Annotated in this window: 197 protein-coding genes and 2 tRNA genes; 120 read left to right on the forward strand and 79 right to left on the reverse strand. The window is 39.7% G+C overall.

Annotation, left to right across the window (positions count from 1 at the left end):
- Positions 1-166: 166 nt before the first annotated feature.
- The 3 genes from rpmF to pdxA all read right to left on the reverse strand — a co-directional run bounded on the left by rpmF (position 167) and on the right by pdxA (position 2,037).
- Positions 167-370: a 50S ribosomal protein L32 gene (rpmF, locus tag ZA05_RS18010; RefSeq protein WP_076662774.1), complete on the reverse strand. Its 204-nt coding sequence runs from the start codon at positions 368-370 to the stop codon at positions 167-169.
- 8 nt (positions 371-378) lie between these two features.
- On the reverse strand, positions 379-918 hold the full coding sequence (locus tag ZA05_RS04780) for a DUF177 domain-containing protein (RefSeq protein ID WP_053990539.1): 540 nt from the start codon (positions 916-918) through the stop codon (positions 379-381).
- Positions 919-990: 72 nt separating this feature from the next.
- A complete protein-coding gene (pdxA, locus tag ZA05_RS04785) occupies positions 991-2,037 on the reverse strand; it encodes a 4-hydroxythreonine-4-phosphate dehydrogenase PdxA (RefSeq protein WP_053990540.1) in 1,047 nt (348 codons plus the stop codon).
- 144 nt (positions 2,038-2,181) lie between these two features.
- Between pdxA and ZA05_RS04790 the strand changes: the two genes are divergently transcribed.
- The gene (locus ZA05_RS04790) at positions 2,182-2,772 is read left to right on the forward strand and encodes a riboflavin synthase (protein WP_053990541.1); all 591 of its coding nucleotides are present in this window, start codon (positions 2,182-2,184) and stop codon (positions 2,770-2,772) included.
- 6 nt (positions 2,773-2,778) lie between these two features.
- Here the strand turns inward: ZA05_RS04790 and ZA05_RS04795 are convergent, their stop codons facing one another.
- The 11 genes from ZA05_RS04795 to ZA05_RS04845 all read right to left on the reverse strand — a co-directional run bounded on the left by ZA05_RS04795 (position 2,779) and on the right by ZA05_RS04845 (position 15,432).
- Complete coding sequence (locus tag ZA05_RS04795) at positions 2,779-2,976, reverse strand: hypothetical protein (RefSeq protein ID WP_053990542.1); 198 nt, start codon at positions 2,974-2,976, stop codon at positions 2,779-2,781.
- A gap of 520 nt (positions 2,977-3,496) precedes the next feature.
- Positions 3,497-4,414, reverse strand: a complete 918-nt coding sequence (locus tag ZA05_RS04800; RefSeq protein ID WP_053990543.1) for an alpha/beta hydrolase — start codon at positions 4,412-4,414, stop codon at positions 3,497-3,499.
- Positions 4,415-4,446: 32 nt separating this feature from the next.
- Positions 4,447-5,208 (reverse strand): rhamnogalacturonan acetylesterase, encoded by a 762-nt coding sequence (locus tag ZA05_RS04805; RefSeq protein WP_053990544.1) that lies wholly within the window; start codon positions 5,206-5,208, stop codon positions 4,447-4,449.
- On the reverse strand, positions 5,195-7,174 hold the full coding sequence (pelA, locus tag ZA05_RS04810; protein WP_157514521.1) for a pectate lyase: 1,980 nt from the start codon (positions 7,172-7,174) through the stop codon (positions 5,195-5,197). Before pelA ends, ZA05_RS04805 begins: the two co-directional genes overlap by 14 nt.
- Before the next feature lie 63 nt (positions 7,175-7,237).
- Complete coding sequence (locus ZA05_RS04815) at positions 7,238-8,422, reverse strand: sialidase family protein (RefSeq protein WP_082333676.1); 1,185 nt, start codon at positions 8,420-8,422, stop codon at positions 7,238-7,240.
- Entirely contained in the window at positions 8,422-10,032 is a 1,611-nt protein-coding gene (locus ZA05_RS04820) for a glycoside hydrolase 43 family protein (protein ID WP_053990547.1), read from the reverse strand. Before ZA05_RS04820 ends, ZA05_RS04815 begins: the two co-directional genes overlap by 1 nt.
- Positions 10,033-10,054: 22 nt before the next feature.
- On the reverse strand, positions 10,055-11,290 hold the full coding sequence (locus ZA05_RS04825; RefSeq protein WP_053990548.1) for a glycoside hydrolase family 105 protein: 1,236 nt from the start codon (positions 11,288-11,290) through the stop codon (positions 10,055-10,057).
- 3 nt (positions 11,291-11,293) lie between these two features.
- Positions 11,294-11,710, reverse strand: coding sequence for a cupin domain-containing protein (locus ZA05_RS04830; RefSeq protein ID WP_053990549.1), 417 nt, complete (start codon positions 11,708-11,710; stop codon positions 11,294-11,296).
- A complete protein-coding gene (locus ZA05_RS04835) occupies positions 11,710-12,732 on the reverse strand; it encodes a DUF4861 family protein (protein ID WP_053990550.1) in 1,023 nt (340 codons plus the stop codon). The genes ZA05_RS04830 and ZA05_RS04835 overlap by 1 nt, the downstream gene beginning before the upstream one ends.
- 12 nt (positions 12,733-12,744) lie before the next feature.
- Positions 12,745-13,692, reverse strand: coding sequence for an alpha/beta hydrolase (locus tag ZA05_RS04840; protein WP_053990729.1), 948 nt, complete (start codon positions 13,690-13,692; stop codon positions 12,745-12,747).
- A 279-nt stretch (positions 13,693-13,971) separates the two neighbouring features.
- Entirely contained in the window at positions 13,972-15,432 is a 1,461-nt protein-coding gene (locus ZA05_RS04845) for a glycoside hydrolase family 28 protein (RefSeq protein WP_053990730.1), read from the reverse strand.
- A 285-nt stretch (positions 15,433-15,717) separates the two neighbouring features.
- On the opposite strand from ZA05_RS04845, the gene ZA05_RS04850 reads away from it, so the two are divergent.
- From ZA05_RS04850 to ZA05_RS04870, 5 genes are all read left to right on the forward strand, one after another.
- Positions 15,718-16,743: a LacI family DNA-binding transcriptional regulator gene (locus ZA05_RS04850; RefSeq protein ID WP_053990551.1), complete on the forward strand. Its 1,026-nt coding sequence runs from the start codon at positions 15,718-15,720 to the stop codon at positions 16,741-16,743.
- Positions 16,744-17,267: 524 nt separating this feature from the next.
- Positions 17,268-20,534: a TonB-dependent receptor gene (locus ZA05_RS04855; protein ID WP_082333678.1), complete on the forward strand. Its 3,267-nt coding sequence runs from the start codon at positions 17,268-17,270 to the stop codon at positions 20,532-20,534.
- A gap of 18 nt (positions 20,535-20,552) precedes the next feature.
- Positions 20,553-22,343: a RagB/SusD family nutrient uptake outer membrane protein gene (locus tag ZA05_RS04860; RefSeq protein WP_053990732.1), complete on the forward strand. Its 1,791-nt coding sequence runs from the start codon at positions 20,553-20,555 to the stop codon at positions 22,341-22,343.
- A gap of 27 nt (positions 22,344-22,370) precedes the next feature.
- Entirely contained in the window at positions 22,371-23,924 is a 1,554-nt protein-coding gene (locus tag ZA05_RS04865) for a DUF5123 domain-containing protein (protein WP_082333679.1), read from the forward strand.
- Positions 23,925-24,075: 151 nt separating this feature from the next.
- Complete coding sequence (locus ZA05_RS04870; protein WP_157514523.1) at positions 24,076-25,323, forward strand: polysaccharide lyase family 1 protein; 1,248 nt, start codon at positions 24,076-24,078, stop codon at positions 25,321-25,323.
- A 9-nt stretch (positions 25,324-25,332) separates the two neighbouring features.
- Here ZA05_RS04870 and ZA05_RS04875 read toward each other — a convergent pair whose 3' ends face one another.
- The 11 genes from ZA05_RS04875 to kduI all read right to left on the reverse strand — a co-directional run bounded on the left by ZA05_RS04875 (position 25,333) and on the right by kduI (position 37,536).
- Positions 25,333-26,802, reverse strand: coding sequence for an Ig-like domain-containing protein (locus ZA05_RS04875; RefSeq protein WP_053990554.1), 1,470 nt, complete (start codon positions 26,800-26,802; stop codon positions 25,333-25,335).
- Positions 26,803-26,826: 24 nt separating this feature from the next.
- Entirely contained in the window at positions 26,827-28,443 is a 1,617-nt protein-coding gene (locus ZA05_RS04880) for a UxaA family hydrolase (protein ID WP_053990555.1), read from the reverse strand.
- A 5-nt stretch (positions 28,444-28,448) separates the two neighbouring features.
- Entirely contained in the window at positions 28,449-29,894 is a 1,446-nt protein-coding gene (locus ZA05_RS04885; RefSeq protein ID WP_053990556.1) for a tagaturonate reductase, read from the reverse strand.
- Positions 29,895-29,925: 31 nt separating this feature from the next.
- Positions 29,926-31,221 carry a TRAP transporter large permease gene (locus ZA05_RS04890; RefSeq protein WP_053990557.1) on the reverse strand — a complete coding sequence of 432 codons (1,296 nt, stop codon included), beginning with the start codon at positions 31,219-31,221 and terminating at the stop codon, positions 29,926-29,928.
- 1 nt (position 31,222) lies between these two features.
- On the reverse strand, positions 31,223-31,684 hold the full coding sequence (locus tag ZA05_RS04895) for a TRAP transporter small permease (RefSeq protein ID WP_053990558.1): 462 nt from the start codon (positions 31,682-31,684) through the stop codon (positions 31,223-31,225).
- 1 nt (position 31,685) lies between these two features.
- Complete coding sequence (locus ZA05_RS04900; RefSeq protein WP_053990559.1) at positions 31,686-32,663, reverse strand: TRAP transporter substrate-binding protein; 978 nt, start codon at positions 32,661-32,663, stop codon at positions 31,686-31,688.
- A gap of 1 nt (position 32,664) precedes the next feature.
- Positions 32,665-33,336, reverse strand: coding sequence for a bifunctional 4-hydroxy-2-oxoglutarate aldolase/2-dehydro-3-deoxy-phosphogluconate aldolase (locus tag ZA05_RS04905; RefSeq protein ID WP_053990560.1), 672 nt, complete (start codon positions 33,334-33,336; stop codon positions 32,665-32,667).
- Between the two features lie 85 nt (positions 33,337-33,421).
- Complete coding sequence (locus ZA05_RS04910) at positions 33,422-34,468, reverse strand: sugar kinase (protein WP_053990561.1); 1,047 nt, start codon at positions 34,466-34,468, stop codon at positions 33,422-33,424.
- A 27-nt stretch (positions 34,469-34,495) separates the two neighbouring features.
- Positions 34,496-35,890: a glucuronate isomerase gene (gene uxaC, locus ZA05_RS04915; protein ID WP_053990562.1), complete on the reverse strand. Its 1,395-nt coding sequence runs from the start codon at positions 35,888-35,890 to the stop codon at positions 34,496-34,498.
- 18 nt (positions 35,891-35,908) lie between these two features.
- Positions 35,909-36,694, reverse strand: coding sequence for a gluconate 5-dehydrogenase (locus tag ZA05_RS04920; RefSeq protein WP_053990563.1), 786 nt, complete (start codon positions 36,692-36,694; stop codon positions 35,909-35,911).
- A gap of 5 nt (positions 36,695-36,699) precedes the next feature.
- The gene (gene kduI / locus ZA05_RS04925) at positions 36,700-37,536 is read right to left on the reverse strand and encodes a 5-dehydro-4-deoxy-D-glucuronate isomerase (protein WP_053990564.1); all 837 of its coding nucleotides are present in this window, start codon (positions 37,534-37,536) and stop codon (positions 36,700-36,702) included.
- A 241-nt stretch (positions 37,537-37,777) separates the two neighbouring features.
- Between kduI and ZA05_RS04930 the strand changes: the two genes are divergently transcribed.
- The 33 genes from ZA05_RS04930 to ZA05_RS05085 all read left to right on the forward strand — a co-directional run bounded on the left by ZA05_RS04930 (position 37,778) and on the right by ZA05_RS05085 (position 76,508).
- Complete coding sequence (locus ZA05_RS04930; protein ID WP_053990565.1) at positions 37,778-40,078, forward strand: FdhF/YdeP family oxidoreductase; 2,301 nt, start codon at positions 37,778-37,780, stop codon at positions 40,076-40,078.
- 446 nt (positions 40,079-40,524) lie between these two features.
- Positions 40,525-41,091, forward strand: coding sequence for a hypothetical protein (locus ZA05_RS04935; RefSeq protein ID WP_157514525.1), 567 nt, complete (start codon positions 40,525-40,527; stop codon positions 41,089-41,091).
- A 602-nt stretch (positions 41,092-41,693) separates the two neighbouring features.
- Entirely contained in the window at positions 41,694-42,581 is an 888-nt protein-coding gene (locus tag ZA05_RS04940; RefSeq protein WP_053990567.1) for a dienelactone hydrolase family protein, read from the forward strand.
- A gap of 567 nt (positions 42,582-43,148) precedes the next feature.
- The gene (locus ZA05_RS04945) at positions 43,149-43,922 is read left to right on the forward strand and encodes a peroxiredoxin (protein WP_053990568.1); all 774 of its coding nucleotides are present in this window, start codon (positions 43,149-43,151) and stop codon (positions 43,920-43,922) included.
- 95 nt (positions 43,923-44,017) lie between these two features.
- A complete protein-coding gene (locus ZA05_RS04950; RefSeq protein ID WP_053990569.1) occupies positions 44,018-44,794 on the forward strand; it encodes a DUF6090 family protein in 777 nt (258 codons plus the stop codon).
- Positions 44,791-45,519: a hypothetical protein gene (locus ZA05_RS04955; RefSeq protein ID WP_053990570.1), complete on the forward strand. Its 729-nt coding sequence runs from the start codon at positions 44,791-44,793 to the stop codon at positions 45,517-45,519. The genes ZA05_RS04950 and ZA05_RS04955 overlap by 4 nt, the downstream gene beginning before the upstream one ends.
- 87 nt (positions 45,520-45,606) lie before the next feature.
- Positions 45,607-46,389 (forward strand): DUF6090 family protein, encoded by a 783-nt coding sequence (locus ZA05_RS04960; protein ID WP_053990571.1) that lies wholly within the window; start codon positions 45,607-45,609, stop codon positions 46,387-46,389.
- A gap of 89 nt (positions 46,390-46,478) precedes the next feature.
- Entirely contained in the window at positions 46,479-47,018 is a 540-nt protein-coding gene (locus tag ZA05_RS04965) for a YfiT family bacillithiol transferase (RefSeq protein WP_053990572.1), read from the forward strand.
- An 11-nt stretch (positions 47,019-47,029) separates the two neighbouring features.
- Complete coding sequence (locus ZA05_RS04970) at positions 47,030-47,485, forward strand: hypothetical protein (protein ID WP_053990573.1); 456 nt, start codon at positions 47,030-47,032, stop codon at positions 47,483-47,485.
- Positions 47,486-47,613: 128 nt separating this feature from the next.
- Positions 47,614-48,171 (forward strand): hypothetical protein, encoded by a 558-nt coding sequence (locus tag ZA05_RS04975; protein ID WP_053990574.1) that lies wholly within the window; start codon positions 47,614-47,616, stop codon positions 48,169-48,171.
- Between the two features lie 174 nt (positions 48,172-48,345).
- Entirely contained in the window at positions 48,346-49,104 is a 759-nt protein-coding gene (locus tag ZA05_RS04980) for a hypothetical protein (protein WP_053990575.1), read from the forward strand.
- A gap of 56 nt (positions 49,105-49,160) precedes the next feature.
- Positions 49,161-49,745: a hypothetical protein gene (locus ZA05_RS04985; protein WP_053990576.1), complete on the forward strand. Its 585-nt coding sequence runs from the start codon at positions 49,161-49,163 to the stop codon at positions 49,743-49,745.
- Positions 49,746-49,933: 188 nt separating this feature from the next.
- The gene (locus ZA05_RS04990; protein WP_053990577.1) at positions 49,934-51,694 is read left to right on the forward strand and encodes an amidohydrolase; all 1,761 of its coding nucleotides are present in this window, start codon (positions 49,934-49,936) and stop codon (positions 51,692-51,694) included.
- Positions 51,695-51,772: 78 nt separating this feature from the next.
- The gene (locus ZA05_RS04995) at positions 51,773-52,519 is read left to right on the forward strand and encodes a hypothetical protein (RefSeq protein WP_053990578.1); all 747 of its coding nucleotides are present in this window, start codon (positions 51,773-51,775) and stop codon (positions 52,517-52,519) included.
- 3 nt (positions 52,520-52,522) lie between these two features.
- On the forward strand, positions 52,523-52,975 hold the full coding sequence (locus ZA05_RS05000) for a hypothetical protein (protein ID WP_197276045.1): 453 nt from the start codon (positions 52,523-52,525) through the stop codon (positions 52,973-52,975).
- A gap of 120 nt (positions 52,976-53,095) precedes the next feature.
- Positions 53,096-53,695, forward strand: coding sequence for a hypothetical protein (locus ZA05_RS05005; protein ID WP_053990580.1), 600 nt, complete (start codon positions 53,096-53,098; stop codon positions 53,693-53,695).
- A 13-nt stretch (positions 53,696-53,708) separates the two neighbouring features.
- Positions 53,709-54,605: a hypothetical protein gene (locus tag ZA05_RS05010; protein ID WP_053990581.1), complete on the forward strand. Its 897-nt coding sequence runs from the start codon at positions 53,709-53,711 to the stop codon at positions 54,603-54,605.
- Between the two features lie 367 nt (positions 54,606-54,972).
- Positions 54,973-55,137 (forward strand): hypothetical protein, encoded by a 165-nt coding sequence (locus tag ZA05_RS18445; RefSeq protein WP_157514528.1) that lies wholly within the window; start codon positions 54,973-54,975, stop codon positions 55,135-55,137.
- 131 nt (positions 55,138-55,268) lie between these two features.
- Positions 55,269-57,161, forward strand: a complete 1,893-nt coding sequence (locus ZA05_RS05015) for a DUF3604 domain-containing protein (RefSeq protein WP_157514530.1) — start codon at positions 55,269-55,271, stop codon at positions 57,159-57,161.
- Between the two features lie 132 nt (positions 57,162-57,293).
- Positions 57,294-59,186: a DUF3604 domain-containing protein gene (locus ZA05_RS05020; protein ID WP_082333680.1), complete on the forward strand. Its 1,893-nt coding sequence runs from the start codon at positions 57,294-57,296 to the stop codon at positions 59,184-59,186.
- Between the two features lie 40 nt (positions 59,187-59,226).
- The gene (locus ZA05_RS05025) at positions 59,227-61,083 is read left to right on the forward strand and encodes a DUF3604 domain-containing protein (RefSeq protein WP_053990584.1); all 1,857 of its coding nucleotides are present in this window, start codon (positions 59,227-59,229) and stop codon (positions 61,081-61,083) included.
- Between the two features lie 6 nt (positions 61,084-61,089).
- Positions 61,090-61,962 (forward strand): peptidyl-prolyl cis-trans isomerase, encoded by an 873-nt coding sequence (locus ZA05_RS05030; protein WP_053990585.1) that lies wholly within the window; start codon positions 61,090-61,092, stop codon positions 61,960-61,962.
- The gene (locus ZA05_RS05035; RefSeq protein ID WP_053990586.1) at positions 61,959-62,951 is read left to right on the forward strand and encodes a HupE/UreJ family protein; all 993 of its coding nucleotides are present in this window, start codon (positions 61,959-61,961) and stop codon (positions 62,949-62,951) included. The genes ZA05_RS05030 and ZA05_RS05035 overlap by 4 nt, the downstream gene beginning before the upstream one ends.
- 119 nt (positions 62,952-63,070) lie before the next feature.
- Positions 63,071-63,559, forward strand: coding sequence for a hypothetical protein (locus ZA05_RS05040; RefSeq protein WP_053990587.1), 489 nt, complete (start codon positions 63,071-63,073; stop codon positions 63,557-63,559).
- 103 nt (positions 63,560-63,662) lie between these two features.
- Positions 63,663-65,888 (forward strand): TonB-dependent receptor, encoded by a 2,226-nt coding sequence (locus tag ZA05_RS05045; protein WP_053990588.1) that lies wholly within the window; start codon positions 63,663-63,665, stop codon positions 65,886-65,888.
- A gap of 185 nt (positions 65,889-66,073) precedes the next feature.
- The gene (locus ZA05_RS05050; protein ID WP_053990589.1) at positions 66,074-66,583 is read left to right on the forward strand and encodes a gliding motility-associated C-terminal domain-containing protein; all 510 of its coding nucleotides are present in this window, start codon (positions 66,074-66,076) and stop codon (positions 66,581-66,583) included.
- Between the two features lie 335 nt (positions 66,584-66,918).
- The gene (locus ZA05_RS05055; RefSeq protein ID WP_053990590.1) at positions 66,919-67,557 is read left to right on the forward strand and encodes a DUF6266 family protein; all 639 of its coding nucleotides are present in this window, start codon (positions 66,919-66,921) and stop codon (positions 67,555-67,557) included.
- A gap of 67 nt (positions 67,558-67,624) precedes the next feature.
- Complete coding sequence (locus ZA05_RS05060; RefSeq protein ID WP_053990591.1) at positions 67,625-68,455, forward strand: DUF6090 family protein; 831 nt, start codon at positions 67,625-67,627, stop codon at positions 68,453-68,455.
- 215 nt (positions 68,456-68,670) lie between these two features.
- Entirely contained in the window at positions 68,671-69,804 is a 1,134-nt protein-coding gene (locus ZA05_RS05065) for a serine hydrolase (RefSeq protein ID WP_082333681.1), read from the forward strand.
- A 122-nt stretch (positions 69,805-69,926) separates the two neighbouring features.
- A complete protein-coding gene (locus tag ZA05_RS05070) occupies positions 69,927-71,870 on the forward strand; it encodes an alpha/beta fold hydrolase (RefSeq protein WP_053990593.1) in 1,944 nt (647 codons plus the stop codon).
- A gap of 540 nt (positions 71,871-72,410) precedes the next feature.
- Entirely contained in the window at positions 72,411-73,478 is a 1,068-nt protein-coding gene (gene rsgA, locus ZA05_RS05075; protein ID WP_053990594.1) for a ribosome small subunit-dependent GTPase A, read from the forward strand.
- A gap of 118 nt (positions 73,479-73,596) precedes the next feature.
- Positions 73,597-75,387 carry a cation:proton antiporter gene (locus ZA05_RS05080; protein WP_053990595.1) on the forward strand — a complete coding sequence of 597 codons (1,791 nt, stop codon included), beginning with the start codon at positions 73,597-73,599 and terminating at the stop codon, positions 75,385-75,387.
- Positions 75,388-75,788: 401 nt separating this feature from the next.
- Positions 75,789-76,508, forward strand: a complete 720-nt coding sequence (locus ZA05_RS05085) for an outer membrane beta-barrel protein (RefSeq protein WP_053990596.1) — start codon at positions 75,789-75,791, stop codon at positions 76,506-76,508.
- Between the two features lie 204 nt (positions 76,509-76,712).
- On the opposite strand, the gene ZA05_RS05090 is transcribed toward ZA05_RS05085, so the two are convergent.
- Positions 76,713-78,602, reverse strand: coding sequence for a hypothetical protein (locus ZA05_RS05090; protein WP_053990597.1), 1,890 nt, complete (start codon positions 78,600-78,602; stop codon positions 76,713-76,715).
- Positions 78,603-78,767: 165 nt separating this feature from the next.
- Here ZA05_RS05090 and ZA05_RS05095 point away from each other — a divergent pair, with 165 nt between their 5' ends.
- The 12 genes from ZA05_RS05095 to ZA05_RS05150 all read left to right on the forward strand — a co-directional run bounded on the left by ZA05_RS05095 (position 78,768) and on the right by ZA05_RS05150 (position 91,729).
- Positions 78,768-81,011: a molybdopterin-dependent oxidoreductase gene (locus ZA05_RS05095; RefSeq protein ID WP_053990598.1), complete on the forward strand. Its 2,244-nt coding sequence runs from the start codon at positions 78,768-78,770 to the stop codon at positions 81,009-81,011.
- Positions 81,008-81,541 carry a 4Fe-4S dicluster domain-containing protein gene (locus tag ZA05_RS05100; protein WP_053976641.1) on the forward strand — a complete coding sequence of 178 codons (534 nt, stop codon included), beginning with the start codon at positions 81,008-81,010 and terminating at the stop codon, positions 81,539-81,541. The genes ZA05_RS05095 and ZA05_RS05100 overlap by 4 nt, the downstream gene beginning before the upstream one ends.
- Positions 81,542-81,553: 12 nt before the next feature.
- Positions 81,554-82,510, forward strand: coding sequence for an NrfD/PsrC family molybdoenzyme membrane anchor subunit (gene nrfD, locus ZA05_RS05105; RefSeq protein WP_053990599.1), 957 nt, complete (start codon positions 81,554-81,556; stop codon positions 82,508-82,510).
- Positions 82,511-82,520: 10 nt separating this feature from the next.
- Entirely contained in the window at positions 82,521-83,051 is a 531-nt protein-coding gene (locus ZA05_RS05110) for a YeeE/YedE thiosulfate transporter family protein (protein WP_053976639.1), read from the forward strand.
- Between the two features lie 18 nt (positions 83,052-83,069).
- Positions 83,070-83,660 (forward strand): YeeE/YedE thiosulfate transporter family protein, encoded by a 591-nt coding sequence (locus tag ZA05_RS05115; RefSeq protein WP_053990600.1) that lies wholly within the window; start codon positions 83,070-83,072, stop codon positions 83,658-83,660.
- A gap of 15 nt (positions 83,661-83,675) precedes the next feature.
- Positions 83,676-84,338 carry a rhodanese-like domain-containing protein gene (locus tag ZA05_RS05120; protein ID WP_053990601.1) on the forward strand — a complete coding sequence of 221 codons (663 nt, stop codon included), beginning with the start codon at positions 83,676-83,678 and terminating at the stop codon, positions 84,336-84,338.
- Positions 84,339-84,366: 28 nt separating this feature from the next.
- The gene (locus ZA05_RS05125) at positions 84,367-84,984 is read left to right on the forward strand and encodes a rhodanese-like domain-containing protein (RefSeq protein ID WP_053990602.1); all 618 of its coding nucleotides are present in this window, start codon (positions 84,367-84,369) and stop codon (positions 84,982-84,984) included.
- Positions 84,985-85,127: 143 nt separating this feature from the next.
- Positions 85,128-85,910 (forward strand): FkbM family methyltransferase, encoded by a 783-nt coding sequence (locus tag ZA05_RS05130; protein WP_053990603.1) that lies wholly within the window; start codon positions 85,128-85,130, stop codon positions 85,908-85,910.
- Between the two features lie 19 nt (positions 85,911-85,929).
- Positions 85,930-86,334: an 8-oxo-dGTP diphosphatase MutT gene (gene mutT, locus ZA05_RS05135; protein WP_053990604.1), complete on the forward strand. Its 405-nt coding sequence runs from the start codon at positions 85,930-85,932 to the stop codon at positions 86,332-86,334.
- Positions 86,335-86,486: 152 nt separating this feature from the next.
- Positions 86,487-87,572 carry an AraC family transcriptional regulator gene (locus ZA05_RS05140; protein ID WP_053990605.1) on the forward strand — a complete coding sequence of 362 codons (1,086 nt, stop codon included), beginning with the start codon at positions 86,487-86,489 and terminating at the stop codon, positions 87,570-87,572.
- 194 nt (positions 87,573-87,766) lie between these two features.
- Positions 87,767-90,637 (forward strand): TonB-dependent receptor, encoded by a 2,871-nt coding sequence (locus tag ZA05_RS05145; RefSeq protein WP_053990606.1) that lies wholly within the window; start codon positions 87,767-87,769, stop codon positions 90,635-90,637.
- A gap of 12 nt (positions 90,638-90,649) precedes the next feature.
- Positions 90,650-91,729: a tyrosine-protein phosphatase gene (locus tag ZA05_RS05150; RefSeq protein ID WP_053990607.1), complete on the forward strand. Its 1,080-nt coding sequence runs from the start codon at positions 90,650-90,652 to the stop codon at positions 91,727-91,729.
- Between the two features lie 125 nt (positions 91,730-91,854).
- Here the strand turns inward: ZA05_RS05150 and ZA05_RS05155 are convergent, their stop codons facing one another.
- Positions 91,855-93,240 carry a T9SS type A sorting domain-containing protein gene (locus ZA05_RS05155; protein WP_197276046.1) on the reverse strand — a complete coding sequence of 462 codons (1,386 nt, stop codon included), beginning with the start codon at positions 93,238-93,240 and terminating at the stop codon, positions 91,855-91,857.
- A gap of 252 nt (positions 93,241-93,492) precedes the next feature.
- Between ZA05_RS05155 and ZA05_RS05160 the strand changes: the two genes are divergently transcribed.
- From ZA05_RS05160 to ZA05_RS05180, 5 genes are all read left to right on the forward strand, one after another.
- Entirely contained in the window at positions 93,493-93,912 is a 420-nt protein-coding gene (locus ZA05_RS05160) for a hypothetical protein (RefSeq protein ID WP_053990609.1), read from the forward strand.
- A 52-nt stretch (positions 93,913-93,964) separates the two neighbouring features.
- Positions 93,965-94,555 (forward strand): YiiX/YebB-like N1pC/P60 family cysteine hydrolase, encoded by a 591-nt coding sequence (locus tag ZA05_RS05165; protein WP_053990733.1) that lies wholly within the window; start codon positions 93,965-93,967, stop codon positions 94,553-94,555.
- 127 nt (positions 94,556-94,682) lie between these two features.
- Positions 94,683-95,483, forward strand: coding sequence for a DUF2927 domain-containing protein (locus tag ZA05_RS05170; RefSeq protein WP_082333682.1), 801 nt, complete (start codon positions 94,683-94,685; stop codon positions 95,481-95,483).
- Positions 95,484-95,519: 36 nt separating this feature from the next.
- The gene (locus tag ZA05_RS05175; RefSeq protein ID WP_053990611.1) at positions 95,520-95,981 is read left to right on the forward strand and encodes a hypothetical protein; all 462 of its coding nucleotides are present in this window, start codon (positions 95,520-95,522) and stop codon (positions 95,979-95,981) included.
- 82 nt (positions 95,982-96,063) lie between these two features.
- The gene (locus ZA05_RS05180; protein ID WP_053990612.1) at positions 96,064-96,489 is read left to right on the forward strand and encodes a hypothetical protein; all 426 of its coding nucleotides are present in this window, start codon (positions 96,064-96,066) and stop codon (positions 96,487-96,489) included.
- A gap of 140 nt (positions 96,490-96,629) precedes the next feature.
- Here ZA05_RS05180 and ZA05_RS05185 read toward each other — a convergent pair whose 3' ends face one another.
- The 3 genes from ZA05_RS05185 to hutH all read right to left on the reverse strand — a co-directional run bounded on the left by ZA05_RS05185 (position 96,630) and on the right by hutH (position 101,095).
- Entirely contained in the window at positions 96,630-97,190 is a 561-nt protein-coding gene (locus ZA05_RS05185; protein ID WP_053990613.1) for an imm11 family protein, read from the reverse strand.
- A 309-nt stretch (positions 97,191-97,499) separates the two neighbouring features.
- Positions 97,500-99,497, reverse strand: coding sequence for a urocanate hydratase (locus ZA05_RS05190; protein WP_053990614.1), 1,998 nt, complete (start codon positions 99,495-99,497; stop codon positions 97,500-97,502).
- Positions 99,498-99,604: 107 nt separating this feature from the next.
- Positions 99,605-101,095, reverse strand: coding sequence for a histidine ammonia-lyase (hutH, locus tag ZA05_RS05195; RefSeq protein WP_197276052.1), 1,491 nt, complete (start codon positions 101,093-101,095; stop codon positions 99,605-99,607).
- A gap of 81 nt (positions 101,096-101,176) precedes the next feature.
- Between hutH and ZA05_RS05200 the strand changes: the two genes are divergently transcribed.
- Positions 101,177-102,064: a LysR family transcriptional regulator gene (locus tag ZA05_RS05200; RefSeq protein WP_053990616.1), complete on the forward strand. Its 888-nt coding sequence runs from the start codon at positions 101,177-101,179 to the stop codon at positions 102,062-102,064.
- A gap of 153 nt (positions 102,065-102,217) precedes the next feature.
- On the opposite strand, the gene ZA05_RS05205 is transcribed toward ZA05_RS05200, so the two are convergent.
- The 6 genes from ZA05_RS05205 to ZA05_RS05230 form a co-directional block, all read right to left on the reverse strand.
- Positions 102,218-105,580: a T9SS type B sorting domain-containing protein gene (locus ZA05_RS05205; protein ID WP_157514532.1), complete on the reverse strand. Its 3,363-nt coding sequence runs from the start codon at positions 105,578-105,580 to the stop codon at positions 102,218-102,220.
- Between the two features lie 121 nt (positions 105,581-105,701).
- Complete coding sequence (locus ZA05_RS05210; protein ID WP_053990618.1) at positions 105,702-107,570, reverse strand: OmpA family protein; 1,869 nt, start codon at positions 107,568-107,570, stop codon at positions 105,702-105,704.
- A 20-nt stretch (positions 107,571-107,590) separates the two neighbouring features.
- Positions 107,591-108,523, reverse strand: a complete 933-nt coding sequence (locus ZA05_RS05215) for a type IX secretion system membrane protein PorP/SprF (protein WP_053990619.1) — start codon at positions 108,521-108,523, stop codon at positions 107,591-107,593.
- A 70-nt stretch (positions 108,524-108,593) separates the two neighbouring features.
- Positions 108,594-115,388, reverse strand: coding sequence for a choice-of-anchor J domain-containing protein (locus ZA05_RS05220; protein WP_053990620.1), 6,795 nt, complete (start codon positions 115,386-115,388; stop codon positions 108,594-108,596).
- 164 nt (positions 115,389-115,552) lie between these two features.
- A complete protein-coding gene (locus ZA05_RS05225) occupies positions 115,553-116,704 on the reverse strand; it encodes a tetratricopeptide repeat protein (RefSeq protein WP_082333684.1) in 1,152 nt (383 codons plus the stop codon).
- Positions 116,705-118,294 carry an AraC family transcriptional regulator gene (locus ZA05_RS05230; RefSeq protein WP_053990622.1) on the reverse strand — a complete coding sequence of 530 codons (1,590 nt, stop codon included), beginning with the start codon at positions 118,292-118,294 and terminating at the stop codon, positions 116,705-116,707. It abuts the gene before it with no gap.
- Positions 118,295-118,587: 293 nt separating this feature from the next.
- Between ZA05_RS05230 and ZA05_RS05235 the strand changes: the two genes are divergently transcribed.
- From ZA05_RS05235 to ZA05_RS05280, 10 genes are all read left to right on the forward strand, one after another.
- Positions 118,588-118,923: an L-rhamnose mutarotase gene (locus ZA05_RS05235; RefSeq protein ID WP_053990623.1), complete on the forward strand. Its 336-nt coding sequence runs from the start codon at positions 118,588-118,590 to the stop codon at positions 118,921-118,923.
- Positions 118,924-118,929: 6 nt separating this feature from the next.
- On the forward strand, positions 118,930-120,189 hold the full coding sequence (gene fucP, locus ZA05_RS05240; protein ID WP_053990624.1) for an L-fucose:H+ symporter permease: 1,260 nt from the start codon (positions 118,930-118,932) through the stop codon (positions 120,187-120,189).
- An 86-nt stretch (positions 120,190-120,275) separates the two neighbouring features.
- Complete coding sequence (locus ZA05_RS05245) at positions 120,276-120,962, forward strand: hypothetical protein (RefSeq protein ID WP_157514534.1); 687 nt, start codon at positions 120,276-120,278, stop codon at positions 120,960-120,962.
- 122 nt (positions 120,963-121,084) lie between these two features.
- The gene (locus ZA05_RS05250) at positions 121,085-121,891 is read left to right on the forward strand and encodes an SH3 domain-containing protein (protein ID WP_053990626.1); all 807 of its coding nucleotides are present in this window, start codon (positions 121,085-121,087) and stop codon (positions 121,889-121,891) included.
- 15 nt (positions 121,892-121,906) lie between these two features.
- On the forward strand, positions 121,907-122,452 hold the full coding sequence (locus tag ZA05_RS05255) for a hypothetical protein (RefSeq protein ID WP_053990627.1): 546 nt from the start codon (positions 121,907-121,909) through the stop codon (positions 122,450-122,452).
- A gap of 117 nt (positions 122,453-122,569) precedes the next feature.
- On the forward strand, positions 122,570-123,130 hold the full coding sequence (locus ZA05_RS05260) for a hypothetical protein (protein WP_053990628.1): 561 nt from the start codon (positions 122,570-122,572) through the stop codon (positions 123,128-123,130).
- A 52-nt stretch (positions 123,131-123,182) separates the two neighbouring features.
- A complete protein-coding gene (locus tag ZA05_RS05265) occupies positions 123,183-123,788 on the forward strand; it encodes a hypothetical protein (protein WP_053990629.1) in 606 nt (201 codons plus the stop codon).
- A gap of 235 nt (positions 123,789-124,023) precedes the next feature.
- Positions 124,024-124,389: a hypothetical protein gene (locus tag ZA05_RS05270; RefSeq protein WP_053990630.1), complete on the forward strand. Its 366-nt coding sequence runs from the start codon at positions 124,024-124,026 to the stop codon at positions 124,387-124,389.
- 92 nt (positions 124,390-124,481) lie between these two features.
- Positions 124,482-125,018, forward strand: coding sequence for a hypothetical protein (locus ZA05_RS05275; RefSeq protein ID WP_231632450.1), 537 nt, complete (start codon positions 124,482-124,484; stop codon positions 125,016-125,018).
- A gap of 148 nt (positions 125,019-125,166) precedes the next feature.
- Positions 125,167-125,520, forward strand: coding sequence for a lipocalin family protein (locus tag ZA05_RS05280; protein WP_197276047.1), 354 nt, complete (start codon positions 125,167-125,169; stop codon positions 125,518-125,520).
- A gap of 40 nt (positions 125,521-125,560) precedes the next feature.
- Here ZA05_RS05280 and ZA05_RS05285 read toward each other — a convergent pair whose 3' ends face one another.
- The 3 genes from ZA05_RS05285 to ZA05_RS05295 form a co-directional block, all read right to left on the reverse strand.
- Positions 125,561-126,724 (reverse strand): adenylyltransferase/cytidyltransferase family protein, encoded by a 1,164-nt coding sequence (locus ZA05_RS05285; RefSeq protein ID WP_053990632.1) that lies wholly within the window; start codon positions 126,722-126,724, stop codon positions 125,561-125,563.
- Between the two features lie 178 nt (positions 126,725-126,902).
- The gene (locus ZA05_RS05290) at positions 126,903-127,868 is read right to left on the reverse strand and encodes a DUF4421 family protein (RefSeq protein ID WP_231632451.1); all 966 of its coding nucleotides are present in this window, start codon (positions 127,866-127,868) and stop codon (positions 126,903-126,905) included.
- A gap of 169 nt (positions 127,869-128,037) precedes the next feature.
- Positions 128,038-129,141: a histidine decarboxylase gene (locus tag ZA05_RS05295; RefSeq protein WP_082333686.1), complete on the reverse strand. Its 1,104-nt coding sequence runs from the start codon at positions 129,139-129,141 to the stop codon at positions 128,038-128,040.
- Between the two features lie 149 nt (positions 129,142-129,290).
- Between ZA05_RS05295 and ZA05_RS05300 the strand changes: the two genes are divergently transcribed.
- The gene (locus ZA05_RS05300) at positions 129,291-129,752 is read left to right on the forward strand and encodes an Lrp/AsnC family transcriptional regulator (protein WP_053990736.1); all 462 of its coding nucleotides are present in this window, start codon (positions 129,291-129,293) and stop codon (positions 129,750-129,752) included.
- A gap of 45 nt (positions 129,753-129,797) precedes the next feature.
- On the opposite strand, the gene ZA05_RS18310 is transcribed toward ZA05_RS05300, so the two are convergent.
- Positions 129,798-130,469 (reverse strand): hypothetical protein, encoded by a 672-nt coding sequence (locus ZA05_RS18310; RefSeq protein ID WP_197276048.1) that lies wholly within the window; start codon positions 130,467-130,469, stop codon positions 129,798-129,800.
- A 299-nt stretch (positions 130,470-130,768) separates the two neighbouring features.
- On the opposite strand from ZA05_RS18310, the gene ZA05_RS05310 reads away from it, so the two are divergent.
- Positions 130,769-132,817 carry a M13 family metallopeptidase gene (locus ZA05_RS05310; RefSeq protein ID WP_053990634.1) on the forward strand — a complete coding sequence of 683 codons (2,049 nt, stop codon included), beginning with the start codon at positions 130,769-130,771 and terminating at the stop codon, positions 132,815-132,817.
- 101 nt (positions 132,818-132,918) lie between these two features.
- Here the strand turns inward: ZA05_RS05310 and ZA05_RS05315 are convergent, their stop codons facing one another.
- From ZA05_RS05315 to ZA05_RS05390, 18 genes are all read right to left on the reverse strand, one after another.
- A complete protein-coding gene (locus tag ZA05_RS05315) occupies positions 132,919-134,577 on the reverse strand; it encodes a carboxylesterase/lipase family protein (RefSeq protein ID WP_053990635.1) in 1,659 nt (552 codons plus the stop codon).
- A gap of 19 nt (positions 134,578-134,596) precedes the next feature.
- Entirely contained in the window at positions 134,597-136,273 is a 1,677-nt protein-coding gene (locus ZA05_RS05320) for a carboxylesterase/lipase family protein (protein WP_053990636.1), read from the reverse strand.
- 22 nt (positions 136,274-136,295) lie between these two features.
- Positions 136,296-136,595, reverse strand: coding sequence for a hypothetical protein (locus tag ZA05_RS05325; protein ID WP_053990637.1), 300 nt, complete (start codon positions 136,593-136,595; stop codon positions 136,296-136,298).
- A gap of 4 nt (positions 136,596-136,599) precedes the next feature.
- Positions 136,600-137,931 carry an acyclic terpene utilization AtuA family protein gene (locus tag ZA05_RS05330; RefSeq protein WP_053990638.1) on the reverse strand — a complete coding sequence of 444 codons (1,332 nt, stop codon included), beginning with the start codon at positions 137,929-137,931 and terminating at the stop codon, positions 136,600-136,602.
- A gap of 2 nt (positions 137,932-137,933) precedes the next feature.
- Positions 137,934-139,211: a CitMHS family transporter gene (locus ZA05_RS05335; protein WP_053990639.1), complete on the reverse strand. Its 1,278-nt coding sequence runs from the start codon at positions 139,209-139,211 to the stop codon at positions 137,934-137,936.
- A gap of 3 nt (positions 139,212-139,214) precedes the next feature.
- Positions 139,215-140,252 carry an alpha/beta hydrolase family protein gene (locus tag ZA05_RS05340; protein WP_053990640.1) on the reverse strand — a complete coding sequence of 346 codons (1,038 nt, stop codon included), beginning with the start codon at positions 140,250-140,252 and terminating at the stop codon, positions 139,215-139,217.
- An 87-nt stretch (positions 140,253-140,339) separates the two neighbouring features.
- On the reverse strand, positions 140,340-142,760 hold the full coding sequence (locus ZA05_RS05345; protein ID WP_053990641.1) for a glycoside hydrolase family 3 protein: 2,421 nt from the start codon (positions 142,758-142,760) through the stop codon (positions 140,340-140,342).
- A 113-nt stretch (positions 142,761-142,873) separates the two neighbouring features.
- Complete coding sequence (locus ZA05_RS05350; RefSeq protein WP_082333687.1) at positions 142,874-143,728, reverse strand: esterase family protein; 855 nt, start codon at positions 143,726-143,728, stop codon at positions 142,874-142,876.
- An 11-nt stretch (positions 143,729-143,739) separates the two neighbouring features.
- Positions 143,740-144,906, reverse strand: a complete 1,167-nt coding sequence (locus ZA05_RS05355; protein WP_053990643.1) for an esterase — start codon at positions 144,904-144,906, stop codon at positions 143,740-143,742.
- Positions 144,907-144,936: 30 nt separating this feature from the next.
- Positions 144,937-146,523, reverse strand: a complete 1,587-nt coding sequence (locus tag ZA05_RS05360; protein ID WP_197276049.1) for a RagB/SusD family nutrient uptake outer membrane protein — start codon at positions 146,521-146,523, stop codon at positions 144,937-144,939.
- 10 nt (positions 146,524-146,533) lie between these two features.
- Positions 146,534-149,884: a TonB-dependent receptor gene (locus ZA05_RS05365; RefSeq protein WP_082333692.1), complete on the reverse strand. Its 3,351-nt coding sequence runs from the start codon at positions 149,882-149,884 to the stop codon at positions 146,534-146,536.
- A 165-nt stretch (positions 149,885-150,049) separates the two neighbouring features.
- Complete coding sequence (locus ZA05_RS05370) at positions 150,050-151,117, reverse strand: FecR family protein (RefSeq protein WP_053990645.1); 1,068 nt, start codon at positions 151,115-151,117, stop codon at positions 150,050-150,052.
- Positions 151,118-151,252: 135 nt separating this feature from the next.
- Positions 151,253-151,834: an RNA polymerase sigma factor gene (locus tag ZA05_RS05375; protein ID WP_053990646.1), complete on the reverse strand. Its 582-nt coding sequence runs from the start codon at positions 151,832-151,834 to the stop codon at positions 151,253-151,255.
- A gap of 330 nt (positions 151,835-152,164) precedes the next feature.
- On the reverse strand, positions 152,165-152,296 hold the full coding sequence (locus ZA05_RS18180) for a T9SS type A sorting domain-containing protein (RefSeq protein WP_197276050.1): 132 nt from the start codon (positions 152,294-152,296) through the stop codon (positions 152,165-152,167).
- A gap of 109 nt (positions 152,297-152,405) precedes the next feature.
- Positions 152,406-152,993, reverse strand: coding sequence for a FecR family protein (locus ZA05_RS05380; RefSeq protein ID WP_053990647.1), 588 nt, complete (start codon positions 152,991-152,993; stop codon positions 152,406-152,408).
- A gap of 119 nt (positions 152,994-153,112) precedes the next feature.
- Positions 153,113-154,447, reverse strand: coding sequence for a hypothetical protein (locus tag ZA05_RS05385; RefSeq protein WP_157514537.1), 1,335 nt, complete (start codon positions 154,445-154,447; stop codon positions 153,113-153,115).
- A gap of 9 nt (positions 154,448-154,456) precedes the next feature.
- On the reverse strand, positions 154,457-154,579 hold the full coding sequence (locus ZA05_RS18530) for a hypothetical protein (RefSeq protein WP_255350052.1): 123 nt from the start codon (positions 154,577-154,579) through the stop codon (positions 154,457-154,459).
- 45 nt (positions 154,580-154,624) lie between these two features.
- Positions 154,625-155,050, reverse strand: coding sequence for a MotA/TolQ/ExbB proton channel family protein (locus ZA05_RS05390; protein ID WP_053990649.1), 426 nt, complete (start codon positions 155,048-155,050; stop codon positions 154,625-154,627).
- 181 nt (positions 155,051-155,231) lie between these two features.
- On the opposite strand from ZA05_RS05390, the gene ZA05_RS05395 reads away from it, so the two are divergent.
- Together ZA05_RS05395 and ZA05_RS05400 are read left to right on the forward strand one after the other, a co-directional pair.
- Positions 155,232-156,296, forward strand: a complete 1,065-nt coding sequence (locus ZA05_RS05395; protein ID WP_053990650.1) for a sensor histidine kinase — start codon at positions 155,232-155,234, stop codon at positions 156,294-156,296.
- 3 nt (positions 156,297-156,299) lie between these two features.
- The gene (locus ZA05_RS05400; protein WP_053990651.1) at positions 156,300-157,016 is read left to right on the forward strand and encodes a LytTR family DNA-binding domain-containing protein; all 717 of its coding nucleotides are present in this window, start codon (positions 156,300-156,302) and stop codon (positions 157,014-157,016) included.
- 15 nt (positions 157,017-157,031) lie between these two features.
- Here the strand turns inward: ZA05_RS05400 and ZA05_RS05405 are convergent, their stop codons facing one another.
- From ZA05_RS05405 to ZA05_RS05425, 5 genes are all read right to left on the reverse strand, one after another.
- The gene (locus tag ZA05_RS05405; RefSeq protein WP_053990652.1) at positions 157,032-157,775 is read right to left on the reverse strand and encodes a hypothetical protein; all 744 of its coding nucleotides are present in this window, start codon (positions 157,773-157,775) and stop codon (positions 157,032-157,034) included.
- Between the two features lie 45 nt (positions 157,776-157,820).
- Positions 157,821-158,636, reverse strand: coding sequence for a hypothetical protein (locus ZA05_RS05410; RefSeq protein ID WP_053990653.1), 816 nt, complete (start codon positions 158,634-158,636; stop codon positions 157,821-157,823).
- Between the two features lie 175 nt (positions 158,637-158,811).
- Positions 158,812-159,180 carry a putative signal transducing protein gene (locus ZA05_RS05415; RefSeq protein ID WP_053990654.1) on the reverse strand — a complete coding sequence of 123 codons (369 nt, stop codon included), beginning with the start codon at positions 159,178-159,180 and terminating at the stop codon, positions 158,812-158,814.
- Between the two features lie 55 nt (positions 159,181-159,235).
- On the reverse strand, positions 159,236-159,475 hold the full coding sequence (locus ZA05_RS05420; protein ID WP_053990655.1) for a hypothetical protein: 240 nt from the start codon (positions 159,473-159,475) through the stop codon (positions 159,236-159,238).
- Between the two features lie 221 nt (positions 159,476-159,696).
- Positions 159,697-160,518, reverse strand: coding sequence for a hypothetical protein (locus ZA05_RS05425; protein ID WP_053990656.1), 822 nt, complete (start codon positions 160,516-160,518; stop codon positions 159,697-159,699).
- 409 nt (positions 160,519-160,927) lie between these two features.
- Between ZA05_RS05425 and ZA05_RS05430 the strand changes: the two genes are divergently transcribed.
- Positions 160,928-161,440: a hypothetical protein gene (locus ZA05_RS05430; protein ID WP_053990657.1), complete on the forward strand. Its 513-nt coding sequence runs from the start codon at positions 160,928-160,930 to the stop codon at positions 161,438-161,440.
- 169 nt (positions 161,441-161,609) lie between these two features.
- Here the strand turns inward: ZA05_RS05430 and ZA05_RS05435 are convergent.
- Both ZA05_RS05435 and mce read right to left on the reverse strand, forming a co-directional pair.
- Positions 161,610-161,683 (reverse strand) — tRNA-Ile (locus tag ZA05_RS05435).
- Positions 161,684-161,739: 56 nt separating this feature from the next.
- On the reverse strand, positions 161,740-162,141 hold the full coding sequence (gene mce, locus ZA05_RS05440; protein ID WP_053976571.1) for a methylmalonyl-CoA epimerase: 402 nt from the start codon (positions 162,139-162,141) through the stop codon (positions 161,740-161,742).
- 112 nt (positions 162,142-162,253) lie between these two features.
- On the opposite strand from mce, the gene rbfA reads away from it, so the two are divergent.
- Together rbfA and ZA05_RS05450 are read left to right on the forward strand one after the other, a co-directional pair.
- Positions 162,254-162,649, forward strand: a complete 396-nt coding sequence (gene rbfA / locus ZA05_RS05445; protein ID WP_053990658.1) for a 30S ribosome-binding factor RbfA — start codon at positions 162,254-162,256, stop codon at positions 162,647-162,649.
- A gap of 80 nt (positions 162,650-162,729) precedes the next feature.
- Positions 162,730-163,941, forward strand: coding sequence for an ABC transporter permease (locus ZA05_RS05450; protein WP_053990659.1), 1,212 nt, complete (start codon positions 162,730-162,732; stop codon positions 163,939-163,941).
- Here the strand turns inward: ZA05_RS05450 and dusB are convergent.
- Both dusB and ZA05_RS05460 read right to left on the reverse strand, forming a co-directional pair.
- Positions 163,922-164,914, reverse strand: coding sequence for a tRNA dihydrouridine synthase DusB (gene dusB / locus ZA05_RS05455; protein WP_053990660.1), 993 nt, complete (start codon positions 164,912-164,914; stop codon positions 163,922-163,924). The genes ZA05_RS05450 and dusB overlap by 20 nt on opposite strands.
- A 97-nt stretch (positions 164,915-165,011) precedes the next feature.
- Positions 165,012-167,429 carry a TonB-dependent receptor domain-containing protein gene (locus tag ZA05_RS05460; protein ID WP_157514539.1) on the reverse strand — a complete coding sequence of 806 codons (2,418 nt, stop codon included), beginning with the start codon at positions 167,427-167,429 and terminating at the stop codon, positions 165,012-165,014.
- Positions 167,430-167,586: 157 nt separating this feature from the next.
- On the opposite strand from ZA05_RS05460, the gene lepA reads away from it, so the two are divergent.
- Both lepA and ZA05_RS18450 read left to right on the forward strand, forming a co-directional pair.
- Positions 167,587-169,383 carry a translation elongation factor 4 gene (gene lepA / locus ZA05_RS05465; RefSeq protein WP_053990662.1) on the forward strand — a complete coding sequence of 599 codons (1,797 nt, stop codon included), beginning with the start codon at positions 167,587-167,589 and terminating at the stop codon, positions 169,381-169,383.
- 175 nt (positions 169,384-169,558) lie between these two features.
- On the forward strand, positions 169,559-169,789 hold the full coding sequence (locus tag ZA05_RS18450; protein WP_157514541.1) for a hypothetical protein: 231 nt from the start codon (positions 169,559-169,561) through the stop codon (positions 169,787-169,789).
- A 147-nt stretch (positions 169,790-169,936) separates the two neighbouring features.
- Here ZA05_RS18450 and ZA05_RS05470 read toward each other — a convergent pair whose 3' ends face one another.
- A complete protein-coding gene (locus ZA05_RS05470) occupies positions 169,937-170,296 on the reverse strand; it encodes a hypothetical protein (RefSeq protein WP_157514543.1) in 360 nt (119 codons plus the stop codon).
- Positions 170,297-170,469: 173 nt separating this feature from the next.
- On the opposite strand from ZA05_RS05470, the gene ZA05_RS05475 reads away from it, so the two are divergent.
- Positions 170,470-170,817 (forward strand): hypothetical protein, encoded by a 348-nt coding sequence (locus tag ZA05_RS05475; RefSeq protein ID WP_157514545.1) that lies wholly within the window; start codon positions 170,470-170,472, stop codon positions 170,815-170,817.
- Positions 170,818-170,956: 139 nt separating this feature from the next.
- Here the strand turns inward: ZA05_RS05475 and ZA05_RS05480 are convergent, their stop codons facing one another.
- Both ZA05_RS05480 and ZA05_RS05485 read right to left on the reverse strand, forming a co-directional pair.
- Positions 170,957-171,439, reverse strand: a complete 483-nt coding sequence (locus ZA05_RS05480) for a hypothetical protein (RefSeq protein ID WP_053990665.1) — start codon at positions 171,437-171,439, stop codon at positions 170,957-170,959.
- 143 nt (positions 171,440-171,582) lie between these two features.
- A complete protein-coding gene (locus tag ZA05_RS05485; RefSeq protein WP_053990666.1) occupies positions 171,583-173,403 on the reverse strand; it encodes a sodium:proton antiporter in 1,821 nt (606 codons plus the stop codon).
- 113 nt (positions 173,404-173,516) lie between these two features.
- On the opposite strand from ZA05_RS05485, the gene ZA05_RS05490 reads away from it, so the two are divergent.
- From ZA05_RS05490 to ZA05_RS05530, 9 genes are all read left to right on the forward strand, one after another.
- Positions 173,517-174,365, forward strand: a complete 849-nt coding sequence (locus ZA05_RS05490) for a universal stress protein (protein WP_053990667.1) — start codon at positions 173,517-173,519, stop codon at positions 174,363-174,365.
- Positions 174,362-176,581, forward strand: a complete 2,220-nt coding sequence (locus tag ZA05_RS05495; RefSeq protein ID WP_053990668.1) for a SulP family inorganic anion transporter — start codon at positions 174,362-174,364, stop codon at positions 176,579-176,581. Before ZA05_RS05490 ends, ZA05_RS05495 begins: the two co-directional genes overlap by 4 nt.
- Before the next feature lie 52 nt (positions 176,582-176,633).
- Positions 176,634-177,491, forward strand: a complete 858-nt coding sequence (locus ZA05_RS05500; protein ID WP_053990669.1) for an MBL fold metallo-hydrolase — start codon at positions 176,634-176,636, stop codon at positions 177,489-177,491.
- 3 nt (positions 177,492-177,494) lie between these two features.
- Positions 177,495-179,093 carry a S8 family peptidase gene (locus ZA05_RS05505; protein ID WP_053990670.1) on the forward strand — a complete coding sequence of 533 codons (1,599 nt, stop codon included), beginning with the start codon at positions 177,495-177,497 and terminating at the stop codon, positions 179,091-179,093.
- Positions 179,094-179,209: 116 nt separating this feature from the next.
- The gene (locus tag ZA05_RS05510; protein ID WP_053990671.1) at positions 179,210-180,616 is read left to right on the forward strand and encodes a nicotinate phosphoribosyltransferase; all 1,407 of its coding nucleotides are present in this window, start codon (positions 179,210-179,212) and stop codon (positions 180,614-180,616) included.
- Positions 180,617-180,619: 3 nt separating this feature from the next.
- Positions 180,620-181,225, forward strand: coding sequence for a bifunctional nicotinamidase/pyrazinamidase (pncA, locus tag ZA05_RS05515; protein WP_053990672.1), 606 nt, complete (start codon positions 180,620-180,622; stop codon positions 181,223-181,225).
- 1 nt (position 181,226) lies between these two features.
- Positions 181,227-181,604 carry a ribonuclease P protein component gene (gene rnpA, locus ZA05_RS05520; protein ID WP_053990673.1) on the forward strand — a complete coding sequence of 126 codons (378 nt, stop codon included), beginning with the start codon at positions 181,227-181,229 and terminating at the stop codon, positions 181,602-181,604.
- Between the two features lie 11 nt (positions 181,605-181,615).
- Positions 181,616-183,250, forward strand: coding sequence for a S41 family peptidase (locus ZA05_RS05525; protein ID WP_053990674.1), 1,635 nt, complete (start codon positions 181,616-181,618; stop codon positions 183,248-183,250).
- Between the two features lie 70 nt (positions 183,251-183,320).
- Positions 183,321-184,157 carry an OmpA family protein gene (locus ZA05_RS05530; protein WP_053990675.1) on the forward strand — a complete coding sequence of 279 codons (837 nt, stop codon included), beginning with the start codon at positions 183,321-183,323 and terminating at the stop codon, positions 184,155-184,157.
- 11 nt (positions 184,158-184,168) lie between these two features.
- On the opposite strand, the gene ZA05_RS05535 is transcribed toward ZA05_RS05530, so the two are convergent.
- Genes ZA05_RS05535 through rpiB form a run of 3 tightly spaced genes read right to left on the reverse strand, consistent with a single transcriptional unit; the run spans position 184,169 to position 185,964 of the window.
- The gene (locus ZA05_RS05535; protein WP_053990676.1) at positions 184,169-184,618 is read right to left on the reverse strand and encodes a GNAT family N-acetyltransferase; all 450 of its coding nucleotides are present in this window, start codon (positions 184,616-184,618) and stop codon (positions 184,169-184,171) included.
- Positions 184,618-185,529, reverse strand: a complete 912-nt coding sequence (locus ZA05_RS05540) for a cation diffusion facilitator family transporter (RefSeq protein WP_053990677.1) — start codon at positions 185,527-185,529, stop codon at positions 184,618-184,620. The genes ZA05_RS05535 and ZA05_RS05540 overlap by 1 nt, the downstream gene beginning before the upstream one ends.
- Positions 185,530-185,964 (reverse strand): ribose 5-phosphate isomerase B, encoded by a 435-nt coding sequence (gene rpiB / locus ZA05_RS05545; protein WP_053990678.1) that lies wholly within the window; start codon positions 185,962-185,964, stop codon positions 185,530-185,532.
- A 648-nt stretch (positions 185,965-186,612) separates the two neighbouring features.
- Between rpiB and rnr the strand changes: the two genes are divergently transcribed.
- The 3 genes from rnr (at position 186,613) to ZA05_RS05560 (ending at position 189,941) form a co-directional block, all read left to right on the forward strand.
- Positions 186,613-188,805 (forward strand): ribonuclease R, encoded by a 2,193-nt coding sequence (rnr, locus tag ZA05_RS05550; RefSeq protein WP_053990679.1) that lies wholly within the window; start codon positions 186,613-186,615, stop codon positions 188,803-188,805.
- Positions 188,806-188,869: 64 nt separating this feature from the next.
- On the forward strand, positions 188,870-189,172 hold the full coding sequence (locus tag ZA05_RS05555; RefSeq protein WP_053990738.1) for a heavy metal-binding domain-containing protein: 303 nt from the start codon (positions 188,870-188,872) through the stop codon (positions 189,170-189,172).
- A 94-nt stretch (positions 189,173-189,266) separates the two neighbouring features.
- Complete coding sequence (locus ZA05_RS05560; protein WP_053990680.1) at positions 189,267-189,941, forward strand: LysE family translocator; 675 nt, start codon at positions 189,267-189,269, stop codon at positions 189,939-189,941.
- Between the two features lie 47 nt (positions 189,942-189,988).
- Here the strand turns inward: ZA05_RS05560 and ZA05_RS05565 are convergent.
- Positions 189,989-190,059, reverse strand: a tRNA-Cys gene (locus ZA05_RS05565).
- 51 nt (positions 190,060-190,110) lie between these two features.
- On the reverse strand, positions 190,111-190,473 hold the full coding sequence (folB, locus tag ZA05_RS05570; RefSeq protein ID WP_053990681.1) for a dihydroneopterin aldolase: 363 nt from the start codon (positions 190,471-190,473) through the stop codon (positions 190,111-190,113).
- A gap of 225 nt (positions 190,474-190,698) precedes the next feature.
- Between folB and ZA05_RS05575 the strand changes: the two genes are divergently transcribed.
- From ZA05_RS05575 to ZA05_RS05590, 4 genes are all read left to right on the forward strand, one after another.
- Complete coding sequence (locus tag ZA05_RS05575; RefSeq protein WP_053990682.1) at positions 190,699-192,708, forward strand: glutamine--tRNA ligase/YqeY domain fusion protein; 2,010 nt, start codon at positions 190,699-190,701, stop codon at positions 192,706-192,708.
- A 135-nt stretch (positions 192,709-192,843) separates the two neighbouring features.
- A complete protein-coding gene (locus ZA05_RS05580) occupies positions 192,844-193,326 on the forward strand; it encodes a DUF1761 domain-containing protein (protein WP_053990683.1) in 483 nt (160 codons plus the stop codon).
- A gap of 62 nt (positions 193,327-193,388) precedes the next feature.
- Positions 193,389-194,540, forward strand: coding sequence for a GNAT family N-acetyltransferase (locus ZA05_RS05585; protein ID WP_053990684.1), 1,152 nt, complete (start codon positions 193,389-193,391; stop codon positions 194,538-194,540).
- A 53-nt stretch (positions 194,541-194,593) separates the two neighbouring features.
- A complete protein-coding gene (locus ZA05_RS05590; protein WP_053990685.1) occupies positions 194,594-194,797 on the forward strand; it encodes a hypothetical protein in 204 nt (67 codons plus the stop codon).
- Between the two features lie 51 nt (positions 194,798-194,848).
- On the opposite strand, the gene ZA05_RS05595 is transcribed toward ZA05_RS05590, so the two are convergent.
- Positions 194,849-195,778, reverse strand: coding sequence for an SPFH domain-containing protein (locus ZA05_RS05595; RefSeq protein ID WP_053990686.1), 930 nt, complete (start codon positions 195,776-195,778; stop codon positions 194,849-194,851).
- 147 nt (positions 195,779-195,925) lie between these two features.
- Here ZA05_RS05595 and ZA05_RS05600 point away from each other — a divergent pair, with 147 nt between their 5' ends.
- Entirely contained in the window at positions 195,926-196,612 is a 687-nt protein-coding gene (locus tag ZA05_RS05600) for a hypothetical protein (protein WP_053990687.1), read from the forward strand.
- 64 nt (positions 196,613-196,676) lie between these two features.
- Here ZA05_RS05600 and gltX read toward each other — a convergent pair whose 3' ends face one another.
- The gene (gltX, locus tag ZA05_RS05605) at positions 196,677-198,188 is read right to left on the reverse strand and encodes a glutamate--tRNA ligase (protein WP_053990688.1); all 1,512 of its coding nucleotides are present in this window, start codon (positions 198,186-198,188) and stop codon (positions 196,677-196,679) included.
- Between the two features lie 188 nt (positions 198,189-198,376).
- Here gltX and ZA05_RS05610 point away from each other — a divergent pair, with 188 nt between their 5' ends.
- The 7 genes from ZA05_RS05610 (at position 198,377) to ZA05_RS05640 (ending at position 209,105) form a co-directional block, all read left to right on the forward strand.
- Positions 198,377-201,748, forward strand: a complete 3,372-nt coding sequence (locus tag ZA05_RS05610; RefSeq protein WP_053990689.1) for a DUF4175 family protein — start codon at positions 198,377-198,379, stop codon at positions 201,746-201,748.
- Positions 201,741-202,151 carry an rRNA maturation RNase YbeY gene (gene ybeY, locus ZA05_RS05615; protein WP_053990690.1) on the forward strand — a complete coding sequence of 137 codons (411 nt, stop codon included), beginning with the start codon at positions 201,741-201,743 and terminating at the stop codon, positions 202,149-202,151. The genes ZA05_RS05610 and ybeY overlap by 8 nt, the downstream gene beginning before the upstream one ends.
- 80 nt (positions 202,152-202,231) lie before the next feature.
- Entirely contained in the window at positions 202,232-204,112 is a 1,881-nt protein-coding gene (gene mnmG / locus ZA05_RS05620; protein ID WP_304437596.1) for a tRNA uridine-5-carboxymethylaminomethyl(34) synthesis enzyme MnmG, read from the forward strand.
- A 68-nt stretch (positions 204,113-204,180) separates the two neighbouring features.
- Positions 204,181-205,032, forward strand: a complete 852-nt coding sequence (locus tag ZA05_RS05625) for a bifunctional 2-polyprenyl-6-hydroxyphenol methylase/3-demethylubiquinol 3-O-methyltransferase UbiG (protein ID WP_053990692.1) — start codon at positions 204,181-204,183, stop codon at positions 205,030-205,032.
- 219 nt (positions 205,033-205,251) lie between these two features.
- The gene (locus ZA05_RS05630) at positions 205,252-205,773 is read left to right on the forward strand and encodes an OmpH family outer membrane protein (RefSeq protein ID WP_053990693.1); all 522 of its coding nucleotides are present in this window, start codon (positions 205,252-205,254) and stop codon (positions 205,771-205,773) included.
- Positions 205,774-205,879: 106 nt separating this feature from the next.
- Positions 205,880-208,255, forward strand: coding sequence for a TonB-dependent receptor (locus tag ZA05_RS05635; RefSeq protein WP_053990694.1), 2,376 nt, complete (start codon positions 205,880-205,882; stop codon positions 208,253-208,255).
- A 4-nt stretch (positions 208,256-208,259) separates the two neighbouring features.
- Positions 208,260-209,105 carry a DUF4249 domain-containing protein gene (locus ZA05_RS05640; protein ID WP_053990695.1) on the forward strand — a complete coding sequence of 282 codons (846 nt, stop codon included), beginning with the start codon at positions 208,260-208,262 and terminating at the stop codon, positions 209,103-209,105.
- A 24-nt stretch (positions 209,106-209,129) separates the two neighbouring features.
- On the opposite strand, the gene ZA05_RS05645 is transcribed toward ZA05_RS05640, so the two are convergent.
- Positions 209,130-210,278, reverse strand: coding sequence for an ATP-binding protein (locus ZA05_RS05645; protein ID WP_053990696.1), 1,149 nt, complete (start codon positions 210,276-210,278; stop codon positions 209,130-209,132).
- A 158-nt stretch (positions 210,279-210,436) separates the two neighbouring features.
- Here ZA05_RS05645 and pgk point away from each other — a divergent pair, with 158 nt between their 5' ends.
- The 3 genes from pgk (at position 210,437) to ZA05_RS05660 (ending at position 214,329) form a co-directional block, all read left to right on the forward strand.
- Positions 210,437-211,624 carry a phosphoglycerate kinase gene (gene pgk, locus ZA05_RS05650; RefSeq protein WP_053990697.1) on the forward strand — a complete coding sequence of 396 codons (1,188 nt, stop codon included), beginning with the start codon at positions 210,437-210,439 and terminating at the stop codon, positions 211,622-211,624.
- 125 nt (positions 211,625-211,749) lie between these two features.
- Positions 211,750-213,333 carry a lytic transglycosylase domain-containing protein gene (locus ZA05_RS05655; RefSeq protein WP_053990698.1) on the forward strand — a complete coding sequence of 528 codons (1,584 nt, stop codon included), beginning with the start codon at positions 211,750-211,752 and terminating at the stop codon, positions 213,331-213,333.
- An 18-nt stretch (positions 213,334-213,351) separates the two neighbouring features.
- On the forward strand, positions 213,352-214,329 hold the full coding sequence (locus tag ZA05_RS05660) for a DUF4837 family protein (protein ID WP_053990699.1): 978 nt from the start codon (positions 213,352-213,354) through the stop codon (positions 214,327-214,329).
- A gap of 90 nt (positions 214,330-214,419) precedes the next feature.
- Here the strand turns inward: ZA05_RS05660 and ZA05_RS05665 are convergent, their stop codons facing one another.
- Positions 214,420-214,593, reverse strand: a complete 174-nt coding sequence (locus ZA05_RS05665; RefSeq protein ID WP_053976528.1) for a twin-arginine translocase TatA/TatE family subunit — start codon at positions 214,591-214,593, stop codon at positions 214,420-214,422.
- Between the two features lie 115 nt (positions 214,594-214,708).
- Between ZA05_RS05665 and ZA05_RS05670 the strand changes: the two genes are divergently transcribed.
- From ZA05_RS05670 to cysN, 16 genes are read left to right on the forward strand one after another with little or no spacing between them, the layout of a single operon-like run.
- Entirely contained in the window at positions 214,709-215,575 is an 867-nt protein-coding gene (locus tag ZA05_RS05670; protein ID WP_053990700.1) for a M23 family metallopeptidase, read from the forward strand.
- Complete coding sequence (locus tag ZA05_RS05675; RefSeq protein WP_053990701.1) at positions 215,575-217,077, forward strand: GH3 auxin-responsive promoter family protein; 1,503 nt, start codon at positions 215,575-215,577, stop codon at positions 217,075-217,077. The genes ZA05_RS05670 and ZA05_RS05675 overlap by 1 nt, the downstream gene beginning before the upstream one ends.
- 25 nt (positions 217,078-217,102) lie before the next feature.
- Complete coding sequence (locus ZA05_RS05680; protein WP_053990702.1) at positions 217,103-218,794, forward strand: hypothetical protein; 1,692 nt, start codon at positions 217,103-217,105, stop codon at positions 218,792-218,794.
- Positions 218,795-218,806: 12 nt separating this feature from the next.
- Complete coding sequence (locus ZA05_RS05685) at positions 218,807-219,877, forward strand: hypothetical protein (RefSeq protein ID WP_053990703.1); 1,071 nt, start codon at positions 218,807-218,809, stop codon at positions 219,875-219,877.
- A gap of 5 nt (positions 219,878-219,882) precedes the next feature.
- Positions 219,883-220,926 (forward strand): dTDP-glucose 4,6-dehydratase, encoded by a 1,044-nt coding sequence (gene rfbB, locus ZA05_RS05690; RefSeq protein ID WP_053990704.1) that lies wholly within the window; start codon positions 219,883-219,885, stop codon positions 220,924-220,926.
- Between the two features lie 2 nt (positions 220,927-220,928).
- The gene (gene rfbA, locus ZA05_RS05695; RefSeq protein ID WP_053990705.1) at positions 220,929-221,795 is read left to right on the forward strand and encodes a glucose-1-phosphate thymidylyltransferase RfbA; all 867 of its coding nucleotides are present in this window, start codon (positions 220,929-220,931) and stop codon (positions 221,793-221,795) included.
- Positions 221,795-222,340 carry a dTDP-4-dehydrorhamnose 3,5-epimerase gene (gene rfbC, locus ZA05_RS05700; protein WP_053990706.1) on the forward strand — a complete coding sequence of 182 codons (546 nt, stop codon included), beginning with the start codon at positions 221,795-221,797 and terminating at the stop codon, positions 222,338-222,340. The genes rfbA and rfbC overlap by 1 nt, the downstream gene beginning before the upstream one ends.
- Positions 222,337-223,209 (forward strand): dTDP-4-dehydrorhamnose reductase, encoded by an 873-nt coding sequence (rfbD, locus tag ZA05_RS05705; protein WP_053990707.1) that lies wholly within the window; start codon positions 222,337-222,339, stop codon positions 223,207-223,209. Before rfbC ends, rfbD begins: the two co-directional genes overlap by 4 nt.
- Positions 223,206-224,072 carry a sulfotransferase gene (locus ZA05_RS05710; protein ID WP_053990708.1) on the forward strand — a complete coding sequence of 289 codons (867 nt, stop codon included), beginning with the start codon at positions 223,206-223,208 and terminating at the stop codon, positions 224,070-224,072. Before rfbD ends, ZA05_RS05710 begins: the two co-directional genes overlap by 4 nt.
- The gene (locus ZA05_RS05715; protein WP_053990709.1) at positions 224,069-225,379 is read left to right on the forward strand and encodes a nucleotide sugar dehydrogenase; all 1,311 of its coding nucleotides are present in this window, start codon (positions 224,069-224,071) and stop codon (positions 225,377-225,379) included. Before ZA05_RS05710 ends, ZA05_RS05715 begins: the two co-directional genes overlap by 4 nt.
- Complete coding sequence (locus ZA05_RS05720) at positions 225,363-226,556, forward strand: glycosyltransferase family 4 protein (protein ID WP_053990710.1); 1,194 nt, start codon at positions 225,363-225,365, stop codon at positions 226,554-226,556. Before ZA05_RS05715 ends, ZA05_RS05720 begins: the two co-directional genes overlap by 17 nt.
- Complete coding sequence (gene cysQ / locus ZA05_RS05725) at positions 226,556-227,350, forward strand: 3'(2'),5'-bisphosphate nucleotidase CysQ (RefSeq protein ID WP_053990711.1); 795 nt, start codon at positions 226,556-226,558, stop codon at positions 227,348-227,350. Before ZA05_RS05720 ends, cysQ begins: the two co-directional genes overlap by 1 nt.
- A complete protein-coding gene (locus ZA05_RS05730) occupies positions 227,351-227,779 on the forward strand; it encodes a DUF2061 domain-containing protein (RefSeq protein WP_053990712.1) in 429 nt (142 codons plus the stop codon).
- 3 nt (positions 227,780-227,782) lie between these two features.
- A complete protein-coding gene (gene cysC, locus ZA05_RS05735; RefSeq protein WP_053990713.1) occupies positions 227,783-228,385 on the forward strand; it encodes an adenylyl-sulfate kinase in 603 nt (200 codons plus the stop codon).
- On the forward strand, positions 228,378-229,283 hold the full coding sequence (gene cysD / locus ZA05_RS05740) for a sulfate adenylyltransferase subunit CysD (protein ID WP_053990714.1): 906 nt from the start codon (positions 228,378-228,380) through the stop codon (positions 229,281-229,283). The genes cysC and cysD overlap by 8 nt, the downstream gene beginning before the upstream one ends.
- A 57-nt stretch (positions 229,284-229,340) precedes the next feature.
- Positions 229,341-230,597 (forward strand): sulfate adenylyltransferase subunit CysN, encoded by a 1,257-nt coding sequence (cysN, locus tag ZA05_RS05745; protein ID WP_053990715.1) that lies wholly within the window; start codon positions 229,341-229,343, stop codon positions 230,595-230,597.
- The last annotated feature ends 89 nt before the right edge of the window (positions 230,598-230,686 follow it).

A 230,686-nucleotide genomic window follows, 5' to 3' on the forward strand; every position in this document is an offset into this window, starting at 1 on the left:
GTTATCCAAAATTTTGGCAAAAAAGGCCAAAAACAAGTAAATTTTGACGAAATTACTACTTTTTTAGTCAATTAAGGCGCAAATTAACTTGTTTTTGAGACTTTAAAAAATTAATCATAAAAAAAACGCTCATTGCTGAGCGTTTTATTATATGCATGCATAATATTTATGCTAAATTCTCTTCTTTCTCAGAGTTGTCAATTAGGACTTGACCTCTATAGTACAACTTTCCTTCGTGCCAATGAGCTCTGTGGTATAAGTGAGCTTCTCCTGTAGTAGGACACGTCGCTATCTGAGGAACAGATGCCTTGTAATGTGTTCTTCTCTTATCTCTTCTTGTTTTAGAAATCTTTCTTTTAGGATGTGCCATTTTATATGTTATTTATCCGTTAATAGTTTTTTTAATGTATTCCAACGAGGGTCTATCTCCTCCGATGTTTTAGTTTCCTTTTCCCCTTTTGGGCTCAACTCTTCCAACTTTTTAAGTACGTCCGACTGCAATGTACCATCCATTACACCTGGGTGCACACGTTTGGCAGGTACCGACAATATGACCAATTCATAAATGTATTGCGCCACATTCAGTTCGTATTCTCCATGAGGCAAGATCAATATGTCTTCATATTCATCGTTGTATTCCTCTCCAAACTTAACAACCAAATCAAAATGACCTTTAACCTTTTGGTCAAACGGCTCATTGGTTACATCGCAATTGACATTTACAGTACCTTCAACAGTAAAATGCAGCTCCATTAAAGTGGACTTTTTTTCAAAATCCAAATGGGTCTCGATGTTTACATCATTGAACTCTTCGTACTCAAAATGTTCAAAGAACTTATTATCAATTTGATAATCAAAATGATGCTTTCCTACCTTTAAACCTACAAATTGTATGGTATATTCTTTTAAGGGCTTCATAGTCACTGTCATTTTGAGCCTGCAAATATATAAATTTTTTATTTATTACTACTTGTTATAAACAAAAAATGTTCATATCTTTTTTGGCGCCTTTTTTAATGGGTTTTTTGAAAGTACTTCGTACTCACTTCTATTCTTATAAATCTGTAAGGCCGTGAACACCGCTTCTTTAAACGAGCTTTCATCGGCTTTATTGGATCCAGCAATCTCATAGGCCGTCCCATGATCTGGTGACGTTCTAATTTTACTCAATCCTGCAGTAAAATTCACCCCCTGTCCAAACGAAATTGTCTTGAAGGGAATTAAACCTTGGTCGTGATAGGAAGCTACCACTGCATCAAAATTTTTGTAATTGTTTGAGCCAAAAAAGCTATCTGCCGAATATGGCCCATAAACCAACTTCCCAGTTTCTCTTATTTTCTTCAAGGTAGGTCCTAAAACCTTGTCATCCTCCTCTCCTATAACACCATTATCCCCTGCATGTGGATTAATGGCCAACACCGCAATACGAGGCCTATTGATATTAAAATCTTTTACCAAAGAGATATAAACGGTATTTATTTTGTCCTGGATTAATTGAGGTGTGATATTTTTAGGCACATCCTTTACAGGAACATGGTCGGTAAGTAAACCAACCTTAAGCCCTTCAGTAACCATAAACATCAAACTCTTACCTTCCAACTCCTTGGCCAAATAATCCGTATGTCCCGGGAATTTGAAGGTATCAGATTGGATATTGTGCTTATTGATAGGCGCTGTCACCAATACGTCCACAGCTCCTTTTTTAAGCGCCTGAGTAGCTGCTTCCAAAGATTTCACTGCATAGCCTCCTATTTTAATATCCTCCTTACCAAATTCAACAGTGACATTTTCTTTCCAAACATTCAAAACATTAATCTTCCCGTCCACTATTTGGCCAGCATCATGAATTCCATGTAAATTAACATTGCTTCCAATATGCTTCTTATAGAACGACATCACCTTAATAGAGGCGAAAATTATAGGTGTACAAAATTCTAGCATACGAGGATCTTCGTAGGTTTTTAAGATAATTTCTGGTCCTATACCGTTTAAATCACCTACCGAAATTCCTACTCTTATTGTATTATCTTTTTTCATTAAAATATATGTCAAAATTACAAGCTGTCACCTCTCATATGGTCTAATAACGTTAAACCTTACCACAAAAACAACAGCCCTTTCAGTAAATACAGTAATTGTACGTACTTTTGTACCTGCAAATTTAACCATTTATTCGACATTATGTTTACAGGAATTATTGAAGACTTAGGAGTAATCACAAAACTAGACACTGAACAGGACAACCTTCATATTACCGTAAAAAGCAACATTACTCCTGAATTAAAAATAGACCAAAGTGTCGCCCATAATGGCGTTTGTCTTACGGTAGTAAATATTTCAAATGAAGAATATACAGTTACAGCCATTAAGGAAACCCTAAATAAAACCAATTTAGGTTCTTTAAATATAGGAGATCAAGTAAATCTGGAAAGAGCCATGAAATTGGGAGACCGACTGGACGGCCATATTGTTCAAGGCCATGTTGACCAAATAGCGACTTGCACATCGATCAGCAGTGAAAATGGTAGCTGGGTATTTACATTCACTTACGACCCATCTTTACATAATATAACTATTGAAAAAGGATCAATTACTGTAAATGGAGTAAGCTTGACGGTGGTAAATTCTAAAAAGGGGGAATTTAGCGTTGCTATAATTCCTTACACATTTGAACATACCAACTTCAATCAGTTTCATAAAGGAAGTGTCGTAAATCTAGAATTTGATGTTGTGGGGAAATATATTAGCCAATTAAACAGGCTGTATCAATAGGAAATTCTATTTTTTCTGCTTGATTTTAACTCTAACACCATAGACACTAGCAACAATAAAACAAACTGAAACTAAACCATCAATCGGCAGCCCTGGAGGAGGAGTTCCTTGTGGTTGAGGCTGCGGAGGATCTTGAGCAACACAGATAAAGCTCACCAACACAAATAAAATTGAGACAAATATTTTTTTGTTTTGTATTTTCATTATCACTTTAATGCAAAAGCGAGCTTTTCAACTCCTAAATTAACAATCGTTTTTATCCTTACTATTAATCAATTCTGAAAACAAATGTTAAACGAAACGCCTCATAAGGTTAAATTTTAATAGGTTTTGAGGCAATTTGGTTCGTAAAATTATAAAAAAAAGTGACCTTACAAAACAAATGCAAAAAAAATATTCCATAAAATGCAAAAAAATCCGATAAAATGCATTTTAAAAATTAAACTTAAAAGATGAGCAATTACCGAATCAATTATAAAACAAACAGGTTAATCCTATGTTAGATTAACCTCAATAATTCCTTAAATCATCTAGAGTTTCCTTATTGAAAACCGTTTTACACAAATCTAAACTCCCTACTTAATTCTAAATAATTCAATTAAAAAAATAAAGATACGTCATAAAATTTTCGTGCAAATTTTCTCACTTATATCCTTTAACCGTAAAATGACAAGTTTATTAGCAAAAAAAAGTGCGATTTATTGCGCTTTTCACAAAAAAAACATTAGTCACATAAGTCTAAATCCTTCAGCCAATTTTCCAATGTTTTGGTCCAAGCTGTACTGCTACCTCTCCCCTTTAAACCAAATCCATGACCACCTTGATTATAGACATGCAATTCCGAAGACACGCCATTTTCCACAAGCCCTTTATAATATCTTAAACTATTTTCCACAGGCACCGCTCCGTCATCGGTAGCATGCACTAAAAAGGCAGGTGGTGTTTCAGCATCAATTTGTTCTTCCGAAGAGAATTTTTCAACCTCTTCTTTCCCCGGATTTTCATCAAGCAAATTGGTTTTAGATCCTTGATGCGTAACAACATCCTCCATTGAAATTACCGGATAAACCAATATTGAAAAATCAGGTCTTAATGACACCGACCCTTCTTCATATACAACCTCATCATAAAGCGTAGAAGCCGTTGCCGCCAGATGACCTCCAGCAGAAAATCCCATAATGCCTATTTTGGTTGCATCAAGATGAAACTCATCAGCATGGGTTCTAACATATCGAATTGCCTGTTGTACATCCTGTAACGGTCCAAAGGATTTATCTGTCATGATACCATCATACGGAAGTCTATATTTTAAAACAAATGCCATGATTCCAAGCTCATTCAGCCATTTAGCAGGTTGGACACCTTCCTTATCGATCGCCAAATAACCATAGCCCCCACCCGGGCAAATAATCACCGCTGTACCATTACTTTTTTCAGGTTTAAACACCGCCAACGTAGGCTTTGACACTTTATATACTCTAATCGCCTTGCCTTCATTAACCTCAGCTTCTTCTTGATACCCCTTATCCTCAATAGCATTAGGAACACCATTTGGATACAAGTCGATTTCCTCTTGCGAAACCATTTTAAATTGCACAGCCAATAACATTGCTCCAAAAACTAGCCATTTAAACAAATCCATCTTCTTAAAACTTTATTTTCAAAATTAGACTTCTATTTCAAATAATCCACCAAAAAACTCTCTGAATCTTTCAATTCTTGAACAAATCTTTTCGCCACTTCATTAGCACCCAGGGCCGATAAATGTGTATTATCTTCTTTTCCCTCAGGATAGAAAGGATGTTCTCCTGACTCAAAATGAAGATGTAGTTTTTTTGATTCTTCTACACCATAAGCCTCTTCCATCCGTTCTGTTAAATACTGCATATCTACAAAAGAAACATCGAGTTCTTGAGCAACCAACCTGACCTCCAAAGGATACATACCATGTGTATCTACCAAAGTACCATGTTCATTAAAGTTCCTCCTTACAATTGAAGAACACAAAATTGGCATCGCTCCTTTATCCTGCGTTTCCTGAACCATTCTGATTAAGTTATGACGATATGCCGTACGCGGATTAGTATATCTTTTTGGATCGTTTTCCTTTTGATCGTTGTGTCCAAACTGAATAATAACCACATCTTTGGGTTTTAATTTGGCAACCACCGAATCCCAACGCCCTTCAGCAATAAAACTTCTGGTACTGCGTCCGTTTACCGCATGATTTTCCACAGTCACCTTATCGTTGAAAAATGGCGGCAACACTTGCACCCAACCATGCTCTGGATTTTCTTCAGGATCCTTCTTATTCGCCATTGTAGAATCACCAACAGCATAAATTGTAATAGCTGCTTGAGGTTCTTCAACCTGTTCACTTTGTTTTTGACAGCCTGCCAACACTATTAGCAGCAACAATATTTTAAAATAGTTCATACCACTCTGGTTCATTACTTTTTGGATGTTCACCTAAGATGTTCTTTTTCGTATATTTCTTTGCTTCTTTATTGTTTAACTGATGTGACCACATCACTCTTTTTTCTGGATGAATTCCTTCTCCCTTACAATTGTATTCGGCATAAAAGGCATTTTTTTCTGCTTCTGGCTTCGACCAATTATGCCAACCTTCCGGAAGAATATGCCCTTCCATTTCGCAATTCAAAAACACGGTTTGCGCATAAATACGCCACGGCCTTCCCAAATACACTTCTGTCACACCTTTTTCTGCAGTCAACTTACAGTTTAAAAACACATATCCAAAACTTGCGCCTTGGGGTGTTGATGCTGCCGTGATATAGGAATCCTTTTTACTATGAATTATACAATCCTCGAACAGTGCCGTAGCCCCTCCAAAAATAAAGTCAGTAGTACCATCAATATAACAGTCCTTATAATATTGCTTTCCAATCCCTGATGCATACAAAGTATCTTGATTCCCTAAAATATTACAGTTATGTATCATAACACGATCTGAAAACACCGATAAAGCAACAGCCTGTCCAACATCACCCGAGGTATTTTGAATGGTCAAATTCCGAGCCTCAAAATCGTTAGCTTCCACCAACATGGTAGGAGTGAAAAAGGTAGAATTTCTTCCAAGATTAATTTTATCAAAATAATCATCGTAGGTGATAATTGTGTGTTCCTTACTTTCCCCAACCAATGACAGGTTAGTATTCCACTCATGCACCTTTACCTTTTCATAATACACCCCATTTTTCACAAAAATGGTTATGCGTTCATAAGGAAAGGACTTTGTATTATTAATAGCCTCTTGAATACTGGCATATTCTCCAGAACCATCTTTAGCCACCACCATATAACGTTCGTTCATTGGTTTTTTATGAATGATTTGCGCTTCTTTCCCGTACTTCTCTTTCCATTTTGGGTAACGTTTCAACACCTCTTTAGGTTCATTGGTGTACCACGCATAACCATTTCTTCGCTCAGCACCAATTTCAGCCATGGTGTACTTTTTAATCCCATCACGATCGCAGAAGAAAGGCCTGTTATCATCCAATTCCATAAAACGTGCCCAAATAGCTTCAGCAGTTGCGACCTGCACCATTATTTTTTCAGTTAATTCCCCGGAATCATCATAAAACCGTTCTTCTCGCAAACCTTCAACCTTCACCCTTTTAAACCAAACCACAGCCGCATCAACAGCCTGCACAACTTCAGGGGAAGGCTGTTCTAAAGCCATTAACAGCAACACAATATTAGCCGATTCCTTCCCACTTAAAGATGGCAATTCATAGGCCCTTGCTTTAGCAGGCGAAAAAGTTTTCTCATCATGTTGGGCACACCATCCTGTTAAAACCCCATTTTGAACATATTGTGTTTTTAATATACAGTCAATGCCCTTTTCAAAAGCAATATTAACCTTAACTAAAGTTGTTTCATCTGGTTCTATGGAATAATACCCTGACTTATTTTTTAATTCCAAAAGCAGCTTCATGATATTGGCCATGGAATCGTCATTATAGGTGATATGTGAATAATACCCCTTTTTAAGCGGATAAAACTGAGGCCAGCCTCCGATATCATATTGCGCTGCCAACAAATAATCCACGCCTTTTAGAAAAGCTTCTTTATATCTTTCATCGGGAACTTGACGATACATTTTAGAAAGAAAACGCATTTCCTGAACCGTAGCACCATTATCTGTCGTACAGCCTTCGCCCTGAGTTTTCAACTCCTGCAACTCCTTTTTTTCTTTTGAATTCAAAGGCAAATGCATTTGGATATTTTTAGGCCAGCCGCCAATATCTCTTTGGTATAACAGAACATTTTCGGCTATTCCCGTAGCCTCTTCCGAAGCAAACCATCCACCTTCTTCCTGATAAATTATTTCCCTCCAGGATTGGTCATGCACTTGAGCTAATACGCCTAAGTTCGCCATCAAACTTATGGCTAAAAATAAAGTATAATATATCTTGGTTAATTTCATTGCAATTCAAAACTATTAATCTTTCAAACTCTCTAATGGAATCCTAGTAAATTCTACATCTTCTTTATTGGTGGTATAGGAAACATACAGATACCCATCATGAACCATCGATTTGGGATAATGGTACCCCAATCGTTTGTATTTTCCTTGGAAACGCAGGGGTTGAATACCTTCCTCTCCTTTTCTAAGCATAAATGACCTATCAAAAAACTTTCCATCTTTACTCAAAGTAATTGCTAGGGGCATCCTTATTTTTGAATGGACAGGATTATTAACCAAATACGCTGTACCATCTGGCAAATTACCGGCACTTTGTTTGGAGCGCGAATCTGGCATTTGGGTTAACATTGGACTCGTCCATGTTTCACCAAGGTCATGACTTACAGATGCCATAGAAAAAAACGAACTGAACTGATCTCTAAAAACCATCACCAACGTCTGATCGTTTTGACTAAAACAACTTGGTTCGATTTCACGAGACACATCATTTTTGGAGGAACTATTTGAAAAATCAGCTCTCGTCCAACCTATTACACCCGAAGGATCATCCGTAAAAATGGGAGCAACATGTAATCCAGGTTGAAAATGAGCCGCATTAACAATCCGTCCATTCTCCAAACTACGTGGGTCTTGCTCGAATACCCCTTGCATAGGAGAACCATCTTTCATTAATACTGGCTTTTTATCAGACCAATGCACCCCATCCACGCTCGTTTTATAATAGGCAAAACCTCCTTCGGGCACTAGTTTCGAGGGCCAAACATTGAAATAGGCTACCAAAGTATCCCCATTTCTCCACCATCCCCCAGAGGTGCTATAACCACTGGATTGTGTCTCCGCTAACACCATTGGCTTAGACCAAGAACGACCATCCTTACTTCTACTGTAAGCCACCCATGTATCTTCTGAATCTTCATCTTGCTTGGAGCTTTGCCATTGACAATACAAGTAGCCATTAAAAGCTGTCATAACAGCGCCGTTACTAAAATGGTCGGTACTATCGGACGGTTTAAATACCGTAAAAGTTTCAATCCCTTTTGGTGTTTTCAACCCCAAATCAGCCACTTGCAAAGTATCGAACAAATCTGATTTCACGGAAAAAGGAAGTTCGGTAGACGAATTCACCTTGCAGCCCTGAAACAACAAGCAACAATACCCAAAGACTAACGATGATATCAATATTGCCGTTGATTTCTTCATTATTCGGTAAATCTAATCCAATCAATATCCACACTGCCTGCATCGTTGATAACACCATCGCGCAATGCCAAAAAGCCTATTTTGCTTCCTATCCATTTCCCTTCCCTTGATTTAAAAGAAGTTCCTATCGATTTAAATTTCTTTCCATTTTCACTATAGAAAAATTCACAAACACCATTTTTTCCAACCTTCACTTGAAGATAGAAGGTATTATTTTTTAATGGTACTGAAGCGTTATCCTTTTCAACACCATTTTTATCGGCATTCATACAAGTTACCTGAGATAACATTAATTTTCCTGATTGCTGTTCCACCTTAAGATAACTATAATCCAATCCCATGATCAAAAACCCAACTTGCTCACCATCAAAACGAGCATTGAAAGTCATTTTGGTGGTTGCCGTAAATTCTTCCGAAGGAAACTTTTGCAGTAATAAATTTGGAATTTCCATTAAATTCTGAGCTTCTCCTTTGGGCATGCAGTACATGGTATAATGTCCCATACTTGTTGGAAAACCCCAATACACTTTTGGGTTGGCATGCCACTGCCATTGCAATCCTAAAGATGGATCATTAAACTCATCAGAATCAGGAGGTGTTACTTTGGAATAAGTTGTCCCTACATTTGGTTTTTTATAAGAAGCCACAGGAACTCCAATACCGTCACCATCTTTATCCTCCCCAATAACAGGCCAGTCATCAACCCACTTCATAGGCTGTAAATGGACAATTCTACCATAAGTGCCTTTATCCTGAAAATGTATGAACCAATCTTCTCCTGCCTGTGTTTGCACCCAAGCTCCTTGATGAGGCCCATTAATAGAAGTTTTTCCTTGATCCATTACCTTGCGCTTTTGATAAGGCCCGTAAATTTGCTTAGATCTCAACACCGTTTGCCACCCAGTTGCCACTCCACCTGCAGGTGCGAAAATATAGTAGTAGCCATTATGTTTGTAGAATTTAGGTCCTTCTATGGTTGGTTCTTCCTCATGCCCATCTATAATCATAACCTCATCGTCGTTCGCGACAGTGCCTTCAGCATTCATGGTGCAAATTACCAGTAAACTTTTAATCCCTGCCCTACTTCCTGCAAACGCATAGGCTAAATACACTTTGCCTTCATCGTCCCAAAGAGGTGTCGGATCAATCAAACCTTTTCCGCCTTTTACCAAAATAGGTTCAGACCAATTAGCTTTAGGATCTTTAGTCTTCACCATGTAAATGCCATAATCCGGATCGGGATAATAAATGTAAAATTCACCATCATGATATCGAATGCAGGGCGCCCATACACCATTTCCATGTTGTGGCTTATCAAACAACTCATAAGGTGGCTGTTTTGGCAATGCATAATTGATCAACTCCCAATTCACTAAATCTTTGGAATGCAAAATGGGCAAGCCAGGCACACAATTAAACGATGAAGAGGTCATATAATAATCGTCACCCACCCTTACAACATCAGGGTCGGAATAATCGGCGTGAAGGATTGGGTTTTTATAGGTTCCATCACCATTGTCCGCTACCCAAACCTGAGATAATGGTCTGGAATTTTGCGCCGAAAGCCCCAAGTATAAGCAGGATAAAAATAAACTAATTGCTAGTTTCATAAATTTGAGGAAAGCTTTTTGATTATTGATTCAACTCCAAAGCAGCCATGATAAAAGGTCCGGTTCCCTTAGGATCATTAGCTCTAATTTTTTCTCCGATGTAGTATTCAAAAGTACCGTCACGGTAAGGATTCCCTCCCAAACCTGCTACGGCACAACACTTATTAAGATTTACCATCCCATCAGCTTCAACAGTCACAAAAGTGTCCAAAACGCCTTGAAACCCTTTTTGAGCATAGCTTAAATAAGATTTTGGCAGATAACCTTTGTTAACTCCTTTAGCCAAGGCATAGGTGAACATGCAACTACCTGTAGCCTCCAAATAGTTTCCTTGTCTTTCAGGCATGTCCAATACTTGATACCAAGTACCGCTTTTGTCTTGATATTTGACAATAGCCTCGGCGTATTGGTTTAGGTACTTGATAATTCGCTCCCTTCCCGGGTGGGTCTCTGGCAAATAATCCAATACATCCACTAAAGCCATGCCGTACCAGCCCATACCGCGGGACCAAAAGTTTTGGGACAGACCAGTTTCCTTGTCGGCCCACTTTTGCTCTTTGCTCTCATCCCAACCATGGTAATACAATCCTGTTTTTGGATCCCTATTATATTTTTCAATCAAGTCAAATTGCAATACAATTTTGTCGAAGGTTTTTGCTGCCTCGGCACCATCCATAAATGTTGTGGTATACTTGGCATGAAAAGGCTCTGCCATAAAAACTCCGTCCAACCACATTTGGTAAGGATAGATCTTTTTATGCCAATAGCCTCCCTCTGAAGTTGTGGGTTGCCCCTCCAATTGCTTATGAAGCGTGTCCATAGCCATTTTAAATCTAGGCTCCTGCTCTTTATTGTACAAATAATACACAGCATCACCCGACTTTATCATATCCAAGTTGTAGTTACTAAGCTTATAGGTATCAATCGTTCCATCTTCAGCAATCATTCTATTGCCATAATCGTAGATGTAATCAAACAAGCGTTCATCATGATTTTGCTCGTAAACCCTAGACATGGCCTGCAACACCAAGCCGTTGGTATAGCTCCATCTTGGCTTATCCCGAAAATCGAGCTTGGTAGGATCTGGAAAACGCACAATTTCGGACAAGGCCATACGCTCAGACCATTTTAAATTCTTTGGAATTGTCATTTCTTTTTGAGGTTCTTCTGCAGTTATAACCTCCTTTTTATTTTCTTTACAGCTCATTGTCCCCATTAAAACGGCGAGAACAAGAACTGATTTTACATACTTTTTCATTTGTTATTTCTCATATTTTTTAATCACCAAATATTTCAATTCGGTGTCGCCGGCATTACTAATACCGTGCATGCTGTTTGACGGACAATACAAACTGGTATTGGCGCCTACCACTACTTCCTTTCCATTTAAATGAAATCTGGCTGTCCCTTCCAGAACATAAAAAAATTCATCTTCGACATGTTTATGAGGCGCATGGGTTGATTTTCCTGGTGCCACCACACTCATTTTAATCGTCCTTCCATCTAGGAAATCCTTATCGACAAACCAATATTGATACCCCACTTTGGTAGACACTGTTTGGTCTTTTGAAAAGGTATTGACGCAATCCTCAATAGTGAATGATGTTTCTTGTGCACAAAGCATTTGGACAACGAAAAAAAGCCCTCCAAAGAGAAACATTTGGGCACCTCTTTTCATTACAAGGTATTATTATTTAATTCTGACAAAAGCCCATCTAAATACGTCAAGAAACCTTCTTCCGTAGTAATACCTTCTTTTTCTTTTTCCCAAGCTCCTAAGAAGTAAAATGACACTGCTTCTGTTGTTGGTTTGAACACTACCAAATGGTCATGAGGTCCTTCTACAACTTGCTCCACTGTTGACTTTTTATAAAATACAGCCATCCCCAAATTATCAGGCACTAAGCTTTGCTCTCCATAAGTAGCAATGTAGGCCCAATCTGAAGTATCGCTTTCTTTCTGTATTAAATCAATTCCATCAAACTTTACAATTCCGGTACAAATTCCTGAAATCGCTTTTGAAGGCGTCATGGTATGTTTAGTCATTCTACTATCAGGCTGAATGCTCAATTGTGATTTTAAATCGATTTTATCATCCATGGTCTTCCATCCAAAATAATCTACATTGACTACAGACATGTTTGCCATATTCTCAACATTGGCAAAGGTGGAATCCACCGCATTAAAATGCAGTACTTCCTTGCCATCATATCTTCCCAAAGAACCAACTCCCATGGATTTTCCAGCCTTTAAGATGTCCATTCCCCAAGACTGCAATTCATGGTACGAGTCAAAACCATCTTGCCCAACTTGAGACAAGACCATCTCATCGGTTACCTTTCCAAAAATATCAATGGCATTTCTCCAATCCAGATACAGTCTGTAACCCACTTTACTACTTTCCCAACCTGGACCTTCATAACGGATAAACCAAGAATGATCTGTATGTTGTTCAGGAACTTTTAAAGATGTTACATTTTTAAAAGACGTTCCGCCACTATATTCCTTATGATCTCTAGGACCATCTATCCACTGGCCACCTTCTGCAATAGAAATCTCGGCATAGGTTTTAGGCGTTTCAACTACCTCTTTTACCACTTCGGTTTCTTGAGTTGCTTCTGCCTCTTTTGAAGCTGATTTATCTTTACAGGACACCCCAAAAATCATCAACAAAAGGAGTATGGTACTTATTCTTGTCATAATATTTTATTTTTAATTGTTGGAAAACACGGTTTTTAAAAATTGATCCACACTTAACAACACCTCATCAAACCAAGGCTTGAAAAGCCAAAAGGTATGCGGTGCATTGTGCATGGGTTTTATCTCATAATATATGTTATTTTGTTCTAAAATTTTAACAAACTCATCTCTTCCCGCTTGAAATCTCTCAAAGTCACTTTTTATGAAAAGTGAAGGCGGTGTTTTTCCATTGACATGCGAAAGTGCCGAAGCTTGATTCCAGATTTCAGGAAGCTCTTTGTAAGTGCCACCCAACCACTCCAAAGCTAAAGTCCCTTCTTCCGATTTCGGGTGATGAAACGCCAAAATCCCATCGATGTTAACCAAGGCCTGAACATTTGAAGAAACTGTTTCTAGAAATTTCACATCCTCAAATACTGAATTTCCATTAGTAGTGGCAATTAACGAGGCCATTTGAGCCCCCGAAGAACACCCCAAAACAGCAATCTTGGAAGCATCCACCCCGAAGGATTCCGCATTAAATCGCACATATTTTACAGCCGACTTGACATCTTTGATGCCTTCTGGGAATTGCGCTTCAAGCGACAATCGATATTCAACTGTAAAGCAAACCCATCCCCTTTCTGCCAATTGTTGGGCCAATGGCTGCTGCATGGTTTTATTCCCAGATTTCCATCCGCCACCATGAACCAAAATAATTGCCGGCCTCAGTTCCTTTTGAGGTTTAAAAAACGCATCCAAATGTAGATCTCGACCACCAATACTTTTATAAACAATATCTCTTTTGATTACCACTTCAGACTCAGCTTTCAATGTGACCAATTCAATTTCAGGGTATTTTTTTTGAGCTTTCAAAAAGGCACTTCGAGAAGTATAACTGGTATCCAATGGCACCCTATATTGAGCCATGGTTTGCCCCATAGCAAACAACACAACTACTATTTTTAATAAATTTCTCAAAGTCATTTTCAAGTTACAGCTTTCAAAAAATAGGAGCTTGATATAAAATTATCAAGCTCCTACCCAACTAATTCAAATATGCAAACACTTCTAATTGCATTTCAATTTAACCTCTAACAAATATGCAATTACAATATTATGAACAGGTTGGATGTTATGGAAAATCGGCACTACCCGACTATTGAAATCTTTTATCTCTAAACGATCAAAATATCCCATACATACTCCTACCATACTTTAGTTACACACCCATCTACAAACCTTCATCACATCTGTTGCTTAGTTTGTGATAAGTTCCCCATTGATATGGGTATTGATAAACTTCATGTTTTCCACATTTTCCAATGAATACACCGAATCTACTTGTTCGATAACAACATCCTTAAATGTGATATTTTGTACTGGTGAATCTGGATATCCTTTGGCCAAGATTCCAAACTTTCCACCATCCTTAACAGTAATATTCTCCAAGGAAATATTCTTTACCGTAGGAATGAATTCCCCTGTCTGATTGCCATAGGTTGCATAGAACAAGTTTACTCTCAGCACCGCTTCCTTGACTTGACCAACTTCTACATTTCTTACATACACCCCATCTACAACACCACCTCTTCTGGAATTGGTTTTAATACGAATGGCGCGATCCAAATGTGGACTGTCCATACTACAATTTTCCACATACACATTAGTCACCCCTGCAGACATTTCACTACCTATTACTACACCTCCATGACCATCAATCATTTTACAATTCTGCACTACTATATTTTCACTTTTTATTGCCACCCGTCTTCCTTCAGCATCTCTTCCCGCCTTAATTGCGATACAATCATCCCCTGTATTGAACACGCAATTTTTGATGATGACATTTTTTGAATATTCCGGGTCGCAACCATCATTATTTGGCCCGTGACTTTCCACCGTTACTCCATCCACCGTTACATTGTTCGATTTTATGGGATGGATCACCCAAAAAGGGGCATTGACAATCTTCACTCCTTGAATAAGCACATTTGAACACTCAAAAGGTTCCAGAAACGTAGGACGCAAATAGTGCCCTTCACCAAAAACTCTTTCGGCTACGGGAACTCCTGCCTCTCCCATCTCCATCAATCTCGGTAAATTCAAACTGTCGCGCTGGGATGGCATCCCTTCTTTCCAACCATACACATCCTTTTTACACCATGGCCACCAATTGTCATTGGATGCCTGCCCGTTTAAAGTTCCTTCTCCGGTAATGGCAATATTCTCTTTTTGATACGCATATATTAAAGGCGAGTAATTTATCAACTCAATCCCCTCATAAGATGTATGCACCAAAGGATAATCTTTAGGATTGGTACTAAATAAAATTTCGGCACCGGACTCCAAATGTAGGTTCACGTTATCTTCCAAATGAATTGGACCTGTCAAGTATCGCCCTGAAGGCACTACAACTTTTCCGCCTCCTTTTTGAGAACAATCTTCTATAGCCTTTTTAAAAGCCCAGGTATTGTCTAAGACCCCATCGGCCACAGCCCCATAATCCAAAACATTAAAAGTGGATTCCGGAAAATTGGGAACTTTAACTTCCGAGACAATCTTTTGCATTGCTGCCCACGGTCCATCTTCCAAACTACTTTCAGTGTTTTGCCCCTTTTTTTCTGCACATGAAAAAAAGCACACTATCGTCACAAACACAAACATTACAGATATAATAAAACTAAGCTTAGATAGGTGTGCTTTCAATATATTGTTCATTTCAAGTTTAATTATTTGCATCGACAAAATGCAATCGATTACCCAAACCTAATTAAATTGTCCTAAGCAACCAAACATTTTCCAAAAAAATATTATATTAGTCAAAAAATGCACGTGAATATTTTATTAAATATTTAATTTTAAGAAGTTATTTTGTATAAATTGTAAAATAACACATAATACCACCTGCTTTTAGATTGTTAAAGCAATCGATAACATTAACACAATTATAAGTCAAATACTTTTGCTTATTTTTGCACATTACGTTGCGTAATTCCACTTTTAATGAACAAGAAAACAACTATTTACGACATTGCCAAAGAGCTTGACATTACGGCTGCCACGGTATCTAGGGCTCTCAACAACAACCCTAAGATCAGTAAGGCCACACGGGATTTGGTTCTAAAAACCGCTCAAGAAATGAACTACGAGCCCAATAAATTGGCCGTAGCCCTTAAAAGCGGAAAAAGCAATAATGTAGGAATTATTGTTCCAAGGATAGACCGCAACTTCTTCTCGACGGTCATTCGTGGTATTGAGGAAGAATTGTACCCCCACGGTTACCATGTCATCATCTGTCAAACACATAACGATCAGGATATGGAAGCCAAAAATCTGGAAGCCCTTTTAAATGCCCAGGTAGACGGCATCATGATTTCGGCATCCAATGTGGTGCTGGATAAAAATCATATCATCCATAAAATCATCCAAAAGAATGTTCCTCTAATATTCTTTGACCGCAAGAAGAATATTCCAGGCGTGAGTTCTGTGACCATTAACGATTTTGAAGCCGCATACAATGCCACCCAGCACCTTATAGACCAAGGCTGCAAACACATTGCCCACATTGGGGGCGACCGCAGTATTGAAATCTACGACGATCGTTTTTCGGGTTACAAACAAGCCTTAATTGACAATGGATTTGAATATGATGAAGATTATGTGGAATTGGTACGAAGCAAAGTAGAAGAAGGCAAAAAAGCCGCTAAAAAACTATTGAAGCTTAACCCGCCACCAGATGGTATCTTCTCTTCCAGTGACCCTGTAATCTTGGGTGCCATTCAGGAAATAAAAGCCCATGGCGTAAGAATTCCTGAAGATTGCGCCGTTATAGGGTTTAGTAATGAACCATTTACAAAATTCATGGAGCTTCCTATTACTTCCGTAGACCAATCGCCTTTGGAAATGGGTAAAATAACAGCCCAGGTCTTCTTGGAACAAGTTAACAACACCAATAATATAAAGGTTGAGAAGAAAGTTGTCTTGACCCCTGAATTAATGATTAGAAAATCATCCCTAAAAAAAGGCTAGACCAACCATAATTTTCCTTAAATATAAAGACACTGATAATTCTATATTTTTACTATACCTATTATTATTAGGACCGAATAAAAGGCAGATATTCAACAATACACTCAAAAGAAGATTTCTTTTCTCTTACCATAAGGAATTCTCAGCGCAACAATCACCTCCTATTTCTAGCAGTTTTTTAACCAAACGACTTTTCCATACTCTTCAATCTTTCTGTAGTGTAGATTTACATGCTACTATTCCCTAGAATCACTTCCTAAAGCTAATCTTCCAAACAATCCACAATAAAATGCCTCTAATACTTATAAAATGACAGTTGTACGGTTAAAAAAGTCCGAAATTATACGAAGCTTTAAAAAGCCCTTTAAAAACAGTGTCAAACACAGATTATCACATCCCCATTTCAAGGTCTTATAATTCATAATCTTCAAAAAAAATTAACAAAAAATTGTATTTTTCAAAATATATGATAACTTTGGGTAATCGATTACATATCATACTAATATTCTAAACTAACTCATTTTATGCACAACAATTTAATTGATGCTTTGTTTTTGCACTCTTTAAGGAGAAAAACAAAGGGGCTTTATCCAATAAAGTTTCATTCGATAATCCTATTGGTCACATTTGTTTTTAGTGCGGCAGCTTTAAATGCACAAAGTATTACCGTTAAGGGAACCGTGACAGATGGAGAACTTGGAGGCCCCTTGGTAGGCGCCAATATTCTGGTTAAAGGCAAAGCTAACGGAACAACAACCGATTTTGACGGAAATTACACTCTACAAATTGAAGACCGTAATGCTATTTTGGTGTTTTCTTATACTGGGTTTACCACCCAAGAAATACCAATAGCCGGACAAACAACTATTAATGTTACTCTTGAACCAAGCCTTGAGTCACTTGATGAAGTCGTTATTATTGGATATGGTACCGCAAAAAAATCGGACCTAACCGGTTCCGTAGTGGCCATTAATGGAGATGACTTAGCGGCCCAACCCATAGCCAGTGTAGCGGAAACCCTTACTGGTAGGCTAGCTGGGGTACAAATAGCATCCTCAGAAGGATCTCCAGATGCTGAAATGACCATTAGAGTTCGTGGTGCTGGATCTATCACTGGGGACAGTTCTCCTCTAATCATTGTAGACGGCTTCCCTGTACCAAACTTGAGCGACATTTCACCTTCTAACATTGAAACCATCAGTATTTTAAAAGATGCTTCTTCGACCGCCATATACGGTTCTAGGGGTGCCAATGGGGTTGTAATCATTACAACAAAAAGCGGAAAACCTGGTAAAATTTCAGTGAATTATAACATGTTTTACGGCTTTAAGGAAATTGCCAATACTATTGACGTATTAAGCCCTGAAGATTATGTGAAATGGCAATACGAGTATGCCTTATTAGATGACCAACCAGAAACCTATGAAGAATATTTTGGGTCGTATGAAGATTATGACCAATACATAGGAATGGAAGGCAATGATTGGCAAAGACAAATTTATGGCCGCAAAGGTGAAGTACAAAGCCGTGATTTATCCATTAGAGGAGGAAGCGACAAAATCAACTACAACTTCAATTATGCATTGTTTGATGAAAAAGCCATTATGGTTGGTTCGGATTTTAAAAGAAATAACGTATCCTTAGCTTTAAAAAGCAAACCAAACGAAAAAGTAGATCTATCGTTTACTGTACGTTATGCAGACACTGAGGTAAATGGTGGTGGTGCCAACGAGCAAAACGAAGTCTCTTCAGCAGATGCGCGTCTAAGACATAGCGTTGGCTATTCTCCAATTCCATTACCGGGCTTAACAACCACCAATACAGATGAAGCCTTGTCTTCCTATTTGGTGAATCCGTTTGTTGCTGTAGATGATAATCAACAAAGAAAACTAAATGAAAACATTAATTTGATAGGAAGCTTTAGCTGGGATATATTGAATGACCTTACTTACAGAACAGAAGTAGGCTTTAACAAAAGATACGATTTAGACTACCGTTTCTACGGAAGATCCACCTACTACGCCAGAAACAGGCCTGAAGTTGAAAATCAAGAAAAGCCAGCCTTGAGAATGCGCGATCGCAAAAGAGAGAGCTTTAGAAATGCCAATACCCTAAACTATGACTTTAAGGCAGTTCTAGGGGATAACGAAAATCACCACCTAAAAGTAATGTTGGGGGAAGAAATGATTGTGAACAAAAACCACTTGGTCGAAAGTGAAATTCACGGTTTTCCAAAAGATTTTGATTTTCAAACCGCTCTTAATTTAACAACGCAAGGAGACCCTTTTTCACTAAATAATTTTTACAGTGCAGATGACAGACTACTCTCCTTCTTTGGGCGATTGAATTATGACTTAAAAGACCGCTATTTATTAACAGCTACGTATCGTATTGATGGATCCAGTAAGTTCTTAGGAGATAACCATTGGGGATACTTCCCTTCTGCAGCCCTAGGTTGGAAAATTTCTGAAGAAGCTTTTTTAAGTGATTCCTCTTGGGTAGACTTATTGAAATTAAGATTAAGTTATGGTCAAGTTGGAAACAACAACATTCCTACAGCCCAAACTTCGAGAAACTTCCTGTCTTCAATTACATCCTATTTAAATGATATAAATACTTATTGGGCAGCATCTAACATTATGCCTAACCCTAATTTAAAATGGGAAACCACCGTATCTCAAAACTTTGGTATTGATTTTGGATTCTTTAAAGGAGCCTTGAGCGGATCTTTTGAACTCTACAAAAACATTACGGAAGATGTATTAATGCGGTTTCCAGTGCCAGGTAGCGGTTATGATGCTCAATATAGAAATATGGGAGAGATTCAAAACTCAGGTTTAGAGGCTTCTGTAAATATTGCTGCCATTCAAAAAGAAAAGTACGGATTGAACCTTTCCTTTAACATGGCCATGAATAAAAATAAAATCAATTCATTAGGAGTATTAGATAATTTTGGGATCAACACAAACTGGGCCTCATCGCAAATAGGGAATGATTATGCCGTTTATCAAGGGCAGCCTATCGGGACTATGATTGGTTACCAAAATGATGGAAGGTATGAAGTTTCGGATTTTAGCTATGATGAAACCACAGGCGAATACACCTTGCTACCTGGAGTTGTCGATAGTGAAGAAGCTTTGGGAGGTGCAGTACAACCAGGATCTATGAAATTAAAAGATATAAATGGTGATGGTATCGTTGATCAAGATGATATTGGGATTATTGGGGATGTCAATCCTGACGTAACCGGAGGTTTCGTACTTAACGCTTACGCCTATGGCTTCGATTTGACAGCAGCATTCAACTACAGCATTGGGAACGAAGCTTATAATGCCAACAAAATTGAGTTTACAACAGCCAATGAAAATGGACAGTATAGAAACCTAAGTACTCAAATGGCTGATGGTGTTAGATGGACCAATCTAGATCCTGAATCGGGACAATTAGTTACCAATCCTGAGGCATTAGCCGCACTAAACGCCAACACAACCATGTGGTCTCCATACATGCCAAGATATATGTTTACGGATTGGGCAATTGAAGACGCTTCCTTTTTAAGATTAAACACCTTAACTTTAGGCTATACCATTCCTGACAATTTATTAAAAGCGACTGGAATCACTAAATTAAGATTTTATGCTACTGCCAATAACGTATTTATAATTACAAATTATTCAGGACTTGATCCAGAGGTATCAACTAGAAGACAAACACCTCTTACACCTGGAGTGGATTATTCTCCATACCCAAGAAGTAGACAATTAGTATTTGGTTTTAACCTAAACTTTTAATTCAAAATGATTATTAAAATGAAACAGATATATATTTTAACCGGAATTTTGCTCATGGGCCTATTTTTTGGTTGCGATGAATTTGATGGAGACTTCCTAGAAGCCCCTGCTCAATCATCCGGAGATGAATCCGTAATTTTTTCCACCTTTGGATTGGCAAAAGGGGCAGTTGATGGTATTTTGGAACGTATGGGACAAACCAACTCCTACAGAGGTAGATTTATTCCCTTTTATGGCTTCAATACAGACAACGAGTACCATTACAGTTCCAATCAAAGTGGAAGCTCACAAGCGCCTTTGATGATCTATGATGCTTCTCCTACCAATACACAGATGAATACCAGCAATAATGCTTGGGCAATGATGTTTTCCGGAATTGAACGTGCCAATATTTGTATTAGCGGATTAAGAGAATATGGTAATCCTATCCCTGGTAGCGACATGGGGCAACTGTTAGGAGAGGCATTGACATATCGAGCGATTTATTATGCCGACCTAATGAAAGCTTGGGGCGATGTACCTGCCCGCTTTGAACCTATTAATACGGAAACCATCTATTTGCCAAAAGCCAATCGCGATGACATTTACAAGCAACTTTTGGTGGATTTAGCTGAGGCAAGCACATTAGTAGCTTGGCCTGGCGAAACAGCAAATACAACTAGTGTAGAACGCGTTAACAAAGCATTCGTAAAATCGTTTAGAGCTCGTTTAGCTATGGTAGCTAGTGGTTACCAACAATACCCTGATGGTGTGAGAAGAAGTAATGATCCAGAATTATCTGTACAAAATATGTACACACTAGCACTTCAGGAAGCTACAGAAGTAATTCAAAGTGGTACTGCATCATTAAATCCATCTTTCGAAGGTTTTTGGAGAAGCTATAATCAAGAAAATATAGCAGCTGGGGGTGAATCTTTATGGGAAATTCCTTTTAGCGCTGGTAGAGGACGTGTCCTTTTTTCTTTTGGAGTGCGTCATAGAGGAGTAGATCAGCATACAGGTCAAGCTAGAGGAGGTGCTGCGGGTCCGTTGGCAACCGTTTTTTATGATTACGATGAAGCTGATATGCGCCGCGATGTTACTTGTGTTCCTTACGAGTATGCCTCACCTAATGATGAAGGGTTTGCTCAACAAGAGTTAACAAGTATGGATTCTTGGTATTTCGGAAAGTATCGCTATGAGTGGATGGACAGATATGTAACTTCAACCAATGATGACGGTCTTAATAAAATTTACATGCGTTTTGCAGAAGTTTTATTGATTGCTGCTGAGGCTGCCAATGAACTTAACGGTCCTGGCGCTGCAGCACCGTACTTAAAAGAAGTTAGAATGCGTGCATTCCCGTCGGAGGCTCACCCAGAAAAAGTAGACAATTACGTTAATAGTTTAGGGAGCCAAGAAGCCATGTTCAATGCCATTGTTAAAGAGCACCAATATGAGTTTACTGGGGAAATGGAGCGTAAACAAGCCTTAATTCGTTGGAATCTTCTTGGGGCTCAATTGGAAGAGGCTAAAATGAAGATGACCAACTTACTAAACCGTACCGGGGATTATGCAGATGTTCCAACAACTTTATATTATAAATATGAAGAGGATGGAGAAACTTTAGACATCTATGGGCTTAATAGAAATGAAACTACCAACCCAGGCCCAGAGTATTCTACTAAAGATTGGACTATGATTGAAGATAATTTTATCGAATTCATTTACAAACCAGGAGTAGATCCAGATACAAGACAGTTTTGGCCAATTTGGCAAACCTTTATTGATGGTAGCAATGGTCAATTAGTAAACGACTATGGATACTAGAATGCAACTAACAAGAAACAATACACTATGAAAACAACACATATATTGAAATCATTCTTCGCGCTCATGGTAATACTGGCTTCGGTAGCCAGTTGCACCAAGCAAGAACCATTGATTGAAGAATTACAAATTGACAGAGAATTCATGCCCACCGAATTGGAGGCTTTCATCAGAAACCAAGTGAATATTGAACTGAATTGGGATACGGATGAAAATGTTGGCACATATCAAGTTGAAGTTAGTAAAAATGAAAACTTTAGCCCAATTGTAGAAACAGTCACCGTGAATTCTGACGAACTCCCAGTTTTGATTCCATTAGAAGCAGAAACCCTTTATTACATTCGTGTAAAAGCAATCAGTAATAGAGGATTAGAGGACTCAAATTATGCCACAATTACTGCTCAAACAGAAACCGAGCAGCTATTTCTTCCTGAGGAACCAGGTGATATTTTAGCAACTGAAGCTACCTTACGTTGGTTCGCAAACAGTGAGGTAACGCATATAGCACTTCAACCAGGTGATATCGTTCATGACATCACACCTGAAGAAATGGCAAGTGGAATTGCCGTTGTCACAGGTCTTACAGGTGAAACGGAGTATACTGCACAGATATTTAATTATACTACTGTGCGAGGTAATACCACTTTCACCACAGGGATCGATATCGGGGATGGCCTATTGGTAACTACAGAAGATGATCTACTACAAATGATCGCGGATGCCGAGCCTGGAGCAACCTTAGTATTGGATGCCGGAGACTATACAGCTCAGTCAGGTTCTGTTACTTTAGACAAATCTATTACCATTACAGGGCTTTATAGCTTCGACAAGCCTTTACTAATGTTGAGTTTTTCTATAGTTGGCGGGGCTACCGATGTTAATCTAATCGACTTGGACCTTACAGGTGATACTGCCAACGAACAGATAGATGTAGTTAGATATACCGGAGCTGGTAATTTCGACAACTTAACCATTAGTGGTTGTAATATCCATGACTACGACAGATCCTTTGTTGCAGGAAACGAAACAGGCGCCATTTTAAATTCACTTACAGTTGAAAACTGTATTGTAACCAATGTTTTAACCAGTGGAGGTGACTTTATCGATTTTAGAAACTCCGATGTATTAAACATCAATGTAAATACCAGCACCTTTAACAATTGTGCACCTGGTAGGGATTTCTTTAGAGTAGATGCCGCCGGAGATTCTAATGGCACAGGATTAACTTGTAATATCAATCTATCCAATTGTACATTATACGCTTGCTCCAATTCTTCTAGCAGAAGAATCTTTTATGTAAGATTTGCTGACAACGATATTACTTCTACCAACAATCTAATAACAGACACCGAGGTAGAAGGATATTCAGACAATAGCGCTACAGATGAGAGCATCACCTTTGCAGACAACAACTATTTTAATGCGCCTACATTGTATGATTCGTCGGTTGCGAGATATGATGACTCCACTACTTATACCACTGTAGATCCAGGATTTGCAGATCCTATTAACGGAGATTTCTCCGTGAGCACCCAATCTATTATAGATTATAATATTGGAGACCCACGTTGGCATCAATAAAAGTTTAATTTCTTTTGAATTAGTTATAAAAAGGAGGGGTGAATTGATAATCACTCCTCTTTTTTTAATATTATAGCACATGCGTATTTTAAGAGTCCTTTTTCTAATTACCACATTTTTATGCCTTGGCGAAAATTGTTTCGCACAAAATTTGGCATTTCCCACTGCCGAAGGTTTTGGAAAACACGCCTCTGGAGGAAGGGGCGGCTTCGTGTACAAGGTAACCAACCTCAACGATGACGGCGAAGGAAGCCTCAGGAAAGGCATCTTAAAAAACGGGGCACGTATCATTGTTTTTGAAGTTTCTGGGACTATTGAATTGCAAAAAAAATTAGACATCAACAAAGGGAATCTAACCATCTTGGGGCAAACGGCTCCCGGAGATGGAATTACCATCAAAGGATACCCTGCTACCATTAAAGCCGACAATGTCATCCTAAGGTATCTCAGATTTAGGATGGGTGATGTCCATCAAATTGAAGGCGATGCCCTAGGCTGCAGGAATACCAACAACGTCATTATAGACCATTGCTCCATTAGCTGGGGAACTGATGAAAATGCCTCCTTTTATAACAATAAAAATTTCACCTTTCAATGGAGTATCGTTTCCGAAGCACTTAACCGTTCTGTGCACCACAAAGGAGCTCATGGATACGGAGGCATTTGGGGTGGTGTCAGGGCTTCTTTTCATCACAACCTAATAGCACATAACAATAGTAGAAACCCACGCTTTAGCGGCTCTAAAACGACCCAAAATTCTGAAAACGAATTTGTGGATTTCAGAAATAATGTCATTTACAATTGGGGCGAAAATAGTATTTACGGCGGTGAAAAGGGACAGTACAACATCGTCAACAATTATTTCAAATCTGGCCCCGCTACGACCTCATCAAAACTGGACCGTATTGTGAGTCCTTCAATGCCCTACGGACAATTCTATGTCGATGGAAATTATGTTTACGGTCATGAAACAATCTCACAGGACAACTGGAAGGGTGGAGTCCAATGCGAAGACCCAATTCAAGCGAAATTAGAAGAACCTATTAGCATTGTAAACAATGTAACCACAAATACTGCACAAAAAGCCTTGGAATTGGTCTTACAGAAAGCAGGAGCCAGCCTGAATAAAGACGCTGTAGATATAAGAGTTATTGAGAATGTACTAAACGGAAACGCTTCCTACAAAAATGGCATTATTGATTCACAAAACAATGTAGGCGGTTGGCCTAGAATTCTCACTAAAGAAGGTCCAAAAGACAGTGATGCCGATGGCATTCCGGATGAATGGGAAACTCAAAATGGCTTAAACCCTCTCCAAAAAGATTCACACTTAAGCACAATAGACCCCAAATATTCAAATATAGAAGTCTATGCCAATAGTCTTGTTGAAAACAACTAAAGCTTCTATTTAATCTTGATACTCAAAGGCCCCTAAATCTGGTGCAGCCCCGGAGTAAGGCAAGCCAACATCAACTCCTTGATCAATTAAGTCACTAGTGGATACCAACTTTAAAAAATCAATATCCGGTAAGCTGCCATCCGCATTTCTCGGCGAGGCTAAAAGATCAATATCCAAACTCACAAAATCTGAAGCATCGGTCACCAAACCATCTTGCCATCCGTTATTGGAAATATCGGTTTGTGTAGCCGAATAAGAATCAGAATTGTTGCCTTCAAATGACAATGAATTTTTAATTAATAAGAAGTTAGCAATATTGTTATTACTAAAACTGATATTACGTCCGTTGTTATATGCCGAACAATTATACAATTCCACATCCCCTCTATTGCTATTATGATCAAACCCATCATAAATATTTCCGGCAGCAATACAGTTTTTATAAATGCCATGATGCTTTAAATCTTTGTCATCACTCCCACCAGTTTTAAAACCATTACCATCTCCTACACCAGGAGAACCATCCATTAAATACCCATTATTGAAGGCCCAACAATTTTCATAATAGGTGGTGATATTATCATTATCGCGCAAATATCCGTCCCAGCCATCATCTAAATTTTGCCAGGCGCGACAACCCACAAATTTATTGTCAGAACCCGCAGTCAATTTACAAGCAAATCCATCGGCATTTTCAAGGGTCGAATCGGCATTGTAAAAGGAATCGCAATTTAATATGGTGTTATTACTTCCTCCTCCTGAAATTTGCAACCCAGAGTCGGCATTCTCACTGAACGTACAAAATTCCACCAAATTATTATGTCCCGTAATATACATTCCGTTGTCCCCAGCTCCAAACACGTCTATCCCTTTAATATGCCAGTAATCTCCAGAAAGCTGTATTCCTCTATTACTTGAGTTTTCAGACATCGCAGAAAAATTAAATTGTGGACGCTCAGAGTCATCTGGATCACCCATGAAAATAATGGCATTTTCTGAAGTTCCATCTGCACTCATATTAATAGTAGATACAAATTGATATTCACCTCCTTTAACATAAATAATATCTCCTGCTGAAGCATTTATAATAGCCGAGGTAATTTCTTGACTGGTCTGAACAACTATTACTGGGCCAACTCCTACTCCTGATATGGTAAATGAACGTTCTCCAAAAACACCCGAACCATCTTGAGAAGTAGCCGTAACATTTACAGATCCATTAGACACAGCTGATAATAATCCATTGTTGGAAATCGTAGCTACCGAAGGATCTGAAACAGACCAAGTCACCGAGGTTTCTGTAGCATTCGCAGGTACAATTTGCACAGATAATTGACTACTTAACCCATCTGTTATTGTTTCGCCAAGTATGGTTATAGAAGTGACTTGAATCTCCTCAACATCCGAAGAATCATTACTACAACCAACCGCAAAAAACACTAAAGACAATACAAGTAACTGAAAACTAAACTTCCTCATATCAGGCAAATAATTAAATTAATATTATAGAGACACCCCTCTTTTCCAGGGTATAAAATCGTTTTGATTGAGCAGCTGCGCTTTGGTTTTCACCTCTCCGCTGGCCACTGCTACAATGTATTCCAACATCTCATCGGCCATTTCGGCAATGGACTTTTCTCCACGTATCACACCGCCTGTATCCACATCAATAATGTCTGGCATTTTCGTTGCCAATTCTGTATTGGAAGACACCTTTACGATTGGCGCTATAGGATTTCCTGTGGGTGTTCCCAAACCTGTGGTAAACAGTACCAAATTAGCTCCAGAACCTACCAAAGCTGTCGTACTCTCTACATCATTTCCTGGTGTACACAACAGGTTCAATCCTGCTTTATGAATGTATTCTCCATAATCCAACACATCCACAATAGGGGAAGTCCCTCCTTTTTTAGCAGCTCCAGCCGATTTCATGGCATCTGTAATCAAGCCATCTTTGATGTTTCCAGGGGAAGGGTTCATATCGAATCCTGAGCCTGCATCCACAACCGACTTCTCAAAAGCCTGCATCAACTGTAGAAACTTATTCGCTGATTCTTCTTCAACACATCTGTTTACCAATTCCTGCTCTACCCCACATAATTCCGGGAATTCGGCAAGAATAGCAGTGCCTCCCAAAGCCACCAACATATCAGACGTATAGCCCAATGTTGGGTTGGCAGAAATACCTGAAAACCCATCGGAACCACCACACTCCAAACCTACTTTCAATTTAGAAAGCGGTGCTGGTTGTCTTTTAATGTTATTGGCTTCTTTTATGCCCGCAAAGGATTCCTTGATAATAGTCGATAACATGTCATCTACCGTCCCCATTTGCTGTTGTTCAAATATTTGAACCGGCTTTTTATTATTCGGATTGATGGCTTCCAATGCATCCTTAAATATCTGAATCTGCAAATTTTGACAGCCTAAACTCAACACCGTAGCACCGGCAACGTTAGGATTGTTCACATAGCCCGCCAACAGTCTCGCCAAACTTTCAGAATCCTGACGAATCCCTCCACAACCTCCAGCATGAGTGATGAATTTCACTTCAACATTGTCAAACACACGGTTGGAAGTGGCATTTTGTAAATTGGCTTCATCCCCTTCTTCTCCATTCACCAAAGCCCTTAACAGCAATTGTTGTTGGCTTACTTGCTGTTGCAAAAGTTCCTTTTCAAAAACTTCCTTAAGCTTTTCGATATTTCTATTTTCACAGAATACCAAAGGGAAAAACAACCATACGTTTTCGGTTCCTACTTGTCCATCTTCCCTATGGTAGCCCATAAAGGTTCTATCTTTCCATTTATTAACTTCAGGAACCGACCAACCAATATCGCCCGTTTTCTTATATACCTTTTCACTTTGGTGCGTTACATTTTCGGTGGTAAGCACCTCACCCAACGCTATAGGCTGATTGCTTTTTCCAACCAATACACCATACATAATGATACGGTCATTCGTAGCAAAATTGGAAAGCGCTATTTTGTGTTTTGCTTTTACATTAGAAATCACTTTGATAGTGTTTCCCTCAAAGGTCACCTCCTCACCTGCATTCAAATCTATCAATGCTACGGCCACATTATCCGATGGATGGACCTTAATTAATTTCTCTTGCATAATGCTTAAATTTTGTCTTTAAACTCCTTCAAACCTTGTTCAATACCTTTAGTCTCTATTTCCTGTAAAGCTAACGTAATGGCACCTGTCAGACCTTCCACCTTATTTAAATCTTCTCCCCAAAACTCAACATTCCCCAAGGTTTCCTTGGCTACCTCATCAAGATTTGGCAACGCCCAAATGCGGTTGAACTCTGCTACCACTTCTTCACTATCATTCACAGGCAATGTCATTTCTTTCCATTGTCCTTTGTAAAATTGAATCAAGCAGGCCATAGCATAAGTCAAATGTTTTGGCAATGCTTGTTTTTCTGCCACATATTCCAAAAGGCTTGGCAATACGCGCACTTTAAATTTCGATACCGAATTCAACGCAATACTGGACAACAAGTGCTTGATAAACGGATTTCTAAATCTATCGAACACCTCATCTGCAAAGGTTTCCAATTCTGCTTTATCCATATCCAAGGTTGGAATGATTTCTTCAAACACCGCTTCATTCAAAAATGCTCCCGTAAAGGCATCATCAACAGACTGCTTTACCGTTTCGTTTCCATAGAGAATAGACAAGGGCACCAAAGCGGTATGCGCCCCATTCAGAATACGTACTTTTCGTGTTCTGTACGGTTGCATATTGTCAACAATCTTCACATCCAAACCAGTCTTTTCGAATGGTAATTTCTTCTTCAGCTCTTCCCCTCCTTCAATTACCCAAAGGAAAAAGGTTTCAGCAGTTACAATTAAATTATCCTTATAATCCAATAGGGCATTATAGCTCTCAATTTCATCTTTTGGATACCCAGGCACGATTCTATCTACCAAAGTATTATGGAAACTATTGTGCTCTTCAACCCACTGCTTAAAAGCATCTCCAAGCTCCCATTCCTCAACATATCTTAAAATGATTTCTTTAAGCGTATCAGAATTATAATTGATCAACTCACATGGAATAATAGTCAAGCCTTTTGTTGGATTTCCGTTGAAATATTGAAATCTGTGATACAACAAAGCCGTCAGTTTTCCTGGAAAAGACTTTTGCGGCTGCATATCTAAAGTATCATTGGCATCGTAAGCAATACCGGCTTCAGTCGTATTGGAAATCACAAATTCCAAACTTTCCTCTTGGGCCAAGGCCAAATACTGATCAAAATCGGTATACGGATTAATGCCTTTTACAATAGAGGTCACCAATTCCTTGTCACGGATTTCCTCACCTTTCTTGATACCGTTCATAAACAAGGTGTACAAACCATCTTGATCATTCAGCATATTCACCATCCCGTGTTCAATAGGCTGCACTACTGCAACACCTCCATTAAAACCTGCTTTTTTATTAAGCTCCTGAATTGCATAATCCACAAAAGCTCTTAAAAAGTTTCCTTCTCCAAATTGTACCACCTTGATTGGCAGTTTCTCGTTAATGCTTAGGTTTTCTCTATTTAATGTTTTCATTGTATGAAATTCTACGTTCGTAATTCAAATATTAAAGATCAAATAAGCTTGGTAACCACAACGACAATTGCGGAAAATAGGTCACCAAGAACAAAGCCAATATCATGGCCAAAAACAAAGGCACTAAAGGCTTTATTACTTTTTCGATGGTGGTTTTAGCAACACCAACCCCCACAAAAAGCACCGAACCTACCGGAGGCGTACAAAGCCCCACACAAAGGTTTAATACCATGATGATTCCAAAATGCACTGGATCCATTCCCAACTTGGTCACAACCGGTAAAAAGATGGGGGTAAAAATCAATACCGCTGGCGTCATATCCATAAACACTCCCACAAACAATAGGAGTAGGTTAATGATCAATAAAATAATGATTGGGTTATCGCTAATACCAAGCAATACCGAACTTATGTTCTGCGGAATACTTTCATAAGAAAGTACCCAAGACATACTCATGGAGGTTCCAATAAGCAACATTACAATTGCTGTTGTTGCCGAAGAATCCAATAAAATGCTCGGTAGGCTTTTAAAAGAAATTTCTTTGTAATAGAACCCTAGAAGCAAGGTGTACAACACTGCAATAGCCGAAGCTTCGGTAGCCGTGAAAATACCAGAAACAATTCCTCCAATAACCACGACCAGCAAAAACAAACTTGGTACAGCTACGATAAAGGTTTTGAACACTTCTCTTAAAGAACTGCGTTTTCCAAGCTTATATTTTTTCTTTTTAGCCCAAAAGGACGCGACAAGCATCAAAAACAATCCTGTTAAAATCCCAGGAATATATCCTGCCAAAAACAAGGCTGCAATAGATACCCCGCCACTGGCAAGAGAGTAAACGATCAATACATTACTTGGTGGAATTACCAATCCCGTAGTAGCAGAGGTAATGTTTACCGCTGCACCAAATTCTCTGGAATAACCTTCTTTTTCCATTTCCGGCCCTAAGATGCTCCCCATAGCTGAAGCAGATGCCATCGCCGATCCTGCAATTGCTCCCATCAACATGGCACCAATAACATTAATCAATGCCAAGCCCCCTGGTAATGCCCCTACCAAAGTTTTGGCAAAGGCAATGAGCCTATGGGCGATGCCTCCCTTATTCATGAGTTGCCCCGAGAGGACGAAAAAGGGGATTGCCAGCAAGGCAAAACTATCCAATCCTGTTCCTATACGCTGTGAAATAGTGGTAAAAGCAGGAATGGCAGGGATACTCACCAACATGGTCAATAAAGCCGAAATGGCAATACTCCAAGCCACAGGTACTCCAATGGCCAAAAAACACACAAAACTGAGTACTAAAACTAATATTGGGATGATATCCATGCTATAAGGTCTTTATAAAATCTGAAACTTTGTAATAAATGATAAGTAGGCCACTTAATGGAATCACCATGTACACGAAGGCCAACGGAATTTGCAGTGCCGGGGAATGTTGCCCCAACAAAAAGGTGATATACACCAATCGTATACCTCCCACAACCATCGCTGCAAAAGCAAATAGAATAATCAGGCCATACACCAATAAGTGCAATCTTCTTTGAACAGGCCTACTACTTCGCGAAGGAAGTACATCAATGGCTACGTGCATATTTCTTCCGGACACATAAGCTGCCCCTAAAACCCCTAACCAAATCATTAAGTAACGAGCCAACTCGTCGGTGAAGGAACTGGGCGTTCCCACCACAAAACGGGTAAAGACCTGCCACAGTACATTTACCACCATAACGCTCATGATAATAATGAGCGCTTTGCTTAACACATTGTCTATTTTTTCTCGAAGCACCATATTATTCGGTTTCCTTAATTTGTTGGATTAAACGATACATTTCAGGATTGCTTTTGTATTGCTCGTAAATGCCTTGCACCTTATCTGAAAAGAGTGTTTTGTCCGGTCTAATGATTTCCACACCTGCTTTTTGCACCTCTCTCAAAGCTTCCGCTTCCGCTTCCGCCCACAATTCACGTTGGTATACCACCGATTTGTCCACAGCTTCCTGCAACCACTCCTTTTCTTGATCAGAAAGGCGCTCCCAAAGGTGCGTTCCAATCAATAAAACGTCTGGTAGTGCCGTATGCTCGTCCAAACTGTAATACTTACAAACTTCGTAGTGACGTGAGAGATAAAAACTAGGCGGATTGTTCTCAGCGCCATCTACAACACCTTGTTGCAATGAGGTGTACAATTCTCCCCAAGAAATAGGCGTTGGCGAACCCCCAAGACTTTTAACCATGTCAATGGCGGTCACACTTTCCATAACGCGAATCTTCAACCCTTTTAAATCCTCTGGTGTATGAATAGGTTTCTCCTTTGTGTAAAAGCTTCGGCTACCTGCATCGTAGTACGCCAAACCTTTCAGCCAGTATTTAGTACCGCCATCCAACAATTGTTCACCAATAGGGCCGTCCAACACTTCAAATGAATGAGAGCGATCCCTAAACAAGAAAGGAATCCCAAACACCTTCATATTTGGGGAGAAGTTCTCCATCACCCCAGAAGATACTTTGGTCATGTCCAAACTACCTATCTGAAGTAACTCCAAACACTCCCTTTCGGTCCCCAATTGTTGGCTGGGGTATATTTCCAATTGCATTTTTCCTCCTGAAATTTGGGCCAGGTCCTCGCCCATTTTTTCCATGGCCTTGTGTACCGAATGGTTCACGTCCAAACCATGGCCTAGTTTAATAACGCGATGTTCCTGAAGGTCGCTACAGCCCATAAGCAATAGTCCCAAAAAGGAAAAAGCTACAATTAGTTTATGATGCATGCTACTTGTTTTGTACTTTTTTAATGATATCCAAAGCCTCTCTTACTTTAGCTTCCAGACCTTTAAAATCTTTATTCGCTAAGATATCTTTAGAAATAAGTTTCGACCCCATTCCCACACAGGTTACACCAGCATCAAACCAAGCTTTTAAATTTTCTTCGGTTGGTGATACGCCACCTGTAGGCATTATGGAAGTCCAAGGCTGTGGGCCCTTTACGCCTTTTACAAATTGAGGTCCGTAAATATCTCCTGGGAACAACTTTACAATCTCACAGCCCAATTCCTCGGCACGTGCAATTTCAGTCAAGGTTCCGCATCCAGGAGACCATAATACTTTTCTGCGGTTACATACCACCGCGATATCTTCACGCAATACTGGAGTTACCACAAAATTGGCTCCCAATTGCATATACAATGAGGCTGCTCCCGCATCGGTTACCGAACCTACACCCAAAATCATTCCCGGCAGGTTGGCATTGGCATATTTTACCAATTCCCCAAACACCTCATGGGCAAAATCCCCTCTAGAGGTAAATTCCATTAAGCGGGCACCCCCGCCATAACAGGCCTTTAATACATTTTTGCTTAATTCTATATCTCTGTGGAAAAACAAAGGAACCATCCCTGTTTCTTTCATCACACTAGCCACTTCTAGTCTTGAATATTGTGCCATTTTAGTTTACTATTGAAGATGGGCCTACATGTTGGGAATTAGACTAACCCAACATGTATGTACCCAATATTTATTGTCTATTGAATTATCTCGCTACTCTTCCGGAAGCATCTCCTCCCATCAATTTTTTAACCTCATCGATGGTTACCAAGTTAGCATCACCTTTAATGGTGTGTTTCAAACAGGATGCTGCTACCGCAAAATCCAATGCGTTTTGATCATCTTCCGGATATTCCAACAATCCGTAGATCAATCCTCCCATAAAGGAATCTCCACCACCTACACGGTCTACGATATCGGTGATTTGGTACTGACGGGTTTCAAACATTGTTTTACCATCGTATAATACCCCTGCCCATGTGTTGTGGGATGCCGAAATAGAACCTCTCAAGGTCGTGATCACTTTTTTGGCCTTTGGGAATTTCTCCATCATTTGTTGACATACAGACAAGAACGCTTCTGCTTTCACATTATGTCCTTCTGTTTGTACTGAAATCCCTTCTGGCTTGATTCCAAAGTGCATTTCTGCATCTTCTTCATTTCCTAGAACGACATCACAGTAAGCCGTCAATTCGGTCATGATTTTTTCTCTATGGGCCGCATCACAATACTTCCATAATTTAGCACGGTAGTTCAAATCGGTTGAAATGGTAATCCCCTTAGCACTTGCCGCTTTTACAGCTTCCAAGCACACATCGGCAGCACTTTGGGAAATAGCTGGTGTAATCCCAGTCCAGTGGAACCATCCTGCGCCTTCAAATACCTGATCCCAATCAATCATTCCCGGTTGAATTTCACTAATGGCAGAATGCGCTCTGTCATACACTACTTTAGAACCACGGGATACAGCTCCAGTTTCCAAAAAGTAGATTCCCAAACGGTCACCACCAAAGATGATGTTTTGTGTGTTTACCCCTCTTTTACGCATTTCCATAAGGGCACATTCTCCAATATCGTTTTTAGGTAATCTGGTCACAAAATCTACAGGAACCCCATAATTTGCCAACGACACAGCAACATTGGATTCTCCTCCTCCGTACACTACATCAAACGAATTGGTCTGTGAAAATCTCAAAAATCCTGGAGGCGCCAAGCGCAACATAATCTCTCCAAAAGTGACTACTTTTTTCATTGGTATGTATTGTTTTTTATTAGTTTATTAAAATTTAAAATATTCGTTTGCATTGTTATAACTGATGTCAGACACCAGTTTGCCAATCCATTCCATATCGTTTGGCAATTCACCTCTGTGCATTTCGTTTCCAAACAGGTTACACAACACTCTACGGAAATATTCATGGCGCGGGAAAGACATAAAGCTTCTGGAATCGGTTAACATTCCAATAAAGCAACTGATCAATCCCATATTGGACAGGGCGTTCATTTGTTTTTCCATCCCATCCTTTTGGTCCAAGAACCACCAACCAGAGCCCAATTGCACTTTCCCTTTGATAGTACCATCATTGAAGTTTCCAATCATGGTAGCCATCACCTCGTTATCTGCCGGGTTTAGGTTGTACAAAATAGTCTTGGTCAATTTGTCTTTGGTATCCAAAGCATTTAAGAACTTCGACAAGGTCTCTGCTTGGGAATAATCGCCAATAGAATCCCATCCTGTATCTGGCCCCAATTGTGCCAACATACGGGTATTGTTATTTCTTAAAGCTCCTAAGTGGTACTGTTGCACCCAGCCCAACTCGTGATAAGTTTCAGCTAAGTATAGCAACAGGGCTGTTTCAAATTGAAGCACCTCAGTACGACTCAAAGCTTTCCCTTCTCGTTTCTTGGAGAAAATAGCTTTCACTTCACTTTCGGTAGCAGGTTCAAATGAAATTTGGTTCAATCCGTGGTCTGACAAGCGACAACCATGTTCATGGAAATAGTCGATACGCTTGCGCAAAGCCGTTTTCAAATCGTCATAAGTACGAATGTCCATTTCAGCCACCTTTTCAAGACTGTCCAAATAGGCATTGAAGGCCTCGCTACCTATCATGATGGCCTTATCCGGTCTAAAAGCGGTGCTCATTTTCACTGTAGCATCGCTTTGTGCCAATCTCGCGTGATGATCTAAAGAATCTATTGGATCTTCGGTAGTACATACTACCTCCACGTTCATTTTCTTCAACAAGTTTTGGCAGCTATAGCCTGGCGAGTTCAACATCTCTGCTGTTTTTGCATACACAGCATCGGCAGTCTTCTCGCTCAACAGATCGTACACGTCGTAATAACGTGCCAGCTCCAAATGCGTCCAATGGTACAAAGGGTTACGCATGGTATAAGGCACCGTTTTGGCCCAATGCGAAAACTTCTCCTTATCGGAAGCATTTCCTGTGATGTAAGTTTCATCTACACCCAAGGTACGCATGGCGCGCCATTTATAATGGTCGCCATTAATCCAAATCTTGGTAATGTTTTCAAACACGGTATCATTGGCAATATCTGCCGGCGGCAAATGGCAATGGTAATCTATAATAGGCATTTTGGCCGCGTAGTTGTGGTACAACTCTTGGGCCTGCTTCGTTTCTAACAGAAAATTATCATGTATAAATGACATATCCTTTTTTGTTTGTTGTTAATCTTCGTTGGACGGTTTCCCAATGGTTGCCAGGATTCCCCCATCCACATATACAATTTGGCCATTGACAAAGTCACTAGCTCTAGACGCCAAGAACACAGCTGTTCCGGCTAAATCTTCTGGATTCCCCCAACGTGCAGAAGGGGTTCTGTTGATGATAAATTCATTGAAAGGGTGTCCATCCACACGGATAGGTGCCGTTTGCGAGGTCGCAAAATACCCAGGACCAATCCCATTCACCTGAATGTTGTACTTAGCCCATTCAGTAGCAAGGTTACGTGTAAGCATCTTCAAACCACCTTTGGCTGCAGCATAGGCACTTACGGTATTACGTCCCAATTCACTCATCATGGAGCAGATATTGATAATCTTTCCACCACCGCTCTTCACCATGCGGTTACCCACTAGTTGCGCCATGATAAAGGCACCAACCAAGTCTACATCAACCACACGTCTAAACTCATCTATTTTCATCGTCAAGGCAGGTTCTCTTTTAATGATCCCGGCGTTGTTCACCAGGATATCAATCTCGCCCTGTTCCTGTACCATTTGCTCCACCATCTGTGCTGCCAAGGTTTCATCGGTTACATCAAAGAGATAGCCCGATGCTTGATAGCCCTTGCCACGGTAGTGCTCTAGAGCCGCTTCCAATTTGGCTGGTGTGGTACTGGTTATGATCAATTGCGCGCCTGCGTCTGCCAGTCCTTCGGCCATAGCCATTCCAAGACCATGGGTTCCTCCTGTGACCAAGGCAATTTTTCCCGTTAAATCAAATAGTGTCATAGGGCCTATCTTAATTCGTTAGGAGTGCGGGTATCCATATCGCCATAGTCTAGGTTCTCCCCAGCCATTCCCCAAATAAAGGCGTAGTTGGACGTTCCCGATCCGGAGTGGATAGACCACTCTGGCGACAATACCGCCTGATTGCTTTCCATAAAAATATGGCGTGTATGTTCTGGCTCTCCCATAAAGTGACTAATGGTTTGCCCTTCTTCCAAATCGAAATAGAAATAGGCCTCCATACGTCTGGTGTGGGTATGGGCAGGCATCGTGTTCCATACATTCCCTGGCAACAACTCGGTCAATCCCATTTGCAATTGACAGGTCTTTACAATGCTGTTCACGATCAATTTGTTCAAGATGCGCTTGTTGGCATACTTCTCGTCTCCAAGTTCAATAACTTCGGCATTTTCCTTCCCAACTTTCATCGTTGGGTATTTTGTATGGGCCGGTGCTGAATTGATATAGAACAAGGCCTGTTCTCCTTCGGCACTGGCAAACACCACATCCTTGGTTTCTCTTCCAATGTATAGCGCCTCCTTCTTAGCCAATTCAAACACTTCGCCGTCTACGGTTACGGTTCCTCGACCGCCCACATTTACAATTCCCATTTCCCTGCGGTCCAAAAAGTTCTCAGACTTTAAGTAAGGAATGGTTTCCAGCTTCAATTCTTTACCAACAGGCATAGCCCCTCCAACCACATACCTATCGTACATGGAATACGTCAAATTAATCTGATCCTCAACGAATAAGTTAGGGATTAAAAAGTGTTGGCGTAATTCCTCTGTTCCGTAGGCTCTGGCATCAACTGGATGGGATGCATACCTAAATTCTGAATGTGTCATATCTTAGTTTTATGTAATCGATTACACAAATATAATATAAATTATGATATATCCTATCATTTCACCCCTGCCCCAACAAAAAAAACCACGAATGCCCTTTATTCGCGGTTGTTGCGGCATTATGAATTTCACATAAAAAATACGGTTAATTTGCGATAAATTAAAACACATCCCTCTAAAAATTGTAATTTTATCCCTTTGTTACAAATCATGCCCTTTTACAGGTTAAATACAGTACCCCATGAGCAAATCCCGCAAGCGCGATATCAATATACATAGCAACCCAGAATTCACAGGTCTAGAACTCACATCTCCAGGCCAATATGCAGCCGGCCCACCCGCCATAAAGGTAGCCTTTGAGCATATTTATAAGGAAATGGGCATTGTACGTGGCTTGCGCACCCTATCGCACATGAACCAAAAAGGTGGTTTTGACTGTCCTGGTTGCGCATGGCCCGATCCTGAAAAGCGTTCCAACCTTGGGGAATATTGCGAAAATGGCGCCAAAGCCCTTGCCGAAGAAGCCACAACCAAAAAGGTAGATCGTGACTTTTTCAGTAAATATTCGGTGGAGGAACTTTCACGTTGGTCCGACTATGAAATAGGCCGCAGTGGGCGCTTGATGGAGCCTATGGTACTGCGCCCCAATAGCATTCATTACGAACCCATCTCTTGGGCCGAGGCCTTTAGCCTTATTGCAGGGCAGTTGCACAGCCTTCAACATCCAGACGAGGCCATTTTTTACACCTCGGGACGCTCCAGTAACGAGGCGGCCTTTTTGTACGGTCTGTTCGCCCGTGCTTTTGGCACCAACAACATGCCCGACTGCTCCAACATGTGCCACGAATCCAGTGGGGTTGGACTCTCGGAAACCTTAGGGATCGGCAAAGGATCGGTGACGTTGGAAGACTTTAACAAAGCCGAAGTGGTGATGGTCATTGGTCAGAATCCCGGCACCAACCACCCACGTATGTTGTCGGCCCTTGAAAAATGTAAGAGCAATGGCGGCACAGTGATTAGTGTCAATCCGTTGGAAGAAGCTGGCCTGATTCGATTTAAAAACCCACAGGAAGTGAATGGTCTTTTAGGAAGTGGCGTAGCCCTTACCGACATTCACCTTCAAGTGAAAATCAACCAGGATATTGCCCTGTTGAAACTCATCCAAAAACGTTTGGCCGCTTTGGACCAACAAGGGCAGCAAGTATTTGATCATGAATTCATCAAAACCTACACCCATGGTTATGATGCCTTTATCAAAAACCTTGGCAACGATTCGGAAGCAGCCCTGCTGAACGCCTGTGGCGTCCCTTCGCACCTCATTGACGATGTGGTCAACATCCTAGCCAAATCAAGCAAGATTATTATCTGTTGGGCCATGGGCCTTACACAACATAAAAACGGTGTCGATAACATTAAGGAATGCGTCAACCTGCTCTTGTTGAAAGGTAGTCTTGGCAAGCCCGGTGCGGGTACCTGTCCCGTACGTGGACACAGCAACGTACAAGGTGACCGTACCGTAGGGATCATGCACTATGTGTCCAAAAACTACAACCAAGCCGTAAAGGACACCTTCAATTTTGACCCGCCCACCAAGTCGGGTTATGATGTAGTACACGCCATACAAGCCATGCACAATAAAGACGCTAAGGTATTTATAGGCTTGGGCGGCAACTTTGTCTCAGCAGCCTCAGATACCGAATTTACAGCCGAAGCCCTGCAGCGCTGTGAACTCACCGTGCAGATCAGCACCAAATTGAACAGAAGCCACCTTATCACTGGGCAAACTGCCTTGATACTGCCTACTTTGGGCCGTTCGGAAATTGACATGAAAGGCAACTCGCGTCGTCATTTAACCGTAGAAAACAGTATGGGTGTGGTACACCAAACCAAAGGTATGTTGCCACCTGCCTCCTCGCATTTAAAGAGCGAGCCCGAAATAGTCTCAGGTATTGCCCATGCTTATTTCCAAGGGAACCACCCTGTAGATTGGCTCTCTTTGGGGTCTAACTATGATTTGGTACGTGAGAAATTAGGGCAAGTGGTCCAAGGTTTTAAGGATGTAAATACCAAATCTAAAGATGGTGGCTATTACTTACCCAACAATGTACGCCGTTTAGACTTTAGCCGACTGCCCAACCAACGGGCCCAGTTCAGTATTACCCAAGCGCCTAAACACGAGTTGGATGAGGGTGAATATTTATTAATGACCATTCGTTCGCACGATCAGTTCAACACCACCATCTATGGGTTGGACGACCGTTACCGTGGCATCCATAACGAGCGCCGTGTGATCTTGATGAACCCTAAGGACATGGACCAAGCAGGCTTTGCCCAACGCGATGTGGTGAACATCATGAGCCATTACAACGGTGTGGAGCGCAAGGTGCACGGGTTTATTGTAGTTGCCTACAATATTCCACAGGGGAATTTAGCAGCTTATTTCCCAGAAACCAATGCCTTGATTCCTATTGATCAGTTTGCGGATAAGAGTCATACACCAATTAGTAAGTCGATTAAGGTGAGTTTGGAGCTTCGTAGTTGATATAACGCATTGAAGTTGTGAGTTGATTTTGTTAGCGGTGTAAATTTTCTTTTGCTTTCTCAACATATGTTCATTTTATTCATCCATTTTATTTGTAGGTATTCATGAATGCTCTGCATTTGCCTTGATGCAATCCTTCGTCACGCTCAGGATAAACCAAGCCAAAAAATCAAGTCTGCAGTGCTTATTCACCCAACAACACCTTACGCCCTAAATAAAAAGAACTCGGTTTTACTCTCGTAAAACCTCAAACTACCTTTTTATTTTACGGCAGTTTCAGCGGTTGGGTCCCGAAGTCTCACATGAGGACGAAAAATACCATTAACCTTTTAAAAAACCCCTTTTCAATTTCTTGTATAAATTTCAATTGTAAGAAAATATTTTAGATTTGTAGCAGCACAAAACTTAACCAACCAACTATTGTATTGACACCTTCCTCCAATCCCATGAAAAAACTTCTCTTCTTATTCTCAATTTTATCCTTTACAATTACATACGCACAATATGCTCCCGGTAACATATTCTTCAACGATGGAACTTTTTCCAAAGGATTAATAACAATGACCGATGAAGGAGGTATAAAATTTAAGAAAGCTAAAGATTCTACAGTTATTTATTATGACCACAGCGAAATTGAAGGCTTTGATTATAAAGGAAAACGACTAAAATATGTAAAAGTATATAGTGATGAACCGCCAAGACTTCTGAATGAAAAGATTAAAGGAAAGATAACTTTATATAACGATGATGTTCCCGCGTATAACTTTCTCGGAACTCCAAACACCGCATTTGGAGGCCAACCTATTGGCTCTATAGAAGTAGACTTGTTTTACCATTTTATAAAAATGGACGGAGAAATTATTCCCATTGGTATTAGAATCAAAAAGAAGCATTTAGAACTTTTCAACTCTTGCCCTTCCTTAATCCAAAAAATTGAAACCAAAGAATTCAAAAGGAAACATATCTATGACATCATTTCGTATTACAATGAACATTGTGGACAAGAGTCATAAACCAATTAGTAAATCGATTAAGGTTGGCATTGCTAAGCACCCAACCTTTCACTTGCCATCACTTTCTATTCATTTTCTTTGCTCGTTCGAAGAAAACGAACCAAAAGACCAGCCTGCCGGCTGGCAGGAATGACGCCCTGTCGATAGGCATTTTTGTGCTTCTTTCAAAATCCCAAAACGGTTCACAAATTCCTGAACTTGGTCCAAGGCTTCCCAAGTTTTTAACGGAATTTGCTCTCTATGCTTACGACAGGTACTTCCGCTTCCAGCGGAATATGATTTTGAATAATACTATGCACAACTTTTAAAACCCCATTCCGCTAGAAGCGGAACACGGCGATCTGCAGAAATAGGGAGCGGAGAAACGGAAGTGCAACGCGCAGCGTTTAGCATGTAGCTTCGGGAGTGAACGGTAACTGCCAGCGGCAGTTAATTTCCCCAGACCGTCTTGATCTTTTGGTTCGTTTTGCATCAAGGCAAAATGAACGCACAACACACACCTCCCTTTCAAGACTTTTCGTATCTTAGAAAGCCTTTGCACATAGTATTCTACATAACGCATAGTACCAAAGTCAAAGATTACGAACCTAAAATTCGCAGTTATGAAACCTATAAAAAAAGAAGACCTCAACCCCGAGGTATTTGAACTATACGATGCCTACGCCCATAACAAACTAGACCGCCGCCAGTTTATTGAAAAGTTGTCTTTATATGCTATTGGCGGGCTAACGGTTACCTCTCTGCTGAGCTTTATTTCGCCCAATTATGTGGATACCTTGGAGGTACCTGCAGACGACCAGCGACTGAATTCCTTTTTCATCCAATACCCTTCCCCAAAAGGTGGAGGCGATATTAAAGGTCTGTTATCACAACCCAAAGACACCAAAGGGCCCTTGCCCGGTATTGTGGTAGTACACGAAAATCGTGGACTGAACCCCTATATTGAAGATGTTGGCAGGCGTGCCGCTTTGGAAGGCTTTATTTCCTTGGCCCCCGATGCCCTCACCCCTTTAGGTGGCTACCCCGGCAATGACGACGATGGGCGTGCGCTTCAGAAACAGCGCGACCGTAATGAGATGCTGGAAGACTTTATTGCCGCCTACGAATACTTAAAATCGCATCCTAATTGTAACGGCAAGGTAGGTGTGGTTGGTTTTTGCTTTGGAGGCTGGATATCGAACATGATGGCAGTAAAAGTACCCACCCTAGGTGCCGCTGTACCCTTTTATGGAAGTCAGCCTAACGATGAGGAAACGGCCCAAATAAAAGCACCGCTATTGCTGCACTATGCCGAACTGGATACCCGTGTCAATGCAGGATGGCCCGCCTATGAAGCCTCCCTTAAAAACCACAACATTTCGTATACAGCCTATATGTACCCAGGGGTACACCATGGGTTCCATAACAATACAACCCCAAGGTATGATGCGTCTGCTGCGGCTTTAGCTTGGGAACGAACTATTGCGTTTTTTAAAGCAAAATTGGTGTAGGGTATTAATGCTCTTTTATTCATTCATTTTATTTAAAGATTTTCATGTATACTCTATTGTCTTGATACAAAAGAGCCAAAAAATCAAGTCTGCATGTGTTTGTTCACCCAACAGCACTTCACGACCTGAATAAAAAGAACTCGGTTTTACCCTCGTAAAACCTCAAAAAGCTTTTTATTTCACGGCCGTTTCAGCGGTTGGGTCCCGAAGTCTCACATGAGGACGAAAAAAAATACCACTAAACCTTTTAAAACCCTTTTTCGCTACGGGCGGAACACGGCGGTCTGCAGAAATAGGGAGCGGAGAAGCGGAAGTGCAACGCGTAGCGTTTAGCATGTAGCTTCGGGAGTGAACGGTAACTGCCAGCGGCAGTTAATTTCCTCAGACCGTCTTGATTTTTTGGTTCGTTTTGCATCAAGGCAAAATGAACGTAGCAAGACAGCAAGCATCCCCTAACAATATCGTTATACACCTTAACCTCATTGGAAATAGGAGTAAAAAGAGGCTATGCCATTAGGAAAAAAAAGATACATTTGTAGGAATAATCAACAATAAAACCAACCAACCATGTCCTACAAACACACCCTAGTTATCCTTTTCAGCCTTTTTATGGCCAATGTTTACAGTCAGCAAAACGCTCCAGACAACTGTATTGAAATAACGCGAGAGACCTTTGCCCAATTAAAAAAAGACAACTCCGATATAGACATACGCACCATATTGGAAAACGGACAGCCGTGTAACAAGAAGGAATACGATTCTATAAGAGCCCTTTCCAAACGTTACAACCTTAAGCAACTCATTTACCACGATACTTTAGCCAACAGTATCGTCTTGGTGAACAAAGTACTTTCAGAAGCCGACATGAATGAACGAGATAAGCTTCGAGACACCCAACTGAAAATAGAGGAACAAGAACGCAAGCAATTGGACGGCACCGTACTGAAAGAGCTGACCCTTGTAGATATGGACAACAACACCCACACCCTTGAAAGCCTTAAGGGCAAGGTAGTGGTATTGGACTTCTGGTTTATACATTGCAAATCCTGTATTGAAGGATTCCCAGATTTAAATGCTTTGAAAAAGAAGTTTAAAGACGAACCTGTGGAGTTTTTTGCGATAACTTTTGATGACAAGGCTGCCGTAGAGACCTTCTTAAAAACCCATGAGCTAGATTTTACCATTATTCCAAATGCCAGACCTGTTATAGACCAATTCAAGGTATCCTACTACCCTTATAATGTCATCATAGATCAAAATGGCAACATGGAATTCATTGAAAACATTATGTTATTGGATGTATACAACAATTTGAAACGCAAAATTAAAAAGCTGTTGTAACATCTAAAAAGGGCACCTATGAAAAGGCGAATCAACTTACAGCAAAAAAAAGTATCTTTATTCCCAACACAGATTCTTGACATCCAGCCTAAAGCATGATTCTATTCTTTAAAAAACTCAGGCAACAACTGCTCAACAAGAATAAATTCGGGAGATATCTCCTCTATGCCATTGGGGAAATTGTTCTGGTGGTCATTGGTATTTTAATTGCCTTGGCGGTGAACAACAGTAATGAGAAGCGCATCCTCAAGAACAAGGAACAGACCTATTTACAGGGCCTACACGATGAGTTTACTACCAGCCAGTTGAAACTTAAGGAACTGATTGCGGTAAATAAGCGCAATTTTGAAGGGGCCAAAACACTGTTGCAATATACAAGCCATCAAGAGACACCACCTACCGAAAGAGTATTTTCAGAATTGCTGTTCAACAGCTTAGCATCGGATATTTCCTTTAACCCCAACAACTCCCTGTTGAATGAAATCATCAACTCCGGAAGCTTAAAGGATCTGTCCAATGCCCAATTACGGATTTTATTGACCAATTGGATTGCCACTATTGAAGACATTGGCAAACAGGAAACCGACCTAGGGATTCAAAGAGAAAAGGTACTGGACCTTTTTAGGAGCGATGCCTACAGTTTAAAAACCATATTCGACCTTACAGGCGCCAGCCAAGAGATAGGTCTGCAACCTACAGCACAACCTACAAGCAATCTAGAATTGTTGCAGTCGCAGGAATTTGAAAACAACCTTTTAATGTTCGCCCTATCCAGTAGTGCTATGGAAGCCACACACTACAGCCCCCTTATGGACGATTTAAATGCCATTTTGGAGTTGATTGATGCCGAACTGGAACAAATATTAGCATGAACAGACAAAAGTTTTTAATTGCCCTAAAACCACTATCGCTCTTCGTAGGCGCATTCATGTTGTTTACGGTTATTGGCACTCTTTCCCATGAATGCGGCCATATGTTGGTTGCCAAATACAAAGGGTATGAGACAAAGCTGTACTACGCCAGCATGATTTACTACAATAATGACATGATGGATTATTTCGCTGAAGTGTACAACAACCATGAAGCCGCCATAAAAAAAAACGAGGACTTTGAGGGAAAAATAGCTTACGAAGCTGCCGTAAACAAGTATCAAAAAGACAGTCTTTTAATAATCCTTGGCGGCCCCTTACAAACCATACTTACAGGAATGACTGGCCTGCTACTTCTATTCTGCAGAAAAAAGAGGATTCGCCAACAAGGCTTTCAGTTAGTGGATTGGCTTGGTGTTTTTTTGGCCCTGTTTTGGCTAAGAGAAGTATTCAATTTGGTAACTTCCATAGGAGACCGACTCCTCTCTTCAGAAGGGAGTTTTTTTGGTGGTGACGAAATGAATATTGCTTTAATGTTGGATATATGGCCTGGTAGTATTGCCTTATTTTTAGGTACTTTTGGTTTTATCATTTCCCTTTTTATTGTATTCAAAGTGGTCCCCGCCAAATTAAGAGTCCACTTTATTTTAGGAGGCTTGATAGGCGGTATTTCGGGGTACGTTCTGTGGATACACGCCCTAGGACCAATACTTTTGCCCATATATTAGAGTCTACAATTGATTTATCTTCAATCATAACTTGCCCATAATCCTAAAGCAAAAAAGGGTATATTTATACAAACCAACCCTTTGGATATGATTACATTCTTTAGGAAGATACGCCATAACCTACTCTCGGAAGGGCGTACTGCCAAATACCTCAAATACGCTATTGGTGAAATTGTGTTGGTAGTAATCGGCATTTTAATTGCGCTACAAATCAATACCTGGCAACAACAGTATAAAGACAGACTTTCCGAACGGGATCTATTGAACAGGATCATAGTGGATCTTGAAAGTGACATTAACAGCTTTGAAAGAATCAAACAATTTAAAAATGGACAAAACGAAACCTGCCTCCGGCTTCTGGACTTTTATATCCAACCTACGGAACAAGCCTATGACACCATCCAGTTTTTAAACGATATACATTTTGTGCAATACTTTACACTGCCTAACTACCACAGAACGTCCTATGAAACAGCGGTGAGCACGGGCACTATTCACAAAATTACCAATCACGAATTAATGACCGATATTTCCAGCTATTACAATGATATCGGGTTAGAGCAGCACATCAGCGACACCAAGCGGTTTACCAATGCCTTTATAGAACTGCACCTGCTACCAAAGTATAGACTCTCTTCAAAACATGTCAATGTATTGGATGGACAGGGCGGCAACTACCCATTGGATCGGTATAAAAAGGACAAACGAACTGTATTACAATTTAGCGATATTGAAAACGACATTAGTCTAGAAAACTATTTAAACGATCTATCCATAAGGTTAGTCATTGGCATGAAACACCTGGAAGCCGAGCAACAATGGGCACGGCAACTCATTTCCTCCATAAACACCCAATTAAACCAACATTAAGACTGGCTCCATGCAAGCACCATTTAAGAAGTTAATAAAACAAATAGACACTATTGCGATTACTGATAATTCTTTACATACAACACCTCATGGATATAGAAGCATTAAAATACCCCATTGGCCCTTACACGCCTGCAGCCAATCCAGATACTACAATATTGGAATCGTGGATCAAGAACATTGAAAACTTCCCCTCCCAATTGGAAGACTTAACAAAGGATGTATCGGTAGCACAACTCAATTGGAAATACAGACCCAATGGATGGACCGTAAAGCAGGTAATCCATCATTGCACGGACAGCCATATAAATAGTTTAGTGCGCTTTAAACTGGCACTGACAGAAGACATGCCAACCATTAAACCCTATTTTGAAGACCGTTGGGCCGAATTGCCCGATGACCTTGATGATGATATCTCGGGATCGATGGCACTATTGAAAGGACTGCACAAAAAATGGGCAACGCTATTAAAAAGTTTAACCCGTGAACAATTGGCACGTGAGTTCATTCATCCAGAACATGAAAATCCACTTAAACTTATACAAACCATAGGCATCTATTCGTGGCACTGCCAACATCATTTGGCACATGTAAAAAATGGGCTGGCATCTAACGGCATCTATAATTAAATAAACACAGGATGAACACAAAATTTGTTAAACTATTCTTACGCATTTCTATTGCAACTGCCTTTTTATCGGCAGTAGCTGATCGCTTTGGCCTATGGTCTGAAAATGTATCGGTTTGGGGCAATTGGTCCAATTTTTTGGACTATACACAAGCCATAAATCCTTGGTTACCTAAGGGCACAATTTCTATAGCAGGAACACTGGCCACCGTACTGGAAATCCTGTTTGCATTTTGCCTGATTATTGGCTTTAAAACAGAACTGTTTGCCAAATTAAGCGGCCTGTTATTACTTCTGTTTGGCATTGCAATGACCTTTTCAACAGGTATTAAGGGGGCTTTTGATTATTCGGTATTTACGGCCGCCGCCGCTGCCTTTGCCTTAAGTGCTTTACAAGAGAAACATTGGGAATTGGACAGTTTGATTTTTAAGACAAAAGAGCAGTATGGCAAAAGCACCATAAAATAGTCCAATTGGATAATTTTCATTCCAAATACAGCTCAATTTGTAAGAAAATAATTTAAAATTGTAAGGTAAAGAAGTCCAAAAACAGATTTCATCCGTATATAAAATTAAGACCCCCAAACCTACCAACTATGAAACACCTCTTCTCTTTATGTTTCGTTTTCTTTTGTTTTATTGCCCATGCCGAATACAACCGCGGCACCGTATTTTTTAAGGACGGATCCATTTCCAAGGGACTCATCAAAATAAAGACGGAAGGCGGTATTAAATTCAAAGTAAATGAAAATGCAGAGATCGCAGAATACGACTATCACAGCATCGATGGCTTTGACACGGAAGGAAAACATTACAAATACATCTTGGTTCACGACAAGGAAGCTCCCAGACTTTTAAACGAGACCTTGAAAGGCTCCATTACCCTGTATTGCGACGAGATGTACAACCAAAATAGCAACTTTCCCAATGCAGCTTCGGTCACATCAAACATGTTTATTGGGGGAAACAATGGTGCTCCCTGCTATTTCATTAAAGTAAATGACGACGTCATTCGTATCGGTATTAGAATCAAAAAGAAGCATCTGAAAATCTTCAGTTCATGCGAATCCCTAATGGATAAAATTGAAAACAAAGAATTGAAAAAAAGGAATGTACGCGGCATTATTTCCTACTACAATGAGCATTGTTGGTAACAACAAATCCTTCACAAGCTCCCATCCCCACACATCTCATTCAAATACAATACAATAACAACACAAAACTGTTGTACTTGCCAAGAAATAATCTATATTTATAGAACGCAACCTAACCTCCTTACTAAATAGGCAAGGCTTTTTTTTGGGAATCCACACTAAAACTAATCAAGTATGACAGAACTTAAAGATTGGAAGAGGGCACATTTTAGTAAACCGCTAGACAGCCCCTATATGTTTTACGTTGTGTATGGCGATTTTGATGTGGATTTTAAACTATCCGGAGCCCAATACCAAACCAAAGGCCTCCCTAAAGGCATCGACTTGATGCAATATGGCCCCGACGCCCATCCCGAAGTCCCCAAAAGCTATCTGGAAGGCTACTTTTGGGAAGCCTTAAAGGCAGATAATCCAAGCCTTGCCCAACAAATTGAAACCGCCAAGGAATGCTATATTTTTGTGGGCAATGTGCCTGATACCAATACCTTGAATTATTACCGAGATGTGATTGGACTGGTAACCTATTTACTGGATCACGGTGGCGTGGCGGTATACGATTTACAAACCGTGACCTTTTGGGACAAAAAGGACTGGATGGACAATATCTTTACTCCCAATGCCCCCCAAGCCAAAGAGCATGTTATGATTCTTTGTTATGACGAAGACGAAGACAACACCAAATGGTTCCATACGCGAGGCATGCGGAAATATGGCAGACCCGACCTCAGTATTCAAGAAGTTCCGGAAGACAAAGAGCAAGCCATTATCGACTTATTGCGAAAACTTATAGAATTCCAAGCCCAAGGAGGCATTATCGATGAAAGCTATAAAATAGATATAGAGAGCTTGCCCAAAACCATGTGGTGCAAACCCCAAGGCGACATTGAAGACCCCATGTTCAATAATACCCACGTGGAGATTTACTGGGAATAGACAGTCATTTTAAGTCGTTTTAAAACCCTAATAACCTCAAAAAATTGCCAACCAACATGGAAAAAACATTTTTGTTTACTTATCTGACACTTTTATTAACTTCGCTTTCCTATTCCCAAAAAAACACAAATGAATTTCAAATATATTACGGCCTCGTAGACACCGAACTCCTCAATACCAAAGGCCTAGACGGGACAGGAGGCATCGACCTTTCAAATTCCTTCGAATTTGGAGTGAAATACTTAAGGTATCTTTCAGATAATTTCAGCATCGGAACAGGCATCAATTACCAATATTCAAAAGTAACCATACGCAGTAATTACAACGGAATCCACACAATTTATGGGAATGAAGACCTAAAAATCATATCAATACCATTTCACGCAAATTATATGTTTTGGAACTTTGTTTTCATCAACGCGGGCCCAATTTTGGATATACAAACTTCTAGCAACTCTGTTGATTCCCAATCGGGAATAGGGTATGCCATCGGATTTGGAGGCATTTATAGATTTAATCAAATTAGCATCTTCATCAACCCAAATTTTAAAAGACATGCCTTCATACCATTCAATAAAGAATCCTATCATAGAAAACTTACCGAATTAGGTCTGCAACTGGGCATTGGATATACATTTTGAATGAACAAACCACTTTCCAAAACTATTTGCAGTATAAATCTATAAACAGCCCCATAAGCACAAAAAAAACATCAACCTGATTACAAACAAGATAAGATACGAATTTTGTAAATTAGTCATATCAAAGATGGATTCGAAAACTACGCCTTTGCAATAGACTTTATACAACACCCAACAACTGTGTCATCATGAAATTCAGCAAACCAACAACATTATTATTGCTTGCCTTGATTGTTTTTATGAGTTGCAAACAAAAGGAAGACAGCACCACCGAAACACCAGTAAAAACCAACAGCGAACAGACACTTTACTTTGGTGGAGACATCATCACCATGGAAGGAGACCAACCTCAATATGTCGAAGCTGTGGTGAGGGAAAATGGCAACATAGCATATGTTGGAACAAAGGAAGAAGCCCTTAGCCAATACCCTCAGGCATCCCAATACAACTTGGAAGGGAATACCCTAATGCCTGGATTTATAGAACCCCATCTCCATCCTTCAATAGCTGCCATTATGCTCCCCAATGAAACCATTGCGCCTCATAGTTGGTACAAACCCACTGGAACTACCGAAGCGGCCAAAACACCTGAAGAATACAAAAACCGCCTTAAAAAAGTGATTAAAGCCAAGGCCCAACCAGACAAAATGCTCTTTGTTTGGGGCTACCATCAATTATGGCACGGCCCCATGTCCAAGGACACCTTAAACCTATTGTCCCCCGATGCGCCCATTGGCATCATCCACAGATCTTTTCACGAAATCTATTTGAATGATAAAGCCGTAGAACTCTTCAACATCAAAGAAGCCGATTTTGAAGGCAACCCGCAGGTAGATTGGAACAATGGCCATTTCTTTGAAGGTGGCTGGTTGGCTTTGGTCCCCTCTATTGCTCCCTATCTTATCAACCCCGATTCCTACAAAAAAGGACTGGCCATGATGAGCCAGCTCATGCTTAGAAACGGTATCACCACTATAGCCGAACCCGGCTTTCCCAGTTCCGATTTTGATATGGAATACAACCTACTAAAAGGGGAAATGGACAAACATCCACCCTACGACGTATTTTTAATTCCCAATGGCACGCAGCTTTATACCATGAACGGCAACGACAATACCAAAGCCCTCGAAGCCATGGAAGCCATGCCTGCCAAATACAATACAGACAATATCACCTTCTTGCCCAAGCAGGTCAAATTGTTTTCCGATGGTGCTATTTACTCCTTGGCCATGCAAATGAAGGAACCTTATTTAAGTGAAGAATTTAAAGGAGAATGGATGACTCCCCTGCCATTGTTTAAGGAACAATTGAGTTTTTATTGGAACAAGGATTACAAAATCCATGTACACGCCAATGGCGATTTGGGCATACAACAAGTATTGGACTACAACAAAAAAGACCAAAAAAAACATCCAAGACAGGAGCATCGCTTCACCCTTCACCACATGGGCTATTTTGATGAAAACATTGCCCAACAAGTTCAAGCCCTCAACATGGAAGCCTCTGTAAACCCATATTACTTATGGGCCTTATCCGATAAATATTCCGAATTTGGCCTTGGACCAGAACGCGCCGAAAACCTAGTAAGAATCAAAGAGCTCAGCCAACGGGACGTTCCCGTTTCCTACCATTCCGATTTTGCCATGGCACCCGCCAATCCGTTGTTATTGGCTTGGACAGCCATTAACAGGGAAACCGCCGAAGAAAGCCACTTTTCACAGGATCAAAAAGTGGATGTCTTTACCGCCATGCAGGGCATTACCATAAACGCCGCACGAACTTTGAACCAAGAAAACAGCATTGGTTCTATTAAAGAAGGCAAAGCGGCGAATTTCACTATTTTAAAAAAGAACCCATTTAAAATGGCTCCAGAAACCATTAAGGACATCCCCATTCTTGGGGTAGTTCACAAGGGAAGACTCGTTCCAACAGTCGCAATCAAATCCTAAGAAAAAAACAACGCAACCCCAATTCAAATCACTTTATTTCAGATTTTTAACTATATTTATTAGAAAGAAACTGAAATCATGCCAACCACAAAAGTTTCAAACCCAACCAAAACCACTAGCTTCGAGCATTACTTTTTTGCTACAACCGCAATACTATTTCTCCTTGTTTGTTTAGCAGGATTCAGCGCTGGAATCAATCTAAAAACGTCCCGGGGCATCAATATGGCAGCCTCCCGCTATATATTACATGGCCTCTTCGGATTCATTTGGATGCTGCTTTATGTACTTCAAACACAATTGGTATTCCGTAAAAAAACACATTGGCATGCAAAATTTGGGAAAGCAGGTTTTGTAGTTTTAATATTATTGGCCTTAAGCACCGTATATCTAATTATTTCTGCCAGATTAAGCCACCCGGACATCCCTATTGAAGGGCTAAGTTTTTTGGTAGGCATTTTTGGGTTTAGCTTACTTACGGGTATGCCCTTACTTTTTATTGGCATCGCCATGAGGAAGCAAGCTTTCTACCATAAGCGCCTTATGTTTTACGGCACCTTACTGCTGGCCGATACTGGTTTTGACAGACTCCCCTTGATCTTCGGGATAGAAGAAACCCCTATTATTTTAATTGCCAATCTCATATTTGCACTGCCCCTACTGATTTATGATCTAAGGACAAGCCTAAAAAAACAAAAGGTCTTTAGCACCTCCCTATACCTTTATCCCCATGTGATCCTTATTTTGAATTTGTTTGTACTGGCACCCTATGTGTATGCTTCAAAAACATGGATGAAGTTTGTAGAATGGATCGTACTGCCTGCCTAAATTATGGCCCTCCTTACACACATAATACCTCTAGGGTTCACAAGAATTTTATTGTTTCTGATAATTTCTGTGCCCTGTATGGAGTTTTATGGTCAGACGCTCTCAAAATCGGAGCAAAGTTGTATCGAAAGAATTTTGGAAACAGACAGTCGCCTAGGAGCTATACGTAACCACGAATGTGAAACAAAAACCTTAAGCACTACCATCCAAAACTACGTTATTGCTTTGGAAGCACTAGACTTTAAAGATTGTCCTAATAATTTTGAACAAGCCTTTCAGGACCACATACAAACTTGGAAAAACATGACATCGGTTACCGATCGTCATCCGCATCTCCGCGGAGAAATGCATGAGCTTTTCGATCAAATCAAGCAGACTAACGATTCTACAGCATTCAACACCTACCTATCCCAAATATGGCGCACATGGGATGTCATTGAAAAAACATTCAAATGAACACCCTCGCAAATAACCCCCTGAAAATCACCATATAGCAAATCTCACTACCTTTTACTATCTTAGAGGCATTAACCAACAGCAGACTAGCAAATTCAGGTCTGTTTCAACAACAATCTTATGACATTCAAACACCAATCAACACTTTTGGCCATTGCCTTAATGGCTTCTTTAAGCATTGTATCCTGCAAAGAAGAAACCTACCAAACCGCCAGTACCACCCCAGAAGTCGTTACACCTTCACCTGAAAGTGTCATTGAAAAGGGAAAATATCTTGTCGGGGTTATGGGCTGCAACGACTGCCATTCGCCCAAAAAAGTAGGCCCAAACGGCCCCGAACTTATTCCTGAGCTATTGTTATCGGGCTATCCATCAGATAGACCTGTAGTTACATTTGACAGCCCCATGATCAAGGAAGGTTTTGGCATGTTTTATCCAGACCTTACAGCTGCGGCAGGCCCTTGGGGAATTTCCTTTGCCGCCAATCTAACGCCAGACGATACCGGAATTGGCAGCTGGACCGAAGCGCAATTTAAAAAAGCCCTGACCGAAGGCAAATTTAAAGGCATGGACAATGGCCGTATGCTGCTGCCTCCTATGCCTTGGATGAATTTTGCCAATATCAAGGACGAAGATCTTCATGCCATGTTCATGTATCTAAAAAGTATCAATCCTGTGGAAAACGTGGTCCCCGCACCGGTTGCACCAGACCAAATGTAAGTCCATGTAAAACATGTCTGCATTACAGCACATAAAATCCTATTGGGTGTTGGCCATCGTGATGTTGAGTTCATCGATTGCCTTGGCCCACCCAACGGGCAATATGATTGTAGTAGATAACCAAGTATTTTGGTCCTATATCCATCCTATTGATGATGCGCAGCACCACGCTTGTGTCATGGTATGGGAAAATGGCAGTACTCCTCAAGTATTCCTAAAATCTGAATATCCGGCAAGCGATTTCATGCTATACGCCAAAGGTCAGGACATTTACATCTTGGAACGGCGATACCTACAAGCTTCCGACACCTTTGAAATCCGTCTCCTTAAAACAACTAAAAACCAAAAGCCAACAGTTATCTGGGATTGGTTTGAGGACCAATGGCACCTTGGAGAAGCTGGGTTCTTCATGCTTTCGGACACCCAAATGGTCTTCGGTAAGTACCCCAGTGTTTACACGTTACAAAAAGGCAAACAACCTTCTGTATATTTTGAATTTGAAACTCCCATCAACCGAATTAGGGCTTTACCCAACAACACATTACTTCTATTGGGAGATACCTCCTGTTTCTTGGCAACCCAAACAGGAAACATATTTCAAGAGTGGAATAATATCACAGAACCTAAAATTACCAATGCCCCCTTTAACCGCAACAAAGTGTTTGATGTTGATTTTCAAGAAGGACAATTGCTCATGGCCTATTGGGGAAGGCGAAGTTTTGAGATGATCGATGCCCAAGGCAATAAACAGATATTATACAAGCACAACCCTCCTTTAACCCCACATTGGGTAGCCTTTATGGGTAAGGACCAACTATTGTTTGCCTCAGAACTCACTTTCAACGGTAGCACCCCCAAACCAAACCTTATCAAACTAAGCTCCACCGGCAGATCCACCAAAATTTGGTAGGATATAAACTTAATATGTCCAAATTACCTGTTTTCAAAACAATAAAAATGTAATTCACTGCAATTCAATGTTTTGAAAGAAATATTTTATTAAATTAGATACCCCCTACAACTAAGCTTCCTCAAGCCCTAATCTTAACGCTCGTAAAATCTCTTATTAATAAACAATAGATACTATTATGAAACATGTTGTTACTGCATTACTCTTGAGTTTGAGTTCTTAAAACATTAATAAAGCGATCGACAAAATATTAAAAGCCGATTCTAGGCAATAAACAAATTATGTATCTACCATGATGCAAGCGTTATGTAGTACAGTCCCTGACCTGTTTCTGCATAACGCTTTTTTGTTTTCTCAACTTCAAAACATGAATATCCACAAAAATTTCCAAATACCAAATTTAATTATATTAGACAGCCAAGGCAGATTTTGGTTGGGCGGTTGGAAAGGTCTCTTCCGTTTTAGCGAGGACCAAGCCAAAGAAAACAACACTTCCTTTTACCACGTGGGCAAATACGGCCCATGGGACTAACAAATAGGCAAACTTCTATTCTTCAAAGAGTTACTATATTCATTTCCAAAGAAAAACACTACCTTAGTAGTTCCCTCCGTAAATCTTAAGCTACCTACGTTTCATCTTTAAATAATGTAAATACAGGTATTATGAGACTACTGCTATTACCGTTTCTGAGTCTTCTACTAATGATGAGCTGCAAAGACACTCCAAAAGAAGACACCACAACCGACAATACCCCTGCCGAAAAAGAAGTAATGACACCAAGCATACCAACCAATCCTTTAAAAAATGTATACTGGGGAGACCAGCACTTGCACACTGCTTGGTCTGCCGATGCCGGTGCAGCAGGAACCCGCCTAGGTCCTGAGGAAGCGTTGCGCTTTGCCCGTGGAGAAGAAGTTATTAGTGCTACCAAACAAAAGGCCAAGTTAAAACGCCCATTAGACTGGTTGGCCGTTACAGACCACTCCGACGGCGCTGGAGTAATCATGTCTGTTATCAATGGTGATGCAGAAGTCATGGACGACCCCATTGTGGCCCAATACCATGAAGATATGGAAGCTGGCGGTGAAAAGGCCGCTGCCGTAATGATGGACCTTATCAACCGCCAATCCAACAACAATCTACCGCCAGTATTTACAGATCCGGAATTTGCCAAATCCATATGGTTAAAAAATATTGACATTGTTGAGAAGTTTAATGATCCAGGAAAATTCACCGCATTTATTGCCTATGAATGGACTTCCAACTTTGGGGGCGGTAACAACCTGCACCGTAACGTGATTTACCGCGACGGTGGAGACATTGCCAGACAAATGAGTCCAATGACCACCTTCGATTCAGAGAACCCAGAAGACCTGTGGAAATGGATGGCGAATTTTGAAGCCAAAACTGGCGGCTCCCTATTGGCCATACCTCATAACGGAAACCTTTCCAATGGTTTGATGTTTAAAAACACGGCTTTCGACGGCTCTCCATTGACCAAGGAATTGGCCACGCTTCGAAACAAATATGAAGTCCTTTACGAAATCACCCAAGGAAAAGGCACCAGCGAAACCCATCCCATTTTATCGCCAAACGACGAGTTTGCCAATTTTGAACTTTGGGACAAAGGGAATCTTGTGATGGTACCCAAAACCAAGGAAATGCTACAAACCGAATACGCCAGAAAGGCCTTAAAAGATGGTTTAAAATTGGAAAGTGAACTTGGGGTGAACCCCTTTAAATATGGTTTTGTAAGTGGTACCGACTCCCATACGGCGCTTACCACAGCCGAAGAAAACAATTATTGGGGAAAATATGCTTCCTCTGAACCCAGTGCCGAACGTTGGTCTGAAAAAGCTTTGGATTTCCCTTCCGGATTTGTTCGTGGGTGGCAGTTGGGCGCTTCTGGATATACAGGTGTTTGGGCTACATCCAACACAAGAGAAGCCCTATGGGATGCCATGAAACGCAAGGAGACTTATGCCTCTACCGGTCCTAGAATGACCGTGCGTTTTTTTGGAGGCTTCAACTATACCGATGCCGATATTGCCGATGCCAACAGCGTACAAATTGGTTATGACAAAGGTGTACCTATGGGTGGCGACCTAAAAACCGCTCCAGAAGGCAAGGCACCTACCTTCTTGATCCATGCTGTTAAAGACCCAACCAGCGGAAATCTAGACCGCATTCAAGTAGTGAAAGGCTGGCTGGATGCCAGTGGCAATACCCACGAAAAAGTCTATAATGTAGTTTGGGGCGATGCCGACAAACGCAGCTTGGATGCCAAAGGCAATTTACCTCCTGTAGGCAATACCGTAGACGTAAAAAATGTCTCTTGGGAAAATACCATTGGAGCTACCGAATTGAAGACCTTTTGGCAAGACCCCGATTTCAATCCAACCTTAAAGGCCTTCTATTATGTTAGGGTTATTGAAATTCCAACCCCACGTTGGACCACTTTCGACATGAAAAACTACAACCTTACCATGACAGACGATGTACCCCGCACCATACAGGAACGGGCATATACCTCGCCTATTTGGTACAACCCATAAAAAAACAGATAAACTTCTATTTTTTAAATAGTTATCTTATTTTTTCGAAGAAAAATACTACCTTAGTAGTTCCCTCTATAAATCTTAAGCTACCTACGTTTCATCTTAATATAATTTAAACACACAGGTATTATGAGACTACTGCTATTACCGTTTCTTAGCTTACTCCTAATGGTAGGCTGCAAGGATACTCCTAAAGAACCAACCATTGCTCTTAATTCTTCCCCTGAGGAAACCACAATGACCACTAAGGTACCTTCCAATGCTCTAAAAAATGTGTATTGGGGAGACACCCATAACCACACCGGCAACTCTTTTGATGTGTTCTTATTTGGAACCCCAAATTCAACGCCAGATATTGCCTTTCGCTTTGCCAAAGGTGAAAAAGTTAAAAGTCCTACCACAGGTAAACCATGGAAATTATCCAAACCGCTGGATTTTCTTGTGGTGGCAGACCATGCAGAATTAATAGGCTCTATACCCCTAATGTACAAGAATACGCCTGGTATTTCAGATACTAAAACAGGAAAGGCCTTTTTAGGAATCGCGCCAAACAAATCGGAAGAAAACATGCAGACCTTGTATGACATCCTGAATTATGCTGCCTTCGATCAGCCTAATCAGGCGAACTTGACTGCAAAGGATTTGGTTAACGACTTTGGAGGCACAAAGGTTACAGAGGCCTGGAATAGTTATATTGAAACCGCTGAAAAACACAACGATCCTGGAAAATTCACCACACTCATAGGATGGGAATGGTCTTCCAATAATAGTGGCGCCAACCTGCATAGAGTTGTTTTTATGCCTCAGGGAGGCGACGTTGCCAAGCAATTTATACCTTATAGTGCCTTAGAAAGTGACAACCCAGAAGATCTTTGGGCTTGGCTTGAAGCGACAAGTAAACGAACAGGCGCCGAGTTTGTAGCCATCCCGCATAACCCAAATATTAGTCTGGGACTCATGTTTCCCGAAACTCGTTTGAATGGGAAACCTGTAGATAAAGCCTACGCCGATGCCCGAATGAAGTGGGAACGCTCTGTCGAGATTACCCAAATTAAGGGAGACTCTGAAACCCACCCGGCCTTGTCGCCCAATGATGAGTTTGCCGATTTTGAAACCTACGATTTTGCCCTAACTCCAGATGGTACACGACCAGCTCCAACCAAAGCAGATTATGTACGCTCTGGCTTGATGACCGGATTGGAACTTGAAAAGAAAATTGGAGCCAATCCTTATAAAATTGGATTTGTTGGTAGCTCCGATTCCCATACAGGCATGTCTGCCATTGAAGAAACCAATTTTGCCGGAAAAGGCCAACATGATTCCGAACCCAAAAAACGTGCTCACCCTACAGGCATTGGGTCTTCCAAAGGCTGGGATATGGGCGCTGCAGGATGGGTAGGCGTTTGGGCCGAAAGCAACACGCGCCAGAGCATTGTGGATGCCTTCCAACGTAAAGAAGTCTATGCTACCACAGGGCCACGCATTACCTTACGTGTGTTTGGCGGCTATAATTTTGCCGAAAACGATCTAAATGCAGATATGGTAAAAACAGGCTATGGCAAAGGTGTTCCTATGGGTGGCGATTTAAACAAAACAGCAAATGGCACGGCTCCTGGATTTTTGATATCCGCTTTAAAAGACCCTGACGGGGCCAATCTTGATAGAATTCAAGTGGTTAAAGGCTGGTTAAAAGCAGATGGCACTTCTGAAGAAAAAATATATGATGTCGCCTTATCCGACGGCAGAACAAACGGTAACCAAAAAGTAGGCAACACTGTAGACATTAAAACAGGAAAATACACCAATTCCATTGGAGATACCGAGCTAAAAGTATTTTGGAAAGATCCAGATTTTAACCCTAGCCAAAGTGCCTTTTATTATGTGAGAGTTCTGGAAATCCCAACTCCTAGATATTCTTTATACGATGCTATTGAACTGGGTATTGATGTTAAAGAAACAAATCATCCCGCGACCATTCAGGAACGCATTTATAGTTCACCAATTTGGTATAACCCAAACTAAATTGAGAGACCTGCATTTTTAAAACAAAGTACAGACTATTATGAAAGCCATTATTTCAAACCTCATGTTCTCGGTTATCTTTGTGGTGGGCTGCAAGGATACTCCTAAAGAAACAACCATTGCTCTTAATTCTTCCCCGGAAGAAACAACCATTAAGCTAAACCCAAATAAAGATGCATATTTTGGCAACCTTCACGTACACACAAGCTGGTCCTTTGATGGTTACACCAATGGTTCTGTAACCACTCCAGATGACGCCTACCGTTGGGCAAAAGGAGAGGCCATTCCTGGCGGCGGCGGCGGCGGCGATTTACAAATAAAAGTACCTTTAGATTGGTACGCTGTGTCCGATCATGCCGAATATATGGGGGTCTTTAAAAAAATGGAGGACCCCGAAAGTCCATTTAGTAAACTCCCCATCGCAAAAAGAATTACCTCAGATGATGCTTCGGAATCCTTTGCAGCTTTTGCTGAAGTATTGGATGGCATGAACAAGGGAGTGCCTCAAGATGAATTGACTGATGCCGATTTAGCCAAATCCCTTTGGAAAGAGATTATTGCCATTGGCGATAAACATAATGAACCAGGAAAATTCACAACCTTTTCTGCCTTCGAGTGGACCTCGGCACCTAACAACCGTAATCTTCATAGAGTTGTCTTGTTTGGTGATAATTCCAATATTCCAAGTCTTCCTTATTCCGTATTTGACTCTGCCAAACCAGAAGATTTATGGGTTTATATGGAAAATGCGAGAACTAAAGGAGCTACTTTATTGGCGGTTCCCCATAATGGAAATGCTAGTGACGGTATGATGTTTGAATTGGTAGATTCTGAAGACAATGCCATCACCAAGGCTTACAGCGAGACCCGAATGAGAAATGAGCCGCTATATGAAATCACTCAAATTAAAGGCACCTCAGAAGTACACCCAGACCTAAGTCCTAATGATGAATTTGCCAATTTTGAACTATGGGACTACACGCTTTCTGCGATTACGGAACGCCCTAAAAACCGAAAAGGAAGCTACTTAAGAGAAGCCTATAAAGATGGATTAAAGCTAGACAGTAAAGGTGCGGGTAATCCTTTTAAATATGGGGTCATTGGAGATTCCGATACTCACAACTCGGCATCTAGTATAGAAGAGGATAATTACACTGGGAAATTTGGTATGGAAAACAATCCTGAGCACAGGCTCGAAGGTATTCCTGGAAACAAAGAGGCCAGTAACCAACAAATACGAGAATTTAGCTCAGGAGGATTGGCAGGTGTTTGGGCAGAAGCAAATACCAGGGAATCCATCTTTGAAGCTTTGAAAAGAAAAGAAACATTTGGAACCTCTGGTCCTCGCATGAAAGTGCGCTTTTTTGGCGGTTATAGTTATACCGAAGACTTATTAGGTCAAAACAATTGGTTAAAAACGGCTTACGAGAGCGGTGTACCAATGGGAAGTGATTTAAAGCTATCTAATGGAAAGGCGCCTTCCTTTGTGATTCATGCCGTAAAAGAAGCCGATGGCGCTAATCTTGATCGTATTCAAGTTATAAAAGGTTGGCTAGATGTCAATGGCAAAACCCATGAAAAAATATACAATGTTGCCATGTCGGATGGAAGAACGGCAGATAGCAATGGTAATGTGGTTGCAGTTGGCAATACAGTAGACATTAAAAACGCTTCTTACACCAATGATATTGGAGCTGCCGAATTAAAAACCGTTTGGACTGATCCCGATTTTAATTCTGAGCAATATGCCTTTTACTATGTAAGGGTTTTGGAAATACCAACGCCAAGATGGAGTACTTATGATGCCAAAACTTTAGGTATAGAACCGCGAAAAGATTTGCCTGTAAGCATTCAAGAACGTGCCTGGAGCAGCCCAATATGGTATAAACCAAACTAATATTACATGAAACAACTACTTAAAGAACCCCTGATCCACTTTTTCCTTTTGGGCGGCCTACTATTTGTATTGTATAGTCAAGTAAACAAAAGCGATACCGAACAGGATATCATTGTTGACAATGCCGATGTTGAACATATGGCCGAACTTTGGCGCATGCAGTGGCAAAGGCCTCCAACCTCAGAAGAGTTACAGGGCCTTATCGACAAATATGTGAACCAAGAAGTCTTGTACCGGGAAGCCCTTAGGATGAACCTAGACCATAACGACGAGATTGTAAAACGCAGGCTCGCCCAAAAGATGGAATTCCTTGGGCAGGACCTTTCTGGTTTGGTGGCACCAGCTTCTGAGGAAAACCTAAAAGTCTATTTCGAGAAACATAAAAAAGATTTTGCAACCCCTTACCGTTACACCCTATACCAAATCCTGTTCACGGCAGACAATCATGTCAATCCTTATGAAAAGGCCAAAACCGTATTAAAGGAATATGGAACTTCAGACACTCAGGGTATGCGCGAAAAGGGCGATCCGTTTCTTTTGGATTATGCCCTTCAAGGCACCGATGCCTTTTATCTGAACCGAGAGTTTGGCGAACAGTTTGCCCAACAGTTGGAAACCTTGCCTACAGGGCAATGGGCAGGACCCGTCGTGTCTGGCTATGGGGTGCATTTGGTCTTTATTGAATCACGAACACCGCCAAGTATTCCAAACTTTGCTCAAGTAAAGGACAAGGTACAACGTGAATACGAATACCAAATGGAACAGGAAAGTCAAGCAGCCATCCTAAAAGCGCTTAGAGACAATTACAAGGTGCGCATTACGGCAGACAACCTTGAAAAAGCCACCATTGACGAACTGGCCCAAAACCAACAACCATGAAACGCTCCCTACGCTATATTCTATTGACGCTTGCCCTATTTTTGACCCTCCCCATTGGTGCCCACGAGATCAGGCCCGCCTATTTACAGATTGTACAGCAAAGTGACAACCAGTACCAAATATTGTGGAAAGTACCCGCCATGGGAGATATGTCATTAAAGATATACCCTCGCTTCGAGGATGGCTTTCAACTTAATGAAGCCGGAATCCCCAGACCCGTAAGCGGCGCTATGATACACAACTACATCCTAAGTGGCAACCGCCCATTGGAAGGAAGCCATATTGAAATTGTCAACCTCAACAAAACCATGGTAGACGTTTTGGTAAATATTACCTACCTCAACGGCGAAAAGGTCTCCCTGATGTTGCACCCAGACGCACCCATGGCCCTTTTACCTGGGAGCAGTAGCAAATGGCAGGTTGTACAAACCTACACGGTATTGGGCGTAGAACATATTTGGTTTGGTATCGACCACCTCTTGTTCGTTCTGGCCCTCATCATCATTACCAAAGGCTTTAAAAAATTAGTGACCACCATCACCGCCTTTACTTTGGCGCACAGTATCACTCTAAGTATGGCCGTATTGGGCCTAGCCAATCTTCCCGGCCCACCAGTGGAAGCCATTATTGCCTTGAGCATCGTGTTTTTAGCGTTTGAGATGACAAAAATCCATCAAGGCAAGCCCACCTTAACAGCCCAAAAGCCATGGCTGGTGGCCTTCAGTTTTGGATTGCTTCACGGGTTTGGATTTGCAGGTGCCCTATCGGAAGTAGGTTTGCCTCAATCTGAAATTCCTTTGGCATTGGCCTTTTTTAATGTAGGTGTAGAATTAGGACAGTTGGCATTTGTACTTGCTGTATTAGGGGTTTTAAGGCTTTTGTCCCTAAAGAAAGACTGGCCTCTGGCTGTGAAAAACATTCCGGCCTATGCCATTGGAAGCATTGCCGCATTTTGGACCATAGAGCGAGTGGTAGGATTCTTTGGTTAAGGCCTAAAACTATCAAAGAATAAGCCATTGTTGCCAATAGATTAAGAAATCATGAAACGCTTGAAACCGCCCTATACCCCTTGCTATATTTGGATTATTGAAAGACTATAACTGTTGTAATGTTGAAAGGATTCTGGAATATAATACTTCAAACCTCTTTAGTGGCCGTGCTGCTGCTCTACCTTATTGTTCCCATACACAAGGAGGCCATAACCATGCTCCATACCCTCTCCCATAGTGTGGAAACCGCATTAAAAGCGCGCCAGGACCACCTCAATAAATTCAACCATAATTTTATGGTCAGCAGTGGGCATCATGAACATCCACATGACCATGTTTCGGATCACGATCATTCCGACCCCTCTGTCCATCAGCACAAACATGGCTACATAAGCCTTTTGGCTTCCTTTTTTTCATCGGCCGAAAGCAACACCAATCAACAAGAACAACATACAACACTTATGCAATTCGATAAACACATTTTACCTCACATTTATAGTTTTCACAAGCAGAACATTCGCATTCCAAGGAAAACCAATTGGAGGCTTAGTGCACACTATTATGCCATCTACTTACCCATAAACCTTCCTCCTCCAAAGGTTTCTTAGTTTTTTTTCAAAATAGCCGCCTGTCCAAATATTGGGCCTATATGGCTATGCATTTCATTTAAAACATGGGGTCTCCCATGCCTAACTTTTTAAACGATTATTGATGAAAAAATTAATAGTGGTACTTATCATGCTCACTGTTGGGACAAATTATGCCCAAACCCTACAGGGTAGCATTACCGATACCAACCAGCACCCCTTGGAAAACGTGTATGTGTACAACCACACGTCCAAGGTTCATTCACATACTACCATGGACGGGCGTTTTAGTTTGGAACACACCCATACAGGCGATTCCATTACGGCCAACCTTTTGGGCTTTAAAACCGTAAACATTATCGTCAGTCCTGAAGCATTCCAAGAAGGCCTTAACATCACGATGGCATCCAAATTACTCTCATTAGACGAACTGATCATTACCAAGGACATCGACCCAATGCACCATATTAGCCAAATCGATATTGAAACCAGTCCGGTGAATTCCTCTCAGGAAATATTACGTAAAGTGCCCGGTTTGTTTATTGGGCAACATGCAGGCGGGGGCAAAGCCGAACAGATTTTTTTAAGAGGCTTCGATATCGACCATGGCACCGATATTAACCTGTCCGTAGATGGCATGCCTATCAACATGGTATCCCATGCCCATGGTCAGGGTTATAGCGACCTGCATTTTATGATTCCCGAAACCTTGGAAATCATCGATTTTGGGAAAGGCCCCTATTATGCCGAACGAGGCGACTTTGCCACGGCGGGCTATGTAGCCTTTAGCACCAAGGACGATCTAGAACAAAGCTCTATTAACCTTACCTACGGGCAATTCAATACGGTGCGCACTTTGGGTATGTTCAAGTTGACCTCGCAAGAAAGCAACGACCAAGCCTATATGGCCATAGAGTATCTAGCCACCGATGGGCCGTTCCATTCGCCCCAAAACTTTAACCGCCTCAATGCTTTGGGAAAATACACCGCCAACCTTAGAGATGGCAATAACATCAGTTTAGGGGTGTCCCATTTTACGAGTCGATGGGATGCCTCTGGGCAAATTCCGCAGAGAGCCGTAGACCAAGGGATCATTGACCGTTTCGGTGCCATAGACGATACCGAAGGCGGTACCACCAGCAGAAGTAATGTAAATGTGCAGTACAAGGGCATTGCGGACCAAGACACCAAGCTAAGCGCCAATGTGTTTTATAGCCGTTACACCTTTGAGCTCTATTCCAATTTCACCTTCTTCTTGGAAGACCCCATCAATGGCGACCAAATCAAGCAGGCCGAAACTAGGGATATTTTGGGCTTCAATGCCCAGGTGCAACACAACACCCAATGGAGCAATATGGATCTAAAGTTAAATGGAGGCGCAGGACTGCGACACGATATGAGCAACCAAAACGAACTTACGCACACCAAAAACAGAAAGGAAGTGTTACAGTACATGCAATTGGGCGATATCAACCAAACGCAGCTCTATGCCTTTGCCAATGCCGAACTCTCTCTAGGGAAATTTAAGCTGGTGCCTGCCCTTCGGTTGGACTATTTCAACTTTATGTATATAGACGCCCTAGCCGACTCCTATGCCACCTTGGATGAAACCAAAGCCATATTAAGCCCGAAATTCAATGTATTCTATACCGCCAACGAGCGTCTGCAATGGTTTGTTAAATCGGGGGTTGGGTTTCATTCCAACGATGCCCGCGTGGTGGTACAGCAGGAAGGTAAAGAGATTTTGCCAAAGGCCTACGGCGTAGATGTGGGCACAATTTGGAAACCATGGTCGAAAATGGTGGTGCACAGTGCCCTGTGGTATCTGTACCTGCAACAGGAATTTGTATATGTTGGCGATGCCGGCATTGTAGAACCCAGTGGCAAAACCCAACGTTACGGCCTAGATTTGGGGCTGCGCTATCAACTGAACGATTGGCTCTACCTGAATAGCGATGCCACCTTTACCCATGCCCGAAGTTTGGATGCTCCCAACAACGCCGACTATATCCCCTTAGCGCCCAGCACCACTCTTACGGCAGGGCTCTCCATAAACAACTACAAACAGTTCTCAGGAGGCATCAATCTGCGCTACCTTAAGGACCGTCCCGCCAACGAGGACAACTCCATTATCGCCGAAGGCTATGTAGTCACGGATGCGTCCCTAAGCTATACCTTTGGCAAAATACAGGTGGGACTTATCATTGAAAACCTATTTGATGTAGATTGGAACGAAACCCAGTTTGCCACTGAAAGCCGCTTGTTTGATGAAGCCTCCCCTGTAGAGGAAATTCACTTTACACCAGGCACCCCATTTTTCGCTAAAGGCACGGTAAGTTATAGGTTTTAGAAAGGTAATTTTATAGATATAAATGCCCCGTTTGGGGCATTTATATTTTGAAAACCCTATGTAATAATTATAAACCCAAAGCATGTAAAAGCTTTTTATATATTTACAGCTTTTTCGTACAAAAAACTCTACCCTAAGAAGTACATTTTGTACACTTTTAAAACTTATAACAAAACAACCAACTTATGACACTAAACCACAAACGCCTAGCCTTATTTTTTGTTTCAGCTTTGGCCTTAATTGGCTGCACCAACAACGACAATAATCAAACAGAAGAAGAACTGTATCTATGCTGCAAAGAGAATGCCCTAGCCGCCAATGACGTTAACAACCTAGACCAAAATGCAGGAACCATTACACCATTTCCCTATATGACCCCTGATGGAGATGGTTATAACGATTTTTTTATCATTGAAAACATAGAGGAGTACCCCAACAATACGGTTACTATTTATGATATGCAAGACAATCTAGTGTTCAGCGCCGAGAATTATAATAACAGTTTCGATACTTCTTTTTGGGGAGTAAATGAAAATTTACCAAATGGCTCCTATAGATACAAGATTATAGTAGAAGACGAAGCAACCTATATTGCCAATGGTTATCTATGTTTAATAATAGATTTTGACCAAGAACCTAAATTTATCTCCTCTGAATGTGCAGAAGTTAAATTTGACCCAATGATAGGCTATTAAACTAAGTTTAGTTATGACAAATGCCCCGCTTGGGGCATTTTTTGTTTGAAGCATATACGGTTTGTATGAAGAATGATTTGTTAATAAAGAAATCTAAAACGCAAACTTACGACCATTTCCACATTCCTTCTTCGCGTTTCCTTCGTATGCCTTCGAGAATTGTTCGTAAAAGCCCCATTTTACGAGGAAAACACGAAAAATTGTCGAACAAAACCCCTAGATTGGTAGAAGAAAGTAAGACAAAATCAAAAAAAAATCTCACAATATTTTGCGTAACTCACAGAAATACAATAATTTAAAAGCCCAATATTAACCATTTAACTAAACTTTGCATCATGGCACAACTTCCCAAAGGGATTATGGGAGGCGTTTCAGGAAAATTAGGTCCTCTATTAGGCACTTCCTGTAAAGGCATCAATGTATTACGCAACATACCGGCGAACACCAACCACCACCCCACCCCAACTCAACAATTACAACTCCAAAAATTTAAAACAGTTTCTGCGTTTTTAAGTCCGTTAAAGCAATTGCTCACAGAAACTTTTGACGCTACGGGACTACAAAAAACTGGTTATAACACCGCCATGTCGTACCATTTGCGCGAGGCATTACTACAACAAGGAAACAACTTTAGTATCAACTACTCAAAAGCCCTTGTTTCCATGGGCTCCTTGAGAGGCCTGGAAGATGCGACCCTACAGCTTTCCTTTTCCAGTCAACTGCAACTGCAGTGGACAGACAACAGCCATAAGGCCATGGCACATCCCACCGATAAACTGATTATCGTTCTATATAATCCACAAACCCACAATTATCTTTGGCAACTCACGGAAACCCCGAGAAACGGGCTAAGGTACAGCGTTTCCTTACCCACCACCAAGGAGGAGATGCAATGGCATGTATGGGCAGCCTTTATGAGTAGCCAAACCCAAACCGCATCCCTGAGTGATTATTTTGGGGTGGTGAAGGTGTAGATACAGTACCATTTTTAGGACTACTCCTTAGCTCCAAGTCTCTTTTATCAATTTAAAACAGTGCATTATGTTTTTGTTTTTTAAGAACCTGAGACATCATTTGCTTTCTCAAAACAAATTGAGAAAATACCTCTTGTACGCCTTTGGGGAAATTATTTTGGTAGTAACGGGAATTTTGATTGCGCTTTACATCAACAATTGGAATAGGGAACAGGAGCAAGAAAAAGAGTTTACAGGATATTATCAAGCTATACAAAAGGAGCTTAATCTTAATTTAGCAATAATCAAATTGTGGCGTGAAGACAATAATGGTTTTATAGATTCATTTCAAAAAGAACTCCCCATACTTAACTCAAAGAATCTGGACACTGCAGACCCCATACAAAACATCCTTGTACATTTAACAACTGTTGGTTTTCCAGAACCTCCCTTACCTATAATTGACAGATTCCAAAATTCACAATACCTAGCTCAAATAAAAAGCGATACACTTTTATTTTATTTCACAAAACTTTCTTTCGTTAGACTACAAACCAAAAACTTCATTAAAGCAGATTTCGATATTAATAATACAATTATACAACCCTATGTACTTAAGCATATAGATTGCAACCAACCCAATATCATGACCGGTAAAAAATTCACCTTTCCTGATGGTCCTCCCACCAACTATAAACATCTCTCCAATAATTTTGAATTTTGGAATATTGCTCAATTTAAACTAATACTACTTTATAATTATTTAGAACTACTAGATCAGCTCATTCAGACTATGGAATCAATAAACCTTCAAATAGATATCGAGTTAGAGAAGAGAGGGGTGGACTTAAAAAAGCAATCAACTAATGCCAAGAAACAAGAAGTATCTATGGACTCCCCCCTACAAGCCACAAATTAATTATGAAGTCAACAAAATTTCCTATCTTTATAAAGCAAGCTTACCAGCCCACCCTTGACTACAAGGATGATAAGATTGTCACTTTCTCCTTAATCTGAATATTAGCTGCAAACAGTATAGGCTACTTGGCATGCGCTATGGATAGCTTAAGATGTTTTTAGCCCCCTATTGTAGTAATTTGTTACCTCCCCTAAGAGCTGTAACATCCTATAACAATGAAAACAATACTCACTACAATTAGTATTGCCCTAGTACTTTTTTGCCCTGCTATGTTTGGGCAGGAAAAAACATTGGACTCTTTGGTGCAATCTTATGTAGACAACTTTTGGTTTAGCGGAACTGTCTTGGTACAAAAGGATGCCGAAATTATCTACCACAAAAGCTTTGGTTTGGCTGACCGCCGTTTTGATGTTCCCAATACCAATCACACGGCCTATAAATTGGCCTCTACCACCAAGGCCTTTACGGCGGTATTGATTCTTCAATTGTACGAGGAGGGTAAATTGGAACTACATAAAAGCATTGACAATTACCTGCCAGAGTTTAAAGGGCAGGAAGGCGCCAAGATAACCGTACACCAACTTTTAAATCACACTTCCGGCCTGATACAGCATGATACAATTACGACACTTGAAAGTTATTACAAATATGGATGGCCTCTTGTTCAACTTCCTAAAACATCAGATGAAATCTTGCAGTTTTATGCCAAACAGCCCTTGGAGTTTGAGCCAGGATCAAAATACAGCTACAATAACTTTGATACCCACGCCTTGGGGAAAATTATCGAAAAACAAACAGGTAAACTTTATGAACAAGTATTAAACGAAAGAATTGTCAAACCTTTAAAGATGGAGAATACAGGCTATTTAAGAACAAGCTATATTATAAAAAACTTGGCTACACCATACTTCTTTGGAGAATCCCCCTACACAGGCTCACCCATAGAATCTTCACCAAGTGAAGTAAATAAAGGCAAACGGTTTTACCTGAGCAATGAGCCCTTTCCTTACTACATAGAAAATTTTTATGCCTCTGCTGCTATGTACGCCACGGCCAATGATGTGCTCAAATTCTCTAACGCCCTGTTTGCATATAGATTGTTAAAAAAAGAAACCTTGGATTTGATGCTAACACCTAATCTCGAAAAGCATGGATATGGGCTTCGGATACGAGATGAAAATGGGGTTAAAAATACGGAGCGCTTGGGGCACATTATTGGTTCTATGTCGGTTTGGATGCATTTCTTTGAAGACAATACGACCGTAATTATTTTAAGCAATATTGGCACGACACCTATATGGAAATTTGGCATGAATATTCATAAAACGTTAAATGGGGTAGCGCCATAATAACAAAGATTGGTCATCCCTAAACCCATAAAAACCTAGCCAAAACCAAATAAAATGGAAACTGATTTACTAAACTATTAGAAAGATAGCTTCAATATTATTAACCTTAAAAATTCGTAATCATGAAAACCAGCATTTTAGGATTCATAGCTATAAGTCTATTGATCTCCTGTAAAGACAACAGCACAATTGCCCAAAAAGAAATTAAACCAAGCCCTCAACAGTATACCATAAACCAATTTATGGATAGCGAAAGTATATGGGGCAGAAGCTTTTCGGCAGAAAACAGTAGTGTACTGGTAACAAGTAACCGCTCGGGTATTTATAATGCCTATACCATTCCTGTTAGGGGAGGCGACATGACCCCCGTTACACAGTCTGACAGCACCTCTATGTTTGCACTTTCCTTTTTTCCAGAGGACAACAGAATCCTCTTGAGCGCAGACAACAATGGTAATGAAATCAACCACATTTACGTTAAGGAACCTAATGGCGTTATTAAGGACATTACGCCCTTTGAAGGCGCTAAATCTTCATTCTATGGGTGGGCAAAAGACAAGAAACATTTGTATTATGGCTCCAATAAAAGGGACCCTAAGTTTTTTGATGTCTATAAATTAGCTATCGAGGACTACACCTCAACGATGATTTACCAAAACAATGACGGCTTGGACCTTAGTGAAATCTCTGATGACGAAAACTTTATTGCTTTGTCAAAGCCATTAAACACCAATGATACCGACTTATTTCTTTACAATGTGGAAACTAAAGAAATGACGAAAATCAACGACAACAACAGCGCCAATGCAGCTCAAGGGTTTTCAAAAGACAATTCAACACTTTATTACACCACCGATGACGGCTCTGAACATGCTTATCTAGCGTCTTACAACCTCAATTCAAAAGAAAAGAAACCATTAATAGAGAAATCGTGGGACATTATGGGTAGTGTCTTGACTACCGAAGGAACCTACATGGTTGTTTATACCAATGAAGACGGCAAAAACACGATAGACGTTTTTGAAACAGAAACCATGACGCCCATAACACTACCAGACTTTGGAAACAACAGCATTACAAATGTAGGATTTAGCCGTGATGAAACATGGATGGGCATGTATGTGGGGGGATCCAACACTCCTTCAAACCTTTACACTTATAACCTAGAAGCCACGGAACTGAACAAATTGACCAATGTACTAAATGACGACATTAATGTTGAGGATATGGTTACGGCAAAGGTCATTCGTTATAAATCCTTTGATGGCACGGTGATCCCTGCCATATATTATTTGCCACATAACGCTTCCAAAGAACACAAAGTACCTGCTTTGGTTTGGGTTCATGGAGGCCCTGGAGGGCAAAGCCGCCAGAATTTCAACCCCTTGATACAATATCTGGTAAATCATGGCTACGCAATTTTGGCTGTTAACAACAGGGGCAGTAGCGGGTATGGCAAAACCTTTTATAAAATGGATGACAAAAACCATGGAGAAAAAGATTTACAGGATTGTGTAGAAGGCAGAAACTGGCTAGCGGGCCTCCCTGAAATTGACCCTGATAAAATTGGCATTATTGGGGGCTCGTACGGTGGTTATATGACCATGGCAGCCCTAACCTATACTCCCGAAGAATTTGAAGTAGGAGTAAATATATTTGGAGTTACGAATTGGCTACGTACCTTAAAAAGCATTCCGCCTTATTGGGAGTCCTTTAGAGAAGCATTGTACCTAGAATTAGGAGATCCTTTTTCGGCAGATTCTGTTCGCCTAAAACGAATATCGCCTTTATTTCACACAGAAAATGTTACCAAACCCCTTATGGTTTTACAGGGCGCAAAAGACCCAAGGGTTTTACAGATGGAATCGGATGAAATTGTTGCTGGAGTTAGAAAAAATAATGTCCCTGTAGAATATGTCCTGTTTGAAGATGAAGGTCATGGTTTCATGAAAAAAGAAAATGAAATAGAGGCCTATGGAGGAATCCTTAAGTTTTTGGACCAATACCTTAAAAATGGAAAACCTCCTATTACCAAAGAAACTCCTGAAACTGAAATTAAAGGATAATGTGAGCCAATATAACCTAATGGACATATCAATTCTAACTAGCCATAACTTGGTGGTTTCCTTATTTGATAAGCACATGAATAGAGGGCGATAAAAAGTCAACAAAAATACTTATCTTTACAAGGCAAGCTTAGAAGCACCCCCTTAACCACAAAGGTAATAAGATGGTCTATTTCTCCTTAGCCTAAATAATAGCTGCAAACAACACAAGCACTTTTGCATAAGCAATTGATGCACAAACTAATTAAAACAAGCTATTATGAAAACTTTACTCACACTCACCCTTTTCTACTTGATAGGCCTTTCTGCTTTGGCACAAAACGGTCAGTTTGTAAGATAAGGAATGTGTAGAACGTTCGACTACATTAACAACTAAATCTTTATTGATACGATACTTCTTTTAGAGGAATTACAACTACTATTATTTGGATAGGTCAGGCAAGGAGGCTGAAAAATTCACTATCTTTAGTAGGCCATACTTAGGCTGAATGACCAAAGCAATACCATCGGCCTTTACTTGTTTTAAATGCCTCTTTAAAAATGACACTGGAAGATTTAGGATACAATAGCAGTTTGGAAAGCTACCGTACAGAACATGATCTTGCAAACTTTGGAGTAGGAAGGGTAATTGCCGAACACAAGGAGCGCTATATCGTGAAAACTGCAATACAGGACTATGAAGGGGAAATATTGGGCAACTTAAGGTATACGGCCCAAAGTAGAGCCGATTTTCCTGCGGTTGGAGACTGGGTCGCCATTTCCGACTATGATACCGATAAGGTCCTTATCCATGCCGTATTCCCTAGATCTTCTATTTTGCAGAGGCAAGCAGTAGGCAAAAAAGGGGACGCACAAATCATTGCTACCAACATAGACACTGCCTTTATCGTGCAGGCTGCCGATAGGGGTTTCAGTATTAATAGAATTGAAAGGTATCTCACGATTTGCAATGACTCAAAAGTAAATCCAATGATCATTTTGAATAAAATTGACTTGGTTTCAGAAGATATTCTTTCGGAACTATTGGAAAGCATTGCCAAAAGGCTGCCTAAAGTTCCTGTTATTGCCATTAGTAACACCACACAACAAGGGCTTGATGTCGTAAAAACCCTTATAGAAAAAGGAAAAACCTACTGTTTGCTCGGCTCTTCCGGGGTAGGAAAGTCGACACTTTTAAATACCCTGTCAGGGCAAGAATTGATGAAAACCAATACCATCAGCGAGCATACCAGCCGTGGGCGCCACGTTACCACACACAGGGAACTGCAGGTACTTAACAACGGGGGCATCATTATAGACAACCCCGGCATGCGGGAAGTAGGCATTACCGAGGTTACCGAAGGTTTGGAGCTCACTTTTGAAACCATTTTGGAACTAGCTAAACAGTGCAAGTTTAAAGATTGCACCCACACCACCGAAAAAGGTTGCGCTGTTATTGCCGCTGTGGATAGCGGCGAAATCGATGCCATGTCCTACGAGAACTACCTAAAAATGGAACGGGAAAAGGAACATTTTGAAGCCACAGTTGCAGAAAAACGCAAAAAGGACAAAGCATTCGGAAAAATGGTCAAGGAATTTAAGAACGCTAAAAAGCGAGGTAAGTACTAATAGCTTCATTAGATAATTACACCACAGCATTCCACATCCACACAACAAGCTGATTTACAGAACACATAGAGACACCCCTATTGGTTTAGTGTAGAAAAAAAATTATATTTAGAAGGCATTGGAAGCTTTCGACCTAAATATCATCAACCTTTTAGCAGTACTTGTTGCTGCATGGCTTGGAGGGGCCGCTGCCAGACGTGTTGGTTACCCCTCTATTTTGGGGGAGCTTGTGATTGGTATCCTTTTAGGCCCTGGATTATTAGGTTGGCTAGAGTTCACCGAAACCATCAAGGTCCTTTCCGAAGTAGGCATCATGTTGCTCATGGTGTACATTGGTATTGAAATTGACTTTAAAGACCTCAAAAAAGCATCTTGGCCGGGACTTTTGGCCTCTATTGGAGGGTTTGCTGTACCTTTTGTTTTAGGGTATTATGCTACCATTTGGTTTGGAGGCAACGCCATGGCCGGAATGTTTGTGGGTATGGCCGTAGGGGTAACTTCCTTAGCTACCAAAAGTAGAATTTTGGTCGATTTAAAATTACTGAATACAAGAATTGCCTACGTACTAATGGCCAGTGCACTAATATCGGACACTTTGGCCTTGTTAATTTTTGCAGGTATTCTAAGTGTAGCCGCCATGGGGGTCTTTGACGGTTCCGAGCTTTTGATAGTCGCCCTTAAAGCCATTGCCTTTTTTTCAGTGACCATTCTTATCGGAATCCACCTATTACCAAGATTGGGGAAATACCTTTCCAAGTTTAAAACAGCTAGCAGCACCTTTTTCTTTACCAGTATTATTATTGTGGCACTGGCCTATGCAGAACTGGCAGAGTTAGCAGGAATGCACAGTATTTTAGGGGCTTTTATGGCTGGCTTGTTTATTAAGGACAACCTATTTCCTAAAAACATTTCAAAAGAACTCCACAAAGCCTTTTACGATGTGTCCATTGGTTTTTTGGCCCCAGTATTTTTTGTGTCGGCTGGCTTTATGGTAAACCTACACGTATTTCAGACCAACCTGCCCATGCTACTTACCATCATATTTATGGCCATCATCGGGAAAATTTTAGGAGCCGCCCTATTCTATTTACCAACAGGATTAGGTTGGCGTGAAGGGGTAACGGTTGGCGCAGGAATGAATGGTCGCGGTGCCGTAGAAATTATCATTGCTGGCATTGGATTGGAAATGGGAATTATAGACCAGGACATTTTCTCCATTCTGGTATTTATGGCCATCCTAACCACCATGACAGTACCGTTTTTACTGAAATGGACGACAGACTGGCTAAAACGACGCGGCGAATTGGTCGTGATGAACAAACGCGAAGGCCTGTTAATACTCGGAGCCAACCCATTAAGCCTTTTAATTGCGAAACATTTTCAGGATCAAACCAAAATCACGTTTATAGATGCCAACCAAGATATTGTTAGACAAACCAACGAACAAGGTTTTGTTTGCCACCATGGAAACGCCCTTCAAGAGGAGGTCCTCTCTGAAACTGGGGCCGCTACGATGCAAACCTTTATAGCAGCCACCTCCAATACAGAAGTGAATATCCTAGCAGCCCAATTGGCAAGTGGCAGCTTTCAAATACCGAATACACACGTACTATTGTCTAAAAGTAATTACATAGCAGGTATCGATATTTTGGAACTCTCAAATACCACCAGCCTCTTTGCTTCCGGCATTGACGTCAACTATTGGTTCAATAAAATTTCATCCGAAGATTTTTCCAAAGGGGTCGACAACATAACTGCTGCTACGAGTGCTAGAGATTGGATCAAAAAACAAATGGCTGCGAAACTTGAGGTTCTGCCTTTATATATTGAAAATACTTCTGGGCAAAAACTACTGTTCCATTTTGGACATCAATTACATCCCTCAGAAAAAGTACATTATATCAAATAAACATCTTCCATCAAGATGCTTTTGCCGGTACCTTCCTATCAAATATTTTTTAATAGTCCTTATCAATTTGACTTCATCTACATAAAAAATCATTCCTGTTTTTTTGTTCCACCACAAAACTCACATTTCCCTAGGACACAACAGAATACATTTTGATCCAATGTGGTATTTTCTGAAAAATCAAGATTCTTCCTTAAAAACTACTACGCAACCCCACAAAATCTCTAAAAAATTACTGTAATTTTAGTTTTAACCTTTACATTTAACAACCCAAATGAGCCAACTATTTTACCAACAAAACTGTTATATTTTGTATAAAGAAGTAAGGTTTACTTCTAAAATAGTTTTATCCCTCCTTTGGAAATTCGAATTTTGTTAAACCTAATTTCATAACCAATCAAATGAATTTTCCACTTAGAAAACAACAATTGTTGAATGCTTTATTTTTTGCAGTTTTGTGTATTTCAAGTAGCAATGCACAAAAAAAGCTAGAACTTTCCTTAAGAACCAATTTAGGTATTGGAGCCAAATATGAGACTCTACAATTTGATAATGCCGATAGTTACGGAGAATTGATTTATAGTCCAGGCGGAGGTATTGGACTTGAATTGGGAGTTGGCTATCTATTAAAAGATCACCTGCTTACCTACGGGGCCGTGGGTTACCAACAAAACATAGCCTTGCAATACCATTCCTCAAATTATGGAGGTACGGACAAAACATCATTTTTCTTCAATAAAACTTCATTGCAAGTAGGAACCAACTACAGATTCAAATTCAGAGAAAAAGGCAAATTTGGAATGCTTCTAGGAGGAGGTGGAAGTTTTAACCTACCAGGAAAAATGTCGATAACAGAACTGAACTTTCATTACGGTGATGTTACTTTCAAACCGGCATTGGGGCTTCATGCCGAAACAGGTGTATTTATTGAACTCAAAAAACTAATTCTTAAAGGCTCTATTAGGCTTCGTCATTTAAATTACAAGTTGAAAAACTACAATCAACCTTCGGACAGTAACACTTGGACAACCGACAATTATGCGCAATTTCCCAATTATATACAAAAAGTGAATGCCAGTGGAGGAGACCTATCCTTTAGTCTCATAAAAAAGTTTGCCTAATCTCACCTCATAATTCTATAACTAATTTCAGGCTTCTCTAACCACTAAGAGAAGCCTTTTTTTATAAACTAAATCCATAAACCAGAGGCTCATGACGTATTAGATTCAATTCTTCTTAAATTTTTTCGTCTTTTGTCTGAATTACCAAAAAGCCAAAGAGGATCAAAAACCAAATTCACATTCCAAAGCCTAACTGCAGCCCTTTTATTCCTCTGGCAAAATACAGGCATTGCTCAATTGTTTCAGACTCATTTCCAATCCCTGTTCCAAAGTTTGTTGCATGACCTTGGACGTATCATCATGGCACTGTAAACAGGCCCCGACAAACAAGAGGCGCTGTTGTTCAGCTACATTAAAAGGCCTAAAATTGGTTCTTGTTGATGTTGGTTCTTGGGCAGTTCCCTCTTTCATAAAAGGTATCCATGCATCTTCCGGCAAACCATCATTAGGATTTAAGGCATATTCTGGGGTAAAGACCCATTCCCCAGTTTCTTTATTTGTTTGATAAACCAAAGTTCCGTTGCCATAGCCCAAAGTATAGGGATTAGAATGGCAGGATTTACAGTCGCGCACCGCTTTTGTAGTAGTATGTGGTGAATTTGGAGCAAATAGTCTATGAAAGGACACATCGGTATCGGGGTGACCACTGTAACTACCTTTATCTATGGTCATGACCATCCCCGGTATGCCGGGTTCAACCAAAATACCCTCGTTATGCTCCCTAACTCCTAAAGCTGGTTGCGAGGCCGAAAACTCAGCGACATATTCCTTCCATTGGCCTTTCACCAATTTCCTATCCAACAAATCGAAGGCCTGGGCTTCATTGCCATCAAACTTATTGTGGCAACCAATGCAACGTGGCGTCCATGAGGAATGACAGGCACTACAACTCACATTTTTATGGGCATTGTCACGAGAACAAACAGCCGATTGCGGAGCCAAAGGATGCAATTTCTGAACCTTTTTTCCTATTAAAAAAGCGTTCCCCAAAGAATCCACATAAGTATTTATTAATGGATGTCCATCTTTCTCTGCAATCAATATTTCTTTGTCACGGTGCTCATAACCTCTATGTAAATAAACCAATCTACTTTCCCTATCAATCGAATCGAAAGGCACCGTACGAGGCTTGGATTTGAAATGGCAATCATTGCATTTCAGGGTAACGGCATCTTCGGCGTGGGAATAGGTCTTACCATCGCCCATCACCTCGTGAGAGGAATGACAATCGATACACAATAGACCCTTAGTATGGTGCACATCTTCCTGCAACTGTTTATAGACCCTTTTGTCTTCCAACACCATATGCCCCTTGGCATTGGCCACCTCAGCTTCATCCAACAAGGTTTCCTGAAGCCCTATATAATTGGTGGAAATTCTGCTGGAACGACTATGACAGCCAAAACAATGGGTATCATCCATAAACACATCACTGGAAGGATGTACTTGTGGCAGCTGGGTTTTGTTGGATGCCATATAACTAGAAAGGTCTGCTTTGGCTTGTTGGGAATAATTTAAATGACAAGCATTGCAACCTCCCCCCCGACTTAATTGGGTAATAGGACCATAATCGGTTTTTTGGGCTCCCAAATGGCAATTGGCACACAAATCCCGTAAGTGTTTATCGGCAGCCGAATACTGCAAGTCTTTAATGTGGTAATGGGCATTCAAGCTATCGGCTTCACCAAACACAAATTTATCGACCACCACCAACCCACTATTGGTAGTCATAAGGGAGTGCTCTACATTATGTAATTCGTTGGCATGGCATTTTCCACAGGTCTTTTGGGCATCGGCTAAATTACCCGGTATCAAAACCATGCCTTTATGCGCTTCCTCTTTATTAAAGGAACTTGTATTTCCCAAATGGCAATTTGCGCAGCCTATGAGTTCTGGATTGTGGTATTCTGAAAACCCCTTGGTTTGCTGATGGCACTGCATACAGGACTCACCTTCAGAAACAACCTTACCTTCATATTGCTCCCCTGAAAATTCCTGAGATCGAAAAACATCCGTATGCCTCACAACATACATCAAGCCAAATAACAAAATGGCCAGTATCAAAATCCATCTGAAATAGGTCTTTTCTTTCATAGTGAGCGCTTGTTCAAATTTACAATAAATCTTCCCCCGAAACACTATCAAAAAAGCGCTTCCACTGTAACAATTGTTACAAGAAACCCGAGGTATAAATGATACTTTTAATCTCTCTAAAAAGATCAAAAAATTCCTTAACTTTAAGAACCAATCCAAATAGCTATGGTGACATCCAGAAGAAAATTCATCAAAATCTCAGCTTTAGGGTTAGGGGGCTTAGCACTTTCCTCTTCAGCAGTCAATTTATTAGCACCCAATCCATTATTGGATGCTGCCGTAAAAGAAAATATTGCCAAAAAACTTTCTAGAACTGCTACCTATTGTGAGGTATGCTTTTGGAAATGTGCCGCATGGGCCTATATAGACGAAACTGGCGACATCAAAAAAGTGATTGGAAATGATGATGACCCACACTGTAACGGAAGACTATGCCCAAGAGGTACAGGAGGTATTGGTATGTACAGCGATGAAGATCGCCTTAAAACACCTTTAATAAGAGCCACCATAAACGGTGAAGAAACCTACAGGGAAGCCAGTTGGGAGGAGGCTCTAGACCTGATTGCCGAAAAATTCACAGAAATAAAACAGAAGTACGGCCCTGAGTCCTTTGCGCTTTTAAAACACGGCTCTCCAGGAAGCCATTTAGAACACCTCTTTAAAGCCTATGGCTCCGATACCATTGCTGAACCTGCCTATGCGCAGTGTAGAGGCCCAAGGGAAACAGGTTTCGGACTCACCTTCGGCTCATGGGTAGGCTCTCCAGAACCTACCGATATCAGGGACACCAAATGCTTAGTACTTATTGGCTCCCATATTGGAGAAAACATGCACAATACCCAGGTTCAGGAAATGTCTGACGCCATCGATAATGGTGCTACCATTATTACTGTGGATCCTAGATTTTCTACAGCGGCCAGTAAATCGTCGCATTGGTTACCTATCAAACCCGCGACTGACATTGCATTACTACTTTCTTGGATGCATGTGTTGATTGAAGAAGAGCTTTACAATAAAAAATACGTTGAAAAATATGCCATTGGCTTCGAGGAACTAAAAGCCCACGTAAAACCATACACCCCGGAATGGGCCTACGGCATCACCACCATAAAACCTGATAGCATTAGGGAAACGGCTCGCCTTATGGCTGCGGCTGCCCCAGCTACAATTGTACACCCTGGACGCCATGTGACTTGGTATGGAGACGACTCGCAACGCGAACGTGCCATTGCCATTTTAAATGGACTCTTGGGCTCTTGGGGTAACCGAGGTGGTTTCTATTTTAAAGAGAAAATTAGTATTCCAAAATATCCGCATCCTGCTTATCCAGAACCTAAATGGGGTTGGCATGAAATAGGTCAGCAATATCCATTTGCCGAAATGGGCAATACTTCGGAAGTAGTCAAGGCTACCATTCCTAACGAAGACAATCCATATCCTATCAAAGCATGGATGATTGCAGGAACCAATTTAATAAACACCCTGCCACAACGAGAACAAACCCTGGAAGCGATTAATGCTGTTGAATTTTTGGTCGTGGTAGATACCATGCCAATGGAAATCACGGGCTATGCCGATGTGGTGCTTCCGGAATGCACCTATTTAGAACGTTATGACGGTATTCGCTCTGCCACCAACAGGCATCCATCTATTGCCGTTCGCATTCCAGCTGTAAAACCTAAATACAACTCCAAACCTGCCTGGTGGATCAGTAAACAAATTGGTGATCGTATTGGTTTGGGAGACTATTTCAATTACAACGATTTTGAAGAGGTGATTGAATGGCAACTCAATAAATTGGGGACGTCTTTGGATGAAATGAAAAAGATAGGCGTTAAGAATTTTGAAAGAACTTCTGGACCATTGTTCCTGGAAGAAGGACAGGATTATGTTTTTGGTACTCCAAGTGGAAAAATAGAGTTCTATTCTCAGGAATTGGCAGATTTAGGATTCGATCCTATGCCTGTCTACACCCACCATCCGCAACCACCTCAAGGCTTTTATAGGTTGAATTACGGAAGGTCTCCCATGCACACGTTCAGTAGAACGATCAACAACCCCTATTTAAGCGATTTAAAAAGTGAAAACACCCTTTGGGTTAACCCTAGGGTAGCCCGAATCCTAGATCTTAAAAAAGACCAGCCCGTTTGGCTTAAAAACCAAGATGGCATTCTATCTGCTTTCCCTATCAAAGTGAGAGTTACAGAGCGTATTCGTTGGGATTCTGTGTATATGTACCATGGCTTTGGCCATAACAATAAAAAATTGACCCGCGCCTTTGGAAAAGGTGCCAGTGACGCCGAACTTATTTCCCAAATCGTCGTAGATCCACTAATGGGTGGTACCGGTTTAAGAGGAAACTTTGTTTCCATTTTAACCGAAGACCCACATAAAAATACAATGGTATGAGATATGCAATGGTGATAGACACCTTAAAATGTGTTGGCTGTAGCGACTGTGTTGTCGCTTGCCAAACAGAAAACAATGTGCCCCATGGCTATTGCAGGGATTGGATTACTGAAGCTGTTAGCGGTTCCTACCCTAACCTAGAATTGGAATTGCGCTCGGAACGTTGCAACCATTGCGCCAATCCGCCATGCGTAAGATGCTGCCCAACTGGCGCTAGTCATGTTGTAGAAGGCGGCATTGTTTTGGTGACTGCAGACCAATGTATCGGCTGTGGCGCCTGTATAGAATCCTGTCCTTACGATGCCAGATACCAACACCCAGATGGTTATGTAGACAAATGTACGTTTTGCCACCACCGATTGGAAAAAGGGCAACAGCCCGCATGTGTCTCTGTATGCCCAACTAAATGCATGTATTTTGGCGATTTGGACGACCCGAATAGCGAAATATCCCAATTGTTGAAAAACAGAAAACATAAAACCTTATCCCCAGAGGCAGGAACCGATCCTCACGTGTTTTATCTCATTTAACGCTAAAGTACCATGGAAGAAGAACTATTTACAAGCGGCCGAAACATTCCAAACATTGATCCTTCATTACAAATTTGGCATTGGCCCATCTCCCTGTATCTATTTTTGGGAGGACTTGCTGCAGGCATCCTATTCTTTGCAGCTTTGTTCTACCTTATGGGAAAAGAAAAACAGTATCCTGCTCTTAAAGCAGCCGCTGTAATACCGCCAATCGCCCTTTCCATTGGCCTATTGGCATTGGTTTACGATTTAACACATCCACTATACACCTGGCGATTATACACCACCTTTAGGATAGAATCCCCAATGTCCTGGGGCGCCTGGGTGCTATTGATTACCACTCCACTGTCCTTTTTATGGTTGTTTAGCTATTACCGAAGTGCCTTCCCTAAGTGGGAATCGAAACTCAAACTCTTTAAAAAATTTAAGTTTTTAGAGAAATTCGAAAAATTCCTTATTGCCAACAGAACCTATATGGCTTATGCCCTTGTTCCCCTATCGATAATTTTGGGGGTGTATACAGGTATTTTGCTATCAGCCTTTAATGCACGTCCTCTGTGGAACAATGCCATTCTGGGGCCACTGTTCTTAACCTCTGGTTTATCTACAGGAGCCGCAGCCATTATTTTACTGTCTAGAAATAGAGCAGAGCGCCATCTGTTCAGCAAAATAGATTTAGCTCTAATTGTCATAGAAATTGCCCTCATCACCCATATGATTATGGGTTATTATGCTGGCTCGCAAGTACAATTGGAAGCCATGGACCTTTTGGTAGGCGGTGAATTTACCCTGATGTTTTTTGGCTTCGTCATTCTTTTGGGCCTACTCGTCCCAGCTATTTTGGAAGTCATTGAATTATTAGGTTATAAAGTCCCCGTAGCAGTTCCTGCTATTTTAGTCATCATCGGCGGACTTATTTTTAGGTTCATTATGGTAGAAGCAGGACAACTTACCCGATACCTCTATTAAATTATTTGTTATGAATACAAAACACAAAGCAAACCCACACCTATACTGGAACCCCTATTTTGGAGGTTTCCTATTGGGCATCATCATTATTTTCACCTTTTACCTTACCGGTAGAGGTTTGGGAGCCAGTGGTGCCATGAAAAGCAGTGTGGTAACAGTAGTTGAAAATGTCGCTCCCAAACACGCCGAAAGCAACAGCTATTACAGCCAGTTTATCAAGGAAGGAGACTCCCCAATGAACACTTGGCTGGTATTTGAAGCCTTAGGTATTTTGATAGGCGCCTTTATTTCAGGGAGCATCAGTGGACGCATCAAGTGGCGCGTTCAGCATTCCCCTAAAATAACGACTAAACGCCGTTTGATTTTTGCACTTATAGGAGGTATTTTATTCGGATTGGGCGCTCAAATAGCGAGAGGATGTACAAGTGGTGCCGCTTTAAGCGGTATGGCCGTATTGTCGACAGGAGGGTTTCTTACTATGCTGGCCATTTTTGGATCGGCCTATGCATTCGCGTATTTTTTTAGAAAGAATTGGATTTAAAATTTAAAAGATAGAATTATGGGACCTTTAATTCCTGGCGGTTATATTCCAATGGAATGGGATACTATCATAGCAATATTCATTGGGATTGCCTTTGGCTTTGTATTGGAAGCTTCAGGCTTTTCATCCTCGCGAAAATTGGCCGGTGTGTTTTACGGCTATGACTTTGCCGTGTTGAAAGTATTCTTTACCGCAGCTGCTGTATCAGTTATAGGCATTTACTATATGGATTACTTGGGATATCTGGATATCTCACAACTCTATGTGCATCCTACCTATTTATGGGGTGCTATCATAGGCGGTGTTATTATGGGAGCTGGTTTTGTAACCGGAGGCTTCTGCCCGGGCACCAGTTTGTGTGCTGTGGCCATTGGTAAATTGGATGCCTGGGTGTACGTGTTTGGCATTATGATTGGCGTCTTTGTATTTTCAGAACTCTTCAATCTTTTTGAACCTATTTATGACGGCTACAACTTTGGTAACATTACTTTGATAGATTCCTTTGGTTGGAATCCCTACTGGGTGATTTTTGTATTTGCCATTATTGCCGTAGTGGCATTTGGCATTGCCGATATGGTTAGAAAAAGAGTAAAAAGTGTGTTTTACTAATTAAACTTGATCCTCATGGACAAAAAGAAAACCGCAAAATTCCTCTCGTACCGCTATCAAATCTTGGCTGCAACCTTGATCATTCTTGCAGCTGGATTGGTATTGCTGCCCAAATATGAAAAACAGGAAGGCATTCGCTCCAAACAGCTACTAAGCCACGCCATCAGCCCGGAGCGTTATATTTCTACCGATGATATTTCCCATAAACTCATTAGCCAAGATCCTTCTTTTATTTTGGTAGACGTGAGGGATGAAGAAAGCTATAATAATTATAGCTTACCAAATGCCATTAATATCCCGCTGTCAAAATTGTTGGACGAAGACTCTCTTACCTACCTCAACCAAGACCAGTTTGACGTGGTGTTCTATTCCAACGATACCTTTCATGCCGACCAAGCCTGGATGTTGTGCGACCGCCTTGGTTTTAAAAACCTACATGTTTTACAAGGAGGACTTAATACTTGGTATAGTACCATTATCAATCCTACCAAACCAAGTGAGGCCATGCCTGAAGCGGACTTTAAACTGTATGCTACCAGAAAAGCGGCCAGTATGTATTTTGGCGTAGCATACCCAGATCAAAATTTAGGTACCGAGTTGCCCTCTGCTCCTTCAACGCCTAAAAAAGTAATTACCGTAGAAAAGAAAAAGAAGCGCAAAGCAGAAGGAGGCTGTTAAGTCTATAGTTGACCTTATACCTAATACCATGAAAGAATTAGAGAAAACCAAACGAATATCCATTGCTGCCACGCTATTTATCCTAGCCGTATTGATAGGTTTTTTAACCTATAAACGCCCCAAAAACACTTATGCTTTCAACACTAAAAGCACTTTGGAAAAAATCACCTCAACAGATTATTTCCTTCCCTATTCCCTTATTGAAAATGAAGATGTGGCATTTATAGACATTAGAACCCCTTACGAGTACAACAAAGGTCATTTGCAAAACGCCATAAACATACCTTCCGTGGATATTATGAGTGAAGCCTCCCAAAAACTGCTACAGGACCTAAAAAAATCAGATACACCCACCGTGCTTTACGGAAGCACTCCCGAAGAAGCCAACATTCCTTTTCTTATACTATACCAATTAGGATTCGACAATCTTAAAATCCTACCTGTAGAACTCAGTTATTCCCAGAACAAGCTCATCACGAAAGAGTCCAAAATAGAAACCCTTCCTCACGATATTAATGCCTTTATCATGGACTCCCAAAAGCATTTGGATAGCTCTAGTACTATAGTCCCTACACCAGTGGATGTCCCTAAAAAAGTGATTACAGTTGAAAAGAAAAAGAAACGCAAAGCAGAAGGCGGCTGTTAAAATTTACACATACTATACTACTTATGCTTTAAAGCTCGCACCACCCTTATTTCTAGAGAAAAACAAAAATAAGGTTCTAAAAACGGCCAAATATTTGGTATTTTTAAACTGTAGTTTACAGCCATTTAGCCAATAGAAATAGTATGAAAAAAACTGTTTACGATCTAGTATCAAAAGCCGTTAAAACCTTTTCAAAAAGTGATATTGTTACAAAGAAAGTCAACAATCACAATAAAGTTCTCTATTATGAAAGATCGCAGCACCTTACATTTCTATTTCAGAAGCACATCCAATATGAAGAACACATTCAAAATAAAATAAAGGCTTATCTAAAGTCTGGAGATCTTGTTTTTGATATAGGCGCCAACATTGGTCAATATGCACTGCCTTTTAGCGAGGTGGTTGGTCCCTCAGGAACCGTCTATTCCTTTGAACCCGACTTTAAAAACTATGCCTTTTTACAATTCAATGTCAACATAAACAACTGCACCAATATTAGGTGTTTCAACTACGGAATAGGCAAAGAAAATACACAGCAGGAGTTTTTTAGGGATACGGAAACAGGCGGACGAAAAAGTTCTTTTAAAAGGAAATTTGTGGAAGACAGCTTTAAAGGATTAACAGAAAACGTCACTATTAAAAGTTTGGATGCCCTAGTTACTGAATTTGGCCAACCCAATCTAATAAAAATAGATGCCGAAGGCTGTGAAGACGATATCATTTCTGGCCTAACCATCGATTTAAACGATTGTGTTTTTGCTGTGGAAGTTAGGGAAGACACCAAACACTTTATCTTTGACTACTTTACGAAAAAAGGATATGATTGTATTTGGATAGACCATAAAGATCTGCCTATTAACAATGCCGAAGATATTCCTGATTATGTAGTCAATCTCATATTTAAAAGAAGTACAACTACCCAATAGAATAATAACCACATCCTCCATGCTAAAAGTAGCCGCCGGCATTCTCATAGACCAACAAAAAATCCTTATCGCAAGACGAGCACCTGGTAAAGACCTAGCAGGCTATTGGGAATTTCCGGGCGGCAAGATAGAGCCTAACGAAACTCCAGAAGCAGCCTTGATTCGTGAGTTTAGGGAGGAATTTCAAGTGGAGATAAAAGTCCTCAGCGCTTTCCACAAAAATGAACATATGTATAGTTCCAAGACAATTTTGTTGGAATCTTACATAGCCCAACATGTCTCGGGAGAGTTTCAACTAAGGGACCACGACCAATTGGCCTGGGTTACCATACACAACTTGACCAATTACCAAATGGCCTCCGCCGATGTGCCGATTGTAGAAAAATTACTCCACACTTTTAAAGAAAAAGGCGCAATTAAGTAGATAGTTCAGTCGCATTAACTACCCTACACACCTATAACTTGAGGGTTATTTAGTACAACACCAAACTATTTACCATTGCTTAAACTAATGGTAACAGAAACTTAAATAAACAGGCCTTATACCGTCCTTAATTTTACCCCTTTTAAAACAACATGGGGTATTTAATCAGTATTATCGTATTTCAGGCGGTTTTTTCGTTGGCTTTGGTCATGAGATATCGCAGCAAAAGTCAGTTTGATAAACTCTTGGCTTTGTTCTTATTTTTTATTTTCAGCCACTTTTCTACCAAGTTATTTTTCTTGGTGTTTCTGGAGCAAAATCCCTTTTACTACAAATTGCCTACAAGCTTCAGTTTGTTTTATGGCCCCATTCTATACCTAACCAGTAAATGCGCCGTAAAAGGCATTACACGGAAAGAATTATGGTGGCATTTAACACCATTCCTCATCGTTAGCGTAGTGTTTCTTACCGTGATTGCCACACATGGAAGCGGCCCAACAAGCGATGCCTTTGGACAATGGTATCAAAACCTATCCTATGGTTATCTTATCCCATTTATAGTATATCCCATATTAAGCCTTAGACTGTTGCGCAAAAACCCCAATAGCATGTCCAAGGACCGCAACACCCTATTATTAAGCTTAACCTATGTAAACATTGCCTTTATGGGGGTTGTGCTGTTTTTGGTGACCCTTCACATTTTAGGATACGACCCCATTAACATTAGGCTCACCTATGTGCTTATGCTCATTACCGTGGTATCCATTTTGTTGTATAAAATAAATGCTTCGGAAGAACCCATCGTCGCCAATGTTTTGGCCGTTGCTCCAGCAGGTTTAGGAAATCCAGAAAAGAAATCGCAGAAATACGAGAGTTCCAATTTGGAAACCGAAGATTTAAAAGCCTATTACAAAACCTTACAACTGTTCCTTGAAAAGGAAAAAATTTATTTGGACCCTGAATTGACACTTCAAAAATTATCGGAAAAAGTCCACATTCCAAAACACCATATTACCCAAGTGTTGAATGCCTATGTTCAGAAAAACTTCTATCAATTCATAAACGATTATCGCATTGAAGAGGCAAAATCACTACTTACATCCAACCACAAAGAATCCATCACAGATATTGCCTATAGCGCTGGTTTCAATTCCAAATCTACCTTCAATACCCACTTTAAAAAACTCACCCAAAAGACGCCTTTGGAATACAAAAAAGAGGCCCTAGGACTCTCTTAACACATGCTTAACAAATTCTTTCTTTTTAATTAAAACAACCCAAACCGCTTAAAAACATATCGTTACACCATTCAAACGTTCACCTCACATAATTTGAACGCACAAAACGACCTCCTCAGTTGATTGCAACGAATGCCCTTGACTTTATTTCAAATTTTGCGGCAGATTAAAATCAACAACAAAAATTTCACACAATGAGTAAACACTTAAAATTCCTTGGCACCATGCTGCTTATTTTAATGGCGAGTTCCAAGGTACTTTCCCAAACATCAAGAATAAGCGGGAAGGTAGCTGATGAGTTTGGCCCACTTCCTGGGGTAAACATTTTAGTAAAAGGAACCAGCAACGGTACGACTACAGATTTTGAAGGCACCTTTAGTTTGGTAAATGTTGAAGGAGGAGAGCACACTATTGTTTTTTCCTATCTAGGGTATGAAACTAAGGAAGTGGCTATTACTACGACAGCCAATGAGCGTTCAGACATGGGGACTATCATGTTAATGCCTAGTACCGAAGAATTGGGAGAAGTCGTGCTTAAGGGAGGTTATATGCCTTCGCAACAAAAAGCTTTGAACATCAAGAAAAACTCTGCCGCCATTATGGAGGTATTGGCCAATGACGTGATTGGAAAACTTCCGGACCGTAATGCTGCCGAGGCTGTACAGCGTATGACAGGGGTATCTATTGAAAGAGACCACGGTGAAGGACGTTACGTCATTGTAAGAGGAACGCCAATTGCCTGGAACTCGACCTTGTTGAACGGAGACAGAATGCCTTCTACCGAAGGAACTTCAGACAATACCAGTGGAACCCGAGCGGCTCCTTTGGACATCTTCCCTTCTGAAATGATTGAATTTGTGCAATTGTCTAAGGCCATCACACCGGACATGGAAGGGGATGCCATTGGAGGATCTGTGAACTTTATCACCAAAACAGCACCTTCTAAAAGAACCTTGAACGTCAACTTAGGGTATGGGTACAACGACCAAGCACAAAAACCTATCCAAAACGGATCGATCCTTTATGGAGACCGTGTAGCTGATGGAAAAATAGGCTTCATGCTTTCTGGAACCTACTGGAACAGAAACTGGGGTACCGATAACTACGAAGTAGTGTACAACAGCGATAATTTCGCTTTGAGCAACCTACAGCTAAGAGATTATTTGGGAGAACGCACCACTTATGGCTTCAACGCCGGATTTGAGTACACCCCTAATGTGAATACCAAAATCTACTTACGTGGTCTTAAAACCAAATTTAAGGACCGTGAAAGTGCTGTAGAACATGTTTTCAATTTCGATGAAAGTACCATGGACCTGAGGGTTCGTGAAGGGATTATTGGTATTGATCTTTATGGAACCGAAATTGGAGGTAACCACCACCTAAGAAATGAAAAGTGGAAAATCGATTGGAGACTTTCTACCTATGGCGCAGAAATGGGCAACGAAAAGCTTCCTGGCTCATCGGCAGTGGGATCGCCAGCTTACTATATGGCCACTTTCTCTACGCCTGTAAGCTATAGCAACCTTAACGGTGATGGCTTCAAGTTTTTAAATATCGATTCACCTTCAGGATACAATGGAGATCCTTATGACAATATCCAACCTTACTTGAGCAGCCCCGTAACAGCCGACCAAATGACCTTGGCCAACCAGATTGCTTTTAAATCACACAGTAAGGAAATGGATTATACAGCGCAAGCAGATGTAACTTTTAAGCCTACCGACAAACTGACTTTAAAGGCTGGTGGAAAATTCAAACGTATGAACTTTGAACGAGGCGCTCCTTACAATTATTACCTGTATTTGGGAGATGCCTATGGTGCTCCAATTGCCATGACCAATTTTGACACAAGGCCTTTCCCTGAAAGAGGTGGGTATTTAACCGAAATAGGAAGCCCTTATGACAACGTATTGTTGCCATCCTTAAGTTTGAACCAATTGGACGATTTGTTCACTGCCGAACAATTGGAAAACCCGTTGTACTACAACATCGAGTTTGATGAGAACAACCCGTCATCGGCTGGATCTTTCTACTCAGGACATGAGCAGGTGGTTGCAGGATACTTGATGGGCGATTACAAATTAACGGATAAGTTGAGCCTTATTGGAGGGTTCCGCTATGAACACACCAATTTGGAATATGACGGTTATATGGTAACCGCAGTATCTGAAGATGAGACCACCATCAACAAAATTTCCAACGACAATGATTTTGGTTCCTTCCTGCCAATGGTACACTTAAAATATTCACCAAAGGACAATATCAACCTTAGATTGGCCTATACAAGAACCATGGCCAGAGCCAATTTCTCTGAATTGAATCCAACAGAAACCATTAGTTTGTTGAGCACTCCTGCAACTATTTCCAGAGGAAACATCAACCTAAAGCCTACGTATTCCAACAACGTAGACCTTATGGGAGAATACTACTTTAAAAACGTAGGTTTATTAAGTGCCGGTGCCTTCTATAAATCTTTGGAAAATGTAATCTATACGGGTAGAAGTTACCAAAACATAGACGGAACCCTTTACCAAGTCACCCAACCTCAAAACTCCGAAAGCGGATGGTTGGCAGGATTAGAATTTGGATTGTCCAAGCGTTTAGACTTCTTACCAGGATTTTTGAGTGGTTTTGGAGTTGAGGCCAACTATACATTTGCCGATTCGGAAATGAACGTACCGGAATATCATACCGATGCCACCACTGGAGAGATTACAGAAACGACCACTACTGAAAAAATCCCTAACCAGTCTAAGCACATCTTCAACAGTGCCCTATTCTACGAAAAAGGCATCTTCACAGTACGTGTGTCTGGAAACTACAAAGGAGAGTCTTTGGCATTGGTACAAGGCAACCCAGAAAACTACCGTTGGTATGACAAAAACTTCACCGTAGACTTTTCGGGGTCTGTAAACATCAGTCCCAAGTTGCGTATGTATGTTGAGTTGAACAACTTGACCAACGAACCATTGAGATACTACCAAGGCAACACCAACAGACCAGAACAAACAGAGTACTACTCTATCAGAGGTCTATTTGGTATCAACTACAAATTATTCTAATCACAGAACATCATGACCATACATAAATTTTTATACACGGGAGCCCTAGCAACTTTGCTATGCTCCTGTGGCAACTACGAAAAAGCCGAGCAACCAGCATATTCATTGGATGAAACCATCCATGTAAAGCGTTTGGAAGACCATAATTACGAGTTGCAATTGAACAAAACAGGCAACTGGAACATCTATTCAGGAACCTCTCCGGAAGCCATCAATTGGAACAATGTCCAAGTACTTTCAGAGGCCCAAAATGTGCTTAACGTTACCAACCCACAACCTGCAAAACGTTTGTTTTTTGCAGCGGTAACTGAGAAAGACACCCTATACCTATCGGAACGTGAAATTGTGATGGAACACAGTTTCAATTTTAGGGACATCGGCGGCATTCCTACCAAAGATGGCAAACACACTAAATTTGGAATGCTGTACCGCTCAGGTGAAATTGCAGAATTGAGCAAAGAAGATTTGGCCTATATGGAAGAAATTGGTATTGCAACCATTTTGGATTTGCGTTCGAATTATGAAATTGAAGAACAGCCAGACATGTATCCAAACGGCGTAAATTGGCTGCACATGCCCATTGGCAATATGGACAACAAAGATCCAAAGGCCATGCTTAAGCAAATTACCGATGCCGATCCGGAAACCTTTGATGGCGATGCCATGATGGAACAGTTTTCGGTAGAGTTCGTTGACCACCCTGAGCCTTTCAAGAAACTATTCCAAAAGATTGTGGAAGACGGCGATTCCCCAATATTGTTTCACTGTAGTGCTGGAAAAGACCGCACCGGTTTCACTTCTGCCTTTATACTTTACACCTTGGGTGTTGACAAGGAAACCATTATGGACGAATACGTTCTTTCCAACTATTACAGATACCCACACAACGAAAGCACCATCAAAAAGGCGGCGACATTCTACGGCATCGACGAGCGCATTTTACGTCCGTTGATGGGGGTAAAACGTTCTTATTTGGAGCGCGGTTTTAAAGAAATAGAAGCTAAATACGGCTCTGTAGACAACTTTTTGCAAACAGAAATAGGGGTTGATTCCTTAGTTCAAGCCAAACTGAGGCATCGATACTTAAGGTAGTTTTTTGCAATTAGTTTTTTTAAGGCGGATGTTTTGCACATCCGCCTTTTTAATTATTTGTGTTCTGAAAATTGAAAAGGGTAATCAGAGTATTCGTTTAAAATAAAGGCAAGTGAAAGATTCTATTATTTAAGAATCTTTTTTACCAAGGTCCCCTTATTGGTTATTATTTTGGCCATATACAAACCATTGCTAAAAGACGAAACATCAATGTCGCTATTTGAGGCATGCAAAATTTCCTGGCCAGACAGATTATAAAGGCTCACCTCATGAATTTCAACAGATTCCGGAAGCTGAATCACTAAAAGGTCTTTTACAGGATTTACAATGCTTACAGCCTCAAAATCCACTTCAGAAACACTTAAGGCCGTACATTCAGGGCTTAGCTCCGTCTGTTCATCTATATCCAAAAATATAGGATCCACACTTACCCCTTCATCCACAAGGATACAGGTAAGATCTGGATTAGAAGTGAAGTCCAACTGAATGTATCCGGATAAATCCAAATTACTTAAATTCACCTCCGAAAAATTATTGTTGGAAGCCGATATTTTAAACACACTATCCGTTCCTAATTCACTAAAATCCACCGAAGTCAGCTGGTTGTTATCGCACACAAACTGAAACAACATATTTGTAGTAGCAGAAGATGCTCCTGACACATTTACAGCTGTCAAATTGTTATTTGAACAATCAACGGTATAAATACTTTCACATAAGGATACATCCAGTTCAGCGAGTGCATTGTCCATACATTTTAACTCACCCAAATCTGGGTTATTACTAAGATCCAATTCGGTTAAATCATTATTGTGACATTTTAATATGGATAAATTTGGATTGTTACTTACATCTAGAGACGTTAATCCTGAATTAGAACAGTCCAAAAAATTCAATGAAGGCAGATTAGAGAGGTCTAAAGAAGTTAATGAATTTCCCTCCGTGAATAACCCTGTAAGAGTACTATTGGACAAGGTAAGTTCTGTAAAAGAGTTATTATTTAAAAATAAGCTTGTTAGTGAGGTATTATTACTGATATCTAAATAGGATAAATTATTATTGTAAGCTTTCAAACTTATTAATTGACTACAATTACTAATATCCAAACTAGACAAATTATTTCCTGTAATATCCAAATGTTTTAAAAGCGAATTATTGCTAAGATCTAACTCGCTAACATTGTTACCATTTAAGTATAACTGTTTTAATTGAGTTAAAGCACTAACATCTATTTCGTCAAGGTTATTATAATACAGATACAAAAAATTAAGTGAAGTAAAATCTTCGATTCCCGTAAGGTCACTAATATTTGCACTTTGTAAATCAAGAGAAGTAATGGTATTAATGCTATTAGTAAGCACTTCCCCATCCAAAACATCATCATATCCTAGATCAATCAATTTTTGTTCAAAATTGCTATCCGGTATCAAAGTCACATCAGTTTGTGCATATACCCCTACAGAAAAGCCTATAAAAAGGGCGCAAAAATAACAGTGTAGTTTTCTCTTCATAATTACATTTTTTAACCTATTTAACATCAATCATTTATAAATATATGCAAAAAATGTTAAAACAACACTTATTTCGCAACTGATAAGTGATTTCAAAGAGCTTCAACACCAAAAATCAGGAAAGACAAACCCCCTTTTTGCCCCTAGCTGTTCACTCCTCGCCCTTCTCTTCCCAACTCTAAACTTTCAGCTACCCTGCTTCCAAAAATTTTATCTATTTTGGCTACCATCTAACTAACAATACACAATGCAATGCGAATCGTACGAAACATTTTAGCCCTTATTTTGGGATGGCTTGGCGGAAGCGCCATTAATATGGGACTGGTAGCCCTAGGACACACTTTGTTTCCCATGGAAGGCATAGACCCTAATGACATGAATGCTCTAGCAGAGGCGATGCCCACTATGGAACCTAAACATTTTCTGTTTCCATTTTTGGCCCACGCCCTCGGCACTTTTATAGGAGCCATTATCGCTGCTCGTTTAGCAGCTAGCCATAAAATGATTTTTGCCATGGCAATAGGAATCTTGTTTTTAATAGGCGGTATCATGGTGAATTATATGCTCCCTGGGCCTACGTGGTTTACAGTATTAGACCTTGTTGTAGCCTACATCCCAATGGCTTGGTTAGGAGGTTCAGTAGCATTAAAAAAAGCAAAGACATCCATTTAACATGAACAAAAAATACATCACCTTTCTCTTACTAACCATATATGCAATAGCAATGCAAGCACAGAATGTCATTTTGCAGACTGGTGATGTATTGTTTAGGGAATCTGCCGAAAGCAGCTTATCCCAAGCTATAGATGCGGTGACCCAAACCGATAAAGCCACCCATTTCTCCCATATGGGATTGGTTGAAGTAGTAGGCGACAGCATTTTTGTATTGCATGCCGATACAGAAGGTGGTTCCTGCAAGATTAGTTTGCGAGAGTTTATCTACCCTCCCTCAGACAGCTTACCGCAAGAGAGAACGGTGATCGCTTATCGCTTGAAACCCGACTATCAAAAAGCCATTCCTGACGCTATCAACACAGCCAAAACTATGCTGGGCAAGCCCTATAACTTTAGTTATGTCATGAATGACAGCAGTTATTATTGCTCAGGATTTGTATACAGAGCTTTTGCAAAAGACAGCATTTTTAAATTGAACCCCATGACGTTCAAGGATCCAGATACTGGTAACTTCAATCCCTCTTGGATCGCGTTTTACAAAGAATTAGGCATGGAAGTTCCCGAAGGCCAACTAGGGTGCAACCCTAATGGTATGGCGGCTTCGGAAAAGTTAATGCTGCTTGGAAAAGTGCGGATGTAGACAATTTTAGAATCAAGACCGCTACGCTACAGGATTTGAGACAATCAATTCAGCACTCTTAACTGACCAGCACTAGTATAAGAAATATTATATCAACAAAATGGTAAGGAAACATATCTAAGTAAGGATGGCACTTAAAGAAAAAGACACCTCAAAACTCATAACAAAATATTTAATATTAGTTATTTCCTTTTTATGTGGTGGAATATTCATTTTCAAAATGATAAACTCTCCCGAAAAGATAAACCTTACTACTTATGAAAAACAACTAATAGAATATTTTCAAGAAGTTGCTTTAAATTCTGATTATGGGCAAAGTCCTAAAAAGACAATAAAGTGGAATTCAAAGATGGTTCTTTATGTTTCTAAAGACAAGGAAAATAAAAATCAGGTTATTAAAATAGAAGAAGTGATTGAAAATATTAATTCTTTATTTACAGATGGTTTTAAGATTTTACTAACAGATGATCGGTTAAAAAGTAACGCCATTATTTTCTTAAGTAGTATAGAACAAATGAATAAGCAAAACCCAGGTTTTTTTGACGGTATTAATGAAAGTGTTGCTGGTTTGTCCGAAATTGAGTTTGATTGGGGAAGCTGTGAAATAACAAATAGTAAGATATTTATTAACACTGATGAGCCTATAGATGTGCAATTGTCTGCAATAATAGAAGAAATTGCCCATAGTATAGGATTGCCTTCTGACTCAAATATACACACTGACAGTGTTTTTTACGAAAATCAAGTTGATGAGGCAAAATTAAATGATGAGTTTTCTCAGCTAGATATTGATGTTATCAAACTATTATACCATCCCAAAATGAAATCGGGTTTTAATCAATTTCAAGCAAAAAATACCATCAAAAGAATTTTTAAATCTGAACCAGGTGATTATTCTGTAAGTGGTTATAAAAAAAATAACAGTTAATTTTCTCAACAATCGAAATTATAGAAAAAGCCACTAATGATTAAAATAAAATTTATCATAGTCATATTGCTTCTATTTCATTCTTGTTCAAATGACAAAAACAAAAGAACTAATAATCTAGATGTTAGAAGTCTGTTAGAGATTAAAGACCAATATGACCTCAAGATAGAAAACAAAGAAGATTTGGATTTGATAATTAAAAGAAATATCGATTTTAAGAATGATGCAAACTGCAATGCTAGATTTATTATTCAGTTTATAACTACCAAAGATTTTAATGGAATAAGTAGTGTTTCAATTACCAAAAGGGATCATCTAATTATTGATAAGCAAAATGAACTTAAATTGTTATTAGAGCTAAAAGAGCTTACTAAAATTTCAGTCGGCAAAAACGGAAGAGAATATTACCAGGCTTTGGATAAAAGCCCTGCATTTAATTTAATTGTTAATGGAAAAAAATATTGTAATGAATTAACAAGGGCAAACCATAAAAAATAAATGTCGCTAGTCTATTTTAATACTCGTCACAGACCAACACTAGCAGGAGAGCCCCCTTATCTACAACTTATCAAAGATATATATGGACAATAAATTTAGAAGATTAATTATTATAGTGTTGTTTTTTTATTTTAATTCATGTGGATGGGTCGAGGGTGAAGACCCTCACGAGCTTAGATTAAAATATGAATACTCCGTTTCTTATGACACAAAAAATATAGCGTTTAATTATTTTTCTATAGGATATGGAGGAGGAACTCCTATCCTAGATAATTGTATTGAATTTTATCTCGATAATAACTATTTATACTTGAAACAACTTATTGGTTTTAATGAAGAGCAGGAGTCTAGATATTTTAAAATAAATAATAGAACAAGAAACATAACCAAAATTGATAAAACTCAATATGACAAAAATGCAAAAAATTGTACTCTAATAAATTTTCAGTCAATATCAGAAAAGGGAGATTTTGAAATACCATCAGAGTACATGAACAAGGAAAAATAGTATTTATTAGGTTCAATTTAAGGTTCAAATCCCCCCGCTAGCGCCCATTTGTAATGAGAGCTTTATTTCTCAACCATAAATCGACAAAACCTCTTTGCTTTAAGATTTAGGACAATTTTAGCTCTCGTCACAGACGAGTGCTAGCTCCGATTATCGAATGTTATCTTTTGAAAATAACAACCTGTAACTTTATTTTTTATCAGCAAATCTTTTACTTTTTCAGAAATACAAAATGACGAAGGGTCAAATTCCTCGTAACAAAATACATTGACATTTTTAGGCATTTTATTTCTATCAATAATTGGATTGATTAGATTATCTCTCATTTTACTTCTATCAAGCACATCTATTTTGATTTTGAAATGCATTATATAATATTCATGACTTTCGGAGCCCTTTAAAACACAAGTTTCCACAAACTGAATTTGACTTTCATCTACATAATCTTGGATTAATCTCTGCATTTTTGTCGAAATCAACCTTATAGGCTGATATGGCATTTGGTAATCTGCAAGTTGTTTTCCTACTCCTCCTTCAAAATTGAATTTAATTCCATCTAGCATACCTTTGTAAATTTCAACACCATCTTCAAGTGTCTCTAGTAGGTCTGACATTTCAATATTTTCTGTATCTACTATACCGTACTTCCCCTTTTTCTTGGCATATTCTGCACCTAATAGAACTCTGTAATATGTTTCCATTTCTTTATTTATACAATTCCAAATAATTATACAACATCCTCATATTTTCAAAAGAGTTACTCACTTATTAGAAACCTTTGAACAGAGATTATGGGAATGTCCATTTATAAAAAAACACTACCTAAAGAAACAAAAAAGTCCTGTCGTAAAACAGGACTTTTATATCATATTTCTCTTCAGCACTCAATATCAAGTTACATTAACGAAAGAGAACGAAAAGAGATTCCTCCTTCGTCGGAATGACAAAACTCATCTCTACTCCATTCCTTTCAACTTCAAGCTTCGTGCTTCAAACTACTAAGGTCTTGACTAAAATAAATCCGTCAAAATATCTTCAGCCACCAAATGAGGCAAGGTCACCTTTAGGCTTGGTGTACGCTGCATTTCGCGTTCAATGGCGAATCTTGCTTCTTTGTTTCTGGCCCAACTACGTCTGGCAATACCGTTATTGACATCGTAAAACAACATACTTTTTAGGCGTGCTTCGGCTTCTTTGGTGCCGTTCAACAGCATCCCAAAACCACCGTTGATCACTTCACCCCAGCCAACGCCACCACCGTTGTGGATTGACACCCAGGTAGCGCCTCTAAAGCTGTCGCCAATCACGTTTTGAATGGCCATATCAGCCGTGAACTTACTACCGTCATAAATGTTGGAAGTCTCGCGATATGGAGAATCGGTCCCACTTACATCGTGGTGGTCGCGTCCTAATACCACAGGGCCAATTTTTCCTTCTGCAATGGCATTATTGAAGGCTTCGGCTATTTTGGCACGCCCTTCGGCATCGGCATATAGAATTCTGGCTTGTGAGCCCACCACCATTTTGTTCTGCTTTGCATTTTTAATCCAAGTGATGTTGTCCTGCATTTGCAATTGGATTTCCTCTGGGGACACTTCCATAATTTGCTGCAGTACTTCCATAGCAATTTGGTCCGTAGCATCTAAATCCTCAGATTTTCCAGACGTACACACCCAACGGAAGGGTCCAAAACCATAGTCGAAACACATAGGTCCCAAAATATCCTGAACATAGGAAGGATATCTAAAATCAATTTTATTTTCGGCCATCACATCGGCGCCTGCACGAGAAGCTTCCAATAGAAAGGCATTTCCATAATCGAAGAAATACGTGCCTTTGGCTGTATGTTTGTTGATAGCCGCGGCATGACGACGTAAACTTTCCTGAACCTTTTCCTTAAATACTTCCGGCTCCTCACGAATCAAGCGATTGGATTCCTCATAACTCACATCCACAGGATAGTAACCACCAGTCCACGGAATGTGTAAAGAGGTTTGATCTGACCCTACATGGATAAAGATGTTTTCTTCATCAAAACGTTCCCATACCTCCACAATATTTCCAATGTAGGCAATGGAAACCACTTCATTAGCCTCTTGCGCTTTTTTCACACGAGTAATCAAAGCTTCCATAGAATCAATCAATTCATCTACCCAGCCTTGTTGGTGTCGTTTGGTGGCCGCTTTTGGATTCACTTCGGCACACACCGTGATACAACCCGCAATATTCCCTGCCTTAGGTTGCGCACCACTCATACCACCCAAACCGGCAGTTAAAAATATTTTTCCAGCGGAAGACTCTTCTTTCTTCAGTATTTTTCTGAAGGCGTTCATCACGGTAATTGTGGTTCCGTGTACAATTCCCTGTGGGCCGATATACATAAAAGAGCCCGCAGTCATCTGACCATATTGGGTAACTCCCAAAGCGTTGAACTTTTCCCAATCATCAGGTTGGGAATAGTTAGGAATCATCATCCCATTAGTTACAACTACTCGTGGTGCAGCTTTAGACGATGGGAACAATCCCATTGGGTGGCCAGAATACATGTGCAAGGTCTGCTCCTCTGTCATCGTGGCCAAATATTTCATGGTCAACAAGTACTGCGCCCAGTTTTGGAACACAGCACCGTTTCCTCCGTAGGTAATCAATTCCTCAGGGTGCTGCGCTACCGCAGGATCCAAATTATTTTGAATCATCAACTGGATAGCTGCCGCCTGTGAACATTGTGCCGGATACTCCGAAATAGGTCGTGCATACAAGTCGTAATCGGGTTTGAAGCGGTACATATAAATACGTCCGTATTCTTTCAATTCCTCAGCAAATTCAGGCGCCAAAATCGCATGCCAAGCTTCTGGGAAATATCTTAAAGCATTTCTAACGGCTAATTGCTTGTCTTCTTTTGATAGGATATCCTTTCGTTTTGGAGCCCTATTAATACCTTCCGGATAGGCTTTTTTGGCCGGTAACTCTGTTGGGATTCCTTGTAATATCTGTTCTTGAAATGTCATATCGTTCTCTATTTTACTCGATAATCGAGATTTGAATACTTCGAGACCTGCCTCGAAATTAAAAAATTGTACCTTTTTAATGCATTACGGGTTTGCCCCAAGGCAATTTATTGCACCCTAAAGGCTTGTTCTTGTACAAATTGAATGATGGCATAAATATCGTCCTTCAACACACGGTCATCTTCCAACTTCGCCACTTTACTTCTGATCAACTTAAAGTTTTCTTCCACAATATCGGAAAAGGTATTTGGTCGTCTAAATTCCAAGGCTTGGGCTGCATACATCAATTCGATAGCCAAAATCTTTTCAATATTCCCCAAAATTTGGTTGAACTTACGCCCAGAGATACTTCCCATAGACACGTGGTCTTCCTGCCCTAAAGAGGTTGGCACACTGTCTGCGGAAGGCGGGAAACACAAAGATTTATTCTCGGTTACCAAAGCCGCTGTAGTGTATTGTGGAATCATAAATCCAGAATTCAACCCTCCAGATTCGGTCAACAAACGAGGTAATCCAAACTTCCCTTCCAGCAACAAATAACATCTTCTATCGGCAATATTTCCTAATTCCGAAGCTGCTATCGAAGCATAATCCAAGGCCATTGCCAAGGGTTGCCCGTGGAAATTTCCACCTGAAATGGCTTCCGTTTCACTCAACACAATTGGGTTATCGGTTACGGAGTTCATCTCAATTTCTGCCAATTCATTTAAATGATAGAAAGCATTTCTTGAAGCCCCGTGCACCTGCGGGATACAACGCATGGAATAAGGATCCTGTACGCGGGCACAATCCAAATGCGATTTGATATTTTGGGAATCCTTAAATAATCGGCGCATACGCTCGGCTACTTTAAGATTCCCTTGAAACGGTCTGATGGTATGTAGCGCTTCCTTAAATGGCGAGGCACTTCCTTGGTAGCCCTCAATGCTCATGGCTCCTGCCACATCGGCCAAGTCCAAAAGATATCCCATTTTTTTAAGCCCTTTAATGGCATGGGCCAAAATGAACTGGGTTCCGTTGATCAATCCCAAACCTTCTTTGGCCTGTAATTGGATAGGCTCCAAATTATGCGTTTTTAAGACCTCTTTGGCAGGTTTAATGACATCGCCTACCCAAAACTCACCTTCGCCCAACAACGGCAAAAATAAATGCGATAAAGGCGCCAAATCGCCCGATGCTCCCACCGAACCTTGTTCTGGAACCACTGGCAACAGATCATTTTCTATACAGTACAGCAATCGATCGATCACTTCCATTCTCACACCCGAAAATCCTTGACATAAGGCCTGAACCTTACAAATCATCATGATTTTGGACAACTCCTTATCAATCGGGTTTCCTACACCAACGGCATGGGTAATTACCAAGTTCTCCTGTAATTTACTGGTTTCCTCTGGGGTAATCTGTACATCGCACAACGGCCCAAATCCTGTATTGATTCCGTACACGGCCTTATCGGAATTGGCCATGATTTCTACCTTTTGTCTGCAAGCATCTACTTTAGCCTTGGCCTCTTCGGTCACAATCCCTTTCAAAGTTCCTTCTGCAAGAGCCATTACGGTATCAACCGTAAGCTTATCTATACCATATTTAAACATCATTCTCTCTCGTTTTCTATTAGTTTTTACAAAGTTATCGCTATTTTTGATAGCAAATAATATCATTTACATCACTCATTGATGCCTGTAAGTAATCAAATAGAATTGCGTCACCTGCACTATTTTTTGGCTGTCGCCGAAGAATTGCACTTTAGAAAAGCGGCCGATAAGCTGTTTATTTCCCAACCAGGGTTAAGCAGGCAAATCAAACAATTGGAAGAATTGTTGGGCATTACGCTTTTTGAGCGTCATAACCGAGATGTAAAACTTACCAAGGCTGGCGCCTATCTTCATGCTGAAATCAGCAGAAACTTATCCCGACTAGATGGCATTTTTGAACATGCCAAACTTTTACAGGACGGTAAGCAGGGTCGCCTGAATTTTGGTTATGTAGGCTCGGCGATGCAGGAGCTTATTCCGAAATTGCTTTTGGCTTTTGAAGAAGAACATCCTAATGTGATCTTTAGTCTTAAGGAAATGGACAACCAGAGCCAAATAGACAGTCTTATTGCCCATGATATTGACATTGGATTTGTGAGGTTGGAACGCGTGCCGAGAGGACTTTACTTTAAGCAGATTTTAAAGGAACCTTTTTGTTTGGTACTTCCCAAGGATCACCCATTGGATAGCAGTAATTTTAAAAGCTTGACCCAACTAAAGAACGAATCCTTTATTCTTTTCGATCCCAAGTACAGCACGTCCTATTACGAAAAGGTGATGCAAATTTTTGACGACAGTGGCTTTAGCCCAATCGTGTCCCATAATACCATCCACGCCGATTCCATTTATTCGCTTATTAAGAATAAATTTGGAGTTTCCATTGTTCCCAAGTCCCTGCAGGTAGGGCACGATCCTGGGGTGAAATTTATCGAACTTTCCAAGATTCCGCAACGTACGGTACTTTCAATGGTTTGGGACCCCAGCAATATGAACCCTAGCTTGGAACATTTTATAAAACTGATCAAATAAAAAAAGCACCTATTTGATATAGGTGCTTTAATAGATTTCGATACAATTTTTCTCATTTCTTTCGAAAAATCACTCAATCTGACAATACTTTATTTCACTAGAGATTCTTCATTGCGTTATCACTCCATTCTGAATGACAACACTCCATTTCATCTATCTCTTGATGGAGAAGTGCGCTTGGAATTTCTTAGGAACCCCAAACTCTTCATAGGTCAACACAAACCAGTAGTCAGTTGAAGGTAAAGGTTTTCCGTTGAAACTTCCGTCCCAAGGCATTCCTGAAGGTCTAATTTTAGTCAATATTTTTCCATATCGGTCATAAATCAATATTTCCGCTTCTCGGTGGTCCTGAAGTGCAAAGATGTTCCAGAAATCATTATGACCATCTCCATTAGGGGTAAACACTTTAGGATAATCGATAATTCTGATGTTCTCAATTACCAATGTACCACAAGAAATCTCTGCTGTCATATCATGCACGTAAACCGTGTGTAAACCACCACTTACATTGGTAAACACACCTCCATTATCTACAATAGGTCCGTCATCCAACTGATACCAATAGTCTCCATATCCTTCCACTTCAACAATAATGCTTGGATTTGCAGAAAAGGCCCCAGATTGGTTGACACTTACCAATACCGCTTGACTGGATTGGAATACTTCAAAAGCCTGGCTGATTTCGGAGGTACAATTGGTCTCCGATTGAATTTCTTCAATAGATACCGTATACAATCCTGGAGACGCTGTATTTACGGTATAGGTCCCTTGGGTAGCGCCGGCAATTTCAACACCATTCAAGTACCAAGTATAGGCATAATTGGCATCTTGCAAATCACTTACCAAGGTTACAGAATTTAACACCTCTCCTGTTTCATAATCCACACAAATAGTATCATTGCCATCCTGGGAATAAATTTCAGGATTCAATAATGGTGCCACCGTATATTCAAAAGAAGTAGTATCAAAACACTCGTCAGGAATATTATTGTTCACCACTCTAATGTAGATAGTTTCACCATAAGCTGTCCCATTTATATAGCCTGCAGGATCAACAATTGGATTACTACCATTAGCTGCATCGGCTTCCGAAAGATAGTAGCTCACAGAAAAATCGGTTGGATTTTGCCCATTCAATACTTCCGCATTTAAACTTGTTAAGTCCAAGGCAGCATAGCCGTCATTCTCACCATCGTAATCACAAACCGTCATTGGCTCTGGCATGTTGGCAATGGCTGCCGCTTCCACATTCAATTCAAACGGAAACGTCTCGGCACAACCGGAAGCACTGCTAGCAATTAACACATAGATCGTTTGATCGAAAGCAGTTGTATTGGTATAAGGATTACTTGTAATTTCATTTGTCGCAGCAGCATCTTCAAAGAAAGATACTGTATAGTCTGCAGAACTTTGTCCAGTTCCTAAAATATTGTCCGTCTCAGCAACTAAATCAAAAGCATAATACCCACTGCCATCTGCACTACAAACCGTCATACTACTCTGTGCGCTGGTTGGTATTGGCTGAACTTCCAAATCGAAACTAAATACCGCATAACAACTCGTTGTTCCTGCATTGGCACTAGTAACATTTACATACACCGTGCTAGTTCCTGTAACATAATTGCTAGGATTTGGAATTGGATTCGCACCAGATTCCGCCTCTGTTTGAGTAGTGTGATATGTAAAGTTTAAGTTAGCAATGCCATTGGCAATGGTAGCTTCATATTGTGTTAAATCGAACGGCTCCTGAGTATCATTTGGAGTCTGCAAATCGCAAAGTACTATAGGATCCAACACGGTAGTACTTGGGTCTGGCAATACAGTTATTTCCAAGACCAAAGCTGCTGTATTGGAACACAACGAACCTGCCGTAGTGACTCTTATCCCCAATACCGTTTGAGGGTTTGGAGCCGTTGTATAGGCACTAGGATTTGTTATTTCATTTGTATCATCAATAGCATCCTGCTGGGTGGCATGATAGGTCACCACATAATTGGAAGGGTCTGTGGCATTGGCCAAGATATCGGCTTCATAATCCAACAAATTGAAAGTATATTGTCCATCGCCATCCGTATCACATTCAGACACGATGTATTCTTCTTCTAACGCAACAATAGTTTCAACTACAATAGTTTCTACCTCATTAAGATCCAGGGAACAAAATGGCGAATTGGCACTGGTAACAGATTCTATAGTCACATCCGTGGTTGTCATTAACCCCGGAAATTGCAAGCTAAAGTTTCCTGAAGCATCAAGGTTTACCGTTGTAGAACTTCCACTACCTATATGGTACACAATAGCAGCATTAGGATCTCCTGTAAAGGTAATTTCCCCTATCTCTCCTTCACAAATTGGAGAATTATTGGTGACCGTAAGCTCTGAACCACTATACACCGTAATTCCCAAAACTTCACTCAGGGTTTGTGAGCAAACCACATCGCCATTACTATCCAGGATTCTGGCATACTTCAATTCGAAAATCGTGTCCTCTGTATAAGTTTGGGTTAAAGTAGCTTCTCCCGAATCATCTAATACTATTTGTTGGGTAGTCCCCGCATCAATACTATAACCAACGGTCGCACCAGGTGTTCCTGTGAATGTAAAAGTTACTTCTTCACCATAACATACAGCAGTATTATCCACCGTTACCGTTGCATCAGGAATTTCTGTAACAATCAAATTGAATTCTACTAAATCATAGCAACCAGACACATTTTCAACCTTAGCATAAATTTGCTGCGGATTTGAGGTATTGGTATAGATTCCAGGCAAAGGATTGTTATCATCTGTGGCATCGGCCAAACTAGCATAAAATTGAATGGTATTGTTTGCGAGATCTGAATTAATATCAGATTTGACAGCATTTAAATTGAAGATTCCCGTAGCCCCATTAGTACTACAGGTCATCAAATCATCTATTTCGTTTGCCACTGGGGATTCTGGAAACGCTCCATCACCATCCATGGCTGATCCCGTCCATTGAATTTCAAAACCGCCACCTTCATACGGCCTATCAATGACAATGTAATAACTATCCCCAACACTTACATTCAACCAATACACATAGCCTGAATCACCGTTCGCTCCCGGCCCTTGCGTAGTGCCTAGAGTACCATCGATTCCTGTGTTATTATAGGTTAAACCAGCCTCTATTGGATTAATAGTATTACAGCGAATAGGAGTACCCCAAAAATCTCCACAATTTCCATCATTGGCATCATATACCCAAAAGTCATAATCTACAGCCAAATCAGCATCATCCGGGATTAAATCAAAACCTAAATTACCAGCTTGTACAATATCTACCTTTAACCAAATGGTATTGTGTTCAATACTTCCACAAGCAGCAACTTCATCAATATCACCAGCACCCTCTGCATTACTACTAAAGCTTCCATTTCCACATACAATAATAGCATCGGCACAGTCATTTGGGGTTAGCTGTGCATTAGCTTTTAGTAAGCACATTGCAAAAAAACCAAACATTAAAAATTTCTTCATTCTAACTTTCTTCATTACATAATTTAAAACTCCAATAGTCAACCTGCAATCTCAAAATTTGCAAATTGACTATCAGAAGTTTATAGATATTTTTAGTTTTTTTGGCTGGTCGGCAAATTTATACTAAAAAATGGAATTACTTTTTAACAATCAGGAATTCTGAGCGTCTATTTTGCGCATCCTCTTCTTTAGTACACTTAGACTTACAGTCTATTTTTGGTTCTGAACTACCCATTCCCTTAGCTGAAAGTCGTTCCTTGGCAATCCCTTTAGAAATTAGGTATTGTACCGTTGCTTGCGCACGTCTTTCAGATAGTTTTTGGTTGTACTCGTGGTTCCCTTTGGTATCGGTATGTGAGCGTACCAAGATTTCCATTTCTGGGTATTCTTTCATAACCGCCACTAATCGATCCAACTCAAAGGCTCCTTGTTGGGTGATGTTACTCTTATCAAATTCAAAATAAATATTGTTCAACTTCACCTCTGTTTCTGTAATCAATTCATGCTCTGGCTCCAAAACCACGGTTACGTTGGTAGTCCCTCCTTTGCTTGGAGCAACTTCAACCATTGCCATTTTGTATCCCTGTCTTGACACATTAAAATAGTATGCTGTTTCGCATTCTACTTTGAAAGTAGCCGTACCGTTTGCTTGATTAACTTCAGTAGCAATAACATTGTTTTGGCTGTCCAAAATTGATACTGAAGCATTTGCAAGCACAGAGCCTGACATGGCGTCCTTAACCAAGGCCACAGCCTCAGCAATACAAACAGGGATAGCCGTATAAATATTGTCTACACCTGTTCTGTTTGAAGAGAAATACCCCACATTGTACTTTGTATTTACACTAAAAGAGAAATCGTCACTTTTAGTATTTACAGGCTTTCCCAAGTTAATGGCATCTTCATTTTTGCTTAGGTCTACTTTAAAAACATCGAAACCTCCTAAACCTTGCTTTCCAGTAGAGGCAAAGTATAAAATATGCTCTTCGCTAATAAATGGAAACCCTTCCTTACCGGCGGTGTTTACATTAGCTCCTAAGTTTTCAGGAGTGCCATAAGCACCTCCATTAACGCTTACTTTCCAAATATCGGTATCTCCAAAACCACCTGGCATGTTAGAGGCAAAGTACAGCGTTTTTCCATCGGCGCTTAAGCTTGGGTGACTTACAGAATACTCTGTGCTGTTGAATGGCAAAGCTTGGATATTACCCCACTTACCATCTTGCTTGGTAGCGCTGTACAATCCTTGTTGCCCAACTTTCACCTTGTGCTTCTTAACTTTTTTGTAGTTTCCAGTGCTCAAACCATCACGAGCGAAAATCATGGTATTACCATCGGCACTCAAAGTGATAGGTCCATCATGGAACGGTGTGTTCAAACTTTTTAATTCTTCTGGCTCAGACAAAGTACCATCGTCATTTCTAACTGACTGGTAAATATCTAAATATGGGCTATTTGTCCAGTTGTCCTTTCTGTTGGTTCCTCTAGAACTTACAAAATACAAGGTGTTGTCATTAGAAAGTACGCTACCAAAATCACTTTGCTCTTGGTTGTTGATACTTACATTATCTACATCGAACAATTTTGTTTGATCCGCCAAACTAGGTACATAATTAGGATTTTTCATATGCGTAATGGCACGCTGGTCCTCTGGCATCAATTTGGCGAATACGTCCATTTGTTTGTTAGCCTCTTCATATTTCCCTTGCGATTTCAAGGTCTGTGCATAACGATAATAGGTTTCCCCATCTTGGGTTGTTTGCGTTGCCTTGGCATACCATTTGGCCGCTTCTTCGGTATTGAAGACATTGTAGTAACAATCTCCCAATTGCTTATATACGTAAGTATCGGCCTTATTGTTATCTACTAATTTTAAATAGGCATCAATAGCATCTACATATTGATAGCTTTCAAACAACTCGTCTGCCTGTTCTGTTTGGGCGTTTTGTCCGTAGCTTGCTGCAACACAGATTAACAAGCATAAAAGACTGTATATTTTTTTCATTTGTTATTGGCTTTTTGTGGTTAGAAAAATCTTGGTGAAACAGATACCTTCTTAGCAAAGTTCAAATCGAACAACACCATGATCTCGTGCGACCCTGAAGTACCTCCACTTAAGTCAGACGTAATGGCATCGTAGGCATACCCCACTCTTAAATTAGGTGTAATGGCAAAGTTTGCCAATCCAGAAATAGAATCATCCAAACGGTAAGAGGCTCCCAATTCGAAACGCTCAAAGAACAAAACGTTTGCAGATACATCCAAAGATGTTGGCGCATTAAAGGCCGATTTCAACATAAAGGATGGTTTGAACTTGGTGTTTTCAGAAAGGTCAAACACATATCCCCCTGTTAAGAAATAGTGCAATTCTTCCGAACCAAAGGTATATTCCTGTCCGTTGTTGGTCACATCCAAATGGGTGCTTTTCAACATATTTGGCACAGAAAAGGCCACATAATATTTATCGGTATAATAGAAAAATCCAGAACCGATATTTAGATAGGTATTGCTCGTATTTTGACTAAAGGCCTCGTCATCACTGATTGCCAAAGACGAATTGATATCGCTGAACAACCCAATGTTTTGAAAGGTTGCTCCAGCTTTCATACCAAATGCCAAACGGTGTTCACCACCTAAATTCAAAGTATAGGAAAAATCTGCGTACACATTGTTTTCCTCAACCGGACCAATGTTATCGGAGATGACAGACAATCCCATTCCTACTTTTTCACCTACCGGACTATGGATAGAAAAAGTTGCTGTTTTAGGTGCTCCTTCAATATCTACCCATTGTGATCTATACAACAATCCAATTGATAAATTGTCCTTAGACCCAGCATAAGCAGGGTTAATCACATTCATATTATACATGTACTGTGTGTACTGAGGGTCTTGTTGGGCTTTACCACTCACCATAAAAAGCAGTGCAAAGACCAAGGTCACATATAGTTTTTTCATCTGTATAGTTTATGCTATAATTGGAAACTATCTGCCATTTTACAGGCAGATAGCTTATATTAATTTAGGGTTACTTTGCTCTGTTTATATATACCCATCCGGTTTCATTTGTACCGTTTTGGGTCTCGATACTGTAGAAGTACGTACCTGTTGGCAACTCATCTCCATCTTTGCTTTGTCCGCCCCATTGGTTGGTATAGCTTCCGCTGAAGTTATACACCTCTGTACCGTAACGGTTAAAGATGCTCAATTTCACCACTTGGAAACCTGTTAGATCAAACGTATCGTTTTTACCGTTACCATCAGGTGAAATTCCTTTAGGAATCTCTCCACAAGAGAATTTTTCAACCGTATAACTAGCCGATGTACTACATCCTCCCAACGTTACGGTTACTGTAAATTGTGTTGGTACCGTAGCATCTGGATTATCAAAAGTTACATAATCGGTCACATTGAATGTACTGGAGTTTTCCCCTACCACTTCTCCGTTAGCATCGGTCCAAACGTACTCTACTTCGTCTGGGTTATAAGCCTCACCTACCGGTGCAGCTGTCAATATAATTTCAGCATTATCACAGTCTTCCGAGATTTCAGAAGTCAAGTTGTCTAGGATTGTTACGGTATAAGTACTCATACCACCCAATAAACAGATATCGGCATCTTCCACAATTTCATAAGTAATAGTGTACTCACCAGGTGTACTTGTTGCTACATTGATCTCCCCTGTATCAGGATTGATATCCAATCCAGCTTGGGAACTAAAGCTTCCTCCTAAGGTGAATTCTTCAGATAATACCGGCATTGCAGATCCACTATCTGGACAGTAAACATCCTCATAGGTAAAGTCTGTAGTTGGTGTTGTAATATCATTTACTTCCACCACAATTTCAGAACGAGGTCCTTCACATCCACTGGCATCTACATAACCTACATAGTAAGATGTTGTTCCTGCTACAGACGTATCAGGTGTTGGCGCCTCAGTAGAACCAGTACCTCCTACAGCTTCCGTGTACCATAATAAGGTATAATCTCCTTCAACAGTCGCCGTTAATTGCTCAGCAACCGTTCCTACACAGTACATAATTGGCGACTCCACTACTGGACTCTCTTCGATACCATCATACTCAACCGTTACCATATCATCACAGTAACGCGTTTGCCAAATAAAGGTATAGGTTCCAGGCACTGTAAATCCGCTTACGGTTACCTCTCTTGATGACGCATCAGAGAACAATACCGGCCCTGGGTTATCTTCAGCAGAAATCCAAGTTCCTGTTCCTTCTGCACTCATTTGGATACTGTTGTTCGCACAATCCAACTGATCATTTGTGAAGGTATTGATGCTATTGTTGGCCATAAAATTAGTACCATCCAAAATTACACCGAACCCTGAGTATTTATTTCTGAAAATAAATCGTGTGGTCGATTGTCCTTCCGGAACATTATAGGTTCCTGAATAATTACCCCAAGATCCAACCACTCCAGCTTCTTCACGAATATTCACATACGGTCCTTCTGGTGGTCCTGCAAATAACTGGATTGTATTTCCAGCTGCACGTGGTAAATGTGCAAACGTATAGAACATTTGTGTAATCTCTGAGGTATCAAAATCTCTATATATTCCTTTAATAGGATCATCTTCTTGAGGCACATCTGCATTTGGCCCAATCAAAGTTATAGCCTGACCTCCCTCGTATATTGTAAAGAATGAGTTATTAACCGCTTCCCAGAAGAACAAATAAGAAGCACCTTCTTCAGTTATTTCCACAGATGATGTCCATCCAGGAATTACAGCTTGATCAACGGCATTCAAATAAGAACCTGAATACGAAGGGATAGAAGGATGCTCAAATCCACCGTTAGGTGCACTCATCGCACACAAATCCTCTGGCGTAGTCGTACATAGTGTAAACGTTCTAGTACTTACCTCTGGCGTTGTTAAGCTCAAACGTAATTTATAGTTATCACCCACTACCAATTCTGTTGAATAGCTGGCCACAAACAAATTATCAAAGGTACAGCCCATTTCTTCCAAAGAGCCATCAGTCAATTCCTTGTACAAGGTCATAGTGATGTGAGGGAATGGCTCTACAACCATAGCCGTTCCGGCATGTAATGGATTTTCAAAGCCATCAATCATAAAGTGCTGTACTCTAGACGTGGCTGTAAACTCAAACCAGATATCAGATTCAACTTCATCTCCACAGGACAAGGCCTCTGGTGATAAGCTGGCATTTCTAAAGCTAATATCCACGATAGCTTCCTCACAGTCCTCCCCTTCATTAATAGGGATATTCATGGCTGTAGAGATATCATCTCCCACAGCAAAGGCATAAGGTCCAGACCAGTAACTAGTCTCTCCATCGCTACAAATAGCTCTTACAAAATATTCATAAGTACCAACATTGTCAAACACAAAGTCTGCTGCTGTTGGAACATAAGATGGTGTATTTACTACAGTTCCAGATTGTGGAAGTGTACCATTATCTACAGGCTGCACCGCCACTTCCCATTGGGTTTCGTCTCCACCAGGCGTCCATGAGAATTCAGCAGCACCATTAGCCGTAAGATCTGTAGGCTGAGGACAGGCCACCTCTCCACATTGGGCAATTCCAGTATAGAAGGTTTGTTGCGGAGGAAGCCCTGTGATTGTAGCCACTTCTTCACCTTGATAATCTTCTAAAATCACTTGCCAATCTAAGAATTGATCAGGATTGTAACCTACCGTGTTGAAATACAATTCAAATTCTACACCGGTACATAAGAATAAAGTAAACTCTGGGAACGTGTCATCACCATTGTAGAAAAACAAGGTTTGCATCAACTGTCCATTTTGATATACATCTACGGAAGGGAAGGTAGGGAAGTTCTCATCGACCAAGGTGATGGTATACTCACATAAGTTATCCATATCACATATAGTAGTTACTTCCATTGGTCCTACCCATTCGCTCTTATCTGTATCACTACAAATGGCGCGAACGTAAACATTATATTTACTAGCTTCTGTTAATCCTGTTACAGCAAACGGACTAGCATCTGCAATATAGGAATAGGCCGGATCTACATCACCTGTTGGTGCATCCTCTTCAAAAGGAATTACGGCAATTTCCCATGAATCTTCACTTCCATTGCTATCCCAAGAAGCTGTAAAGCCTTCATCAGTAACAGAACTAATAGCTAAATTAGACGGCTGTGGACAGCTAGGTATATCTTCTACAATGACATTATCGATAATCAATATTTGCCCAGAACTTGCAATTTGGAATCCAAAATTAAGAGCTCCAGATAATGGAATATCAATAATCTTTTCAATATAGGTCGTATTATTAACCGGTCCATCTGTTGCAGAATCATACAATTCGATGTTCATTGATGCCGGATCATTTCCTGAGGTAGACATAAACACCTTAAAGTGATCTGGATATCCAGCATTGTACGCCGCTCTATAGTAAAAACGTAATCTTTGGTTGGCCTGAACATTAATAGTAGGCGAAATCAACCAATCATTAATACTTGTTGGTGTAAAAACAGCCGCCGATTGATCTCCTTCGTAAGAATACATAACGTTATTAGTATTCCATCCATCTGCCGTTGGAATGCTCCAACAAGCTTCTGTTTCAGAACCAGAATCAAACGTCTCTATAAATGGTGTGTTGAATGGATTACATGCAGTAATGAAAGTTACTGGTCCAACCCATCCACTGCTAGAATCACCACAAGAAGACTGAACATACACTTCGTATTCTGTTCCTGCTTCCAAACCAGTAGCAGTAAAGGTTGTTTCATCCACTGTTGCGGTGGTGTTACTTGGCAATCCAACTCCTGCTGGTTGTACTGCAACATTCCAAGCAGTTTCATCGTATCCAGCACTCCAGTCGATATTGGCCGAACTTCCTGTTACTCCAGACACAACAATATCTGTTGGTGTTTGACAGTCATCCGCCGATTCAATGCTTACATTATCTAAATGCAAGTGGGAAAACCCTCCTGTAACATCAAATTCTGGCGGTACTCTAAAGGCCACATAAATAGTGCCTGCTTCCGCTTCAAAATACAAGGTTTTGGTTTCAAAGTTGGCATTGGTGAATTCAAACAACGGATCCAACACGGTAAAACTTGAAGGATTATTATCTGTAGTAGAAATTAATACTTCCATCCCAAATCTACTTGCAGGGAACAACGCACTAAACAATACTTTATAATCAAACTCCAATTTGTTCAATCCACCATTTACGTTGATAGCTGGAGAAATAAACCAATCGTCAAAACCAGCTGGTGGCGCAAATATAGAGGTTTGCACAGCCGCCATATCCGTTAAAGTTGCCCATTGTGCACCATCTCCGTTGGCATTCACTACAGACCAACAGAATTTATAAGAATCCTCATCCTCGTCATTAAAAGACTCGAAGTAAGGCACATCAAAACTGTCACATAAAGTGGTAAACTCAAATGGCCCAACCCACTCACTGTAATCATCTTCTCCACAAATGGCTCTTACATAATATTCGTAATGCGTAGCCGAATCCAAATCATTAGCTGTATAAGGATTTTGATCTGTAATGACTCCAGGCTGAGTGAAATCTCCTGGCTCTGTAGGCACTCCAGCACCTGGCGCCTGCACCATAACCTCCCACTGAGACTCATCAGAACCTAAAGTCCAGCTCAATTCAGCCGAAGTAGTTTGAATGTTCGCCACAGTCAATTCTGAAGGTTGCGGACAGGTAGGAATATTTTCAATTAAAATATCATCAATCGACAAACGCGTTGCCGCTTCTTCTGGGTTAGGCGTTACTACCCAAGCAATGTTTACTTCTCCAGTTACAATAGGAAGTTCTACTTCAACTTCTTCCCATGCCCCGTTAGTAATTACGGTTTCTGGCAATACCTCAGTAGTAAAATTTTCTGCTCCAACACCTGTAGTAGATAATTTGATAGAATAAGTAGAGGTTCCGTTAGTTGCTCTATGCTTATAGATCAAACGTTTTGGCTGCGCCGTAAAGTTCAATCTTGGAGATGAAAAGATATCATTGTTATTCCCTGGGTTATCCAGCGTTGCAATGGTAGGATATCCTGTAAGGTAGCCCCATTGAAATTGATCTTCATTTACGTTGATACTGTACCAACATGGTTCAGGAGTACTTGAGTTAGCCCCTGTAAAATCTTCAAAAAATGGTATTGTAAAGGTCTCACATTGTGTGGTAAAGGTATAAGGGTTAGCCCAAGCACCTGTAGCACCTCCACAAATGGATCTTACATAAAAATCGTAAGTTGTTCCAGCTACAAGCCCAGTATCAATAACATTCCCAGTTAAAGTAGAGGTCGCTACAATACCAGTAGTAGGTACTGGATCTCCAGTTGGCACCACTGCATACTCCCATGAATCTGCAAAACCACCAACGTTTTCCCAAGACATCGATACACTCGTAGCCGTTAAATCAGTGTAGTCAATTCCGGTTGGAGGCGCACAAGAGGACCCTTGCATTTCGAAAGTGAAACAGATTCCAGCATTCATGGTAAGGTTGGAAGAGATGACAATAATATAGGTATTGCCAGCTTCTACCAAAAAGCCTTCCAAAGAAGCGTTCATATTACTCGTGGTAGTATTGATTCCGTCCAAACAAGTTACCCCAACATCCTCACAACTTTCATATATCAATACCGTAGAATAGGCATTCCAACAGTTTTCACCGGCACCGGCACCTGTTGCTGTACTTTGATAAAAGTTTACCAAGCCATCTTCTTCTGGTGTATAGGACAAAAATATTTTATCTCCATTCAACATATTCCAAGTAGCTGGTACACCAGAAATACAGTTTGTCCCTGCGGTATCATAAACAAGATCTGGATTACTATAATTGCTTAGATTGTCTTCAAGAATAAAAGGTTCGGTTAAATCTGAAATTACAATTGCCTCATCACAAGACAGTCCCAATTCATTAGTTGTAAAGTTCACAGGTCCAACCCATTCACTTACGGTACCATTATCACAAACTGCCTGCAGATATACATCGTACGATGTACCACCTTCCAAACCTGTAATGGTATAAGAAGTACCATCTACTGGCGTTGTGTCTTCATCTGGCAAACCTCCTTCCGGAGCAATATCTAAATTGAAACTTGTTGCAGATGGGTGCGACCAGGTCACCAAACCACCTTCAGTAGTTAAATTTGAAATGTCAATATCGGCTAAAGCTACATCCGCACAACCTTCCAACACTTCCACATCATCTACAAACCACTCATCACCTGTTGGCGCAGCTCCGTTTTGTGTATTGATAGCAACAAAGGCCACATACACATCTACACCGGCAATGCTTGACATGTCAACAATCTGTTGTTCGTATTCTGTACCTAAATCGTCTTCTGTAAAGGTTGCTAAAGTCACGTTAAACCCAAACACATCAGGCTGAGCTGCGGTAGACACTCTAATTTCATAAGTGGCTCCATTATCAGCTGCCGTTGCTTGTTTGGTGTAGAAATGAAGTTCTCCATTTGCAGGAATGGTAAACTGTGGTGTTACCAAATAATACTCTGCAGTATTGGCATCTCCAATATTATCTGCACTTGGATTAACAGACACGGCATTGGTCCCTAAATATCCGTCTGAGGTCATCCCCCATTCGGCGGTCCCAACTTCATTGTCAAGAAGTGTCCATGTTGCAGGCACACCACTTTCAAATGATTCGTTAGCCAATTGTGAAAATCCTTTGGTAGTTAAAAGAAAAAATACCCCTATGGTCAATAGGAGTTTTAGCTTCCCTTTTAAGAGGTCCATTCCTGTAGATGTGTTAACATCCACATGAAAATCTCTTCGCAAAAAGAGGGCAGTTTTTGCTACAGTTAATTGTAACTTGTTTTTCATCGTTTGCAATTTCAATTAGTATTTCCGCTCTAAAACTATACATAAATATAACATATATATAGGTAAAGACTTTAATATTTACTGAAATTTGAAAGCCTAAAAGGCTCATCAAAAACATGAAAACCAGCATTTTACCAACAATCAACCTTAATCTTAAGAAACTGTTAAGGTTTAGTCTTTTGAAGATTCTCAACCTGCCTTTTAAGAGCTTTAATACGGTTTTTGTCCTTAATTTCCATAAAAACAATCCCTCCTAAAAGCATGATACCGGCCACTAAAATAACCTTTATATTAAATGAAAACCGCGACTGGATATTGTCAATTTGAACATCCTTTAGGCGATCATTTTCTTGAATGGCATCACTAATGGAATTCCTTTCGGACAGCTGAATTTCATCCTTGGTCGCTAAAAAATGGGTGTAGTAAACTTGATATTGTTCCCAATTATCCAGAGCCAAATAGTTTTCAAACAGCCCTTGATAAATACCCTGGTTCAATACCAAATCACCCACATCCTTCGATTGGCTGAGTGCGTTTTGTAATAAATCGACAGCCTCTTGATACCGCTCTTCCTGTGCATAGACTTCGGCCAATCCTTTTTGAGCAAAGGACACCAAACTATTAGCCCCTTTTACTTTCGCCAATTCAATAGATTTGTTATAGCTTTCCTTGGCTTCTTCATATTGCGATAAAGTGGCATAACAATTCCCTTTATTGTAATATGCAATGCTTAAATTGGTTTCATAAAACAGCCCCTTTGCTTCATACTCTTTGATACCCTTTTCAAAAAAATTCAAGGCAATATCGCAACTCAAATTTTCCCTGTAGATAAACCCCTTTACAATATAGGTCTTGGCCAAAAAGGTACGTACCGAATCCCTATTTGGATAGGCCAAACAAGCCTTTTCGGTTTTGTCCAAAAACTCTATGGATTTGTCATAAATATTCATTTGCTGGTAAAGAATGCCTGTTTTAGACAAAATCTCTATTGCCAACAATGAATTATCAACCTGCTCCATAAGCTCGTTGGCCAATGAAATATATTCCAAAGCCTTTTGATAATCGCGCTTCGAAGAATAGGCAAGGGACACCAAAGCCAAGGCCTTCACCCTTATATCCATGTCGTTGCTTTTGTCTTCATACACCTCCAACCCAAATTGAATGCAACTTTCGGGATCCTCATACACCTGGTTGGTCTTCAACGCTATCAAATCTTCCAGATCCTTATCACTTAATGAATTTTGCGTATAGCCTTGTAACATCCCAAATAGGACCAACATACAAAAACCAAAAATCCATTTCTTGATACCCATCATCTAGTTGTTGCTTAGTTCTTCGTTGCGTTCTTCGTTGCGTTCTTCCTTTAACAAATTGATATAGGTTGCCGGTGGCATCCCTACAATATTCTTAAATACCGTAGCAAAACTACTGTGTGACGAAAAGCCACACTCCTCTGCCAAGACACTTATTTTATAATTGATATAATTGGGGTCCTCTTTCAACTTCTCAATAATATAATTGATGCGAAGCTTATTGATAAACGTATTAAAATTGTCGTTATAGTGCTTGTTGATGATTTCGGACAAGTATTTGGTATTGGTTTCAAATTGTCCTGCCAACACCGCAATAGACATATCCTTACTCAAGAATTTCCTTGAATTTTGGAATTTCTTCAACTTCGACAAAATTGTTTTTTCGGTTTCCTCTGGAATTACCAACTTTTTGACTGTTTTGCGTTTGGCTGGTTTAATTTTAGCCAAATTGGTGCGGTTGATCTCCAAATACCGAATGATTTCTCCCAAACGCCTCTTTTTGAAATAACTTTTCAGCAATACCAATAGACCGATACCGATAACCAACAAAAATCCCGCCACCGCCATATAAATGTATTCCTTATATCTATTCTCCGATGCTGCAATAGCCGCTTCATTTTCTTTCCCTATTAAATTGTACAAAGTATTTACCGCTTCCCGCTCCTTAACCTCTACCTCCTTGTTCAATAGTAAAAACTCGTAATTGTAAACTTTGTGCTGATTGTTCTGTCCTGCCGAAAGGTAGTTGAGCGCCAATTCTTGATTGATTTCCTTGAGCAACGAACGGTTATCCAGAATCTCCGCAAATTTTAAGGCAATAAACAAGGTCTCTTCACTTTTTCTAAAAGCACCCTGTTTGTGGTTTAAGGCCCCAATAGCTTTAAAAGCCATAGCCTTGCTATATAAATTATTACTATTGGATTGGTCTATCAACTTCAGGGCCTTGTTGGCATCTGCCATAGCTGACTCATAATTTGCCGTTTGCTGCAAGGCGACTTCTTTGGCCAAATAAAAGGCTATATAATCTTCAGGGGAACTGCTTAGGAACTCGCCAAACTCCTGTTCCATCTGCTCCAAAAGTCCTAAAGTTTTGGCCTTGTCCTTGGCAACATCCAAATCCAACTGCTCAAGTTCCAATCTAAACCGCAAGGAATCTTTGGTCCTTGCCGAAGCTACCTCATCAATCCAGTCGGCGATGTGTTCACTATAGGTTGGGATAGCGCCTTGCAATTGCAGCTCACGCAACAATTTCACCTTAAATACGCCTATGGCCGCCCTTTCCTTGTAGTTGTTTTTAGCCACTCGAGCACTCGCATTAAACAGCCAGTCGACAGCTTGTTTATACTCGCCTTTTACCCAATAACACTTGGCCAACAGAAGGCCCATCTGTGCCTGAATCTCATCTTCGCCCTCATGACTTTTCATGATGACCTCCGCAATTTTTATGGCTTCTTCTGGATTGGAAAAGACCAATTCATTGGCCTTAAGTTGCAAATCATCGGCTTGGGCATACAGAACAGAGGCTCCAGTAACGCCCCACGAAAGCCCTAGGGCAAAGGTGATGGCATAAAGGCGTTTAAAACACAATTTCATTGGCTTGCGTAGTCTGATCTGTTATAATTTAATTGCGGTGCGCTACAAATATAGGTTTAAAAACATAATTTCTACCATCTGTTTGCTCCGACTATGCAATATGATTATTCTTACATTAAATATAAGGTGACACAGGCACCATTACAGCTAAGTTCTACTCTTCAAAATTCCTTAAAAACTCTTGGTGTTCATGTCTCCTTAATACTTGGAACCATTACTTTTTTGCAGAAGATTTTCATTTTATACTATCTTTATCGGCACAAGCACTACGGATTACTATAATAACGCCATCCATGACCTATTGTTTCACCTTGGATCTAAAACCTGATCCTCAACTCATTGCCCAATACGAAGATTGGCACAATCCACAAAATATCAAACCCGAAATAGTTGCAGGCCTACGAAGTATTGGCATTGAGGAAATGCAAATTTTCCGATGGAACACCCGTATGTGTATGGTAGTGACTGTTCCCGAAGACTTCAATTGGGAAGCCCAAATGGCCAAACTAGCCGAAATGCCTGGACAAAAGGAATGGGAACTCCTTATGGACGCCTACCAACAGCGCCTCACAGATAGCCAAGACAAATGGCTTGAAATGACCCCAATTTTTAAACTTACCGATTGTTAACCTACTATGAATAACACCACCAAAGGGCCTGTTGTAATGCCCAAATATCTGTTGCCTTTTATTTTATTATCCCTTTGCTTTATGGGCTGGGGAATTGCCAACAATTTAACGGATCCACTAGTAAGAGTTTTTAAGGCGGTGTTTGGAAACCTAAGCACTTTTCAAGCATCCCTCATACAGTTTACCTTCTACTTTGGGTATTTCTGTATGGCCATACCGGGTGCGCTTCTTTCCCGTAAATACTCTTATAAAACTGGGGTATTGGTAGGTTTGGGACTATATGTGCTAGGCTGTTTTTTACTATATCCTTCAACGCTGTTACAAGAGTTTGTGTTCTTTTGCCTGTCCTATTACATTTTAGCCTGTGGGCTTGGCATCTTAGAGACCAACGCCAACCCCTACATGCTTAGTTTAGGCCCTAAAGACACCGCTACCAAACGTTTGAACCTTGCCCAATCCTTTAATCCTGTAGGTTCTGTTATTGGAGTATTAATGTGCCAAATCATGATTATGGCCAAAATGCCTTTGGATGCCGAAGGCAATATCTCAATAGACGCATCTCAAATTCAGGAAACCCTCAACATTGTAATTTTCCCTTACCTGTCGGTGGCAGGTATTTTGGTATTGGTGTGGATTTTAATTGCCGCCACCAAGATGCCAAAAGAGGCTAGCCCCGATAAAAAAGTACGCATGAGGCAAACATTCTTGAAACTATTTAAACAAAAGAACTATCGCTTTGCCGTGATTGCCCAATTTTTCTATGTGGGTGCACAAATTTCAGTGTGGACCTATACCAACTTTTACATCCCTGAAGAACTGGCCACCACACAAGAAATGGCTCTGCAATACCATACCTTAGCCCTCATTCTCTTTGGAGTGTTCCGTTGGATCTTTACCGCCCTAATGCAACGTTTTCGTCCGGAAAGTCTGTTATTGGTATCAGCAATTATCGCGACCATCCTTACCTTGAACGTGATCTTTATTGGTGACTTAATAGGTGTGGCTTCTCTAATAGGTATTTCTGCTTTTATGAGCTTGATGTTCCCTACCATTTTTGGGATGGGCTGCGAAGGATTGGACGAGGACGAAACCAAGGTAGGTTCCTCCGGCCTTATCATGGCCATCTTGGGTGGCGCAGTATTAACTCCCGTACAAGGTGGACTTCTGGATGTGTTCGGAACCCCCTATTCCTACCTTATCCCCTTAATTTGCTTTATTGTGATTGGGGCTTATGCCTGGTATTATAAAGGATTGGAGAGAGTCTAGGCTTAGTACTGCATTCAATTTTAGATCCATTATATTTGTAAGAAAATTACATATATTAGTGTCCGTCAATTCAAACACCAACCCAAATGAAAAAATCGTTTGTACTTATTGCCCTTTGCACTTGTTTGTTCTCCTGTAAAACTACTATGGTAAACCTTCTTATCAAGGACCCAAAGGTTGAAAACACAGAAACCATAAAAGCCTTTCAACAGAAACACGAGTACCCAACCACCAACTCTTTAATCCTTGTGGCTGATACTACAGCCATTGTTCAAGAAATGTTCAAAGGGATGTCTGAAGGGTATTACATCTTCAATTCCAAAGGCGAGCTATTATGCTACAATGGCCAATCAACTTGTAGTGGCGAACAATTTAGGCAGTTCCTGAAGACCTCTTCTGAAACCTTTACGCATTGTAACGATAAAAACCTAACACTTGATTCGGTATTGGCACAAACCTACGATTTAAACAACCAACCCGTACAAAGGAAACAATTTGAAAATACCGATTACTATATCGTGAGCTATTGGGCCAAATTCATGGGCGGCAAACGTGGCTACGAGGATGCCGTTTTGTGGATGGAAGAGGAACTGGCCAAAAACAATTCCGATACCAGTGTCACTTTCATTAAAATCAACACCGATTTACAGGAAAGTTGGGGCATGAAAGCAGGCGAAAAAGTAAGACTCAAATTTAAGATAAAGGACAACTCCATGAAGTTAAAACTTTCGGACCTCCCTTATGAAAACCCGCCTTCAACCGTTAAAAGTTAAGGAAAGATAACACTCATACGGTCCTCCGAAGGGGACAATAAAAACACCCCCCTTTGAAGGGGGACTAATGGGGATGTCCTTTTAAAAACCAATGAACCAACCATCAATTATAACACAACCAAATGAAGAACATATTCCTCCTGGTCTTATTGTGCATCAGTACACTGGCCTTTAGGCAAAACACCAAGTTCCTTTCTAAAGATTATCAATTTGAAAATGGAGACATTGCCTATATGTTTGGTGACGACGTAAAGCTACGCTCGCAACCCAACACGGAATCGGAGGTATTGGCCTTGCTGAAAATTGGCGAATCCATAGAAATAATTGAAAAGACGGAAGAAACCATGATCTTTGAAGGCATAGAATGGCCTTGGTACAAAATCAAGTTTCAGGACCATGCAGGCTATGTTTTGGGAGGCCTCATTGCATTGGACAAAGCCACTTACAACAACCTCACCTACCTTATTTCCCTAAAAGAAGAGGAGCGCAGCCTATACGCCAAAACGAGACTGGCAGAAGAAGGCAAACCCTATTTGGAAACAAGTGTCTTGCTTAGCACCGACACTTTTGCAATTAAGGCCTTTGGAAATAGGGGCCTTGAAAACACCCAAAGCATATTTTTAATTGATTATCTGGCAGAAGCCTGTGGCGTTGATGGCGGTGGCATCTATCTGTTCTACGATGGCAATGCCTTAATTGAAGGCTTTGAATACACTGAAGTCTCAGACGCCGGCGTATATTGGTATGTTGAGGAATATATTTTTCCTACCGATGAAAACGGTCATAATAACCGCCTAAAATATAGGAGAACCGTTGGCGAATATAAAGACGAAACAACATACTGGACCGAATCTACAACCACCACCCGTCTGTTGGAATGGAAAAACAACCAATTGGTCCCAAAAATTGAAGTTCAACAAACGCCGTAAATCCTCGAAACCTAAATGAATTTAAAAGCCATGTTGGTAATATGGGCGCTTTCTTGTTTTGGTCTTGTCTTTTCGCAGGAGGAGGACACCCTTAAAATTAGGGCAGCCTTCAAGCAATGGCAACAAACCCAAATAGAACACAAGCATTTCGTAAGCAAGGACAATTGCCACTATAGTTATATTGCAGCGCATGAACCCCCTGAAACCATCTTAGGTTTTCCAGATAGCATCAACTTTTACTATGCCCATTTAAACAACGACCAACACCCAGATGCTCTCATCACTTTTAGGCCACTGCAATGCGAAGGCGGCAATGCTTCCGTAAACACCCAATACAAACTATTGGCATTAAGCACGCCATCGGGCTATACCATTGACGATACTTTTTTTAACCTTGTTGACATTATGGAAGCCTCAGGCTTTTACATTTTGGACAGTCTGAACAGGTATGGCTTTTATGGCACTTATTATAATTACACCGAAACCGACGGCTATTGTTGCCCTAGCATAAAAAAAACGATAAAGATTACATTTCCCTCCCTACAGGTCTTCATAGACTAAATTTTAGGGATAGAACTGCATTTGTATTTTCTTACAAGAAAAAAACCTATATTTCCATCATAAACCAACAAACTAACCTTGGTAGGCAACCACCAAAACATTAAAAACCCAACCCCAATGAAAAAAACCTTCACCCTTGGCCTTACGGCTTTCCTTTCGTTTAATGCCTTTGCTCAACTTAAGGAAGGACAGAACTTTTGCGACGAGAATAAAGACGGAAGTTATTTCCCCCTTGTACTACAGGAGAAAAAAATCCTTTGGTCCAACACTCGATATACCGAGACTAGAAGCGGCACAAAGATGCTTAACGGGCAGGAATATATTGCTTTCCTTCAGACTTGGGAAGGCCACGCCCCAGACACCCTTTACCTTCGCGAAGAAAAAGGCGTGGTGTACCAATACGAAACATGCTGCCTTGAAGAAACCGTGAGGTTTGACGACAAGTTTAAAAAAGGCCAAACTTGGAAGACCGCGGACGGCCTTGGAGAATACACTATCCTAAGCTTTAAAGGCACCCTAAAAACCCCTATTTGCGAATACAAAAACCTATTGGTGATTGAGGCCAAATTACAATCGGGGAATTTCAAGTTTTATTATCTAAAAGGCCACGGTTATGTAGGTGCCACGGTAGATGACAAGATCATTTCTTGTGTAACTCCAACTTTTGAATTTGATTAAATATCAACACTATTGTCAATAGGACTAGGCCCCTATACTAACACCACAATTCATGCATAATATTTGGAAATTTAAAGACTCTAAGTCTAATAAACTTATCCTGATAAAGGATAAATCAATCTATAAAGGAAACCCAAAAGACAACGATTTAAATAGAATAACCTCGGAAACCAACAATATCACCTTTTTAAATGAAATGTTCAGCATTCCATACGCTTACATCAAAACAATAGAAAACCAAAGCGGACAAAACTTTATCAAAATATTTTTTGGCAATGACTCCGAAGAGGAGCTTTATGTTGACAATGAAAATGTTAAGAATGAAATATTTGAATTCATAAAAAACGACACTACCGATTTCAAGTATACATCAGAACTTCCGAGCGTAATGAAATACACCAAAGCCCAACTCTTCGCTTTAGCTTCAATTACAGCACTCTTTCTTTGGTCAATCTATTTAGCGATTCAGATAGAAAGCGGAACACAATATGAAATTGTAGGAGGCGGCAGACCAGGCATTACAGCCATCGTTCTTGCCATCGCCAGCCTTGGCTCTATAAAAATCATCTTTGGATACTTGGTTCTTTTATCCATTGGAACCTTTGCACTCTTGAAAAAATTAAAGTCAAGAAGTGAAATTCAATACCTGAAAAGGTAAAACAACTAACAAATTAACCAAAAACATGGCATCTTTAAAGAACCATTTTTTAATTATTACAACCCTAATATTCACCTTATTTTGTTCCGCTCAAGAACAATGCGAATAATTGGAAATCAAAGAAGGTGTCACAAATAAAATTCCCCTTTGAAGGGGATTAAGGGGGATGTGCATTGCGAAACATAAAAAACGGCCATAACTGATTATGGTTGGTATTGATAAATAAATTCACTTTATGAGAAAACAAATAAAAACACTCGGTTATGTAATCATTATTTTATGTTTTGGCTGTAAAAATGGCATTATGCAAACCTTCACTATTATTGAAGATTTAAGGGAGGAGTTTCAAATTCATGCGGTGGAGCTATCGCAGGACATGAATGGACAGCACCTAACCTTTCTTTTGCGTGATTTAGACTTTTCTGAATTCACCGAAAATGAACTAAAAACCAAAGCCACAGAAATACATACATATGTAATAACTAACTACCCTGAACTAAGTACTGCTGAAACTATTGGATATGATTTTACCAGTCCCGTAGATGTTGGATATGTAGTATTTAATGTAAAAAGGGAAATAATAGACTTTACATTCCTATAAAAGGATGGAAAAAACTTAAAATAGACTTGACCTTTGATTAATAACCCTTGCCAAAAACATATGTATAATAGATATTTTGAATGTTCACTGAAATGAAACGTTTTGCGCATATAGCATTCATTACTTTACTTGCCCTAACAACATGTGCTTGCAACCATATTGAGGACAAGGCCAAGGCACTCTCTAGCGAAGTCAAGGAACAGGCCAAAAAGGAACTGAAGGCTCAATCCAGAAAAGTGGTTGACAAGGTATTTCCTCCGTTTGACTATAAATTTCCCGACACAGAGCCCAACAAAGCACGGTTTAAAGACTTCCTAAAAGTGCCCTTAACGGAGGACATCCAAAACATTTATTGCTTTGATGACGCTATTGGCATTAATGCCTCATATATGTTTTCATTTAATTGCAGCCCAACAACTTCAAAGAACATTATTGAAGAGCACCAATTAGGTTTGGACACACTCAATAACTACAATGCATTTGGTCTTCAGGAGGACTTTGCTTGGTGGGACAAAAACCATATTGCACAGCTCCAAAAATACAGTTGGACGGATGGCAATAACTATTTTAAATATTATTGGTACGATGCCAAAACCCAAAAAGCCTACTTCTTCGACTTCGACCTTTAGGCTATAAAACCCGTTTTCAAGTAGCAGTTATTAACAAGAAGTCCTACATTATAAAATCACATTTTGTAGGAATAATATACTAAATGAATATATCATGACGTTTATAAAGCAACATCACTCAACCCATAACCTAACCAAAACCTCCACTATGAAAAAACTACTGATGCTTCCCTTAGCGCTTATCTTATTTACCTGCAACTCTGAAAAATACGAATTACTCAACGGTAAATGGAATTGCCACAGTTGGACCATAGAATCCAGCGAGGACAACCAATGCAGCAGCAATGTCTATTTTATGTTTTCACCAGACAAGACCTACAGCTCCAAAATTGGAAGCCTTGAAGAAAAAGGACATTTCATGTTATCCGGGGACAAATTGATCTGCACTCCCGAAGGCAAAATGGATATAGGAGTTGAAATAAATACCCTTACTCAAGACACCTTGAGATTTACCATGAGTAGAAGCGGACAAAAAGAAATTGTGACTTTACTTAAAGAGTAGCAACTAGTTTAGTGTACCAGTCTGTGACTGGTATACTGTCTTACAACGATGCCTTTCTCCTAATGTTAATGCGCATGGTATCTTCTATTGGAGTTTCAGACACCAAGATCAGGTAACCGCCGCCTCCGGCACCGGCCAATTTCCAAGCAAGGGCCTTGTCTTTGTATTTGGTAATTTCCTTGTTCACACGTTCGTTTACCATGGCTGGAAACATAGTAGTTTGTGCATCAAAAGATTTTAAGAATCCTTCGGCAAAAGCCTTAAGGTCGCACTGTTTGATAGCCTCCCAAACCTCATCGGCAGCCTCGGCAAGAGCCTTTACATTGGTTTCGTCTATATAAGTTTCATTGAGCAAATCGAGGTCCTTTTCACGTGGCCAAAGCAATACCATACAGATATGCTCCTCCAACCAAGACAAGGTTGCTTCGTCATGAATGGATTCAAACTTTAGGGGCCAATAGGCATTGTCGTAATAATGTCTTACCAAACCAGGCATACAAATCCCGATGGCATCCTGCGCACCAGAAATAAGGGTAGCCCCAGGCGTATTTTCAAACTTAAAGAGAATTTCCGCCAGCTTTTCAGGTTTCTCCAAAGGCAAGTAATAAGGCCAGATCTTTTTGGCTGCATTACGCGTAGAGGTAGACATTCCGCAGCGCTCGTTATACTCCACGATAGGCTCCAAAGACACCGTCAAGGCCCAACCTGGGTGGTATTTGGATACATAAGGTTGATCTATCCAAGTACCCGCTAAATCGATGCGGTACGGCAAGGAACAATGTCCATTGGTACGAATAGCTGTGGTAGAACGTTCCGGCAAACCCGCATCTGGTGTACGGCGTAACACGTGAAGTTCTATATTGAGTTCGTTACACAATTCTTCCTTAGCTGGTGAAAAGCCGTCCTCATTCACCACAAAAAAATCGGGCTGCAACTGCCTAAGATCGGTTTCAAAATCCATCATCCCAGACCCCGTGTTAACAAAGGCTTCCTTGACATATTTTACAGCATTGATCATGTACAGACGCTCCTGCTCCGAATTAATGGTATGACGCCCCTTGAGCTCCCTTATCGTGCTATCGGAGCCAATGCCCACATACAGATCGCCAAAAGAGGCAGCTTCCTTAAAAAATGCAATATGCCCGCTATGCAGCATATCGAAACATCCTGATACAAATACCTTTTTATTATTGGTTGTGTTCATAGGTCTAGTCCCCTACTGGGTTTGGATTTTGGTGTTAAGAGTCGGCAAGTTATTTTATTTGCGGCAGTTTGCCAAGCCACATAAGCAGTGTTTTGAAGTCCTGTCTTTTCTGTTTTGAAACTGCCGAACTGCACAGAGCCCTTAACTATTTCAATACAAAGCGACTAATAATTAAGTTCTACCTATTCAGCTTATAGCCAAAAGATAATTTCGCCATGGAGAGATTAAACTTATAATTATGGCCAAAGTTTAAGGAATTGGCATAAATACCCGTTTCATACATCAAGTTAATATAGTAACGCTTCACACTATAACTTAAGGCCACACTGGCATCCAACTTGTATAACATTGGTGTGGAACTATTATGATTGCCATCCTCCAAAGTCACCCTATTTCGCACAATGGCAATACCGGGCATCAAGTTACACGTTGCAATCATATTTTCGGGAAGTATAAAAGCCCCCATGACTCCCGTTAACAAGCCAAGAGCACGCCCACTATAGCGCTTGATATTATGTACATCATCAAAATATAAACTTATATTCTCAGGAAAAATAGATTCATCGGAATCAAAATAATCAAACATCACAAAAGACCCCACACCTCCAGTAATGTAGACATCCTTGTTTTTGGTAGGCAGTCCCGCCTTAAGCAAGGAATAGGAAAACTCAATATCTGTAAACGTATAAAGGTGATTAAAGCCTAGGGTCCTGGACTTAATGTCAAACCGAAATTCCTTAGGTTTCCCAAAATCGTTCTTCACATTAAAACCGTTGTAAATCTGCAGATAGGCGTTTAAATAATTCCTCTTTTTCAATATAATTGTGCCCTGTGCATCGAAGCGGTTGGTAACTTCTTCCTTGCCATTTTTTATATTAATGGCCAAATCCAACAACACTTTACTATTGGCCACACCAACCCCAACACCGTAGCGGTTTTTAGGAACATATCTGGTCTTAAAATCTTCATTGGAAATTTTAAAACGTTTCACCTTATAATTGGAAAACAAACGAAGTGAATAGTTTTCAGGGTTGTGGTCTATAAACAGGGAATCCACCGCTTTCCGGAATTTGGAAGTTTGCCCTTGCACTTGGAACACAAAGGAAAACAATACAACAACAAGCAGGGAATAGCTTCGACTCAAGGGTATGGGATCAATTAATAGATACTTCCTCAAAGGTAGCATAACGCAATCAAGAACACAAACGCTTTATTCCTCCTAATTTCAGAAATGAAAAACCTCCCCCCAATTCCAAAAGAATCAAGAAGAGGTTGATATTAAGGAGCACTTTTGCAGGCTGTTATAGCTACTATTAACTGACTTTCAATCTCTCGAGCTGCAAATCCCTGATAAAAGCATCAATTTGGGATTTTTGAAGCCCTGGCACACAAATAATATGGGCTATGTCACCTTCCGATGCCAATTGGTAGTGTTTGCACATTACATCCGAAGGTTTTTCCAAGACCACCGTTAGCGCATCATTGTTCCGCCACGCCTTTACTCCAATAGCTTTCAACTGCAGCTCGGTATAAGCAGCCAATTCCTGACATTGCTTTACCCGCTTTGCTAAACCATCTTTTCCAAACTTATTGATAACATGCCACATAAACAGTGGCGTTAATCCGTTTCTAGATCCCGTAATCGTGGTATCCATAGTCCCTACATATGAAATGGAGTTGGCAATTCGGTTACGGTGCTGGCGCCTTGCAATGACCACACCACAAGGGATAGGACCTCCCAAGAATTTATGACCAGAAATGGCAATACTGTCTACTCCTTCAGAAAAATCGAATTTTGGTTTGGGGTTTACGAAAGGGGCAATACTTCCCAAGAATGCTGCATCGCAGTGGATATAATAATCCTTGATGGCATATTGACGAATAATGCGTTTTATCTCATCCAATTGATCCACCGCCTCGGTCATGGTTGTCCCTATATTCAAAAAGAAAATGGCTGGCAAGTCACGACGCAACATCACCGATTGCTCCAAATCCTGATAGTCAATCTCTCCATTCTCCTGACTTCTAATCACAATATTTTTAATGTTCAATAAGTGTAAGTTCTTTTTAACACTATAATGAGTCGACTCACTATAGTAGACCACAGCATTTGGAAAACGCTCCCTTGCCAAATACAAGCCATATAAATTTCCCTCGGTTCCACCGTTGGTAATATACCCCCAAACTTCTTCCATGTTGGAAGAAAGAATATCTGCAAAAAAGGCAATGCATTCCTTCTCTACATCTTTGGTATCAATAGCCAAGGTTGAAGGCGATTCAGGATCGCCAACATTATTTAAACAAACATCCAAAAAAGGTGCGAACTCTTGAAAGGAAAAATCTTTAGCCAATGGATACCCCAAAAAATCTTTGGTATTATTGGTAATCCTGTTCAATACATCATCTATACTCTTCATAATCATTATTTTCTGATGCAAAGTTACAATTAAAGTAATTCTTAATGCTATATCAAACAAATTCAGTATATTATACTACATATACGTATTTGCAAAGTAATTTCAACCTATATTCTGTTAAATTAAAGCTACCCACAAAAATATATCCTATGATACGCCTTGACGATATTGACCGCATGCTAATTAATGAGCTGCAAAACGACAGCAAACAGTCCATAAAACAACTGGCAGAAAAGGTAAATCTATCCATTACCCCGGTTCACGAGCGATTAAAAAAGATTGAAGCAAGCGGCCTGATCCAAAAATATGTCGCCATAGTCGATCCTGAATTGGCCGAAAAAAGTCTAATTGTGTATTGTCAGGTGACCTTGGCCAAACATCAGGAGGCCGATTTTGAAAAATTTGAAGCTTATATAGACGCCTTGGACGATGTTTTGGAAGTGGCCTATATTGCCGGAAACTACGATCTTCTATTAAAAATTCTTTTGAAAGACATGAAGGCCTACGAGGAACTCATTTTACAGAACATGTCGCGTTTGGACATCATTTCGCATGTTCAAAGCTCGTTTGTTATCAGACAGATTAAAAACGAAACTAGAATTAAGTTATAGTCGACTTAAGAGAAAGCAAAACAACCAGAAGCCAGCATTCAATAATCAATCACTACATCCTCCACAACCACTGCACCCATCAGAACCACAACTAGAATCATATGAGCAATCATAAGAACAACCTGAACCCCCTCCCCTTTTTCCTTTCATGAATATGAGAATAAAAACAATAATAATGAATATAATGACAGGTATTGGAGCATCATTATCTTTGGCATTCATAAATAAATAAGGAATCAAAATAATAATCCCAAAAAACTTCAATGAAGTACCTAACGCTTTTGAAGGCTTCTTAACAAGCCAATAATTATTGACATTTATTCTTCTAAAATTAACATCTTTAAACCTTTTTGTTTTATCCAACCAAATATCGGAAGGAGGCTTTTGACCAAACTCATTCTCATATCTTTCAAAGGTTAAGTTGTAGCAATCCGAGAATTTTTCCCTTTCACTTTCTCCTCCTTTGGTAGGACTGTGATGGATTTCTTTTTCTAAAGTAGATTCACAAAAATCCTTCCAGTATGATTTTGTGTATGTTAAATGAAGGTGCCATGCTTGATCTACGGCATCTGAAGGCGTAATAGGTTGGTTACTGATACAGCAGAGGTAAATAAACTTCTTATATTCCTCTATTACCCTAAGCGAATATTCAACATTCCAATTATTGTCCCGTGCGAGTCTTTCGGAGAAATTGAAATCAATACTATCAAAATCCAATTTAAACTCTTCTATTTTACGCCAAAGTTGTCTATTCGTCATTTCTTAAAATTACCTACTATTTATATAAAAGCAATCAAGCTGCAATAAAAGTAAGAAAAGTTTCAACTTTTAACAGGTAATCAACTTCAATTATACGTGAATCGCTATTCAATTATCCACTCTCTTCCTAAGAGAATCAACATTAGAAACTTTCTCCCTCCAAACATTCCCAAAAAACCTTATATTTAATCTCCTGAACTACAAAACACTACACTGTTTGGTTTCCAATAGAATTTGTCCAACCTAAAACACATCCTATGAAATCAAAAATCAACCTTTCAATAGCAATCCTAGGCACCTTACTATTGATGGCCAGCTGCAAAACCGAAGTCACAGAAACAGTTTCCGAAACGAAGCCCCTAAAATCCGGAATCCTCAAAGAATATATGGATAACTCTGTAAAACCAGGGGATGACTTTATGAACTATGTCAATGGGAAGTGGATCAAAAACACCGAGATTCCCGCCGATAAATCCTCCTATGGCATTGGCTATATTGTTCATGAAGAAGCCGAGGAAAATGTCAAGACCATCATTGAAGAATCGGCCAACAATGGATTTACCTTAGGATCGGACGAGCAAAAAGTAGGCGACCTTTACAAATCCTTTATGGATATGGACACTAGAAACAAATTAGGCGCATCACCGCTACAAAGCGAATTTGAAAAAGTGGACAGTATCCAAAATTACGACGACCTAGCCACTTATTTTGCCTATGCCAATAAATACGGTAGCAGCGTTCCTTTAGGCCTCACTGTCTACCAAGATTTCAAAAACCCTACCATTTACACGGTTTACACTTGGCAATCGGGCTTAGGTCTACCAGAGCGCGAATACTACCTCAGCAGCGATGCACGCTCCAAAGACATTAGAACCAAATATGTACAACACATAGCTAAAATGTTTGAACTGACAGGGCTAACCAAGGGAAAAAAAGCTTCGGAGGCTATCATGGCCTTGGAAACCAAACTGGCCACCAAACAAATGCAAAAGGAAAAAACCAGAGATTTGGTGAGTTTATACAACATGTTCCCAATGGACACTTTAACCAACATCATGCCCAATTTTAATTGGTCTGGGTATTTGGAGGAAGCTGGCGTCCAAAATGAAAAAAACTTAGGAGTGCTCATGGTAGATTACACCAAAGCACTTGACGGCATTATTACCTCAACCAGTCTCGATACTTGGAAAACCTATTTAAAATGGGGAATTATCAATAGTAATGCCTCTCGTTTGAACGAAGCCATGGACAAACAAAACTTTGCCTTTTACAGTACCGAATTACGCGGCACTCCCAAACAACGCCCGTTATGGAGAAGAGGCGTATCAACCGTAAACAATACCATTGGGGAAGTGGTAGGTAAAGTGTATGTGAAAAAACATTTTTCGCCCGAGGCCAAAGCCAAAATGGAGACCCTGGTGGCCAATCTATTAAAAGCTTATGAGGAAAGCATCAAAGAATTGGACTGGATGAGTGCAGACACTAAAAAAGAAGCCTTGGATAAGTTGAGTAAATTCACCCCAAAAATTGGCTACCCAGACAAATGGAAAACCTATGATATCGAGATCAAAGCAGACGATCTCTTCGGCAATTTAAACCGAGCTGCCCTCATGGAATACAACAGGGAATTGGCAAAACTTGGGCAGCCCATAGACAAAACCGAATGGCATATGACCCCGCAAACGGTAAACGCCTATTATAACGCAACCCTAAACGAAATAGTCTTTCCTGCCGCCATCTTGCAGCCCCCTTTTTTTGATATGGAAGCTGAAGATGCCGTCAACTACGGTGCCATAGGCGCTGTTATTGGCCACGAAATAGGACATGGTTTTGACGACAAGGGAAGCACTTTTGATGGCGACGGTAGCATGCGCAATTGGTGGACCGATCAAGACAAGGAAGAGTTTAAAAAGCGTACCGCAAACTTGGTCGCCCAATACAATACATTTGAAGCCCTACCTGATGTATTTGTCAATGGTGAATTCACCCTAGGCGAAAACATTGGTGATCTAGGCGGTCTATCCATTGCTCTAAAAGCTTACCATATCTCTTTAGATGGTAAAGAAGCCCCTGTTTTGGATGGGTATACCGGAAATCAACGTGTATTCATAGGCTATGCACAATCTTGGAGAAACAAAATGAGGGATGAAGCCTTGCGCGTTCTCATAACAACAGATCCTCATTCTCCTGCCTACTACAGAGTAAATGGCATCGTTAGAAATGTCCCTGAGTTTTACACCGCCTTCAATGTACAACCAACCGATTCTCTATATCTTCCACCAGAAGACCGTGTGAAAATATGGTAGACTGAAGTACTTCCACCACACTACAACAATCTAATAGCAAAGGCAGTCAACTAGAGCTATAAACATTATCTCCGTTGTTGACTGCCCTATAGTATTTTTATTTACAAAAGCTCGCGTCCTTCCTTATCAGGATCGTTTTTCACCTCACAGGTTGCATCAAAAAGCATGGTTTCGCCATTTTCCAAGGTGTAAGCTGGCCATTCAGGTAAAGCAGCCGTGTTTGGATTCCCTGTTTTCATGAATTGCAACAAAGCACCCGACATTTTCTCGGCCAAAGCACGCGGCTCAGCACCTCCACCGGTATGGGTAAACATCAAATCTGTGTTATTGAACCAAAAACTAATATCCAAGCAGTGGAAGGCCCGCATTTTCCCATCAAATAAAGGCGGTTCCCAACCAAACCATGCCACATATACTGGCGCTTCCTGATTCACTTTAGCATTAGCTGTTTCTACCACACCTTTACGATTGCTAGCAATAAGCGTCATGATTTCCACTGGTTTTGCCTCTGGAAACGACTTTTCATACGCTTCATAAACTGATGCGGCCTTATCTCCCAATCCGCCACCAAATCCAGCTCGCTGTGCTAAACCTTCAATAGCTTTGTCCTTGGTGATGTCCTCAAGACCTGGCACATATCTAGACATAGACCATTCGTGAAAGGTACTGCTGATAAGCATTGGCACTTCTGATGACAGCCCATTGGCTTCGCTGTAAAATGTGCCCTCTGGAATATGGATTCCATCCGCAACAGGACCAAATCCTCCACGGAAAAAGTCGGTGATGTTATTTTCCTCTACATATCGTTTGGTGGCACGATTGGCAATATCGATATACTCACGCCAAGGAATTTCCTGTAATTTATCAATCTCTGAAGCCTTAAGACCTGCTTCTTGCAAGATATACTCACCAATTTTTCTGGACGATTCCTGATTTTTTGCAGAAGTCGTAGACCCACTCAGTGGTACGGCCTTATGGAATAATCCTTTGGCTTCCGGCATGGCTGTAAGCGTACATACCTTGGCACCTCCGCCAGACTGCCCCATAATGGTAACATTGTTAGGATCACCTCCAAAATTAGAGATATTCTCATTTACCCATTTAAGGGCCGCTACCATATCCAGCGCGCCTACATTTCCAGAATGCGCATACTTATCTCCTCCTACTCCAGACAGGTCCGAAAAACCAATAGGCCCCAGACGATGATTGATGGACACAAAGACCACATCGCCTTTGCGACTTAAATTTTCGCCATTATAACTATCCTGTTCAATACCGTTTCCATTGGTATAACCGCCACCATGCAACCATACCAATACTGGTCGTTTTTTAGCACTTCCAATTTCAGGTGTCCAAACATTCAATTTCAAACAGTCTTCACTTACATCATCATAATTCCAGTGATCGGTAAATGATGAAGCTGCATTGGCGTATCTGTTCTCCATAATTTGCGGAGCGGTATTTCCCCACCATAATGCTGGGTAGACATTCTCCCAAGCCTCAGGTTCCTGTGGTGGCATAAAACGGTTTTTACCCGCTGTACTGGCTCCGTATGGAATGCCCCTAAAATTGTAAATATCCCTAAGTATGAAGCCTTGCACCTTTCCATATTTAGTCTGGGCAATAGCAATGGTGTCTCCAATAAACAGTTGCTGTTCATCAGCCTGTGCCGTAAGCGTTGTTTTTTCAGCCTGCTGGCTACAGGAAAATCCTAAACTCAAGACCGCTGTACACAAGACAAATTGTTGTAATCTTTTCATAATTGATTTCGATTTAGTATTAGCTTTTTGTGACTTCCCGCCACATATTTATTTCCTTTTGAAAACGATTGTAAATAATCTCACAAGAAGCATCGATGCGCATGGTTGGTCGCTGCTTCAAATTATAGGGTTCCCACGACGGAATTCCTTCCGCTTGAGGGATGCCATTTTTGGCAAATGAGGTCCAGAGCTTCGCCATATTATCTGCCGCTTGAAAACGCTCTGGCCTGTTGCCTGCCATACCCGTACTTTCATTCCCCGATTTATCTTTCATGGGTGCCACATTGTAAAATTTGAAAGGAATATCCAAAGCATGCATAGCACCAAACTCCATATCGGTACCGGGTACTTTCACCTCCGATTTATATCCAAAATTGTACAGGTAAGCAGGAGCGCCTCCTTGAGCTGCTTTCTTCTCGGCAATTTGCACCGATCCTAAACCCATAAAGAGAATGGAGCGGATTGCGATGTATAGTTCGGAAGGTGTTTTTCCTGGATTGGTTTCTTTATAAACAGCTAGAATCTTATTTGCTTGGTCTCCAAATTCTTCATTTAGTTTTTCCTGCAACTGAGCCTCACTAAGTTTGAACACCGATGTATCCCCTCCGAACATGGCAAAGAAAATGTACTCATCCTCATTCCAACCTACCATCAATGGTTTGTCTTTTGACAGTGCTACAGCTTTAGGTTCGAATGGATGATGGGGCAACACGGTTCCATCAACCACGGCTCCAAATCCGTTGGTACCAATACCGCCTATTCCCATAAAGCCTCCCCGAACTTTCCCTTGAGCTGGTAAGCTCTGTATCTTCAATTGTGCCTGTAACAATTCCTGAGCAGAAAGATTGAGTAGTTTTCTCCAGTCCTTTGAAGCTATGCCTAGCTCCTTTAAAACCAAGTCTGTTGTAATGGCGGCATCTTCTGTAGTTTTTAAAATCACGCCAGGACCACTTTCTATGGAGGCCTTATTAAAATACGGCGCTGCCTCTGGCATAGCATACAGACAAGAGGTTTTCATACCACCACCAGACTCTCCAAAAATCATCACATTATCGGGATCTCCTCCAAATTCCGCTATATTTTCCTTTACCCATTTCAAGGCTATAGCAATATCCTGAACTCCCCTGTTTCCAGAACCTTGATAGTCCTCATCTGCTATATGATCCAGATAAAGAAAGCCCAATAACCCCAAACGGTGATTGGTTTCCACTACCACCACATCATAATATCTTGCTAGATTAGCCCCATCTTGATAGACACTTCCTCCAGATCCATTATTATATCCACCGCCATGGTTGTAGACCATTACTGGGCGCTTTTTATGATCTGTTTCAGGTGTCCAAATATTGAGCACCAAACAATCTTCGGCAGGAGCCGGTTCATTAATTCCAAAGGTTTGATTAGGTGTTTGAATGGAAGGCGGCCCCAATTGCGTGGCATCTTTAATACCGGTCCAAGGCTTCAACTTATCGGGAGTCAAAAACCGTCTTCCCCCTGAAACCTTACCAGCATATGGCACCCCTTTAAATATAGAAACACCTTCCTGACGATACCCTTTTATTTTACCGTAAGCGGTGTTTGCTATAATATTATCAGAACTATTAAATGTTCCAGGAAATACAAGTTGTGGAATCAATGGAACCGCCACCAAACCTAGAGATGATAGTTTAAGAAAGTTTCTTCTGTTATAGTACATACGCTTTAGTTTTCTGTTGGTATTAAATCTCCATTTCCAATAAATAGGAACTCAAGGATTTGCCGTGTTTATCTAGGGCTGTGGAACTGGTCACTCCTCCATATAAGGCTTCCTGCAATACAAAATTCAAAGCTCCCAATTGCGGCAATTCGTAGCGTTTCACATCTCCTTTCACCTGCTTAGACAGCCATTGTTTGACCCTTTCTGGAGTTACCTTTTCCTGAATGATTTTATAATCTTCTGGATTGTATACTATGAGTGACAGGTTACTGATATTTCCCTTGTCCCCACTTCTGGCATGTGCAATTTCCCAAAGTTTCATCTTGCTATATGTTTGTGTAAACCACTTCGATTTTAATATCTGATTTAGGCCATAATACCGACAGAACCGATATGACTTCCTCTACTTTTTGGCTTGCGCCACCACCTCCTGCTGGACCGTTGGTATAAAGCGCTTCCACTTCCCTACCAATGTGTTTCGCCTGTTCGGCACTAGCTGCCCTTCCGGAAACTCGAAGCCTGACTTCAGGAACCTCCATAACTTCCACATTAAAGGGCGCCAATGAATTCACCCCAATAAGATCGAAGCGTAAATCCTCAAACCCATGAACAGCCAAACGCTGTTTCATAATATCCATGGCCAAATTGGCTCTTGCCAAGGCATTTGCCCCTCCATAACTGATTTGCCCTTCGCCAAAAAAGCCGTTGACATAGCCCACGCTTACCTTATAGGTATTGGTAGCAGGATGTCCACTGGCATTTTTAAATTGAACGGTATCCATTCCGATTTCATCAAATGTTACTTTTGAAAAATCGGCCACCACATCTTGTGTAAAATATTTGGAAGGATCGTGAATTTCATAGAGCAATTGTTCGGTACAAGTGGCCGTATTGATAAGTCCGCCTGTGCCTTTTACTTTGGAAATAAAGCCACCCCCATGTTCATTGACCTCCACAAAAGGAAAACCAATATTGGCCAAATCCAGAACGATCTTTTTAGGAGGATCGGCAAAATAACCACCACAAACCTGAGCGGCACATTCCAACAAATGCCCTATCATAGTGCCTTTCCCAAATTTATCCATGTCTGTAAAGTTCCAATTGAATTCAAATACCATGGGCGCCAAGAACAGCGAAGGGTCGGCTACACGGCCTGTTACGATAATGTCCGCTCCATTGTTTAGAGCCTCAACAATACCTTCTACCCCTAGATAGGCATTGGCTGAAATCATGCTATCGCTAATAGAACTCAAAGGTTGACCTGTCTCCAAAATCTTCAAATGCGGTGATTGTTTTACAGCCTCAACAACATCATCTCCCAAGACGGCCGCTATTTTCAATCCTTTAAGCTCTTGTTGTTTTGCCATATTGGCTATCACCTCCATGGCTGCTATTGGATTGGCTGCTCCCATATTGGTAATGACCTTGATCTTGTGTTTATAAGCCAATGGCAACACTTTTTCCATTCGGTATTCCAAAAGATGGTTATATCCCTTATTGGGATTGGCCTTTTTCTCTTTTTGAGCCAAGGCAATGGTGCGTTCCGCCAGACATTCAAAACAGATGTAATCGAGATTACCCTGTTCCATTAAGGTTAAGGCCGGCTCCAACCTGTCGCCTCCATAACCTGCTCCGCTACCAATTCTAATTGTTTTCATAGTTAAAATGTTATGGCTCCTACCAATAATGACATGATTAAAATAATTAGGCTTATACCAAAGGCATAAGGAATGGTTTTCCGTTGGTGTTCTCCCAAATCCACGCCTGTCAATCCTATCAACAAAAATGTTGCTCCTGTTAAAGGGCTCACAGGAAATCCTGTGGTCATTTGCCCCGTTATGGCAGCGCGACCAATTTCAATGGCGTCCCCACCAAAATGAGCCGACGTGCTCGACAGCAAGGGCAATACCCCAAAATAAAAGGAATCGGGGTCGAACAATAAACTTGCTGGCATAGCCAATACTCCCATTATCACCGGTAAATGACCGCCCACCCAATTGGGAATGTAGGTTACAGCTGCCTCTGCCATAGCTTCGATCATTCCAGAGCCTTTCAATATTCCCGTAAAGCAACCTGCCGCAAATAAAATACTCGCCATAAGCATGGCTGCTTTGGCATGGGCGTTGACCCGTTCTGATTGTTCTTTGATATTTGGATAATTTATACTTAAGGCCAGGACAAAGGCTATCATAAAAATGACATGGGGAGGTGCCACTCCAGAAATCAAGGTGCCAACAGCCAAAAGAATCAATAGGATGTTCACCCAAAATAATTTGGGACGTTCCAAATCTGAAGCCGTTTCATCTGTAGCAATAGTAACTTCCGAAACATCCACGTGTCGCTCCTTGCTCCCCAACCTATAGGCTAGCAACAGTACACTTAACAAGCCTATCACTACAGGGATTAACATGGGGTTAAACAATTCGGTTACCGAAATATCCAAAGCCGTTGCCGCCCTTATGGTTGGTCCGCCCCAAGGCACGATGTTCATGGTACCTGCAGCCAAAGCGACAATACAGGCCAAAGTGGAACGTTTCATATTCAATTGATCGTACACGGGTAAAAACGCAGGAACCGTCACCAAAAAAGTTACAGCACCCGAACCATCCAAATGTACAATCATTGCCAAAAGTGCCGAAGTCACGGCTACCCGAGCAGGATCGTTTCCTGCTAATTTCAATAAACGTTGAATGATAGGGCGAAAAGTGCCCGCATCGGTCAAGATGCCAAAAAAGAGAATGGCGAATATAAACATGACGCCAGTTGGCGCTATGGATTTGATCCCTTCCGTGATAAGGTCTACCACCTCAAAACCTAATCCCGCCATCAATCCTGTAACCACAGGAACGATTATCAAGGCCACTACCGGAGAAGCTTTTTTAGCCATGACCAAATAAAGCAAAAGTAGTATTGAAACGAGTCCTAAGGTGGCCAACATAAGCTATTCAAATTTTAAATATTCATCAAAAAACGGTAAGACCTGCTGTGGAATTCGGCCTTGTTTGGTATAGATATCGCTTACATGGGTTCCTATGTATTCTTCGGCAAAATGGGTGATGCCCACATTTTCCAAACGCTGACTAAACATTTCACATTGAACCGTAAATCGGTCGCCTGCATTTCGTCCCCAATCCAACTTAATAGCTTCCAATTGCTGTAAATTCCCCAAATAGGTATCAATCATGTAAAAGGGCATGTTGTCATACCATTTTTGCAAGGTTTCTTGATGCACAATCAATTTATCCCCTTGATATTCAAAAGGCATATCACAGTAAAATGGGGCCTTGTCTGGATTAGGTGACCATGAGCGACCAAAGGCCACCATCACGGCACCGAAATAGGTTTTCCACAAATCCTCCATAGTTTTGGCTGTGGACAATTCTTTAAAAGTCTCACTATTGGGGCCATATTCCCGGACGATAGCCAAAGCCCCTGGGCTAATGGCATATACAGAGCTAAACACATCCGGATGTTTCATGGCCAGCAACAGAGCACCATATCCTCCCATGCTGTGGCCTGTTATACCCCTGCTTTCCTTTTTAGGAAGGGTTCTATACGTTTTGTCTATATGTCCCACCAAATCCTGAACCGTAAAATCTTCCCAATTACCAAACACTCCCGAATTGCTGTAAAAACTGCCACCATAGGTTGTTTTTTGATCGGAAGTCACCAAAATAAAAGGCCGTATTCTTTGGGAAGCAATGGCATAATCCAAAAGCTCCTCCATATAATTCATAATGGTATGGTCGTTTGTAAATCCGTGAAGAAAATAAACAACAGGATATTTCTGTTTGGTTTCGTGGTAGCCCGGAGGCAAGTACACGGCAATAGCGCGTTTGGGATTCTCGCCAAAATCATTTTCCAGATGTTTGGAGTAAATTGAATCGATTTCAACGGTTCCTTTTGGTATGGAAGATTGTGCATTGCAGATCAAAAACTTAGTGAGCAACACTACCAATAAGAGTACTATTCTTTTCATGATTCTTTAAAATATTGGATAAAAAAGGAGGAGCGCCGCCCCTCCCTTCTATCCAGTTGGTTAACACTAAAAAACGTCTTTGTTAGCCTAGTTTCTGCTTAGTTTTTTAAAGTCTGCCTGAGGTACTAATGCTTTATGCACTTTATCCCCTAAAATCTCTTGAGCTACATTGAACTTGGCCGTACCATTGATTTTTGTAGAAGAAGCACCTACTTTCAACTCGTAGTCTCCTGCCTCAACAATCCAACTAGAACGTGCCACATCAAAAGATGCCAAATCTTTGGTTCTTAATACAAAATGAAGGGTCTCAGTAGCACCTGGAGCCAACATTTTAGTTTTACCAAAAGCTACCAACTCTTGCTCTGGTTTTTCCAATATCACAGTAGGAGCACTTAAGTACAGCTGCACTACTTCTCTTCCTGCTACTGTTCCCGTATTCTTCACCGTTACAGACACCAATAATTCATCGGTAAATGTTTGTTTGTCAACTTCCATATTGGAATACTCAAAATTGGTATAGGAAAGTCCGTAACCAAACTCATAGGCTACTGGTACCTCAAAGGTGTTGTAGTAACGATATCCAACATAAATATCTTCTTCATAAACAGTTTCCCAAGGCACTCTTCTCATAAATGAAAATCCTGAAAGATCTTCCTCGTCTCCTGTTTCTCCTTCAATAGAATATCCAGGGAAAGATTTTGAAGAAGGCGCATCTTCATATTTTACAGGGAAGGAGATCGCCAATTTCCCAGAAGGATTTACTTTTCCAGAAATTACGTCCACTACCGAATTTCCAGCTTCCTGTCCTGGTTGCCATGCACACAATACTGCATCTGGAATCTGTGCCCAGCTCTTGGTTTCAACCACACCACCTACATTCAATACTACGATGGCCTTTTTGCCCGCCGCATGGAAGGTTTTGGTAACCTCTGCAATTAATTGTTTTTCGGTATTGGTTAAGTAGAAATCTCCAGCCTCAGGCTTACGATCTCCACCTTCACCAGAATTTCTTCCAATAGTAATCAAAGCGATTTCTGAACTTTCAGCTGCTTTTGAAACGTCCTGAGCCTTGATAGGCATTTCAGCCACAGGATCCTTAGCTCCCATAATGGCCGCTAACCAATTGTCTGGCTTTCCTTGTTTAGCTCTAGCATCCTTAATATAGGCCTCGTAGGTAGTTTGAAGCGCATCGTTGATTTGGAACCCGCCATTTTTCAAACCGTCAATAAGTGATATGGTATAGGCTTCATTTACATCGCCACTACCGGTACCTCCTGAAATGAAATCGTAAGATGTAGTTCCAAAAACCGCTACTTTTTTAACATCCGTCAAAGGCAAAGTATTGTCTTTATTTTCCAAAAGCACCATCCCATCAGTAGCTGCTTGTCTAGTTACCTCTGCATGTTTTTTCAAGTTTGGTTTTCCAGACACATCATACCCCTTGAATCGTGGTGTTTTCACCATGATTTCCAAAATTCTCTTGATGTTTTTATCCAAAATAGCCTCATCCATTTTGTTCTCTTCAACAGCTTTGATCAACGTTTCAATTTGCTCTTTTTGCCCCGGCATGATCAAATCATTACCAGCTTCCATTTGGGTAACAATATCACTTCCACCACCCCAATCGGTCATTACATAACCTTCAAAGCCCCAATCTTCTCTTAAAATATTGGTCAACAAATCTTTGCTTTCAGACACATATTGCCCATTGATTTTATTATAGGCAGACATCACGGTCCAAGGTTGCGACTCCTTAACGGCAATTTCAAACCCTTTCAAGTAAATTTCACGAAGAGCACGTTCGCTTACTACCGTATTGGTGGACATACGATTGGTTTCTTGGTTATTGGCAGCAAAGTGCTTTACAGAAGTCCCAACACCGTTGGACTGAATCCCGTTCACCATAGCCGCAGCCATTTTACCAGTTACCAAAGGATCTTCGGAATAGTACTCGAAGTTACGTCCACACAATGGATCTCTTTGAATGTTCATCCCTGGCGCCAATAGTACATCGGCACCATATTCCAAGACTTCTTTCCCCATGGTTTTACCCACTTCGTTTACCAATTCGGTATCCCAAGTAGACGCCAAAACCGTAGCAATTGGGAATGCTGTACAGTAATAGGTATTATCATCATCCTTTCTTGTTGGAGAAATACGCAAACCTGCAGGTCCATCGGCCAACACTTGGGTAGTAATGCCTATTTCTGGATATTCAGAAGTGTTCCCTGCTGCGCCAGGCAAATAGGTTCTAATTCGCTTTACCATATCCGCATAAGCGGTATCTGGATCTACCGGAGGTTTTGGCATTTTGCTTAAGATAGAATCTGGAATATGAAAATCCATTCCTGTTCCCACCACAAGTTTTGCCTTTTGCTCCAAGCTCATTTTGCCTATCATGGCATCTACATCCACGGTAGGTTTTGCGGGTGCTTCCTGCGTTTCTTTATCTCCACATCCCATTAGTGCCATGGCACCGAAAAACAATGGTATCAATTTCGTTTTCATTGGTTTTTTAGTTTAATTATTTGACAATTTCATCCCATGACACCTTCATTTCTGAAGCATCAAAGCAATGATTGATATGTTAGTTTTGATTATCCTATTTAAATTTCCTCTTTCTAGCTTCTGAAAAAGTTAGACACATAAGGCAGGGCCAAATACAGGGCCGAATGCCAATAATCCCAAGTGTGGTTACCATCGCGGATGCGCAATTGATACGGAATTTGCAATTCCCTAAGAACAGTTACAAATTCCATATTTGGGCCGAAGGTAAAATCGTCATCCCCACAATCGATAAACCACTTGAGTTCCTTAACCTGTGCCAGCTTTGATGCATCCACAGTTTTTAAATAATCCATAGGGTTATTGTCTTCAACCAACTGATGGATCTTCTTCTGGGTAGGTTCATTAAAATCGATCCAAAACAATTCTGTTTGGCGCTTTAAGTAGGCACTCATAATATACACCGAAGAGAATTTTTCAGGGTGGTGCACCGCATATACGGCCGACCCGCCACCTCCCATAGACAATCCTGCAATCGCTCTATGTTGTCTATCGGCAATCACACGGTAATTGCTTTCGATATAAGGGATCAATTCTTCAAAGAAATAATCTTCATACCTCCAATCGGGGTTGTTGAAGTAATTCATAAAATCCTTTCCTGCTTCTGGACATACGATGATCATTTCGGTTGCCGCATCCGAGGTTATCAGCTGGTTGGCCACACCTTCCAAACTGCCTTGTTTAGGCCAATCGGTATGACTGCCTCCCCCACCGTGCAACAAGTAGAGTACTGGGTATTTCTTATCGGTATTGGTTTTGTAATCCCTAGGTAAATAAATTGCATATTCCCGATCCTTTTTTAGGATTTTACTGGGCATCGATTTGTATTCAACCTTCCCCATACCCGGCCACTGAGCGTGACCGAGCTGAGCAAGAAAGATACATATAACTAATCCAAATATCTTTTTCATTCTCCTAGCAATTATTTAAACAGTCTTGTGGCAAAAATGCTTAAATAGTCTCTCCAGTTGGTCCAAGTATGCCCTCCTTCACTTTCGTGATATTCGTACGACATATTAATGGCATCCAATTCCTTGCGATATTCTACCATACCCTGGTATAAGAAATCTGTTTTCCCCATACCAATCCAGTACAATTTTAAACCGTTTTTGTTTTGCGCTTTTATAGAAGTCATCATGTCTTCATAAAATTTTGAAGTCGTGCCTTCCATTGGTTTTACTGCTGCAGAAAACAAGCCTACATATCCAAAAGTTTTTGGATAGGATCTGGAAATATGCAACGAGTGAAATCCACCCATAGACAAGCCTGCAATAGCCGTATTGTCCATACCTTTTTTAACGCGGTAATTGCTTTCCACAAAGGTCATGACATCCTTAAAGGTCTCTTCCATTTTACCATCCATGGTATGATCTAAGCGCATGGTTGGTTTGTAAAGGCCTTTTGCCGATTCTCCCGGTGCCGCTTGTTGTGCCACATTTCCGTTAGTCATCACTACAATCATAGGCTCTGCTTTTCCTTGCGCGATAAGGTTGTCCATAATTTGGGCCGTTCTACCCAAAGCAATCCAAGCTTCTTCATCGCCACCCATCCCATGCAATAAGTAGAATACTGGATAGTCTTTTTTACTGGTTTCATAACCGGCCGGCGTGTAAACCGTCAAACGTCGCTTCATATTATTCCCAGGAGAATCGTACCAACGTTTGGCCACCGTTCCATGAGGCACATTGTTTACCTTATATAAATCGGCTTTTCCGCCTCCCACAATAAAGACACTGAATACAGAGCTCACATCGCGAATCATATACACATTACTAGGATCGGTGGTTTTTACGCCATCTACAACAATATTGTAACTGTATAAATCGGGTGATAAGGTGGCCGTAGTAAGGGTCCATAGGCCTTTGTCATCCTTAGTCATGGCTTGGGGCTTCCTTACCCAGCCATCCATAGGCATCCAATCACCCACAAGCTGCACATTATTTGCTTCCGGCGCCATAACCCTAAAGGTCACCGTCCCATTGTCATGTACCTCTGGCGACACGATTTCGGCACCTCCAAACAAGGCTTGTTGTGCCGATATTGACATACTTGTAAAAAGTAGTAACAGTGCTAAAAATAGTTTGTTCATTGTTATTGTTTTAGTTTGAATTTTGGGAGCTTACCACCCAGGATTCTGGTTAATATTTTGGTTAACATTCATTTCGTGTTCAGGGAACGGCAACAAATTGTGCTTATCTTGGAATCCATAACTAGGATTGCTGTAAGGATAGGTTACATTGAAAGAGCCATCCGTATTAAGGCCACTAAAAATTGGAATTTCATGTCCTCTTTCCGAAAGGGCATCGGTATCTCCCCAACGCACCAAATCTTGGTAACGCACGCCTTCAAAACACAGTTCCAAACGCTTTTCATTCTTAATATCCTGCATGGTCACTGCCCCTAAAGCTGGCAATTCAACACGAGACCTTACCTCATTGATATATTGAAGAGCACTCGCATTATCTCCCGATTGCAAACAAGCCTCAGAGGCCATTAGCAATACTTCGGCATATCGCATCACTCTAATATTGGCCGTCGTAGTAAAACCATAAGACGTTTCAATAACTTCAGACCCCAGATATCTATGTTTCCAGTTAAAATACCCCTCATTTCCATACACACTGCTTCCTTCGTTAAGCACAATGTACATCCCTAAAAGTTCATAGTAAGTTTTCATAGTCCCTTGCAATCTTACCCCTTGAGGCCCTTCCATTTCTACAAAAGCATTGTACAGATCTGCCGTTGGGTTAGCAAAGCCCCAACCTGCAGGATAAATAGGGTGCAATCCACCGAAATAGCCAAACAGATTCAATTTATCACTTCTCCATCCATGCATGATACCCCACAACAAATTTCCTTGTGTCCATGGATTGGCGGCATCATTTAAGGAATTATATTCGAAAACCGATTCAGAAGAAAAATCCGAAACCTCGCGAAGTACATCGTCAAAAGTGGGATACAGCTGAAAGCTCCCCGAATTGATCACTTCCTTTAAAACAGTGGCCGATTCGGCATATTTTTCTTGAAACAACAGGGCTTTTCCATAGAACGCCTTGGCGGCCTCCACCGTTAATCTTGCTGGTTCGGCCATATCTTGCTCGCTTCCTTTGCTTGGCAACATTCCACTATCTATAGCATAAGTCAAATCGTCTTCTACCAAGGTCCATAACTCTGCAAGGGATCCATTGGGTTGTTGATATTCCTGTGGAGAAAGCTCACTAATTACATAGGGCACCTCACCCCAAAGGGTAATTAAATCAAAATACACAGCACCTCTAATAGCATGAGCCTCCGCTACGGCACGTTGTCTTATTTCCGTATCAGGCCCCAAACGATTGATCACCAAATTGGACAAATAGATGACATTGTAATAATTGGCAAACAAATCACTTACTGAAGTATTGGCAGGCGTGAAATTGTATTCATTGAGCTGTTCAAATTGCGAATTATCCCCTCTAGCACCTCCCCCACAATGGATATCATCAGATAAGAGGTTTTTCAAAAAATACTGTGTGTATAAAGAGCTTCTCCACGAATCGTAAACGGCCGCTATAGCCTCTAATGCATCATCATCGGTCTGGTAAAAATTCTCAGAACTGGTCACCCCCTGTTGCTCGATATCCAAATCAGACTCACAGCCCAAAAAGGCCACCGCTATCATCAGCAAAAAGAGGCGTTTGTATGTGTAAATATATTTTGTATTCATAATCATTGGTTTAAAAAGTTATGTTGACTCCTAGCACTGCCTTTCTTGAAATTGGATAAGACCCTTTGTCAACCCCTAAGCTGGACACGGCTCCGGCAGAGGCTTCAGGATCCATTCCAGGATATTTAGTGAACACGAACCAGTCTTCCAAAGACCCGTAAAATCTACAGTTATTGATAAATGTTTTGTCCAACAAAGACTTTGGCAACGAATACCCTAGCTGCAGCTGCTTGATCTTAAAATAAGACCCATCGAAAATAGCGGCATCACTTATCCAATACTTGTCCTCGCCATTAGCGTTAGGCCTAGGTCTGGATGCTGTTGGATTATCCAGTGTCCAACGGTCGTCATAAAAGGTTGTCAATTTATTTCCTCTAGGTCTGTCTGTACGGGTTAAAGCATTGAAAATATCATTCCCTTCAGATCCTGCTCCAAAGGCTGTAAAATCAAATCCCTTGTAGCTAGCCGTTAAGGTAATACCATAGGTAAAATCTGGGATTGCACTTCCGATGGAAGTTTTATCATCATCGTTTATAATACCGTCGGCCATATCTGGTGTTCCATCTCCATCGGTATCAATTGTCAACTGATCCTTAAAAATTGGATCCCCAGTTGCATTATCGATATCCTCCAATTGATACCCTCTAAAGTACCATACTGGGTAACCTTCCTCAAAAGCAGTAATGCCTTGGTTGGTATGGTAGGAAGCTCCTGAAATCCTTGAAATACTAGGATCCAAATAGGTTACCTTATTGTTCAAGGTAGCTAGGTTTCCTCGAATACCATATGAAAATTCATCACCAATAAGGTCGTTCCATCCCAATTCAATCTCAATACCATCATTGCTAACATTACCGGCATTCACCACAGTTGATCCTACACCAGTTTCGTAAGGCGGTGTAATGGCAACTAAGAGATCTTCGGTTTTCTTTTGGAAATAATCATACGAAATGGTCAATCGGTTATTAAAGGCACGAATGTCGAAACCAATATCCAATTGCTCTGAAGTTTCCCAGGTTAAATCATCATTGTTCAAGGTTGAAGGTGATGAAGCCACTTGATATACCAAGGCATTTGAAAATGGATAACTGGACGTAGACCCAATGGCTGCACGGTAGGCAAAGTTACCTAATGGACCGGTACTACCATTTTGCCCCCAACTGGCTCTTATTTTAAAGAAGTCTAAATGTTTTACTTCTGGAAAGAATTCTTCCTTGGTAATGACATATCCTGCAGAAAAGGAAGGGAACGTTCCCCAACGATTGTCTGCTGGTAAAAAGGAGGTATCACTGGCATCACGTCTTACAGAGGCCTGGAACAGGTATTTCTCCAAATAGTTATAACTCAACCTTCCAAAGTAAGATAATTGGCGAGTATAAAAACTGTTTCCTCCTACCGTACGCGTTGCAGAATCCGTGATATAATCCAAATCCCAATATGCAGGGTCATTACGCGTAATTTCATCGGCCCCACCATTAACCGAAGTCGTTTCATTATGTTGATATGAAGTCCCCAACAGGGCAGTAAAATTATGATCCTTTATGTTGAACATATAGTTCATAAAGTTCTCCCATTGGTAATAGATATTGTTGGAAGTAGTTCTGCTAAGATTAATCTTATCCCTGTAAGTCACAGCATTGGCATAATAAATATCGCCAAAGGAATAGTTGTTGGTAAAACCTCCTCGGTACCCTAGTTTGGAAGTAAAGGTAAAACCTTTAAATGGTGTAATATCGGCAAACATTGTCCCTAGGATATTACCTCCATCATTCTTGTTCAGGGAATTGTCCCTCATGATTCCCGGATGCACTTGCTCCGATTCAAAAATTTGGGAAATTCCATAGTAATCTCCATTCTCATTGGTAAGCAATACTTTGCCATTGTCCAATAGATTTTGCATAAACAAAGGAATTTCATCTGGAGCGTATAGATTTGGTGTTAATGGATCCATGGTCAACACGGCAGCCAAAAGGCTTCCATACTCAGAGTTTTCAGAAACAAATTGGCTCTCCCATTTTTCAATGGTATTGGTAGTTCCCACCTTTAACCAATCGTTGATTTTATAATCCCCATTGATCATTCCCGTAACGCGGGTATATACATCGCTATCCCCTTTTACAATCCCATCCTGGTCTAAATACGACAGTGCCAAATAGTAAGACCCGCGGTCATTTCCATTTTGGAAACCAAGATTGTGTTTTTGCATCAAGGAAGTTTCAAAAGCCACATCTACCCAATCGGTATCGGTAACGCCGTCGTATAAGTTGTCAATTTCTCCAGGGGTAATGATATTTCCTTCGGTCATATAATTCACATACTGCTCGGCATTCATTACATCCGGAACATTGCTCAGCTCATTAATAGCATATTGAAAGCTGTAGTCCATTCTCCCAATTCCGGACTTCCCTTTTTTGGTGGTAATAAGGACAACTCCATTACCAGCCTGCGCACCATAAATGGCCGCCGAGGCTGCATCTTTCAAAATCTCAATACTTTCAATATTATTAGGATCGATGGCTCCAATATCCTGGGTTCTTAATCCATCCACCACAAACAATGGATCGGATCCTGAATTGGAACTATATCCACGAATTCTAATGGACGCCGTAGCACCCGGGGCTCCAGAGGTCTGTACCACCTGCACCCCTGCTGCCTTACCCTGTAAAGCCTGCTGGGTATTGATAACCGTTCTGTTTTCCAAATCTTCCGATTTTACTTGGGCTACCGCTCCGGTAAGGTCACTTTTTCGTTGTACCCCATACCCTACTACCACTACTTCTTCTAGGGCAGCAGCGTCCTCCTCCAAGGCAATATTGAAAACGGTTTGGTTGCCTACCACAATTTCCTGAGGTACAAATCCCACATAAGAAATATGTAAGGTAGCGCCAGGATTCACATCGAGGGTGAAATTTCCATCAAAATCTGTAGAGGTTCCATTGCTTGTGCCTTTTTCAATAATATTGGCTCCAAGAAGTGGCATCCCAGATTTATCGGTTACAGTTCCTGAAATGGCAAGTTTTTGAACGGCTTTGGTTTTTGTAGTCTCTTCGATAACGGCTTCAGAAGCTTTTTCCTTAACCACTACTTGACGTTCGTTGATACTATACTCCAATGGATACTTGCCAAAGGCGATATTTAGGATTTCTTCTATGGAAGCCCCTTTGAGCTGAACTGAAATTTTATAATTGCGTTGCAGAATTTCATCATTGTAAAAAAAGACATACTCGCTCTTTTTCTGAATATCATTGAACAACTCTTCAATGGGCACATTAGTTTTGTTAATATCTATTTTCTGTGCGAAAGTGGTATTGGCAAAGGCACTTGTAAGCCCAAAAACCAGTGTTAGCAAAAATATCTTCATAAAAATAATGATGTATTTTCTGAATATCAGTATTTCTCCCCGCAACAGTGGAGCAAAATGATTTTTATTCATAATTTTGTTGTATTAGTTAATTAGTATTACTGACTAAGTGATATTAAGTATACCGGAAGATGTTGGCGCATCTTTCGGTTTTTTTATGAGACACTATTTCATAGGCATTTCTGTTTTAGTGTTATTATGTACGTAAATAGATGTTCCGTTTTTTGTATCGTACTCAAAATCGGTAGACTGCTTAATCAATTCCAGCACTTGCCCTACACTATCCTTCAAATCCAAGTACCCTGAGAATTTTTGGCTCTTTAGTTCCTCATCATCAATTTGAATATCCACATTGTAATATTTGGACAGCCTATTAAGTATATACCCTAGGTTGTCATTTTTAAAGACGATCAAGCCATCTTTCCACAAAAAGTATTTTTTGATATCGGCATCCGCCTTGGTAACAATTGACTTTTTATGCCTGCTGTAGGAGGCCACGTTGCCTGGCAACAAGGTTACCGATTCTGTTTTTGTAAGTAAGCCTGGTTTGTGGTAGCTAATTTTAACCTTTCCACTTTGAAGTGCTGTATTTACAGAAGGTTCATCGGCATAACTGCTCACGTTAAAAACGGTACCCAACACTTCTATTTCTTGACCTTCTGTAAGTACAATAAATGGATGCTCCTTGTCATGAGCCACATCAAAGGCTGCTTCCCCTTCCAAATAAACCGTTCTTGTGTCTTCCTTGAATTCTGATGGGTAAATCAATTTAGATCCAGAATTCACCCAAATTTTGGTCCCGTCGGACAATTGTAATTCGGTACGTCTTCCATATGGCACTACTAAGGTGTTCATTACAGAAGCCATATCTTTTTCTACACTTTTATCATTTCCAATGGTAATTTTGTTGGATTGCTTGTTATAGGAAATCACCTGATCCTCTTCACCTACCGAAATGGTGCGTTCCTGCAACACCAAACTTACCTCTGAAATAGAATCTACCTCCAAACTTTTGGCCAATTTGGTATAAGTCCCCACTTGTTTATCGGTTGTAAAGAATACAGTTTTGGCACCAATGCCCAAACCAATTATTAAAGAAGCGGCAATTGACACTCTAGCCATCAAACGTTTTCGTTTGTACTGATGTACCGACTTAAAAATGCGTTTTTTAAGCTGATATTTTTCGTCTTCCGAAAAGGAGTCTACAGGTGCTTTTTTATGGAATTCTGTCATAATACTTTATATAAAAAACTCAAGGGTCTTTATTACATAAAGTCTGACATTGATAATTTATAGACAGAAAAATTTAGGAATTTTTAAAAAAAAGCACTAAAAAATACGTTTTTAGGATATTACAATGTTTTCGTATTATGAAATCATCAATAATACACACAGTAACAAGAAGGCTTTTCTAAGAGATTTCAAGCCTCTGTAAATAATGGTTCTTGAGGTTTCCACATTCACATTCATGATATCTGCAATCTCCTCGTAATTTTTATTCTGAATAAATTTTAGGATGACACCTTGCTTTTGCCTTTTGGGAAGTAGGTTTAAGGCCTGCATCAATTTGCTGGAATTCTCCTTGCTAATTTCATCCAAGATTACCAGATCTTCAATAGATTGTTCCTTTTGCCTTCCATAATCCTTGTTGAGGGTATAAACTTCTTGGCTTTGGGATTTTTTGAATTCTGGATTTTTTAAGATTTTATTCTTGAGCGCCCGCAACAAATAGAATTTTACACTATCGGTTTCCGAAAGGTTTTTACGGTATTTATAAAGATCCAAAAACAAATCGTGAATACTATCCTTCACCACAGCGTCCTTAGAACTGATCTTGCACCCATACAAATATAGCTCATCCACATACCTATCGTACAAGGTACCTAGAGCAAGGGTGGAACCTTCCTTTAATTGGCTCCAAAGTGATTTATCAGAACAATCTGTGGTCAATGGGCGCTTTAGTTAGTAAAAAGAAATGTTAGCTTAGGGTCAATAAACTTCGCTTTAAAAAATGAATTTTGCAAAAAAAATGCATGAAAAATATATAATCCACAATTTAAAACGAGTAACTTTTTAAAAATTTGTTGGAAAATAAAATCAGCCGCTCCACTAATCACCTATTAATAAACAACATAAAAAAGTATCAACCTAAATTCGGGAGGCATAAGGGTCTGTACTATTTTATTTACTTATCTCATGGTATCCAAAGACAAACTAAGCCACAAAAAAGCCTATCAAATAATTTGATAGGCTTTTTAGATTTTGAAAAGTAAAACTTCCTTAATTCTTGATAAATTTTAGAATTTCTCCATTTTCCAATTGAATAAAGTACATCCCATTTGGGTAATTGGAAACATCAATCGCCTCGTTTCCAGTCACAACTCCTTTTCCTACTTCTGCTCCAAGGAGCAATATTCAATAGTGTTTTGGTTCTATCTGCTTTCATCACAGGAATTATTCACGGCATGAAAAATCCAAAGTTTAAGGTAAAAGATTTAAAATCAATTTATATACAAAATACTTACTTTATCTTTTTCAATTCCTTTTTAAGATCCTTTCCAATCTTACGAGACTCCTTTTGTAATTGCTTGCCTCCTTTTTTCAATTCTCTTTTTAAGGCCCTCAAATCTTTGGAAAGCCGCTTGGTCCAGTGTTGGTGTTTAAATTCAGCCTTACCCAATTCAACTCCCTTTTTGAGATCCCTTACGAAAGCTTTTTGACCTCGCTTAATATCCTTTGCAACCTGGCTTGTTTTTAGTTGCACAAGGCCTCTTTCAACCTCCACTTCCAAGGCTTCCACTGTGGCTTTTACATTAAACTCCGTTCCCAATACCTCAACCATACCATATTCGGTGGTTACCGTAAACGGCACCGCGCCCTTCTCCACAATATAAAACACTTCTCCTGTTTGGGTAATGGCACGCTCCTCAAATCCCTCATCAAAGCTGATGGAGCTATCACTGTTCAACAAGGCAATGGACCCATCGGGCAGGCTCACTAACTCCAATTCATCTGCATTGGTTTTGATGGCTGTGTTGCAAGACTGTAATAAAAAAGCCAACACACATAAGGATAAAAGAATTCGTTTGGTGGAGATACAAATTTCCATTAGCTAAGTAAATTTAAGAGATGATAGGGCAAATCTATAAAAGTGTAAAAACGAACCTTACCCTTTCATTTCGACCTAAAAATAAACAAACCCAAATAACTTTTTAGTCTAAAAACAACTTATCGTTCTTCTCCTCCCTCATAAACCCGCAGTTCCAACAAGTCATAAACAACACTAAGCTTTTCAGGCTCAGTATCGGACAACTGCTTTAAATGGGTATCAAAAAAAGACGCGACAAGCGAACTGCTTATCTCCATGCCTTCATAAGGATCTATAGTTCCAGTGCCAGCAAGCGCAGGCACGGGCACCATAAACGGAATGTCCATAAAATTGGGATGTCCGGACTGCCGGAGTTTGCATTCATAAAACAAATCTTGACTCTTATGCGCGTACACATGGGCATTGATATCTTCATGCTCTGCAGGCCAATCGGCAGAAAGATAGAGATACGGTACATGGTAACTGCTGTCTATCATGGTCCCCCACTGAATCCCATCCAAATTGGCCGCTGCTTTTATGCGCTTGTCGTTCATGGCCACCTTCCCTGCCGCACCACCTCCTACCGAATGCCCAAAAACCCCAAGCCGTTCCAAATCCAAGGCTCCTTTTAGTGGTCCTTTGGCATTCCATTCCTCCAATAAATCTATGGTGCCTATCATATCCTGAGCCCAACGCTCTTGAATAGCGCCTTCAAAATAATCCTTGATAGCTTCCCTAACAACAGGATGCCGCTCCTCATAATTCAATCCTTGTTTAAAGGCGTTCGCAATCGGTTCTATAGTCTCCATGGCATTGGCCGAAATCCTTCTTTGGTAGTCATAATCAAAAGAAGCAGAGTGTCCATCCGGAAAGCTCACCCCCAAACTTTCATAAGTATGGTTCATATTCACAACAATATATCCTTGACTGGCCAACTCCGTCAACAAAGCATAATACCCTGTGGCCTTCGAGCCATACCCGTGCGAAAACAACAACACAGGAAAGCGTCCATTGGCCACCGAAATCCCGGGATACACATACGTCTGCACCTTATCCAAATAATCCAAGGCCGCTGGCGGCAAGCCGTATTTGGTAGCAAACCCCGCCCTGCTTGCCTGGTCCACATAAGGTTCTGCTTTCATATTCGTGATATCCGCCTCACTGGGGTACCAAATCTTATACAACAGTTCCCTTTTATCATTGGGGTCTTCGGTAATTTCTTCGTCCCTATCGGTCTGCTCATAAATCAAGGCCGTCCCCACTTGATAGGAACCTTTCGGCTCTGGTAACGAAAACACCGGCAATACCATAGGCAGCACCCATCCTATTACCAACAACAAACACAACAAAACATACCCAAGACCTCGAAGCCACGAGAACTTAACAGGGGCAAAACCATCCACTGCCTTCAGCCGCCACGCTACAAGAACCAACAACACATAGGCCGGAACCATCTGCCAGCGCCACCCTTCCACAATCAAGTGCTAGGCCAACAACAAACCTAAAAACAATAAGAGATAATCGGCATGGATACGGCGCAACAAAGGACGCTTCACAAAAGGCAATAGGGTGACTGCCGCCAACAGGAGGATTTCAAAAATTCTCATAAACAATAAAGAAGCTCTAATTAAAACAAAGTGAAGACAAGCAGTTTATGCCTTAGGCTCTTGGTTGGCAATCAAACCTCTCAACACCAAAATCCCCAATCGGCAAACCACAAAGGTAAACAGGCCAAAAGTAGCCGTAAGCAAGGACACCTTTAGGCCACCAGCAAAAATAGCAGGTTCGGCATCGCCCATGGCTTCAATGGAATCAAAGGCCATTATCAAACCAATAATGGAGCCCATAAAGCCAACCACCAAGCCCAACAGGCTGCTATCGATAGCCAACCGCAGCATTTTTTGCGACTGCTCCAAATGGCCTTTCAAGCCCATAAAGCCTCTCGCCAAAAAGAACAGCGACATCACAAAACAGATTAAAATAAGTGACATCATAAGCGGACCACCTTCATTAAAGCGATCTACAATAGAGCCAAAGATTAAAAAGCGACTGAAAACATACATTGCTAAAAGGTTCATAACGTTCGTTTTTTGAATAATTACACCCCAAACTTACGCCATACAGGCACAAGATAATCCAAAATGCGACGAACAACCAAATTAGCTCCCAATATAACCGCAGGTCGAATCCCCTGCTAAATTGGTCATCCGTCTACAAAAGCAACCATCCTGCCAAAAAGTGTTGTATCATTGTAGGGTGATGAGCAGCCTCCTTTCAAAACAAATCCTTTTAAAAGCCTTGGCGCGCAGCCTTAAGCACCTCCTATTTTGGTGCTTGGTCCTGCTGTTCTTTACCTATTTCTTTGGCTCACAAAGCAAGGATTTCCACAACGCCCTCTTGTTTTCGGCCTTTTTAATGCCCATTACCATCGCCACCACCTACGTGTCCATTTACAAACTCATTCCAGAGTATTTAATTCCCAAGCGTTATGGCAAATTTGCCCTTTATAGCTGCTATACGCTCATCATTTCCGGCTACCTCATCATGCTCTCCATTTTCTTTAGCTTGATCTATCTGGCCCACTTCAATTACAACGAGATGAACCCCGTTACCAAAAACATCATCCTGGTAACTTCTGGCGTGTATTTAATTGTCATTTTGGTAAGCGCCTACAAACTCTTGCAGCTCAATTTGGAACATGCCGAAAGAACCAAAAAGCTCCAAACCCAAATTCTAGAAACCCAACTAAAGCTCAAGGAACAGGAACTGCAGTACCTTAAAATGCAAATCCACCCCCACTTTCTGTTCAATACCCTCAACACCCTATACGGTTTTGCCCTTAGGAAGGCCGAAGAAACCCCAGAAATGATCCTAAAGCTCTCCAACCTCTTGGATTATTTGCTGTATCAGGCCGACAAACCTTTCGTATTGCTAACAGAAGAAATAGAACACATTAAAGACTATATTGCCTTAGAGGAAATGCGCTTCAACGAAACCCTGAAGCTGCAGTTCACCAACAACAACATCCCCGAAACCCTCACCATGGCCCCCATGGTATTGGTACCCTTTGTAGAAAACAGCTTTAAGCACGGCTCCCTCCACCAAGGCAAGCTCCATATCAACATCCATTTGGAATGCCAGGGCCAAACCCTGCATTTCAACATAGACAACACCCACAAAAAAGGGCATACCTCCTCCAAAAAAGGCATCGGACTGGAAAACATCAAAAAACGACTTAATTTATTGTATAAAGACAACTACACCCTGCATATCCAAAATGAAAGTGATATTTTTAAGGTGCAGTTACAACTACAGTTACACTAGCACGTGCACAACCAAAACACCATATCCTGTATCATTGTAGATGACGAAGCCATTGCCAGGGAAGTCATCCAGACCCACCTGTCCAAAATCCCCAATATAAACGTGGTGGCCAGTTGCAGCAGCGCCATAGAGGCCTTTCAGTGCATTCGTGAGCAGGAAGTAGATGTGGTGTTTCTGGACATCAACATGCCTGAGATATCAGGGATTGCCTTTGCCAAGTCCATCAACAAAAACATCAAGATCATCTTTACCACCGCCTATAGGGACTATGCCGTAGAAGGCTTCGAGCTCCAGGCTGTTGATTACCTTCTAAAGCCCATTTCCTTTGACAGGTTACTAAAGGCCGTCAACAACTATTTTGAAACCCATACCCAAAACAATCCTAGCCCATCAGCACCAACAGAAGTACCCAACTTTATGTTTGTTAGGGCCGACAGACGCATGATAAAAATAGATTTTGAAGCCATTACCTATATTGAAAGCTATAGCGACTACCTAAAAATACATCTGGGCCACCAAACCATCGTCACCCGCGAAACCATTAGCGCTATTGAAGCCAAACTACCCGCAGAGAAATTTTTGCGCATCCACCGGTCCTACATCATCGCCATCAAACACATTGCCTCCTTTACCAACGACGAAATCATCGTTCAAAACAAGGCCCTGTCCATCAGCCGTAGCTATAAAAAAGACGTGTTAAGTGTGTTGGAGAGGTTTTAACTGTTACATAACTCCTTAATCACAAAAAAAATTCTCAATTGGTTTGTATCTAAACTCCACGTATATATGTTTATATTTTTTGGATGCCTCCAAAATTTTAGAATCCTTCAACAAAATATCTAGAGTCTTCTTATCTCCCTTAATGTTTACCAAATCAAACACTCCATCTTTACTAGTTATTCTTCCTGGCTCATACTCCGTTGTATCCAATTTAATCCTCGCTCTACCTTTACATTCCAAAGAGTTTCCTAAAATAACATTAGGGTTTAGTCTTCCTAGTTTAAACAGGCTATAGTTATCATCAATTCCATACATCTCATCAAACTGAAAATCATAATAATCATTAGGCGACAGCAATAAATCCCCGTCCTTATTCCATAAAATATCACCTCCTTTGAGAGGTACATAAGAGGCATTGTCATCTATTCCATCTGGACCTATATGATAAAAACCTTTAAACACCTTTAATGCTTTTGATTCAACACCCGAATTCAACTTAATGTCTGCTTTAATAAGTTGCTCCCTCAACACATCATTTTTTCCAGCCAAAAAAGAATTAAAGTCTTCTTCATCAAAACTATAATCTGTTCTTGTTAAATAAAACAACTGATAATATTTACCTAAAGAGTCTTGATTAATCTTTTGAAGCTCATGCTCAATTAAATAGAATTTTACATGCTTACCAAAAAAAGCATGAAGAATCGCATAAAACAGTAAACTACATAATCCCAAATAAACAAATACTTTCTTATAACTCATACACTAATTAGTCAATAATTTTAAAGTGAATTAAAAAGAAAACAACTAGTCAGCCACACCATCAAAACCTCCGGAATCTGCGTAGCCACCACCATAATCGCTATAACCGCCACCGTAGTCACTGTAGCCACCGCCATAACTATCCCCGCCTCCAAAGTCATCATAGCCTCCAACATCATCGGAATCATAGTCATCATACCCAAAATCAAATTCAAAGTCATCATCGGAATCGTCAAAATCAAACTCGAAATCATCATCTTCTTCATAGGTTTCATCCAGCACGCTAAAATCCCTATCAAATCCATTGCGGTAATAAACTAGTACAGGGATGGGCCTTCCTTTAAGTCGTCTTTTAGTCTCCTTTATAGATATACGCTCCAATTCCAGTTTGCCAATTCCTACCCAAACCCTTTTATCTGGGCAATTAGCTTTTGGAAACCCATAAGTGTAGTGCTTGCCAGCAATAACATATTCTTGAAACACACGATACCTCCCATTCTCAAAACCGGATGTCAACACTACTTCAGAACCTAATGTTTCTTTAGGGGACACTTCTTCCTTAGGCGAGGATTCCGTTTTAGGACTTATAACTGTAGGTGTAACGTTTCGGGCTGCAATTGCTATGGCCGCTAGTTGCGCATCCGCTTCTTCAGCAGAAACAAGAGATCCTTCTTTTGTTTTCTCATCAGACAAAGTCAGAGCATTTGTAGATGCAACCCCAGCCTCGATAAATGAATCTGATTGGATAGACTCCGAAGAATTATTATCTCCGTCATCTTCAATAAGTGCACTAGACGATGTTAACGCCTCCAAACTCCAAAAGAACAAAGCAACCACTACAAGTAATATCAGTCCAATCATAAATTTCCTATTTCAATCTAAATTCTTTGGAGCAGTCAAAGCACCAACGGTCCTTCTTTTTTAATAGCAAAGGAAAGCCCAGCAAAAGAAATGAAATCGCAAAGGCTTTTTTGGAGAAGTAAGGTTTTGAAACATCCTCACTTTTACAATATGGGCAACAAGGTTTTTGCATAAGCTATTTGCTTACAAAAATGATGGCTACCCAAACTAAAAAAACGAATACCAAAATAAACACAATGCCAATGGTAATTTTTAAAAGACTGGTCACTTTTTGCCCCATTAAACGCTGCTCTTCGCTCAGCTCCCCATCATGGATTAAAAATTTTCGATATCCTAAATTAACAAGGATATCAATCGCCTCCTGGGCATGAACCTCGGGAACTTCCAATCGAATACCTCCAATGGCATTGGAAATAAAATTATGGACCTGAACCGTAAGTTCGTCCCTAACCTGATAAGGTATATCGTTCTCTTCAAGTAAAGTTTTGGCCACCGCCAACTCCGAAGGATAGGAAAAGGCAGCAATAAGTATATAGTTGGTCATGTAATAATGGGGTGTGGTTGATTGTAATTTCTTACGTAAGAAAGAAACTTAAACTCTAATATGCAAATAAAACATCAAATCCTATAACAAAATAGTAGTTGGTCCAAACCATAGAAAACATACTTCCTAAAATAAAAAGCGCCCACCTGACTCTATGGCTTGAATATTTAACACCATCATGAAACCCTTGATAAACCATCTCCAACAACCAACTTAAAGTATAGCACAAATTAGCCCCAATAACAAAAACTATAGCGTCCTTAACGATGACATCCTCCCCTAGAATGCTTCTCATGGGGTAATCTCAATAACTATATATTGAAAAAACAGACGCCCCAACAATCAGAACATTATAAAGAACTCGTCGTTTTTCCCACCATAGAATTAGGCCTTTTATATTTGAATTTTTTGAAAATAGCATTTTCAAATTTTAACCACTTTAGTTTTTAAAAATCGTTAGTTCTAAATCTTGACAGAAATTGAAAGAACGTTTCCATGATAATAATCATCAATTCATTAATAATAAACAATCTTTGCTAAGCTATTTATTTCTTTCCCATTCAAAATTCCAAGGTCGGTTTCTTCCTCACTTTGGTAAATCCTATAAATTCGTATCGGTAAGGAATCTTGTTTTTCTTCTCTAAATCTTTCAGGCAAATGTTTGGCAATAGTTGCAAACTCCACGGGAACGGTTACTTTCAATTTTTGGGTTATAACTGAATCTGGAATCTCTTTATCTGCAAAGACCCTCAAATGAAATTTTCGGTCCAACAGAAGTGCATGTGTTTCTATTTGATCTTCCTCAGAAGGCGCTATACTATCTTTAAAGCCCTCAATATCGTACCTCAAATTATTTAGGTTATCAGTGAGTTCGGTTCTAGCAACCATCTTACCATTAGAAACTCCAATAAATACTTTCAGTCCGTAAATTGGGTCTGTATCTAAAAGCTCCACCTCGTTGTCTTCTGGTAAAAAAAATTCAATTTTGTATCTCCTATTAAGATACTCCAAGTAATTGTTTGCCCTTAGCAAATGCATCTTAAATTCTCCCTTTTCAGTCCTAAAATCACCAAATAAGGTATCGCCATTCCTTGAAAGATTGTAATAAACAGACACATTACTTAAAGAATCAAGCACTGTGACGTTTGAAATATTAAAGTCAATTTTAGACTCTGTCGCATTCCAATCAACAGTTTTTTTGGAGTCCTCAATAACCAAAAGACTATCCGAATAAAAATACAATCGAGTGAACCCATTATTTTCCAAACCATACCACTTACCGAGGAGCTTTTTTTCGGAAGCGTTCTGTCCACAGGATAAAACTAGAAGGAAATTCAAAAAGACTAATATGTAATTTCTTCCCTTCAAATTATTGTTAGTATAAAGATATTGACTTATGCATAGGGACTAAGAGTTAGAAGCTAATATACCACAAAACCCATAAATCTGTAACTGTAAACCTACAAAACTTTATAATCATTAAAATCATCAGTGTCTTACGACGGAATACAACTTACAAGCCCTTCACTTATTATAACCTGAATTTGACTAAGACATTATTCGTCCAAAGTCCTTTCTCTACCAAATATGCCAAAGCCTAACACCAACAAGCACCAACCCACTCCCTCTTTGAAGGGAGATGTAAAAACGGTCCCATCCCTCCCCACAAAAATTGCCACACTTTCACTATCTTTAAGGCACACCACTCCAAAATACTTAAACTAACCCACGGCACACATTGTACAACATGAGCTTAGAGTTAGCAATCAATCTATTAACATCCATTGGGGTCATCATTTCGGTAATCTTCCTTGCCATAGAAATCAAAAAGAACACCCAGGCCGTCCGCTCCAACTTCTACGACTCCTTTGCCAATTCCAATAGGGAATTCCTCCACCAATTAATTGTAGATAAAGACCTTGGAAAACTGTTCGAAAAAGGCACCAAGTCCTGGAACACCCTAAATGAAGACGATAAAAGAACCTCCAATTTTCTGTACATACAACTCTTCCGTATTTGGGAAAACCTCTATTACCAAAACAAGATGAATGTCCTCGAGCCCTGGCTTTGGGTAAGCAACAGGAATACCATCATTTCCTATTTCCACCTTAAGGGCATACAGGAATGGTGGCAAATCCGCCGGCAATCCTTCTCTAAAGAGTTTGTAGAATTCTTGGAACAATCCAAAAAACCAGAAAACCAAATCAAGGTTATTGAAGATTTAATAACCACTACTACAAAGGATTCAAACAACAAGTAACAAACTTAACGGACTATTACATACCCTTACTAAGATCAAGTTCAGGCACTCGAACCTAAAATCCAAACAACCACATAGAAAAACTCAAAAGATACCTAGTGTCAATACAGGGCAGAAAAAAAGCGCTGTAAATCTTTCAATTCAGCAGCGCTTCTATCAAGTATTTCTGTGGTCCCACTTGGGCTCGAACCAAGGACTTTCTGATTATGAGTCAGATACTCTAACCAACTGAGTTATAGGACCTGAAATTGGAGTGCAATATTACTACTAATTTTATTATACTGCAAACCTTTTTTTAATTACTTGATGTCTTGACAAAGCTCCACCAATACACCGTTTGTGGATTTGGGATGCAAAAACGCCACTAACTTATTGTCAGCCCCTTTTTTAGGTATTGGGTTCAAAACTGTAAAGCCTTCTTTGGTTAGTCTTGCGATTTCCTGTTCAATATCATCCACCGCAAAAGCGATATGGTGAATCCCCTCCCCTTTTTTCTCAATAAACTTGGCAATGGGGCTGTCTGGATTACTGGCTTCTAGCAGTTCTATCTTGTTGGGACCTGATTGGAAAAAGGAGGTCTTCACACCTTCACTTTCCACGGTTTCCTCTTTATACTTTGGCACGCCCAATAAGGCTTCAAACAAAGGATTGGACACTTCCAAATCCTTAACGGCAATACCAATGTGTTCTATTTTATTCATTTTAAGTTTGTTTTCTATCTGAGGGGCAAATTTAATGGGACTAAAAATAAGATATTCCTCAAATATGCTCTATTTTTGCAGTGTATTTCCTAATTTATAAAACCTAAACACGTTGGAAGAGAGTCAAAGACAGAAAAAAATTGGAGGTGTTTTACAGGAAGATCTTGTAGACGTATTACAGGGCGCTGCCACAAAAGGAGGCCTTAGAGGCATTATTATTTCGGTAAGCAAGGTCAAGGTCACTACAGATTTATCCGTTGCCAAAGTCTATTTAAGCATTTTCCCTAACGAAAAGGGTCAGGAACTTTTGGAAGGTATTCGTTCCAACACACCGTTGATTCGTCACGAGTTGGCGCAGCGCACCAAAAACCAATTACGCCGTATGCCTAATTTGGAATTCTTTATCGACGATTCTTTGGAATATATAGACCGTATTGAACAGTCCCTAAAAGGCGAAGACAACCCGATTGAAAATCCAGACCTTTTGGACAAACGCAAAAAATCATAATCATGACCACTCCACTCGGAGTGGTTTTTCTTTAATACCCACTTTTCGGTTATGTTCTTTTTTCGCCTTAAATTACGGCCATGAATGTATCCCTTTACATTGCCAAACGCTACCTGTTTTCCAAAAGCAGTAATAATGCCATCAATATCATGACCCTTATTGCGGCCTCTGGTATTGTAATTGCCTCCGCGGCACTATTTATAGTCCTATCCGGTTTTGCGGGCTTAAAGGATTTTAGTCTTCAGTTTACTTCCTATGTAGATCCAGACCTTAAAATGCTGCCTGCAAAGGGGAAATCCTTTCAATTTACTGAACAGGATTCTTTGGAACTTTCCAACATTGAAGGTGTTGCACTCTTTTCCGAAATTATAGAGGAACATGTCATTCTGGAATTCGACAACAAACGAAAATTGGCCACCATAAAAGGAGTTGACGAACATTATACCCAAGTAACCCATATTGATTCTATGGTAGCATATGGATTTTGGTTTGAAAAAGAAACGGACCAAGTGGTTTGTGGATGGGGTATTTCAAGCAGTCTGTCTTTGGGAGTTTTGGATTATGCCAAGCAACTTAAGATTTACGTACCCAAACCAGGAACGGGGCAAATTACTTCTGTAAAAGGCGCTTTCAATTCTATAAATGCTGTGAATACAGGGGTTTTTCAAATCAATGAAGATTTAGACAATTCGTATGTCTACTCCAACTTGGAAACCGCTAAATTTCTACTGAACTACAACGATAACCAAATAAGCAGCATTGAGGTAAAACTACATCCAAATGCCAATGAAGCGCAGATAAGACAAGCTCTGAACGACACGTTTGGAGACCGTTTTATCATGAAAAATAGAACAGAGCTTAACGACTCACTCAACAAAATGCTCAACTCTGAAAACTTGTTTGTATACCTTGTATTTACTTTGGTAATTGCTATTGCCCTGTTCAACGTTATAGGATCCCTTATCATGATGATTCTGGACAAAAAGGAGTCCTTACACACCCTATTTAATTTGGGGACACCTACCAATGCCATAAAGCGTATTTTCTTCCTTCAGGGAAGTTTAATGACGATTTTAGCAGGTGTTACCGGAATCGTGATTGGATTTATTCTAGTGATATTGCAACAGCAATTCAGTTTGGTCATGATTACCCCATCATTACCCTACCCCGTAGTTATACAGCCAATCAACTTTGTTGTGGTATTTGTAACGGTAGGACTTCTAGGAGTAGTAGCTTCCAAAATTGCTTCTGGAAGAATATCGAAAGCTTTAGTTAGACAAACTGGTAATTAGAAAACTTGTCCAACACCTCATCAAAAGCATCAAATACATCCTTAGCATCATCACTGGTTACCATTTTGGTTCGGTATTCCTTGAAGTTTGGAATTCCTTTGAAGTAGTTGGTATAGTGACGTCTGGTTTCAAAAACGCCTAACTTTTCACCTTTCCAATCGATCGCCATTTGAAGATGACGTCTAGCAGCTTCCACACGCTCTTCCAAAGAAATAGGCGCTAAGTGCTCACCCGTGTTGAAAAAGTGCTTTACCTGTTTAAAAAACCAAGGATTTCCAATGGTAGCACGACCTATCATACAGCCATCCAAACCATAGCTATCACGCATTTCCATAGCGCGCTCAGGCGTATCCACATCACCATTTCCAAAGACAGGAATGTGCATTCTTGGGTTGTTTTTAACCTCTGCAATCGGGCGCCAATCAGCATTCCCCTTGTACATTTGCGCTCTGGTTCGGCCATGGATAGAAATGGCCTTACAGCCTACGTCCTGGAGACGTTCTGCAACTTCTACAATCCTAATGGAATCATGGTCCCAACCTAATCTAGTCTTTACGGTAATGGGCAAATTGGTACGTTTCACCATTTCGGCAGTTAAGGTTTCCATCAAGCATACATCTTTCAATATTCCTGCCCCGGCACCTTTACTCACCACCTTCTTTACAGGACAACCAAAATTGATGTCAATCATATCCGGATTGGACTTTTCAACAATATCAATGGTTTTGAGCATACTGTCTAAATTGGCACCAAAAATCTGAATCCCAACAGGACGCTCCTTCTCATAAATATCCAGTTTCATGGTACTTTTAGCCGCATCGCGAATAAGCCCTTCACTCGAGATAAATTCCGTAAATACCACATCTGCCCCCTGCTCCTTGCACAGTGCACGGAACGGTGGATCACTTACATCTTCCATAGGTGCCAAAAGCAACGGAAAATCAGGAAGTTCTAAATTGCCAATCTTTACCATAATAGCCCATTTTGCTGCAAAATTACATCTTTTTGCCCAATTCACTTCTTTTCCAATGAAATAGTGCTTTTGATAGGAAGACTTAATAGCGGGAAAATCAATTTTCCTGAGAACCCAATCGGTCTAGCTCTTGAAGGTCTTTACTTGTTTCAGATTCAGAAGTAAGGGTGGTATTTCCAAAATTATAGCGCAAGCCCACTTTAATGGTTCGGCTGTCCACATCGTTGTAGCGTGAATTATACTGATTCAAAAACCTTGTGGCATCTTCCATATCTTGCATATTGAACAGGTCTTCTGCCGTAAGGGATACCACCAATTTCTTTTTACAGAGCGTTTTTGAAATGGACAGACTGGACACCAATCTATCTTCTACAATTCTGAACCCTTGCAGGTTTTTGCCCACCCAAATTAGATTGAGGTTGGCATTTAAACTTTTATCCTTTAAAAACTGCCAATTGTTACTCAATTCACTGTAGTTGGACCACTGACTCAATGTGATATCCTCACCCCAAAAAGTAGCTTCATCCTGAATGTTATAAAACGACGTTACCGCATATAGATACCAACGTGGAGAGACATAAAAATTTACCAAAAAGTCGAAACCAAACTCGATGGTTTTATCAAAATTAACGGGCGCATAGGTGAGAATATTATTGACATTGTCCTGTGCTGGCAATTCGTAAATATTGTTTTTGTTTACCTTGTAGTAAGCCTCTACCGTATAGGTGCTTTTATAAGAAGCTCCAATTACCGCATGGTCAATAAATACCGGCTGTAGCTTAGGATTTCCTACAACCACTGTATTATCGTTTAAATACAGTTTAAAAGGGTTCAGGCTTTGATAATCTGGCCTATTGATACTGCGTTTGTAGTTGGTATACAGACTCAAATCGTCTGATGCCTTAAAACTAATGCTTGCCGTAGGAAACCAACTCAAGTAATCCTGTTTGTTTACTTCGTTGTTACTTATGGAAATTCCTTTTAAATGGGTTTTCTCAACCCGTAAACCAAAGTTCAAACTCCACAAATCCCAATCGTTTGCAAAATCCACATACCCTGCATAAATGTATTCTCTGTAGTCAAAAGCATCTGAATTATCGGGATTCAAAATTTGCTGACTCCCAAAAACATCAAATTGCGTAATATCGCTATTGGTAGAAATGCTCGAAAACTTTAGACCTGTTTCAAAACTTGACACTTCCGAAGCGCCTTTGGCATAATCCAATTGCGAAGTGAAGATGTTTGTGTTTTGGTTGCTATAAGTATTATAGCTTGTGGTCTGCAAAAACTGATCGCTACTATCAAAATAATTACTACTCACACCCTGGTCCCGCGAATACCCATAGGTTGTATAATGTGCATTCCCCGAAAGTTGTTCCCCTTCATCATTGAAGGTATGTAAGTAATCCAAATTAAACCCCAGATTGTGCTTTTCATCAATAGACATATTATTCGCATCAAAATAATACATCAAGGACTCGTTGGCATCAAACACCTCACTGGTATTTCTGATACTGTATTCAAAATCCGGCATCCACAGGGTGTTGGTTGAAAAACTCAAGGTGCTTTGCTTGCTCAACATATAATCCATATACACATCCAAATTGTGTGTTTTGGACCAAGTATTTCTATTTACCGAGGATAACCAAATTTGGTCAATATTCTGATTGTTGTCAAAGTAATTGATTTCCTCGTCTGAATCTCTATTGATCTTGTTTTGTGTATAGCTGTAATTGGCAGAAATGTTCAGTTTTTTGGTCTTGAAATAATGCCCCATTCCCCCATTGTACCTAGGAAATACACCTTGCGTAAAATTACCCAATACATTCCCTTTGTAACCGGTCACCAAATTTTTTCCCATGATAATGTTGATGACCACACCGCTCTCAGCATCGTACTTTGCCGATGGGTTGGTAATAACCTCAACAGATTTTATGGAACTCGCCGAAGCCCCTTCCAAAAGCTGGGTAAGTTCTGAAGAGGACAAATTTACCTTACGGTTGTTTATGTATACCGTAGGTGCCATACTTTTTACCATGATGCTGTTATCCACCACCAATACACCAGGGGTGCTCTGGATGACCTGTAACATATTTCCTTCGGTAAGTGCCGTGTTCTCCACCTCAAATACCAATCGATCTGCTTCCTTTTTAATGGTCGGTTTTTTATAGGTAATATTCACCTCCTCAAGGCTCTGTAAATCTTCCTCCATAACCATCACCCCTAAATCCAGATTACCATTCAATGTAATTTGCTTTTGGATGTCTTTATAGCCAATAAACGACACGGTAAGCATATAGGAACCCAACTGCAAATTTGCAACTTCAAAGTTACCACTGTCATCCGTGGCACTTCCTTTTACAAATTCACCAGAACCATCAATTTCAAGCATAACATTGGCATAGGAAATAGGATTGCTGTGAACATCCACAACCCTTCCTTTTACGAAGACTCCTTGTCCAAAACTCAATGATGTAACCAGAAAAAGTAGGTTGATTAAGGGTGTTAATTTCAAGTTAAATTAGCTTTAGGATATTGCAATATACTATTTGTTTCGATATAACATTTATGGATTTCCGTTATTTTTAATGTTTCTTTTGTTGTAAATAATTCATCACAAAGCATAATAAATCAATTATATTTGCAGAATCTTATGTATGTAAGTACCAATTATGAAGCACATTAGAAACTTTTGCATTATTGCACATATCGACCACGGTAAGAGTACCTTAGCAGATCGTTTGTTGGATTTTACGGGCTCGGTAACAGAGCGTGAAAAACAGGATCAGTTATTGGACAACATGGACTTGGAACGCGAGCGTGGTATTACTATTAAATCGCATGCCATTCAAATGGAATATATCCATGATGGCGAAACCTATATCCTGAACCTTATTGACACCCCTGGGCACGTGGATTTCTCATACGAGGTTTCCCGCTCCATTGCGGCCTGTGAAGGCGCTTTATTGATTGTAGATGCCGCTCAGAGCATTCAGGCCCAAACCATTTCCAACCTATATCTGGCCTTGGAAAATGATTTGGAAATCATTCCGGTATTGAACAAAGTAGATTTACCGAGTGCCAATCCAGAAGAAGTAACCGATGATATTGTAGACCTCCTAGGTTGCGATCCTTCCGAAGTGATTCCTGCCAGTGCCAAAACCGGTTTGGGAATCCAGGACATTTTAACCGCGATTATCGATCGCATTCCAGCTCCAAAAGGAAATTCAGACGAGCCATTACAAGCCTTGATTTTTGACTCTGTTTACAACCCTTTTAGAGGCGTTGAAACCTACTTTAGGGTAATTAATGGTTCGATTAAAAAAGGCCAGCAAATTAAGTTTATCGCTACCGGCAAAACCTATTTTGCAGACGAGGTAGGAACCTTAAAACTGAAGCAACACCCACAAAAGGAAATTAAGGCAGGAGACGTAGGCTATTTAATTACGGGAATCAAAGAAGCTAAGGAAGTAAAGGTGGGTGACACCATTACCGATGCCAAAGAGCCAACCAAAAACGCCATTGGTGGTTTTGAGGATGTGAAGCCTATGGTATTTGCGGGGATTTATCCTGTAGACACCGAAGATTACGAAGAGCTGAGAGCCTCTATGGAAAAGCTGCAGCTTAACGATGCCTCCTTGGTATTCCAACCAGAAAGTTCAGCAGCGCTAGGTTTTGGTTTTAGATGTGGATTCTTGGGAATGCTACACTTGGAAATCATCCAAGAACGCTTGGAACGTGAGTTTGATATGACCGTAATTACTACGGTTCCTAACGTGTCCTACCACGCCTTTACCAATAAAAATCCAGATGAGGTTATCATTGTAAACAACCCATCGGATTTACCGGAACCTTCCACCTTGAACCGCGTGGAAGAACCTTATATTAAAGCCACCATCATTACCAAGGCCGACTTTGTTGGTAACGTAATGTCCTTATGTATAGAAAAACGTGGACAGATTACCAATCAAACTTATTTAACACCAGAGCGTGTAGAATTAAGTTTTGATATGCCATTGGCCGAAATTGTATTCGACTTTTACGATCGTTTAAAAACTGTGTCCAAGGGCTATGCTTCTTTCGACTACTCGCCTATTGGTATGCGCGCTTCTAAACTGGTGCGTGTGGACATTCTGTTGAACGCACAGACAGTAGATGCCCTTTCGGCTCTTATTCATGCTGATAACGCCTACCACATTGGTAAAAAAATGTGTGAGAAGCTTAAGGAATTGATCCCAAGACAACAGTTCGATATTCCTATCCAGGCAGCTATTGGTGCCAAGATTATTGCACGTGAAACCATTAAAGCCCTTAGAAAGGACGTTACCGCAAAATGTTACGGTGGGGATATTTCACGTAAGCGTAAACTATTGGAAAAACAGAAAAAAGGTAAGAAACGTATGCGCCAAGTAGGGAACGTAGAAATCCCTCAGCAAGCCTTTATGGCCGTTTTAAAGCTTAACGATTAAGTTGATGCCTTCCTAGATATCAAAAAGCCCTGTAATATTTACAGGGCTTTTGTTTTTGATGAATCTGTGGCTAGACACTTTGTAAAATAGGTAGTAACCCAAATCATAATTATATTATTTTTATAAAAATTTAGAAATCAAATAAACCTTCTTATTTCCAAAAAGTATATTTAACATGGTAGTTTTAATTTTAAAAACCATCATTGTTCTCTTTTCAGTATTCTCAGGAATAAAAATGATGATTCTTTGGAACGAAAACAATACTCTATTTGATAATTATTTTATAGAAGGTTCAGAGTCATTTCCTTCAGTAGAAGAACAAAAAGAAATAGACAAATTTCAGTTATATAAAAAATTTTTTTTCAGTTCGATCATTGTTCTTATGGTTTATGAAGTATTCTTTTAATTTCAACTTGACTCCTAACTGTAACAATTATTAAAAGATTTTCCTAGTTAATACCCAAACAATCTCCCAAGGGGCCAATTAAATTTCCCTTTTGAAAGTGGTTGAGGGAGATATTTACTTTCTTAAGTATAAAAAGCTAGTTAAAAACTAATGCTTTAAACTCCAATCAAAAGCATATTTTTTAACCATTATCACAACGGCTAGTATATTTAGCACAGAAAGAGGTAGGCCAACCAACAATAATTTGGCTGCGTTTGTTGATGGTATTGTAAACTCACTTAACTCTGATAATAATGACAAGAACATAAACATGCTCATTATTACAAATACAGTTGTAATTAGGAGGCCTGATAGTTTATTTTTAAATACTATCTGCAGGATTAAAAGAATTGCCAGTAGTGAGGAAAAGGGATGAATTGATATTGGGGGTGTAAACCCTGCAAGAAGTACCAAAATGGTCAAGTAGTACTCAGGAAACTCTTGAAGTAAAAATTTTAATTGATTCAATTTCTATAAGGTTGGTTTTAACCAAGAACGTATTACCTTATAAATTATTTTGTTATATCTCAAGGAAACATTAAATAGTTCATCCCTTAAAGGGATAATGAGAGGAAAAGGACAGTGTTGCTTATGTTTGTATTCAAAAAAGTATGCTCCAAAGAAATAGAAAACGAAACGCCTTGTCAAAAAATAAATCTAAACAACAATCTCTAAAAAAACGTTGGCGACTTTTAATTTTGTTGCTTTTATGTATTTCCGTAGCTACGACAGGTAAAATTTTGTCAGACAAAGAAATTGATACCATTGCAAACTGCAACAATGAAATTATGGGCTTTATAGAAGGAATTGACCATAGAAATAAACGTGGCGACTATTTTCACTATGTATTCATGATTGAAAATAAAAGATACAAAGGCACTGAAAGCACAATAGGGCTAAGAAACAAAATGAATATAGGGGATTCTATAATTATTGAATATGCATGTGACAATTTGAATTACCACAGAATTAAACCTATTGATGATTAACACCCCTTCAGTCACCTCAAGGGGACTAATAATGAGCGTAAGCAAATTCCCGTAATGGGGTTTGATCGCTATATTTTCAATTGCAAAAAGGTACCAGTGTAATACTGGTGCTAGCGGTAGCACGCAATACAATCGCACACTAGCGGGGTTGACGAAGAATAAACTCACCCCAAAGTCTAACAACGGTTTTTGCAAAATGAAGTATTTCAACTTTTCTTCCAGATTCTAGTTCAATACTATAGGTTTTGGAATTATAATTTAACGATGAATCAAAAGAATATACTGTACTATCCCAAGTGATTTCAGACTGATTAATCGAATCCACTTCATCATTTCTTTCTCTTGGTGGTTTTGATAAAACTTTATGTTTTGCTCCATTACAGAGGTCTGCACAAATTCTTAATTCGAAATTGTTATTTATATATTCTTCAACTCCCCCACACCCTTCTTTTCTTAACCAATCTTTGATATGATATCCATAAGTAAAGAAATTTATTATAGCATCTTCTAGCTCTACTTCTTTTTGATTATTTATGGCTAATTCTAGAACATTTTGATCCCTTTTTAATTTATTAAAGACATCATTTGAATTACTTAACCCAATACCCGTGAAATTCCCCATACTTATTTAATTCTTTGTAAACTATTATATCATTTCTGAACTGTTCAGTTGTAAGGATTTTGCAATACTTTCCTAGTGTTGAACGAGAGTATTCTTCTATAATATAAAGCCCCCTTTAATTCTCAACTCACCTACACCCTAGGCTACACCCCTTCTGGCCTACCCAAATACACCAATTGATAACCTCTTTCAACCTTGAAATCCTTGTCTAAGGTACAGATGATGTGCAGTTCGCCGGTAAGGTCTTTTACAAAGAGAGGAATCATCTTTTGTTCAGAATTTAGATGGTCTATCTTTTCCAAATAATCTTTTTTAGATCGCAAATCAATCTCGTTGATTACCGGATAATCCCTCGCCACTTCACTGAAATTGATGTAGTCATCCTTGGTTGAGAAAATCATGTCCTTATCTACGGTTTCAGGATGTTTGATTTCCTCGGAAGAAATCAACCTATATGCACCAGATTCTCCCAAATAGGCTTTAAACTTATTGATAGAATGCCGGTTGACCTCATCACTTCCCGTAAAGGCCAACAGATAGCCAATATCACTCAATTCTACATCATTGGATAGATCTTCAGAATACACATTGGCTTCCATAGCATCCAAATCTTTGGCACGGGCCTTATCGATGTTCTCCTTATTACTGTCAATCAATACCACATGGCGCCCATTATCGATCAGGTAACGCGCAATAATCCTAGAGGCTTCAGAAGCACCCACAATTAAAATACCATCGCTGGATTTTAAATATACCCCGACCCATTTAGCAAAGGAACGGGCCGTGGTGGCGTTCAGCAGGACCGTAACCAATACCGTGGTAAACACCAAAGGTGTGATGTACTCCGCACCAGGCTCTCCCTTCAACACCAATTTGGTGCCAAACAGGGAGGCAATACCCGCTGCAACAATTCCTCGTGGCCCAACCCAACTTATAAACAGTTTTTCGTTGGTTTTAAGTCTGGAATTGGTCGTGCTTAAAAACACACCCAAAGGCCGTAACACAAAGATGATCACCGCCATAAGAATGGCCGTTTTCCAGTCGTAAACAGTCATCAAATCTTCAATATTCACATTGGCTGAGAGCAATATGAAGAGAATGGAAATGAGCAGTACACTCAAGGATTCCTTGAAGTAAAGGAGTTCCTTTAAATTTTGAAGCTTGCTATTCCCCAATACCATACCCATCACCACAACAGCCAAAAGTCCCGATTCGTGAGCAAATATATCCGACTCCACAAACACCAACAACACGACAGACAAGGCCGCCACATTCAGCAAATAGTGAGGAATCAATTTCTTGTTAATGGCAAAATACAAGGCCAAAGCGGCCGTGGTCCCAAAGGAAAACCCAATGATGACAATCTTACCAAATTCAATAAATGCTTGAGAAGTGTACCCGGTATCATCCCCAATACTGATGAACTCAAACACCAATACGGCTACCAAGGCACCAATGGGATCAATTAAAATACCTTCCCACTTTAGTACGGCCGACACGTCCTTTTTAAGAGGAATGTTCCTTAAAATAGGTGCTATTACGGTGGGGCCGGTGACAATAATCAAGGCCGAAAACAAAAAGGACAACTTCCAACTAAGATCAAAAATAAAATGCGTGGCAATCCCTCCACCAATAAAGGTCACGGCAGCCCCCAAACTGATAAGTTTCATAATTACAGGGCCCACTTTGGAGATTTCATTGCGCTTTAGGGTAAGACCGCCTTCAAACAGAATCACCCCAATGGCTAGGGATACAAAACTGTATAAACTGTCGCCAGGGAAAAGCCCTTTTTCGCCATTCCACACAGGCTGTATCCATTTGGAACCATCGGCAGAAATCAAGGTAGAAAAAGGTCCCACAAACAACCCTATTAAAATTAAAGGTAAAATTGCGGGAATTTTAAAGCGCCAAGCGACCCATTGAGCCAAGATTCCTAAAATTACAATGCCCGAAAGTTCAATCATGTATCCAATTTTTTGTTAAAATAATAATAAATAGCAACATTTTTCATTCCCAAATACAAAATAATCAGTTTTAAAAAAAATAGTATCTTCCCCGTCCAATACTATACTTTACTTTGAATTTAAAGCCTTTTCATACAATAGGCATTGGCGTGGCCTTTTCTCCTAACCTCGTTTCCAATATTTATGAAGCGTCCCGGATTGCCCTGTTTTTTGATTGCAAACTACTGTTAATACATGTTGGTGAAGCTTCTCAAAAGAAAGAAAATGAGATTGAGGAAATTTTACAGCCCTTTATAGAGCAGCAACTTTCCTATCAAATTGTATTTAAAAGTGGAGATCCGGTAGATGTCATTCTATCGGCAACCAAAACCTACAATATAGACCTTTTGATTCTTGGCGCCCTCAAGCGTGAAAACCTTATAAAATATTACGTGGGATCCATTGCTCGAAAAATAACGCGCAATGTGAAGTGCAGTATTTTGTTGCTCACCAAACCTTCTAAACAACGCGTGCGCTGTCAACACATAGTGGTTAATGGCTTGAAAGACCCAAGAACCAAGGAAGCTATTTCTGCAGCCTTTTTTGTGGCCAATAAATTAGGTTCCAATAAAATTACGGTGGTTGAAGAAATTACAAAACAACAGGTAGCCGTTAGTGTAGAAGACCACAGATCCCTCAGAAAAGCCAATATAGTCAAGGAGCGCTTGGTGTTGAGGGAAGATTCCAGAGTGAAACAATTGATTGCTGAAATTCCCGAGGTTTATAAAGATTCTGTGCTATTGAATACACAGCCCATCTTTGGAAAACGTGGCTATTCCATTGGACATTATGCCGAAGTGGTCCGTGCCGACCTTTTGGTAATGAATGCCCCACTAAAGATGTCCTTTTGGGACCGCCTGTTTCCCCATGACATAGAGCACATCCTAACCGAATTACCAACCGATGTTTTGATTATACAGTGAGTCCTAAAAAAAACAACATAAAAACCTTTGTCAGCCAACTCCCGCGTAACATCTTTTCGGGGTTTGTAGTGAGTCTTATTGCTCTTCCCTTAGGTTTGGGATTGGCCATGGCCAGCGAAGCGCCTCCTATTGCCGGAGTCATCACAGCCATTATAAGCGGCCTAGTGGTGTCCATCTTAGGTGGTAGCCACGTAACTATTACTGGTCCAGGGAATGGTATGGTAGGCGTCACCCTTGTAGCTATAAGTACCTTGGGACTTAATGGTGCTTATGCCGCCATTATCTGTTCTGGATTGGTGATGATTGCTCTGGGCTTTTTAAAATTGGGCAAACTGTCGGACTTTTTTCCATCCTCTGCTATTCAAGGGATGTTGGCCGCTATCGGCCTTATTATTTTAGGGAAACAGTTTCACATCATGCTGGCCCACAAAATACAACGGACGGATGCCATGGATTACTTGATTGAAATTCCTGTAACCATCAACGATGCGCTCCATTATGATAAAAAAGGTTTGATTTACGCCGCCATTATTGGTGTTATTAGTTTGGGGATCATGATAATCTACCCAAAGCTTCGGAATAAATACCTACAATTGATTCCCGCCCCAATGTGGATTGTATTGCTATCAATTGGTTTCAGTTATTATTTTGAATTAGTACTGCATGAGGACAACCCCATCAGCAAAAATTATATGGTTTCGGGCATTCCGCATTTTGATGAAATCATCACTCAAATTCCATCGGTGGATTTCAGTCAATTGGGAAGTTTTTCATTCTGGTCCAGTGTATTGGCCCTAACCCTTATTGCCAGTATAGAATCTTTGTTGAGTATAAAGGCCGTTGATAAACTTGATCCTGAAAACAGGCGTTCCAACGTCAACAAAGACCTAAAGGCCTTGGGAGTTTCCACGATAGGTAGTGGCTTTTTAGGAGGTCTTAATGTGGTAACGGTCATCGCAAGGAGCTCTGTAAACGTAAACAATGGAGGAAGCAATACCTCATCCAATTTCTTTCATGCCTTCTTTTTGGTGGTTTTCATCGTATTGTTCAGTACACAACTAACCCGAGTTCCACTACCGGCCCTTATGGCCATTTTGGTATTTACCGGTTATAAACTGGCCTCGCCAACGGTAATCCGGAACATTGTTTTTATAGGAAAAGAACAGCTTATCATCTTCTTCGTAACACTGTTTATAACCCTCAAAATTGGTTTGATTACAGGGATTATTTCTGGAGTAATTACCACCTTGATCATCCACATCATCATCAACAAAAGTTTCATGCTTTTTGGAAGAAACCTATTGAAGCCAAATGTCTTGATGTATAAAGAGGATAATGGCAATTACTATGTAAGTGTGAAACATTTTTGCAGTTTTTTAAACTACTACAAGCTCAAGGAGAAATTGGATGCCATCCCACAGCATTGCGATGTAGTAATCGATTTTTCGCTCTGTAATTTTGTGGACCACACCGTCATGGAAAACCTCAACGGTTACCAAGACATGTTCACCAAAAATGATGGTCACTTTGAAATTGTTGGCCTAGATACCTATAAGGCAGATTCTGAACATCCCTTTGCCCTACGAAGAAACCTCTCGGGTACTCGATTGTTTGGACGCCATTTGACCAAACGTCAATCGCAACTACAAACTATTGCCGAGGATTTTTCATTGGGTTACAACCCCACCAAATGCAAGGACACCTTGTTTCTTAAGGACTTTTTGTTCTTCAAGACCAAACAGATCAATCATATTTACAACCGTCTTTTTAATGATATCCATTCCATTAACCTCTTTGATATAGAGTTTTCAGAGGGTGAATTTATTGCCAAGGAAGTGGTCCGTACCACCATGTTGCACATAGATCTTGAAAATGAAGTTCCTGTATTTACGCTGGACCGAGAAGGGTTTTTGGAAAAGGTATACGCCCTTGCCGGTTTTAAGGATATTCCAATACAAGACCATGACGACTTTTCCAAACGGTTTTATTTATTGGGTGAAGACGTAGAGGGCATCACCGCCTTCTTTAATGATGAATTGGTTCTGTTCTTTGAAAGTAATCCGTACTACCATATTGAATCCAATGGCGAAAGTCTACTCATTTTCAGTAAAGAACGCATTGCAAGTATTAAGGAGTTAAAAGCTTTATTGGACTTTGGAAAAAGGCTCCAAAAAACTATCGAAACCCATTCTTTCACTCCAGTCAATAATTACTAAAGCATAGAGGTAATTTGTTCAGCTTTTCATAATTTGCATAAAATTATGCACTATGAAACTTTACCCTATAGAATCTGGAAACTTTAAGCTTGACGGAGGCGCCATGTTTGGCGTGGTCCCTAAATCCCTTTGGCAGCGTACCAATCCTGCCGATTCCAACAACATGATAGACATTGCAGCTCGCTGCTTGTTGATTGAAGATGGCAATAGGCTTATCTTGATCGATACTGGAATGGGAGACAAGCAAAGTGAAAAGTTCTTTGGATACTACTACATGTGGGGCGATGATACTATAGATAAATCCCTGGCCAAATATGGGTTCCACAGAGATGATATTACCGATGTGTTCATGACGCACTTACATTTTGACCACTGTGGCGGGAGTATTCAATGGAATGCCGATAGGACAGGCTATGAGCCCGCTTTTAAAAACGCTGCGTTTTGGAGCAATGCCGACCATTGGCAATGGGCCACCAAACCCAATAGGAGGGAACAAGCGTCTTTTTTAAAAGAAAATATCCTTCCTATGGAAGACAGCGGACAGTTGAAATTTACACAGCTTCCAAATGATCACATTTTAAAGGATTCAGCTTTAGGCTTCGATATCTTTTTTGCCAATGGGCACACCGACAAACAAATGATTCCGATGATTCACTACAACGGAAATACCATTTGCTTTATGGCCGATTTATTGCCTACCGCTGGTCACCTGCCCTTACCCTTTGTAATGGGCTACGATACCAGACCGTTGCTAACACTTGATGAAAAGGAACAGTTCCTGAACATGGCAGCCGACAACAATTTTTACTTGTTTTTGGAACACGATGCCCACAATGAAATCATCACCGTACAACACACAGAAAAAGGCGTTCGATTAAAGGATGTCTTACATTGTAATGATATCTTTTAGTCCATGAAAGCCTTAAAACTTGTTTTTGCTACAGCCCTGATTGGCCCCTTTTTTGTAGGATGTGGAAGCGCCCGTGTGGGTGGTATCTCCTTAGAAAAAGTCCCACATCCCTATTACAAAACTGCTCCTATTACCGAAAAACAACAGAACCACTGGGGACATTTAGACCTGTTGCTCGATACTATCCCGGGAATGAGTGTGGATAGGGCATATAAGGAAGTCCTAAAAACAGAACAAGGAACCACCACTTTGGTCGCGGTCATCGATTCTGGGATGGATATTGACCATGAAGATTTAAACGATGTTATTTGGACCAATCCCAATGAAATTCCCAACAACGGGATTGATGACGACAACAATGGCTATGTAGATGATATCCACGGTTGGAACTTTTTGGGTAATACCTATAACGAGCAACTTGAATATACCCGAATTTTGGCCAAAGGGGACACCAGTCACCCACAATATGCAGAAGCCGAAGCTAAATACGAAGAGGAATTTAGAAAATACAGCAATCTAAAAGACACATACGACAAGATTATGGCGCAGTTGGTAACAGCAGACTATTATTTGTCCACTAACTTAAAGAAAAGCACCTATTCCAAAGCTGATATTGACAGTATTAGCACCAACAACCAATCGTTGTTGACTGCCATTGAAATTGTAAAATACTACACTTCGGGATATGATTCCTTATCAGATTTCAAAGAGGCCATTAAAAACGATTTGGTACTTATCAATGATCATTTAGACTACCATTTGAATAAAGATTTCCAAGGAAGAACTACTGGCGATAATCCAGATGATTTGTCGGATGTTGGCTATGGCGATAATAATGTAAATCCACACGATCCCGAAGAAACCCATGGGACCCATGTAGCAGGTATTATTGCTGCCGAACGCAACAACCAGATAGGGATAAATGGGGTTGCCAACAACGTGAAATTGATAGCCATTCGCAGCACACCAAATGGGGACGAATACGATAAGGATGTGGCTTTGGCCATTCGTTATGCAGTAGATAATGGCGCCAAGATTATCAACGGAAGCTTCGGAAAATACTTTGCCACGCACAGCGAATGGGTAACCGATGCCATAGCATACGCTGCCCAACACGATGTGCTTTTGGTAATAAGTGCTGGCAATGAAGCCTATGATTTGGATAAGACAGCATCCTTTCCAAGCGATGTAGTAAACGGAAAGGAAATTTCGGATAATTTTTTGGTGGTAGGTGCCTTAAATCCAACCTACGGTACAAAGGTTGTAGCCGACTATTCCAACTACGGACAACAAAATGTCGATGTTTTTGCACCGGGTAGCGAGATTTATTCTACCATACCCAACAATGCCTATAAAAGTGAAGATGGCACCTCTATGGCTGCTCCAGCCGTGGCTGGTGTGGCGGCTTTGATTCGGTCGCAATATCCACATTTAAGAGCCGCACAAGTAAAGGAAATCATAATGAAATCCGGTTTGTCACTTCCTACCGAAGTGCAAGTGGGAGAGGACCCCACACATATCAAGGCTTTTCAGAAACTTTCCAAATCCGGAAAGATTGTAAATGCCTATAATGCCTTGTTGATGGCTTCTAAAATGAAGTAAACTTCATTTTTTTTGGAACCAACGATTGGCTAATCATCTTTCATTAAACCAAATTAAAAACATGCTTGGCGGTTTTCTTAAAAACATAGCGTATTTTTATAAGAAACTTTAATACCATGGATTTGCAATCTGCACTTTATACCGATTTGTACCAGCTGGCCATGGGTCAATCCTACTTTCTAAAAGATAAACACGAGGTAACCGCCACCTTTGACTATTTCTTCAGAAAAACCCCTTTTGATGGAGGTTATGTGCTGTTCTGTGGTTTGGAAGAAGTCTTAACACATTTGGAAACCTTTACTTTTTCAGAAGAGGATATTACGTATTTGGCTTCGGAGGGCTTTGATAAAGATTTTTTAGAATACTTAAAAACATTTCAATTTAAGGGCACCATCAAGAGTATGCCCGAAGGTACCATTGTGTTTCCGTTCATTCCCATTTTAACGGTAAGTGGTACTATTTTGGAATGCCAACTCATAGAAACCTATTTGCTCAACACCTTGAACTTTCAATCCTTGATTGCCACCAAGGCAAGCAGGATTCGGCATATTGCCGGTGATTCCAAAAGTTTGGCAGAATTTGGTTTGCGTCGATCCCAGGGACTCGCAGGTATGCAGGCCAGTAGAGCAGCTTTTATTGGAGGCTTCGATTATACATCCAATGTACTGGCTGGAAAAGAATATCACATTCCGGTTTCAGGGACCATGGCTCATGCGTTTATTCAAAGTTATGATGATGAGTTGACGGCCTTCCGTGATTTTGCAGAAACCAGACCAAACAACTGTGTGCTTTTGGTGGATACCTATAACACCCTAAAACAAGGCGTTCCCAATGCCATAACCGTAGCCAAGGAAATGGAAGCCAGAGGCGAAAAGCTTTTGGGTATTCGGTTGGACAGTGGCGATTTGGCCTATTTGTCCAAAGCCGCCCGAAAACAGTTGGATGCCGCTGAATTACCCTATGTAAAGATTGCAGCCTCCAACCAATTGGACGAACATGTGATCCGAAGTTTAAAGGAACAACAGGCCCAAATAGATCTGTATGGCGTAGGCACCAATTTGGTAGTAGGGAAGGAGAGTGCTGCCTTGGACGGGGTTTACAAACTCTGCAGTTTTAACAACACTCCCCGAATCAAGATTTCGGAGAATCTAAAAAAAATGAATTTCCCAGGGGAAAAGCAGGTCTATCGTTATTACAACGAAGAGGAAGAGCATATTGCCGATGCCATTACTTTAGATGGTTTGGAAGCTCCACACACCATGGCACATCCCTTTGAACCTCATAAACAAATGGCCTTATCTCCCTATAAAGCGTTGCCTTTACTTCAAATAGTACTTAAAGATGGTAAGCGTTTACACCCTGAACTATCGGCCAAGGAACTTGCAGACATTGCCAAACAGAACCTAGAGAAATTGCCTATTGAACACAAGCGTTTTGCCTATCCACATATCTATAAAGTAGGATTAAGCCCCGAGTTGGAAGCTTTGAGAAACCAATTGAAAAAGGAAAAACTGAAACTCTAAGTTATGAAGGCATTAATTTTAGTAGACATCCAAAATGATTTTCTACCCGGAGGTGCTTTGGCAGTTCCAAAGGGTGATGCTATCATTCCCAAAATCAATAAAATTCAATCTAAATTTGATTTGATTGTAGCCACACAGGATTGGCATCCAAAAGCCCATAAAAGCTTTGCATCCAATCATGAAAAAGCACAGGTATTTGATGTGGTTGACCTGAACGGAAATCCCCAGGTATTGTGGCCTGACCATTGTGTACAGGGAAGTGACGGCGCGCAATTTTCGGAGGCACTCCGTACCGATAAAGTCGCAGCTATTTTTAGAAAAGGGATGGATATAGAAGTTGATAGCTACAGTGCTTTTTATGATAACAACCACAGTAATGCTACCGGCTTAGAGGGCTATTTAAAAGGAAAGGGTATAAGCGATGTGTATGTGGGTGGATTGGCGGCCGATTATTGTGTGTATTATACCGCAAAAGATGCTAAATTAGCCGGTTTTAATACCTACTACCTTACGGATGCTACCAGCTATATAGATCAGGCCAGCTATGAGGCTGCATTAACCGATTTAAAGGCACATAAAGTACATCTTGTAGAGACCTCAAATCTATAGTATGAAATACACGTTTAACGCTTCAGAAAAACTAAAAAGCAAGATTGTCATTTCCCATTTGTTTGAAGAAGGCAAATCGGTATCGGCCTACCCTTTAAAAATGATTTATCTGCCAACACCCCATGCCGATGGCACTTTAATCAAGGCTGGCGTGTCCGTGAGCAAGCGAAGATTCAAAAATGCCACCGACCGCAACCGCATAAAACGCCTTTTGCGGGAAGCTTATAGATTGAACAAACCCACATTTTTTAACAACATTAGTGAGCCTTATGCGTTAATGATTTTGTACATTGGTAAAGATGGTACATCTTTTGAGCAGGTTGATAAAAAAATGAAGCAACTGCTTACAAAATTTACACAAACGATTACCCTAGATTAAACCTTACTGCTATGAAACATCGATTACGTAAACATATCCTTGTGCCTGTTCTTATTGCCTCTATTTTTTTAACAGGAACAGCCTTTAAGAGCGATTTTTTTGAAATTGCCAAACAGATAGAAATTTTTACCACCCTTTTTAAGGAACTCAACATGAACTATGTTGATGAGACCAATCCTGGTGATTTAATGGACACGGCCATTAAAAGCATGTTGGAGGATTTAGATCCCTATACCAATTTTATGAACGAACAGGATGTGGAAGCCTCTAGAATCAACAATACAGGGGATTACACGGGAATTGGTGCCAGTATTCTGACCTTGAAGGATAAGTTAGTAGTCATTGAACCTTATAAAGATTATCCCGCCGATAAAGCGGGTTTAAAGGCTGGTGACGAAATTATTAAAGTTGAAAATGTTGTAGTCGCCGATTTTAAGGACGATGCAGCTAATTTGTTGCAAGGCGCCGCTGGTACCAATGTAAACGTAACCTATTTACGTCAAGGTAAAACGCATACTGCCACTATTAAACGTGAAGCTGTTGAAATCCATGCCGTACCGCATTATTCCATGGTAAATAACCAAACAGGTTATGTGGTGTTGCGGAAATTCAACGAAAAGGCGTCTTCAGAGACCATCAATGCCATTAGAAGTCTTAAAAAAGAAGGGGCTAAAAAATTGATTTTGGACTTAAGAGGCAACCCAGGAGGACTGTTAAGTGAAGCTGTCAATGTGGTCAATATTTTTGTACCTCAAAACCAATTGGTGGTGACCACCAAATCTAAAGTAAAGAAATACAACAAAACCTATTACACCTCTAAAGAACCTTTGGACACCGAAATTCCATTGGTGGTACTTATTGATGGCCGCAGTGCTTCCGCCAGTGAAATTGTATCTGGTGCTTTACAGGATTTGGATCGTGCCGTAGTGGTAGGTACAAGAAGTTTTGGAAAAGGTTTGGTGCAACGTCCAAAACCATTAGTGTATGGAACCCATATGAAAATTACCATTTCCAGATATTACACCCCATCGGGTCGTTGTATTCAGGCTTTGGATTATTGGAACAGGGATGAAGAAGGTAAAGCCACTAGAGTAAAACAGGAAAATTACAACGCCTTTAAAACCAAAAAAGGAAGAACCGTTTACGACGGTGGGGGTATCCAACCAGACGTGGAAATGGAGGAATCAATTTATAGCCCAATTACGACAGCCATCTTAAATGATAACCTTATTTTTGATTATGCCACCAAATATTATTACAGTCATCAAGTAGCTGATTTGAATGCCTTTAAATTTACAGATACGGACTTTAAGGATTTTAAAACCTTCCTTAAAACCAATGATTTCAACTTTGAAACCAAGACAGAAAAAGCCTTTGATGATGCCTTAGCTGTCGCCAAGGAAGAACAGTTAAAACCAGTTATCAATCCAGAGTATGATGCGCTTGTAAAGACTTTAAATTCCTATAAGGACCAAGCCGTAGATGCCAACAAAACCCAATTGTCATCCCTATTGTCTGACGAGATCGTCAAACGCTATTTTTATAGAGAAGGATTATATACTTATTATATTGCTACTAATACTGAAATTCAAAAAGCTACCGAAATTTTAGGGAATTTATCGACCTATCAAGGCTACTTGAAGTAAAAAATTTCTTAAGTACATTTTTAAAAAGTAGAAAAATAAAGTATATTTATTTCCCCTTATTGTAATAATAATGAAAAAATTAATAGCATTTTTTATTTTAATTACACAATTTTTATGTGCCCAAGAAGATCTAACACACGAGGTTTATTTTGAAACCGACAAGTTTGAAGTTCCACCAACAGAGCACAATAGATTACTATTATTTCTTTCGGAAATTGAAGGTTTAGACATTGAAAAAGTGTCTATTTATGGGTTTACTGACGATCGAGGAAGTGATACCTATAATCTTAAACTTTCCCAACAAAGAGCTAATTCCATAAAGACTATTTTCTCCAACAACGAATTTGATGAATCCGTCATCACCAATGTTGATGGAAAAGGAGAGGTGTTATTAAAGGTTATAAAAGAAGAGGATGTCCATAAAATAAGAGGTCTAAACCGAAAAGTTGAAATCATTGTACATCCTTACAATCCGCCTAGAGTGGTTGAAGAACCCGTAAAAATGGATGTCAAGGACCAACTGAAAGGTGATCTTAAGGCAGGGGATAAATTCACTTTAGACAATATTTTGTTTAAAACTGGTTATAGTTATTTACTTTCGGAATCTGTGAAAACTTTGGAAGAACTTGCTGAAGTTTTGGTTGAGCGCGATGATATTTATTTTACCATTCAGGGCCATGTATGCTGCACGCAAAACAGTAGGGATGCTATAGACAGGAAAACCAAAAAACGTAATCTTTCTGTAGCCAGAGCTAAGTATATCTATGACTATTTAGCCAAAAAAGGGGTAAACAAAAAACGAATGAAATACGTTGGAATGCGTCGCTTGTTCCCACTTGGTGGCGATCCTAAATTTGACAGGCGCGTGGAAATCTTAGTTACCTATGTAGGAGGGGAAAATAAGTAATAATTACAAGCCTAAACCTTAGTTTTCAACATTGCGATATGAGGAATCCCATCTTCTAAATAGGAGTCTCCAATTTCTCTAAATCCAAGATTGTTATAAAATTGCTGTAAATAGCATTGTGCCGATATTTTAATGATATCTTCATTAAAGTAATTGGAAATGGCTTCGATTGAGCTTTCCATTATTTGATAACCATACTTGTGTTTACGCCTGTTGGTGGCCACAACCACCCTTCCAATGCTTGCTTCATTAAAGTAATCACCAGCCTTAAAAAGTCGGGTATAGGCAACCAAAGTATCGCCTTCATAACCTAAGACATGTAAAGCCTTTTGATCTTTGTTGTCCACATCTTGATACACACAATCCTGTTCTACCACAAAAACCTCAGACCGTAAACGTAAAAGCGCATAGAGTTCCTCAACGCTTAATTCTGAAAAATATTTAATGCTAATAGACAACATCAATCTTGAACAATTACTTCTTTAGGATCTTTTTTATTGAATTCGGGCTGTATGGTAACATGGTTAATTTCGAACTTATCATGCAACAGTTTTTCTATTTCGTGCAAAAGCTCGTTGAACTCGGTTGTGGAAATGTCTTCATTTAAATCTAAATGGGCTTCCAAATGCAGTTCATGGTCACTTAAGTTCCAAATATGAACGTGATGTAATTTACTCACTTTAGGCAATTTATTCACAGCTCTAACAACATCTTTGATATTTATATTGTCTGGTGTGAACAACATCAACATTTTTGTGGATGTTTTTAATAAATCGTAACCCACCCAAATAAGGTACAATGCTATTAAAAAGGTAAGCACACTATCTACCCAAAACACTTGGTAATACTTCATCAACAGTCCACCAATTAAAACAGCCACACTTGCCAACATATCCGTTAACAGATGTAAATAGGCAGAACGGATATTAATGTTCTTTTCAGAATCACTTTTCAACAATAGCACACTAAACCCATTGGCTGCTATAGCTATTAAGGATAGCCAAATCACCAAATTGGATTCTATTTCCTCTGGTGCCTTAAAACGCTTGATAGCTTCAATTATCAATAAAATAGCCACCACAACCAAAGTGATGGCATTTATGAAAGCTGCTAATATTTCGGCACGTTTAAATCCAAAAGTTCTATTAATAGAAGCCTTTTGTTTGGAGAGCTTAGAAGCGGCATAACTTACAATCAAGGAAAGGACATCACTAAAGTTATGAAGGGCATCACTTAAAAGCGACAAACTACCAGAAATAAGTCCACCAATAATTTGTGCTACAGTTATAACAATATTTAAAAAGATAGAAACCACCAGATTTCTATCTTTTTTACCTACATGTGTGTGTGTATGTGAATGTCCATGTCCCATTTAGCAAGACACCGGAATCTTGTTTACTCGGTTTTGGTGGCGTCCACCTTCAAACTGTGTATCCAAAAATGCATCAACCATTTCAATGGCTTGAGGAAGCGCCGTAAAACGCGCCGGAATACTCAATATATTGGCATTGTTGTGCTCTCTGGCCAAGGTTACAATTTCCTTAGTCCAGCATAGGGCAGAACGTACACCTTGATGTTTGTTGGCCGTCATGTTGGCTCCATTTCCACTACCGCAAATAATAATTCCAAAATCTGCAGCTTTACTCTCCACATCATTGGCCACAGGATGTACAAAATCTGGATAATCTACACTGTCTGTACTGTCTGTACCATAGTTTTTAACAGTATGTCCCTTTGCCTCCAAATGTTTAACAATAGCATATTTATACTCTGTTCCTGCGTGATCGTTACCGATTGAAATGTTCATTATATGTATTAAATTGATTTAAAGGTACAAAGGTACAAAATGTCGCCTTACAGCCTATAGTTATTCACATTTTAAAGTATTGGTTAATTACTTTTAGCTTTTCTTTTTATAAGTTGTTAATAACTGTTAATTAAATTCTAAAAGATTATTTTCTAAAATTCAAATATATTTTCAATAGAGAAATGGCATTGAAAAAACCAAAAGATAACTTCACTTTTTTTGGGAGAGTTTTCAGCATTGAATTTTTCATTATAAACACCAAAATTTCCAAAAGTTGTTAAATCAAAACTATTAACATTCCTTTTAAACAGGTTTTAATAACTACTTAAATTTCATTCAAAATGAAGTATTTAAGTAAATAATAACTGTTAATAACATTTTAATAGACCGTAAACTGTGAGTTTTCAAAAAAAAAATCAAAAAAGTTATTCCAGTTATTAACACCCTATCATAAACAACAATCATTTTTTAAAAATTTCAAAAAAGAAAAGTAATTATAATACTATTTGTGAATAACGATAAGATTTATAAAATCTGTTTGAAAAGGAGTATTTGAAATCTGTTTAGGGATTCCTTTAAAATCTTAGCGTAAAAGAAATATGATTTAGTATATTAAACCTTAGATTTGTTACTATTAGAAAAAAGAGAATGGCTAGAAAGAAAAAAAGAAGGAAATCGAACAACCAAATTTCCAACCTTACAAATACAATCTTAAGTATTTTAAAAAAGGAACGTAACAAAGCTTTCAACTACAAGCAGATAGCTGCTAAACTGGGAGTGAACGATGCTAGCAGCAGGAACCAGATCATTAAGAAACTTCAGCAGCTTAAAGCAAAACAGGAAATAGAAGAAGTAGAACGTGGCAAATTCAAGGCCATTGTTACTACCGAATACTATACGGGAATTGTGGATATGAGTGCCAAGGGATCCGGGTATATTATTTCCGATCACTTTGAGGAGGATGTTTTTATTGCCTCAAACAATATGAATAAGGCTCTGGATGGTGATGAAGTGGAGTTTTACGTCTATAAACGTCGGAGCAGAGGTCGTCAGGAAGGAGAAGTGACCCAAATTTTAAAACGTGCTAAGACCGAGTATGTTGGCGTGGTACAATTGCACAGCAATTATGCCTTTGTAATTCCTGATAGTAGTAAAATGTACAAGGATATTTTTGTACCAATCAATAAAACCAACGATGCTGAGGATGGAGATAAAGTGTTGGTATCTTTGGAAGATTGGCCGGAGAAAGCCGATTCTCCCTATGGTAAAATTTTGAAGGTTTTAGGAAAACCAGGAGAGCATAACACCGAAATCCACTCAATATTAGCAGAGTACGGTTTGCCTTATGAATTTCCTTATGAAGTAGAAGCTTACGCCAACAATTTGGATACTTCTATAACCAAAGAGGAAATAGCCAAAAGACGCGATATGCGTGACATATTGACCTTTACAATCGATCCTAAGGATGCCAAGGACTTCGATGACGCATTGTCCTTTAAAGTGCTTGAAAACGGCTTATATGAGATCGGAATCCATATTGCGGATGTGTCGCATTACGTGCGTCCAAATACCGTATTGGATGATGAGGCTTATGAACGTGCAACTTCGGTGTATTTGGTAGATCGTGTGGTGCCTATGCTTCCCGAAATTTTATCCAATAATGCTTGTTCGTTGCGACCTCATGAAGAGAAATATACCTTTTCGGCTGTGTTTCAAATAAATGACAAGGCTGAGGTAAAAGACCAATGGTTTGGTAGAACCGTGACCTACAGTGATGCCCGATTTGCCTATGAAGAGGCTCAGGCTATTATTGAATCTGAAACCAACGATATTCCTGAAGAAGTGTCCTTAACAGGAAAAGCTTATAAAGCTGATCAAAACATTGCCGATGCTATTTTGAAAATGGATGCCTTGGCCAAAAAAATGCGTAGCAAGCGTATGCGCTCAGGCGCCATTTCCTTTGATAAAGTAGAAGTGAAATTCAATTTGGATAAAGACAATAATCCTGTTGGGGTTTTCTTTAAAACCAGTAAGGATGCCAATAAATTGATTGAGGAATTCATGCTTCTGGCGAATAAAAAAGTGGCAGAATTTGTAGGGAAACAGAAACCGCCAAAGACCTTTGTATACCGTGTTCACGACGAACCGGATGAAAGTAAATTAGCCGCCTTGCAAGGGGTGGTGTCTAAATTTGGATATAAACTGAATTTCAAGGATCGGAAAAGTATTTCCAGTTCGCTTAACAATTTATTGTCTGAGGTAAACGGCAAAAAAGAACAGAATTTGGTGGATACCTTGACGATTAGAAGTATGAGCAAAGCCGAATATACCACACAAAATATTGGGCATTATGGATTGGCTTTTGAGTATTACAGTCACTTTACATCGCCTATTCGTCGTTATCCAGATGTGATGGCGCATCGCTTGTTGCAGATGTATTTGGACGGTGAAAAATCGGCCAATGAAGAGATCTACGAAGATAAGTGCAAACATTCCAGTGATATGGAATATTTAGCGACGAAAGCCGAGCGAGATTCCATCAAGTATATGCAAATTAGGTTCATGCAGGATCATAAGGATGAAAAGTTTTTAGGGGTAATTTCCGGAGTCACCGATTGGGGTATTTATGTGGAAATTATTTCTAATAAATGTGAAGGCATGGTGAGAATCCGCGACATCCGTGATGATTATTACGAATTTGATGAAGCCCAATTTGCTATCATTGGTCGCGAAACCAAACACATGTACCAGTTAGGAGATGAAGTGATGGTAACCGTTAAGGATACGGATTTGGTGAAAAAGCATTTAGATTTTAATTTAGTGGGGAAACCAGAGGATTAATTTATTTGATAATCAAAATTTAAATGCCTCGATGGCTTGGCGCGAGGCAGTTTATTGTGATACTATGATTTTAACTACAACCGATCAAATTGAAGGGCATCCAATTATGGATTATTTGGGAATAGTTTCTGGAGTTTCCACCAGGATGCAAAAGGCTGCTTTTACTTTTAACATGGAAAAATATTACCAATCCATGGAAGATAATTTGAATGAAGTCAAAGAAGAGGCCTTTCAACATTTAAGAGATAATGCCCTGAAATTAAAGGCTAATGCCGTGGTGGGCATAAGATTGGATATTGAAACCTTTCCAAATTCGGCTATTATTGTAGTTTCCGTTACCGGAACTGCAGTTTTGGTGAAGTCCTAAATATTTTTCAGAATTGTATTTTTGTACTTCCATTTGTGAATTTGGAAAATCTTATGTTTTCCTTTTTCTAACTTTGTAGAAACAAACATCTTTTATGCTCGATGCTATTTTGGCAGCTGTACCTTTCGGTATTATTTTATCTTTTACCATAGGTCCTGTTTTTTTTGTACTGTTGGAAACCAGTGCTACTAAAGGTTTTAAGAGTGCCCTTATTTTTGATTTGGGTGTCATTTTTGCGGATATTTTGTTCATCCTAGTGGCTTTTTTAAGTACCAATAATTTGATTGACAAGCTAAAGGGCGATCCTAATTTTTTAGTATTTGGTGGGGTACTGTTGGCTGTTTATGGTTTTATAGCCTTTATAAAAACTTCTAAATCCTTTCGGGAAATTGTAAGGGAATACCATCGTGTTGAAATCCAGAAAAATTATGGGAAATTGTTTTTAAAAGGTTTCTTGCTCAACTTTATCAACATTGGTGTATTGTTGGGATGGTTGGGCTTTATCATTATTGGCAATTCGCTTACCGAAGGAAGGGAAGGACTGTATGTGTTTTTGGGAACTATCTTGGCGGTATATTTTATTGTAGATCTGGTAAAAATTGCGGTAGCCAAAACACTTCGGAATAAATTAACTCCTCGTTTGATCTTTAAAACGAAGAAAATTGTGGCTTTGGTAATCTTAGGATTCGGGGTTTTATTGTTGCTTCAAGGCTTCTTTCCGAAGGAAAAGGAATTGATAAAAGATAAATTGGAACAGATCAATCAATAGCCCTAAAATAAAAAAGCCTTAAGAATCATTTTCTTAAGGCTTTTTTGAGGCGTCTAGCGGATTCGAACCGCTGTACAAGGTTTTGCAGACCTTTGCCTAGCCACTCGGCCAAGACGCCCTGCTTGATGCGGCAAATGTAAAAAAAATATACGTTTTACACTACTTACATTTATTTTTTTCGTCTTTCTGTCATTTTTATGGTGACCATTTCTACATCGCCACCAATAGGAGGGTTTAATTTGCTCACCCAAACCGTAGCTTTGGAGACCATTGGGCTTTCATTAAGGATCCTAACCACAATGCGTTTGGCAACGGTTTCCAATAAATGCGAAGCCTTGTGCATTTCTTCCCTCACAATTTTGTTTAACAGCACATAATCTACAGTATCTACCAAGTGATCTGTTTGTGCCGAGGTTTGTAAATTGGCCTTAATTTTTAAATCTACGCGATAATCGCTACCTATTTTGGTTTCTTCCTTTAAGCAACCATGGTGGGCAAATACACGGATGTTTTCAACTTTAATGATTCCCATATTGCAAAGGTAAGCGATAAAAACATGGATTGTAAATATAGATTGAAAATATTCCCTTCCATTTTCCTATAAAATAGTATTTGTTATTTGGTTGGAAATAAAGAAGAAACCTTACGGATTAAGGGCTTTTAGATTACTGTTCATTAATGACATAGTTTCTTTAAATTTGCCTAATTTTGTGGAAAAATTTAAAAGAAAAATTTAGAGCAATAATTCTGATACTTTATGTCTGAAGATAAGAAATCACTCAATTTTATTGAGCATATCATCGAAGAGGATTTGGCCAATGGTTTGTCGACCGATAAACTGCGTTTTAGGTTTCCTCCAGAACCCAATGGCTATTTGCATATTGGGCATACCAAAGCCATTGGTATTAGTTTTGGATTAGGAGAGAGGTACAATGCTCCTGTTAACCTTCGTTTTGACGATACCAACCCTGTTAAGGAAGAACAGGAATATGTAGACGCCATCAAAAAGGATGTGTCTTGGTTGGGATACCAATGGGCCAATGAATTGTATTCTTCAGATTATTTCCAGCAGTTGTATGACTGGGCAGTAGCGTTGATTAAAGAAGGAAAGGCTTACGTAGATTCACAGTCTAGCGAAGCTATGGCTGAACAGAAAGGAACGCCTACACAACCTGGAACCGATAGTCCGTATAGAAACAGATCTGTAGAAGAAAACTTGGATTTGTTTGATCGTATGAAAAATGGTGAATTCGAGGAAGGTTCTCATGTATTGCGTGCCAAAATCGATATGCAGCATCCAAATATGTTGATGCGTGATCCTATCATGTACCGTATTTTGAAGAAAGCACATCATAGAACCGGAGATGCTTGGTGCATTTACCCAATGTACGACTGGACACACGGGGAAAGTGATTATTTGGAGCAGATTTCACACTCCTTATGTTCTTTGGAATTTAAGCCTCATAGAGAGCTTTACAATTGGTTCAAGCATAATGTACACAAGTATCAGCCAGAAGTGCTTCCTATGTTACCAAAACAGCGTGAGTTTGCCCGTTTGAACTTGAGTTATACGGTAATGAGCAAGCGTAAATTGCTCAAATTGGTTGAAGATGGTGTTGTAAGTGGATGGGATGATCCAAGGATGCCGACCATTTCAGGTTTGAGACGTCGTGGTTATACGCCTGCTGCCATCAGACAGTTTATTGAAAAGGTTGGAGTTGCCAAACGTGAGAATGTCATTGATGTGTCCTTGTTGGAGTTTTGCGTAAGGGAAGATTTGAACAAAACAGCACCCCGTGTCATGGCGGTTTTAGATCCTGTAAAATTGGTAATAGATAATTATCCAGAGGATAAGGAAGAATGGTTGGAAGCTGAAAACAACCCTGAAGATCCAAATGCAGGGTTTAGAAAAGTACCGTTTTCAAGAGAATTATATATAGAACGTGACGACTTCAAGGAAGAAGCCAATAGTAAATATTTTAGGCTGAAACTTGGTGGGGAAGTACGTTTGAAAAATGCCTACATCGTTAAAGCGGAAAGCGTGGTTAAAGACGCCGAAGGTAATATAACTGAAATCCATTGTACATATTCTGAGGATACCTCCAAAAAGGTGAAAGGAACCTTGCATTGGGTATCTGTAAAACATGCTGTGAAGGTAGAAGTTCGTGAGTACGATCGTTTGTTTAAAAACGAATCTCCAGATGGTGATCAGGATGTGGATTTTATGGAGTTTTTGAATCCTGATTCTTTACGAATCATCGAGGCTTATGTAGAACCTAGTTTGAAAGAGGCTCAGATAGGGGATCGTTTTCAATTCCAACGTTTGGGATATTTCAATGTGGATGATGATACTTCTGCAGATACTTTAGTATTCAATAAAACTGTGGGATTACGTGATACTTGGGCGAAACAGCAACCCGCTCCAGAACAAAAAGCGCAAGCTAAACAGCCACAGCAAAGTCAGCCAAAGCGTCCAGCTATTGAAGTTATCAAGCAATTGGGAAAAAAATATACCAATCTTCCAGAAGCGAAGCAATTGAAAACCAAAGCTGAAATACAAAAATTGGCTAAGGAAGTAAGCTATGAAGATTTGGAACCTTTGTTTGAAACCGCGGTTAAAAAGGTAGGTACGCGTATCGCGGCCATGTTAACTTTAGGGGTGTTATTGGATGGAGGACTTGAGAAAAATGAAGCTATCGAAGCATTTATCAACAAGGCCCTAGAAGATAAAAATGAATTGTTGGTGATGGAAGCCAATATGATTTAAGTCTCATAACATATAATATTTTAAAAAAGCTTCAAATTTTATAATCTGAAGCTTTTTTATTGTGATATTATCATATTTGGTAATAAATATTTGCAATTTCATTATATTTATGATACTAACTAAATCAAATTAAGTATGGAATTTAATATTTTGGCACTTGTTGTTGCAGCGGCTTCCACTTTGGTGGTTGGTGCTATTTGGTACAATCCAAAAGTATTTGGTACTGCTTGGATGAAAGCTGCAGATATGACCGAGGAAAAAATGAAAGGCGCGAACATGGCCAAGATTTTTGGTCTGGCATTGTTATTTGCATTTTTTATTGCAGCTACCTTACGTGCATTGGTTGTACATCAATCGGGAGTTTTTAGCTTGATTGAAGGTGATGTAGACGGCGCTCTGCCATCCTATGCGGCATTTATGAACGATTACGGAAGTTCTTTTAGGACTTTTAAACACGGGGTGCTTCATGGATTTATAACAGGGATTACCATGGCTTTGCCAATCATTGGCACCAATGCTCTATTTGAACGTAAAAGTGCCAAATACATTTTTATAAATAGTGGCTTTTGGATTGTCTGTATGATGATTATGGGAGGTATTATTTGTGCTTGGGAATAGTTTGTAACAAATCACATAATAAAAAGACTGACAGTATTGTTCAGTCTTTTTCTTTTTAAACATTGATTGATTTTAAAATTTATAGTTCGGTAGCAGAATTGCCCAAAAGTTGGGATCCATTGGTGGGTCACGATATCTTTTTACAGGAAGCGTACCTAAAAGCATTGGAAAAAGCTTCACCAAGCAATATTACCTGGTATTATGTTGGCTTTTTTATTGAAGAAGAGTTGGTAGGCGTTGTAATATTTCAAAGGGTACAGTTGTATTTGGAAGACATTTTTAGGAATCCAGACGACCATTGTTTGGAACAACGTTTTAAAAATATGGTGTCAAAGGTTTTAAAGGGAAATGTGCTTGTGGTTGGTAATTTGATGCATACTGGCCAACATGGTATTTATTTCAACGATGCTATAAACGGAGGGGAAAAGATAGAGGTCATTTTTAAGGCACTTACAACACTTCAAAATAGAATCAAGCAGCAATCGGGAAAAAAGATTAGGCTATGGCTTTTTAAAGATTTTTTTGAAACCGATCCTATCCATAAGCAACTGTCTTTATTTGAAAGTTATGATATTTCTAAGGTTTCCGCCCAACCTAATATGTTGATGAATGTTCGAGCCAATTGGCAAAGTATGGATGATTATGTGGCTAGTTTAAATAAAAAATACAGAAGACGTTATAGGACAGCCAAAAAGAAATCCAATGGCATTATTACTAAAGAGTTGACGCTTGAAGAGATTGAAAACTTTTCGGAAACACTATATGCATTGTACAAGAATGTTTCGGATAATGCCAAGATCAACACCTTTATCCTTCCTAAAAATCATTTATATAGTTTAAAAAAACACTTGAAGGAACAATTTCGGGTGATCGGCTATTTTTTGGAAGATACATTAGTAGGTTTTTATTCGCTGATACTGAACAAAGAGATTTTGGAAACCTATTTTCTAGGATACGATAGCGAGCATCAATATGAAAATCAGTTGTATTTGAATATGTTGTATGACATGGCCCAATTCGGGATTGAAAATTCCTTTAAAACCATTGCTTATTGTAGGACGGCCATGGAAATTAAAAGTTCTGTGGGCGCCAAAGCCATTCCTATGAGTATGTATATGAAACATACCAATGGACTTTTAAATGTACTATTGCAACAAATTTTTAAGTTGATGAATCCTTCAAGACAATGGGAGGAACGCCATCCCTTTCGTTAATAAATCTTTTCTTCAGCTCTTAAATTTCGTAACTTAAGGGAAAAATAGGAACGATGAAGAATGTACATGAATTGCTGACCAAAATTGCGGATATCACCCGAGAGATTGAAACCGATTACCCTGAGGTTTATAAATATTTGAACGAAAATCCCATGACCATTCCCAACATGGAACATCCATCGGTAGATGAAACCGAATTGAAGGAATATTTGGCCAGTTTGGAGACGCTTTTGGAGAAATATAAGAAAGACCAATAAAAAAGCCCCAAACGTTTGTTATGGGGCTTTAAATTAAGTTTAGCAAATTAGTTATTCTCCTTTGCTTTTGTTTTTGGCTTCTTTCATAGCTTCACCAATTTGGTTACTGGCCGTAAAACTGGCAACCATTTCATTCAGCATATTACTTCCTGCCTGTGGCACGTTAGGTAACAGGATCAAGTTACTATTGGTTTCTTCACCTAAGGATTGTAAGGTATCGTAGTGTTGGGTTACCACGATCAAGGCAGAAGCTTCCTGTGAATTGATACCAACACGATTCAAAACTTCTACAGATTCTTCCAAACCTCTGGCAATTTCACGACGCTGGTCGGCAATACCTTGTCCTTGTAAACGCTTGCTTTCAGCTTCGGCTTTAGCTTTTTCCACGATTAAGATACGTTGCGCATCCCCTTCGTACTGCGCTGCTGTTTTTTCACGTTCTGCAGCATTAATACGGTTCATGGCAGCCTTTACTTGAGCATCTGGATCAATATCGGTTACCAAGGTTTTAATGATGTCAAAACCATAGTCCAACATGGCATCATTCAATTCTGCTTTTACAGCTAGGGCTATATCATCCTTTTTTACAAAGACGTCGTCCAATTTCATTTTTGGAACTTCGGCACGTACCACGTCGAATACGTAAGAAGTGATTTGCTCATGGGGATAATCCAATTTATAAAAGGCATCATACACTTTATCGCGAATTACTTTGTATTGAACAGACACTTTTAAGCGCACAAATACATCATCCAAAGTTTTGGTTTCCACGATTACATCCAATTGTTGGATCTTTAAGCTTAAGCGCCCTGCAACTCTATCCACCAATGGAATTTTTAGCTGAAGTCCAGAGTGCCTGATGCTTTGAAACTTACCAAAACGCTCAATGATAACGGCGGTTTGTTGTTTAACGATAAAGAGAGCTGAGATTAAAATTACGACTCCAAAAAAGAGAATCGGAACTAGGATAAATTGTCCCATGATAAATTTTTTAAGGTTAATTATTTAATGATTACTAAATTAAGCTTATTTTGCCCGTAAGAATTATATTTCGACAATAATTACGGCAATCTAAGTGCTATTTTTTATTAAAATGAGTTGGATTGTTGATACCCTGATAATTATATTATGAAGCACAACAACTTTATCTTATTAGTAGTCTTTTGTATTGGTTTTGTTACAACCTCTCTGGCGCAGCACAAACGTTATAAAATAAAAAATGGGATAGGCATCCATGGAGGGATTACCCAGTTTGATATTCTTACTGATAATTTCGAAACAAGTTCTTCAACGGGTTGGATTGGAGGTTTGAGCGCTACAGTTGATTTGCCACACAAATGGTATACGGTAAGTTATAACGTTCATTTATCCGAAAACAAAGTGAATGTTATTGGAGGGGCTTTACCATTGGTATTTCAAGAGGAAGAAATTGAATATAAAATGTTTACGGCACAGGTGTCCTTTTTGTTCCATGCGAAAATTGTGGAGGATTATATCACGGCAGATTTTGGACCTATGATTCAATACAACAGTGAGCTGGAATTAGAGGACGATTCACAGGAAAACTATTTTATTAAAGGATACAATAATGTTTTGGCCAGTGATATCACCGATATTTCCAAATTCAATGTGAATGGTGCTGTGGGATTGTCTGCTGGTTTTCCAGGTTTTAAATTACGTGGGCAATATATTTACGGGTTTACCAACATGTTAAACAAACTCAACAATAATAACGATATTGATACTTTGGGAGGGGATTCCAAATTTAAAGGACATCAATCTATGTTTGTGTTTACAGCGATGATTCTGTTTTAAACATATACTTCTTAAACACGAAAAGCGAGCTTTATAGCTCGCTTTTTTGTTTTGTGATATTCTTTTATAAAGTTGCTATCAACTTTTCAATTCTGGAAACTGATTCGTTTTTGCCAATTAGGTACATGATTTCAAAAACATCAGGTCCCTGTAATTCTCCAACAAGGGCAATACGCAATGGCATCATTACTTTGCCAAAACCAATTTCTTTGGACGTGATCCATCCTTTAATGGTATTTTGAAGCCTTTCTGCCGTAAAATCTTCCACACTGCTTACCTGGGTCAACAATTCTACCATTAAGGCCTTAGTATCGTCTTTAATGGCTTTTTTATAGGCTTTTTGGTCATAGCTCTCTGGAGATACAAAGAAATAGCTTCCCAACTGCCAAAAGTCACCAACAAAGGTGGCGCGTTCTTTAATCAAACCTATTACCAAAGAAATATAGTTGACGTCAATATCAGCCAATTCTTCTCTGCTTGCTTTAAATGTTGCTGCCAAATCATCGTTATGTTGGTCTTGCATGTAATGATGGTTGAACCATTTAATTTTGTCCGGATCAAAACGGGCGCCCGCTTTATTCACACGACTTAGTTCGAACGCATTGGTCAATTCTTCAAGACTGAAAATTTCCTGTTCGGTACCTGGATTCCATCCCAAGAACGCCAAAAAATTGATCATTGCTTCTGGGAAGTAACCATCTTCTTTATAACCTCTAGAGATTTCCTGTGACGCTGGATCTAGCCATTGCAATGGAAATACAGGGAATCCTAATTTATCGCCATCGCGCTTGCTCAATTTCCCTTTTCCGGTAGGTTTTAAAATCAATGGCAAGTGAGCAAATTCCGGTGCGTCCCAACCAAAGGCTTTATACAATAACACATGAAGTGCCAAGGAAGGTAACCATTCTTCACCACGAATGACATGGGTGATTTCCATTAAATGATCATCCACAATGTTTGCCAAGTGATAGGTTGGCATCCCGTCGCTTTTGAACAAAATTTTATCGTCTAAAATATTGGTATCAATGGTCATATTGCCACGCACAATATCTGTAAGGTGCAAAGTTTCATCTTGTGGCGATTTAAAACGAATCACATAAGGATCACCAGCTTCCAATTTAGCCTGTACTTCCTCTTCTGAAAGTGAAAGTGAGTTACTTAATTTTAAACGGTTGTGCCAATTGTAGATAAAGGTCTTTCCTTTTTCTTCGTGCTCTTTTCTATGGAAATCCAAAGATTCTGCCGTATCAAATGCGTAGTAGGCATTTCCGGAGGCAATCAGTTCTTCGGCATAAGCTTTGTATAAATGTTTGCGTTCACTTTGACGATAAGGACCAAACTTTTCATTTTTACCTGGACCTTCATCAAAGGGAATGTTACACCAGTTAAGGGCATCTACTATGTATTGTTCGGCACCTTCCACATAGCGGTTTTGGTCGGTGTCCTCAATTCTCAATACAAAGGTTCCATTGTGTTTTTTTGCAAATAAATAGTTGAATAGGGCGGTGCGAACCCCTCCAATATGTAAAGGCCCCGTGGGGCTAGGGGCAAATCGTACGCGAACTTCTTTGGTCATGTTTTGTAAATTTGTTGCAAAGATAGATTGATATCGTGTAAGATAAAAGTAGTTTGATGAAAAGACTTGTTGTGATTTTGATAGAACGGATTTTAAGTTGAAATCATCGACTTTAACAGAATGTTATTACTTTCGTCTAATTACAGCTAAAAATAAAATTGTAGATTAGTAAGTCAATCCCATTCCACGTGAGTCATTTTAACAGCATACAACTTAAATTAGAGGAATTTATCAGGCGATATTACTTCAACGAATTGCTCAAAGGAGCCATTCTTTTTTTCGCTATTGGCCTTTTATATTTTTTACTCACATTGTTCATCGAGTATGTATTGTGGCTAAATCCCACGGCCAGAACTATTTTGTTTTGGGTGTTTATAGCTGTTGAATTTGGACTGTTTATAAAATTCATCTGGTTGCCATTGGCAAAGTTGTTCAAGCTTCAAAAAGGGATTGATTACGAACAAGCTTCCCAAATCATTGGAAAACACTTTCCTGAAGTAAGTGATAAATTGTTGAATGTGTTACAGTTGCAACAAACTTCCGCAGCACAAACTAGGGAATCTGATTTATTATTGGCTGGAATAGAACAAAAGTCTGCCGAATTGCAACCCGTACCTTTCAAATTGGCTATTAACTTCAAAAAGAATTTCAAATATTTAAAATACGCAGCCATTCCGTTGCTCATAATTGGCTTATCCTTCCTCACAGGACATTTCAATCTGTTTAGCGACAGCTATGAGAGGGTAGTTAATTACAAGACTGCCTATGAACCGCCAGCTCCGTTTAAATTTTTTGTGTTGAATGACAATTTAACGGCTGTTGAAAACAAGAATTATGTGTTGAAGGTGTCAACAGCGGGAAAGGTCATTCCGGAAAATGCCCAAATTCAATTTAACAATGAAACTTATTTTTTACAGCAAACCTCGCCAGGACATTTTGAATATGTGTTTGAGCAGCCAATGGAATCCTTGGATTTTAGGATGATGGCGAATGATGTGGTTTCAAGAGATTATACTTTGGAAGTGACTAAGGTTCCTGCTCTAGTGAATTTTGAAATGCTTCTGGATTATCCAGGGCATACCAAAAAGGGAAATGAGGTTTTAAAAAGCACCGGAAGTGCTACCGTTCCTGAGGGAACTAAAGTGACTTGGAAAGTAAATACCAGGTCTACTGAAGGGGTGACCTTGTATGCAGAGGATACCTTGCGTTTTGAAAAACTTGACGAGAATAATTTTGAAGGCAGTAAGCAGATCTTCAATAATAGCGATTATCAAATCAGTACAAGTAATCAAGCTTTAAAGGATTACGAAAGTTTGGCTTTTACCTTGAAAGTGATCAAGGACGATTATCCAGAAATTAGAGTGCAATCGGAAAAGGATAGTTTGGACCAACAGAGTTTATATTTCTACGGACAGGTGAGTGACGATTATGGACTAAGCAAATTGCAATTGGTCTATTATCCTGTGGAGAATGAATCCGCCAAGGAGTACGTTTCGATTCCTGTAAACAATTCCAATTTTGACGAATTTGTAAGTGCCTTTCCAAATCAATTGAATGTAGAACCGGGGAAAGCTTACGAATTGTTTTTTCAGGTGTTTGATAATGATCGTTTGCATAATTACAAGCAGGTAAAGAGTCAAGTGTTTTCCTATCGGAAGCTTACGGCAGAAGAGGAAGAGTCCAAACAATTGAATGAACAAAATGAAACGATTAAGGACCTAAATAATTCCTTCGATAAATTAAGAGAACAGGACCAGCAGCTTGAAGAATTTTCCAAAACACAAAAGGAAAAAGATCAATTAAATTTTAACGACAAACAGAAGTTGCAACAATTCTTGAAACGTCAAAAGGCGCAGGAGGAAATGATGCAAAATTTCAATAAAAAGCTTCAGGAGAATCTAGAGGAATTTCAAAAGGAAAGTAATGAAAAGGATGAATTCAAGGAAGCTTTAAAGGAACGCTTGGAAGAACAAGAACAGCAATTGAAGCAAGACGAGAAGTTGTTGGAAGAATTGGAAAAGCTCCAGGAGAAAATTCAAAAGGAAGAATTGACCGATAAGTTGGAACAATTGGCCAAACAAAATAAAAACAAACAACGAAGCTTGGAGCAGTTGCTGGAACTTACCAAACGCTATTATGTCGCCAAGAAAGCGGAACAATTGCAACAAGATTTGGAGCAATTAAGTGAAAATCAAGAAGATTTATCCAACAAGAATTCTGAAGAAAATAACAAGGAAGCCCAAGACGAATTGAATAAAGCTTTTGAGGAGTTTCAGAAAGAAATGGATGAACTTCAGAAGGAAAATGAAGGGTTAAAGAAACCAATGGATTTGCCAAAGGATGATATGACCGAGGAAGAAATCAAGGAAGAGCAACAAGGGGCGTCGGAGGATTTGGAAAAGCAGGAACAACAAGAACAGCAAAATGATCAACAAGGTGCACAGCAAAGTCAACAAAATGCAAAGAAAAAACAAAAGTCGGCTGCGCAAAAGATGAAACAAATGAGCTCTGAAATGTCCCAAGCCATGATGGGCGGCGGTGGTCAGCAAATGGCTGAAGATGCTGAGATGCTAAGACAGATTTTGGATAATTTAGTGGTCTTTTCTTTTGATCAGGAAGCTTTGTTGAATACATTCAAAAGCATTGAAGTGAACCATAACGAGTATGGCAAATATTTACGCAAGCAAAGCAGTTTAAGGGAACATTTTGAACATATTGATGATAGCCTGTTTTCATTGTCGTTAAGACAACCTATGTTGTCTGAACAGGTGAACAGTCAAATCACGGAAGTGTTTTATAACATTGATAAATCCTTAGAACAGCTTTCCGAAAATCAGTTGTATCAAGGAATCGCCGCACAGCAATACACCATAACCGCTACCAACGCTTTGGCTAGTTTTTTGAGCGATGTGTTGGATAATATGGAAGCACAAATGAATTCTTCTCCAGGGCAAGGGCAGGGTAGTGAAATGCAATTGCCGGACATTATCAAAAGTCAAGGGGAGTTGAATAAGGAGATGCAAGAACAGATGGAAAAGCAACAAGGCAAACCCAAAGATGGACAGCAACAAGGTGAGCAAAAGGGACAACAACCACAACAAGGGCAGGAGGGCGAAAAGGATGGAGAATCCGATCAGAACAATGAAGAAATGAACGGTGAGCTTTTTGGGATCTATCAAAGACAACAGGAATTGCGTAATGCTTTGGAAGAAAAGTTGACTAAGGAAGGACTGAATGGGCAAGCGCAAAAGTTGTTAAAGGATATGGAAGAGGTGGAATTGGATTTATTGAATAAAGGTTTTACCAATCAGACGCTTCAAAAAATGATGGAATTGGAGCATCAATTATTGAAAATGGAGAATGCTACCTTCATGCAGGGAGAGGATAATAAACGTCAATCCGAAACTAATTTAAAGGATTATGATAATACGGTTCCAGACCAAATTCCAACTGCCAGAGAATATTTTAACACTACTGAAATTTTAAATAGACAAGCTTTACCTTTGCAGCAAATTTATAAAGTAAAAGTACAAGAGTATTTCAAGAGAACAGATGATTAGTTTTAATTACGAAACGGAGTTCGAGCTTTCCAATGAAGCCGATTATTCCAAATGGATTTCTGAGACTATTAATGAAGAAAGCTGCAGAGAAGGAGAGCTTAATTATATATTTTGTGATGATGAATATCTACATAAAATTAATGTGGAATTTTTGGATCACGACACCTTGACGGATATCATAAGTTTCGATTACTCAGTAGGAAAAGAGCTACATGGAGATATTTATATCTCTATTGAAAGGGTCGAGGACAATGCTAAGGATTTTGATGTAGAATTCAAGGAAGAATTGAAGCGAGTGATGATTCACGGAATCCTACATTATTGTGGCTACAAAGATAAGACAGATGAGGACGCTTTGCAAATGAGAGGTAAGGAAAATTACTATATATCTAAGTTTGTTTAATACTCACCAAATCAGTGTATATTTGCAAACTTATTTTTTAATCAATAAAGGAAACAAGTAAGAGTGTTTCACGTGGAACAATGATGAGTTTATTTCAAGAAACATATGATGTAATTGTAGTTGGTGGTGGGCATGCTGGTAGTGAAGCAGCGGCCGCTGCGGCTAATATGGGGAGTTCAACTTTACTGGTGACAATGAATCTTCAGAACATTGCCCAGATGTCCTGTAACCCTGCTATGGGTGGAATTGCAAAGGGGCAGATTGTACGAGAGATTGATGCGCTTGGAGGTTATAGTGGTATTGTGAGTGATACATCCGCTATCCAATTTAAAATGTTGAACAAGTCCAAGGGGCCTGCTATGTGGAGCCCAAGAGTCCAGAGTGACCGTATGAAGTTTGCTGAGGATTGGCGTTTGATGTTAGAACAAACGCCTAATTTGGACTTTTACCAGGATATGGTTTCTGGTTTGTTGGTAGAAGGAGAGCGTGTGGTTGGAGTGAAAACATCTTTGGGAATTGATATCAAGGCGAAGACTGTAGTGCTTACCAACGGTACTTTTTTAAACGGTTTGATTCATATTGGAGATAAGAATTTTGGTGGTGGTAGAGCAGGCGAAAGAGCAGCTAAAGGAATTACCGAGCAGTTGGTTGATTTAGGATTTGATGCCGGAAGAATGAAGACGGGAACTCCTCCTAGGGTTGATGGTCGTTCTTTAGATTATTCTAAAATGATTGTGCAACCAGGGGATGAAAACCCTGAGAAATTCTCTTATTCTGATATTACAAAACCGTTGACGAAACAACGGGATTGTCATATGTCTTATACAAGTACTGAAGTGCATGATTTTTTGCGGGAAGGCTTTGATCGTTCTCCTATGTTTAATGGGAGAATTAAAAGTACTGGACCAAGATATTGTCCTTCTATTGAGGATAAGATCAATCGTTTTGCTGATAAGGATAGGCATCAATTGTTCGTGGAGCCTGAGGGTTGGAATACAGTTGAAGTGTATGTGAATGGATTTTCAACTTCTCTTCCAGAGGAGGTTCAATTTAAGGCATTGCGTTCTGTTGCTGGGTTTGAGAATGTGAAATTTTTTAGACCGGGATATGCTATTGAGTATGATTATTTCCCGCCTACACAATTAAAGCATACCTTGGAAACAAAGGTGATTGACGGTTTGTATTTCGCAGGACAGATTAACGGTACTACTGGTTATGAGGAAGCGGCTTCTCAGGGTTTGATGGCTGGTATTAATGCGGCGCTTAAAGTACAAGAAAGGGAAGCTTTTATATTGAATCGTAGTGAGGCTTATATAGGTGTTTTGATTGATGATTTAATTACAAAGGGTACGGAAGAGCCTTATCGAATGTTTACTTCAAGGGCTGAATATCGTACTTTATTACGTCAGGATAATGCAGATTTAAGATTAACGCCTAAATCTTTTGAGTTGGGATTGGCTTCTGAAAAGCGTTTAAAGCGCATGGAGGAAAAGCATTCTTCAGCTGAAGATTTTGTATCGTTCTTTAAAGAGACCAGTGTAAAACCAGAAGATATTAATCCTATTTTGGAAAGCAAAGATTCGGCTTTGGTTAAACAATCTGATAAAATGTTTAAGGTGTTTTCTAGGCCAAACATCACGATTGATGACATGCGTAAATTGGATGTTGTTGAAGCGTATGTTCAAGACCATGGTTTGGATCCTGAGGTTATTGAGCAAGCCGAAATACAAGTGAAGTATTCTGGGTATATCGAGAAGGAAAGGAATAATGCTGATAAGTTGAATAGGTTGGAGAATATAAAAATTCCTGAGAATTTTGATTATTCTAAAATCACAAATATGAGCTTTGAGGCTCGTGAGAAATTAAATAAAATTAGGCCTATTACTATTTCTCAGGCGTCACGAATAAGTGGGGTTTCTCCAAGTGACGTGTCTGTACTTTTGGTGTACATGGGTCGATAATTTAAAATATAAATTAAAAGTGTTTCACGTGGAACATAACATTCCTGCTTTTGCAGGAATATTTTTTTATGGCAAAAACAGATAATTTTTTAAAGGTTAAGGATCATTCTGTGTCGGGTGAAGAATTTGTTTTGGTCCGTCATCCAGAATTGGATTTATTGGAGACAACTCCGAAACCTTCTTTAGAACGTCTTCCTGAATATTACAAAAGCGAAGATTATATTTCACACACCGATGCAAAACGAAATGTGTTTGAAAAGGTATATCATGTTGTTCGGAATATTTCGCTTCAAAGAAAATTAAAACTAATTAATGCTGTAAGTAGCGAATCCAAATCACTTTTGGATATAGGTTGCGGAACTGGAGATTTTTTAAAAGTGGCTCAAGATGCTAACTGGAATGTTTTCGGAATAGAACCTAATGAAGAGGCTAGGAGCATCGCTAATAAAAAAACAAAGAACAATGTGTTTGATGTTTCGAAATTCCCGACGTTAAAGGATCAAAGTTTTGATGTAATTACCTTGTGGCATGTTTTGGAACATCTGCCAGATTTAAAAAAGGAAATCGAACAATTAAAACGATTGTTGCGTCCAAATGGTACTTTGATTATTGCTGTTCCCAATTTTAAGAGTTACGATGCCAATTATTACAAATCGTATTGGGCGGCTTTTGATGTGCCGAGGCATTTGTGGCATTTTTCTAAAACAGCTATTTCGGAATTGTTTATGGAACAGGATATGGTTGTGGGAAATATTTTGCCAATGCCATTTGATGCGTTTTATGTGAGTCTGCTTTCTGAAAAATATAAAAATGGCAAGATGAATTTTTTAAAAGCGTTTTGGGTGGGAATTCAGTCTAATCTCAAAGCGAAGCGCTCTGGAGAGTATTCTTCTCTAATTTATGTGCTGAAGAATAAGTAAAACTTTAAATAAGACTTTTAAATTGGTTTCTAGGGGAGGTATTGTTGGATTACCTTGCCTTTTTTTGAAAGCGGCTTAAATCGCTTTAAAACGCGTTGTTTTTGATAGGGATTTTTAATAGTAGATTGTAATTATTATAAGATTATTTTATAGAAGGTTGTTTTATAAAGTAATCTCCTAAGTTGATACTTTTACGAAAAATTTAATTGGATACATAAAATGAAGAAAATTGCGTTGCTTTTTGGTTTGGGACTCGGATTGCTGTCATGTCAAAACCAACAAAAAATTGCTTTCGTGGATAATGGGAAAGTAATTAATGATTATCAAGCTAAAATTGATGTCGAAGAAAAATTTAAGTTAAAGGACTTAGAATTTCAAAAGTTGAGGGATAGTTTGATTGCTAAATATCAATTGGAATATAAATCGGCTCAAGACAAGGCAAGAGGAATGTCTGATAATGATGTTCAAAAATTGTCACAGGAATTGGGGATGAAAGAACAGCAATTGATCCAACAAATTAAAATGGAACAGGAGCAAATGACTCAGGAGTTTCAAACGGAAATTGATTCTGTAATTGTTGAAGTTAAAGAGTTTGTAAAGGAATACGGCAAAAAGAACGATTATACTTATATACTAGGTACTAGCGAGGTTGCTGCTAGTGTTCTATATGGAAAAGAGGATAACGATCTTACCGAAACCATTACAGAAGCTCTCAATGAAGCTTACAAAGGAAAAGAATAGTTTTTACATATCATATAGGCCAGTTAAAGTAACTGGCTTTTTGTTTGACTACTGTTTAACCTTTCCAAATTATTTTCATCAATCAATATAACTAAATCATTACTGCATGAAGCATTTCCTATATATTGCTTACTTTCTTTTAAGTTTTTCCGGTTTTGCCCAAGATAAATTCACGATTCGGGGAACTATAACTGATGCCTCTAATGGGGAAACCTTAATGGGTGCTACAGCCTTTTTACAGGGAACGGATAATGGATCTGTTACCAACGAATATGGCTTTTATTCCTTAACGGCTATTAAAGGAAATTACACTTTAATCATTTCCTATATGGGCTACGAAACCCAAACCAAACAAATTAGTTTGGATAAGGATCAAACTATCAATTTTGAATTGAGCGAATCTGCAACTGCTCTAGATGAGATTGTAATTACGGCCGAAGAATCGGAACAAATCAATATTAAAAAGCCTGAAATGAGCGTCGCTAAACTTAATGCGGCCACCATTAAGCAAATGCCGGCTGTTTTAGGTGAGGTAGATGTTGTAAAATCCATTCAAATGCTGCCTGGGGTTACCAATAATGGCGAAGGTTCTTCAGGGTTTAATGTGCGTGGTGGTGCGGCAGACCAAAATCTGGTGCTTTTGGATGAAGCAATTATCTATAATACCTCGCATTTTTTCGGTTTTTTCTCTGTGTTTAATAGTGATGCTATTAAAGACATTAAACTTTACAAGGGAGATATTCCTGCGAAATTTGGTGGCCGTGTATCCTCAGTTTTAGATGTGCGCCAAAAGGAAGGAAACCGTAAAAATTTCAATTTAACCGGAGGTATTGGATTGATTTCTAGTAGATTAACTGCTGAATCTCCAATTTTTAAGGATAAAGGGTCTTTCTTGATTGCAGGTAGAACCTCTTATGCGCATCTGTTTCTTAAGGCTGTCGAGGACTTTAAGGATGATAAGATTTCCTTTTATGATCTCAACCTGAAGGCTAATTATGAGATTAATAGTAATAACAAGATTTATCTCTCTGGATATTTTGGGAGGGATGTGTTTAACTTGAATAAAATCATTGAAAATGGCTATGGTAATGTTTCTGGAAACCTGCGTTGGAATCACGTATTTACAGATCGTTTGTTTTCTAATTTATCTATGATTTATAGTAAATATGATTATCAAATTGTTTTGGATTTTATTGAGTTGGATTGGATTGCAGATATTGCCAATTATAACCTAAAATATGATTTAAAGTATTACTTGAATGATAAGCTGGATTTGGATTTTGGGGTTAGTGGAATTTCTTATTTATTAAATCCCGGAGAGGTTAGTCCAACATCCAGCGAGTCTCCAATCAACTATTTAAAATTGGACGACAAACGTGCTTTTGAAGGGGCGGCCTACATAAGTGCGGAACATCAAATTAGTAAAAAACTAACGGCTCAATATGGATTGCGATTTAGCCAATTCATGCGTCTTGGGGGGCAGGTCATGACTACCTATGTGAATGATCAACCTGTGATTTACAATGATGAATTGGAAATTTACGAAAGGGGAGAAGCCTTGGATGACATCTATTACAGTAAAGGTGAGACTATTAAGGATTATAATGGGTTGGAACCTAGGCTGGGGCTTTCTTATGAGCTTAACAGTGCTTCTTCCTTAAAAGCCAGTTTTACCAAATCTACCCAATATTTACATCTGTTATCAAACACTGCTTCTGTGACACCATTGGATGTTTGGACGCCAAGTGGTCAATACATTAAGCCACAGCGTTCCACACAATATGCTGTGGGATATTACAGAAATTTTTCAGAGAAAGGGTATGCTTTGGAGTTGGAAACATACTATAAAACCATTAAAAACCGAATCGATTATATCGATGGTTCAGATTTGATTGGGAACAACAACATTGAAACCGAAATCCTAAATGGTGAAGCTCGAGCCTATGGTATGGAGGTGTTATTGAGAAAAACCAAGGGTAAATTCACCGGTTGGCTAGCTTATACACTTTCAAAATCGGAACAACGTACGCTAGGTGGAAAGGCCGGAGGCCCTGGAATTAATGGTGGTAATTGGTATAATACACCTTATGATAGAACACATGATGTATCTGTCACTGGTGCTTATCAACTGAATGATAAATGGAGTTTCAGTTCCAACTTTGTGTTTCAAACGGGGCGTCCCGTAACGTATCCAAATGGACAGTATGAATACGAAGGTCTTTCTATAGCGAGCTATTCCAATAGAAATAGGGATCGATTGCCGCAATATCATCGTTTGGATATATCGGCCGTTTACAAACCAAATAAACATCCTGAGAGACGTTTAAAGGGCGAATGGGTATTTGGTATCTATAACGTCTATAATAGGCGAAATGCGGCCTCTATTTCGTTTGGCCAAAGTAAGGTGTCTGGACTCAATGAAGCCACTCGATTGTCTATTTTCGGAATTATTCCTTCGGTAACGTATAACTTTAAATTCTAAAAACATGAAAATCAATATATACATAATTCTACTGGCTATTTTTGGAATCTTCCTGTCTTGTGAAGATGTTATTGATGTTGAAGTTACAACAGCCACGCCTAGATTGGTAATTGAAGCATCTTTGGATTGGGAGAAGGGTACGTTAGGCAATGAGCAGCTTATAAAACTCAGCATGTCCACACCGTATTTTGATGTTACTTCGGATAGTGATGTATCTGGAGCTTCGGTGAAAGTGACCAATACAAATACGGGCGAAGAATTTTTGTTTGAGGACCAAAATGACGGAACCTACACAACGTCCAATTTTGTTCCTGTTTTAAATGATTCGTATACTTTGGAAGTGATCTATAATAACCAAACTTATGTGGGTGGTGAAACCTTGATGCCGGTCACAGATATTACCAATGTGACGCAGTCTGTTGAAGGAGGTTTTGATGACGAATTATTGGAACTTAACGTGTATTTCAATGATCCTGCAGATGAAGAGAATTATTATTTTTTCAGGTATTATGAAGAAGGGGATCTGTTCCCATTGTTGGCAGATTTGTCGGATGAATTTTTCAATGGGAATGAAGTCCATGATTTCTGGGAAAAGCAGGATGATGAAGATAACAATGAGGAAGCTTTTGAACCTGGGGATACGGTTGAAGTTAACCTTTATGGAATTTCAGAACGCTACTACAATTATGTTCGTTTGTTGATAGAACAATATTACTCTGGTGGTGATCCTTTTAGTTCCAACGCTGCGCAATTACGAGGCAATTGTGTCAATCAAACCAATCCAGACAACTATCCGTATGGATATTTCAGGGTGACAGAATTTGTACAAGCGTCCTATACGTTTGAATAAACTGAAGGATTGATAGGTTTGTACTTATTTTTTGTGAAGCAACCGTGTGAGTTTAATGGATAGATCCGTGAGGATGATCTTTGAATTTCCGTTGCGCTCAATGTGGTAAATGGCATCCTGGAGCTCTTCGCTAATTTCCAAAATGTTTGCATTGTGCACAAAGGGTGCAAACTTTTCAAGCTTGAAATTATTGGTTTTTGGTTCCATGTACACTAAATCATCAGCGCCGTAATTCATTAGAAGCGCCTGTCTAAAAAAGTCGATGCAGAAATGCAAAAACTGCTTTTGGGTTTCCCTTCCGGTTTTGGCAATGTCCTCACTCCACTTGATCAAATCCAAAATGGCGCCTTTGTTGCCTTTGGCTTTAAATGCCGATCGAATCCAGAATACAAACCATTCTTCAAATTGTAAATCTTCAGAATCTTGATAGACAATATCGCAGGCTTTGTTATAGTTGCCGTTGGCTTGATGAGCAATTTTGGTAGCTTCTCCTTCGTTGAGATCGTATTGCTTCATTAAGGCCTGTTTGATTACTTCTTCGGCCAAAGGCGGAAAATGTAAAATTTGACAACGAGATTTGATGGTATTGATAATCTGTTCCTCGTCTTCGGCAATCAAGATGAAAATGGTTTTGCTAGGCGGCTCTTCAATTAATTTCAGAAGTTTGTTGGCGGCAGCCGTATTCATCTTATCTGCCATCCATATCAACATGACCTTGTAACCTCCTTCGTAGGATTTTAGGGAAAGCGCTTTTACAATATCCTGTGCTTCGTCCACACCAATCTGTCCCTGCTTGTTGTCAATTCCCAAAAGTTTGTACCAATCAAACAAGTTTCCATAAGGTTGCTCGGCTACCAATTGACGCCATTCTTCCAAGAAATGCGAGGACACCGGGTGACTTTTTACCTTGTCGTTGGTGGCTACAGGAAAGGCAAAGTGCAAATCGGGGTGGGAGAGGTTTTTAAACTTCAAATTGCAAGCCTCGTTGCCTCCCTCGTTTTCAGAATTTTGGTTTTTGCATAAAATATACTGCGCATAGGCAATGGCCATGGGCAAGGTACCGCAGCCTTCCGGTCCAATGAATAATTGTGCATGTGCAATACGGCCATTGTCCACACTTTGTGTGAGATGGCTCTTTAAATGTTCCTGTCCTAAAATATCTGAAAATAACATACGGCAAAACTATGTAAATTTCTCTTATAAAGAAGAGGAGGACTTTATAATCCAAGAAGGTAAAATATTTTTCAACCTATAACGATTTCGGTTGGAAAACGCATTTTATGGCATTGTTTATTTAATTACTTTTGTGTTACACTAAAAAACATCACATTATGAAAACGATTAACGACTTCAATTTTAAAGATAAAAAAGCCTTAATTAGAGTAGATTTCAACGTGCCTTTAAATGAACAGTTTGAGGTAACGGACGATACCAGAATTGTGTCTGCCAAGCCTACCATTATCAAAATTTTGGAAGATGGCGGAAGTTGTGTATTGATGTCGCACTTAGGAAGGCCAAAAGGTGTTGACGATACGTTTTCATTGCGTCATATTGTAGATAAGGTTTCTGAGATTATTGGTGTTGAAGTAAAATTTGTGGCCAATTGTGTGGGAGCTGAAGCTGAAGCAGCGGCCAAAGCACTACAACCAGGGGAAGTTTTGTTGTTGGAAAACTTAAGATTCCACTCTGAAGAAACTGCAGGTGATGTAGCCTTTGCTGAAGGACTTTCAAAATTGGGAGATATTTATGTGAACGATGCCTTTGGTACAGCTCACCGTGCTCATGCTTCTACTACCATTGTGGCACAATTTTTCTCAGAGCACAAATGTTTTGGATACCTGTTGGCTGAAGAAATTGAAAGCATCGAAAAAGTGATGAAAACAGGTGAAAAACCTGTGTTGGCTGTATTGGGAGGTGCTAAAGTATCTTCAAAAATTACAATTATTGAAAACATTTTGGACAAGGTAGACCACTTGATCATTGGTGGCGGGATGACCTTTACGTTTATCAAAGCGCAAGGTGGTTCTATCGGCGAGTCTATCTGCGAAGATGATAAATTGGATATGGCCCTTGAAATCTTGAAGAATGCCAAAGCCAAAAATGTACAAGTACATATTCCTGTTGATGTAGTTGCTGCGGATAGCTTTAGCAACGACGCTGCTACACAAATTGTTGATGTTACCAAAATTCCTGACGGATGGCAAGGTTTGGACGCGGGTCCAAAATCGTTGGCTAATTTCCACGATGTGGTAATGCAGTGCAAAACCATTCTTTGGAACGGTCCATTAGGAGTGTTTGAAATGGAAAACTTCTCAAAAGGAACCATCGCTCTAGGAAACTCTATAGCTGAAGCGACTAAAAATGGTGCATTTTCTCTTGTTGGAGGAGGTGATTCTGTGGCAGCCGTGAAACAATTTGGGTTTGAAGACAAAGTGAGCTACGTGAGTACAGGTGGAGGTGCTATGTTGGAAAGCTTGGAAGGAAAAACGCTACCTGGAATTGCTGCAATTTTAGAGTAATCCATACAAAACCAGTCGTTTAAAAGCCTATATTTCTGTTAAAAGAAGTGCTTCGTCTTTTATATGTTTCAAAAAAATACGATTTTAGCGCCATCTATCGTTGATAGTACAGATAATTTTTACAAATGAACAAACCTATTACCTTAGTTGTAGGCGCTTTGTTATGTTGTGGAGTTTCTTTCGCTCAAGAAAATAAAAAGCAAGAAACGCATATTAAAGAAGATTCTGTCAAGGTTGAAACCGTTGTCCCAAAACAGGTCGATTCCTTGATTGATGGAAAAAGCGCTGAAGTTAAAGCAATCACTCCTGTGTCAGATTCAACAGCACTAATGGTCTATGAAGACCATAAACAAGCTGCGGATATTGACCAAAAGTGGTTAGACGAACTGTACAGTAATTCATTATTCGATACTATTTATAAGTCGGTTACTGAGTTGACTTATGAGGATGTAGACTATCCGGAATTGCCAACAGACACCTTAAAGGCGCGTTTGAAGGAACTTAATGCAAGAACACCTTTCAATATTGAGTACAACCCTTCTTTGGAAAATGTCATCAAGTCGTATTTAAAAAACAGACGAGAGTCTTTGGATAGACTCATGTCTTTGAGCGAGTATTATTTCCCTCTTTTTGAGACGACTTTGGACAGTTACAATTTGCCTTTGGAGATGAAGTACTTGGCTATTGTGGAATCTGCATTAAAACCAAAGGCCAAATCTAGAGTTGGCGCAACGGGATTGTGGCAGTTTATGTTTGCTACAGGAAAAATGTACGGGCTTAATGTGAGCAGTTATGTGGACGAACGAAGCGATCCTATTAAATCTACGGAAGCCGCCAGTAAGTATCTAGCTAAATTATATGAGATTTTTGGCGATTGGGATTTGGCGTTAGCCGCCTATAATTCAGGTCCTGGAAACGTGAGCAAGGCGATTCGACGTTCGGGAGGTTATCAGAACTATTGGAATATTAGGCCGTTTCTTCCACGTGAAACAGCGGGTTATGTTCCTGCCTTTTTCGCTACCATGTATATTTTTGAATATGCCGAAGAGCATGGTTTCAATAGAATCAAACCAGAATTTCACTATATTGAAACCGATACGATCCACGTGAAACAAATGATTACTCTGGATCAAATATCCGAAGTTCTGGATTTGCCTATCGAGGAATTACAGTTTTTAAACCCTTCTTATAAATTGGATATCATTCCATATATCAAGGATGAAAACTATACGCTTAGGTTACCAATGCACGCGGTTGGTAGATTTGTAGCCAATGAAAAGGATATTTATGCTTATGCTCAGGAAGAGTTTGACAAGCGAGAAAAACCGTTGCCACAGTTTTTTGAATCGGATGTAAAGATTACCTATAGGGTTAGGAGTGGAGACTACCTTGGGAAAATTGCGAGAAAGTATGGTGTTAGGGTAAGTCAAATTAAACAGTGGAATGGTTTAAGGAGCAATAACCTAAGGATTGGTCAGCGTTTAAGCATTTATCCAAGAAAACCTGTATTTACAAATCCTCCAGCACAAAAAGCAGCTGTAAAAACTGTGGAGGTTGAAGGTAAACAGACCTATTTGGTGCAGCAGGGAGATACGCTTTGGGGTATTTCCAAAAAATTTCCAGGAATTTCTGTTCAAAATATTAAAGATTGGAACGGTATTAGTGGTACACAATTAAAGGTAGGCATGAAGCTTATTGTATCTAACTAACACTAAAGAACTATTTAAATGAAACACCTAGCCATTGTAATTGTTTTTGCTACCCTCGTTTTAGGGTGTAAAAAGGATTCTTCAAAAAATCAACGTTTAGTCCCAGCATCCTCAGGAAACCTTAACCACCTAACGGTTGTGGTGGATAATCTTCTTTGGGAAGATAAAGTAGGGGAAGCCATGCGTGATGTTTTGGCAGCTCCTGTTAACGGACTTGCTATTGATGAGCCTTTGTTTACAATTAATCAATTGCCAACACAGGTGTTTTCTGGTTTTACAACCAAAAGCCGTATCATCGTTAAGGTTGAAAAAGGGAAGGCTTCCGGTATAAAGGTGGCACATGATGTATTTGCAAAACCTCAAACGGTGGTATATGTCACTGGGACTACCAACGATGAAATTATTGAGCAATTACAATCTAATTCCAATAAAATTGTTGACGCCCTGAAAAAGGAAGAAATAAAGGAAAAACAACGTCGTATAAACCTGTCCCTGTTTGACGACACTAGATTAAAGGAAGAATTGGGGGTGTCTATGAAGCTTCCATCGGTTTATAGAATGGCCAAGGACGAGAATGGATTTTTCTGGATTCGTAAGGATATCACAACAGGTACTATGGACTTGATGGTGTATGCCGTACCTTTAAGTACATTAAGACCAGGCGATAGTTTAGCAATGGATGTGGTAAAAATGCGAGATTCTGTTGGAAAAACTCATATTGAAGGAAGAAGGGAAGGGTCTTACATGATTACTGAAAACAAATATGCACCTTTTGTTTTTGATACCGAAATCGACAAGAAGCCGGCCATTGAAACCAAAGGAATTTGGGAAGTTAAAAATGATTTTATGGCAGGACCGTTTATCAATTACGCCATAGAAGATAAGGCTAAAAACAGATACGTGATTATTGAGGGCTATGCATTTGCTCCTTCAGTGGATAAGCGAGATTATATGTTTGAATTGGAGGCGATCATTAGGTCGGCCAAAATTCAATAGAAAAGAAACTACAGCTTACAAAAAAAGCCAACTTGAAGAAGTTGGCTTTTTTTGTATTATAATAAGATTAAATTATCACTAAGAATAACTTTAGGTTGTTTTATCCTCGTCCTCTTTGCTGGCGTCTTTAAATTCCTTAATCCCACTTCCTAAACCTCTCATTAACTCAGGAATTTTTTTACCACCAAAAATTAATAAAACTACCACCGCAATTAAAACTATTTGTGGCCATCCAACAACTAATGGTAACATAAGTAAACTCATAACATAATATTTAGAACTGCAAATTTAATAATTAAACTTCAAATTGTACGTTTTAAACTAAACTTTAAGATTAAGCAAAAAGACTTGCACTTATTTTATTTAATTTTGTGTCATAATGACTACGAAAAAGAAAGAAAAGAAATTCACCAAAAAGCTACTGCACAAGTACCGTTTGGTCATATTAAACGAGGACACTTTTGAAGAGCGTTTTGCTATCAAGCTAACGCGTTTGAATGTGTTTGTAATTGTGGCTATTTCCTCAATTTTGTTAATTGCGGCAACCACTTTATTGATTGCCTTTACGTCTTTAAGAGAATTTATTCCAGGATATTCTTCAGCAGCCCTAAAGAAGGAAGCTACAGAGCTTCATTACAAAACTGATTCTTTGCAACAGGTTATTACCATGAATGAGCGTTATTATAGTTCTATCAAAAAGGTCTTGACCGGAGATGTGAAAACGGAAGAGTTGAATAAGGATTCAATTATCAACGCGGTACAAAATGAAGTGAACACTGAAAGATTGGTGCCGAGTAAAGAAGACTCTCTTTTAAGGGAGAAAGTAGCAAAGGAAGACAAATACAATCTGTTTGAGTCGGCTATTTCTGCAACAAACTTTGTGCTGTTTCCTCCCGTGAGCGGAACAATTTCCGAAGGCTATGATGTAGAGAAGAAGCATTATGCAGTAGACATTGTGGTGGCTAAAGATACACCGGTGAAGGCCGCTGCAGATGGTACGGTTATTTTTGCCGAATGGACTGCGGAAACAGGCTATGTGGTAGTTTTAGAACACAGTCATGAGTTGATATCGGTTTATAAGCACAACGGAGCAATTACCAAAGAACAGGGAGATTTAGTGAAGGGAGGCGAAGTGATTGCTATGGCCGGAAATATGGGAGAATATTCTACGGGACCCCATTTGCATTTTGAATTATGGAACAGAGGGTATCCCGTAAACCCAACTAACTTTATCGATTTTAACTAATGCTTTCAATAAAATCTGCCTTAGCCAAACCATTCGCAAAAAGAGTCAAAAAATCTGTGTTGAAATGGGCTAACAATCCCATTGAAACGCAACAAAAGGTGTTTAATGAATTGATTTCTGAAGCTGCTGGAACACAGTTTGGGAAAGATCATGATTTTGTCAGTATCAATTCTTATGAAGACTTTAAGAAAAGAGTGCCTATTCGGGATTACGAAGCCTTAAAAAGCTATGTAGATAGAGTAGTTGCGGGAGAAGAAAATGTACTTTGGAAAGGAAAGCCGCTCTATTTTGCAAAAACTTCAGGAACGACTTCGGGGGCAAAATATATTCCATTAACAAAGGAAAGTATGCCAAGTCATATCGATGCGGCTAGAAACGCTATCCTCATGTATATTGCTGAGACGGGCAATGCCAAATTTGTGGATGGCAAGATGATCTTTTTACAGGGTAGCCCAATTCTTAAGGAACAAAATGGTATTCAGTTGGGAAGATTGTCTGGGATTGTAGCGCATTACGTGCCTAGCTATCTGCAAAAAAACCGCATGCCTTCTTGGGATACCAATTGCATAGAGGATTGGGAAACAAAGGTCAATGCTATTGTGGAAGAAACCCTTCCTGAAAATATGACGGTAATTTCAGGGATTCCTTCTTGGGTACAGATGTATTTTGAGAAGATTCAGGAGAAAACAGGACAAAAGGTTGGCGATGTATTCCAAAACTTTGAACTCTTTATTTATGGGGGAGTCAACTATGAACCTTACAGGGCAAAATTTGAAAACTTGATAGGCAGAAAGGTGGACAGTATTGAACTGTTCCCTGCCAGTGAAGGCTTTTTTGCTTTTCAGGATAGCCAAAAGGAAAAAGGCATGTTGCTTCAGTTGAATTCGGGGATATTTTATGAATTCATTAAAGCAGATGATTTTTTTAATGACAACCCAGAACGTATTACCATTGCCGATGTGGAATTGGGAGTGAATTATGTGATGATTGTGTCTACCAATGCGGGGCTTTGGGCCTATAATGTGGGAGATACGGTAATGTTTACTTCCTTAAAGCCTTATAGAGTTATTGTTTCGGGAAGGATTAAACACTTTATTTCGGCCTTTGGAGAGCATGTTATAGGAAAGGAAGTAGAACAGGCCCTGAAGGAAGGAATAGAAGGTACTTCCTTTGAAATTTCAGAATTTACCGTTGCACCACAAATTAATCCAGAAAGTGGATTGCCTTATCATGAATGGTTTATTGAATTTGAAACTATTCCTGAGGATTTAGCGTCCTTGGAAGCTAAAATAGATCAATCACTTCAGCAGCAAAACACCTATTATTTCGATTTAATTGAGGGCAAAGTACTGAGGCCCCTTAAGATAACCGCTGTCAAAAAGAACGGGTTTACAGAATATATGAAGTCCATTGGGAAATTAGGGGGACAGAATAAAATACCAAGATTGTCTAACGATCGTAAAATTGCGGATGCCTTGTTTGAGCAGGGATTAACTAAATAGTCCTATATTTGTAGGTTAACAAAGTATGGCAAACACAGCAAAAAGACACGAAAGAACTAGGGCTCAGGAGAGTTCCAGCGCTATTGAAAAAATGTACATCACGATGCGGCATTTGTTCAATAGGGGCTTCTATAAGCCTATGGGAGTTTCTGGGGAAACTCTTAGGGAGTCTTTGTTGTTGTTAAGACCGGAAATTTATGGTTCTATCGCAGATGAAAAAGCAGAGTTGGAAGGCTTACTTTATGTAATCGATAGATTGCCTTTGGGAATCGAAGAGTGTTCCTTTATCAATTTGACCAGTGATGAGGGGTATGGAAATTCCCATTTTAAAGCGATTATTCCAGCCAAACGAAGACGGAACTGTTACCGAATTGATGAGGAGCAGATGAACATTGAGATCACTAGAGGACGTTCCGAAATATATGATATTCTAACTCACTTAACTTTTTTATTCGTTGAATCCCATAAGATTAGTAATCGGGTGCTTGTCGATGAACAAGGTACAACCACAAGGGATTGGGTGAAATTGGAAAAGGCTGTTTTGTCTGAAGAAAAGCTGTCCCAAAAAGAAAGGGAAATTGCCATAACGCACACGGCCAATATTTTGGGAAGAACATTTAATGAGATTACAGAAATCTATAATCAATTTGCCACATCTAAGCAACCAGATAGACTGTTGCATATCGTCTATTGGTTGGGGAAATTGGCCATTGAAGAAACGGTAAGTGATACTAAGAGAACCGTAACATTTTCACCTGTTCTTAGAGAGCGCTTGGGACACCATATTCATGGTGAAATTTGGGCAGATGATATCAAGGCGGTTTTGATAGAAAACGAATTGTTGGACCGTCCTATTCATATTATAAGTGCCAATATGCACAGTGTGATGAACTCCTTGTTTACTCCTAGTCTTTTAAAAGGAAGTTTAGCCAAGAAGGATATTTTCGAGATTTATCAAGACTTGAGTAGGAAAGATAGCGAATCCCTACGCAATAAAGTAAATAAGGAGGCGTTGCAACAACGGATGTTGTACATTCCGGATAGTTCAGGGACCAATATTGATGTTCAAATATTTGATATTTCCAAGATGGATTTGTCAAAATTGGATATGCAATTAGACGAGCAGAAACTGCAACGGGAAAAACCTGTGATTGTGGTCATGGATTATGCTTTTGGAGAACAAGCTTATGAAACTATGGATGAGCTTTTGAAGCCAGTTGTAATAGACGGTTATAAGAAGCATTTAAAGGTTGAATCCATTTCCATCATGGGTAAAGCTGGAATTTTGGAGGGTGGAAAAGGCGATATTATGATACCATCGGCCCATATTTTTGAAGGAACTGCTGATAATTACCCCTTTGACAATGAGTTATGCAAAGAGGATTTAGAAGGACACGGTATAAGTATTTTTGAAGGCTCCATGGTTACGGTATTGGGAACATCCCTTCAAAATAAAGAAATTTTAAAGTTCTTTTATAACTCTACATGGAACGTGATAGGACTTGAAATGGAGGGGGCTCATTATCAAAAGGCCATTCAGTCGGCTTCAAAAGTAAGAGGTAATATTGGTAAGGATGTCAAAGTGAGATATGCTTACTACGCAAGTGATAATCCTATAGAAACCGGAAGCACCTTGGCCTCAGGGGGATTGGGGACCTCAGGGGTAAAACCGACCTATTTAATAACAAGAAAAATATTAGAACAAATTTTAAATTAACATATCTAACTAATGAATAAAAACCTACCGGAAACTAACGCTTCTGAAGAAGTGGATTTAGGACAATTATTTACGCTTATAGGAAGCTTATTTACAAAATTTTTCAATTTTATTGGGACTATTTTTACAAAACTATTTTATCTGTTTGTAGCTATAGTATTTTTTATTAAAAAGAATATTTTGATTTTAGCTGGTGCTGCAGTGCTTGGCTTTGGTTTTGGAATTTTTAAAGAAAAAACAAAGACACCTGTCTATTCATCGAATGCCGTTATTAAACAAAATTATGATACAGGAGAGAGTTTATATAATTTATTGAATTATTATAATGATCTTATTATGGATCAGGACTTTCAGTCTTTGTCCGCCGGGTTGAATATTACTTTGGAGGAGGCTAGAAATATGGTGTCTTTCCAAATGGAATCTGTTTTAAACAACAACCAAAAATTGAAGGTGTATGATGAGTTTAAAAAGGAAATTGATTCTACTCTTGCAGATAATATTGATTTTGAAAAGTTTTTGGACAATTCTTATGATTATAACTACGCTTACCAAAGACTTACAGTAAGTGCTACTCAAAAAAGCCTTTTAAAGAAGGTGTTGCCAGAGATTATTAAAAACATCGAATCTATAGAATTTTTCAAAAATCAACAACGAAAGGATTTTGCTGAATTGGAATACCAAGAAAGAGTGATCAAAGAATCTTTGAAAGAATCAGATTCTTTACAAAAGGTCTATCAAAGGGTTCTTGAAAAAATTAATGAAAATCCGAATGCTCAAACGAGTATTTTAATTGATAATACAGGTGATAAAAGTTCCACAAAAGAATATGAATTGTATGCCAATGATATCAAACTAAGAAGAGAATTAGTGACAATTCAAAGAGAGAAAGAAGAGATTGACAAAATCGTAGAAGTCATTTCTAGTCAGCAGGATGAAGGAATATTAACAAATTCAAAATCATTGTTTAACAATGATTTTGGGTACAAGAGTTATTATAGTGTAATTCTTTTGTTAACAGCTTTTACAATTTTAATAGGACTAAGATTTCTTAAATACTTAGATCAATTTAAAGATAAAATATAAGTATTATGAATGTATTATTAACAGGAGGTGCCGGATTCATAGGATCTCACGTAGTTAGACTATTTGTAGAGAAGTATCCAGAACATCATATATATAACTTGGATTGTTTGACCTATGCAGGGAATTTAGAGAATCTAAAGGATATTGAGAACCAATCAAATTATACATTTCTTAAGGCTGATATTACGGACGAGTCTCATATTAACCAATTGTTTGAAACCTATAAGTTTGACAGAGTAATCCATTTAGCTGCTGAATCTCATGTAGATCGATCTATTACAGATCCGTTGGCGTTTGTAAAAACCAATGTTATTGGTACAATGATTCTTTTAAATGCCTTTAAAAACTTATGGAACAATAACTACGATGGGAAGTTGTTTTACCATGTCAGTACCGATGAGGTTTATGGCACTTTAGGAGAAACAGGGCTTTTTACAGAAACGACTGCTTACGATCCTAATTCTCCGTATTCAGCCTCAAAAGCGAGTTCAGATCATTTTGTGAGAGCTTATGGAGAAACTTATGGTATTCCCTATGTGATAACCAATTGTTCAAACAATTATGGACAAAATCAATTCCCTGAAAAATTGATTCCATTGTTTATCAATAATATATTGGAAGAAAAACCATTACCTGTGTATGGGGATGGTAATTATACAAGGGATTGGTTATATGTGCAAGACCACGCAAAGGCTATCGATTTGGTGTTCCATAAAGGTATTTTAGGAGAAACTTATAATATTGGTGGTTTTAATGAGTGGAAGAACATTGATTTGGTGAAATTACTATGTCAACAAATGGATGAGAAATTGAACAAGCCAAAAGGGACTTCAGAAGCCCTCATCACTTTTGTTAAGGACCGTCCTGGACATGATTTACGTTATGCCATTGATGCCTCAAAAATCAATAAGGAATTGGGTTGGAAACCTTCAGTTACTTTTGAAGAAGGGTTGAGCAGAACAATAGACTGGTATTTGAGCAATGAGGAGTGGTTAAATCATGTTACCAGTGGCGAATATCAATCCTATTATCAAACTCAATATAACTAATTATGAAAGGAATAATATTAGCAGGTGGTTCTGGTACCAGGCTTCATCCATTGACATTATCGGTAAGTAAGCAGTTGATGCCTATTTACGATAAACCAATGATATACTACCCACTGTCTACATTGTTATATGCAGGAATCAATGAAATTTTAATTATCTCCACTCCTAAGGATTTGCCTTTGTTTCAAGATTTATTAGGAAATGGTGAAAAATACGGTTGCCATTTTGAGTATGCAGTACAAGAGGAACCTAATGGTTTGGCTGAAGCATTTATTATTGGGGAAGATTTTATTGGAAATGAAAAGGTAGCTTTGATTTTAGGAGATAATATATTTTATGGAACCGGGTTGTCTCAGTTGTTGCAAAACAATAATGATCCTGATGGAGGTGTCATTTATGCATACCGAGTACATGATCCAGAGCGTTATGGTGTAGTGGAATTTGATGAAGAAGGCCAGGCTATCTCCATTGAGGAAAAGCCTAAAGAGCCAAAATCCAATTATGCTGTTCCTGGAATTTATTTCTATGACAATAATGTTGTAGAAATAGCAAAAAATATTAATCCAAGTGCTCGTGGTGAATTGGAAATAACGGATGTTAACAAAGTTTATTTGGAGCAAGGACGTTTGAATGTTAGCATTTTGGATAGAGGTACTGCTTGGCTGGATACTGGTACATTTCAATCGTTGATGCAGGCTTCCCAGTTTGTAGAGGTAATTGAAGAGCGCCAAGGTTTAAAAATAGGATCTATAGAGGCTGCTGCTTTTGAAATGGGATATATTAACGAAACACAATTTAAGGCTTTGGCCGAACCCCTTTTAAAAAGTGGGTACGGAAAGAATTTATTGGGATTGCTTAACAGAAAATAATGACGGTACAGGAAACCAACTTAAAGGGATGTTTTATCATTCAACCTACAGTTTTTGAAGATAAGAGAGGGTATTTTTTAGAGAGTTTTAATCGAGAGAAATTCAATACTGCTATTGGCGAGGATATAACTTTTGTTCAGGATAATGAATCCTTTTCTACAAAAGGAGTTTTGAGAGGTTTGCATTATCAAATAGGAGAGCATGCACAAGCCAAATTGGTGCGGGTTATAAAAGGTAGAGTGTTGGATATAGCGGTTGATATCAGGCCAGATTCTCCAACCTACGGGCAACATGTTGCTGTTGAATTGTCTGAGGAAAACAAAACACAATTTTTTGTCCCGAGGGGATTTGCGCATGGGTTTGTGGTCCTAAGCGACACTGCTATTTTTTCCTATAAATGTGATAATTTTTATAATAAAGCCTCAGAAGGAGGAATTATATACAACGACCCTAGTTTAAATATCAATTGGCAACTACCAGAAGAACAATTGATCATATCTGAAAAGGATGCTATTTTACCAATCTTAGAAAATGCATTGATATGAAAACCATTTTGGTTACTGGAGGCAATGGGCAATTGGCAACCTGCATAAAGGATTTAGAGCAATCAATTAATGGTTTTAGATTCATTTATGTTGATAGTGGAGAGTTAGATATTTCTAAACAAGACGAAGTAAATTCGTTTTTTGAAGAAAATACAGTTGATTGGTGTATTAATTGTGCCGCTTATACTGCCGTTGATAAGGCCGAAAGCGAAAAGAAAAAGGCTTTTGCTGTTAATGTTTTGGGAGCAAAATATTTAGCAATGGCTTGTAGAGAACACAGTGCGAAAATGGTTCATATTTCAACAGACTTTGTCTTTGGAGGGGATACCTTTTTAGCTTATTCTGAAATTGATGCAACAGGTCCAACAGGAGTTTATGGCGAAACAAAGCTTCAAGGGGAAAAAGAAATAGAGAATTACCTTGATGAGCATTTTATTTTTAGAACGTCTTGGTTGTATTCCGAACATGGTCATAATTTTTTGAAAACCATGCTGCGTTTGGCTGAATCAAAATCGGAATTAAGTGTTGTTACAGACCAAATAGGAACTCCAACCTATGCTAAGGATTTGGCTGAGGTACTTTTAAACATAATTGCATCCAACAGTGAGGCTTATGGTTTGTTTCATTATAGCAATGAAGGAGTGGCCAGTTGGTATGATTTTGCCCATGCCATTTTTGAGATTTCAAAAAAGAAAATGGATGTATATCCCATAAAATCCGAGGCTTATCCAACACCAGCCAAAAGGCCTCATTTTAGTGTTTTGGATAAATCAAAGGTAAAACGCACCTTCAATATAAAAATAGCGCATTGGCGGGATAGTTTACAAACATGTTATGATGTACTTCTCGATAGTATGATTAATAAATGAAAGATAGAAAGACATTAATTTACATAATAGGCGCTGGTAGAAGTGGAACTACTTTGTTAGATATTATTTTAGGGAATAATGAGGATGCTATTAGTTTGGGGGAAATAAATCGATTTTATAAAAGAAAGGGTTACCCACCTAAAAGAGAGAGCAAAAGTAAAGAATTTGAGTTTTGGGATAAAATAAGAGAAAACCTTTCCAAAAAGGTAGGGGGATTAGATTTTAAGAAACTTGAAGAAGAAAGTAGAGCAAATGAATACCATTCTAATGTTCTTAAAAAAATTTTAGGATATGATAGTGAGATGTATTCTCATCATTTAAGACTCATGTACGAGACACTTCACGAGAATATTGAACAGAATTTAATTGTAGAGTCTTCAAAATATCCATTAAGAGGGGTAAATCTTTCAAGGATGGTTCCATCAAATTTATTTGATATTAAATATGTGTACTTAAAGAAAGATCCAATTTCGGTAGTGGCGTCTTTTCAAAAGAAGAATATCGAGCAACCTTCAAAGGGATTCATATCTGCAAATATTTATTATTTATTAGTAAATCTGTTGTGCAAGTCTGTTGTATTATTTTTAAAGATCAGAGGACATATGGTTTCCACTCTGCGATATGAAGATTTGATAGGTAAAAAAGGAGAATCATTTAAAAAACTTTCTGCCGACTTAGCAATTGATTTTAAGGTGTTACAGTCAAAATTAACCGATAATACACCGTTGCATACAGGATATTTGTTTGATGGAAATAGAATAAGACTAGAAGAAAGTTTAACTTTACGGTCTTCTGAAATAAATGTGAAAAAAAATAGTAAGTACTATTTCACAAGAATCTTAAATTATATAGTGTATAAATGAATATTAGTGTTTTTGGACTAGGTTATGTCGGTGTTGTAAGTTGTGCATGCTTTTCTAGAGAAGGGCATTCTGTAATAGGAGTTGATATTGATAAAACTAAAGTAGATTTGGTTAATGGTGGAAAGTCTACCATTATTGAAAATGGGTTAGAAAATCAGATTACTAAATCAGTTAATTCTCAACTTTTATATGCAACCCAAGATTATGAAGAAGCAGTAAATGGTTCTGACGTGTCTTTTATCTGTGTTGGAACTCCTAGTCTTCCAAATGGGGCGATTAATCTTGCCTATATTTATCAAGTGATTAAACAAATTGCGACTGTAATAGAGAATAAATCTACATTCCATACAATTGTTATTAGAAGTACTGTAAAAGTAGGAACCTTAAATATTTGTAAAGAGATTATCGAAGATATTACAGGCAAGGTACATGGAGAGCATTTTGGCGTTGTTTCAAATCCTGAATTTTTGAGGGAAGGAACTGCAATGTATGACTTTATTAACCCGCCATATACAATTATAGGAACAAATTGTTTGCACAGCAAAAAAGTGATTGCTCAACTTTATAAATCTATTGAAGCTCCTGTTTACCATATCCAACCAGAAGAAGCAGAAATGATTAAATATGCAAATAATAATTTTCATGCAATGAAAATTGCATTTGCAAATGAAATAGGAAACATTTGTAAGGAGAATGGTGTTGATGGACATGTGGTTATGGATATTGTTTCTAAGGACACGAAATTGAATTTATCCCCTTATTATCTTAAGCCAGGGTTTGCATTTGGAGGTTCATGTCTTCCAAAGGATGTAAGAGGGCTTACACAAATAGCTAAACAGTTAGATTTAAAGACTCCTTTGCTATCAAGTCTAATGAAAAGTAATTTTTATCAGATTGAACGCGGGCTTAATTTGATTTACGGAACAGGGAAACGAAAGATTGGATTTTTAGGTTTTGCATTTAAATCGGGGACTGATGACCTTAGGGAGAGTCCAATAGTAGATCTTATAGAAACCTTGATAGGGAAAGGATACGAACTTAAAGTCTACGATAACAATGTGCATTTGTCTTCTTTACTTGGAAAAAATAAAGAATATGTAAATAACCACATTCCTCATATATACAAACTTTTAAAGGAAAATGTAACTGATGTAATTGAAAGTTCTGATGTTTTAGTAATTGGGAACAGTGCTGCTGAATTTTCGGAAATTGTACCAACTATTCCTTCAAATAAAATTGTTATCGATTTAGTTAGGGTAGATAAAAACAAAACTTCAAAAGATAATTATATTGGAATTTGCTGGTAAACATATACTTATTGTTATTGAAAATCTCCCAGCTCCTTTTGATAGGAGAGTTTGGCAAGAGGCTACGACTTTAAAGGAAAATGGGGCAAAGGTTTCCATAATATGTCCTAAAATGAAGGGCTATGAAAAGAAGTATGAAGTAATAGATGATATAGAAATTTATAGGCATGCGTTAAAGGAGGGAAAAGGAGCCTTTGGTTATTTAATCGAATATTCCCAAGCTATATTCTGGGAGTTTTACCTAAGTTGGAAAATCTATTTCAAAAATAGGTTTCACGTCATTCATGGCTGCAACCCTCCAGATTTAATCTTTTTAACAGCTCTGTTTTTCAGGCCTTTTGGTGTGAAATATATATTTGACCATCATGATATTAACCCAGAGCTATATATATCAAAATTTGAAAAAAAGGGGTTCTTTTACAATTTGATGGTATTATTTGAAAAGCTAACTTTTAAAACTGCAAAATTTTCTATTGCCACTAACGAGTCTTACAAAAAAATTGCCATTGAACGAGGTGGAATGTCACCGGAAAAAGTTCAGGTAGTACGTAGTGGGCCCAAATTGGATAGATTAAAACTTATAGACCCTTTAATGGATTTAAAGAAAGGGAAAAAATATTTAATAGGTTACATTGGTGTAATTGGGGAACAAGAGGGCCTTGATTTACTTTTGGAATCGGCTAAATATATTTTGTCTGTAAGAAATGATGTCCATTTTGGAATTGTTGGAGGAGGGACTCATCTACAAGAGATTGAACAGTTGTGTACAGAAATGGGCTTGTCTGATAACTTTGATTTTTATGGTAGGGTGGATGATAAAACGATGTTGGAAGTCCTAAATACGGCAGATATTTGTGTAAACCCTGATAAGCCCACTGCCATGAACGATTTGTCCACAATGAATAAAATTATGGAGTATATGGCTTTAAAGAAGCCCATCGTTCAATATACTTTGAAAGAAGGAAAATTTTCTGCGCAGGATGCATCTTTATATGCAAAAAACACAGACCCCATTGATTTTGCAAAGAAAATAATCACTTTACTTGACGATGACAATTTGAGAAAGGAAATGGGGGAATATGGTTATAATAGAGTGCTAAACGAACTGTCGTGGGAGCATGAAAACAAAAAGCTTGTTAGCATTTATAAAAGAATATTTGGACTAAAGATAGCATAATGAAAGAAATTTTAGAAACAGCAATAAAAGCATCGTTGGAAGCCGGGAAGGCTATTATGGAGATCTACGATTCCAAAATTGAAGTAGAATATAAAGAGGACGAATCTCCATTGACAGAGGCTGATAAGCGTTCCAATAGCGTTATTAATTCCTTTTTAATTCCAACTAATATCCCAATTATTAGTGAGGAAAATAAGCAGGTTGACTATGAAGAAAGAAAAGACTGGTCAACTTGTTGGGTGGTTGATCCTGTTGATGGCACAAAGGAGTTCATTAAACGAAATGGGGAGTTTACTGTTAATATAGCCTTGGTAAAGGATGGAAAACCTGTCTTGGGAGTAATTTATGTGCCTGCGGAACAAACTGTTTATTTCGCAGATGTCGATTCTAAAGAGGCCTTTAAGGCAAAATTAGAGTCCCACAATACTGATGTTGAAAAGGTTTTTGAATTGGCAATTCCTTTGGAACCTAAATCCAATAATTCTGGAATTGTTGAGGTGGTTGGTAGTCGATCTCATATGAATCAAGATACCATGGATTTTGTTGAGAGCTTAAAAGCTGAAGGAAAAGAGGTTGAGATTGTATCTAAAGGAAGCTCATTGAAGTTTTGTTTGGTTGCTGAAGGAGCGGCAGATGTCTATCCACGTTATGCCCCAACCATGGAGTGGGATACTGCGGCTGGGCAAGCTATTTGTAACGCTGTTGGCTTAAAAGTCATTTCAAAGGAGACCAATGCTCCACTTGAGTACAACAAAGAAAACTTGTTGAATAGTTATTTCTTGGTCAGTAAATAGATGAAGGACGCCTCATATAAAAGACATATTGCAAAAACCATTACTTGGAGAATTGTTGGGACCATAGACACTATAATCTTGTCGTGGATCATTTCTGGTGATCCTTTAATTGGTTTACAGATTGGTATTTATGAAGTTATTACCAAAATGGTCTTATATTTTTTACACGAACGGGTTTGGTTTAAAGTTAACCTTTCCAAAGATGGGAAGATTCTAGAGAGCAGAAAGCGTCATATCGCAAAGACTATTACATGGCGCATGGTTGGGACTATAGATACAATGACATTAGCTTGGCTGGTAACGGGAAATCCTCTGACAGGTTTTAAAATTGCCTCCGTTGAAGTTGTTACCAAAATGCTGTTGTATTATTTACATGAACGTACTTGGTACAAGATTAATTTTGGCCTTCCTAAAAGAACTAATGAATAAAATATGAAAGAGAATATCATTCCCCATGATTATCAAATTTCTGTTGGAGATAGAAGAAATTCTAACAAACATAATTCCTTTTTATTGTGGTTTACTGGTCTATCTGGGTCAGGAAAATCTACCATTGCCAATGTGGTTGAACAGCAATTGTTCAAAAAAGGCATTAAAACCTATACACTAGATGGTGACAATATTAGAAAAGGACTAAATAGCGACTTGACTTTTTCACCAGAAGACCGAACGGAAAACATTCGTCGTATAGCCGAGACAGCCAATTTAATGGTAGACGCCGGTTTAGTGGTTTTGGCGGCCTTTGTATCACCCTATAAAAAAGATAGAGAAAACATCAAGAGAATTCTCAAAGATGTTAACTTTGTTGAGATTTACATCAACACGAGCGTTGAAGAATGTGAACGCCGTGATGTTAAAGGCCTTTATAAAAAGGCGAGGGCAGGCGAAATCAAAAATATGACTGGAATTTCAGCTCCTTATGAAGCTCCCGAGAATCCGGATATTGAAATATTAACAGAAAACGAATCGGTTGAAGCGGCTGCGCAACGGATTATTGAATTCATAACACCTAAATTACAACTCAACAATGAGTAAGTACTATTTAAATTATCTAGACGAATTAGAAAGTGAAGCCATTTTTGTGCTACGTGAAGTATGGGCACAATTTCAGAACCCAGTGATTTTATTTTCTGGAGGAAAGGATTCCATAGTGGTAACCCATTTGGCCAGAAAGGCATTTCACCCTTGTAAGGTGCCATTTTCATTGATGCACGTAGATACAGGACATAATTTCCCAGAGACCATAAAGTTCCGTGACGATTTAATAAAAGAATTGGGTGTAAACCTCATTGTGGGATCGGTGCAGGAATCTATAGATCAGGGTCGTGTTGCAGAAGAGCGTGGAAAGAATGCAACTAGAAATGCCCTTCAGATTACTACTTTACTAGATGCTATTGAGGAACACAAAATAGACTGTGCTATCGGTGGTGGACGACGTGATGAAGAAAAAGCAAGGGCTAAGGAGCGTTTTTTTTCACATAGAGATGATTTTGGACAATGGGATCCTAAAAATCAGCGTCCGGAACTTTGGAATATTTTCAATGGGAAACATTTTGAAGGAGAGCATTTTAGGGCTTTTCCAATCAGTAACTGGACTGAGATGGACGTGTGGAACTACATAAAGCGTGAAAATATTGCTATTCCGTCCCTGTATTATGCTCATGAAAGAGAAGTGGTTTGGCGTAGTAATTCTTGGATTCCTAATTCTGAATTTTTGATTCTTGAGGAGCATGAAGAAGTGGTGACCAAGAAAATTCGTTTTAGAACTTTGGGAGACATTACTATCACAGGGGGTATAGAAAGTGAGGCAGACACGGTTGAAAAAATTGCCATGGAAGTTTCGGCCATGCGTCAAACCGAAAGAGGAAACCGTAGTGACGATAAGCGTTCGGAGACAGCCATGGAAGACCGTAAACGTCAAGGATATTTTTAAAAATTAAAGTAGTGTGCTGAAGCATATTCGGCATTTCATATAAAGAAATAATAAAAGATGTTAGATAGCAATCAATTATTACGTTTTACAACAGCAGGAAGTGTAGATGATGGAAAAAGTACCTTGATAGGGCGCCTTTTGTATGATTCAAAATCTATTTTTGAGGATCAGTTAGAAGCCATCGAAAACACCAGCAAAAGGAAAGGTCATGAAGGCGTGGATTTGGCTTTATTCACCGATGGTTTGCGTGACGAACGTGAACAGGGAATTACCATTGATGTAGCCTACAGGTATTTCACAACACCAAAGCGTAAGTTTATTATCGCGGATACGCCAGGACATATTCAATATACCAGAAATATGGTTACAGGGGCTTCTACTGCGAATGCGGCCATCATTTTGGTGGATGCTAGACATGGAGTGATTGAACAGACGAGACGTCATTCATTCATAGCTTCACTTCTGCAGATCCCACACGTAATTGTTTGTATTAACAAAATGGATTTGGTGGATTATTCTGAAGAGGCTTATAACAAAGTTATCGAGCAGTTTGAGGAATTTTCTTCAAAAATGTTGGTTAAAGATGTTCGCTTTATTCCAATTTCTGCGCTTTTAGGAGATAATGTGGTAAATAGATCAGAAAATATGGATTGGTACCAAGGGGCACCCTTGTTACATACTTTGGAAACATTGCACATCAGTAGTGATGTAAATAAAGTAGATGCACGTTTTCCTGTACAGACTGTTTTAAGACCACAAAGCGATGATGACAATAGAGATTATAGAGGGTATGCTGGACGTGTAGCTAGTGGTGTTTTTAGACCAGGAGATGAGGTTACTGTAATGCCTTCTGGGTTTACGTCTAAAATCAAAAGCATAGACATGTATGATGGAGCTGCTGAAGAGGCTTTTGCACCAATGTCTATCTCGATGACATTGGAGGATGATATCGATATTAGCCGTGGGGACATGATTGTGCGTTCCAACAACATGCCAGAGGCGTCTCAGGACATTGAGGTAATGCTTTGTTGGTTAAACAATACGCCTGCTAAGCCAAGAGCGAAATATACCATTAAACACACCTCAAATGACCAAAAGGCAATGATCAAGGAAATTGTTTATAAAATAGACATCAATACCTTGGCGAGAAACGAAGAGGACAAGGAGTTGAACATGAACGATATTTCAAAAGTTAAAATACGTACTACAAAGCCTTTAATGGTGGATTCCTATCGTGAAAATAGAGCTACTGGAAGTATCATTTTAGTGGATGATGCTACTAATGAAACCGTGGCTGCAGGGATGGTGGTGTAACTTTGTAAATAGTACCTAAAATCTAGATTAATCAGTTAGAGGAGGCCTTTAACTGATTAATTGTTTAAATAGAGCCCTAAATCAGTATC

The sequence above is a fragment of the Mangrovimonas sp. TPBH4 genome, from assembly GCF_001280505.1.
Classification (GTDB): domain Bacteria; phylum Bacteroidota; class Bacteroidia; order Flavobacteriales; family Flavobacteriaceae; genus Mangrovimonas_A.

Coding starts and splice junctions, on each gene's coding strand:
- ZA05_RS05210 (WP_053990618.1), bottom strand. CDS start 107,570: ATGAAAAAAATATACAGTCTTTTATGCTTGTTAATCTGTGTTGCAGCA.
- ZA05_RS05055 (WP_053990590.1), top strand. CDS start 66,919: ATGGCACAACTTCCCAAAGGGATTATGGGAGGCGTTTCAGGAAAATTA.
- ZA05_RS04935 (WP_157514525.1), top strand. CDS start 40,525: ATGAAAAAACTTCTCTTCTTATTCTCAATTTTATCCTTTACAATTACA.
- cysC (WP_053990713.1), top strand. CDS start 227,783: ATGAAAGAGAATATCATTCCCCATGATTATCAAATTTCTGTTGGAGAT.
- ZA05_RS04990 (WP_053990577.1), top strand. CDS start 49,934: ATGAAATTCAGCAAACCAACAACATTATTATTGCTTGCCTTGATTGTT.
- ZA05_RS05300 (WP_053990736.1), top strand. CDS start 129,291: ATGATACGCCTTGACGATATTGACCGCATGCTAATTAATGAGCTGCAA.
- rfbC (WP_053990706.1), top strand. CDS start 221,795: ATGACGGTACAGGAAACCAACTTAAAGGGATGTTTTATCATTCAACCT.
- ZA05_RS05345 (WP_053990641.1), bottom strand. CDS start 142,760: ATGAAAACGAAATTGATACCATTGTTTTTCGGTGCCATGGCACTAATG.
- ZA05_RS04980 (WP_053990575.1), top strand. CDS start 48,346: ATGACAGAACTTAAAGATTGGAAGAGGGCACATTTTAGTAAACCGCTA.
- cysQ (WP_053990711.1), top strand. CDS start 226,556: ATGAAAGAAATTTTAGAAACAGCAATAAAAGCATCGTTGGAAGCCGGG.
- ZA05_RS04795 (WP_053990542.1), bottom strand. CDS start 2,976: ATGAAAATACAAAACAAAAAAATATTTGTCTCAATTTTATTTGTGTTG.
- ZA05_RS05555 (WP_053990738.1), top strand. CDS start 188,870: ATGATTTTAACTACAACCGATCAAATTGAAGGGCATCCAATTATGGAT.
- ZA05_RS05575 (WP_053990682.1), top strand. CDS start 190,699: ATGTCTGAAGATAAGAAATCACTCAATTTTATTGAGCATATCATCGAA.
- ZA05_RS05020 (WP_082333680.1), top strand. CDS start 57,294: ATGAGACTACTGCTATTACCGTTTCTTAGCTTACTCCTAATGGTAGGC.
- ZA05_RS05390 (WP_053990649.1), bottom strand. CDS start 155,050: ATGAACCTTTTAGCAATGTATGTTTTCAGTCGCTTTTTAATCTTTGGC.
- ZA05_RS05660 (WP_053990699.1), top strand. CDS start 213,352: ATGAAACACCTAGCCATTGTAATTGTTTTTGCTACCCTCGTTTTAGGG.
- ZA05_RS05015 (WP_157514530.1), top strand. CDS start 55,269: ATGAGACTACTGCTATTACCGTTTCTGAGTCTTCTACTAATGATGAGC.
- ZA05_RS05645 (WP_053990696.1), bottom strand. CDS start 210,278: ATGTTATTTTCAGATATTTTAGGACAGGAACATTTAAAGAGCCATCTC.
- pelA (WP_157514521.1), bottom strand. CDS start 7,174: ATGGCGAACTTAGGCGTATTAGCTCAAGTGCATGACCAATCCTGGAGG.
- ZA05_RS05370 (WP_053990645.1), bottom strand. CDS start 151,117: ATGACAGAATTCCATAAAAAAGCACCTGTAGACTCCTTTTCGGAAGAC.
- ZA05_RS05640 (WP_053990695.1), top strand. CDS start 208,260: ATGAAAATCAATATATACATAATTCTACTGGCTATTTTTGGAATCTTC.
- ZA05_RS05625 (WP_053990692.1), top strand. CDS start 204,181: ATGGCAAAAACAGATAATTTTTTAAAGGTTAAGGATCATTCTGTGTCG.
- ZA05_RS05260 (WP_053990628.1), top strand. CDS start 122,570: ATGAAAAAAACCTTCACCCTTGGCCTTACGGCTTTCCTTTCGTTTAAT.
- ZA05_RS05125 (WP_053990602.1), top strand. CDS start 84,367: ATGAAAGAATTAGAGAAAACCAAACGAATATCCATTGCTGCCACGCTA.
- ZA05_RS04815 (WP_082333676.1), bottom strand. CDS start 8,422: ATGAAGAAATCAACGGCAATATTGATATCATCGTTAGTCTTTGGGTAT.
- ZA05_RS05270 (WP_053990630.1), top strand. CDS start 124,024: ATGAGAAAACAAATAAAAACACTCGGTTATGTAATCATTATTTTATGT.
- ZA05_RS05540 (WP_053990677.1), bottom strand. CDS start 185,529: ATGGGACATGGACATTCACATACACACACACATGTAGGTAAAAAAGAT.
- hutH (WP_197276052.1), bottom strand. CDS start 101,095: ATGTTTAAATATGGTATAGATAAGCTTACGGTTGATACCGTAATGGCT.
- ZA05_RS05600 (WP_053990687.1), top strand. CDS start 195,926: ATGAAGCACAACAACTTTATCTTATTAGTAGTCTTTTGTATTGGTTTT.
- ZA05_RS05410 (WP_053990653.1), bottom strand. CDS start 158,636: ATGATTGGACTGATATTACTTGTAGTGGTTGCTTTGTTCTTTTGGAGT.
- ZA05_RS05275 (WP_231632450.1), top strand. CDS start 124,482: ATGAAACGTTTTGCGCATATAGCATTCATTACTTTACTTGCCCTAACA.
- ZA05_RS05500 (WP_053990669.1), top strand. CDS start 176,634: ATGAAACTTTACCCTATAGAATCTGGAAACTTTAAGCTTGACGGAGGC.
- nrfD (WP_053990599.1), top strand. CDS start 81,554: ATGGAAGAAGAACTATTTACAAGCGGCCGAAACATTCCAAACATTGAT.
- ZA05_RS05510 (WP_053990671.1), top strand. CDS start 179,210: ATGGATTTGCAATCTGCACTTTATACCGATTTGTACCAGCTGGCCATG.
- rpmF (WP_076662774.1), bottom strand. CDS start 370: ATGGCACATCCTAAAAGAAAGATTTCTAAAACAAGAAGAGATAAGAGA.
- ZA05_RS05095 (WP_053990598.1), top strand. CDS start 78,768: ATGGTGACATCCAGAAGAAAATTCATCAAAATCTCAGCTTTAGGGTTA.
- ZA05_RS05365 (WP_082333692.1), bottom strand. CDS start 149,884: ATGAAGATATTTTTGCTAACACTGGTTTTTGGGCTTACAAGTGCCTTT.
- ZA05_RS05310 (WP_053990634.1), top strand. CDS start 130,769: ATGAAATCAAAAATCAACCTTTCAATAGCAATCCTAGGCACCTTACTA.
- ZA05_RS05235 (WP_053990623.1), top strand. CDS start 118,588: ATGACCTATTGTTTCACCTTGGATCTAAAACCTGATCCTCAACTCATT.
- gltX (WP_053990688.1), bottom strand. CDS start 198,188: ATGACCAAAGAAGTTCGCGTACGATTTGCCCCTAGCCCCACGGGGCCT.
- ZA05_RS05180 (WP_053990612.1), top strand. CDS start 96,064: ATGGACAATAAATTTAGAAGATTAATTATTATAGTGTTGTTTTTTTAT.
- ZA05_RS05685 (WP_053990703.1), top strand. CDS start 218,807: ATGAATAAAAACCTACCGGAAACTAACGCTTCTGAAGAAGTGGATTTA.
- ZA05_RS05535 (WP_053990676.1), bottom strand. CDS start 184,618: ATGTTGTCTATTAGCATTAAATATTTTTCAGAATTAAGCGTTGAGGAA.
- dusB (WP_053990660.1), bottom strand. CDS start 164,914: ATGGTAAAGATTGGCAATTTAGAACTTCCTGATTTTCCGTTGCTTTTG.
- ZA05_RS05110 (WP_053976639.1), top strand. CDS start 82,521: ATGAATACAAAACACAAAGCAAACCCACACCTATACTGGAACCCCTAT.
- ZA05_RS05115 (WP_053990600.1), top strand. CDS start 83,070: ATGGGACCTTTAATTCCTGGCGGTTATATTCCAATGGAATGGGATACT.
- ZA05_RS05380 (WP_053990647.1), bottom strand. CDS start 152,993: ATGGAAATTTGTATCTCCACCAAACGAATTCTTTTATCCTTATGTGTG.
- ZA05_RS04875 (WP_053990554.1), bottom strand. CDS start 26,802: ATGAGGAAGTTTAGTTTTCAGTTACTTGTATTGTCTTTAGTGTTTTTT.
- ZA05_RS04920 (WP_053990563.1), bottom strand. CDS start 36,694: ATGACACTATTTGATTTAACGGGAAAAATTGCCTTGGTCACAGGAGGA.
- ZA05_RS04975 (WP_053990574.1), top strand. CDS start 47,614: ATGAAACACCTCTTCTCTTTATGTTTCGTTTTCTTTTGTTTTATTGCC.
- ZA05_RS04780 (WP_053990539.1), bottom strand. CDS start 918: ATGAAGCCCTTAAAAGAATATACCATACAATTTGTAGGTTTAAAGGTA.
- ZA05_RS05255 (WP_053990627.1), top strand. CDS start 121,907: ATGAATTTAAAAGCCATGTTGGTAATATGGGCGCTTTCTTGTTTTGGT.
- ZA05_RS05250 (WP_053990626.1), top strand. CDS start 121,085: ATGAAGAACATATTCCTCCTGGTCTTATTGTGCATCAGTACACTGGCC.
- ZA05_RS05005 (WP_053990580.1), top strand. CDS start 53,096: ATGACATTCAAACACCAATCAACACTTTTGGCCATTGCCTTAATGGCT.
- ZA05_RS05420 (WP_053990655.1), bottom strand. CDS start 159,475: ATGAGAAGCATTCTAGGGGAGGATGTCATCGTTAAGGACGCTATAGTT.
- ZA05_RS05185 (WP_053990613.1), bottom strand. CDS start 97,190: ATGGAAACATATTACAGAGTTCTATTAGGTGCAGAATATGCCAAGAAA.
- ZA05_RS05245 (WP_157514534.1), top strand. CDS start 120,276: ATGAAAAAATCGTTTGTACTTATTGCCCTTTGCACTTGTTTGTTCTCC.
- ZA05_RS05200 (WP_053990616.1), top strand. CDS start 101,177: ATGCCTGTAAGTAATCAAATAGAATTGCGTCACCTGCACTATTTTTTG.
- ZA05_RS04970 (WP_053990573.1), top strand. CDS start 47,030: ATGAACACAAAATTTGTTAAACTATTCTTACGCATTTCTATTGCAACT.
- ZA05_RS04905 (WP_053990560.1), bottom strand. CDS start 33,336: ATGGCACAATATTCAAGACTAGAAGTGGCTAGTGTGATGAAAGAAACA.
- ZA05_RS04820 (WP_053990547.1), bottom strand. CDS start 10,032: ATGAAACTAGCAATTAGTTTATTTTTATCCTGCTTATACTTGGGGCTT.
- ZA05_RS05170 (WP_082333682.1), top strand. CDS start 94,683: ATGGCACTTAAAGAAAAAGACACCTCAAAACTCATAACAAAATATTTA.
- ZA05_RS05405 (WP_053990652.1), bottom strand. CDS start 157,775: ATGAGTTATAAGAAAGTATTTGTTTATTTGGGATTATGTAGTTTACTG.
- kduI (WP_053990564.1), bottom strand. CDS start 37,536: ATGACACATTCAGAATTTAGGTATGCATCCCATCCAGTTGATGCCAGA.
- ZA05_RS05215 (WP_053990619.1), bottom strand. CDS start 108,523: ATGAAAAAACTATATGTGACCTTGGTCTTTGCACTGCTTTTTATGGTG.
- ZA05_RS05230 (WP_053990622.1), bottom strand. CDS start 118,294: ATGAAATTGTGTTTTAAACGCCTTTATGCCATCACCTTTGCCCTAGGG.
- ZA05_RS04805 (WP_053990544.1), bottom strand. CDS start 5,208: ATGAACTATTTTAAAATATTGTTGCTGCTAATAGTGTTGGCAGGCTGT.
- ZA05_RS18445 (WP_157514528.1), top strand. CDS start 54,973: ATGAATATCCACAAAAATTTCCAAATACCAAATTTAATTATATTAGAC.
- ZA05_RS05355 (WP_053990643.1), bottom strand. CDS start 144,906: ATGAACAAACTATTTTTAGCACTGTTACTACTTTTTACAAGTATGTCA.
- ZA05_RS04960 (WP_053990571.1), top strand. CDS start 45,607: ATGATTACATTCTTTAGGAAGATACGCCATAACCTACTCTCGGAAGGG.
- ZA05_RS05630 (WP_053990693.1), top strand. CDS start 205,252: ATGAAGAAAATTGCGTTGCTTTTTGGTTTGGGACTCGGATTGCTGTCA.
- mnmG (WP_304437596.1), top strand. CDS start 202,232: ATGATGAGTTTATTTCAAGAAACATATGATGTAATTGTAGTTGGTGGT.
- ZA05_RS05130 (WP_053990603.1), top strand. CDS start 85,128: ATGAAAAAAACTGTTTACGATCTAGTATCAAAAGCCGTTAAAACCTTT.
- ZA05_RS04910 (WP_053990561.1), bottom strand. CDS start 34,468: ATGAAAAAAGTAGTCACTTTTGGAGAGATTATGTTGCGCTTGGCGCCT.
- rpiB (WP_053990678.1), bottom strand. CDS start 185,964: ATGAACATTTCAATCGGTAACGATCACGCAGGAACAGAGTATAAATAT.
- ZA05_RS05710 (WP_053990708.1), top strand. CDS start 223,206: ATGAAAGATAGAAAGACATTAATTTACATAATAGGCGCTGGTAGAAGT.
- ZA05_RS05325 (WP_053990637.1), bottom strand. CDS start 136,595: ATGAAACTTTGGGAAATTGCACATGCCAGAAGTGGGGACAAGGGAAAT.
- ZA05_RS05350 (WP_082333687.1), bottom strand. CDS start 143,728: ATGAAAAAGATATTTGGATTAGTTATATGTATCTTTCTTGCTCAGCTC.
- ZA05_RS05175 (WP_053990611.1), top strand. CDS start 95,520: ATGATTAAAATAAAATTTATCATAGTCATATTGCTTCTATTTCATTCT.
- ZA05_RS04835 (WP_053990550.1), bottom strand. CDS start 12,732: ATGACAAGAATAAGTACCATACTCCTTTTGTTGATGATTTTTGGGGTG.
- ZA05_RS04855 (WP_082333678.1), top strand. CDS start 17,268: ATGCACAACAATTTAATTGATGCTTTGTTTTTGCACTCTTTAAGGAGA.
- ZA05_RS04950 (WP_053990569.1), top strand. CDS start 44,018: ATGATTCTATTCTTTAAAAAACTCAGGCAACAACTGCTCAACAAGAAT.
- ZA05_RS05140 (WP_053990605.1), top strand. CDS start 86,487: ATGGGGTATTTAATCAGTATTATCGTATTTCAGGCGGTTTTTTCGTTG.
- ZA05_RS05655 (WP_053990698.1), top strand. CDS start 211,750: ATGAACAAACCTATTACCTTAGTTGTAGGCGCTTTGTTATGTTGTGGA.
- ZA05_RS05025 (WP_053990584.1), top strand. CDS start 59,227: ATGAAAGCCATTATTTCAAACCTCATGTTCTCGGTTATCTTTGTGGTG.
- uxaC (WP_053990562.1), bottom strand. CDS start 35,890: ATGTCATTTATACATGATAATTTTCTGTTAGAAACGAAGCAGGCCCAA.
- ZA05_RS05120 (WP_053990601.1), top strand. CDS start 83,676: ATGGACAAAAAGAAAACCGCAAAATTCCTCTCGTACCGCTATCAAATC.
- ZA05_RS05220 (WP_053990620.1), bottom strand. CDS start 115,388: ATGAAAAACAAGTTACAATTAACTGTAGCAAAAACTGCCCTCTTTTTG.
- ZA05_RS05165 (WP_053990733.1), top strand. CDS start 93,965: ATGCAAGCACAGAATGTCATTTTGCAGACTGGTGATGTATTGTTTAGG.
- ZA05_RS05595 (WP_053990686.1), bottom strand. CDS start 195,778: ATGGGACAATTTATCCTAGTTCCGATTCTCTTTTTTGGAGTCGTAATT.
- ZA05_RS05040 (WP_053990587.1), top strand. CDS start 63,071: ATGTTGAAAGGATTCTGGAATATAATACTTCAAACCTCTTTAGTGGCC.
- ZA05_RS04900 (WP_053990559.1), bottom strand. CDS start 32,663: ATGCATCATAAACTAATTGTAGCTTTTTCCTTTTTGGGACTATTGCTT.
- rfbB (WP_053990704.1), top strand. CDS start 219,883: ATGAATGTATTATTAACAGGAGGTGCCGGATTCATAGGATCTCACGTA.
- ZA05_RS18530 (WP_255350052.1), bottom strand. CDS start 154,579: ATGAGAATTTTTGAAATCCTCCTGTTGGCGGCAGTCACCCTATTGCCT.
- ybeY (WP_053990690.1), top strand. CDS start 201,741: ATGATTAGTTTTAATTACGAAACGGAGTTCGAGCTTTCCAATGAAGCC.
- ZA05_RS05580 (WP_053990683.1), top strand. CDS start 192,844: ATGGAATTTAATATTTTGGCACTTGTTGTTGCAGCGGCTTCCACTTTG.
- ZA05_RS05415 (WP_053990654.1), bottom strand. CDS start 159,180: ATGACCAACTATATACTTATTGCTGCCTTTTCCTATCCTTCGGAGTTG.
- ZA05_RS05530 (WP_053990675.1), top strand. CDS start 183,321: ATGAAAAAATTAATAGCATTTTTTATTTTAATTACACAATTTTTATGT.
- ZA05_RS04955 (WP_053990570.1), top strand. CDS start 44,791: ATGAACAGACAAAAGTTTTTAATTGCCCTAAAACCACTATCGCTCTTC.
- ZA05_RS05315 (WP_053990635.1), bottom strand. CDS start 134,577: ATGAAAAGATTACAACAATTTGTCTTGTGTACAGCGGTCTTGAGTTTA.
- ZA05_RS05360 (WP_197276049.1), bottom strand. CDS start 146,523: ATGAATACAAAATATATTTACACATACAAACGCCTCTTTTTGCTGATG.
- pdxA (WP_053990540.1), bottom strand. CDS start 2,037: ATGAAAAAAGATAATACAATAAGAGTAGGAATTTCGGTAGGTGATTTA.
- pncA (WP_053990672.1), top strand. CDS start 180,620: ATGAAGGCATTAATTTTAGTAGACATCCAAAATGATTTTCTACCCGGA.
- pgk (WP_053990697.1), top strand. CDS start 210,437: ATGAAAACGATTAACGACTTCAATTTTAAAGATAAAAAAGCCTTAATT.
- ZA05_RS05590 (WP_053990685.1), top strand. CDS start 194,594: ATGAAGAATGTACATGAATTGCTGACCAAAATTGCGGATATCACCCGA.
- ZA05_RS05280 (WP_197276047.1), top strand. CDS start 125,167: ATGAAAAAACTACTGATGCTTCCCTTAGCGCTTATCTTATTTACCTGC.
- cysD (WP_053990714.1), top strand. CDS start 228,378: ATGAGTAAGTACTATTTAAATTATCTAGACGAATTAGAAAGTGAAGCC.
- ZA05_RS05340 (WP_053990640.1), bottom strand. CDS start 140,252: ATGAAAAGAATAGTACTCTTATTGGTAGTGTTGCTCACTAAGTTTTTG.
- ZA05_RS05030 (WP_053990585.1), top strand. CDS start 61,090: ATGAAACAACTACTTAAAGAACCCCTGATCCACTTTTTCCTTTTGGGC.
- ZA05_RS05675 (WP_053990701.1), top strand. CDS start 215,575: ATGCTTTCAATAAAATCTGCCTTAGCCAAACCATTCGCAAAAAGAGTC.
- ZA05_RS05505 (WP_053990670.1), top strand. CDS start 177,495: ATGAAAGCCTTAAAACTTGTTTTTGCTACAGCCCTGATTGGCCCCTTT.
- ZA05_RS05730 (WP_053990712.1), top strand. CDS start 227,351: ATGAAGGACGCCTCATATAAAAGACATATTGCAAAAACCATTACTTGG.
- ZA05_RS05330 (WP_053990638.1), bottom strand. CDS start 137,931: ATGAAAACAATTAGAATTGGTAGCGGAGCAGGTTATGGAGGCGACAGG.
- folB (WP_053990681.1), bottom strand. CDS start 190,473: ATGGGAATCATTAAAGTTGAAAACATCCGTGTATTTGCCCACCATGGT.
- lepA (WP_053990662.1), top strand. CDS start 167,587: ATGAAGCACATTAGAAACTTTTGCATTATTGCACATATCGACCACGGT.
- mce (WP_053976571.1), bottom strand. CDS start 162,141: ATGAATAAAATAGAACACATTGGTATTGCCGTTAAGGATTTGGAAGTG.
- ZA05_RS04965 (WP_053990572.1), top strand. CDS start 46,479: ATGGATATAGAAGCATTAAAATACCCCATTGGCCCTTACACGCCTGCA.
- ZA05_RS04825 (WP_053990548.1), bottom strand. CDS start 11,290: ATGAAAAAGTATGTAAAATCAGTTCTTGTTCTCGCCGTTTTAATGGGG.
- fucP (WP_053990624.1), top strand. CDS start 118,930: ATGAATAACACCACCAAAGGGCCTGTTGTAATGCCCAAATATCTGTTG.
- ZA05_RS05635 (WP_053990694.1), top strand. CDS start 205,880: ATGAAGCATTTCCTATATATTGCTTACTTTCTTTTAAGTTTTTCCGGT.
- ZA05_RS04885 (WP_053990556.1), bottom strand. CDS start 29,894: ATGAAAACATTAAATAGAGAAAACCTAAGCATTAACGAGAAACTGCCA.
- ZA05_RS05285 (WP_053990632.1), bottom strand. CDS start 126,724: ATGAACACAACCAATAATAAAAAGGTATTTGTATCAGGATGTTTCGAT.
- ZA05_RS05670 (WP_053990700.1), top strand. CDS start 214,709: ATGACTACGAAAAAGAAAGAAAAGAAATTCACCAAAAAGCTACTGCAC.
- ZA05_RS05715 (WP_053990709.1), top strand. CDS start 224,069: ATGAATATTAGTGTTTTTGGACTAGGTTATGTCGGTGTTGTAAGTTGT.
- ZA05_RS05145 (WP_053990606.1), top strand. CDS start 87,767: ATGAGTAAACACTTAAAATTCCTTGGCACCATGCTGCTTATTTTAATG.
- ZA05_RS05265 (WP_053990629.1), top strand. CDS start 123,183: ATGCATAATATTTGGAAATTTAAAGACTCTAAGTCTAATAAACTTATC.
- ZA05_RS05335 (WP_053990639.1), bottom strand. CDS start 139,211: ATGTTGGCCACCTTAGGACTCGTTTCAATACTACTTTTGCTTTATTTG.
- ZA05_RS04800 (WP_053990543.1), bottom strand. CDS start 4,414: ATGGATTTGTTTAAATGGCTAGTTTTTGGAGCAATGTTATTGGCTGTG.
- ZA05_RS18450 (WP_157514541.1), top strand. CDS start 169,559: ATGGTAGTTTTAATTTTAAAAACCATCATTGTTCTCTTTTCAGTATTC.
- ZA05_RS05150 (WP_053990607.1), top strand. CDS start 90,650: ATGACCATACATAAATTTTTATACACGGGAGCCCTAGCAACTTTGCTA.
- mutT (WP_053990604.1), top strand. CDS start 85,930: ATGCTAAAAGTAGCCGCCGGCATTCTCATAGACCAACAAAAAATCCTT.
- rnpA (WP_053990673.1), top strand. CDS start 181,227: ATGAAATACACGTTTAACGCTTCAGAAAAACTAAAAAGCAAGATTGTC.
- ZA05_RS05060 (WP_053990591.1), top strand. CDS start 67,625: ATGTTTTTGTTTTTTAAGAACCTGAGACATCATTTGCTTTCTCAAAAC.
- cysN (WP_053990715.1), top strand. CDS start 229,341: ATGTTAGATAGCAATCAATTATTACGTTTTACAACAGCAGGAAGTGTA.
- ZA05_RS05155 (WP_197276046.1), bottom strand. CDS start 93,240: ATGAAGAGAAAACTACACTGTTATTTTTGCGCCCTTTTTATAGGCTTT.
- ZA05_RS05190 (WP_053990614.1), bottom strand. CDS start 99,497: ATGACATTTCAAGAACAGATATTACAAGGAATCCCAACAGAGTTACCG.
- ZA05_RS05070 (WP_053990593.1), top strand. CDS start 69,927: ATGAAAACCAGCATTTTAGGATTCATAGCTATAAGTCTATTGATCTCC.
- rnr (WP_053990679.1), top strand. CDS start 186,613: ATGGCTAGAAAGAAAAAAAGAAGGAAATCGAACAACCAAATTTCCAAC.
- ZA05_RS05450 (WP_053990659.1), top strand. CDS start 162,730: ATGAATGTATCCCTTTACATTGCCAAACGCTACCTGTTTTCCAAAAGC.
- ZA05_RS04940 (WP_053990567.1), top strand. CDS start 41,694: ATGAAACCTATAAAAAAAGAAGACCTCAACCCCGAGGTATTTGAACTA.
- ZA05_RS05225 (WP_082333684.1), bottom strand. CDS start 116,704: ATGATGGGTATCAAGAAATGGATTTTTGGTTTTTGTATGTTGGTCCTA.
- ZA05_RS05480 (WP_053990665.1), bottom strand. CDS start 171,439: ATGGGGAATTTCACGGGTATTGGGTTAAGTAATTCAAATGATGTCTTT.
- ZA05_RS04880 (WP_053990555.1), bottom strand. CDS start 28,443: ATGCAAGAGAAATTAATTAAGGTCCATCCATCGGATAATGTGGCCGTA.
- rfbD (WP_053990707.1), top strand. CDS start 222,337: ATGAAAACCATTTTGGTTACTGGAGGCAATGGGCAATTGGCAACCTGC.
- ZA05_RS05065 (WP_082333681.1), top strand. CDS start 68,671: ATGAAAACAATACTCACTACAATTAGTATTGCCCTAGTACTTTTTTGC.
- ZA05_RS05680 (WP_053990702.1), top strand. CDS start 217,103: ATGGCAAACACAGCAAAAAGACACGAAAGAACTAGGGCTCAGGAGAGT.
- ZA05_RS05160 (WP_053990609.1), top strand. CDS start 93,493: ATGCGAATCGTACGAAACATTTTAGCCCTTATTTTGGGATGGCTTGGC.
- ZA05_RS05010 (WP_053990581.1), top strand. CDS start 53,709: ATGTCTGCATTACAGCACATAAAATCCTATTGGGTGTTGGCCATCGTG.
- ZA05_RS05525 (WP_053990674.1), top strand. CDS start 181,616: ATGAAACATCGATTACGTAAACATATCCTTGTGCCTGTTCTTATTGCC.
- ZA05_RS05000 (WP_197276045.1), top strand. CDS start 52,523: ATGGCCCTCCTTACACACATAATACCTCTAGGGTTCACAAGAATTTTA.
- rsgA (WP_053990594.1), top strand. CDS start 72,411: ATGACACTGGAAGATTTAGGATACAATAGCAGTTTGGAAAGCTACCGT.
- ZA05_RS04945 (WP_053990568.1), top strand. CDS start 43,149: ATGTCCTACAAACACACCCTAGTTATCCTTTTCAGCCTTTTTATGGCC.
- ZA05_RS05395 (WP_053990650.1), top strand. CDS start 155,232: ATGAGCAGCCTCCTTTCAAAACAAATCCTTTTAAAAGCCTTGGCGCGC.
- ZA05_RS04985 (WP_053990576.1), top strand. CDS start 49,161: ATGGAAAAAACATTTTTGTTTACTTATCTGACACTTTTATTAACTTCG.
- ZA05_RS05085 (WP_053990596.1), top strand. CDS start 75,789: ATGAATTTTCCACTTAGAAAACAACAATTGTTGAATGCTTTATTTTTT.
- ZA05_RS04860 (WP_053990732.1), top strand. CDS start 20,553: ATGAAACAGATATATATTTTAACCGGAATTTTGCTCATGGGCCTATTT.
- ZA05_RS05560 (WP_053990680.1), top strand. CDS start 189,267: ATGCTCGATGCTATTTTGGCAGCTGTACCTTTCGGTATTATTTTATCT.
- rfbA (WP_053990705.1), top strand. CDS start 220,929: ATGAAAGGAATAATATTAGCAGGTGGTTCTGGTACCAGGCTTCATCCA.
- ZA05_RS04790 (WP_053990541.1), top strand. CDS start 2,182: ATGTTTACAGGAATTATTGAAGACTTAGGAGTAATCACAAAACTAGAC.
- ZA05_RS04865 (WP_082333679.1), top strand. CDS start 22,371: ATGAAAACAACACATATATTGAAATCATTCTTCGCGCTCATGGTAATA.
- ZA05_RS05320 (WP_053990636.1), bottom strand. CDS start 136,273: ATGTACTATAACAGAAGAAACTTTCTTAAACTATCATCTCTAGGTTTG.
- ZA05_RS05035 (WP_053990586.1), top strand. CDS start 61,959: ATGAAACGCTCCCTACGCTATATTCTATTGACGCTTGCCCTATTTTTG.
- ZA05_RS04845 (WP_053990730.1), bottom strand. CDS start 15,432: ATGAACAATATATTGAAAGCACACCTATCTAAGCTTAGTTTTATTATA.
- ZA05_RS05050 (WP_053990589.1), top strand. CDS start 66,074: ATGACACTAAACCACAAACGCCTAGCCTTATTTTTTGTTTCAGCTTTG.
- ZA05_RS05295 (WP_082333686.1), bottom strand. CDS start 129,141: ATGAAGAGTATAGATGATGTATTGAACAGGATTACCAATAATACCAAA.
- ZA05_RS05665 (WP_053976528.1), bottom strand. CDS start 214,593: ATGAGTTTACTTATGTTACCATTAGTTGTTGGATGGCCACAAATAGTT.
- ZA05_RS04930 (WP_053990565.1), top strand. CDS start 37,778: ATGAGCAAATCCCGCAAGCGCGATATCAATATACATAGCAACCCAGAA.
- ZA05_RS05430 (WP_053990657.1), top strand. CDS start 160,928: ATGAGCTTAGAGTTAGCAATCAATCTATTAACATCCATTGGGGTCATC.
- ZA05_RS04850 (WP_053990551.1), top strand. CDS start 15,718: ATGAACAAGAAAACAACTATTTACGACATTGCCAAAGAGCTTGACATT.
- ZA05_RS05090 (WP_053990597.1), bottom strand. CDS start 78,602: ATGAAAGAAAAGACCTATTTCAGATGGATTTTGATACTGGCCATTTTG.
- ZA05_RS05100 (WP_053976641.1), top strand. CDS start 81,008: ATGAGATATGCAATGGTGATAGACACCTTAAAATGTGTTGGCTGTAGC.
- ZA05_RS04830 (WP_053990549.1), bottom strand. CDS start 11,710: ATGAAAAGAGGTGCCCAAATGTTTCTCTTTGGAGGGCTTTTTTTCGTT.
- ZA05_RS04895 (WP_053990558.1), bottom strand. CDS start 31,684: ATGGTGCTTCGAGAAAAAATAGACAATGTGTTAAGCAAAGCGCTCATT.
- ZA05_RS04890 (WP_053990557.1), bottom strand. CDS start 31,221: ATGGATATCATCCCAATATTAGTTTTAGTACTCAGTTTTGTGTGTTTT.
- ZA05_RS04995 (WP_053990578.1), top strand. CDS start 51,773: ATGCCAACCACAAAAGTTTCAAACCCAACCAAAACCACTAGCTTCGAG.
- ZA05_RS05205 (WP_157514532.1), bottom strand. CDS start 105,580: ATGAAGAAAGTTAGAATGAAGAAATTTTTAATGTTTGGTTTTTTTGCA.
- ZA05_RS05045 (WP_053990588.1), top strand. CDS start 63,663: ATGAAAAAATTAATAGTGGTACTTATCATGCTCACTGTTGGGACAAAT.
- ZA05_RS05485 (WP_053990666.1), bottom strand. CDS start 173,403: ATGATTGAACTTTCGGGCATTGTAATTTTAGGAATCTTGGCTCAATGG.